This is a genomic window from Streptomyces sp. NPDC002176 (assembly GCF_044903645.1).
Classification (GTDB): Bacteria; Actinomycetota; Actinomycetes; order Streptomycetales; family Streptomycetaceae; genus Streptomyces.
In genome coordinates, this window is record NZ_JBJDQW010000003.1 from 1 (window position 1) to 223,840 (window position 223,840).

209 protein-coding genes, 1 tRNA gene, 1 pseudogene and 1 riboswitch (1 of these 212 cut by a window edge) are annotated in these 223,840 nt (G+C 71.7%); of the genes and pseudogenes, 101 read left to right on the forward strand and 110 right to left on the reverse strand.

The window, feature by feature from the left end; all coding sequences use genetic code 11:
* Positions 1-336: 336 nt before the first annotated feature.
* Complete coding sequence (locus tag ACI2LY_RS13765) at positions 337-978, reverse strand: DNA-3-methyladenine glycosylase (RefSeq protein WP_404707337.1); 642 nt, start codon at positions 976-978, stop codon at positions 337-339.
* Positions 979-1,079: 101 nt separating this feature from the next.
* On the opposite strand from ACI2LY_RS13765, the gene ACI2LY_RS13770 reads away from it, so the two are divergent.
* The 3 genes from ACI2LY_RS13770 (at position 1,080) to ACI2LY_RS13780 (ending at position 3,097) form a co-directional block, all read left to right on the forward strand.
* Positions 1,080-1,862: a sporulation protein gene (locus ACI2LY_RS13770; protein WP_404707338.1), complete on the forward strand. Its 783-nt coding sequence runs from the start codon at positions 1,080-1,082 to the stop codon at positions 1,860-1,862.
* 41 nt (positions 1,863-1,903) lie between these two features.
* A complete protein-coding gene (locus ACI2LY_RS13775; protein ID WP_401639901.1) occupies positions 1,904-2,443 on the forward strand; it encodes a YbhB/YbcL family Raf kinase inhibitor-like protein in 540 nt (179 codons plus the stop codon).
* A gap of 144 nt (positions 2,444-2,587) precedes the next feature.
* Positions 2,588-3,097, forward strand: a complete 510-nt coding sequence (locus tag ACI2LY_RS13780; protein ID WP_393911417.1) for an HNH endonuclease — start codon at positions 2,588-2,590, stop codon at positions 3,095-3,097.
* Positions 3,098-3,182: 85 nt separating this feature from the next.
* Here ACI2LY_RS13780 and ACI2LY_RS13785 read toward each other — a convergent pair whose 3' ends face one another.
* The 3 genes from ACI2LY_RS13785 to ACI2LY_RS13795 all read right to left on the reverse strand — a co-directional run bounded on the left by ACI2LY_RS13785 (position 3,183) and on the right by ACI2LY_RS13795 (position 5,576).
* Entirely contained in the window at positions 3,183-4,148 is a 966-nt protein-coding gene (locus ACI2LY_RS13785; RefSeq protein ID WP_404707339.1) for an SPFH domain-containing protein, read from the reverse strand.
* Positions 4,149-4,279: 131 nt separating this feature from the next.
* Positions 4,280-4,711, reverse strand: coding sequence for an NfeD family protein (locus ACI2LY_RS13790; RefSeq protein ID WP_388991643.1), 432 nt, complete (start codon positions 4,709-4,711; stop codon positions 4,280-4,282).
* Between the two features lie 73 nt (positions 4,712-4,784).
* On the reverse strand, positions 4,785-5,576 hold the full coding sequence (locus tag ACI2LY_RS13795; RefSeq protein ID WP_388991645.1) for an ABC transporter ATP-binding protein: 792 nt from the start codon (positions 5,574-5,576) through the stop codon (positions 4,785-4,787).
* Positions 5,577-5,725: 149 nt separating this feature from the next.
* On the opposite strand from ACI2LY_RS13795, the gene ACI2LY_RS13800 reads away from it, so the two are divergent.
* On the forward strand, positions 5,726-6,508 hold the full coding sequence (locus ACI2LY_RS13800; RefSeq protein ID WP_404707340.1) for a hypothetical protein: 783 nt from the start codon (positions 5,726-5,728) through the stop codon (positions 6,506-6,508).
* Positions 6,509-6,517: 9 nt separating this feature from the next.
* On the opposite strand, the gene ACI2LY_RS13805 is transcribed toward ACI2LY_RS13800, so the two are convergent.
* Positions 6,518-7,159, reverse strand: a complete 642-nt coding sequence (locus ACI2LY_RS13805; protein ID WP_404707341.1) for a response regulator — start codon at positions 7,157-7,159, stop codon at positions 6,518-6,520.
* The gene (locus ACI2LY_RS13810) at positions 7,152-8,297 is read right to left on the reverse strand and encodes a GAF domain-containing sensor histidine kinase (RefSeq protein WP_404707342.1); all 1,146 of its coding nucleotides are present in this window, start codon (positions 8,295-8,297) and stop codon (positions 7,152-7,154) included. The genes ACI2LY_RS13805 and ACI2LY_RS13810 overlap by 8 nt, the downstream gene beginning before the upstream one ends.
* Positions 8,298-8,731: 434 nt before the next feature.
* Between ACI2LY_RS13810 and ACI2LY_RS13815 the strand changes: the two genes are divergently transcribed.
* A complete protein-coding gene (locus tag ACI2LY_RS13815; protein WP_404707343.1) occupies positions 8,732-9,508 on the forward strand; it encodes a transglycosylase SLT domain-containing protein in 777 nt (258 codons plus the stop codon).
* 88 nt (positions 9,509-9,596) lie between these two features.
* Here the strand turns inward: ACI2LY_RS13815 and ACI2LY_RS13820 are convergent, their stop codons facing one another.
* Positions 9,597-12,110 carry an FHA domain-containing protein gene (locus tag ACI2LY_RS13820; RefSeq protein WP_404707344.1) on the reverse strand — a complete coding sequence of 838 codons (2,514 nt, stop codon included), beginning with the start codon at positions 12,108-12,110 and terminating at the stop codon, positions 9,597-9,599.
* A 249-nt stretch (positions 12,111-12,359) separates the two neighbouring features.
* Here ACI2LY_RS13820 and serB point away from each other — a divergent pair, with 249 nt between their 5' ends.
* On the forward strand, positions 12,360-13,583 hold the full coding sequence (gene serB, locus ACI2LY_RS13825; RefSeq protein ID WP_404707345.1) for a phosphoserine phosphatase SerB: 1,224 nt from the start codon (positions 12,360-12,362) through the stop codon (positions 13,581-13,583).
* A gap of 70 nt (positions 13,584-13,653) precedes the next feature.
* Here serB and ACI2LY_RS13830 read toward each other — a convergent pair whose 3' ends face one another.
* The 4 genes from ACI2LY_RS13830 to ACI2LY_RS13845 form a co-directional block, all read right to left on the reverse strand.
* The gene (locus ACI2LY_RS13830) at positions 13,654-14,172 is read right to left on the reverse strand and encodes a SixA phosphatase family protein (RefSeq protein ID WP_404707346.1); all 519 of its coding nucleotides are present in this window, start codon (positions 14,170-14,172) and stop codon (positions 13,654-13,656) included.
* 80 nt (positions 14,173-14,252) lie between these two features.
* Positions 14,253-14,450 carry a hypothetical protein gene (locus tag ACI2LY_RS13835; RefSeq protein ID WP_404707347.1) on the reverse strand — a complete coding sequence of 66 codons (198 nt, stop codon included), beginning with the start codon at positions 14,448-14,450 and terminating at the stop codon, positions 14,253-14,255.
* 171 nt (positions 14,451-14,621) lie between these two features.
* Positions 14,622-14,744, reverse strand: a complete 123-nt coding sequence (locus ACI2LY_RS13840; protein ID WP_267881280.1) for an SGM_5486 family transporter-associated protein — start codon at positions 14,742-14,744, stop codon at positions 14,622-14,624.
* A gap of 58 nt (positions 14,745-14,802) precedes the next feature.
* Positions 14,803-16,077 carry a CynX/NimT family MFS transporter gene (locus ACI2LY_RS13845; protein WP_404707348.1) on the reverse strand — a complete coding sequence of 425 codons (1,275 nt, stop codon included), beginning with the start codon at positions 16,075-16,077 and terminating at the stop codon, positions 14,803-14,805.
* A gap of 103 nt (positions 16,078-16,180) precedes the next feature.
* Here ACI2LY_RS13845 and ACI2LY_RS13850 point away from each other — a divergent pair, with 103 nt between their 5' ends.
* A complete protein-coding gene (locus ACI2LY_RS13850; RefSeq protein WP_404707349.1) occupies positions 16,181-16,873 on the forward strand; it encodes a FadR/GntR family transcriptional regulator in 693 nt (230 codons plus the stop codon).
* Here ACI2LY_RS13850 and ACI2LY_RS13855 read toward each other — a convergent pair.
* The 4 genes from ACI2LY_RS13855 to ACI2LY_RS13870 all read right to left on the reverse strand — a co-directional run bounded on the left by ACI2LY_RS13855 (position 16,851) and on the right by ACI2LY_RS13870 (position 19,414).
* A complete protein-coding gene (locus ACI2LY_RS13855) occupies positions 16,851-17,192 on the reverse strand; it encodes a hypothetical protein (RefSeq protein WP_393911404.1) in 342 nt (113 codons plus the stop codon). The two genes, ACI2LY_RS13850 and ACI2LY_RS13855, sit on opposite strands and share 23 nt — an antisense overlap.
* Positions 17,193-17,338: 146 nt before the next feature.
* On the reverse strand, positions 17,339-18,106 hold the full coding sequence (gene fabI, locus ACI2LY_RS13860) for an enoyl-ACP reductase FabI (RefSeq protein ID WP_404707350.1): 768 nt from the start codon (positions 18,104-18,106) through the stop codon (positions 17,339-17,341).
* Positions 18,107-18,111: 5 nt separating this feature from the next.
* Positions 18,112-18,816: a 3-oxoacyl-[acyl-carrier-protein] reductase gene (gene fabG / locus ACI2LY_RS13865; protein ID WP_388991684.1), complete on the reverse strand. Its 705-nt coding sequence runs from the start codon at positions 18,814-18,816 to the stop codon at positions 18,112-18,114.
* A 166-nt stretch (positions 18,817-18,982) separates the two neighbouring features.
* Entirely contained in the window at positions 18,983-19,414 is a 432-nt protein-coding gene (locus ACI2LY_RS13870) for an ATP-binding protein (protein ID WP_404707351.1), read from the reverse strand.
* A 131-nt stretch (positions 19,415-19,545) separates the two neighbouring features.
* Here ACI2LY_RS13870 and ACI2LY_RS13875 point away from each other — a divergent pair, with 131 nt between their 5' ends.
* Together ACI2LY_RS13875 and ACI2LY_RS13880 are read left to right on the forward strand one after the other, a co-directional pair.
* Positions 19,546-20,388: a helix-turn-helix domain-containing protein gene (locus tag ACI2LY_RS13875; RefSeq protein WP_404707352.1), complete on the forward strand. Its 843-nt coding sequence runs from the start codon at positions 19,546-19,548 to the stop codon at positions 20,386-20,388.
* Positions 20,385-20,570, forward strand: coding sequence for a DUF397 domain-containing protein (locus ACI2LY_RS13880; protein ID WP_404707353.1), 186 nt, complete (start codon positions 20,385-20,387; stop codon positions 20,568-20,570). The genes ACI2LY_RS13875 and ACI2LY_RS13880 overlap by 4 nt, the downstream gene beginning before the upstream one ends.
* Here the strand turns inward: ACI2LY_RS13880 and ACI2LY_RS13885 are convergent.
* Positions 20,548-21,402: an aldo/keto reductase gene (locus ACI2LY_RS13885; RefSeq protein ID WP_404707354.1), complete on the reverse strand. Its 855-nt coding sequence runs from the start codon at positions 21,400-21,402 to the stop codon at positions 20,548-20,550. The genes ACI2LY_RS13880 and ACI2LY_RS13885 overlap by 23 nt on opposite strands.
* Positions 21,403-21,423: 21 nt before the next feature.
* Positions 21,424-22,341, reverse strand: a complete 918-nt coding sequence (locus ACI2LY_RS13890; protein WP_404707355.1) for an NAD-dependent epimerase/dehydratase family protein — start codon at positions 22,339-22,341, stop codon at positions 21,424-21,426.
* A 70-nt stretch (positions 22,342-22,411) separates the two neighbouring features.
* On the opposite strand from ACI2LY_RS13890, the gene ACI2LY_RS13895 reads away from it, so the two are divergent.
* The 5 genes from ACI2LY_RS13895 (at position 22,412) to tyrS (ending at position 28,572) form a co-directional block, all read left to right on the forward strand.
* Positions 22,412-23,344 (forward strand): LysR family transcriptional regulator, encoded by a 933-nt coding sequence (locus tag ACI2LY_RS13895; protein WP_404707356.1) that lies wholly within the window; start codon positions 22,412-22,414, stop codon positions 23,342-23,344.
* Positions 23,329-24,261 carry a hydroxymethylbilane synthase gene (hemC, locus tag ACI2LY_RS13900; protein WP_404707357.1) on the forward strand — a complete coding sequence of 311 codons (933 nt, stop codon included), beginning with the start codon at positions 23,329-23,331 and terminating at the stop codon, positions 24,259-24,261. Before ACI2LY_RS13895 ends, hemC begins: the two co-directional genes overlap by 16 nt.
* A 71-nt stretch (positions 24,262-24,332) precedes the next feature.
* On the forward strand, positions 24,333-25,856 hold the full coding sequence (locus ACI2LY_RS13905; RefSeq protein ID WP_404707358.1) for a TldD/PmbA family protein: 1,524 nt from the start codon (positions 24,333-24,335) through the stop codon (positions 25,854-25,856).
* Positions 25,853-27,247, forward strand: a complete 1,395-nt coding sequence (locus tag ACI2LY_RS13910; protein WP_404707359.1) for a metallopeptidase TldD-related protein — start codon at positions 25,853-25,855, stop codon at positions 27,245-27,247. The genes ACI2LY_RS13905 and ACI2LY_RS13910 overlap by 4 nt, the downstream gene beginning before the upstream one ends.
* 56 nt (positions 27,248-27,303) lie before the next feature.
* Complete coding sequence (gene tyrS / locus ACI2LY_RS13915) at positions 27,304-28,572, forward strand: tyrosine--tRNA ligase (RefSeq protein ID WP_404707360.1); 1,269 nt, start codon at positions 27,304-27,306, stop codon at positions 28,570-28,572.
* A 62-nt stretch (positions 28,573-28,634) separates the two neighbouring features.
* Here tyrS and ACI2LY_RS13920 read toward each other — a convergent pair whose 3' ends face one another.
* On the reverse strand, positions 28,635-28,928 hold the full coding sequence (locus ACI2LY_RS13920) for a GlsB/YeaQ/YmgE family stress response membrane protein (protein WP_391291211.1): 294 nt from the start codon (positions 28,926-28,928) through the stop codon (positions 28,635-28,637).
* Positions 28,929-29,173: 245 nt separating this feature from the next.
* Between ACI2LY_RS13920 and ACI2LY_RS13925 the strand changes: the two genes are divergently transcribed.
* Positions 29,174-29,569, forward strand: coding sequence for a DUF3099 domain-containing protein (locus ACI2LY_RS13925; RefSeq protein WP_404707361.1), 396 nt, complete (start codon positions 29,174-29,176; stop codon positions 29,567-29,569).
* Between the two features lie 233 nt (positions 29,570-29,802).
* Entirely contained in the window at positions 29,803-30,015 is a 213-nt protein-coding gene (locus tag ACI2LY_RS13930; protein ID WP_030815583.1) for a hypothetical protein, read from the forward strand.
* Positions 30,016-30,025: 10 nt separating this feature from the next.
* On the opposite strand, the gene moaA is transcribed toward ACI2LY_RS13930, so the two are convergent.
* The 3 genes from moaA to ACI2LY_RS13945 all read right to left on the reverse strand — a co-directional run bounded on the left by moaA (position 30,026) and on the right by ACI2LY_RS13945 (position 33,189).
* Complete coding sequence (gene moaA, locus ACI2LY_RS13935) at positions 30,026-31,015, reverse strand: GTP 3',8-cyclase MoaA (RefSeq protein ID WP_388991743.1); 990 nt, start codon at positions 31,013-31,015, stop codon at positions 30,026-30,028.
* 183 nt (positions 31,016-31,198) lie between these two features.
* Complete coding sequence (locus ACI2LY_RS13940) at positions 31,199-32,842, reverse strand: cation acetate symporter (RefSeq protein ID WP_404707362.1); 1,644 nt, start codon at positions 32,840-32,842, stop codon at positions 31,199-31,201.
* Entirely contained in the window at positions 32,839-33,189 is a 351-nt protein-coding gene (locus ACI2LY_RS13945) for a DUF485 domain-containing protein (RefSeq protein ID WP_388991749.1), read from the reverse strand. Before ACI2LY_RS13945 ends, ACI2LY_RS13940 begins: the two co-directional genes overlap by 4 nt.
* A gap of 288 nt (positions 33,190-33,477) precedes the next feature.
* On the opposite strand from ACI2LY_RS13945, the gene ACI2LY_RS13950 reads away from it, so the two are divergent.
* A complete protein-coding gene (locus ACI2LY_RS13950) occupies positions 33,478-35,019 on the forward strand; it encodes a S8 family peptidase (RefSeq protein WP_404707363.1) in 1,542 nt (513 codons plus the stop codon).
* A gap of 45 nt (positions 35,020-35,064) precedes the next feature.
* A complete protein-coding gene (locus tag ACI2LY_RS13955) occupies positions 35,065-36,450 on the forward strand; it encodes a CoA transferase (RefSeq protein ID WP_404707364.1) in 1,386 nt (461 codons plus the stop codon).
* A gap of 4 nt (positions 36,451-36,454) precedes the next feature.
* On the opposite strand, the gene ACI2LY_RS13960 is transcribed toward ACI2LY_RS13955, so the two are convergent.
* Positions 36,455-37,501 carry a zinc-dependent alcohol dehydrogenase family protein gene (locus ACI2LY_RS13960; protein WP_404707365.1) on the reverse strand — a complete coding sequence of 349 codons (1,047 nt, stop codon included), beginning with the start codon at positions 37,499-37,501 and terminating at the stop codon, positions 36,455-36,457.
* Between the two features lie 240 nt (positions 37,502-37,741).
* Here ACI2LY_RS13960 and ACI2LY_RS13965 point away from each other — a divergent pair, with 240 nt between their 5' ends.
* From ACI2LY_RS13965 to ACI2LY_RS13985, 5 genes are all read left to right on the forward strand, one after another.
* The gene (locus ACI2LY_RS13965; protein ID WP_388991764.1) at positions 37,742-38,725 is read left to right on the forward strand and encodes a DEDDh family exonuclease; all 984 of its coding nucleotides are present in this window, start codon (positions 37,742-37,744) and stop codon (positions 38,723-38,725) included.
* 82 nt (positions 38,726-38,807) lie between these two features.
* Positions 38,808-39,041, forward strand: a complete 234-nt coding sequence (locus ACI2LY_RS13970; RefSeq protein WP_078858611.1) for a hypothetical protein — start codon at positions 38,808-38,810, stop codon at positions 39,039-39,041.
* Positions 39,042-39,057: 16 nt separating this feature from the next.
* Positions 39,058-39,888 (forward strand): SURF1 family protein, encoded by an 831-nt coding sequence (locus ACI2LY_RS13975; protein WP_404707366.1) that lies wholly within the window; start codon positions 39,058-39,060, stop codon positions 39,886-39,888.
* A gap of 66 nt (positions 39,889-39,954) precedes the next feature.
* Positions 39,955-41,748 (forward strand): glycoside hydrolase family 15 protein, encoded by a 1,794-nt coding sequence (locus tag ACI2LY_RS13980; protein ID WP_404707367.1) that lies wholly within the window; start codon positions 39,955-39,957, stop codon positions 41,746-41,748.
* Between the two features lie 4 nt (positions 41,749-41,752).
* Complete coding sequence (locus tag ACI2LY_RS13985; RefSeq protein ID WP_388991772.1) at positions 41,753-42,508, forward strand: SDR family oxidoreductase; 756 nt, start codon at positions 41,753-41,755, stop codon at positions 42,506-42,508.
* Between the two features lie 5 nt (positions 42,509-42,513).
* Here ACI2LY_RS13985 and amaP read toward each other — a convergent pair whose 3' ends face one another.
* The 5 genes from amaP to ACI2LY_RS14010 form a co-directional block, all read right to left on the reverse strand.
* Positions 42,514-43,104, reverse strand: a complete 591-nt coding sequence (amaP, locus tag ACI2LY_RS13990) for an alkaline shock response membrane anchor protein AmaP (RefSeq protein ID WP_404707368.1) — start codon at positions 43,102-43,104, stop codon at positions 42,514-42,516.
* The gene (locus tag ACI2LY_RS13995) at positions 43,101-43,748 is read right to left on the reverse strand and encodes a DUF6286 domain-containing protein (protein ID WP_404707369.1); all 648 of its coding nucleotides are present in this window, start codon (positions 43,746-43,748) and stop codon (positions 43,101-43,103) included. The genes amaP and ACI2LY_RS13995 overlap by 4 nt, the downstream gene beginning before the upstream one ends.
* On the reverse strand, positions 43,745-44,152 hold the full coding sequence (locus ACI2LY_RS14000) for a hypothetical protein (protein WP_404707370.1): 408 nt from the start codon (positions 44,150-44,152) through the stop codon (positions 43,745-43,747). The genes ACI2LY_RS13995 and ACI2LY_RS14000 overlap by 4 nt, the downstream gene beginning before the upstream one ends.
* Positions 44,153-44,157: 5 nt before the next feature.
* On the reverse strand, positions 44,158-44,391 hold the full coding sequence (locus ACI2LY_RS14005; RefSeq protein WP_393595907.1) for a hypothetical protein: 234 nt from the start codon (positions 44,389-44,391) through the stop codon (positions 44,158-44,160).
* 85 nt (positions 44,392-44,476) lie between these two features.
* Positions 44,477-44,950: an Asp23/Gls24 family envelope stress response protein gene (locus ACI2LY_RS14010; RefSeq protein ID WP_404707371.1), complete on the reverse strand. Its 474-nt coding sequence runs from the start codon at positions 44,948-44,950 to the stop codon at positions 44,477-44,479.
* Between the two features lie 89 nt (positions 44,951-45,039).
* Between ACI2LY_RS14010 and ACI2LY_RS14015 the strand changes: the two genes are divergently transcribed.
* Positions 45,040-45,759: a nucleopolyhedrovirus P10 family protein gene (locus tag ACI2LY_RS14015; RefSeq protein ID WP_404707372.1), complete on the forward strand. Its 720-nt coding sequence runs from the start codon at positions 45,040-45,042 to the stop codon at positions 45,757-45,759.
* Between the two features lie 26 nt (positions 45,760-45,785).
* On the opposite strand, the gene ACI2LY_RS14020 is transcribed toward ACI2LY_RS14015, so the two are convergent.
* The 3 genes from ACI2LY_RS14020 to abc-f form a co-directional block, all read right to left on the reverse strand.
* A complete protein-coding gene (locus tag ACI2LY_RS14020) occupies positions 45,786-46,589 on the reverse strand; it encodes an enoyl-CoA hydratase/isomerase family protein (RefSeq protein ID WP_404707373.1) in 804 nt (267 codons plus the stop codon).
* A gap of 129 nt (positions 46,590-46,718) precedes the next feature.
* Positions 46,719-46,940 carry a helix-turn-helix domain-containing protein gene (locus tag ACI2LY_RS14025; RefSeq protein WP_004002281.1) on the reverse strand — a complete coding sequence of 74 codons (222 nt, stop codon included), beginning with the start codon at positions 46,938-46,940 and terminating at the stop codon, positions 46,719-46,721.
* 384 nt (positions 46,941-47,324) lie between these two features.
* Positions 47,325-48,923: a ribosomal protection-like ABC-F family protein gene (gene abc-f, locus ACI2LY_RS14030; RefSeq protein ID WP_388994392.1), complete on the reverse strand. Its 1,599-nt coding sequence runs from the start codon at positions 48,921-48,923 to the stop codon at positions 47,325-47,327.
* A 215-nt stretch (positions 48,924-49,138) separates the two neighbouring features.
* On the opposite strand from abc-f, the gene ACI2LY_RS14035 reads away from it, so the two are divergent.
* Both ACI2LY_RS14035 and ACI2LY_RS14040 read left to right on the forward strand, forming a co-directional pair.
* Complete coding sequence (locus ACI2LY_RS14035) at positions 49,139-50,029, forward strand: neutral zinc metallopeptidase (protein ID WP_404707374.1); 891 nt, start codon at positions 49,139-49,141, stop codon at positions 50,027-50,029.
* 84 nt (positions 50,030-50,113) lie between these two features.
* Positions 50,114-50,533: a VOC family protein gene (locus ACI2LY_RS14040; protein WP_404707375.1), complete on the forward strand. Its 420-nt coding sequence runs from the start codon at positions 50,114-50,116 to the stop codon at positions 50,531-50,533.
* A gap of 28 nt (positions 50,534-50,561) precedes the next feature.
* Here the strand turns inward: ACI2LY_RS14040 and ACI2LY_RS14045 are convergent, their stop codons facing one another.
* From ACI2LY_RS14045 to ACI2LY_RS14055, 3 genes are all read right to left on the reverse strand, one after another.
* A complete protein-coding gene (locus ACI2LY_RS14045; RefSeq protein WP_404707376.1) occupies positions 50,562-51,965 on the reverse strand; it encodes a hypothetical protein in 1,404 nt (467 codons plus the stop codon).
* Positions 51,966-52,143: 178 nt separating this feature from the next.
* Positions 52,144-53,265, reverse strand: a complete 1,122-nt coding sequence (locus ACI2LY_RS14050) for an alpha/beta hydrolase (RefSeq protein WP_404707377.1) — start codon at positions 53,263-53,265, stop codon at positions 52,144-52,146.
* A 49-nt stretch (positions 53,266-53,314) separates the two neighbouring features.
* Positions 53,315-53,980: a class II aldolase/adducin family protein gene (locus ACI2LY_RS14055; RefSeq protein ID WP_404707378.1), complete on the reverse strand. Its 666-nt coding sequence runs from the start codon at positions 53,978-53,980 to the stop codon at positions 53,315-53,317.
* A 170-nt stretch (positions 53,981-54,150) separates the two neighbouring features.
* Between ACI2LY_RS14055 and ACI2LY_RS14060 the strand changes: the two genes are divergently transcribed.
* The 10 genes from ACI2LY_RS14060 (at position 54,151) to cobI (ending at position 67,759) form a co-directional block, all read left to right on the forward strand.
* The gene (locus ACI2LY_RS14060) at positions 54,151-54,918 is read left to right on the forward strand and encodes a lysozyme (protein ID WP_404707379.1); all 768 of its coding nucleotides are present in this window, start codon (positions 54,151-54,153) and stop codon (positions 54,916-54,918) included.
* Positions 54,919-55,060: 142 nt separating this feature from the next.
* Entirely contained in the window at positions 55,061-56,326 is a 1,266-nt protein-coding gene (locus tag ACI2LY_RS14065; RefSeq protein WP_404707380.1) for an anion permease, read from the forward strand.
* A 27-nt stretch (positions 56,327-56,353) separates the two neighbouring features.
* Positions 56,354-56,575 (forward strand): hypothetical protein, encoded by a 222-nt coding sequence (locus ACI2LY_RS14070; RefSeq protein ID WP_388991812.1) that lies wholly within the window; start codon positions 56,354-56,356, stop codon positions 56,573-56,575.
* Between the two features lie 130 nt (positions 56,576-56,705).
* Positions 56,706-56,838: riboswitch (cobalamin riboswitch) on the forward strand.
* Positions 56,839-56,935: 97 nt separating this feature from the next.
* On the forward strand, positions 56,936-57,877 hold the full coding sequence (locus ACI2LY_RS14075) for a cobalamin biosynthesis protein (protein WP_404707381.1): 942 nt from the start codon (positions 56,936-56,938) through the stop codon (positions 57,875-57,877).
* Positions 57,874-59,382: a cobyric acid synthase gene (locus ACI2LY_RS14080; RefSeq protein WP_404707382.1), complete on the forward strand. Its 1,509-nt coding sequence runs from the start codon at positions 57,874-57,876 to the stop codon at positions 59,380-59,382. The genes ACI2LY_RS14075 and ACI2LY_RS14080 overlap by 4 nt, the downstream gene beginning before the upstream one ends.
* The gene (gene cobN / locus ACI2LY_RS14085) at positions 59,379-63,029 is read left to right on the forward strand and encodes a cobaltochelatase subunit CobN (protein WP_404707383.1); all 3,651 of its coding nucleotides are present in this window, start codon (positions 59,379-59,381) and stop codon (positions 63,027-63,029) included. Before ACI2LY_RS14080 ends, cobN begins: the two co-directional genes overlap by 4 nt.
* Positions 63,026-65,026, forward strand: a complete 2,001-nt coding sequence (locus tag ACI2LY_RS14090) for a putative cobaltochelatase (RefSeq protein WP_404707384.1) — start codon at positions 63,026-63,028, stop codon at positions 65,024-65,026. The genes cobN and ACI2LY_RS14090 overlap by 4 nt, the downstream gene beginning before the upstream one ends.
* Positions 65,026-65,625: a cob(I)yrinic acid a,c-diamide adenosyltransferase gene (gene cobO / locus ACI2LY_RS14095; protein WP_030815503.1), complete on the forward strand. Its 600-nt coding sequence runs from the start codon at positions 65,026-65,028 to the stop codon at positions 65,623-65,625. The genes ACI2LY_RS14090 and cobO overlap by 1 nt, the downstream gene beginning before the upstream one ends.
* Positions 65,625-67,031, forward strand: coding sequence for a cobyrinate a,c-diamide synthase (locus ACI2LY_RS14100; protein WP_404708138.1), 1,407 nt, complete (start codon positions 65,625-65,627; stop codon positions 67,029-67,031). The genes cobO and ACI2LY_RS14100 overlap by 1 nt, the downstream gene beginning before the upstream one ends.
* A complete protein-coding gene (gene cobI / locus ACI2LY_RS14105; RefSeq protein WP_404707385.1) occupies positions 67,028-67,759 on the forward strand; it encodes a precorrin-2 C(20)-methyltransferase in 732 nt (243 codons plus the stop codon). The genes ACI2LY_RS14100 and cobI overlap by 4 nt, the downstream gene beginning before the upstream one ends.
* A gap of 17 nt (positions 67,760-67,776) precedes the next feature.
* Here cobI and ACI2LY_RS14110 read toward each other — a convergent pair whose 3' ends face one another.
* On the reverse strand, positions 67,777-68,508 hold the full coding sequence (locus tag ACI2LY_RS14110) for a ZIP family metal transporter (RefSeq protein ID WP_393911368.1): 732 nt from the start codon (positions 68,506-68,508) through the stop codon (positions 67,777-67,779).
* 147 nt (positions 68,509-68,655) lie between these two features.
* Here ACI2LY_RS14110 and cobM point away from each other — a divergent pair, with 147 nt between their 5' ends.
* The 5 genes from cobM (at position 68,656) to cobC (ending at position 74,433) form a co-directional block, all read left to right on the forward strand.
* Positions 68,656-69,474 (forward strand): precorrin-4 C(11)-methyltransferase, encoded by an 819-nt coding sequence (cobM, locus tag ACI2LY_RS14115; protein ID WP_393911367.1) that lies wholly within the window; start codon positions 68,656-68,658, stop codon positions 69,472-69,474.
* Complete coding sequence (cbiE, locus tag ACI2LY_RS14120; RefSeq protein ID WP_404707386.1) at positions 69,471-70,706, forward strand: precorrin-6y C5,15-methyltransferase (decarboxylating) subunit CbiE; 1,236 nt, start codon at positions 69,471-69,473, stop codon at positions 70,704-70,706. The genes cobM and cbiE overlap by 4 nt, the downstream gene beginning before the upstream one ends.
* Positions 70,703-72,394, forward strand: coding sequence for a precorrin-3B C(17)-methyltransferase (gene cobJ, locus ACI2LY_RS14125; RefSeq protein WP_404707387.1), 1,692 nt, complete (start codon positions 70,703-70,705; stop codon positions 72,392-72,394). Before cbiE ends, cobJ begins: the two co-directional genes overlap by 4 nt.
* A 70-nt stretch (positions 72,395-72,464) precedes the next feature.
* Positions 72,465-73,382, forward strand: coding sequence for a sirohydrochlorin chelatase (locus tag ACI2LY_RS14130; protein WP_404707388.1), 918 nt, complete (start codon positions 72,465-72,467; stop codon positions 73,380-73,382).
* Positions 73,372-74,433 (forward strand): Rv2231c family pyridoxal phosphate-dependent protein CobC, encoded by a 1,062-nt coding sequence (gene cobC, locus ACI2LY_RS14135; protein ID WP_404707389.1) that lies wholly within the window; start codon positions 73,372-73,374, stop codon positions 74,431-74,433. Before ACI2LY_RS14130 ends, cobC begins: the two co-directional genes overlap by 11 nt.
* Here cobC and sigJ read toward each other — a convergent pair.
* Positions 74,421-75,302 (reverse strand): RNA polymerase sigma factor SigJ, encoded by an 882-nt coding sequence (sigJ, locus tag ACI2LY_RS14140; RefSeq protein WP_404707390.1) that lies wholly within the window; start codon positions 75,300-75,302, stop codon positions 74,421-74,423. The genes cobC and sigJ overlap by 13 nt on opposite strands.
* Positions 75,303-75,397: 95 nt before the next feature.
* Between sigJ and ACI2LY_RS14145 the strand changes: the two genes are divergently transcribed.
* Positions 75,398-75,775, forward strand: a complete 378-nt coding sequence (locus ACI2LY_RS14145; protein ID WP_404707391.1) for a hypothetical protein — start codon at positions 75,398-75,400, stop codon at positions 75,773-75,775.
* Between the two features lie 18 nt (positions 75,776-75,793).
* Here ACI2LY_RS14145 and ACI2LY_RS14150 read toward each other — a convergent pair whose 3' ends face one another.
* The 5 genes from ACI2LY_RS14150 to ACI2LY_RS14170 form a co-directional block, all read right to left on the reverse strand.
* The gene (locus ACI2LY_RS14150; protein WP_404707392.1) at positions 75,794-76,750 is read right to left on the reverse strand and encodes an SCO1860 family LAETG-anchored protein; all 957 of its coding nucleotides are present in this window, start codon (positions 76,748-76,750) and stop codon (positions 75,794-75,796) included.
* 147 nt (positions 76,751-76,897) lie between these two features.
* Positions 76,898-77,989 (reverse strand): amidohydrolase family protein, encoded by a 1,092-nt coding sequence (locus tag ACI2LY_RS14155; protein ID WP_404707393.1) that lies wholly within the window; start codon positions 77,987-77,989, stop codon positions 76,898-76,900.
* Positions 77,990-78,032: 43 nt separating this feature from the next.
* Positions 78,033-78,815 (reverse strand): amino acid ABC transporter ATP-binding protein, encoded by a 783-nt coding sequence (locus ACI2LY_RS14160; RefSeq protein ID WP_404707394.1) that lies wholly within the window; start codon positions 78,813-78,815, stop codon positions 78,033-78,035.
* Positions 78,812-79,645 carry an amino acid ABC transporter permease gene (locus ACI2LY_RS14165; RefSeq protein WP_086695322.1) on the reverse strand — a complete coding sequence of 278 codons (834 nt, stop codon included), beginning with the start codon at positions 79,643-79,645 and terminating at the stop codon, positions 78,812-78,814. The genes ACI2LY_RS14160 and ACI2LY_RS14165 overlap by 4 nt, the downstream gene beginning before the upstream one ends.
* Positions 79,646-79,649: 4 nt before the next feature.
* A complete protein-coding gene (locus tag ACI2LY_RS14170; protein WP_404707395.1) occupies positions 79,650-80,489 on the reverse strand; it encodes a basic amino acid ABC transporter substrate-binding protein in 840 nt (279 codons plus the stop codon).
* A 199-nt stretch (positions 80,490-80,688) separates the two neighbouring features.
* On the opposite strand from ACI2LY_RS14170, the gene ACI2LY_RS14175 reads away from it, so the two are divergent.
* The 5 genes from ACI2LY_RS14175 (at position 80,689) to thpD (ending at position 85,273) form a co-directional block, all read left to right on the forward strand.
* Positions 80,689-81,789, forward strand: a complete 1,101-nt coding sequence (locus ACI2LY_RS14175; RefSeq protein ID WP_404707396.1) for a pyridoxal-phosphate-dependent aminotransferase family protein — start codon at positions 80,689-80,691, stop codon at positions 81,787-81,789.
* A 305-nt stretch (positions 81,790-82,094) separates the two neighbouring features.
* Complete coding sequence (gene ectA, locus ACI2LY_RS14180; RefSeq protein WP_404707397.1) at positions 82,095-82,613, forward strand: diaminobutyrate acetyltransferase; 519 nt, start codon at positions 82,095-82,097, stop codon at positions 82,611-82,613.
* 23 nt (positions 82,614-82,636) lie between these two features.
* Positions 82,637-83,908 carry a diaminobutyrate--2-oxoglutarate transaminase gene (ectB, locus tag ACI2LY_RS14185; protein WP_404707398.1) on the forward strand — a complete coding sequence of 424 codons (1,272 nt, stop codon included), beginning with the start codon at positions 82,637-82,639 and terminating at the stop codon, positions 83,906-83,908.
* 53 nt (positions 83,909-83,961) lie between these two features.
* Positions 83,962-84,366 (forward strand): ectoine synthase, encoded by a 405-nt coding sequence (locus ACI2LY_RS14190; protein WP_388991875.1) that lies wholly within the window; start codon positions 83,962-83,964, stop codon positions 84,364-84,366.
* A 7-nt stretch (positions 84,367-84,373) separates the two neighbouring features.
* Positions 84,374-85,273: an ectoine hydroxylase gene (gene thpD, locus ACI2LY_RS14195; RefSeq protein ID WP_388991878.1), complete on the forward strand. Its 900-nt coding sequence runs from the start codon at positions 84,374-84,376 to the stop codon at positions 85,271-85,273.
* A gap of 92 nt (positions 85,274-85,365) precedes the next feature.
* Here the strand turns inward: thpD and ACI2LY_RS14200 are convergent, their stop codons facing one another.
* From ACI2LY_RS14200 to ACI2LY_RS14220, 5 genes are all read right to left on the reverse strand, one after another.
* A complete protein-coding gene (locus tag ACI2LY_RS14200) occupies positions 85,366-86,427 on the reverse strand; it encodes an aminotransferase class V-fold PLP-dependent enzyme (protein WP_404707399.1) in 1,062 nt (353 codons plus the stop codon).
* A gap of 76 nt (positions 86,428-86,503) precedes the next feature.
* Positions 86,504-87,223 carry a DsbA family oxidoreductase gene (locus tag ACI2LY_RS14205; RefSeq protein ID WP_404707400.1) on the reverse strand — a complete coding sequence of 240 codons (720 nt, stop codon included), beginning with the start codon at positions 87,221-87,223 and terminating at the stop codon, positions 86,504-86,506.
* A 75-nt stretch (positions 87,224-87,298) separates the two neighbouring features.
* Positions 87,299-87,802: a GNAT family N-acetyltransferase gene (locus ACI2LY_RS14210; protein WP_404707401.1), complete on the reverse strand. Its 504-nt coding sequence runs from the start codon at positions 87,800-87,802 to the stop codon at positions 87,299-87,301.
* Between the two features lie 32 nt (positions 87,803-87,834).
* Positions 87,835-88,443, reverse strand: coding sequence for a DUF1349 domain-containing protein (locus tag ACI2LY_RS14215; RefSeq protein WP_404707402.1), 609 nt, complete (start codon positions 88,441-88,443; stop codon positions 87,835-87,837).
* Between the two features lie 26 nt (positions 88,444-88,469).
* Positions 88,470-89,996 carry an aldehyde dehydrogenase (NADP(+)) gene (locus ACI2LY_RS14220; RefSeq protein ID WP_404707403.1) on the reverse strand — a complete coding sequence of 509 codons (1,527 nt, stop codon included), beginning with the start codon at positions 89,994-89,996 and terminating at the stop codon, positions 88,470-88,472.
* Between the two features lie 170 nt (positions 89,997-90,166).
* Between ACI2LY_RS14220 and ACI2LY_RS14225 the strand changes: the two genes are divergently transcribed.
* Positions 90,167-90,940 carry an IclR family transcriptional regulator gene (locus ACI2LY_RS14225; protein WP_404707404.1) on the forward strand — a complete coding sequence of 258 codons (774 nt, stop codon included), beginning with the start codon at positions 90,167-90,169 and terminating at the stop codon, positions 90,938-90,940.
* A gap of 114 nt (positions 90,941-91,054) precedes the next feature.
* Positions 91,055-92,512: a peptidoglycan D,D-transpeptidase FtsI family protein gene (locus ACI2LY_RS14230; RefSeq protein WP_404707405.1), complete on the forward strand. Its 1,458-nt coding sequence runs from the start codon at positions 91,055-91,057 to the stop codon at positions 92,510-92,512.
* Between the two features lie 34 nt (positions 92,513-92,546).
* Here ACI2LY_RS14230 and ACI2LY_RS14235 read toward each other — a convergent pair whose 3' ends face one another.
* The 3 genes from ACI2LY_RS14235 to ACI2LY_RS14245 form a co-directional block, all read right to left on the reverse strand.
* Positions 92,547-93,344, reverse strand: a complete 798-nt coding sequence (locus tag ACI2LY_RS14235) for an HAD family acid phosphatase (protein ID WP_388991898.1) — start codon at positions 93,342-93,344, stop codon at positions 92,547-92,549.
* 150 nt (positions 93,345-93,494) lie between these two features.
* Complete coding sequence (locus ACI2LY_RS14240; RefSeq protein ID WP_404708139.1) at positions 93,495-94,082, reverse strand: TIGR03086 family metal-binding protein; 588 nt, start codon at positions 94,080-94,082, stop codon at positions 93,495-93,497.
* An 81-nt stretch (positions 94,083-94,163) separates the two neighbouring features.
* A complete protein-coding gene (locus ACI2LY_RS14245; protein ID WP_404707406.1) occupies positions 94,164-95,327 on the reverse strand; it encodes a hypothetical protein in 1,164 nt (387 codons plus the stop codon).
* A 227-nt stretch (positions 95,328-95,554) separates the two neighbouring features.
* On the opposite strand from ACI2LY_RS14245, the gene ACI2LY_RS14250 reads away from it, so the two are divergent.
* Both ACI2LY_RS14250 and ACI2LY_RS14255 read left to right on the forward strand, forming a co-directional pair.
* Complete coding sequence (locus ACI2LY_RS14250) at positions 95,555-96,364, forward strand: NAD-dependent epimerase/dehydratase family protein (RefSeq protein WP_404707407.1); 810 nt, start codon at positions 95,555-95,557, stop codon at positions 96,362-96,364.
* Positions 96,365-96,650: 286 nt separating this feature from the next.
* Complete coding sequence (locus ACI2LY_RS14255) at positions 96,651-97,421, forward strand: DeoR/GlpR family DNA-binding transcription regulator (protein ID WP_404707408.1); 771 nt, start codon at positions 96,651-96,653, stop codon at positions 97,419-97,421.
* 99 nt (positions 97,422-97,520) lie between these two features.
* Here the strand turns inward: ACI2LY_RS14255 and ACI2LY_RS14260 are convergent, their stop codons facing one another.
* On the reverse strand, positions 97,521-97,703 hold the full coding sequence (locus tag ACI2LY_RS14260) for a hypothetical protein (protein ID WP_404707409.1): 183 nt from the start codon (positions 97,701-97,703) through the stop codon (positions 97,521-97,523).
* Between ACI2LY_RS14260 and ACI2LY_RS14265 the strand changes: the two genes are divergently transcribed.
* From ACI2LY_RS14265 to ACI2LY_RS14285, 5 genes are all read left to right on the forward strand, one after another.
* On the forward strand, positions 97,702-99,075 hold the full coding sequence (locus ACI2LY_RS14265) for an ABC transporter substrate-binding protein (protein WP_404707410.1): 1,374 nt from the start codon (positions 97,702-97,704) through the stop codon (positions 99,073-99,075). The genes ACI2LY_RS14260 and ACI2LY_RS14265 overlap by 2 nt on opposite strands.
* Positions 99,076-99,088: 13 nt before the next feature.
* A complete protein-coding gene (locus ACI2LY_RS14270; RefSeq protein WP_404707411.1) occupies positions 99,089-100,036 on the forward strand; it encodes a carbohydrate ABC transporter permease in 948 nt (315 codons plus the stop codon).
* Positions 100,033-100,899, forward strand: a complete 867-nt coding sequence (locus tag ACI2LY_RS14275) for a carbohydrate ABC transporter permease (RefSeq protein WP_388991916.1) — start codon at positions 100,033-100,035, stop codon at positions 100,897-100,899. The genes ACI2LY_RS14270 and ACI2LY_RS14275 overlap by 4 nt, the downstream gene beginning before the upstream one ends.
* The gene (locus ACI2LY_RS14280) at positions 100,896-101,885 is read left to right on the forward strand and encodes a zinc-dependent alcohol dehydrogenase family protein (protein WP_404707412.1); all 990 of its coding nucleotides are present in this window, start codon (positions 100,896-100,898) and stop codon (positions 101,883-101,885) included. Before ACI2LY_RS14275 ends, ACI2LY_RS14280 begins: the two co-directional genes overlap by 4 nt.
* Before the next feature lie 96 nt (positions 101,886-101,981).
* Positions 101,982-103,097, forward strand: coding sequence for a TerD family protein (locus ACI2LY_RS14285; RefSeq protein ID WP_404708140.1), 1,116 nt, complete (start codon positions 101,982-101,984; stop codon positions 103,095-103,097).
* A gap of 7 nt (positions 103,098-103,104) precedes the next feature.
* Here ACI2LY_RS14285 and dapA read toward each other — a convergent pair whose 3' ends face one another.
* Both dapA and ACI2LY_RS14295 read right to left on the reverse strand, forming a co-directional pair.
* Entirely contained in the window at positions 103,105-104,019 is a 915-nt protein-coding gene (dapA, locus tag ACI2LY_RS14290; protein ID WP_404707413.1) for a 4-hydroxy-tetrahydrodipicolinate synthase, read from the reverse strand.
* Between the two features lie 76 nt (positions 104,020-104,095).
* Entirely contained in the window at positions 104,096-105,919 is a 1,824-nt protein-coding gene (locus ACI2LY_RS14295) for an endonuclease/exonuclease/phosphatase family protein (RefSeq protein ID WP_404707414.1), read from the reverse strand.
* A 264-nt stretch (positions 105,920-106,183) separates the two neighbouring features.
* Between ACI2LY_RS14295 and ACI2LY_RS14300 the strand changes: the two genes are divergently transcribed.
* The 3 genes from ACI2LY_RS14300 to ACI2LY_RS14310 all read left to right on the forward strand — a co-directional run bounded on the left by ACI2LY_RS14300 (position 106,184) and on the right by ACI2LY_RS14310 (position 109,768).
* A complete protein-coding gene (locus tag ACI2LY_RS14300) occupies positions 106,184-107,611 on the forward strand; it encodes a hypothetical protein (protein WP_404707415.1) in 1,428 nt (475 codons plus the stop codon).
* A 144-nt stretch (positions 107,612-107,755) separates the two neighbouring features.
* Positions 107,756-109,177, forward strand: a complete 1,422-nt coding sequence (locus tag ACI2LY_RS14305; protein WP_404707416.1) for an alkaline phosphatase PhoX — start codon at positions 107,756-107,758, stop codon at positions 109,175-109,177.
* Between the two features lie 42 nt (positions 109,178-109,219).
* Positions 109,220-109,768, forward strand: coding sequence for a TetR/AcrR family transcriptional regulator (locus ACI2LY_RS14310; protein WP_404707417.1), 549 nt, complete (start codon positions 109,220-109,222; stop codon positions 109,766-109,768).
* A gap of 10 nt (positions 109,769-109,778) precedes the next feature.
* On the opposite strand, the gene ACI2LY_RS14315 is transcribed toward ACI2LY_RS14310, so the two are convergent.
* The 12 genes from ACI2LY_RS14315 to ACI2LY_RS14370 form a co-directional block, all read right to left on the reverse strand.
* A complete protein-coding gene (locus ACI2LY_RS14315; RefSeq protein ID WP_404707418.1) occupies positions 109,779-111,011 on the reverse strand; it encodes a glycosyltransferase in 1,233 nt (410 codons plus the stop codon).
* A 70-nt stretch (positions 111,012-111,081) separates the two neighbouring features.
* Positions 111,082-111,246, reverse strand: a complete 165-nt coding sequence (locus ACI2LY_RS14320) for a hypothetical protein (RefSeq protein WP_404707419.1) — start codon at positions 111,244-111,246, stop codon at positions 111,082-111,084.
* Positions 111,247-111,344: 98 nt separating this feature from the next.
* Entirely contained in the window at positions 111,345-112,604 is a 1,260-nt protein-coding gene (locus tag ACI2LY_RS14325) for a nucleotide sugar dehydrogenase (protein WP_404707420.1), read from the reverse strand.
* A gap of 607 nt (positions 112,605-113,211) precedes the next feature.
* A complete protein-coding gene (gene dapD / locus ACI2LY_RS14330) occupies positions 113,212-114,198 on the reverse strand; it encodes a 2,3,4,5-tetrahydropyridine-2,6-dicarboxylate N-succinyltransferase (RefSeq protein ID WP_404707421.1) in 987 nt (328 codons plus the stop codon).
* A gap of 110 nt (positions 114,199-114,308) precedes the next feature.
* Positions 114,309-114,641, reverse strand: coding sequence for a metal-sulfur cluster assembly factor (locus tag ACI2LY_RS14335; protein WP_388991959.1), 333 nt, complete (start codon positions 114,639-114,641; stop codon positions 114,309-114,311).
* Positions 114,638-115,111 (reverse strand): Fe-S cluster assembly sulfur transfer protein SufU, encoded by a 474-nt coding sequence (sufU, locus tag ACI2LY_RS14340; RefSeq protein ID WP_388991962.1) that lies wholly within the window; start codon positions 115,109-115,111, stop codon positions 114,638-114,640. Before sufU ends, ACI2LY_RS14335 begins: the two co-directional genes overlap by 4 nt.
* Before the next feature lie 18 nt (positions 115,112-115,129).
* A complete protein-coding gene (locus ACI2LY_RS14345) occupies positions 115,130-116,386 on the reverse strand; it encodes a cysteine desulfurase (RefSeq protein WP_404707422.1) in 1,257 nt (418 codons plus the stop codon).
* Complete coding sequence (gene sufC / locus ACI2LY_RS14350) at positions 116,383-117,147, reverse strand: Fe-S cluster assembly ATPase SufC (RefSeq protein WP_030815350.1); 765 nt, start codon at positions 117,145-117,147, stop codon at positions 116,383-116,385. The genes ACI2LY_RS14345 and sufC overlap by 4 nt, the downstream gene beginning before the upstream one ends.
* Before the next feature lie 7 nt (positions 117,148-117,154).
* Positions 117,155-117,478, reverse strand: a complete 324-nt coding sequence (locus ACI2LY_RS14355) for a non-heme iron oxygenase ferredoxin subunit (RefSeq protein ID WP_030815347.1) — start codon at positions 117,476-117,478, stop codon at positions 117,155-117,157.
* On the reverse strand, positions 117,475-118,656 hold the full coding sequence (sufD, locus tag ACI2LY_RS14360; RefSeq protein ID WP_404707423.1) for a Fe-S cluster assembly protein SufD: 1,182 nt from the start codon (positions 118,654-118,656) through the stop codon (positions 117,475-117,477). Before sufD ends, ACI2LY_RS14355 begins: the two co-directional genes overlap by 4 nt.
* Before the next feature lie 60 nt (positions 118,657-118,716).
* Positions 118,717-120,138 carry a Fe-S cluster assembly protein SufB gene (gene sufB / locus ACI2LY_RS14365; protein WP_161146789.1) on the reverse strand — a complete coding sequence of 474 codons (1,422 nt, stop codon included), beginning with the start codon at positions 120,136-120,138 and terminating at the stop codon, positions 118,717-118,719.
* The gene (locus tag ACI2LY_RS14370) at positions 120,135-120,902 is read right to left on the reverse strand and encodes a helix-turn-helix transcriptional regulator (RefSeq protein WP_404707424.1); all 768 of its coding nucleotides are present in this window, start codon (positions 120,900-120,902) and stop codon (positions 120,135-120,137) included. The genes sufB and ACI2LY_RS14370 overlap by 4 nt, the downstream gene beginning before the upstream one ends.
* Positions 120,903-121,086: 184 nt before the next feature.
* Between ACI2LY_RS14370 and ACI2LY_RS14375 the strand changes: the two genes are divergently transcribed.
* Genes ACI2LY_RS14375 through ACI2LY_RS14390 form a run of 4 tightly spaced genes read left to right on the forward strand, consistent with a single transcriptional unit; the run spans position 121,087 to position 124,693 of the window.
* Entirely contained in the window at positions 121,087-121,899 is an 813-nt protein-coding gene (locus ACI2LY_RS14375; protein ID WP_404707425.1) for an aminoglycoside N(3)-acetyltransferase, read from the forward strand.
* A gap of 31 nt (positions 121,900-121,930) precedes the next feature.
* Positions 121,931-122,854: an ABC transporter ATP-binding protein gene (locus tag ACI2LY_RS14380; protein ID WP_404707426.1), complete on the forward strand. Its 924-nt coding sequence runs from the start codon at positions 121,931-121,933 to the stop codon at positions 122,852-122,854.
* On the forward strand, positions 122,851-123,624 hold the full coding sequence (locus tag ACI2LY_RS14385) for an ABC transporter permease (RefSeq protein ID WP_388991982.1): 774 nt from the start codon (positions 122,851-122,853) through the stop codon (positions 123,622-123,624). The genes ACI2LY_RS14380 and ACI2LY_RS14385 overlap by 4 nt, the downstream gene beginning before the upstream one ends.
* A 58-nt stretch (positions 123,625-123,682) precedes the next feature.
* Positions 123,683-124,693 (forward strand): heme A synthase, encoded by a 1,011-nt coding sequence (locus ACI2LY_RS14390; RefSeq protein WP_404707427.1) that lies wholly within the window; start codon positions 123,683-123,685, stop codon positions 124,691-124,693.
* Between the two features lies 1 nt (position 124,694).
* Here the strand turns inward: ACI2LY_RS14390 and ACI2LY_RS14395 are convergent, their stop codons facing one another.
* The 4 genes from ACI2LY_RS14395 to ACI2LY_RS14410 form a co-directional block, all read right to left on the reverse strand.
* Entirely contained in the window at positions 124,695-125,426 is a 732-nt protein-coding gene (locus ACI2LY_RS14395) for a nucleotidyltransferase (RefSeq protein WP_404707428.1), read from the reverse strand.
* A 40-nt stretch (positions 125,427-125,466) separates the two neighbouring features.
* Positions 125,467-126,540: an amidohydrolase gene (locus ACI2LY_RS14400; RefSeq protein ID WP_404707429.1), complete on the reverse strand. Its 1,074-nt coding sequence runs from the start codon at positions 126,538-126,540 to the stop codon at positions 125,467-125,469.
* Positions 126,541-126,717: 177 nt separating this feature from the next.
* Positions 126,718-127,032, reverse strand: a complete 315-nt coding sequence (locus ACI2LY_RS14405) for a hypothetical protein (protein WP_404707430.1) — start codon at positions 127,030-127,032, stop codon at positions 126,718-126,720.
* Between the two features lie 49 nt (positions 127,033-127,081).
* Positions 127,082-128,068 carry a heme o synthase gene (locus ACI2LY_RS14410; RefSeq protein WP_393911449.1) on the reverse strand — a complete coding sequence of 329 codons (987 nt, stop codon included), beginning with the start codon at positions 128,066-128,068 and terminating at the stop codon, positions 127,082-127,084.
* 388 nt (positions 128,069-128,456) lie between these two features.
* Here ACI2LY_RS14410 and tkt point away from each other — a divergent pair, with 388 nt between their 5' ends.
* The 5 genes from tkt to pgl are packed head-to-tail and all read left to right on the forward strand — an operon-like array spanning position 128,457 to position 135,098.
* A complete protein-coding gene (gene tkt, locus ACI2LY_RS14415) occupies positions 128,457-130,544 on the forward strand; it encodes a transketolase (protein WP_404707431.1) in 2,088 nt (695 codons plus the stop codon).
* Between the two features lie 34 nt (positions 130,545-130,578).
* Positions 130,579-131,697: a transaldolase gene (gene tal, locus ACI2LY_RS14420; protein ID WP_404707432.1), complete on the forward strand. Its 1,119-nt coding sequence runs from the start codon at positions 130,579-130,581 to the stop codon at positions 131,695-131,697.
* A gap of 1 nt (position 131,698) precedes the next feature.
* Entirely contained in the window at positions 131,699-133,237 is a 1,539-nt protein-coding gene (gene zwf, locus ACI2LY_RS14425) for a glucose-6-phosphate dehydrogenase (protein WP_404707433.1), read from the forward strand.
* Positions 133,234-134,319 carry a glucose-6-phosphate dehydrogenase assembly protein OpcA gene (opcA, locus tag ACI2LY_RS14430; RefSeq protein ID WP_404707434.1) on the forward strand — a complete coding sequence of 362 codons (1,086 nt, stop codon included), beginning with the start codon at positions 133,234-133,236 and terminating at the stop codon, positions 134,317-134,319. Before zwf ends, opcA begins: the two co-directional genes overlap by 4 nt.
* Positions 134,316-135,098 carry a 6-phosphogluconolactonase gene (pgl, locus tag ACI2LY_RS14435; protein WP_393597376.1) on the forward strand — a complete coding sequence of 261 codons (783 nt, stop codon included), beginning with the start codon at positions 134,316-134,318 and terminating at the stop codon, positions 135,096-135,098. The genes opcA and pgl overlap by 4 nt, the downstream gene beginning before the upstream one ends.
* 53 nt (positions 135,099-135,151) lie before the next feature.
* Here the strand turns inward: pgl and ACI2LY_RS14440 are convergent, their stop codons facing one another.
* The 13 genes from ACI2LY_RS14440 to uvrC all read right to left on the reverse strand — a co-directional run bounded on the left by ACI2LY_RS14440 (position 135,152) and on the right by uvrC (position 156,081).
* The gene (locus tag ACI2LY_RS14440) at positions 135,152-139,987 is read right to left on the reverse strand and encodes a DUF3320 domain-containing protein (protein WP_404707435.1); all 4,836 of its coding nucleotides are present in this window, start codon (positions 139,985-139,987) and stop codon (positions 135,152-135,154) included.
* A gap of 240 nt (positions 139,988-140,227) precedes the next feature.
* The gene (pgi, locus tag ACI2LY_RS14445) at positions 140,228-141,874 is read right to left on the reverse strand and encodes a glucose-6-phosphate isomerase (RefSeq protein ID WP_404707436.1); all 1,647 of its coding nucleotides are present in this window, start codon (positions 141,872-141,874) and stop codon (positions 140,228-140,230) included.
* A gap of 76 nt (positions 141,875-141,950) precedes the next feature.
* On the reverse strand, positions 141,951-143,219 hold the full coding sequence (locus ACI2LY_RS14450; RefSeq protein ID WP_404707437.1) for an MFS transporter: 1,269 nt from the start codon (positions 143,217-143,219) through the stop codon (positions 141,951-141,953).
* A gap of 123 nt (positions 143,220-143,342) precedes the next feature.
* A complete protein-coding gene (locus tag ACI2LY_RS14455; RefSeq protein ID WP_003957010.1) occupies positions 143,343-143,678 on the reverse strand; it encodes an RNA polymerase-binding protein RbpA in 336 nt (111 codons plus the stop codon).
* Positions 143,679-143,929: 251 nt separating this feature from the next.
* The gene (secG, locus tag ACI2LY_RS14460) at positions 143,930-144,166 is read right to left on the reverse strand and encodes a preprotein translocase subunit SecG (RefSeq protein WP_030809737.1); all 237 of its coding nucleotides are present in this window, start codon (positions 144,164-144,166) and stop codon (positions 143,930-143,932) included.
* A gap of 122 nt (positions 144,167-144,288) precedes the next feature.
* Positions 144,289-145,065 carry a triose-phosphate isomerase gene (tpiA, locus tag ACI2LY_RS14465; protein WP_404707438.1) on the reverse strand — a complete coding sequence of 259 codons (777 nt, stop codon included), beginning with the start codon at positions 145,063-145,065 and terminating at the stop codon, positions 144,289-144,291.
* 6 nt (positions 145,066-145,071) lie between these two features.
* Positions 145,072-146,283, reverse strand: a complete 1,212-nt coding sequence (locus ACI2LY_RS14470) for a phosphoglycerate kinase (RefSeq protein ID WP_393911312.1) — start codon at positions 146,281-146,283, stop codon at positions 145,072-145,074.
* Between the two features lie 135 nt (positions 146,284-146,418).
* Positions 146,419-147,429, reverse strand: a complete 1,011-nt coding sequence (gene gap / locus ACI2LY_RS14475) for a type I glyceraldehyde-3-phosphate dehydrogenase (RefSeq protein ID WP_388992030.1) — start codon at positions 147,427-147,429, stop codon at positions 146,419-146,421.
* A 297-nt stretch (positions 147,430-147,726) separates the two neighbouring features.
* A complete protein-coding gene (locus ACI2LY_RS14480; RefSeq protein ID WP_404707439.1) occupies positions 147,727-150,705 on the reverse strand; it encodes a M14 family zinc carboxypeptidase in 2,979 nt (992 codons plus the stop codon).
* A gap of 177 nt (positions 150,706-150,882) precedes the next feature.
* Positions 150,883-151,872 (reverse strand): DNA-binding protein WhiA, encoded by a 990-nt coding sequence (whiA, locus tag ACI2LY_RS14485; protein ID WP_388992036.1) that lies wholly within the window; start codon positions 151,870-151,872, stop codon positions 150,883-150,885.
* Positions 151,863-152,957, reverse strand: a complete 1,095-nt coding sequence (gene yvcK, locus ACI2LY_RS14490; protein WP_404707440.1) for a uridine diphosphate-N-acetylglucosamine-binding protein YvcK — start codon at positions 152,955-152,957, stop codon at positions 151,863-151,865. The genes whiA and yvcK overlap by 10 nt, the downstream gene beginning before the upstream one ends.
* A complete protein-coding gene (rapZ, locus tag ACI2LY_RS14495) occupies positions 152,954-153,955 on the reverse strand; it encodes an RNase adapter RapZ (protein WP_388992042.1) in 1,002 nt (333 codons plus the stop codon). Before rapZ ends, yvcK begins: the two co-directional genes overlap by 4 nt.
* Positions 153,952-156,081 (reverse strand): excinuclease ABC subunit UvrC, encoded by a 2,130-nt coding sequence (gene uvrC / locus ACI2LY_RS14500; protein ID WP_404707441.1) that lies wholly within the window; start codon positions 156,079-156,081, stop codon positions 153,952-153,954. The genes rapZ and uvrC overlap by 4 nt, the downstream gene beginning before the upstream one ends.
* A 316-nt stretch (positions 156,082-156,397) precedes the next feature.
* Between uvrC and ACI2LY_RS14505 the strand changes: the two genes are divergently transcribed.
* Positions 156,398-157,345 (forward strand): hypothetical protein, encoded by a 948-nt coding sequence (locus ACI2LY_RS14505; protein ID WP_404707442.1) that lies wholly within the window; start codon positions 156,398-156,400, stop codon positions 157,343-157,345.
* A gap of 39 nt (positions 157,346-157,384) precedes the next feature.
* Here ACI2LY_RS14505 and ACI2LY_RS14510 read toward each other — a convergent pair whose 3' ends face one another.
* Positions 157,385-157,810, reverse strand: coding sequence for a Rieske (2Fe-2S) protein (locus ACI2LY_RS14510; RefSeq protein ID WP_404707443.1), 426 nt, complete (start codon positions 157,808-157,810; stop codon positions 157,385-157,387).
* Between the two features lie 261 nt (positions 157,811-158,071).
* On the opposite strand from ACI2LY_RS14510, the gene ACI2LY_RS14515 reads away from it, so the two are divergent.
* Both ACI2LY_RS14515 and ACI2LY_RS14520 read left to right on the forward strand, forming a co-directional pair.
* On the forward strand, positions 158,072-159,181 hold the full coding sequence (locus ACI2LY_RS14515; protein WP_404707444.1) for a LacI family DNA-binding transcriptional regulator: 1,110 nt from the start codon (positions 158,072-158,074) through the stop codon (positions 159,179-159,181).
* Positions 159,178-160,089: a carbohydrate kinase gene (locus ACI2LY_RS14520; protein WP_404707445.1), complete on the forward strand. Its 912-nt coding sequence runs from the start codon at positions 159,178-159,180 to the stop codon at positions 160,087-160,089. The genes ACI2LY_RS14515 and ACI2LY_RS14520 overlap by 4 nt, the downstream gene beginning before the upstream one ends.
* A 76-nt stretch (positions 160,090-160,165) precedes the next feature.
* Here the strand turns inward: ACI2LY_RS14520 and uvrA are convergent, their stop codons facing one another.
* Positions 160,166-163,195 (reverse strand): excinuclease ABC subunit UvrA, encoded by a 3,030-nt coding sequence (uvrA, locus tag ACI2LY_RS14525; RefSeq protein WP_404707446.1) that lies wholly within the window; start codon positions 163,193-163,195, stop codon positions 160,166-160,168.
* A gap of 225 nt (positions 163,196-163,420) precedes the next feature.
* On the opposite strand from uvrA, the gene ACI2LY_RS14530 reads away from it, so the two are divergent.
* Together ACI2LY_RS14530 and ACI2LY_RS14535 are read left to right on the forward strand one after the other, a co-directional pair.
* Positions 163,421-164,107, forward strand: coding sequence for a maleylpyruvate isomerase family mycothiol-dependent enzyme (locus ACI2LY_RS14530; RefSeq protein ID WP_404707447.1), 687 nt, complete (start codon positions 163,421-163,423; stop codon positions 164,105-164,107).
* A gap of 46 nt (positions 164,108-164,153) precedes the next feature.
* Entirely contained in the window at positions 164,154-164,810 is a 657-nt protein-coding gene (locus ACI2LY_RS14535; RefSeq protein ID WP_404707448.1) for an MBL fold metallo-hydrolase, read from the forward strand.
* Between the two features lie 27 nt (positions 164,811-164,837).
* Here ACI2LY_RS14535 and aroQ read toward each other — a convergent pair whose 3' ends face one another.
* The 7 genes from aroQ to ACI2LY_RS14570 all read right to left on the reverse strand — a co-directional run bounded on the left by aroQ (position 164,838) and on the right by ACI2LY_RS14570 (position 173,416).
* The gene (gene aroQ, locus ACI2LY_RS14540; RefSeq protein WP_393603682.1) at positions 164,838-165,311 is read right to left on the reverse strand and encodes a type II 3-dehydroquinate dehydratase; all 474 of its coding nucleotides are present in this window, start codon (positions 165,309-165,311) and stop codon (positions 164,838-164,840) included.
* 94 nt (positions 165,312-165,405) lie between these two features.
* On the reverse strand, positions 165,406-166,506 hold the full coding sequence (locus ACI2LY_RS14545; protein WP_404707449.1) for a calcium:proton antiporter: 1,101 nt from the start codon (positions 166,504-166,506) through the stop codon (positions 165,406-165,408).
* Positions 166,507-166,556: 50 nt separating this feature from the next.
* Positions 166,557-167,552, reverse strand: coding sequence for a TerC family protein (locus ACI2LY_RS14550; protein WP_404707450.1), 996 nt, complete (start codon positions 167,550-167,552; stop codon positions 166,557-166,559).
* Between the two features lie 221 nt (positions 167,553-167,773).
* The gene (locus ACI2LY_RS14555; RefSeq protein WP_404707451.1) at positions 167,774-169,552 is read right to left on the reverse strand and encodes a TerD family protein; all 1,779 of its coding nucleotides are present in this window, start codon (positions 169,550-169,552) and stop codon (positions 167,774-167,776) included.
* 65 nt (positions 169,553-169,617) lie between these two features.
* Entirely contained in the window at positions 169,618-170,196 is a 579-nt protein-coding gene (locus tag ACI2LY_RS14560; protein ID WP_393597337.1) for a TerD family protein, read from the reverse strand.
* A gap of 155 nt (positions 170,197-170,351) precedes the next feature.
* The gene (gene uvrB, locus ACI2LY_RS14565) at positions 170,352-172,499 is read right to left on the reverse strand and encodes an excinuclease ABC subunit UvrB (RefSeq protein WP_393911298.1); all 2,148 of its coding nucleotides are present in this window, start codon (positions 172,497-172,499) and stop codon (positions 170,352-170,354) included.
* 41 nt (positions 172,500-172,540) lie between these two features.
* Positions 172,541-173,416, reverse strand: coding sequence for an MHYT domain-containing protein (locus ACI2LY_RS14570; RefSeq protein WP_404707452.1), 876 nt, complete (start codon positions 173,414-173,416; stop codon positions 172,541-172,543).
* 278 nt (positions 173,417-173,694) lie between these two features.
* On the opposite strand from ACI2LY_RS14570, the gene ACI2LY_RS14575 reads away from it, so the two are divergent.
* From ACI2LY_RS14575 to ACI2LY_RS14590, 4 genes are all read left to right on the forward strand, one after another.
* Positions 173,695-174,564 carry a glycerophosphodiester phosphodiesterase gene (locus ACI2LY_RS14575; RefSeq protein ID WP_404707453.1) on the forward strand — a complete coding sequence of 290 codons (870 nt, stop codon included), beginning with the start codon at positions 173,695-173,697 and terminating at the stop codon, positions 174,562-174,564.
* A gap of 61 nt (positions 174,565-174,625) precedes the next feature.
* Positions 174,626-175,180: a methylated-DNA--[protein]-cysteine S-methyltransferase gene (locus ACI2LY_RS14580; protein ID WP_404707454.1), complete on the forward strand. Its 555-nt coding sequence runs from the start codon at positions 174,626-174,628 to the stop codon at positions 175,178-175,180.
* Positions 175,181-175,270: 90 nt separating this feature from the next.
* The gene (locus ACI2LY_RS14585; protein WP_404707455.1) at positions 175,271-176,179 is read left to right on the forward strand and encodes a pseudouridine-5'-phosphate glycosidase; all 909 of its coding nucleotides are present in this window, start codon (positions 175,271-175,273) and stop codon (positions 176,177-176,179) included.
* Entirely contained in the window at positions 176,164-177,147 is a 984-nt protein-coding gene (locus ACI2LY_RS14590; RefSeq protein ID WP_404707456.1) for a carbohydrate kinase family protein, read from the forward strand. The genes ACI2LY_RS14585 and ACI2LY_RS14590 overlap by 16 nt, the downstream gene beginning before the upstream one ends.
* Before the next feature lie 12 nt (positions 177,148-177,159).
* Here the strand turns inward: ACI2LY_RS14590 and ACI2LY_RS14595 are convergent, their stop codons facing one another.
* Positions 177,160-177,954 carry a methyltransferase domain-containing protein gene (locus ACI2LY_RS14595; protein ID WP_404707457.1) on the reverse strand — a complete coding sequence of 265 codons (795 nt, stop codon included), beginning with the start codon at positions 177,952-177,954 and terminating at the stop codon, positions 177,160-177,162.
* A 177-nt stretch (positions 177,955-178,131) separates the two neighbouring features.
* Here ACI2LY_RS14595 and ACI2LY_RS14600 point away from each other — a divergent pair, with 177 nt between their 5' ends.
* Positions 178,132-179,259, forward strand: coding sequence for a magnesium and cobalt transport protein CorA (locus tag ACI2LY_RS14600; protein WP_404707458.1), 1,128 nt, complete (start codon positions 178,132-178,134; stop codon positions 179,257-179,259).
* Positions 179,260-179,287: 28 nt separating this feature from the next.
* Here ACI2LY_RS14600 and ACI2LY_RS14605 read toward each other — a convergent pair whose 3' ends face one another.
* Complete coding sequence (locus ACI2LY_RS14605) at positions 179,288-179,920, reverse strand: uridine kinase (protein ID WP_404707459.1); 633 nt, start codon at positions 179,918-179,920, stop codon at positions 179,288-179,290.
* Between the two features lie 102 nt (positions 179,921-180,022).
* On the opposite strand from ACI2LY_RS14605, the gene ACI2LY_RS14610 reads away from it, so the two are divergent.
* On the forward strand, positions 180,023-180,784 hold the full coding sequence (locus ACI2LY_RS14610) for a DUF2293 domain-containing protein (protein WP_404707460.1): 762 nt from the start codon (positions 180,023-180,025) through the stop codon (positions 180,782-180,784).
* 266 nt (positions 180,785-181,050) lie between these two features.
* Positions 181,051-182,538, forward strand: a complete 1,488-nt coding sequence (locus ACI2LY_RS14615; RefSeq protein ID WP_404707461.1) for a glutamate synthase subunit beta — start codon at positions 181,051-181,053, stop codon at positions 182,536-182,538.
* 98 nt (positions 182,539-182,636) lie between these two features.
* Here ACI2LY_RS14615 and ACI2LY_RS14620 read toward each other — a convergent pair whose 3' ends face one another.
* Positions 182,637-182,891, reverse strand: a complete 255-nt coding sequence (locus tag ACI2LY_RS14620) for a DUF397 domain-containing protein (RefSeq protein ID WP_404707462.1) — start codon at positions 182,889-182,891, stop codon at positions 182,637-182,639.
* Positions 182,891-183,751 (reverse strand): helix-turn-helix transcriptional regulator, encoded by an 861-nt coding sequence (locus ACI2LY_RS14625; RefSeq protein WP_393911287.1) that lies wholly within the window; start codon positions 183,749-183,751, stop codon positions 182,891-182,893. The genes ACI2LY_RS14620 and ACI2LY_RS14625 overlap by 1 nt, the downstream gene beginning before the upstream one ends.
* A gap of 240 nt (positions 183,752-183,991) precedes the next feature.
* Here ACI2LY_RS14625 and ACI2LY_RS14630 point away from each other — a divergent pair, with 240 nt between their 5' ends.
* The 3 genes and pseudogenes from ACI2LY_RS14630 to ACI2LY_RS14640 all read left to right on the forward strand — a co-directional run bounded on the left by ACI2LY_RS14630 (position 183,992) and on the right by ACI2LY_RS14640 (position 187,243).
* A complete protein-coding gene (locus ACI2LY_RS14630) occupies positions 183,992-184,693 on the forward strand; it encodes an ATP-binding protein (RefSeq protein WP_404707463.1) in 702 nt (233 codons plus the stop codon).
* Positions 184,690-185,112, forward strand: coding sequence for a hypothetical protein (locus tag ACI2LY_RS14635; protein ID WP_404707464.1), 423 nt, complete (start codon positions 184,690-184,692; stop codon positions 185,110-185,112). Before ACI2LY_RS14630 ends, ACI2LY_RS14635 begins: the two co-directional genes overlap by 4 nt.
* A 269-nt stretch (positions 185,113-185,381) precedes the next feature.
* Positions 185,382-187,243: pseudogene (locus ACI2LY_RS14640) on the forward strand (ABC transporter ATP-binding protein).
* Positions 187,244-187,246: 3 nt separating this feature from the next.
* On the opposite strand, the gene ACI2LY_RS14645 reads toward ACI2LY_RS14640, so the two are convergent.
* The 4 genes from ACI2LY_RS14645 to ACI2LY_RS14660 form a co-directional block, all read right to left on the reverse strand.
* A complete protein-coding gene (locus ACI2LY_RS14645) occupies positions 187,247-187,429 on the reverse strand; it encodes a hypothetical protein (RefSeq protein WP_404707465.1) in 183 nt (60 codons plus the stop codon).
* A gap of 143 nt (positions 187,430-187,572) precedes the next feature.
* Entirely contained in the window at positions 187,573-188,217 is a 645-nt protein-coding gene (locus ACI2LY_RS14650) for a DUF899 domain-containing protein (protein WP_404707466.1), read from the reverse strand.
* Positions 188,218-188,315: 98 nt separating this feature from the next.
* A complete protein-coding gene (locus ACI2LY_RS14655; protein ID WP_404707467.1) occupies positions 188,316-190,166 on the reverse strand; it encodes an FUSC family protein in 1,851 nt (616 codons plus the stop codon).
* 56 nt (positions 190,167-190,222) lie between these two features.
* Complete coding sequence (locus tag ACI2LY_RS14660; protein WP_404707468.1) at positions 190,223-191,044, reverse strand: nucleotidyltransferase domain-containing protein; 822 nt, start codon at positions 191,042-191,044, stop codon at positions 190,223-190,225.
* 94 nt (positions 191,045-191,138) lie between these two features.
* On the opposite strand from ACI2LY_RS14660, the gene ACI2LY_RS14665 reads away from it, so the two are divergent.
* Both ACI2LY_RS14665 and ACI2LY_RS14670 read left to right on the forward strand, forming a co-directional pair.
* A complete protein-coding gene (locus ACI2LY_RS14665; RefSeq protein ID WP_404707469.1) occupies positions 191,139-191,549 on the forward strand; it encodes a RidA family protein in 411 nt (136 codons plus the stop codon).
* Entirely contained in the window at positions 191,546-191,998 is a 453-nt protein-coding gene (locus ACI2LY_RS14670) for a GNAT family N-acetyltransferase (protein WP_404707470.1), read from the forward strand. The genes ACI2LY_RS14665 and ACI2LY_RS14670 overlap by 4 nt, the downstream gene beginning before the upstream one ends.
* On the opposite strand, the gene ACI2LY_RS14675 is transcribed toward ACI2LY_RS14670, so the two are convergent.
* Positions 191,995-192,693 carry a uracil-DNA glycosylase gene (locus ACI2LY_RS14675; RefSeq protein ID WP_404707471.1) on the reverse strand — a complete coding sequence of 233 codons (699 nt, stop codon included), beginning with the start codon at positions 192,691-192,693 and terminating at the stop codon, positions 191,995-191,997. The genes ACI2LY_RS14670 and ACI2LY_RS14675 overlap by 4 nt on opposite strands.
* 24 nt (positions 192,694-192,717) lie before the next feature.
* Positions 192,718-194,238 carry a YfcC family protein gene (locus tag ACI2LY_RS14680; RefSeq protein WP_404707472.1) on the reverse strand — a complete coding sequence of 507 codons (1,521 nt, stop codon included), beginning with the start codon at positions 194,236-194,238 and terminating at the stop codon, positions 192,718-192,720.
* 134 nt (positions 194,239-194,372) lie between these two features.
* On the opposite strand from ACI2LY_RS14680, the gene ACI2LY_RS14685 reads away from it, so the two are divergent.
* Positions 194,373-194,924, forward strand: coding sequence for an RNA-binding S4 domain-containing protein (locus tag ACI2LY_RS14685; protein WP_404707473.1), 552 nt, complete (start codon positions 194,373-194,375; stop codon positions 194,922-194,924).
* A gap of 24 nt (positions 194,925-194,948) precedes the next feature.
* Here the strand turns inward: ACI2LY_RS14685 and ACI2LY_RS14690 are convergent, their stop codons facing one another.
* Positions 194,949-195,632 (reverse strand): class I SAM-dependent methyltransferase, encoded by a 684-nt coding sequence (locus ACI2LY_RS14690; protein ID WP_404707474.1) that lies wholly within the window; start codon positions 195,630-195,632, stop codon positions 194,949-194,951.
* Between the two features lie 128 nt (positions 195,633-195,760).
* Here ACI2LY_RS14690 and ACI2LY_RS14695 point away from each other — a divergent pair, with 128 nt between their 5' ends.
* Complete coding sequence (locus ACI2LY_RS14695) at positions 195,761-196,087, forward strand: DUF6343 family protein (RefSeq protein ID WP_404707475.1); 327 nt, start codon at positions 195,761-195,763, stop codon at positions 196,085-196,087.
* Between the two features lie 10 nt (positions 196,088-196,097).
* Here ACI2LY_RS14695 and ACI2LY_RS14700 read toward each other — a convergent pair whose 3' ends face one another.
* The 4 genes from ACI2LY_RS14700 to rpsA form a co-directional block, all read right to left on the reverse strand.
* The gene (locus tag ACI2LY_RS14700) at positions 196,098-196,478 is read right to left on the reverse strand and encodes a tetratricopeptide repeat protein (RefSeq protein WP_388992158.1); all 381 of its coding nucleotides are present in this window, start codon (positions 196,476-196,478) and stop codon (positions 196,098-196,100) included.
* 50 nt (positions 196,479-196,528) lie between these two features.
* On the reverse strand, positions 196,529-197,146 hold the full coding sequence (gene coaE, locus ACI2LY_RS14705) for a dephospho-CoA kinase (protein ID WP_404707476.1): 618 nt from the start codon (positions 197,144-197,146) through the stop codon (positions 196,529-196,531).
* Between the two features lie 32 nt (positions 197,147-197,178).
* The gene (locus ACI2LY_RS14710) at positions 197,179-198,117 is read right to left on the reverse strand and encodes a PAC2 family protein (protein WP_404707477.1); all 939 of its coding nucleotides are present in this window, start codon (positions 198,115-198,117) and stop codon (positions 197,179-197,181) included.
* A gap of 230 nt (positions 198,118-198,347) precedes the next feature.
* Entirely contained in the window at positions 198,348-199,850 is a 1,503-nt protein-coding gene (gene rpsA / locus ACI2LY_RS14715) for a 30S ribosomal protein S1 (protein WP_388992165.1), read from the reverse strand.
* A gap of 372 nt (positions 199,851-200,222) precedes the next feature.
* On the opposite strand from rpsA, the gene ACI2LY_RS14720 reads away from it, so the two are divergent.
* Both ACI2LY_RS14720 and hrpB read left to right on the forward strand, forming a co-directional pair.
* Positions 200,223-201,059 carry a class I SAM-dependent methyltransferase gene (locus ACI2LY_RS14720; RefSeq protein ID WP_404708141.1) on the forward strand — a complete coding sequence of 279 codons (837 nt, stop codon included), beginning with the start codon at positions 200,223-200,225 and terminating at the stop codon, positions 201,057-201,059.
* A 34-nt stretch (positions 201,060-201,093) separates the two neighbouring features.
* Positions 201,094-203,613 carry an ATP-dependent helicase HrpB gene (hrpB, locus tag ACI2LY_RS14725; RefSeq protein ID WP_404707478.1) on the forward strand — a complete coding sequence of 840 codons (2,520 nt, stop codon included), beginning with the start codon at positions 201,094-201,096 and terminating at the stop codon, positions 203,611-203,613.
* A gap of 23 nt (positions 203,614-203,636) precedes the next feature.
* Here hrpB and ACI2LY_RS14730 read toward each other — a convergent pair whose 3' ends face one another.
* Positions 203,637-205,409 carry a lytic murein transglycosylase gene (locus ACI2LY_RS14730; RefSeq protein WP_404707479.1) on the reverse strand — a complete coding sequence of 591 codons (1,773 nt, stop codon included), beginning with the start codon at positions 205,407-205,409 and terminating at the stop codon, positions 203,637-203,639.
* A 314-nt stretch (positions 205,410-205,723) separates the two neighbouring features.
* On the opposite strand from ACI2LY_RS14730, the gene ACI2LY_RS14735 reads away from it, so the two are divergent.
* A complete protein-coding gene (locus ACI2LY_RS14735) occupies positions 205,724-206,605 on the forward strand; it encodes a DUF4184 family protein (RefSeq protein ID WP_404707480.1) in 882 nt (293 codons plus the stop codon).
* A 51-nt stretch (positions 206,606-206,656) separates the two neighbouring features.
* Here ACI2LY_RS14735 and ACI2LY_RS14740 read toward each other — a convergent pair whose 3' ends face one another.
* Positions 206,657-207,061 (reverse strand): hypothetical protein, encoded by a 405-nt coding sequence (locus tag ACI2LY_RS14740; protein ID WP_404707481.1) that lies wholly within the window; start codon positions 207,059-207,061, stop codon positions 206,657-206,659.
* Between the two features lie 102 nt (positions 207,062-207,163).
* Positions 207,164-209,887: a DNA polymerase I gene (gene polA, locus ACI2LY_RS14745; protein WP_404707482.1), complete on the reverse strand. Its 2,724-nt coding sequence runs from the start codon at positions 209,885-209,887 to the stop codon at positions 207,164-207,166.
* 170 nt (positions 209,888-210,057) lie between these two features.
* On the opposite strand from polA, the gene ACI2LY_RS14750 reads away from it, so the two are divergent.
* The 8 genes from ACI2LY_RS14750 (at position 210,058) to ACI2LY_RS14785 (ending at position 219,587) form a co-directional block, all read left to right on the forward strand.
* On the forward strand, positions 210,058-212,358 hold the full coding sequence (locus ACI2LY_RS14750; protein ID WP_404707483.1) for an FdhF/YdeP family oxidoreductase: 2,301 nt from the start codon (positions 210,058-210,060) through the stop codon (positions 212,356-212,358).
* 58 nt (positions 212,359-212,416) lie between these two features.
* Positions 212,417-212,896, forward strand: coding sequence for a PaaI family thioesterase (locus tag ACI2LY_RS14755; protein WP_404707484.1), 480 nt, complete (start codon positions 212,417-212,419; stop codon positions 212,894-212,896).
* 89 nt (positions 212,897-212,985) lie between these two features.
* A complete protein-coding gene (locus ACI2LY_RS14760; RefSeq protein WP_404707485.1) occupies positions 212,986-213,588 on the forward strand; it encodes a Tat pathway signal sequence domain protein in 603 nt (200 codons plus the stop codon).
* A 253-nt stretch (positions 213,589-213,841) separates the two neighbouring features.
* Positions 213,842-215,074 (forward strand): branched-chain amino acid ABC transporter substrate-binding protein, encoded by a 1,233-nt coding sequence (locus ACI2LY_RS14765; RefSeq protein ID WP_404707486.1) that lies wholly within the window; start codon positions 213,842-213,844, stop codon positions 215,072-215,074.
* A 115-nt stretch (positions 215,075-215,189) separates the two neighbouring features.
* Entirely contained in the window at positions 215,190-216,122 is a 933-nt protein-coding gene (locus tag ACI2LY_RS14770) for a branched-chain amino acid ABC transporter permease (protein WP_244334190.1), read from the forward strand.
* A 5-nt stretch (positions 216,123-216,127) separates the two neighbouring features.
* Complete coding sequence (locus tag ACI2LY_RS14775; RefSeq protein WP_404707487.1) at positions 216,128-217,960, forward strand: branched-chain amino acid ABC transporter permease; 1,833 nt, start codon at positions 216,128-216,130, stop codon at positions 217,958-217,960.
* 5 nt (positions 217,961-217,965) lie between these two features.
* Positions 217,966-218,874: an ABC transporter ATP-binding protein gene (locus ACI2LY_RS14780; RefSeq protein ID WP_404707488.1), complete on the forward strand. Its 909-nt coding sequence runs from the start codon at positions 217,966-217,968 to the stop codon at positions 218,872-218,874.
* Positions 218,871-219,587: an ABC transporter ATP-binding protein gene (locus ACI2LY_RS14785; protein ID WP_381141219.1), complete on the forward strand. Its 717-nt coding sequence runs from the start codon at positions 218,871-218,873 to the stop codon at positions 219,585-219,587. Before ACI2LY_RS14780 ends, ACI2LY_RS14785 begins: the two co-directional genes overlap by 4 nt.
* Positions 219,588-219,661: 74 nt before the next feature.
* Here the strand turns inward: ACI2LY_RS14785 and ACI2LY_RS14790 are convergent, their stop codons facing one another.
* Positions 219,662-220,201 carry a MarR family winged helix-turn-helix transcriptional regulator gene (locus tag ACI2LY_RS14790; RefSeq protein ID WP_404708142.1) on the reverse strand — a complete coding sequence of 180 codons (540 nt, stop codon included), beginning with the start codon at positions 220,199-220,201 and terminating at the stop codon, positions 219,662-219,664.
* Between the two features lie 52 nt (positions 220,202-220,253).
* Between ACI2LY_RS14790 and ACI2LY_RS14795 the strand changes: the two genes are divergently transcribed.
* Positions 220,254-220,670, forward strand: coding sequence for a carboxymuconolactone decarboxylase family protein (locus ACI2LY_RS14795; RefSeq protein ID WP_404707489.1), 417 nt, complete (start codon positions 220,254-220,256; stop codon positions 220,668-220,670).
* Between the two features lie 95 nt (positions 220,671-220,765).
* Here the strand turns inward: ACI2LY_RS14795 and ACI2LY_RS14800 are convergent, their stop codons facing one another.
* A complete protein-coding gene (locus ACI2LY_RS14800) occupies positions 220,766-221,428 on the reverse strand; it encodes an ANTAR domain-containing response regulator (protein WP_404707490.1) in 663 nt (220 codons plus the stop codon).
* Between the two features lie 100 nt (positions 221,429-221,528).
* Between ACI2LY_RS14800 and ACI2LY_RS14805 the strand changes: the two genes are divergently transcribed.
* Positions 221,529-221,603 (forward strand) — tRNA-Leu (locus ACI2LY_RS14805).
* 106 nt (positions 221,604-221,709) lie between these two features.
* Positions 221,710-222,486 (forward strand): transcriptional regulator, encoded by a 777-nt coding sequence (locus tag ACI2LY_RS14810; RefSeq protein ID WP_404707491.1) that lies wholly within the window; start codon positions 221,710-221,712, stop codon positions 222,484-222,486.
* A 3-nt stretch (positions 222,487-222,489) separates the two neighbouring features.
* Here ACI2LY_RS14810 and pyk read toward each other — a convergent pair whose 3' ends face one another.
* Positions 222,490-223,840 carry the 3' portion of a pyruvate kinase gene (gene pyk / locus ACI2LY_RS14815; protein WP_404707492.1) on the reverse strand. It continues 74 nt past the right edge of the window, so only the last 1,351 of its 1,425 coding nucleotides appear in the window; the start codon falls outside the window, past its right edge — the gene reads right to left on this strand; the stop codon is at positions 222,490-222,492.

Sequence of the window (223,840 nt, forward strand, 5' to 3'; positions counted from 1 at the left end):
CCGATTTCCTCGGTGCTTTCCAGTTCTTCGCTTTCGCGTTTCCCTTTCCGGCGGTTCCGACTCTATCAGATCCTTTCGGCGTCTGATTCCCAGTCGGAGGGGATTGCCTTGGGCTTTTCGGCTTTCGCCGTTCGGCCTTTCGACATTCACTACGTTAGTCGATCTCCGCTGCGACTCATAATCGAGTCCCGCGGAGTCGAATTCGGACGTGCGGGCACGCCGAAATCATCCCCGCCAGGGGAAGTCGTAGGTAGTGGGTGGCCGCTTCCGGCTGCAGGCGATTGCCGTACCCGGTTCAAGCGACTCGGGCTACATTACGCATCCCGCAAGGGCGCGTCAACGTGACCTGCGTCTCGGTGCATGGGCCCGGTAGGGGCTCACGGTGGGGTCGTCCGCGACCCAGAAGCGCCAGGGGTGGACTCCCCCGTCGCCGGCCACTCCGGTCCGCGGGCCGCTGCGTACCTGCTCGGGCGGGACGGGGGCGCCCGTGAGGACGCGGATCGGGGTGTCCGCCGGGGTACAGGCGTCGGTGCCGTCGAGGGAGCGGTCGACGTCCAGGGCGGTGGCCAGACGGGCCGGGCCCTTGGCCAGTTCCTTGTCGTTGCGGGCCGAAAGCCTGCGCTCGCGCGCCAGCTCGGCGCCCTCGACGATCTCGCCCGCGCGGAGCAGGACACCGCTCGCCGTGCCCTCGGGGCCGCAGACGAGGTTCATGCAGTGCCACATGCCGTAGGTGAAGTAGACGTACACATGGCCGGGCGGACCGAACATCACGTCGTTGCGGGGGGTGCGGCCGCGGTAGGCGTGCGAGCCGGGGTCGTTCGGGCCGTCGTACGCCTCCACCTCGGTGAGGCGCAGGGCTATCGGACCGTCGGGGGTGGTGCGGACGAGGAGGCGGCCGAGGAGGTCGGGGGCGACCTCCAGTACGGGACGGTCGAAGAACTCCCGAGGCAGTGGCGTACGGTCCGGGGGCGTGATCATGCCCTCCGAGGGTAGTGCAGCCGGGTCGTCGTCCCTGCGGAACCGGTCACGGCCGGTTCGCGTTGGTACGGGTCGAGGGTCCATTCCTAAAGGGAGAGTCAATGGCGTTCAAGAAGCTGCTCGCGAGCCTGGGGGCCGGGGGCGCGTCGGTCGAGACGGTGCTGACCGAGGTCAACGTGGTGCCCGGTGGGGTCGTCCAGGGCGAGGTCCGTATCCAGGGCGGCTCGGTCAACCAGAACATCGAGGGGCTGTCCGTGGGCCTCCAGGCCAGGGTCGAGGTGGAGGGCGGCGACCAGGAGTACAAGCAGGACGTCGAGTTCACCAAGGTGCGGCTCGGCGGGGCCTTCGAGCTCCAGGCCGGGGCGGTGCACGCGGTGCCGTTCGGGCTGGAGATCCCCTGGGAGACGCCCGTCACGGTGATCGAGGGGCAGGAGCTGCGCGGGATGCACATCGGGGTGACCACCGAGCTGCAGATCGCCCGCGCGGTGGACTCCTCCGACCTGGACCCGATCCGCGTGCACCCGCTGCCCGCGCAGAAGGCGCTGCTGGACGCCTTCATCCAGCTGGGCTTCCGCTTCAAGAACGCCGACATGGAGCGCGGCCACATCCGGGGCACCCGGCAGCAGCTGCCCTTCTACCAGGAGATCGAGTTCTACCCGCCGTCGCAGTACCGGGGCCTGAACCAGGTCGAGGTCAGCTTCGTCGCCGACGAGAACGCGATGGACGTCGTGCTGGAGATGGACAAGAGGCCGGGGCTGTTCAGCGAGGGCTCGGACACCTTCCGCTCCTTCCAGGTGGGCCTGCACGACTTCCACGCCACCGACTGGGCGGGTTACCTCAACCAGTGGCTGTCCGAGGTCGGCAGCAAGCGGAACTGGTTCTAGGGTCGGAACACGAACGAGAACGATCAGCAGGAGGTATCGACGTGACCGAGCTCAAGCGGCGGCCGCTCCCCCATGACTTCCATCCGCCCGTGCCGTCGTTCACGGTGACGAGCGAGGACATCACCGAGGGCGGGACGCTGAAGGACGCCCAGGTGCAGTCGGAGGGGAACACCTCTCCGCAGCTGAGCTGGTCCGGCTTCCCGCCGGAGACCAAGAGCTTCGCGGTGACCTGCTTCGACCCGGACGCGCCGACCGGCAGCGGGTTCTGGCACTGGGTGGTCTTCGACATCCCGGCGTCGGTGACGGAGCTGCCGGTGGGTGCGGGCAGCGGCGACTTCGCGGGGCTGCCCGAGGGCGCCGTCCAGGTGCGCAACGACTACGGCGACCCGGGGTTCGTCGGCGCCGCCCCGCCGCCCGACGACGGTCCGCACCGTTACGTGTTCACGGTGTACGCGGTGGACGAGGACAAGCTGAGTGTCGGCGCGGACGCCACTCCGGCGGTCGTCGGCTTCAATCTGCGCTTCCACGCGCTGGCACGTGCCCAGCTCATCGGGGAGTACGAGATTCCCGCGCGCGGCTGAGTGCCCCTTCCGTGTTTGCCCGCCCCTGGTCTTGGAATTGATCAGGGGCGGGCGCTTTTTATTTCGTTGTCCATCTCGTCGCGCCCGTCCAGAGTTGATCCAGGTCCGCCGGGGGTGCGGACAGGCGCACGGGAGGTGGGCGGGATGCGTGGCACGTTGGTCCTGAACGCGAGTTTCGAGCCGCTGTCGACGGTGACGGTGAACCGCGCCGTCGTGCTGGTGCTCCAGGACAAGGCGGTGGTGGAGCAGGCGCACCTCGGGCTGCGGATGCGCGGCACGGCGGTGGACATGCCCGCGCCGAGGGTGATCCGGCTGTGCAGATACGTAAGGGTGCCGTTCCGAAGACAAGCGCCATGGTCGAGGCGGGGTGTGCTGGTGCGGGACCGGCACCGCTGCGCGTACTGCGGGCGGGCGGCGAGCACGGTGGACCATGTGGTGCCGCGGGCGCAGGGCGGTGCGGACTCCTGGCTGAACACGGTGGCGTCCTGCGCGGAGGACAATCACCGCAAGGCCGACCGGACGCCGCAGCAGGCGGGGATGCCGTTGCTGCGGCAGCCCTTCGAGCCGACTCCGGCGGACGCGATGCTGCTGGCGCTGGGGTCGGCCGACTTCGCGGCGCTGCCGGAGTGGCTGGCGCCGCCCGCGGCCGCGTAGGCCGTACATGACAGTGCCGTACATGACAGTGGGGCCCGCTCTCCCTCGCCGGGAGTGCGGGCCCCGTGTCGTGGCCGGGTGGGCTTCAGTCGATGGTCGGCCGCTCGCGGCGGTCGGTGCCGGTGCCCGTGCCCTTGGTCTGCTGGGGTACGGCGCCGCCGCCCCCGCCCCCGCCGAAGTTGCCGAAGTTGCCCATGGCGCCGGAGAGGCCCTTGAGGGCATCGCCGATCTCGCTGGGGACGATCCAGAGCTTGTTGGCGTCGCCCTCGGCGATCTTCGGGAGCATCTGGAGGTACTGGTAGGAGAGCAGCTTCTGGTCCGGGTCGCCCGCGTGGATGGCCTCGAAGACGGTGCGGACGGCCTGGGCCTCGCCCTCGGCGCGGAGGGCCGCTGCCTTGGCCTCACCCTCGGCGCGCAGGATCTGGGACTGCTTCTCGCCCTCGGCGGTGAGGATGGCGGCCTGCCGGGTGCCTTCGGCGGTGAGGATGGCGGCGCGCTTGTCGCGGTCGGCGCGCATCTGCTTCTCCATCGAGTCCTGGATGGAGGTGGGTGGCTCGATGGCCTTCAGCTCGACGCGGTTGACGCGGATGCCCCACTTGCCGGTGGCCTCGTCGAGGACGCCGCGCAGGGCCGCGTTGATCTCCTCGCGGGAGGTCAGGGTCCGCTCCAGGTCCATGCCGCCGATGATGTTGCGCAGCGTGGTGACGGTGAGCTGCTCGATCGCCTGGATGTAGCTGGCGACCTCGTAGGTGGCGGCTCGGGCGTCGGTGACCTGGTAGTAGATGACGGTGTCGATGTTGACCACCAGGTTGTCCTGGGTGATCACCGGCTGGGGCGGGAACGGCACGACCTGTTCGCGCAGGTCGATGCGGTTGCGGATGGTGTCGATGAACGGGACGACGATGTTGAGGCCCGCGTTCAGGGTGCGGGTGTAGCGGCCGAAGCGCTCGACGATGGCCGCGCTGGCCTGTGGGATGACCTGGATGGTCTTGATCAGGGCGATGAAGACCAACACCACCAGAATGACCAGGACGATGATGACCGGTTCCATCGTGTTCCCCGTATCCCCTCTCCGCTTCGGTGCGCGCGGCGGCTGCCGTGGCTGTGAAGGATCTTGCCGGTCGAGTCTGCCAGACCGTCCGGCAAGTCGCGTGCTGTTCGGTTCAGTTGAGTCGTGCGAGGTCAGATGACGATCGCGGTGGCTCCCTCGATGTCCACGACGTCCACCTCCTGGCCGACGTCGTAGGCGCGGGCGGTGTCGAGGGCGCGGGCCGACCAGATCTCCCCGGCGAGCTTGACGCGTCCGCCCGCGCCGTCGACCCGTTCGAGGACGACGGCCTGTTTGCCCTTCAACGCGTCGATCCCGGTGGGCAGATGGGGGCGACGGCTGCCGTGGCGGGCCGCGATGGGGCGGACCACGGCGATGAGCGCGACGGAGACGATCACGAAGGCGAGGACCTGCACGACGATGCCGAAGCCGAGTGCGGCCGCGCCCGCGCCCACCAGGGCTCCGACGGCGAGCATGCCGAACTCGGGCATGGCGGTGACGACGAGCGGGATTCCGAGGGCCACGGCGACCACGAGCCACCACACCCAGGCGTCTATGGCGTTCACCCGGTCATGGTAGGTCCGGGAGCCGGGCCGCCGACAGGGTGCGAACGGACCGGTGGTGGCCGGAAGAAGTGGGTCAGCCCAGCGGGAGGCCGCGCGCGGTCCAGCGCTCGCCCGCCTGCTCGACGACGAGGGGGAGGCCGAAGCAGCGGGAGAGGTTGCGGGAGGTCAGTTCCAGCTCGATCGGTCCGGCGGCGAGCACCTTGCCCTGGCGGATCATGAGGACGTGGGTGAAGCCGGGGGCGATCTCCTCGACATGGTGGGTGACCATGATCATGGAGGGCGCGATGGGGTCGCGGGCGAGCCTGCCGAGGCGGCGGACGAGGTCCTCGCGGCCGCCGAGGTCGAGTCCGGCGGCGGGCTCGTCGAGGAGGAGCAGCTCGGGGTCGGTCATCAGGGCGCGGGCGATCAGGGTGCGCTTGCGCTCGCCCTCGGAGAGGGTGCCGAAGCGGCGGTCGAGGAAGTCGCTCATGCCGAGGCGGTCGAGGAAGGCGCGGGCGCGCTGCTCGTCGATGTCCTCGTACTCCTCCTGCCAGCCCGCGGTCATGCCGTAGGCGGCGGTGAGGACGGTCTGGAGGACGGTCTGGCTCTTGGCGAGCTTCTCGGCCATGGCGATGCCGGCCATGCCGATACGGGGGCGCAGTTCGAAGACGTCGACCTTGCCGAGGGTGTCGCCGAGGATGGTGGCGGTGCCCTTGGTGGGGAAGAGGTAGCTGGACGCGACGTTCAGGAGGGTGGTCTTGCCCGCGCCGTTCGGGCCGAGGATGACCCAGCGCTCACCCTCCTTGACCGACCAGGAGACCTGGTCCACCAGAGCCCGGCCCTCACGGACCACGGATACGTCCTGAAGCTCCAGAACATCGCTCATGAGCGCGTTGTCTCCCCTTGATCTGCGGCCGGTCCCGGCTGTCGCGTACGCCTGTGGCTGGGTCGCCGCGCCGATGGGCGCAGCCCATATGAAATCTACGCCACGAGTGCCCCGCTCCATTCCATCGGTCCGGTCCTTAGGGTGGGGGCATGCTCACGGAACCGCGTTCAGGACGCCTCGCCGCTTGGGGAAATGCCCTATTGGCCGGACTTGTCTCGCCGGATGACGCCGTAGTGGCCGCTGTCGGTGACGACGCGGTGCACCGGGTGGCGGGGCTGCCCGGGGAGAACGGGGTGGTGGGGCTCACGTTGGCGCTGGGCCGACTGCGGGCGCTCGGGGTGAGCGGACTGCGGGTGGCGCTGCCCGCGCCGGGGCATCCGCTGGGGCTGAGCGGTCCGCCGGAGTTCAACGCGCGGGCGCTGGCCGCCGGGGAGGCGGTGCTCTGCACCGGAGCCGCCTTCGGGCTGGTGCCGGAGGTCACGGAGGCGGGTCCGGCGGGCGATGTGCACGTGGAGGTGGTGTGGCACGTGCTGCCGGTACGGGAGGCGCCGCCCGCCGATGTGCCCTCGCTCGGTGAGGCGGAACGGGAGCTGGCGGAGGCGCTGCGGGAGGCCACCGAAGTGCTGTCCCGGCTGGACGTGGCCGGTTCGGGGCCGGTGGCCGCCGCGGCGATCGACGCGTACCGGGCGCGGGCCGAGCGGGACGGGGAGGTGCTGGCGCCGGGGTATCCGCCGCGTGCGGCACGGGTGTTGGAGCTGGCGGGGCGGGTGGGGCTGCTGGTCTCGCTGGCTCAGGAGCGGGGGCACGGGGGTGCGGTGAGCGCCTCGGAGATGGCCTCGCGCGCCGAGGCGTTGCGCCCGGTGGAGCGGACGGCCCGGCGGGCGCGGGTAGCGGCGTACAACTCGGTGGTGGAGGAGCGGGAGCGGCGCTGACGTCCCGGCTCAGTCGGTCATGCCGTGCCGTACGGCCCACAGGGCGGCCTGGGTGCGGTCGGCGAGGTCGAGTTTCATCAGGATGTTGGAGACGTGCGTCTTGACGGTCTTCTCGGAGAGGACGAGGGCGCGGGCTATCTCCCGGTTGGAGCGGCCGTCGGCGATGAGGCCGAGCACCTCGCGCTCCCGCTCGGTGAGTGAGCCTCCTCTCCCCTGGCCCGTGTTGGCCTCTTCCTGGGTGAGGAGGGCGTCGGCCACCTCGGGCTGGAGCAGGATGTGTCCGGCGTGCACGGAGCGGATGGCGGCGGCGAGGGCGTCGGGGTCCACGTCCTTGTAGACGTATCCGACGGCGCCCGCGCGCAGGGCCGGGACGACGGTACGGCGCTCGGTGAAGCTGGTGACGATGAGTACGCGGGCGGGGTTGCCGAGTTCGCGGAGCCCGCGCAGGGCGTCGATGCCGTCGGTGCCGGGCATCTTGACGTCCATCAGGACGACGGCGGGCCTCAGTTCCTCGGCGCGGGCGACTCCCTCGGCGCCGTCGGCGGCCTCGCCGACGACCTCGATGTCGTCCTGTACCTCCAGGAAGGTGCGCAGGCCGCGGCGGACGACCTGGTGGTCGTCGACGAGCAGCACCCTGATCGGGTCAGCCACCGGGCACCTCCATCTCTATCTCCGTGCCCTTGCCGGGCGCCGATTCGACGGTGAGTGTGCCGCCCGCGCCGCTCGCCCGGTCCCGCATGGAGACCAGGCCGAGGTGGCGTCCGGCGCGGCGGACGGCGGTGGGGTCGAAGCCGCGGCCGTCGTCGGTGACGCGGAGGAGGGCTCCGCGGCCGCGTCGTTCCACGTCGACATGGACGTGTGCGGCGCCGGAGTGGCGCAGGGCGTTGTGGAGGGCTTCCTGGGCGACGCGCAGCAGGGCTTCCTCCTGGGCGGCGGGCAGGGCGCGCAGGCCGTGGCCGGTGAAGGTGACGCGGGCGGTGTGGGCGCGGTCGAGGACCTGGATCTGGGTGCGCAGGGTGGCGAGGAGGCCGTCCTCGTCCAGGGCGGCGGGGCGCAACTCGACGACCGCGGCGCGTAGTTCGTCGACGGCTTCGGCGGCGAGGGCGGCGACCTGGTGGAGTTCTTCCTTGGCGCGGGCGGGGTCGCGGTCGACGAGGGCGGTGGCGGCCTGGGCGGTGAGGCGCAGCGAGAACAGCTTCTGGCTCACGGCGTCGTGGAGTTCGTGGGCGAGGCGGGAGCGTTCCTCCGCGATGGTCAGCTCGCGGCTGCGTTCGTAGAGGCGGGCGTTGGTGAGGGCGATGGCGGCGTGCTGGGCGAGGATGCCGAGCAACGACTGGTCCTCCTCGGTGAAGCCGCAACCGCCTTGTGGTCGGGGGCAGTTCTTGTTGGCGAGGAAGAGGGCGCCGATGATCTCGTCCCCGTCCCGGATGGGCAGGCCGAGGAAGTCGGTGAGTTCGGGGTGGGCGTCCGGCCAGCCCTCGAAGCGGGGGTCCTCGCGTACGTCGCCCAGGCGCACCGGGCGGCCCTCGCGCAGCATGGCGGCGAGGATGCCGTGCTGGCGGGGCAGCGGGCCGATGGCCTTCCACTGCGCGTCGCTGACGCCGTCGACGACGAACTGGGCGAAGCCCCCGTGGTCGTCGGGGACGCCGAGGGCCGCGTACTGGGCGTCGAGCAGTTCGCGGGCGGAGGCGACGATCGTCTTGAGGACGTCGCGCACCTCCAGATGTCTGCTCATGGCCAGCAGCGCGGAGCTCACCGCGGCGAGACCGGACCGGGGACCTTGACTCATGCCCTCACGGTACCGGCGTGGCGCAGGCGGGCGTCACGAGGAGGTACAACGCGCGCGCGGGCGGGCGGGCACGCACAGACAGAGGGTGTCCGGGGGGTTTGCTAACGCAGAGAAGCACCCGATGACCCCCGCGTAACATCAGGCCCGTACCGGTGTGAGCCCTCGCATAGGGCGCACATCACTTACGAACGGACATAGGAGACAGAGCACCCCCGAATGAACGGGGCGGATATGCTGATCTGTCCTGTTTTACGTGGACCTGATCCACTACCCGGCTTCGTACGTCACATCATTGCCAGGGCATTTTGCGGCCGCTAAGAATTGCTCCTGTCGCTCAGCGCCGCGGTTCACCCCGCAGCGTTCGTGCTGGAGGAACCGATTCCCCCGGCGGACGCGAGAGCGACCTCCGCGCAAACGAAGAGGTCCATCAAGCCATGCCCAAGAACGCCCTGCATCGTCGTCTCAGTCGCCCGCTCGAGAAGTTCTCCGCGCTGAACAAGCAGCACAAGATCGCCATCGCGGGTGTCAGCACCCTCGGTGCCGCCGCCATCGCCCTGTCCGCCGTTCCCGGCGGTGCCACGACCGTGGCCGGTGGCACCCCGGCCGTGGCCGCCAAGCAGGTGGCCGCCGAGCAGAGCCAGACCCGCGACCTGCACGACACGCTCAGCAGCCCGCTGACGAGCGACAAGGTCAAGCTCGACGCCATCAAGGCCAAGCAGAAGGCCGCTGCCGAGCAGAAGGCCGACGCCGCTGCCAAGCAGCAGGCCGCCGACGCCGCGAAGAAGAAGGCCGCCGCCGAGCGCAAGGCCGCCGAGTCGCGCTCCGCCAAGAAGGCCGCCGACCGGTCCGCGAAGCGTCCCCAGATGGAGACGGTCTCCGCGAAGACCTACAAGAACAACCTCGACGGCTGGATCCGCCAGTCGCTCGACATCATGCACGCCAAGGGCATCCCGGGCAGCTACCACGGGCTGCACAAGAACATCATGCGTGAGTCCTCGGGCAACCCCCGTGCCATCAACGGCTGGGACATCAACGCCATCAACGGCGTCCCGTCCAAGGGTCTGCTCCAGGTGATCCCGCCGACGTTCGCCACGTACCACGTCAAGGGCACCTCGCACGACATCTACGACCCGGTCGCCAACATCACCGCCGCCGCCAACTACGCGGCGCACCGGTACGGCTCGATCGACAACGTGAACAGCGCGTACTGAGGTCGGCGCGGACCTCTGAGACGACGCGGAAGGGCGGCACCCGAACGGGGTGCCGCCCTTCACGTGACTCGTCGCCGAGCGAGCGCCGCTACTTGCGCATGACCTCCGGCTCGTGCCGTCGCAGGAAGCGCGAGACGAGGAAGCCGCAGGCCACCCCGAGCGCGATCAACGCGACCATGTCCAGGCTCCAGGCCGCCGCCGAGTGGTTCCACAGCGGGTCGGTACTGGTCGGGTCGTCGCTGTTCGGCGCGATGTCGTTGAAGTCCAGCGTGGCCCCGGCCCCGGCCACCGCCCAGCGGGACGGCATCAGGTACGAGAACTCGTTGACACCGGGCGTGCCGTGCAGGGTGAACAGGCAGCCGGTGAACACGACCTGGATGATCGCGAACATCACCAGCAGCGGCATGGTCTTCTCCGCGGTCCGCACCAGCGACGAGATGACCAGGCCGAACATCATCGAAGTGAAGCCCAGCGCCATGATCGGCAGGCACAGCTCGAACAGCGTCGAGCCGCCGAAGACGACTCCCCGGTCCGGGATCTCCCGGCTGGCGAAGCCGATCAGGCCCACCATCAGGCCCTGGAGCACCGTGACGGCGCCCAGGACGACCACCTTCGACATCAGGTAGGCCGAGCGGGACAGGCCGGTCGCGCGCTCCCGTTCGTAGATCACCCGCTCCTTGATCAGCTCGCGGACCGAGTTCGCCGCGCCCGCGAAGCAGGCGCCGACCGCGAGGATCAGCAGGACGGTCGTCGCCGTGCCGTTCGGTACGTGCAGGCCGGTCCTGGGGTTGACCGGGTTGACCAGCAGCCCCTTCTCGTGGTCGATCAGCAGGCTGACCGCGCCGAGCACGGCCGGGAGGATCACCGTCAGCGCCAGGAAGCCGCGGTCGGAGCCGATGACCGCCACGTACCGTCTGACCAGCGTGAACAGCTGGGAGCCCCAGCTCTGCGGCTTGGGCGGCTTGACCGCCTGCGGCGGGGGCGCGGTGACGGACTGCGCGGCGACCGCGTCGAGGTCGGCGGCGTACATCTGGTAGTGCTGCGAGCCCTTCCAGCGGCCCGCCCAGTCGTAGTCGCGGTAGTTCTCGAAGGCGGAGAAGACGTCGGCCCAGGTGTCGTAGCCGAAGAAGTTCAGCGCCTCCTCCGGCGGGCCGAAGTAGGCCACCGCGCCGCCCGGCGCCATCACCAGCAGCTTGTCGCACAGGGCCAGCTCGGCGACGGAGTGTGTGACGACCAGGACCGTGCGGCCGTCGTCGGCGAGGCCGCGCAGCAGCTGCATGACATCGCGGTCCATGCCCGGGTCGAGGCCCGAGGTCGGCTCGTCCAGGAAGATCAGCGACGGCTTGGTCAGCAGCTCCAGGGCGACCGAGACGCGCTTGCGCTGGCCGCCGGAGAGCGACGTGATCTTCTTGTCCTTGTGGATGTCGAGCTTCAGCTCGCGCAGCACCTCGTCGATGCGGGCGTCGCGCTCGGCGGGCGTGGTGTCGGCGGGGAAGCGCAGCTTGGCCGCGTACTTCAGCGCCTTCCGGACGCTCAGCTCCTTGTGCAGGATGTCGTCCTGCGGGACCAGGCCGATGCGCTGGCGCAGCTCGGCGAACTGCTTGTACAGGTTCCGGTTGTCGTAGAGCACCTCGCCCTCGTTGGCGGGGCGGTAGCCGGTGAGCGCCTTGAGCAGGGTGGACTTGCCGGAGCCGGACGGGCCGATGACCGCGATCAGGGACTTCTCGGGGGCGCCGAAGGACACGTCCCGCAGGATCTGCTTGCCGCCGTCGACCGTGACGGTGAGGTGGCGGGCGGAGAAGGACACCTCACCGGTGTCGACGAACTCCTCGAGCCGGTCGCCGACGATCCGGAACGCCGAGTGGCCGACACCGACGATGTCGTCCGGGCCGAGGACCGCGGTGCCGCCCTTGGCGATCGGCTGGCCGTTGACGTACGTGCCGTTGTGGGAGCCGAGGTCGCGGATCTCGAAGCGGCCCTCGGGCGTCGTCTGGAACTCGGCGTGGTGCCGGGAGACCTGGAGGTCGGAGACGACGAGGTCGTTGTCCAGCGAACGGCCGATGCGCATCACGCGGCCGAGGGCGAACTGGTGGAACGTGGTCGGGCTGCGGTCGCCGTGGGCGGGCTGCTCCGGCGTACCGGGGGCGCCGCCCTGCTGGTGCGGGAAGGCGGGGGTCTGCTGCGGGCCGCTCTGCCACTCGGCGCCGTGCGGGTGCGCGGGCTGCTGCGGCTGCGCGGCCTGCGGTACGGCCTGCGTCGCCTGGGCCCAGGCCGCGGACTGGGCGGCGTACGGCGCGGCCTGCGCGGCGCCGGGCGCGGTCAGGGCCAGCCGCGGGCCGTCGGTCGCGTTGCCGAGGTGCACGTCGGTGCCGGGCCCCAGCTCCGTCTGTCCGACGCGGTGCCCCCGCACGAAGGTGCCGTTGGTGCTGCCGTGGTCCTCGATGACCCAGCTGTGCCCGTTGAAACGGACCGTGGCGTGTCGCCAGGACACCCTGGCGTCGTCGAAGACGATGTCGCCCTGCGGATCACGTCCGAGGGCGTAGGACCGGGACGGATCGAGCGTCCAGGTCTGTCCGTTTGTTTCCAGTACGAGTTCCGGCACTCCATGCCCCACTGAGTTGTCCCCCGAATTACCCCCGACACGGGGAGTCTAGGGATGTCGAACATCGTGGGGAACTATTCCAGGCGCGGGCCCCCAACTGGTAGTCGGGCGTGTGTGCGCACGGGAGTTGAGGGGCGGATACCGGTGCGGAGGGGGCCAATTGACCGCGAGCGGGACGGACCGGGGTGCTGTCCGGTTGGCGGACCTGTCGGGCGGGGGTTCGTGGGGGCCGGATACGGTGGTGGGACCATGAGCGCTTCGCAGATCGCCGCTTCGCGGACCGGTGAGATCCCCACTCTTCTTGTCAAGATCTTCGGCAAGGACCGGCCGGGCATCACGGCCGGGCTGTTCGACACCCTTGCCGCCTTCCAGGTCGACGTGGTCGACATCGAGCAGGTCGTGACCCGGGGCAGGCTGGTGCTGTGCGCGCTGGTCACCCAGCCCGCCGACGGACTGGAGGGTGATCTCCGGTCGACCGTGCACAGCTGGGCCGAGTCGATGAAGATGCAGGCCGAGATCATCTCGGGGCACGGCGACAACCGTCCGCGCGGTGTCGGCCGCTCGCTGGTGACGGTGCTCGGGCATCCGCTGACCGCCGAGTCGACGGCCGCCATCGCGGCGCGGATCGCCAAGGCGGGCGGCAACATCGACCGTATCTTCCGGCTCGCCAAGTACCCGGTGACGGCGGTGGAGTTCGCCGTGTCCGGAGTGGAGACGGCGCCGCTGCGGACCGCGCTGGCGGCGAGTGCCTCGGCGCTCGGAGTCGATATCGCCGTGGTCTCGGCGGGCCTGCACCGGCGGGCGCAGCGGCTGGTGGTCATGGACGTGGACTCGACCCTGATCCAGGACGAGGTCATCGAGATGTTCGCCGCGCACGCGGGCTGTGAGGCCGAGGTCGCCGCCGTGACGGAGGCGGCGATGCGCGGGGAGCTGGACTTCGAGCAGTCGCTGCACGCGCGGGTGGCCCTGCTGAAGGGGCTGGACGCCTCGGTGGTGGACAAGGTCCGCGAGGAGGTCCGGCTGACGCCGGGCGCGCGGACGCTGATCCGCACGCTGAAGCGGCTGGGCTACCAGGTCGGGGTGGTCTCCGGTGGCTTCACCCAGGTCACGGACGCGCTGCGGGAACGGCTGGGGCTGGACTTCGCGCACGCCAACACGCTGGAGATCGTCGACGGGAAGCTGACCGGCCGGGTCACCGGTGAGGTCGTGGACCGCGCGGGCAAGGCGCGGCTGCTGCGCCGGTTCGCGGCGGAGGCGGGGGTGCCGCTGTCGCAGACGGTGGCGATCGGTGACGGCGCCAATGACCTGGACATGCTGAACGCGGCGGGTCTGGGCGTGGCCTTCAACGCCAAGCCGGTGGTCCGCGAGGCCGCGCACACGGCGGTGAACTTCCCCTTCCTCGACACCGTGCTCTATCTGCTGGGCGTCAGCCGCGAAGAGGTCGAGGCGGCCCAGACGCACGACGAGGACTGAGCGGGGAGAAACGAGAGAAAAAGGGCCCGGAGCCGTCGTGGTTCCGGGCCCTGCCGCATGTCCGCGCAGGTCACTCGGAGGGCGCCCAGTAGTCCACCAGCGTCGCCTTGCCCGGCTCCAGGTCCTTCCAGTCACCGTCGAAGGTCAGGACCGCGAAGGCGGAGGTGGGGAAGCCGCGCCGGTTCATCCGCTCCCGGGCGTCGCCCTCGGCGGTCCCGGCGAGGATCTCGGCCAGATGGTGCACACCGGGGTTGTGGCCGATGAGGATCACGCTGCGCGCGTCGTCCGGGGTCTCGTTCAGCACGGCGATCAGCTCGCCGGGCGAGGCTTCGTAGACCCGGTCCTCATAGACGGTTTTCGGCCGGTGATCCAGTTCGTGCACGGCGAGCTTCCAGGTCTCGCGGGTGCGCACCGCGGTGGAGCAGATGGCCAGATCGAAGGGGATACCGGTGTCGCCCAGCCTGCTGCCCGCGACGGGGGCGTCCGTGCGGCCCCGGTCGGCGAGCGGGCGCTCATGGTCGGAAACCTGGGGCCAGTCGGCTTTCGCATGGCGGAAGAGGACGATCCTGCGGGGTTCAGCGACGCTCATGTCACCCAGCTTCGCATGAAACAGGCCACCTGGCGCAGGGAGTTGACATGCGGATTCACCGGTACGAGCGGGTCGCCGGCTCAGTGCGCGACAAGCTGCCGGGCGCGCTCCAGTATGTGCGCGAGCGCGGGGTCGCCGCTCGCCGCGTGGGCGTCCGACGGGTTCATGATGAGCAGCAGGAGCGCGACGAAGGCGAGTGTCGGCAGCGCCAGCGCCCACCAGGGCAGCCGGGCGGCGGCACCGGCGGGGTGGGGCCGGGTGTGGGCGGGTACCGGCATGGTCGCCTCCGTGGCTCGTCGGGCCGTCCGGGAACCGCTCTCCCGGTACACCTCGAAGCTACGCGGTCACCGGCGGTCAACCCATCCGGGCTTCCACCCACTTGACCCTGATCCCCGCCCCCTAGGGGATGGTGGGGAAAGCCCCCGCCCCACCGCCTCGGGCGGCTGCGATCAGGAGGGGGCGAGCAGCATCGCGACGATGCCGATGACGACGAAGATGGCGAAGAACGAGCCGAAGACGATCAGCATCTTCTTCTGGCCGTTCTGGGGGTTCGGGTCGAGCACAGGCTGCATGCGGCCAGTGTCCCACCCTCGCCCGGGCCCCGGCCCGCCGCCCCCGCCGCCCCCGGCGTCAGCGCCCCGCCTCGTCCTCCACGATCCGGTCCCGTCCGGCGAGGAATCCGACGGCCATCTGCGGCAGCATCAGCGCCGCCATGAGCGCGATCGGCACGCCCCAGCCCCCGGTGCGCTGGTAGAGCACGCCGACCAGCAGCGGGCCGGGGATGGAGAGCAGGTACCCGGTGCTCTGGGCGAACGCGGACAGCTGGGCCACGCCCGGACCGGTGCGGGCCCGCATGCCGACCATGGTGAGCGCGAGCGGGAAGGCGCAGTTGGCCACGCCGAGCAGGACCGCCCAGGCCCAGGCCCCGGCGGCGGGGGCGAGGTACAGCCCGGCGTAGCCCGCGAGGCCGCAGACGCCGAGGGCCAGCACGATGGGCCCCTGGTGGGGCAGCCGGGTCGCCAGGCGCGGGATGACGAAGGCCAGCGGGACGCTCATGACCATGGTGACCGCGAGCAGCACGCCCGCCGTACCGGCCGGGACCCCGGCGTCGCGGAAGATCTGCGGCATCCAGCCCATGGTGATGTACGCGGCGGTGGCCTGGAGGCCGAAGAAGACGGCGAGTGCCCAGGCGGTGCGGCTGCGGGCGATCCGGAGCCGGGGTGCCGCCTCCGCGCCCGGAACCGGCACCGGTGCGGGCACCCGCTCGCGGACCAGCGGCAGCCAGGGCAGCACGGCGACGCCCGCGAGGATCGCCCACACGGCGAGCCCGGACTGCCAGCGGCCGCCGAGGGCGCCGGTCAGGGGCACGGTGACGGCGGCTGCGAGGGAGGTGCCGAGGGCCAGTGCCATCGAGTACAGGCCGGTCATGGTGCCGACGCGGTCCGGGAACCAGCGCTTGACGATGACCGGCATCAGCACGTTGCTCACCGCGATGCCCATCAGGGCGAGCGCGCTGGCGGCCAGGAACCCGGCGGTGCTGCCGATGTAGGGCCGGATCAGCAGACCGGCGGTGATGGCGGTCATGCCCGCGCAGACCACCGCGCCGGGCCCGAAGCGGCGGGCGAGGCGGGGTGCGGTGGCGCCGAAGACGGCGAAGCACAGCGGGGGCACGGAGGTGAGCAGTCCGGCGACGCCGCCGCTCATGCCGAGCCCGTCGCGGACCTCCTCCAGGAGCGCGCCCAGGCTGGTGATGGCCGGGCGGAGGTTGACGGCGGCCAGCACGATGCCGACGACGACCAGCCGCACGGCCCAGACGGGCGGCGCCGTGGCGGTGGTCGGTACGGGGATCTCGGTGTCGGGGCGGTGCGGAACCGTCCGGGTCTCCTCAGCCATGAGACCCATCATAGAATCATGGGATGATTGGTTGTCCATTCCGGAGCCGACTCCGTACGGGGCGCCCCGGTCCGGCCGGTTCGTGCGGGCCGGAACCCACATGCCAAGGTGAGCCATGCCTCTGAGCCACCCGCGCCGTTCGGCGCTGTCCGAACAGGTCATCGCCGAGCTGCGCGCCCAGATCACGTCCGGCGAGTGGCCGGTCGGCTCCCGCATCCCGACCGAGCCGGAGCTGGTCGAGCAGCTGGGTGTGGCCCGCAACACCGTCCGCGAGGCGGTACGGGCGCTCGCGCACAATGGTCTGCTGGACATCCGCCAGGGCTCCGGCACCTATGTGGTCGCCACCAGCGAGCTGGCCGGGGTGATGCACCGCAGGTTCGCCGACGCCGATCCCCGGCACATCGCGGAGCTGCGGTCCACGCTGGAGTCGTCGGCGGCGAAGCTGGCGGCGGAACGGCGTACCGAGAAGGACCTGAAGCAGCTGGACGCGCTGCTGACCCGGCGCGAGGAGGCGTGGGAGGCCGGGGAGGCGGAGGCGTTCGTGGCGGCCGACGCCACCTTCCACCTGGCCGTGGTGTCCGCGTCGCACAACGACGTGATGACGGCGATGTACGCGGACCTCGGCGAGGTGCTGCGGGACTGGCTGCGCGCGGACGTGGGCGCCGACCTGGAGCAGCGCTCGTACATGGACCACGCCCGGCTGGTGGACGCGATCCGTACCGGGGACGCGCGGGCGGCGGCCGTCGAGGCGGCGAGCTACCCCTTCCAGTGCCGTCCGGAGCGGTTCAGCCCGCCTTCTGGTGGCTGATCCACACCACCCGGATCTCCTTCCAGCACCGGCCGGTCAGCTTCACGGTCATGGCGGGCCCGGCCGCCACCGGCGCGCTGTCGGTGTCGATGTCCCACCAGCGGGCGCACTCGATGTGCAGCCGTACCCGGTCGATGTGCACGTAGGGGTTGTGGCAGTGGGCCACGACCTCGGAGCCGTCCACCTTGGTCCGGCAGGACGCGCCGAAGAGGTCGGGGGCGTGCGGCTTGCCGTCACCGGCGCGGGCCACTCCGCCGGGCAGAGCGAGGACCAGTGCCGCGGCCGCGGTCACCGGGGTCAGGCTGCGGGGAAGACGCACGTAGGGGGACCTCCTCGGCCGGCGCTGCGGAGGGGACGCGTACTACGAGGGTGCGTCGCCGGAGCCGGGTCGGCCCGGCCGGGGACCCGTACGGGTGAGGCCCGCACCCCCATTGAGGGGTACGGGCCTCGCGCGTGCGGTGTCGGTCAGGCGCCGATGGCGTGCAGACCGCCGTCGACGTGGATGATCTCGCCGGTGGTCTTCGGGAACCAGTCGCTGAGCAGGGCGACGATGCCCTTGCCCGCGGGCTCCGGGTCCTTCAGGTCCCACTCCAGCGGGGAGCGGCTGTCCCACACGGCGGCCAGGTCGGAGAAGCCCGGGATGGACTTCGCGGCCATGGAGCCGAGCGGGCCCGCGGAGACGAGGTTGCAGCGGATGTTCTGCTTGCCCAGGTCACGCGCCATGTAGCGGCTGGTGGCCTCCAGGGCGGCCTTGGCCGGGCCCATCCAGTCGTACTGCGGCCAGGCGTACTGCGCGTCGAAGGTGAGGCCGACGACCGAGCCGCCGTTCTGCATCAGCGGCAGGCACGCCATGGTCAGCGACTTCAGCGAGAAGGCGGAGACGTGCATGGCGGTGGCGACCGACTCGAACGGCGTGTTCAGGAAGTTGCCGCCGAGCGCGTCCTGCGGGGCGAAGCCGATGGAGTGGACGACACCGTCCAGGCCGCCCAGCTCCTCGCCGACGATGTCGGCCAGGCGCGCGAGGTGCTCCTCGTTGGTGACGTCCAGCTCGATGACCTTGGCGGGCTTCGGCAGCTTCTTGGCGATGCGCTCGGTCAGCGTGGGGCGCGGGAACGCGGTCAGGATGATCTCCGCGCCCTGCTCCTGGGCCAGCCGGGCCGCGTGGAAGGCGATGGAGGCTTCCGTCAGCACACCCGTGATCAGGATGCGCTTGCCCTCGAGAATTCCGCTCATGGTGTTCAGTGACCCATTCCCAGTCCGCCGTCAACGGGAATGACGGCTCCAGTGATGTACGAGGCGTCGTCCGAGGCGAGGAACTTCACCGCCGCGGCGACCTCCTCCGGCTCGGCGTACCGGCCGAGCGGCACCTGCGACACGATGCCCTTGCGCTGCTCGTCGTTGAGCGCCTTGGTCATGTCCGTGTCGACGAAGCCGGGTGCGACGACGTTGAAGGTGATGTTGCGCGAGCCCAGCTCACGGGCGAGGGAGCGCGCGAAGCCGACCAGCGCGGCCTTCGAGGCGGCGTAGTTCGCCTGCCCCGCCGAACCGAGCAGACCGACCACCGAGGAGATCAGGACGACGCGGCCCTTCTTGGCCCGCAGCATGCCCCGGTTGGCACGCTTGACGACCCGGAAGGTGCCGGTGAGGTTGGTGTCGATGACCGAGGTGAAGTCCTCCTCGGACATGCGCATCAGCAGCTGGTCCTTGGTGACGCCCGCGTTGGCGATCAGGACCTCGACGGGGCCGTGCCGCTCCTCGATCTCCTTGTACGCCTGCTCGACCTGCTCGGCGTCGGTGATGTCGCACTTGACGGCGAGGAAGCCCGCCGGGGGCTCGCCCGAGCGGTACGTGATGGCGACCTTGTCGCCTGCGTCGGCGAAAGCGCGGGCGATGGCGAGGCCGATGCCCCGGTTGCCTCCGGTGACGAGAACCGAGCGGCTCAACGGATCACCCTTTCGTTAGCGGTCTGCAGCGTTCCGACAATCCGCCCGGACGCCCTGCTGAGGGGCGGGAGAGGCGGCTTCCCCGAAAACCTATCGGTCCGGCCACGACCACGGACAATCGGGCACCGACAGTGACACATCCCTGCTCCTGTCGGATTCCTACAGATCAGGACCCGCCGGTCGCGCACTCCGCCCACACCGTCTTGCCCGGGCCCGTGCGGGGGCTCGTGCCCCAGCGGGTGGCTGCCGCCTCGATCAGGAGGAGGCCGCGGCCCCCCTCGGCGGTGGGGTCCGGGGCCGGGAGTTTCGGGTGGTCGGGGTGGGTGTCGGAGACCTCCACGCGTACGTGGTCGGCCTCGCGGTGGAGGCGGAGCTCGAAGTCCCTTCCGGGTACGCGGCCGTGCAGTACCGCGTTCGCTGCGAGTTCGGCGACGACGAGGGCGACGGTTTCCGAGGCGGGGCTGCCGTACGGGTGCCCCCAGCGGTCCATCTGGTGCACGGCCAGCATCCGCGCGAGGCGCGCACCCCGCCTGGTGGCGGAGAAACGCTGAGCGAACGTACGTACGGTGACTGCCTCTTGGGCGGGTGAGGACGACATACGTCCAGCGTGAGGAGTCTGTCGGCTTCACCAACAGGAACGAAGCCCATACAACTCCGCTTGTATCAGTGCACACTCTGGACTGGGTGGGTCACTCCCCGTGACGCTGCTCGGATTGAATGGAGGCTGAGATGACGGCGGACCAGGGTGGGGGCAATGTCGAGATCGAACCTTCCGAGAGCCTCAAAACCTTCGGTGCGGTGCTGAAGTCGCTGCGGGAACTGGCTGATCTGACACAGGACGATTTCGCGAAGCGGGTGGGGTACTCGGTCGCGTACATCGCCAAGATCGAGCAGGGGAAGCGGTTCCCGCCCACGGATCTACCAGGGCGGGCGGAGGAGGCCCTGGGACCGCTGGCGTCCAAAGTACTTACAGATGCGGCGAAGACCCTGACGAGACGGGCGGGCCTCGCTTCCTGGTTCCAACAGTGGGCGGGGATCGAGGAGGAGGCAGCCACCTTGTACGCGTACGAATGCCGTGCAGTACCGGGACTGTTGCAGCCGGAGACGTACATCAGGGCGTTGTTCGACCGTCGATTGCCCCCCACTACCCAGGAGCAGGTCGACTACTACGTGAAAGCTCGGCTGGACCGGCAACTGCTCATCTCCACCCGGCCCACCACCGAGTTCGGCTTCGTCATCGAACAGTGCATCCTTGATCGGCGCATGGGGGGCCGCGAGGTGACGAAGCAGGTCATCGACCATCTCCTCGAGATGGGTGCCCGACGTAATGTCGCGATCCAGATCATGCCCAGGGTCCAGGAAGACCACGCTGGAATCGAGGGCACGATGTACCTGGCCGAGACTCCCGCCAACCAGTGGCTCGCTTACACGGAAGGGCAGCGGTCGAACAATCTGATCCCCACGCCAAAAGACGTAAGCATGTTGCTTCAGCGCTACGGCAAGTTACGTTCCCAGGCATTGGACTGCCGGGCTACCGTGGAGCTACTGGAACAAATGCGAGGAGCGCTATGAGCACCACCGATGAGTCGGCGTGGTTCAAGAGCAGCTACAGCGACACCCATGGCGGCAACTGCGTCGAAGTAGCCATGCGCCCAAAGACGGTCCACATCCGTGACTCCAAGGACAAGCGCATCCAGCCCCTCACCATCACGCCGGAGGCATGGGTCGCGTTCACTGAAGCCCCGCAAGGCTGAGGTCCACCGCCCTCGCTGAGTCCTGGATCGACTCCGGTCGGCTCGCCCCCGGTATCGGGATCACCGCCGGGGAGCGGCTCAGCAGCCACGCCAAGACGACCCGCTGCACACTGACCCCCTGTTCGGCGGCTATGCGGTGGAAGATCGTACCCGTGGAGGTCGAACCCGACGGGCCGTCCAGCGCGCTGCGCGAGATGCCGCCCAGGGGGCTCCACGGCAGGAAGGCCAGTCCGAGCCGGGTGCTGAGTTCGAGGGTGGGCTCCAAGTCCCGTACCGCGGGCGAGTACTGGTTCTGCACGGAGACCAGCCCGTCGCCGAGGATGGCGTGGGCCTCGTGGATCTGGTCCGTGGTCACGTTGGAGATCCCCGCGCAGCGGATCGTGCCCGCGTCGAGCAGGTCGCGCAGCGCGCCCACGGACTCCGCCCAGGGCACCGCGGGATCGGGCTTGTGGAGCTGGTAGAGGCCGATCGCGTCCCCGCCCAACCGCCTGAGCGAGGCTTCCGCGGCGGCCTTGAGATACGCGGGCGCGCCGTTCACCGTCCAGCCGCCGTCGCCCGAGCGGCCGCGGCCTCCCTTGGTGGCGACCAGGATGTGCGAGGTGTCGCCGCCGTAGCGGGAGAGGGCGCGGGCGACGAGGAGTTCGTTGTGGCCACGCTCGTCCGCGTGCCAGTAGTAGCTGTCGGCGGTGTCGATGAGGGTGACGCCCGCGTCGAGGGCGGCGTGGACGGTCGCGACGGCGCGGTCCTCGTCCGGGCGGTGCTCGATGGACAGCGGCATCGCGCCGAGGCCGATCGCGCTGACCTCGGTGTTTCCCAGGCGGCGGTACTTCATAGGGGTGTCCTCCCGTACGGGTCAGAGGGCTTCGGTCACCGCTGCGGGCAGCCACTCGGCGGTGTGGGAGAAGGTGAACCCCAGCCGTTTCGCGCGGGCGTTGCTCATGGCGTAGTGGCGGTCGAAGGAGAAGGGTGAGGCCGCCTCGCCCGGGGCGGCGGTCCGGTACGTCGGCTCCCGGCCGACCCGCGCGCCGATCACCGCGCTCAGCTCGCGCGCGTCGAACAAACCGTCCGAGCAGGCGTTCAGCGGGCCGGTGTGGTCCGTGCACATGGCCGCCCACCACACCACTTCCGCCAGTTCCTGGTAGTGGACGAACACGGAGGGCAGCACCATGGGGTGCACCACCACCGGCCTGCCCTCGGTGACGCGCTCCACGTAGTGGGCCAGTCGGCCGGTGAACTCCTCCGCGCCGCCACCGAGCACATGTGCGGCGCGCACGGAGGCGAACGCGAACCCGGCGTGCCGGGTGAACGCGGCCTCCGCCTGACGCTTGCCCTCGGCGTAGTGCGCCTCCAGGTAGGCGGCGTCGTGCCAGGGCAGGTCCGTACGCACGGGCCAGGCGGCGGGGTCGACGGCCTCCTCCGGCACCGGCGTGCCGGGCGGGAGGGCGGGCAGCTCGGCGGTCGCGGGGTCGTAGACCTCGATGGTGGACGTCATCACGTACCGGCTGGTGCGGCCCCGGAAGGCGCGCACGGCGGCGAGGGCTTGCACCGGGGTGTAGCAGACCTGGTCGACGACCACGTCGAAGGTGCGTGCGGCGAGGGCGGCGGTGAGGGCACTCTCGTCGTCGCGGTCGAGGACGAGGTGCTCGACGCCGTCGGGCGGCCGGGTGGAACCACGGTTGATCACCGTGACGTGGTGTCCAGCGGCCAGTGCCCGCTGGACCAGGAGTTTGCCGAAGTACCGGTTTCCGCCGATGACGCAGATCCTTTGCATGCCCTGATCCTGGGCGCCTAAAGTCCCCAGCAGAAGTGGTGACTTGGTGCATACGTATGAAGGATCACTGTTGATCGACGTACAGCGGTTGCGCGTGCTGCGGGCGGTGGCGGAGCACGGCAGTTTCAACCGGGCGGCGACCGCCCTGCGCCTGACCCCCTCGGCCGTCTCCCAGCATGTCGCGGCCCTGGAGCGCAGCCTCGGCACGCGGGTCGTGGAGCGCAGCACCCGAGGGGTGACCCTCACCCCGGCCGGGCACATCATGGTGGGCGCCGCCGAGTCGGTGGCCGCCGAACTGACGCACGCCAGGCGGGAGGTCGACCGGCTGGGCACCGGCCGTACCCAGTTCACCGTCGCCACCTTCACCAGCGGGGGCCGCCTCCTGCTGCCCGGCGCCCTCGCCCGGCTGACGGCCGCCCATCCCGGCACCGTGGTCCATGTCCGCGAGGCCGAACCCGAGGAGGCCCTGCGCCTGGTCCGGCAGGGCGCCGTGGACGCCGCCGTCGCCTACCACTTCGACGGCCCGCTGCCCGGCGAACCGGGCCGGAGGACCCCGGTGGAGTGGACCGCGCTGCTGGCGGACCCCCTGCACATGGTCCTCCCCGAGGCGCATCCCCTGGCCGGGCGCCGGGCGCTCGACATCGCCGAGCTGGCCGAGGAGCCCTGGGTGCTCGGCTGCCTCAAGACCGAGGCGTACCTGCGCCGGTACGCGGACCGGGCGGGTTTCACACCGGAGGTGCGCGGCACGACGACCGACTACTTCTTCGCCTGCTCGCTCGTCGCGGCGGGCCTGGGCGTCTCCCTGATCCCGTCCATCGCCCTGGCCCCGCCGCCGCCCGGGGTGCGTGTCGTCCCGGTCTCCCCTCCGGGGCCCGCTCGGCACATCGGCGTCGCCGTGCCACGGGGCCGCGGCGACCACCCTTACGTGACGACCCTGGTCGGGGCGCTGCGGGACGAGGCCGCGGCGGTACGCACTATCGTGCCCCCATGCCCGGTGATCTGATCCGCATCGTCTCCCGCAACTCCCCCATGGCGCTCGCCCAAGTAGAGCGCGTGCAAGCCGAGTTGGCCGTACTCCACCCCCACGTCCGTACCGAGGTGCTGCCGGTCACGACCACCGGGGACCGCTGGATGGGTGACCTCGCCCAGGTCGAGGGCAAGGGGGCCTTCACCAAGGAGGTGGACGCCGCCCTGCTCAGGGGCGACGCCGACCTCGCCGTGCACTGCATGAAGGACGTCCCCGGCGACCGCCCCATCCCGGCGGGGACCCTCTTCGCCGCCCACCTCGCACGGGACGACATCCGGGACGCCCTGGTCGACCCGCGGGGCCGCACCCTGGACCAGCTCCCGGCCGGGACCCGCATCGGCACCTCCTCCGTGCGCCGTGTCGCACAACTCGCCGCCTCCCACCCGCAGCTGGACTGCGTGCCGATCCGGGGCAACGCCAACAAGCGGCTGGAGAAGATGGCGGCCGGGGACGCGGACGCGCTGATCCTCGCCGTGTCCGGGCTGGAGCGCATCGGCCGGATGGACGCCGTCAGCGAGATCCTGACGCTGGAGACCATGCTCCCGCCGATCGGCGCGGGCGTCCTCGCCCTGCAGTGCCGGGAGGACGACACCGAGACGGTCGACCTCGTCAGCGGCCTCGGCGACCCGGCCACCCACCGCGAGACCACCGCCGAGCGGATGCTGCTGCACGTCCTCCAGGGACACTGCAACTCGCCGATCGCTGGGTACGCCCGGACCGAGCGGAACGGCGAACTCTCGCTGCGCGCCGCCGTGTTCACGCCCGACGGCAAGACCGTCCTCAACGCGCACGAATGGGCGGGGCGCCTCGACCCCGCCACCCTCGGCACCTCCGTCGCCGTCGCCCTGCTCCGGCAGGGCGCGCGGGAACTCATCGACGGCATCGCCCACTGAGACCGCCGGGGCCCGCCTCCGGAGCGACGTATCCTCCTGAGCACCCCACCCCGTGCAGGAGGAACCCACTCGTGGCTCAACAGATCGACCCCTCCTTCCTGGCGCTCCCCCTAAGGGCCCTCGCCGATGCCGCGCTGGCGCGGGCGCGGGCCCTCGGTGCCGAACACGCCGACTTCCGGCTGGAGCGGGTGCGCAGCGCGTCCTGGCGGCTGCGGGACGGGCGGCCCGCCGGGTCCTCGGACACCACCGACCTGGGGTACGCGGTCAGGGTCGTGCACGGGGGCAGCTGGGGGTTCGCCTCAGGGGTGGACCTGACCATGAACGGCGCCGCGAAGGTCGCCTCGCAGGCCGTGGCGATGGCCAAGCTGTCCGCACAGGTGATCAAGGCGGCCGGTTCCGAGGAACGGGTCGAGCTGGCCGACGAGCCCGTGCACGCCGACAAGACCTGGGTCTCCTCGTACGAGATCGACCCCTTCACCGTGCCGGACGAGGAGAAGTCCGCGCTGCTCGCCGACTGGAGCGGGCGGCTGCTGGCCGCGCAGGGCGTCGCCCATGTGGACGCCTCGCTCACCACCGTCCACGAGAACAAGTTCTACGCCGACACCGCGGGCACCGTCACCACCCAGCAGCGCGTCCGGCTGCACCCCGAGCTGACGGCCGTCTCGGTGGACAGCTCCAGCGGCGAGTTCGACTCCATGCGCACGCTCGCCCCGCCCACCGGCCGGGGCTGGGAGTACCTGACCGGCACCGGCTGGGACTGGGACACCGAACTCGAACAGATCCCTGAGCTGCTGGCCGAGAAGATGCGCGCCCCGAGCGTGGAGCCGGGCCTGTACGACCTGGTCGTCGACCCCTCCAACCTGTGGCTGACCATCCACGAGTCCATCGGCCACGCCACCGAGCTGGACCGCGCCCTCGGCTACGAGGCCGCCTACGCGGGCACCTCGTTCGCCACCTTCGACCAGCTCGGCAAGCTCAAGTACGGCTCCGAGCTGATGAACGTCACCGGCGACCGCACCGCCGAGCACGGCCTGGCGACCATCGGCTACGACGACGAGGGCGTGGCCGCGCAGTCCTGGGACCTGGTGCGGGGCGGCACCCTCACCGGGTACCAACTCGACCGCCGTATCGCCCGGTTGACCGGCTTCGAGCGCTCCAACGGGTGCGCCTTCGCGGACTCCCCCGGCCATGTCCCGGTCCAGCGCATGGCCAATGTGTCGCTGCGGCCGGACCCCGCCGGGCTGTCCACCGAGGGGCTGATCGGGGGCATCGACCGGGGCATCTACGTGGTCGGCGACCGGTCCTGGTCGATCGACATGCAGCGCTACAACTTCCAGTTCACCGGGCAGCGCTTCTTCCGGATCGAGAACGGGCGGATCACCGGGCAGCTCCGGGACGTCGCCTACCAGGCCAACACCACCGACTTCTGGGGCTCGATGGCCGCCGTCGGCGGTCCGCAGACCTACGTCCTCGGCGGCGCCTTCAACTGCGGCAAGGCCCAGCCCGGCCAGGTCGCCGCCGTCTCCCACGGCTGCCCCTCCGCCCTGTTCCGGGGCGTCAACATCCTCAACACCACGCAGGAGGCCGGGCGATGAGCGCGCGGAGCAGCAAGCCGTACGAGATCGTCGAGCAGGCCCTCGCGCTGTCCCGGTCGGACGGGTGTGTCGTCATCGCGGACGAGGAGTCGAGCGCCAACCTGCGCTGGGCGGGCAACGCGCTGACCACCAACGGCGTGACCCGTGGCCGTACCCTCACCGTGATCGCCACCGTGGACGGGCAGCAGGGCACCGCCTCCGGGGTGGTCTCGCGGTCGGCGGTGACGGCGGCCGAGCTGGAGCCGCTGGTGCGGGCCGCCGAGGCCGCCGCGCGGGCGGCCGGACCCGCCGAGGACGCGCAGCCGCTGGTCAGCGGGGTGCCGGAGTCCCCGGACTTCCGCGACGCGCCCGCCGAGACCTCCTCCGCCGTCTTCACCGACTTCGCCCCGGCGCTCGGCGAGGCGTTCGCCCGCGCCCGGGCCGGTGGCCGCGAGCTGTACGGCTTCGCCAGCCACGAGACCGTCTCCACCTACCTGGGCACCTCCACCGGGCTGCGCCTGAGGCACGACCAGCCGACCGGCACCCTGGAGCTGAACGCCAAGTCCCCCGACCACACCCGCTCGGCCTGGGCCGGTCGGTCCACCCGTGACTTCAAGGACGTCGATCCGGGCGCCCTGGACACCGAGCTGGCCGAGCGGCTCGGCTGGGCGGAGCGCCGCGTGGAGCTGCCCGCCGGGCGGTACGAGACGCTGCTGCCGCCGTCCGCCGTGGCCGACCTGCTGATCTACCAGCTCTGGTCCGCCTCCGGCCGGGACGCCGCCGAGGGGCGCACGGTGTTCTCCAAGCCGGGCGGCGGCACCCGTACCGGCGAGCGGCTCAGCGAGCTGCCGCTGACCCTGCGCAGCGACCCCGACGAGCCGGGCCTCGGCTGCGCGCCCTTCGTCGTCGCGCACGCCTCCGGCGGCGACCGCTCGGTCTTCGACAACGGGCTGCCGGTACGCGCCACCGACTGGATCAAGGACGGTGTCCTCGACCACCTCACCACCACCCGGCACAGCGCGGCCCTGACCGGGCTGCCGCTCGCCCCGGCGCTGGACAACCTGATCCTGGACGGCGGCGGCGACCGCTCGCTCGCGGAAATGGTCGCGGACACCGAGCGCGGCCTGCTGCTGACCTGCCTCTGGTACATCCGCGAGGTCGACCCGGCGACCCTGCTGCTCACCGGCCTGACCCGCGACGGCGTCTACCTGGTGGAGAACGGCGAGGTCACCGGCCAGGTGAACAACTTCCGGTTCAACGAGTCACCGCTCGGCGTGCTCGGCCGGGCCACCGAGGCGGGCCGCACCGAGCAGACCCTGCCCCGTGAGTGGAGTGACTGGTTCACCCGGGCCGCGATGCCCGCGCTCCGCGTCCCGGAATTCAATATGAGCTCTGTCAGCCAGGGCGTATAACCTCGTACTCGGCTGTCACCCGACCGCCGCATGATCATCGAGGAGACGCGAGAACCGTGACGGACATCGTCGACGAACTGAAGTGGCGTGGGCTGATCGCCCTCTCCACCGACGAGGACGCATTGCGCAAGGCGTTCGCGGACGGTCCTGTCACGTTCTATTGCGGCTTCGACCCGACCGCGCCCAGCCTGCACCTCGGCAATCTGGTCCAGATCCTGACCATGCGCCGCATCCAGAACGCGGGCCACCGCCCGCTGGGCCTGGTCGGCGGCGCCACCGGTCTGATCGGCGACCCCAAGCCCACCGCCGAGCGCACGCTGAACGCGCCGGAGATCGTCGGCCAGTGGGTGGAGCGGCTGCGCGCGCAGATCCAGCCGCTGCTGGACTTCGAGGGCCCGAACGCGGCCGTCATGGTCAACAACCTGGACTGGACCCAGGGGATGTCGGCCATCGAGTTCCTGCGGGACATCGGCAAGCACTTCCGGGTCAACAAGATGATCGCCAAGGAGGCCGTCTCCCGTCGGCTGAACTCCGACGCGGGCATCAGCTACACCGAGTTCAGCTACCAGATCCTCCAGGGCATGGACTTCCTGGAGCTGTACCGGCGGTACGGCTGCACGCTCCAGACCGGCGGCAGCGACCAGTGGGGCAACCTCACCTCGGGCACCGACCTGATCCACCGGACCGAGCCGGACGCCGTCGTCCACGCGCTGGGCACCCCGCTGATCACCAAGGCGGACGGCACCAAGTTCGGCAAGACCGAGTCCGGCACCGTCTGGCTCGACGCGGAAATGACCACGCCGTACGCGTTCTACCAGTTCTGGCTGAACGCGGACGACCGGGACGTCTCCAAGTTCCTGCGGATCTTCAGCTTCAAGTCCCGCGAGGAGATCGAGGAGCTGGAGCGGCTGACCGAGGAGCGTCCGCAGGCCCGTGCGGCGCAGCGCGCGCTCGCGGAGGAACTGACGACGCTGGTGCACGGCGCGGAGCAGACCGCCGCCGTGGTCGCCGCGTCCAAGGCGCTGTTCGGCCAGGGCGAGCTGGCGGAGCTGGACGAGCGCACGCTCGCCGCCGCGCTGTCCGAGCTGCCGAATGTCCAGGTCGCGGAGCTGGGCCCGGTGGTGGACCTGCTCGCCGAGGTGGGCCTGGTCGCCAGCAAGTCGGCCGCGCGCCGCACGGTGAAGGAGGGCGGGGCCTACGTGAACAACGTCAAGGTCGCGGCCGAGGACGCCGTACCGGCCGCCGAGGAGCTGCTGCACGGGCGCTGGCTGGTGCTGCGCCGGGGCAAGAAGAACCTGGCCGCGGTCGAGGTCACGGGCGCCTGACAGCGGGAGAGGGCGGCTTCCCTGCACGGGGAGGCCGCCCTCTGTCCGTCGTTCGTCGTGGGTCACACCCGTTCGTCGTACTTGCGCTTGCGGCGCTTGCCGAGGGTCGCGGTGTAGAGCATGTCGACGAAGAACACGATGATGATCGCCGCCACGAGCTGGAAGATGTGCCTGCTCCAGTCGATGCCGCGCGTCTCCGCCACCCCCAGTCCGCGCGCGATGGCGTTGCCCGCCAGGGCGCCCAGGATGCCGCAGATGGTGGTCAGCCACAGGGGGCTGTGCTGCTTGCCGGGGATGATCGCCTTGGCGAGCAGGCCCAGCACGAATCCCACGATGATCGCCCACAGCCAGCCCATGGCGGCCTCCTCGTCCGGTCCGACCTGATCGATCTGATCGTCCCGGCCAGTCTGGGCGCGCCCTCGGCGCCCCGCATGCCGGGCGCACCCGGATGGTGGGTGTTCCCGCAGGCCGGGCGGCGCCCCGGTATCGAGCGCGGCGCCATGGCGGCGTACCGTGGGGTGGGTGTCCCGGTCCGGTTCCCCGACGGGCCCGGACGCGGCTTCGGGCCGGGGATGGTCCCATGCGGGCGGATGGTGGACTGATGGGCAAGCAGCAGCGTGGCGAGGTTTTCCGGATCACCGGCGCGCGGACCGGGCTGGCCGAGGATGTGCGGGGTCGGCAGCGGCGGTACGTCATCTCCATGTCGGTCCGGACGGTGTCGGTGATCCTGGCCGCCTCGCTGTGGAACGTGGAGCGGTACGTCGCCATCGTGGCGCTGGTGCTGGGCGCGCTGCTGCCGTACGTCGCCGTAGTGATCGCAAACGCGGGCCGGGAACGGCCGCAGTCGCTGCCGTCGACGTTCGTCGCCATGCCCTCCAAGCCGATGATCACACCGCCGCGTGACGAGGAGTCCGGGGCGCGGACGGAATCCGGCCCATGGCAGGAGTCAACGGAGCCGGGGGCGGAGTCTCGCGGGAAACGTTCCGACCGAGCCTGAGCAGCGTGGGAGCGGAAAAAGCGGAAGACGACTTCCCGCCAAGCTCAAGAAAAGCTCAGATCAATCATGCTGTTCCTGTGCCGGTCGGCCAGTCCTGCGTGACATACTGCGTACGCGCTCCGCATCCCCCGTCGGAGCGACAGACCGACGCCGGGCAGCTCCCCCCGTGGCTGCTCGGCGTCGCCTTGTTCGCGGTCGTTTCCGCGTGAATTCCCTCTGCGAGAATCTCCTCTGTGAGTGAGACACCGATCTGTTCCGCGAAGGGCTGCCGAGCCGACGCCGTGTGGGTGCTGGCGTGGAACAACCCGAAGATCCACACCCCCGAGCGGCGCAAGACCTGGATCGCCTGCGAGGAACACCGCGAGCATCTGTCGCAGTTCCTCGGCGTCCGGGGCTTCCTGAAGGACGTCGTCGCGCTGAAGGACTGGGAGGAGCCGGGCGCCTGACGGGTCCGGCTCAGCCGCCGATCGCGGACATCGGGCGGTCCGGCTGCACGAACGAGGGGTCGTCCAGGCCCGCGCCCGCCTTCTTGCCCCACATCGCCTTGCGCCACAGCTCGGCGATCTCCTCGTCCGGGGCGCCGGAGCGCAGCAGGGCGCGCAGGTCGGTCTCCTCGGTGGCGAACAGACAGGTGCGTATCTGCCCGTCGGCGGTGAGCCGGGTGCGGTCGCAGGCCGCGCAGAACGGGCGGGTCACCGAGGCGATCACGCCGACCCGCTGCGGGCCGCCGTCCACCAGCCAGCGTTCCGCCGGGGCCGAACCACGTTCGCCCGCGCCCTCGTCGGTCAGCTCGAAGCGGGTGCGCAGGGACGCCAGGATGTCCTGGGCGGTGACCATGCCGTCGCGCTTCCAGCCGTGCTGGGCGTCCAGCGGCATCTGCTCGATGAACCGCAGTTCGTAGGCGTGCTCCAGCGCCCAGGCCAGCAGGTCGGGGGCCTCGTCGGCATTCAGGCCCGGCATCAGCACGGAGTTGACCTTGACCGGGGTGAGACCGGCGTCGGCGGCGGCCTGGAGGCCGTCCAGCACGTCCTGGTGGCGGTTGCGCCGGGTGAGGGTCTTGAAGACGTCGGGGCGCAGGGTGTCCAGGGAGACGTTGACCCGGTCCAGGCCCGCCTGCTTCAGTGCGGCGGCGGTGCGCTTGAGGCCGATGCCGTTGGTGGTGATGGACATCTGGGGGCGCGGCTCCAGGGCCGCAACACGCTCCACGATGCCGACCAGGCCGGGGCGGAGCAGGGGCTCGCCGCCGGTGAAGCGGACCTCCTCGATACCGAGATGGCGCACCGCGAGGTCGATGAGGCGGACGATCTCGTCGTCCGTGAGCAGGTCGGGCTTGGCCAGCCACTGCAGTCCCTCTTCAGGCATGCAGTAGGTGCAGCGCAGATTGCACCGGTCGGTCAGCGAAACCCTCAGGTCGGTGGCCACTCGGCCGTAGGTGTCGATGAGCACGTGGGCCCCCTCCCTCGTTCTCCGGACCGCTTTTTCCCTGTCACCTGCGAGCCTACGCGAGACCTCGGACATCGACAGCCGCGCGCTTGCCCGCAGGCCCCTCCCTCTCCGCGCACGGACACGGCCGCGCCGCGCGGGGGTGCTCCCGCGCGGCGCGGCCGTGAGGTGTCCTCGGCGGGCGGCTCAGTGCGCCCCGGTGCCGGTCAGGGACCGTACCTCCAGCTCGGCGTACTTCTGCGCGTCCGGGACCTCCTTGGACAGCAGGGTGCCGACGGCGCCCAGCAGGAAGCCGACCGGGATCGAGATGATGCCGGGGTTCTCCAGCGGGAACCAGTGGAAGTCGGCGTCGGGGAACATCGAGGTGGGCTTGCCGGAGACGACCGGGGAGAACAGCACCAGGCCGACCGCGGTGACCAGGCCGCCGTAGATCGACCACAGGGCTCCGGAGGTGGTGAACCGCTTCCAGAACAGGCTGTAGAGGATCGTCGGCAGGTTCGCCGACGCGGCGACCGCGAAGGCCAGCGCGACCAGTCCGGCCACGTTCAGGTCGCGGGCGAGCGCGCCGAGCACGATGGAGACGGCGCCGATGCCGACGGTGGCCCAGCGGGCGGCGCGCAGCTCCTGCTTCTCGGTGGCCCGGCCCTTCTTGATCACGTTGGCGTAGATGTCGTGGGCGAAGGACGAGGAGGAGGCCAGGGTGAGGCCCGCGACGACCGCGAGGATCGTGGCGAAGGCGACGGCGGAGATGCTGGCCAGCAGGATGGCGCCCCAGTTGGAGTCCACTCCCCCGAGGTGCAGGGCGAGCAGCGGGGCCGCGGTGTTGCCCGCCTTGTTGGAGGCGATGATCTCCTCGGGCTTGATCAGCGCGGCGGCGCCGAAGCCGAGGGCGAGGGTCATCAGATAGAAGGCGCCGATCAGGCCGATGGCCCAGATGACGGACTTCCGGGCGGCCTTGGCGGTGGGGACCGTGTAGAAGCGGATGAGGATGTGCGGCAGGCCCGCGGTGCCGAGCACCAGGGCGATGCCGAGGGAGATGAAGTCCAGCTTGGAGGTGCCGGTGGCGCCGTACTTCAGGCCGGGCTCCAGGAAGGCCGCGCCCTTGCCGCTGTTGTCCGCGGCGCTGCCCAGCAGGTCGGAGACGTTGAAGTCGAACTTGAGCAGCACCAGGAAGGTCAGCAGCAGGGCGCCCGCGATGAGGAGGACCGCCTTGACCATCTGGACCCAGGTGGTGCCCTTCATGCCGCCGATGGTGACGTACACGATCATCAGCACGCCGACCAGCGCGACGATGCCGATCTTGCCGCTGTCGCTGGTGATGCCGAGCAGCAGCGAGACCAGGACACCGGCGCCCGCCATCTGCGCGAGCAGGTAGAAGATCGACACCACGATGGTGGAGGTGCCCGCGGCGGTGCGCACCGGGCGCTGGCGCATCCGGTAGGCCAGCACATCGCCCATGGTGTAGCGGCCGGAGTTGCGCAGCGGCTCGGCGACCAGGAGCAGGGCGACCAGCCAGGCGACCAGGAAGCCGATGGAGTACAGGAAGCCGTCGTAGCCGAAGAGGGCGATGGCGCCCGCGATGCCGAGGAAGGACGCGGCGGACATGTAGTCGCCGGAGACGGCCAGTCCGTTCTGGAAGCCGGTGAACTGGCGGCCGCCCGCGTAGAAGTCGGCGGCGTCCTTGGTCTGACGGCCCGCCCAGACGGTGATGACGAGGGTCGCGGCGACGAACACCGCGAACAGGGAGATGATCAGCCCTCTGTGCTCACTGGCCTCACCGGCCGCGAGCAGGGTGTGCTGAGCGGGGATCATGTGCTGAGCGCCGGTCATGCGCCGCCCTCCATCCGGGACTTGATGGCCGCGGCCTTGGGGTCGAGCTTGGCGGCGGCGTGCCGCGCGTACCACCAGGCGATGAGGAACGTGGTGAGGAACTGGGCGAGGCCCAGTACGAGGGCCACGTTGATGTTGCCCACGACCTTGGTGCCCATGAAGCCGCCCGCGTAGCAGGAGAGCAGCACGTAGAGCAGGTACCAGGCGATGAAGGCGATCGTCAGCGGGAAGGCGAACGAGCGGTGGGCGCGGCGCAGTTCACCGAACTCCGCGCTCGCCTGCGCCTCGGTGAACTCCTCGGGGGAAGGAAGTGGGTGGTTCGCGGGGGGCGGTGTCTCGGTCGCCACTTAAGGTCTCCTCGCGTCACGGACGGGCGGTTGCCGACCTCACTGGAACGGAGATCACGTTACCGGGCGTCAACGCGCGACTCCCCGTGGTGATCTTCCGGGGGGCGCGATCCGGCCGTGCCCCCTCGTTGACGCACACGGCCCGGCGCGTACGCCGGTTCACACGGGTCCGGCCCTTTCGGAGATCCGCGCCACCGGGATAGCTTCACCTTGTTCCACCCGTCATGTACCTGCCCGAGCGCCACCCGTGCCTCGGGCGGTTTCGTTTCCGGATGATGTGGAGATCCCATGGCTCATCTGCGCTCCCGGCGCCGGTTCGCGCCGGCCGTCCCGGTCGTGCTGTCGCTGACCGCCTCGCTCGGCTTCCTGCCGACGGCTGCCTCGGCGACCCCGTCCACGGCCCTGACGACGCGGGCGGCGGAGGGTTCCGGCACCACGTACGACGGCCCGAACCTGTCCTACGTGGTCAACACGAGAACGGACCATCGCACGATCGAGTCGGTGCGCCGCGCGATAGGACGCGAGGGCGGCACCGTCGTGGCCAGTTATGACCGTATCGGCGTGATCGTGGCGCACTCCGCGAACCCCGACTTCGCCACGTCGATCCGCAAGGTGTCCGGTGTCTCCTCGGCCGGGGCCACCCGTAACGCGCCGCTGCCCGCGCAGTCCACCACCGACGTGGGCACGCCGAAGCCGCTGACGGCGGCGGAGCTGTCGAAGGCCAAGGCGGTCGACGGGCAGGACCCGTTGGAGCCGCTGCAGTGGGACCTGCCCGCCATCAAGGCGGACAAGGCCCATGAGAAGACGCTCGGCAGCAGCAAGGTGACGGTCGCCGTCATCGACACCGGCGTGGACGACACCCACCCGGACATCGCGCCCAACTTCGACCGGGCCGCGTCCGTCAACTGCGTCTCCGGCGCGCCGGACACCACGGACGGCGCCTGGCGTCCGAGCGCGTCGGAGTCCCCGCACGGCACGCATGTCGCGGGTGAGATAGCGGGCGCCAAGAACGGCGTCGGCATCACGGGCGTGGCGCCGGGCGTGAAGGTCTCGGGCATCAAGGTGGGCAACCCGGACGGCTACTTCTACACCGAGGCCGTGGTCTGCGGCTTCATGTGGGCGGCCGAGCACCACGTGGACGTCACCAACAACAGCTATTACACCGACCCGTGGTACTTCAACTGCACCGGCGACCCGGACCAGAAGGCCCTGGTGGACGCCATCACGCGGGCGACGCGGTACGCGGAGGGCAAGGGCACGGTCAACGTCGCGGCGGCAGGCAACGAGAACTACGACTTCGCCGCCGACTCGATCACCGACTCCTCCTCCCCCAACGACGGCACCCCCTCGGACCGGACCGTCGACCCGCGCAAGTGCTTCGACATACCCACCCAGCTCCCGGGTGTGGTGACGGTCGCGGCGACCGGCGCGAAGGGCGTCAAGTCGTCGTTCTCCAACTACGGCCTCGGCACCATCGACATCGCGGCCCCCGGCGGCGACTCGACCGCCTACCAGACCCCCGCCCCGCCCGCCGTCAGCGGCCTCATCCTGGGCCCGCTGCCCGGCGGCAAGTGGGGCTACATGGCCGGTACCTCGATGGCCTCGCCACACGTCGCGGGCGTCGCCGCGCTGATCAAGTCGGTCCACCCGCACGCCCCCGCCGCCGTGGTGAAGGCGCTGCTGTACGCGGAGGCGACCGCCACACCGTGCACCGACCCGTACGACATCAACGGTGACGGCAAGGTCGACGCGGTGTGCGAGGGCACGAAGAACCGCAACGGCTTCTACGGCTGGGGCACCGCGGACGCGCTGGCGGCGGTGACCCACTAAGGGCGCCTCCTTGTCGGGTCCGGGCGGCTGATGCATAGTGCAGCGATGATCGATCAGATGATCAAGTCCGCCTGGATCGCGCTCGGTGGCGATCGCGAGCTGCTCTCCCGGCTGGTCTGTGTGGAGCGGCCGGGGGCCATGGCTGCCCGTCTGCCCGTGCAGCGGCTGGCGCGTGCGTGCGTGGGTGCGTGTGCGCTGGCCGCCGCCGAGCTGGGCGCGTTGCGGGCCGGGCTCGGTACCGTGCCGCGCGCCGTGGTGGACGACGGCGCGGTGGCCACCGCCTTCCACAGCGAGCGGGTGCTGCGGATCGACGGCCGCGCACCGGTCAACTTCGCGCCGCTGTCGCGCTGGTGGCGGGCGTCGTACGGCTGGGTGCGCACCCACGCCAACTACCCGCACCACCGGCACCGCCTCCTCGACGCGCTGGGCCTGCCCGACGGGGCCACCCCCGAGGAGGTGGAGCGGCTGCTCCTCAAGCGCTCCGCCCTGGAGATCGAGGAGACGGTGTACGCCGCCGGTGGCCTGGCCGTCGCCCTGCGCACCCCCGGCCAGTGGGCGGCTCATCCGCAGGCCGCCGCGGTGGCCGAGCGCCCCCTGGTGGAGCGCGCCCCGATCGGCGCGGCCTCGGGGCGTGAACTCCCGCCCCTGGAGCGGAAATCCGCACCCCTCCTGCCCGCCGCCGGGCTGCGCGTGTTGGACCTCACCCGCGTCCTCGCCGGTCCCGTCGCCACCCGCACCCTCGCGCTGCTCGGCGCCGACGTGCTGCGCGTGGACGCACCCGAACTGCCCGAACTCGCCGACCAGCACGCGGACACGGGCTTCGGCAAGCGATCGGCCACCCTTGAACTCGGCGCGGACAGCGCGGTGTTGGAAGAGCTGCTGGCCTCCGCCGACGTGGTCGTCACCGGCTACCGCCCCGGCGCCCTCGACCGCTTCGGCCTCTCCGCCGAGGCACTGGCCGAGCGGCACCCCGGCCTGATCGTCGCCGAGATCTCGGCGTGGGGCGCGTACGGGCCCTGGGGCGAGCGGCGCGGCTTCGACAGCCTCGTCCAGGTGGCGACCGGCATCGCGGCCACCGAGGGCTCGACCATGGAGCCCGGTGCGCTGCCCGCGCAGGCCCTGGACCACGGCTCGGGCTATCTGATGGCGGCGGGCATCCTGCGGGCCCTGGGCGAACGGTCCCGCGACGGCCAGGGCCGCCTGGTGCGCCTCGCGCTCGCCCGGACCGCGCACTGGCTGACCGACGACGCCGGACGGGACCCGCGCCCGGGCGGCCAGAAGTACGAGGGCCCGGACGCGTGGCTGGCCGAACGGGACAGCCCTCTCGGGCGGTTGCGGTACGCGCGGCCCCCGGTGTCGTTCACCGGGGGGCCGACGGACTGGGCCGCGCCGCCGGTCCCCTGGGGGTCGAGCGCGGCCGTGTGGCGCTGACCGTTCAGTCGTTGGTGACGAGGACCTTCAGGGCCGTGCGCTCGTCCATCGCCTTGTAGCCGTCCGGGACGCCCTCGATGTCGACGGTCATGTCGAACACCGGGGAGGGGTCGATGGTGCCGTCCAGGACGTCGGGGAGCAGCTCGGGGATGTAGGTGCGGACCGGGGCGACACCGCCGCGCAGGGCGATGTTGCGGTCGAACATGACGCTGAGGTCCAAGCCGGTGCCGCTGCCGTGGGGGACGCCGACGAAGCCGATGGCGCCGCCGTCGCGGGTGATGTTGACGGCCGTGTTCATGGACTGCTCGGTGCCGACCGCCTCGACGACGGCGTGCGCGCCCTGGCCCCGGGTCAGCTCGCGGACGGCCGCGACGGCTTCCGCGCCGCGCGCGGCGACGACGTCGGTGGCGCCGAAGCGGCGGGCGATGTCGGTGCGCGCCTCGTGGCGGCCGAGGGCGATGATCCGCTCGGCGCCGAGCCGCTTGGCGGCCAGTACCGCGCACAGGCCGACCGCGCCGTCACCGACGACGGCGACCGTGGCGCCGGGGCGGGCGCCCGCGCCGAGGGCGGCGTGGTGGCCGGTGCCGAGCACGTCGGACAGGGTGAGCAGGCCGGTGAGGAGGTGGTCGTCGGAGGCCGCCTCCTTGGGCAGCTTGACCAGGGTGCCGTCGGCGAACGGCACCCGCACGGCCTCGCCCTGGCCGCCGTCGTAGCCGACGGAGCCCCAGAAGCCGCCGTGCACGCAGGACGTGGTCAGGCCCTCGGCGCAGTACTCGCAGGTGCCGTCGGACCACATGAACGGCGCGACCACGAGGTCCCCGCGCTTCAGGGTGCCCACCTCGGAGCCGGTCTCCTCCACGACACCGAGGAACTCGTGCCCGATCCGCTGCCCCGGCTGCCGGGCCGCCTCGCCCCGGTAAGCCCACAGGTCGCTGCCGCAGATGCAGGCGCGCAGCACCCGTACGACGGCGTCGGTGGGCAGCTGCACGATCGGCTCGGGCACGTCCGCCACACGCATGTCGTACGGGGCGTGGATGGTGGTGGCGCGCATGGCGGAGGTCCTTCTCGTGCAGGGAGGCGGGTGCGCCCGGACGTCGCCCGAGCGCACCAACGGTACGCCGTCGCGGGGGCACCGTGCGCCGCGAGGGCCCCCGGACCAGGGGGGACGTCCTCAAGGGCGGTTCCCCGTACCGCTCTTGAGGACGTACACCCATGCGAGGCGCAACCCGGCCGGTGGGTGCGAGCCCCTGGGCGGCCCGGCTGTCGGTGGTGACCCGTATCCTCATTGACCATGCTCGAAGACCCCGCGACCGCAGTGTCCTCGCCCACCCCGTGGCCGACCGTGTATCCGAAGGGATACGCGGTCGTCGACGTCGAGACCACCGGGCTGGCCCGCGACGACCGGATCATCTCGGCGGCCGTGTACCGGCTGGACGCGCGCGGCGAGGTCGAGGACCACTGGTACACGCTGGTCAACCCCGAGCGCGACCCGGGCCCGGTGTGGATACACGGGCTGACGAGCGACGTGCTCGAAGGCGCCCCGCTCTTCGCGGAGGTGGCGGAGGAGTTCGCGGCCCGGCTGGCGGACCGGGTGCTGGTCGCGCACAACGCGGTCTTCGACTGGCAGATGATCGCGCGGGAGTACGCGCGCGCCCGGCGCGAGCCGCCGGTGCGGCAGCGGCTGTGCACCATCGCGCTCTCCAAGGAGCTGCGGCTGCCGCTGCCCAACTTCAAGCTGGAGTCGCTGGCCGCGCACTTCGGGGTGGTGCAGCAGCGCGCCCACCACGCGCTGGACGACGCGCGGGTGCTGGCCGAGGCGTTCCGGCCGAGCCTCAGGGCGGCCGCCGCGAACGAGGTGCGGCTGCCGCTGCTGGAGTGCCGTCCGCTCACCGAGTGGTCGGACGCCCCGGTCATCGGCCGCCAGGCGACCAGCTCCTACGGCGGCGGACGCGGCCCCGGCTGGCGCCCGGCCCGCAAGCGGCCCGCCTGCCCGCACCCCAACCCTGGCCGGTACGAACCGGGCAAACGTCTCAAGCAGGGCATGCGGGTGGCCTTTTCGGGTGACACCTCCACCGAGCGCGAGCTGCTGGAGGACCGGGCGACCGACGCCGGGCTGCACGTGGCCACCAGCCTGTCCCGGCTGACCAGCCTGCTGGTCACCAACGACCCCGACTCGGGCACCTCCAAGACGGCCAAGGCCCGCCAGTTCGGCACCCCGGTCATCGACGAGGCGGCCTTCGGGCAACTACTGCGCGATGTCGAGGACGCCGACTGAGAGCCGTACACACGGGTGATTCCCCGCGATTCGCGCCCGTGCCCGCTCGCCCGGCGGCCGGGTACGGCTCACCCTGAGGCGCATGGCGAGATGCGAAGTTTGCGGCAATGACTACGGAATGACCTTCGAGGTCCACGCACAGGGCGCGGTGCACGTCTTCGACTGCTTCTCCTGTGCCATCCACCGCATGGCACCGATCTGCGAGCACTGCCGGGTGCAGATCATCGGCCAGGGCGTCGAGGTGGAGGGCCACTGGTACTGCGGCGCCCACTGCGCCCGCGCCGAGGGGAAGGCGGGGGTGGTGGACCGGGTCTGACCCGGTACCCGCCCGAATGCGCCCCACGGCCCGGAGGTACCGTCGTGGGGTGCACCGCTACCGCTTCCTGCTCACCCGCCAGTGGGTGATCCTCACCCTCGTCGTGATCGCGCTGATTCCGACGATGATCAGGCTCGGTATCTGGCAGCACCACCGGTACGAGGAACGCACCGCCCGCAACAATCTGGTCGCGCGGGCCCTGCACGCCACCCCGGTGCCCGTGGAACGGCTCGCCGCCCCCGGCCGCGCCGTCACCCACAGCGACAAGTACCGCACCGTCACCGCGACCGGCACCTTCGACACCGCCCACGAGGAGGTCGTCCGGCGCCGCACCAACGCCGACGACGAGGTGGGCTTCCACGTCCTGACCCCGCTGAAGCTGACCGACGGCCGGGTGCTGCTGGTCAACCGGGGCTGGATTCCGGCGAACGGGGCCCAGACCGAGTTCCCGAAGGTCCCCGCGCCCCCGGCCGGGAAGGTCACGATCACCGGACGGCTGAAGGCCGACGAGACCACCGCGGCGAGCGGCATCAAACAGCTCGCGGGGCTGCCCGACCGGCAGGTCATGCTGATCGACAGCGCGGACCAGGCGAAGCGGCTCGGCACCCAGGTGCTCGGCGGCTACGTCGAGCAGACCGCGCCGGAGCCCAAGGGGAACACCCCGGAGCAGATCTCCAGCCCGGGCAAGGAAGACGCCCCGCTGAACTACGCGTACATGATCCAGTGGTGGCTGTTCGCCGCCGCCGTGCCCGTCGGCTGGTGGTTCCTGGTCCGGCGCGAGCTGCGCGACCGGGCGGCGGCCGCGGCACCGGAGAGCCCGGCCGAGGCGGAACCCGCCGCCGTGTGACCTTGCCGTCACTCCCCCGGCGCACCACCTGATTGGCCGTCAGGCCAGACGGGGAATCGCCATCCCGTGACCCCGCGCATCGAGGACTACGCCGTCATCGGCGACGAGCAGACCGCCGCCCTGGTGGGCCGGGACGGCTCGATCGACTGGCTCTGCCTGCCCCGCTTCGACTCCGGCGCCTGCTTCGCCCGGCTGCTGGGCGACGAGGACAACGGCTACTGGCGGATCGCGCCGAAGGGCGCGGACACCTGCACCCGCCGCGCCTACCGCCCCGACACCCTCGTCCTGGACACCGAGTGGGACACCCCCGAGGGCACGCTGCGCGTCACCGACCTGATGCCGCAGCGCGAGAAGGTCCCGGACGTCGTACGGATCGTGGAGGGGGTCAGCGGGCGCGTCACCGTGCGCAGCACGCTCCGGCTGCGCTTCGACCACGGCTCCATCGTGCCGTGGATGCGCCGCGCGGACGGGCACCGGGTGGCCGTCGCGGGCCCGGACTCCACCTGGCTGCGCTCCGAGCCGCATGTCCGGACCTGGGGCGAGGACCTCGGCACCCACTCGGAGTTCACCGTGGCCGAGGGCGAGCGGGTGGCGTTCGTGCTCACCTGGCACCCCTCGCACCAGCCGCGCCCCCGGCTGATCGACCCGTACAAGGCGCTCAGCTCCAGCGTCCGGGACTGGCGGCGCTGGACCGGCCGCTGCCGCTACGACGGGCCGTACCGGGACACCGTGGTCCGCTCGCTGATCACCCTGAAGGCGCTCACCTACCGGCCCACCGGCGGCATCGTCGCGGCGGCCACCACCTCGCTGCCGGAGTGGCTGGGCGGGGTGCGCAACTGGGACTACCGCTACTGCTGGCTGCGCGACTCCACCCTCACCCTGAACGTGCTGCTCGCCGCGGGCTACCACGAGGAGGCCGAGGCATGGCGCGACTGGCTGCTGCGGGCGGTCGCGGGCAGCCCCGAGGACCTGCAGATCATGTACGGCGTCGCGGGCGAGCGCAGGCTGCCGGAGACCGAGCTGCCCTGGCTCGCCGGGTTCGCGGGCTCGGCCCCGGTCCGCGTCGGCAACAGCGCGGTGGACCAGCTCCAGCTGGACGTGTACGGCGAGGTGATGGACTCCCTGTGGCTGGCCCGCCGGTCGGGGCTGTCGGCCCGGCCGCACATGTGGGCCCTGCAGTGCGCGCTGATCGACTTCCTCGACGAACAGTGGCGGCAGCCGGACGAGGGGCTGTGGGAGGTGCGCGGCGGACGGCGGCAGTTCACGCACTCCAAGGTGATGGCGTGGGTGGCGGTGGACCGCGCCGTACGCACCCTGGAGGAGCACCCCGAACTGGAGGGCGACCTGACCGGCTGGCGGGCGCTGCGCGACGAGATCCACGACGAGGTGTGCGCCAAGGGCTACGACCCGGAGCGCAACACCTTCACCCAGTACTACGGCTCGCGCGAGCTGGACGCCTCGCTGCTGCTGATCCCGCGCGTGGGCTTCCTGCCCCCGGAGGACCCACGGGTAATCGGCACGGTCGACGCGATCGCCGCCGACCTGGGCGACGGGGGTTTCGTGCGCCGCTACGACACCGAGAACCCCCAGGGTCCGGTGGTCGACGGGCTGCCCGAGGGCGAGGGCGCCTTCCTCGCCTGCTCCTTCTGGCTGGCCGACGCCCTGCACCTGACCGGCCGCACCGACGACGCCCGCGCGCTGTTCGAGAAGCTGGCGGGGCTGGTCAACGACGTGGGTCTGCTGGCCGAGGAGTACGACCCGGTGGCCGGGCGCCAGCTGGGCAACTTTCCGCAGGCGTTCAGCCATATCGCGCTGGTGAACACCGCCTTCACGCTGTTCGGCACCGAGGAGGCAGGATAGGAGCATGGATCTTGGACTGAAGGACCGGGTGTACATCGTCACCGGCGCCTCGCGCGGCCTCGGCAACGCCGCCGCGCGGCAGCTCGTCGCGGACGGGGCGAAGGTGGTCGTCACCGGCCGGGACGAGCAGCGGGTGGCGGACGCCGCCGCCGAACTGGGCCCGGACGCGGTGGGCGTGGCCGTCGGCAACGCCGAGGCGGACGCCCCGGAGCGGCTGATCGCCCTGGCCCGTGAGCGCTTCGGGCGTTTCGACGGCATCCTCATCAGCGTCGGCGGCCCGCCGCCCGGCTTCGTCGCGGACAACACCGACGAGCAGTGGCGGGACGCGTTCGAGTCGGTGTTCCTCGGCGCGGTGCGCCTCGCCCGCGCGGCGGCGGCCGAGCTGGAGCCGGGCGGGGTCATCGGGTTCGTGCTGTCGGGTTCGGTGCACGAGCCGATCGCGGGGCTGACCGTCTCCAACGGACTGCGGCCGGGCCTGGCCGGGTTCGCCAAGTCCCTCGCCGACGAGCTGGGCCCGCGCGGCATCCGCGTCGTCGGTGTGCTCCCGGCCCGTATCGACACCGACCGGGTGCGCGAGCTGGACTCGATGTCCGCCGACCCGGTGGCCACCAGGGCGGCCAACGAGTCCCGCATCCCGCTGCGCCGCTACGGCACGCCGGACGAGTTCGGACGGGTGGCCGCGTTCCTGCTGTCCCCGGCCGCTTCCTATCTGACGGGCGTCATGCTGCCGGTCGACGGGGGCATGCGGCACGGGTTCTAGAGCCGTCAGCTCACCCGGTCCGCCTTGTGCTTGACCCTCTTGAGCCGCACCTCGGTGGGCAGCGACTCCAGCCCCGCCGAGTCGCGGGCGGCGGTCAGCGGGCGGGCGCTGAAGTCGGCCAGGGTGGCGGCCGGGGACGCGTCGGGTTCCAGCCGGAGCCCGGCGCGCAGCGTCGGGGACGTACGGCCGCCGGCCAGATGGGTGTCGGCCCCGGCCACGCCCGGTCGGCGGGCCGCGTCGTCCGCGAGCGCGGACCGCAGCGCTCCGCCGCGCACCAGCGCGCCCCTGCCGTCGCCGGTGTCGATCAGGATCTCGGACAGGCTGCGCCTGCGCAGCACCGACAGCAGCCACCACAGCCCGATCAGCAGCAGGACGGCGAGCAGCGCGATCAGCGCGGGCCACCACCAGTCCTGGTCCCGCCAGGCGGTGCGCTCGGCCCGGCTGAGCAGCACGTCGTGCCGCCCGGAGTGCGGCCACCAGGAGGGTGACGGCGCGCCGAGGCCGACGGCCAGCACCGACCCGCCCAGCACGAACAGCACCAGTCCGGCGAGCGCCAGCAGAACACGGTTGACGGCTCCTGAACGCATGCCGCTCATCCCTTCTTCCCGGGTCCCCGGAGGCGTACCGACAGCTTGGGGCGCCGGGTCATGCCGAGGTCGGTCACGGCACCGGCCAGTGCCTCGTCCAGGTCACCGCGGACCTCGGCGGGGTCGCGGAAGTGCGAGATCACCCGTACGTCGGCCCGGCGGCGGCGCATCTTCACCCGCGCCTCGCGCACCCCGGAGACCGTGACGGCCCGGTCGCGCAACACCTGGGCGGCCGCGTCACGAGTGAGCGCGGCGCGTACGTCGTAGCGCGGGCGGAGCATCGGCAGCAGTTGGCGCAGGCCGGGGGTGAGGGCGAGCAGGATCAGCCAGAGGCCGACGGCGGTGACGAAGGCGGCGCCCGCGAGTACCGGGATGTAGTCGAGGGGTTGTTCGGCCAGCTGGCGGGCGAGTTCGCGGCGCCAGTACATCGCGGGGTGCCCGGTGCGGACGGCGACGATGTCGTACAGCAGCAGCCCGGCGCCGCCCAGCGTGAGCAGGGCGATGATCGCCGAGGGGACGCGGCGGGCCGACCAGAAACGGCCGCTGCCCTTGGCGTCCGGGGACAGGGCGGGTTCCTCGGCGGGCCGCGGGAGATGCTTCTCGATGTCGACCACGGGCATCGGCCGGGTCGTGTCCTGCGGGGGCTCGCTCATGCCGTCCTCCCCTGCAGCTCACCGGGCAGCCGCAGCCGCTCGACCTCGACGACCACCTCCGGCACCTCCATGTTGGCCAGCGTGCCCACCCGCTCGGTGACCCGGCGGCGTACGGCGGCACAGCGGGCGCCGATGTCGCCGGGGTACTCGAGTTCCAGGACGACGCGCACCCGGGCCGTGGCGAACGGGCTGTCCTCCACCGGGCCGGTGCCGCGCGCCCGGGGACGGACGTTGACCGTGGTGTGCGGGGCCTTGATGTTCCGGGGCAGGGGGGCGATCGCCTCGCGGGCGGCCCGCGCGGCGATCTTGGCGACGACCCGGTCCGCGATCCGGGTGAACCCGCGCTCGCCCGGCGGGGTGCGGTCCGGGACGACCGGCGCCGCCGCGCCGGTGTCCGTGCTCATCGCGGTCACCGGCGCCAGTCGCGCCGGTCGCCGCCGGAGCGGAACCGGTCGTCCCGGCGGGTGCGGTCGTCACGGCGGCGGAAGAAGTCGCCGAGTTCCAGTTCGCCGTCCACGAAGCGCCCGGCGAAGAATCCGACGGCCCCGAGGGCCGCCACCAGCACGAAGGCCCCGAAGCCGCCGTAGAACCCGGCGAAGCCCAGCGCCATTCCGGCAATCATGCCGACTGCTGCCATGCTCATCTCTGCAGCGCTCCTTCAAGCGAGTCGGCTCGTCCGACCGAGTGATGTCAGCCGGTCCGGCCTCTTTCTCCGAGTACCCCCCAACTCACTGGATACGAGGCTGCTCCGGCTCCTGGTCCTCCTCCTCATCGGGGAGGTGGACGTCGCTGACCGCGATGTTGACCTCGACGACCTCGAGGCTGGTCATGCGCTCCACGGCGGCGATCACGTTCTCACGTACCGCGCGGGAGACGTCCCCGATCGGGAAGCCGTACTCGACGACGATCTCCAGGTCGAGCGCGGTCTGCACCTCGCCGACCTCGGCCTTCACGCCTCGGGTCACGGTCTTGCCGCCGCCGGGCACCCGGTCGCGCATGGCGCCGATGGTGCGGGAGATCCCGCTGCCCATGGCGTACACGCCGACCGCGTCGCGTGCCGCCATTCCGGCGATCTTCTCGACGACGCCGTCCGCGATCGTGGTGCGGCCTCTGGTCGCCGGGTCGCCGCCGCCGGGCCGGTTCTGCCTGCGCGCGGAGGTCTGCGGCTCGTTCTCGCCGCCGTGGGTTGCCATCTCGCTCATCGCCACTGCTCCCCTTTTCGGTCGTCGTTCTCCGACCACCGTAAGCACGCCTGCGCCGTCGCGCGCCGTGGAGAGGGCAGGGTGGAGGAATGACGGCGGACTGGACACAGGCGGTACGGCAGCGACTGGCGCCCGGCAGACTGCTGCCGCTCGGCGGCAGCAGGGACGGCGCGTGGATGACGGAGCGGGCGGCCGTCTCGGTGCTGGGCGAGGCGGCGGCGGCCGAGGTGCCGGGGGCCCGGCTGGGCACGTTGCGGATCGGTCCGGGCGATCCTCGGGAGGTGCGCGAGCCGGTCGTACCGGCCCCGCCGAGCGCGCTGTGGCCGGGGCCGCTGCGGGTGACGGCGGACTTCGCGGCGGTCGGCGACCGGCCGCTGCCGGTGACGGCGGACCGGCTGCGGGCGGCGCTGACGACGGCGGCGGACCGGCTGGGGCTGACGGTGACGGAGGTGGACCTGCGGGTGACGGACCTGCTGGAGCCGCCCGTCGCACCGGCCCCGCCCGCCCCGGCGCAGCGCCCCCCGGACGCCGAGCGGACCACCGACCCGGACGAGGCGCTGGTGGCCGCGGCCGTGCTCACGGTGACCGGCGTGACCCGGCTGACGGCGGCCTTCGGCGACCGCGGCCACGCGGTACGGGTCGAGCGGCGCGAGTCGGACGCGGCGCTCCCGCACCGGCACGTGTACGTGGAACTGGCCACGGACTCCGGCCACCGGGCCACGGAGGTGGCCCAGCGGGTGCGGGCGGCGGTGCGGGAGACGCTGGAGGACCGCCCGACGGTGGCGGTCCTGGTGACCGGCGTGGAGTGAGCGCGAGACCCTCGGGGGCGGTGCGCTCAGTCCCCGATGCCCGCGAGGTCCCGCAGGCGGCGGGCCTGGGCGGCGCGCTCGGCGACGACCTGCTCGTCGAAGGAGCGGCCGACGGCACCGCGCAGCAGCGCCTTGGTCTCCACCACGGCATCGCGCGGCGCGGCCAGCACCGCGGCGGCCAGGTCGTGCGCGGCACCGTCGAGTTCGGCGGCGGACACGGCGACGCTGGCCAGGCCGGAGACGACCGCCTCCTCGGCGTGCACGAAGCGGCCGGTGACACAGATCTCCAGCGCGCGGGCGTAGCCGACGAGGCCGACCAGCGGGTGGGTGCCGGTGAGGTCGGGGACCAGACCGAGGCTGGTCTCGCGCATGGCGAACTGCACGTCGTCGGCGACGACGCGCAGGTCACAGGCGAGGGCCAGCTGGAACCCGGCGCCGATGGCGTGTCCCTGCACGGCGGCGATGGACACGATGTCGTTGCGCCGCCACCAGGTGAACGCCTCCTGGTACGCGGCGATGGCGGAGTCGACCCCGGCGTCGTCACGGCGTGCGAGATCGATGAAGGTCGGCTCGCCCTCGATCCCCTCCGGGGTGAACATCTGCCGGTCCAGCCCGGCGGAGAAGGACTTGCCCTCGCCGCGCAGCACGACGACCCGGACGGAGCCCGGCAACGCCCGGCCCGCCTCGGCCAGTGCCCGCCACAGAGCGGGGCTCTGCGCGTTGCGCTTGGCCGGGTTGGTCAGGGTCACCGTGGCGAGCGCGTCGTCGACGGTGAGCCGTACCCCGTCCTTGTCGAGAACAGGAGTGAGGTCCTGGTCGGGCGAAGCCATGGGGCGCCTCCGATGGGTGCGGTCATCGCGCGGGGCCGTACGGCACCGCGAAGTGACTGCACAGTAACCACCCGGACGATCACAGGACCGACCGGGTGGCCACCATCAAAGCCGATGGACCGCCCGGAGTCAGGACGACGCGGCCTTCTTGCCCCGCGTCGCACCGCCACGCCCACGGAGCGTGACGCCCGACTCGCTGAGCATCCGGTGCACAAAGCCATACGAGCGACCGGTCTCCTCGGCCAGCGCCCGGATGCTCGCACCGGAGTCGTACTTTTTCTTCAGGTCTGCCGCGAGCTTGTCGCGCGCGGCGCCGGTTACCCGGCTGCCCTTCTTCAGAGTCTCGGCCACCCGTGCCTCCTCGTGGGAAGTGCGCTCTGGTCTTCTCATGATCACCCCTTCTCGGCGGGTTGGCCACCCATTCGGCAAGGTCCGTGAGACGAGGTTGTGACGACAGGAGCGGGTCCCCACATACGGAATCGCTGATTCCGAAGCTGCGCGCGCGTACCGCCGAACGGGTGGAATCGGGAAGTCCCAGGTCAGAGACGTAGAACGGCCGGTCCCCCGGTACCACTCGGGTACAGGGGGACCGGCCGCGAAATCCGTGTAGGACACACCTCGGTATGAGGAGATCTCACTCAGATGGTGGATCACCGCTGGGCCGAATGATCCGGTCGGGGTGGATCACCCGGCCTCCGGGCGCGCCGAGGAGGGTTCTACAGGGGGCCTACGAGGTCAGGCGAGGGCCACCAGATCGGCGTACCCGGCGCCCCACAGGTCCTCCACGCCGTCCGGGAGCAGGATGATCCGCTCCGGCTGGAGCGCCTCCACGGCGCCCTCGTCGTGGGTGACCAGGACGACCGCGCCCTTGTAGGTGCGCAGGGCGCCGAGGATCTCCTCGCGGCTGGCGGGGTCGAGGTTGTTGGTGGGCTCGTCCAGCAGCAGCACGTTGGCCGAGGAGACGACCAGGGTGGCCAGCGCGAGGCGGGTCTTCTCGCCGCCGGAGAGGACCCCGGCGGGCTTGTCCACGTCGTCGCCGGAGAAGAGGAACGAGCCGAGCGTCTTGCGGACCTCGACCAGGTCCAGGTCCGGCGCGGCCGAGCGCATGTTCTCCAGGACCGTGCGCTCGGGGTCCAGGGTCTCGTGCTCCTGGGCGTAGTAGCCGAGCTTGAGGCCGTGGCCGGGGACGACCGAGCCGGTGTCGGGCTGCTCCGCGCCGCCGAGGAGGCGCAGCAGGGTGGTCTTGCCCGCGCCGTTGAGGCCGAGGATGACGACGCGCGAGCCCTTGTCGATGGCCAGGTCGACGTCGGTGAAGATCTCCAGCGAGCCGTACGACTTCGACAGGCCCTCCGCCATCAGCGGGGTCTTGCCGCAGGGGGCGGGCTCGGGGAAGCGGAGCTTGGCGACCTTGTCGGACTGGCGGACCGCCTCCAGGCCGGAGAGCAGCTTGTCGGCGCGCTTGGCCATGTTCTGCGCGGCGACCGTCTTGGTGGCCTTGGCGCGCATCTTGTCGGCCTGCGTGTGCAGGGCGGCGGCCTTCTTCTCGGCGTTCTGCCGCTCGCGCTTGCGGCGCTTCTCGTCGGCCTCGCGCTGCTGCTGGTAGAGCTTCCAGCCCATGTTGTAGACGTCGATCTGGGCGCGGTTGGCGTCCAGGTAGAACACCTTGTTGACGACCGTCTCGACCAGGTCGACGTCGTGGGAGATCACGATGAAGCCGCCGCGGTAGGTCTTGAGGTAGTCCCGCAGCCAGACGATCGAGTCGGCGTCGAGGTGGTTGGTCGGCTCGTCGAGCAGCAGGGTGTCGGCGTCCGAGAACAGGATGCGGGCCAGCTCGATACGGCGGCGCTGACCACCGGAGAGGGTGTGCAGCGGCTGGCCGAGCGCGCGGTCGGGCAGGTTGAGGGCGGCGGCGATGGTCGCGGCCTCGGCCTCGGCGGAGTACCCGCCCTTGGTGAGGAACTCGGTCTCCTGGCGCTCGTACTGGCGCAGGGCCTTCTCGCGGGTGGCGCCGGAGCCGTTGGCGATGCGCTGCTCGTTCTCGCGCATCTTGCGGATCAGGACGTCGAGGCCGCGGGCGGAGAGGATGCGGTCGCGGCCGAGAACGTCGAGGTCGCCGGTGCGGGGGTCCTGCGGCAGGTAGCCGACCTCGCCGGAGCGGGTGATGGTGCCGCCGGCGGGGACGCCGTCACCGGCGAGGCACTTGGTGAGGGTGGTCTTGCCTGCGCCGTTGCGGCCGACGAGGCCGATGCGGTCGCCCTTGGCGACCCGGAAGGTGGCGTTCTCGATGAGGACGCGCGCACCGGCGCGCAGCTCGATACCGGAGGCGGAGATCACGGACATACTCCTGGGCGTACGTGGTTGACGGATGGGCGGCTGTCGAGGGCGTTCCCGCCGTCTAATGCGCGAGGAGAATGGCCATGGGGCCCAGTCTAACGGGGGCGGGCAAGCCCTTTTCCTGCCTCGGGTGGCGGGGTGCGGGGCGTCTCGGGGTAGGAATGCCGCCAGGACCGCGGGACGGGCGTGGCGCCATGGACGGAGAGTGACGGGCTGTGCAGTTCGACGACGACGCGAATCTGGACACCTCCGAGGTGCGGGACGTGCGCGGGAGCCGGGTGCCGGGCGGCCGGGCGACGATCGGCGGCGGTGTCGTCGGGCTGGTCGGGCTGCTGCTGGCGCTGTTCCTGGGCGTCGGCCCGGACCAGCTCGGGCTCTCCTCGGGCGGTGACGAGGCGGCGTCCCAGCCCTCGTCGCTGGGCGAGGTGCAGCAGGAGTGCCGGACCGGCCGGGACGCGAACACCCGGGAGGACTGCCGGGCGGTCGCGGTGGTCAACAGTGTGCAGGACTACTGGTCGGGCGAGTTCCGGCAGCGGGGGGAGCGGTACACCCCGGCGCAGACGTACTTCTTCAGCGGGCAGATCCGTACGGCCTGCGGGGCGGCGACGGCCGCCGTGGGGCCGTTCTACTGCCCCGGTGACCAGCGGGTCTATCTGGACCTGAGCTTCTTCGACGAGCTGCGCACGAAGTTCGGGGCGAGCGGCGGCCCGTTCGCGCAGGCGTACGTCATCGCGCACGAGTACGGCCATCATGTGCAGGACCTGATGGGCACGCTGGGCCGCAGCCAGGACGGGCTGACCGGCGAGAACAGCAACTCGGTGCGGGTCGAACTGCAGGCGGACTGCTACGCCGGGGTGTGGGCGCACCACGCGACGACGACGCCGGACGAGTCGACGGGACGGCCGCTGATCACCAGCCTGACCCCGGCGGACATCAAGGACGGGCTGAACGCGGCGGCCGCGGTGGGCGACGACCGTATCCAGGAGGAGTTCCAGGGGAAGGTCACCCCGGAGACCTGGACGCACGGTTCCTCGCTGCAGCGCCAGCAGTGGTTCGACCAGGGGTACCGGACGGGCGATCCGGACCGGTGCAATACGTTCGGCTGAGGCTTCGGCCGAGGCGTTGTCAGTGGTCGCTGCCAGACTGAGGGGACGAAGCGGGACGGAACCGTTCACGAGGGAGTGACCGGCATGGCGGACACGAGTGGGCGCCCGAGTGTGTACCCGACGCTGCTGTACGCGGACGCGCGGGCGGCCATCGCCCAGCTGACGGGGGCGCTGGGCTTCACCGAGCTGGCGGTGTACGAGTCGGAGGACGGCACGGTGCTGCACGCCGAGCTGACCCAGGGGAACGGGGCGGTGATGCTGGGGTCCAAGGGGCGGGGCGGCATGTTCGACGAGACGATGCGCGGCGCGGGCCCGGCGGGGACGTACGTGGTCCTGGGTGACGCGGCCGACGTGGACGCCCATCACCGGCGTGCGGTGGAGCACGGCGTGGAGATCCTGATGCCCCCGACGGACCAGGACTACGGCTCGCGGGACTACATGGCGCGGGACGCCGAGGGCAACGTCTGGAGCTTCGGGACGTACGCCCCCGCGTTGACTCCCTGAGCGGCGGGGGCGCTGCGGCGGGCCGCGCTCAGCCTCCGGTGTGCACCTGGAAGGCGGCGCGGCGTACGGCCTTGGCGAGGGCGGGGTCGGGGTGGGCGGCGGCGAGCGCCACCAGGACCTGCACGGTGCGCGGGTGGCCGACGGCGCGGACCTCCTCCAGCAGGGCGGGGACGGTGGGCTGGACCGCCGCCTCCAGGTGCCGGACGAGCATGTCGGTCTCGCCGTGGTCGGCGACGGCGGCGGCGGTGTCGACCCAGAGCCAGGTGGCTTCCTCGCGGGTGAGGACCTCGTGGGCGTCCTCCGGGTCGACGCCGTCGTACTCGGCGAGCCACAGCAGGGCGTAGGGGCGCAGCGCCGGTTCGGCGACGACGGCGCGTACGTCGTGCTCGGCGGGGGCGCCGACCACGCGGAGCGCCTCGAAGGCGAGGCCGCGCAGCAGGGCGTCGTCGCCGCGGGCGGCGGCCAGCAGCTGGCCGACGGCGCCGCCGACCGTGCGGGCGGCGAGCCAGGCGCGGTATTCGGCGCGGGCGGCGTTGGGGCGGAGCTGGGCGCAGCCGCGGAGCATGTCCTCGGCGGACTGCTCGATGTTCCCGGCGGGGCTCTGCGCGGCGACGCAGATCTGCTCCAGCTTGACCCAGACCGCCCAGCTGCCGAGGGGGGTGAGGGTGGCGTGGCCGTCGCCGTGGGTGAGGGCGCCGACGGCGGCGAGCGCTTCGACGGCCCAGTCGAGGAGGGGGGCGAGGGGGACGTCCGGGGCGGGGGCGGTGAGGACGGGGGCCTCGACGGCGCCGGGGGCGTAGGTGATCTCGCAGCGTTCGGTGCGCAGTTCGGTGACCCGCTGCTGGAGCAGGTCGAGCAGCTGCTCGGCGGGGACGGGCCCGGCGGAGAGCTGGAGGAAGGAGAGGACCTGGGGCATCGCCGAGACGACCTCGGCGACGGTGGCCGCCTCGTGGCCGTGCGGTTCGGGGCAGGCCAGCGACCAGGCGTCGAAGAGGGCGACCCAGCCGCGCAGTACGGCGCTGTCGTCGCGGTCCCAGGCGCGCAGCCGCCAGCCGGGGCGGGCGCTGTCGCCGTGCACCTCGACCAGGCCGGAGAGGCGGGCGGTGTCCCAGTCGGCGCGGATCTGCGCGGTGGTGAGGCCGAGGTCGGCGGCGGCGCGGTCGGCGGTCGCCTCGGAGAGGGTGGCCTTGCCGTCGGCGGTGGCGGCGTCGCTGCCGGGCCCGAGGGCGCGGTCGGCCCAGCGGGCCACGCGGACCGCCCCGGCGAGGACGGTCCGGGCGAGTCTCGCCAGTTCGGCGGGGGCCGGTGTGCCCTCGGGCGGCCGGGGCGCGGCGCGGCGCACGCGCCGCTGGTTCACAGCTCTGGGGGCGGCGGCCAGGGGTCGCGGTCGGACGAGTCGAAGCCTGGAGTCGCGCGGGATACGGGACGTCACGGGTGCAGTCTTCCGGTTGACGGTCCGAAAACCCAAACGGGATGTCACAGCGGGCAACACAGAGGGCCAAGGCAGCTGCCTCGCGGCGCGTCGGCCAGGGTCCCGGCGGGCGCGTCCCGTTCGGCCGAAACCCGCCGGGGAACCGGGGCTTCCGGCTTGGGTCCGCACGTCCGGAGGGCTACAGCAGCGGGGTCAGGAAGCGGCGGAGCAGGTCCTCGTAGGCCGTGGGGTCCGCGTTCCACATGGCGCCGTGGGGGGCCTTGGGGACGGGGTGGAGGGAGATGAGGCCGGGCTGGCGGGCGGCCAGGCGGCGGGAGTCCGCCCAGGGGGCGATCGTGTCGTCCGGGCCGTGGATGATCAGGGTGGGGACCTCGAGGGGTTCCACGCCCGCGGCCTGGCGGGCGGTGCGCATCCCGGCGCGGCCCTGGGCGGCGCGTACCGCCAGCGGCAGCAGGGGGCCGGGGACGTGGCGGGCGTGGGCCAGGGCGCGGAGGGTGGCCTCCCAGCCGAGGACGGGCGAGTCGAGGATCAGCCCGGCGACGCGGTCCCGTACGGAGGAGCGTTCGGCGGCGTGCAGGGCCATCGTGGCGCCGGTGGACCAGCCGAGGAGGACGACCCGGCGGGCGCCGTAGCGGACGGCGTAGCGGATCGCGGCGTCCACGTCCCGCCACTCGGTCTCGCCGAGGTGGCTGAGGCCGTCCGGGGAGCGCGGTGCGCCGAGGTCGCCCCGGTAGGCGAGGGCGAGCACGGGCAGCCCGAGGGCGTGGAGTATCCCCATGACGTTGAGGGTCTGCTCGCGGGTGGTGCCCAGACCGTGCACGGCGATCACCCAGGTGTCCCGGGGTCCCGGCACGAACCAGGCGGGGAGCGGGCCGAGTTCGCCGGGGATGTCGATGTCGGCGTACTCGAGGCCGAGGGCGGAGCCGGGGTCACCCACGTAGGCGTTGGGGGTGAGCCAGGCGGAGTCGCCGGGGGTGAGGGTCCCGTGGGTGAGGCGTTCGAGGGCGCGGACGACCGTGTCGGCGCTCTGCTCGGCCCCTTCCAGCACCGGTCCGACGACGGCGTGCGAGCCGTGGCCCGCGAGGCCGTAGACGCCGGGGCGGCGGGAGGCGAGGCCGCGGGTGAGGGTGATCCGGCCGCCCTCCACGCCGTGCACGGTGAGCCGGGGTTCGGTGGGCAGCGGGCGGCCGGGCGGCAGCTTCAGCGCGGCACCGCTGGCCAGTCTGCCGACGGCCACGGACGCGGCGCCCGCGGCCAGCACGGCACCGATCGCGGCGGCGACTACGTGGACTTTGCGCACCCGTCCAGTGTCGGGGGCGGGGCCGGTACCGGCCAGTGGAGCACCCCGCTCAGCGCTGCCCGTACCCCCGCAGCCGCTCCCCCGCCTCGGTCAGCTCCGCCTCCGTCAGCAGGGCCGGGGTCAGGCCCGGCACCGAGGACGCCGTGAGCCAGACGCGGCACATCCACTCCAGCTGGGCGGTGCGGTCGTAGGCGCGGTCCAGGGTGTCCCCGTAGGTGAGCGTGCCGTGGTTGCGCAGGAGGCAGCCGGAGCGGTCCTCGAGGGCGCGCAGCATGTGGGCGGCGAGTTCGGGGGTGCCGTAGGCGGCGTAGGGGGCGACCCGTACGGGGCCGCCGAGGGCGCAGGTCATGTAGTGGATCGCGGGCAGCTCGGTGACGAGGGTGGAGACGGCGGTGGCGTGCACGGCGTGGGTGTGGACGACCGCGCGGGCTTCGGTGGTGCGGTACACCGCGAGGTGCATGGGGAGTTCGCTGGTCGGCACCAGGGACCCGAGCACCTGGCGGCCGGAGAGGTCGACGCCGGTGATGTCGGCGGGGGTGAGCCGGTCGTAGGGCACGCCCGAGGGGGTGACCAGCACGGTGTCGCCCACCCGGGCGGAGACGTTGCCCGAGGTGCCGACGACCAGTCCGTCGGTGACGGTGCGCCGGGCGGTGGCCACCAGCTCCGCCCAGGTCCGCGCCTCGTCGCCGTCCGCGTGCCGCCGCTGTTCCGCCATGCGGCGATCCTGCCAGCCGGGGGCCGAGGGCGTGCCCGCTTCCACCCCCTTCACGCGCCTCCGAACGAGCGAAACCGATCAGAAACGCCAGGAATAGTCACACTTCTGCTGGTCCTCCGGCTTTCACTGATCCCTCTTGCCCGCTGGACCACGTTTCGCCGGGGGACCGCATGGCCCGTGACCGCTTCTCGACCCGTCGCCGCGCGGGCGTCCTCGCCGCGGCCCTCTCGGCCCTCACCCTCACCGGGGCCCTGACCGCCGCCCACGCCCCGCTCGCCGCCGAGCCCCACCCGCGCGGGACCCAGCCGCGGGGGCACGACGTGTCCTCCCACCAGAAGCGCGTCGACTGGTGGTCGGCCCGCGCCGAGGGCGCCCGGTTCGTGTACGTGAAGGCGACCGAGTCCACGACCTACCGCAACCCCTACTTCACCGGCCAGTACAACGGCGCGCGCCGGGCCGGACTGATCCGGGGCGCCTATCACTTCGCCCTGCCGAACCGTTCCTCCGGCGCCGCGCAGGCCGCGTACTTCGTCCGGCACGGCGGCGGCTGGCGGGCCGACGGGGTGACGCTGCCGCCCGCGCTCGACATCGAGTACAACCCGTACGACAAGCACCACAAGTGCTACGGGCTGAGCCGGAAGCGGATGGTGCGCTGGATCAGGTCCTTCAGCGACGAGGTCCGCCGGGAGACCGGGCGCCGTCCGGTCCTCTACACCACCGCCCACTGGTGGGCCGCCTGCACCGGCGACAGCCGCGCCTTCTCCGACGACCACGCCCTGTGGATCGCCAGCCATGGTTCGTCCGGCCCCGGCAGACTGCCCGGCGGCTGGCGGTACTGGACGTTCTGGCAGCACGGCACCAAGGGACGACTGCCGGGTGACCAGGATCTCTTCGGCGGCTCCGCGACCCGGCTGCGAGCCTTCGCGCGCGGGCGCTGAACGGCCCCCGGAGAGCGGCCGGACGGCCCCCGGAATCCGGCGTCCCGCTTCCGGCACCAAGGCGCCCGTCCCAGTTCACCTTCCGTTCATCCAGGTTCCCTACGTTCATGCTGCCAACGACCTCGAACGATTGCCTGGGTAAATGGAAAGCTTCTCGCTGATCCTCGCGATAGTGGTGATAACCGCACTCGCGTTCGATTTCACGAACGGTTTCCACGACACCGCCAACGCGATGGCCACCACCATCTCGACCGGCGCTCTCAAGCCCAAGGTCGCGGTGGCCATGTCCGCCGCGCTCAACCTGGTGGGCGCTTTCCTCTCGGTGGAGGTCGCCAACACGATCTCCAAGGGTCTCGTCGACGAGACCGGCATCCGTCCCGAGGTCATCTTCGCGGCCCTGACCGGCGCGATCCTCTGGAACCTGCTGACCTGGCTGGTGGGCCTGCCCTCGAGTTCCTCGCACGCCCTGATGGGCGGCCTCGTCGGTGCCACCGTCGCCTCGGCGGGCTTCGGCGCCGTCCACGGCGACATGCTGGTCACCAAGGTGCTGCTCCCCGCGGTCGCCGCGCCGATCGTGGCGGGTCTCGCCACGATGCTCGCCACCCGCCTCTCCTACCGCATCGGCGGCCAGGGCGACGGCGAGGCCACCCGCAAGGGCTACCGCGCGGGCCAGATCGCCTCGGCCGGCCTGGTCTCCCTGGCGCACGGCACCAACGACGCGCAGAAGACCATGGGCATCATCACCCTCGCGCTGATCGCGGGCGGCGCCCTCTCCCCCGGCTCCAACCCTCCCACCTGGGTGATCCTCTCCGCCGGTCTGGCCATCGCGCTCGGCACCTACATCGGCGGCTGGCGCATCATCCGCACCATGGGCAAGGGTCTGACCGACCTGGAGCCCCGTCAGGGCTTCGCCGCGCAGACCAGCGCCGCGACCGCCATCCTGGCCTCCTCGCACCTCGGTTTCTCCCTCTCCACCACCCATGTCGTCTCCGGCTCGGTGATGGGCGCGGGCCTCGGCCGCAAGGGCGGTGTGGTCCGCTGGTCCACCGCCACCCGGATGTTCGTCGCCTGGGCGCTGACCCTGCCCGCCGCCGCACTGGTCGGCGCGGGCGCCGAGGCCGTAACCGGCCTGGGCGACTGGGGCACCGGGCTCGTCGCGCTCTTCCTGATCGGCTCCAGCTTCGCCATCTGGAAGATCTCCCGCCGCGAGGTCATCGACCACACCCACGTCACCGCCGAGGAGTACACCGAGCCCGCCGGTGTGGTGACCACCGCGATGGCCATGGTCACGCCGCCCCCCGTGGGCATCGTCGCGGACGACCTGACGGCCACCATCCCGGCCGCCACCGCCGAGTCCCGCACGACCGAGCACACCCCCGCCACCACCGCGCCGTCCGCCCGGGTCTGACCACCCGGCAACTGGAGGAACATCCCCATGAAGATCGACTGGGCGGCCCTCGGCTCCGTCTTCGGCGTCAGCCTCGTGGTCACGGTGGCCCTGGTGAGCCTGTTCACCCTGGGCGTCAGCGGCTTGGCCCGCCGCGAGCGCGCCGCCGCCACGGGCGGCTCGGCCCCGCTCGCGGTGACCGGCGCCTACGCCTGCTTCGCCGCCTGCGCGGCGGCGGTGGCCTACGGCTTCTACCTGATCGTCGCCTAGCACCCGCGTCCCGGTGAGGCCCCCGCACGGCATGTGCCGCGCGGGGGCCTTCCGCTGTTCCCACCGGTGCCGGTGTGGGGCTCCACACACTCTTCTCCCGCAGGTCACAGGCAGGTTGACGGCCCTTCCGGGCACGTGGTGGACTTCGCGGGCCATGTACGGCGACAGCAGAGGAAGCCGGTGCGAATCCGGCGCGGTCCCGCCACTGTCACCGGGGAGAAGTCCCCGGGAGCCAGGAACTCTCGTCGCCGGTCTCGTCGAACCAGGGCGTGGACACCCTGAGTGAGGACTACCGTGATGCCCGGCCGTCGCCCGAGAACCCGCACCAGGAACACCGGCACGCCCACGGCGAGCTAGCCGATGGGCGCCGATCGCTCGTACGCGTACGGTGCCGCCGCCGGACTCCTCGGTGATCTCCTCCTGGGCGATCCCCACCGCATGCACCCCGTCGCCGCCTTCGGGCGGGCCGCCGGGCGCGTGGAGCGCGCGCTGTGGCACGACCACCGCGGCTGGGGCACGCTGCACACCCTGGTGTGCGCCGGAGGCGCCACCGCGCTCGGAGCCGTGGCCGCACGCGCCGTACGCCCCTCCTTCACCGGCTCCGCCGCGCTGACGGCCGCCGCCACCTGGGCCGTCGTCGGCGGTACGTCGCTCGCCCGCGAGGCGTCCACCGTCGGCCGCGCCCTGGAGCGCGGCGACCTGACGGCCGCGCGGGCCCGGCTGCCGCATCTGTGCGGCCGCGACCCGCAGGCGCTGGACGCCGACGCGATCGCGCGCGCCGTCGTGGAGTCGGTCGCGGAGAACACCTCCGACGCCGTGGTGGGCGCCCTGGTGTGGGGCGCGCTCGCCGGAGTGCCGGGGCTGCTCGGCTTCCGGGCCGTGAACACGCTGGACGCGATGGTCGGGCACAAGTCGCCCCGGCTGCGCCGCTTCGGCTGGGCCTCCGCCCGGCTGGACGACGTGGCGGGCTGGCCGGGCGCCCGGCTGACCGCCGTACTGGCCGTGCTCGCCGGGGACGACCCGCGCGGGGCGGTACGGGCCTGGCGGGCGGACGCGCATCGGCATCCGAGCCCCAACGCGGGCCCGGTGGAAGCCTCGTTCGCGGGCGCGCTCGGCGTCCGGCTGGGCGGCACCCTCTCCTACGGCGGCCGGGTCGAGCACCGGCCGGTACTCAACGGCACCGGGCGGCCGGTGCAGGTCGCCGACATCGGGCGGGCCGTACGGCTCTCCCGCCGGGTCGGCATGCTCGCGCTCGGCGTCACCGTCGCCGCGCGCCTCATCGGAAGGGGGCGGGGCAGGTGAGCGGTGGTCTGCTGGTCGCGGGGACGACGTCCGACGCGGGCAAGAGCGTCGTGACGGCCGGGATCTGCCGGTGGCTGGTCCGGCAGGGCGTCAAGGTGGCGCCGTTCAAGGGGCAGAACATGTCCCTCAACTCCTTCGTGACCCGGGAGGGCGCGGAGATCGGGCGGGCGCAGGCCATGCAGGCGCAGGCGTGCCGCACCGAGCCGACCGCGCTGATGAATCCCGTACTGCTCAAGCCCGGTGGCGAGCGCAGCAGCCAAGTGGTGCTGCTGGGCAGGCCGGTGGGCGAGCTGAGTGCGCGCGGCTATCACGGCGGGCGTCAACAGGCTTTGCTGGGAACGGTGTTGGAGTGCTTGGAGGAGTTGCGGGGCACGTATGACGCGGTGATCTGTGAGGGCGCGGGTTCGCCCGCCGAGATCAACCTTCGGCGCACCGACATCGTCAACATGGGCGTCGCGCGGGGCGCCGGGCTGCCCGTGCTCGTCGTCGGCGACATCGACCGGGGCGGGGTGTTCGCCTCCTTCTTCGGCACCGTCGCCCTGCTCTCCCCCGAGGACCAGGCGCTGATCGCCGGGTTCCTGGTCAACAAGTTCCGCGGCGATGTCTCGCTGCTGGAACCGGGCCTGGACATGCTGCGCGGCCTCACCGGACGGCACACCTACGGGGTGCTGCCGTTCCGGCACGGGCTCGGCATCGACGAGGAGGACGGACTCAGGGTCTCCCTGCGCGGGACCGTACGGGAGTCGGCCGTCGCTCCCCCGCACGGCGAGGACGTGCTGCGGGTCGCCGTGTGCGCCGTCCCGCTGATGTCCAACTTCACCGACGTGGACGCCCTCGCCGCCGAACCCGGCGTGGTCGTCCGCTTCGTGGACCGGCCCGAGGAACTGGCCGACGCCGACCTCGTGGTGGTGCCGGGCACGCGCGGCACCGTACGGGCGCTCGAGTGGCTGCGCGAGCGGGGCCTCGCGGACGCGTTGGTGCGCCGGGCCGCCGAGGGGCGTCCGGTGCTCGGGATCTGCGGCGGCTTCCAGCTGCTCGGCAAGCACATCGAGGACGACGTCGAGTCACGCGCCGGAAGCGTGCCGGGGCTCGGACTGCTCCCGGTGCGGGTGCGGTTCCACCCCGAGAAGACCCTCGCCCGGCCCGTCGGGGAAGCCCTCGGTGAGCCCGTCGAGGGGTACGAGATCCATCACGGGGTCGCCGAGGTGCTGGGCGGGGACGCCTTCCTGGACGGCTGCCGCACCGGCCAGGTCTGGGGCACCCACTGGCACGGCTCGCTGGAGTCGGACGGCTTCCGGCGCGCCTTCCTGCGCGAGGTCGCCGCCGCCTCCGGGCGCCGCTTCGTCCCGGCCCCCGACACGTCCTTCGCCGCGCTGCGCGAGGAGCAGCTCGACCTGCTCGGCGACCTGATCGAACACCACGCGGACACGGACGCGCTCTGGCGGCTCATCGAGTCGGGCGCGCCCGCAGGACTGCCCTTCATTCCACCGGGAGCGCCCGCATGACCACAGTGTTGTTGCTGTCGACCGCCGACACGGATCTGCTGGCCGCCCGCGCCAGCGGCGCCGACTACCGGATCGGCAACCCGTCCCGCGTCGACGCGGCCGCCGACCTGCCCGCCCTCCTGGACGGCGCGGACCTCGCGGTCGTCCGGCTGCTGGGCGGCAAGCGGGCCTGGGAGGACGGGCTCGCCGCGCTGAAGGCGTCCGGGGTGCCGACGGTGCTACTGGGCGGCGAGAGCGTGCCGGACGCCGAGCTGATGGCCGAGTCGACCGCCCCGGCCGGGGTCGTCGCGGAGGCGCTGCGCTATCTGGTCGAGGGCGGCCCGGCGAACCTGCTGGAGCTGTCCCGGTTCCTCTCCGACACCGTCCTGCTGACCGGCGAGGGCTTCGAAGAGCCGCACCGGATGCCGGAGTTCGGGCTCCACGGCACCTACGAGCAGCGGCCCGGCCGACCCACCGTGGGCGTGCTCTTCTACCGGGCCCATGAACTCAGCGGCAACACCGCCTTCGTGGACACCCTCTGCGCGGCCATCGAGGAACGCGGCGCCAACGCCCTTCCGGTGTACTGCGGTTCGCTGCGCGACGCGGACGCCGGGCTGTACGAGCTGCTGGGCCGGGCCGACGCCCTGGTCGCCACCGTCCTCGCGGCCGGTGGTGCGCACGCCTCGGCAGCCTCGGCGGGCGGCGACGAGGAGGCGTGGGACATCGGCGCCCTCGCGGACCTGAACGTGCCCGTACTGCAGGGCCTTTGTCTCACCTCCACGCGGGCCGCCTGGGACGCCTCGGACGCGGCCCTGTCCCCCATGGACGCCGCGATGCAGGTCGCCATCCCGGAGTTCGACGGCCGCCTCATCACCGTGCCCTTCTCCTTCAAGGAGCCTGGCCCGGACGAGGTCCCGGTCTACGTCGCCGACCCCGAGCGCGCGGCACGGGTCGCCGGGATCGCCGTACGGCACGCGGTACTTCGGCACAAGCCGAACGCGGAGAAGCGGATCGCGCTGGTCTTCACCGCCTACCCGACCAAGCACTCCCGCGTCGGCAACGCCGTCGGCCTGGACACCCCCGCCTCGGCGGTCCGGGTGCTGGACGCGCTGCGCGGCGCCGGGTACGGGGTGAGCGAATACCCGTCCGAGGGCGACGAGTTGATCCACCGGCTGATCGCGGCAGGCGGTCACGACGTGGAGTGGCTGACCGAGGAGCAGCTCGCCGCCGCGCCCGCCCGGGTGCCGCTCGCGGACTACCGGGCCTGGTTCGACACCCTCGACCCCGAGCTGCGGGACGCCATGCTGGAGGCGTGGGGCGAGCCGCCGGGCAACCTGTACGTGGACGGCGACGACATCGTGCTCGCCTCGCTCCAGTTCGGGAACGTCGTCGTGATGATCCAGCCGCCGCGCGGCTTCGGCGAGAACCCCATCGCCATCTACCACGACCCCGACATGCCGCCCTCGCACCACTACCTGGCCGCCTACCGCTGGCTGGAGAACAGCTTCGGCGCCGACGCGGTCGTCCACATGGGCAAGCACGGCACGATGGAGTGGCTGCCGGGCAAGGGCCTCGGCCTCTCGCGTGGCTGCGCCCCCGACGCCGTCCTCGGTGAACTCCCGCTGATCTACCCGTTCATCGTCAACGACCCCGGCGAGGGCACCCAGGCCAAGCGACGCGGGCACGCCACGGTCGTCGACCACCTGGTGCCGCCGATGGCCCGCGCCGACACCTACGGCGACCTCGCCAAGCTGGAACAGCTGCTGGACGAGTACGCGCTCGTCTCCGACCTGGACCCGACCAAGGCCCCGGCCGTACGCGCCCAGATCTGGACCCTGGTCAAGGCCGCCGAGCTGCACCACGACCTGCATGTGGACGAGCAGCCGGAGGACGACGACTTCGACTCGTTCGTCATGCACATCGACGGCTATCTCTGCGAGATCAAGGACGTGCAGATCCGCGACGGACTGCACATCCTGGGCGGCGGCCCCGAGGGCGAGGCCCGCGTCAACCTCGTCCTCGCCGTGCTGCGCGCCTCCCAGGTGTGGGGCGGCCAGGCCAACGCCCTGCCGGGGCTGCGGGCCGCGCTGGCCGAGCATTTCGGGCTGGTTGAGAAGGAGTTGCTGGCCGAGCCGGGCGCCCCGGTGAAGGTGCCGGTGGAGCTGACCGACCTGGCCGAGGGCCCGGCACGCACCGGCGCCGACGCGATCGACCTGCTGGAGAAGCTGTGCCGGGGCATCGCCGAGAGCATGGAGGCGCGGGACTGGGACCGGGCGGCCGTACCGGCGGTACTGGACGAGGTACTCGGCTTCGAACTGGCGGACGCCACAGCGGTGTTGGAGTTCGCCTGCACGGAGGTCGTGCCCCGGCTCGCCCGGACCACCGACGAGATCGGGCACATCCTCCACGCGCTGAACGGCGGTTACGTCCCGGCGGGGCCCTCCGGGTCGCCCACGCGGGGTCTGGTCAACGTGCTGCCGACCGGGCGCAACTTCTACTCCGTCGACCCCAAGGCGATCCCGTCCCGACTGAGTTGGGAGGTCGGGCAGTCGCTCGCGGACTCGCTGGTGCAGCGGTATCTCGCCGACACCGGGGAGTACCCGAAGTCGGTGGGCCTCACCGTGTGGGGCACCTCCGCCATGCGCACCCAGGGCGACGACATCGCGGAGATCCTCGCGCTGCTGGGCTGCCGCCCGGTGTGGGACGACGCCTCGCGGCGGGTCACCGGCTTCGAGATCGTGCCGCTCGCCGAGCTGGGGCGCCCGCGCATCGACGTCACCGTCCGGATCTCCGGCTTCTTTCGGGACGCGTTCCCGCACGTGGTCGGCCTGATCGACGACGCGGTGCGCGCGGTGGCCGAGCTGGACGAGCCCGGCGAGTCCAACTACGTCCGCGCCCACGTCGAGGAGGACACCGCCGAGCACGGCGACCGCCGCCGCGCCACGGCCCGCGTCTTCGGCTCCAAGCCGGGCGCCTACGGCGCGGGCCTGCTCCCCCTGATCGACGCCCGCAACTGGCGCTCCGACGCGGACCTCGCCGAGGTGTACGCGGTCTGGGGCGGCTACGCCTACGGGCGCGGGCTCGACGGGCGCGCGGCGCGGGGGGACATGGAGACGGCGTTCAAGCGGATCGCGGTGGCGGCGAAGAACGTCGACACCAGGGAGCATGACATCGCGGACGCCGACGACTACTTCCAGTATCACGGAGGCATGGTGGCGATGGTCCGCCACCTGACCGGCACCAGCCCCGAGGCGTACGTGGGCGACTCGGCCGTCCCCGACCAGGTCAAGACCCGCACCCTCGGCGAGGAGACCCACCGCGTCTTCCGCGCCCGCGTGGTCAACCCCCGCTGGATGAGCGCGATGAGAAGGCACGGCTACAAGGGCGCCTTCGAGATGGCGGCGACCGTGGACTACCTCTTCGGGTACGACGCCACGGCGGGCGTGGTGGACGACTGGATGTACGAGAAGTTGTCGGCCGAGTACGTCTTCGACCCGGAGAACCAGGACTTCATGAAGAAGTCCAACCCGTGGGCCCTGCGCGGCATCACCGAGCGCCTGCTGGAGGCGGCGGACCGGGGGCTGTGGGCGGAGCCGGACCAGGAGACCTTGGAGCGGCTCCGGGCGACGTATCTGGAACTCGAGGGAGAGCTGGAGGGAGACGAGTGAGCACGCGATTCCCGTTCACCGCGGTGGTCGGGCAGCAGGATCTGCAACTGGCCCTGCTGCTCAACGCCGTCGCGCCGAACATCGGCGGGGTGCTCGTGCGGGGCGAGAAGGGCACCGCCAAGAGCACCGCCGTGCGGGCGCTGGCGGCGCTGCTGCCCGAGGTCGAGGTGGTCGCCGGATGCCGGTTCTCCTGTGACCCGGCCTCGCCCGACCCGACCTGCCCGGACGGGCCGCACACGGTGGCGGCGGCCGAGGCGCGGGACGCGCGGATGGTCGAGCTGCCGGTCGGCGCGTCCGAGGACCGGCTGGTCGGCGCCCTCGACATCGAGCGGGCGCTCGCGGAGGGGGTCAAGGCGTTCGAACCCGGACTGCTGGCCGCCGCCAACCGGGGCATCCTCTACGTCGACGAAGTGAACCTGCTGCACGACCACTTGGTGGACGTGCTGCTGGACGCGGCGGCAATGGGCGCCTCGTACGTCGAGCGCGAGGGGGTCTCCGTACGGCATGCCGCGCGGTTCCTGCTCGTCGGGACGATGAACCCCGAAGAGGGCGAGCTGCGGCCGCAGTTGCTCGACCGGTTCGGGCTGACGGTCGAGGTCGCGGCCTCGCGGGAGCCGGATCAGCGGGTGGAGGTCGTGCGGCGCAGGCTGGCGTACGACGACGATCCGGCCGGGTTCGCGGCGCGCTGGGCGGACGAGGAGAGCGCGGTACGGCAACGCATCGTCGCGGCACGGGAGTTGCTGCCCAAGGTGCGGCTGGGCGACGGGGCGCTGAAGCAGATCGCGGCGACCTGCGCGGCGTTCGAGGTGGACGGTATGCGCGCCGACATCGTGATGGCGCGTACCGCGACCGCGCTGGCCGCGTGGGACGGGCGGAGCGATGTGCTCGCCGAGGACGTGCGGCAGGCCGCGCTGCTGGCGCTGCCGCACCGACGGCGGCGCAACCCCTTCGACGCGCCGGGGCTGGACGAGGACAAGCTCGACCAGACGCTGGAGGAGTCGGCCGGGGACGACGACGATCCCGACCCCGGCCCGGACGGGCCTGGTGGGGGCGGGCAGCCGTCGCCCGAGGAGGGTCCGCAAGGCGGGGACGCCGGTGCGCAGCCCGAGGCCGGGGAGGGCGGGGAGCCGCAGCCGTCCGCCGGGGGTGCGGGTGAGCAGGCGCCCGCGCGGGCCGCGGAGCCGTTCCGCACCAAGGCGTTGACCGTGCCCGGTGTCGGGGCGGGTGCGGCCGGGCGGCGTTCGCGGGCGCGGACCGAGCGCGGGCGGACCACCGGCGCGCTGCGGCCGCGCGGGGCGCTGACCAAGCTGCATCTGGCGGCCACCGTACGGGCCGCGGCTCCGCATCAGCGGGCGCGGGGCCGGTCGGGGCCGGGGCTGGTGCTGCGCCGGGACGATCTGCGGCAGGCGGCGCGGGAGGGGCGCGAGGGGAACCTCGTGCTGTTCGTGGTGGACGCCTCCGGTTCGATGGCCGCGCGGCAGCGGATGAGCGCGGTGAAGGGTGCCGTGCTGTCGCTGCTGCTCGACGCCTACCAGCGGCGGGACAAGGTCGGTCTGGTGACCTTCCGGGGTACGGCCGCCGAGGTGGCGCTGCCGCCGACCTCGTCGGTGGACGCGGCGGCGGCTCGGCTGGAGTCGCTGCCGACGGGCGGCCGTACGCCGCTGGCGGCGGGGCTGCTGAAGGCGCACGACGTGCTGCGGGTGGAGCGGCTGCGGGACCCGTCCCGGCGGGCGCTGCTGGTGGTGGTGACGGACGGCCGGGCGACCGGTGGTCCGGAGCCGGTGGCGCTGGCGGGGCGGGCGGCGCGGCTGTTCGGCGCGGAGTCGGTGGCCTCGGTGGTCGTGGACTGCGAGTCGGGGCCGGTACGGCTGGGGCTCGCGGGGCGGCTCGCGGAGGAGCTGGGGGGTACGGCGGTGACGCTGGACGAGCTGCGGGCGGACGCCATCGCCGGGCTGGTCAGGGATGTGCGGGGGACGACTTCGAGGAGGGCCGCGTAGTGCCGCAGGGACAGCCGAGTGTGGTGCCGGACGACGGGTTGACGACACGGCAGCGGCGCAATCGTCCGCTGGTGGTCGTGCACACCGGGATCGGGAAGGGCAAGTCGACGGCCGCGTTCGGGCTGGCGCTGCGGGCCTGGAACCAGGGGTGGCCGATCGGGGTGTTCCAGTTCGTCAAGTCGGCGAAGTGGAAGGTCGGCGAGGAGAACGCGCTGCGGGTGCTCGGTGCCTCCGGCGAGGGCGGGTCCGTCGACTGGCACAAGATGGGCGAGGGCTGGTCCTGGGTGCAGCGGGACGCCCAGCTCGACAACGAGGAGAAGGCGCGGGAGGGGTGGGCGCAGGTCAAGCGGGACCTGGCCGCCGAGACGTACCGGCTCTACGTGCTGGACGAGTTCGCCTACCCGATGCACTGGGGGTGGGTGGACACGGAGGAGGTCGTCTCGGTGCTGCGGGCCCGGCCGGGGAATCAGCATGTGGTGATCACCGGGCGCAACGCGCCAGCTCCGCTGGTGGAGTTCGCGGATCTGGTGACCGACATGTCCAAGGTGAAGCACCCCATGGACGCCGGGCAGAAGGGGCAGAGGGGCATCGAGTGGTGATGTCCGTTCCCCGGCTGGTCATCGCCGCGCCCTCGTCGGGCAGCGGGAAGACCACCGTCGCCACGGGGCTGATGGCCGCGTTCGCCGCGCGGGGGCTTGCCGTGTCTCCGCACAAGGTGGGGCCGGACTACATCGATCCCGGGTATCACGCGCTGGCCACCGGGCGGGTGGGGCGGAATCTCGACGCGTACCTGTGCGGGACCGAGCTGGTCGCTCCGCTGTTCGCGCATGGGGCTCGGGGGTGCGATCTCGCTGTCGTCGAGGGGGTGATGGGGCTGTACGACGGGGCCGCGGGGCAGGGGGAGCTGGCGTCCACGGCACAGGTCGCCAAGTTGCTGCGGGCGCTGGTGGTGTTGGTCGTGGACGCGTCGTCGCAGTCTCGGTCGGTGGCTGCCTTGGTGCATGGGTTCGCGTCCTGGGACACCGGGGTGCGGATCGGGGGTGTGATCCTCAACAAGGTGGGGTCGTCTCGGCATGAGGCGCTGCTGCGGGAGGCTCTTGATGAGGCGGGGGTGCCTGTGCTTGGCGCGCTGCGGCGGGCCTCGCGGGTGGCTACGCCGTCTCGGCATCTGGGGTTGGTGCCTGTCGCTGAGCGGGGCGCTGACGCTGTGGCTGCGGTGGCGGCGATGGGGGCGCAGGTTGCTGCCGGGTGTGATCTGGATGCGCTGATGGCGCTGGCGCGTGGTGCGGGGGCGTTGTCGGGTGGCGGGTGGTCTGCGGCTGAGGCTCTTTCTTTGCCCACCCACGACCGCCCGTCTCGGTTGGCTGAGAGGCCGGGCGACGACAACGACGCTGTACGTCAACGGCCCGTCGTTGCCCTCGCCGGTGGGCCCGCGTTCAGCTTCTCCTATGCCGAGCACGCCGAGTTGCTCGATGCCGCCGGGGCCGACGTCGTCACCTTTGACCCTCTGCGGGACGAGCGGTTGCCCGAGGGGACTCGGGGGCTCGTCGTTGGTGGGGGGTTCCCCGAGGTCTACGCGAGTGAGCTGGGGGCCAATGACGCGCTGCGCAAGGAGATCGCGGAGCTGGCCCTCAGCGGGGCGCCCGTGGCCGCTGAGTGTGCCGGGTTGCTCTACCTGTGCCGGGAACTCGACGGGACTCCCATGTGCGGGGTGCTGGACGCGGACGCGCGGATGGGCGAGCGGCTGACGCTCGGGTACCGGGATGCCGTGGCCGTCGGGGACAGCGTGCTGGCGGTGGCCGGGACGCGGATGCGGGGGCACGAGTTTCATCGGACCGTCGTGGAGCCGGGGGCCGGGGAGGCGCCCGCGTGGGGGGTCGTGGCGCCCGCTCGGCGGGTGGAGGGGTTCGTGCAAGGGGGCGTGCACGCGAGTTATCTGCATACCCACTGGGCGTCGGAGCCCGGTGTGGCCCGGAGGTTCACGGAGAGGTGCCGGACGTCATGAGCAGCAGGCTGGTCGGGGTCGGAGTGGGTCCCGGGGACCCGGAACTGGTGACCGTGAAGGGCGTCAACGCGCTGCGGGCCGCCGATGTGGTCGTCGTACCGGTGATGGACACCATGGAGCGGGGCCGGGCCGAGGCGACGGTGCTGCACCATGTGTCCGGCGAGAAGATCGTCCGGGTGGTGTTCGCGCTGAACGAGCGGACGGACCGGGCGCGCCGGGAGGCCGCGTGGGACGCGGCGGGCGCGCGGGTCGCCGAACTGCTGCGGGAGCACGCGTACGTGGCGTTCGCGACCATCGGCGATCCCAACGTGTACTCGACCTTCACCTACCTCGCGCAGACGCTGAAGGAGCTGGTGCCGGGGCTGGTCGTGGAGACGGTGCCCGGTATCACCGCGATGCAGGATCTGGCGGCGAGGTCGGGCGCGGTGCTGACCGAGGGCACCGAGCCGTTGACGCTGGTGCCGGTGACGGCGGGCGCGCAGGCGCTGAAGGAGGCGCTGGCGGGTCCGGGGACCGTGGTGGCGTACAAGTTCGGGCGGCGCGCGGCCGAGGTGGCCGAGGCGCTGCGGGAGGCCGGGCGGCTTCAGGACGCGGTGTGGGGGTCGGCGCTGGGGCTGCCGGAGGAGTCGGTGCGGCCCGCCGCCGAGCTGGACGGGGACGCGCTGCCGTATCTGTCGACGCTCATAGCGCCGCCCCGGCGCGAGGGCGGCCGGGGCGGGAAGCTGTGACGGGGTCGATCGCGGGGTCAGCCGCCGGAGAGGCCGACCACCAGCCAGATGAAGGCGGCGCCCGCGACGGTGCACAGCACGGTGGAGCGGGCCGGGTGGTCGTGGTGGGCCTCGGGGAGGATCTCGGCGGCGGCGAGGTAGAGCAGCGCGCCGCCGAAGAGGCCGAGGTAGCCGCCGAGCAGCGGTTCGGGGATGTGCACGAACATCGTCGACAGCGCGCCCAGCATCGGCGCGCAGGCGTCGGCCACCAGCATGGCCACGGCCCGGCGGCGGGCGTTGCCGTAGAGGCTGGTGATGGTGAAGGTGTTGAAGCCGTCGGCGAAGTCGTGCGCGATCACGGCGAGGGCGACGGACAGGCCCATGCCGCCGCCGATCTGGAAGGCGGCGCCGATCGCGACGCCGTCCATGAAGCTGTGTCCGACCATCGCGGCGGCCGCGGTGAGGCCCACCTCGGGCGCCCGGTGGGTGTGCTCGGCCGCGCCGTGCGCCGCCTGGCGTCCGGCGAGGAGACGTTCCACCAGATGGGCGAGGAGGAACCCGGCGACGAACAGTACGAGCGCCGCGGGAACGCCGAACCACCGTTGACCGGCCGCCTCCAGCGCCTCGGGGAGCAGGTCGAGGCCGACCACGCCCAGCATCAGGCCGCCGGCCAGGCCCAGGACAAGGTGGCGACGGTCGGTCACGCGCTGTGCCGTCCAGCCGCCGGCCAGCGTCATCAGGAACGCGCCGAGCGCGACAAGGACCGCCATACGCCCTTGCTATCCGATGCGGGGCCCTGTGCGCACATCCAGCGGCCCGCAAACCTCGCCAGACCCTGACATTCACCCCAGTTTCCACCGCCCCACCCGGACCACGACCACGCGCGTCCGGGCTTCCCTCAGGAGAGGACCCTTCCCATGGCCGATGCCCCCACCGGCAAGGTGACGTTCGTCGGTGCCGGGCCCGGTGCCGCCGATCTGCTGACGTTCCGCGCGGCCCGCGCGATCGCGGAGGCGGACGTGGTGATCTGGGCGGCCAGCCTGGTCCGCGCCGAGGTGCTGGAGCACGCCCGCGCGGACGCGGAGATCCTCGACTCGGCGGCGCTGTCCCTGGAGGACGTGGTGGCCGTCTACCGGCGCGCCCACGCGGAGGGGCTCAAGGTCGCGCGGGTGCACTCCGGCGATCCCTCGCTGTGGGGCGGTACGCAGGAGCAGCTGGACCGGTGCGCGGAGGTCGGGATCGCCACGGAGATCGTGCCGGGAGTGTCGTCGTTCTCGGCGGTGGCCGCGCTGGCCGGGCGGGAGCTGACCATCCCGGAGGTGGCCCAGTCGGTGATCCTGACCCGGCTCGGCGGGGGCAAGACGCCGATGCCGCCCGGTGAGGAGGTGCGCGAGTTCGCCCGGCACGGCACCACGATGGCGGTGTTCCTGTCGGCGGCGCGCAGCGGCCAGCTGGTGCACGAGCTGCTGGAGGGCGGCTATCCGACGTCCACCCCGGTCGTGGTCGCCCATCAGGTGACCTGGCCGGAGGAGCTGGTGGTGCGGTGCACGATCGGCACGCTGGAGGAGACGGTCAAGGAGCACAAGCTGTGGAAGCACACGCTGTTCCTGGTCGGCGCGGCGCTGGACGCGCACGGCACCCGCTCGCACCTCTACCACCCCGGCCACTTCCACGGCTTCCGCAGGGCCGACCCGGAGGCGCGGCGGGCGCTGCGTGAGCGGGGGGCGAGCAGTTGATCACGGTCGTCGGCGCGGGGACCGGCACCCCGGTCCCGCCGGACGCGCTCGCCGGGGCCGCGCTGGTCGTCGGCGGGCGGCGTCATCTGGACGCGGCGCCGGTGCCCGAGGGCGCGGCACGGATGGTGCTCGGCCCGCTGGCGCCCGCCCTGGACGCGATCGAGGAGTGCGTGGCCGGGGAGCGGCCGGTGGTGGTGCTGGCGTCGGGTGATCCGGGGTTCTTCGGGATCGTGCGGGTGCTGGCGGAACGCTTCGGCGCCGGGCTGCTCGATGTGCGGCCGGGGGTGTCCTCGGTGGCGGGTGCCTTCGCGCGGCTGGGGCTGACCTGGGACGACGCGGTCGTGGTGAGCGCGCACGGGCGGGACCTGCGTACGGCGGTCCATGTCTGCCGGGCGCGCCCGAAGGTCGCCGTGCTGACCGGTCCGGGCTCGGGTCCGGCCGAGCTGGGTGCCCGGCTGGACGGTACCGGCCGGGTGCTGGTCGTGGTGAGCGCGCTCGGTGATCCGGAGCGGGAGCGGGTGGAGCGGGTGACGCCCGCCGAGGCCGCCGCGCGGGACTGGGGTCCTGCGGTGAGTGTGGTGCTGTGCCTGGACGAGGCGCGTACGGCGGAGGGTCCGCGCACGGTCGCCGGGGCGGGTGCCGGGCCCGCCCGATGGGCGCTCGCGGAGAGCGAGTTCGCGCACCGGGACTCGATGATCACCAAGTTCGAGGTGCGGGCGCTGGCGCTGGCCCGGCTCGGGCCGCGCCTGGGCGACCTGGTGTGGGACGTGGGCGCGGGTTCGGGTTCGGTGGCCGTGGAGTGCGCGCGGCTCGGCGCGGCCGTGACCGCCGTGGAGAAGACCGAGGACGGCGCCGGGCGGGTACGGGCCAACGCCCGCGCCCATGGCGTCGATGTGAGCGTGGTGCACGGCACCGCACCGGAGGCGCTGGCCGGTCTTGACGAGCCCGACGCGGTGTTCGTGGGCGGTGGCGGGCGTGATCTGCCCGCCGTGGTCGGCGTCTGCGCGGAGCGGGCGCGGCGGACGGTCGTGGTGGCCGTGGCCGCGCTGGACCGGGTCGGCGCGGTGCGCGCGGCGCTGACCGGGGCCGGGCTGAGCTGTGACGGGGTGCTGTTGCAGTCGTCGCGGCTGGCACCGCTGCCGGGTGATGTGACCCGGCTGGCGGCAGGCAACCCCGTTTTCCTGCTGTGGGGCGACCGCCTCCCGGCACGGAGTGAAGGAGGAGTCCAGTGATCGGCCTGATTTCCGCCACCGCGGCGGGGGCGGTGGCCCGCGACCGGCTGGCCGCGGCCTGGCCGGACCGTACGCGGGTGTACGAGGGCCCGGCCGGGGAGGCCGTACGGGCGGCGTTCGCGGAGTGCGAGCAGCTGGTGTGCTTCCTGGCCACCGGCGCCACGGTCCGGCTGCTGGCCCCGCTGCTCGGGGACAAGGCGGCCGATCCGGGTGTGGTGTGCGTGGACGAGGGCGGCCGGTTCGCGGTGTCGCTGGTCGGCGGGCACGGTGGCGGCGCCAATGAACTGGCCTACGAGGTGGCCGAGTTGCTGGGTGCGGAGCCCGTGGTGACGACGGCGACGGACGCGGTGGGTCTGGTCGGGCTGGACACGCTCGGGCTGCCGGTCGAGGGCGCGGTCGCGGCGGTGTCGCGGGCTCTGCTGGACGGTGAACCGGTGGCGCTGGAGGCAGAGTTGGCCTGGCCGCTGCCTCCGGTGCCGTTCGCCGGACAGGGCGCGTACACGGTGCGGTTGACCGACCGGGCCGTACAACCCGGCCCGCAGGAGGTGCTGTTGCGGCCACCGTCCCTCGTGGTCGGCGTCGGCGCGTCCAAGGGGGCGCCCGTCGATGAGGTGCTCGGGCTGATCGAGGAGGCGCTGCGCGAGGCGGGGCTCTCGGTGCGCTCGGTCGCCGAACTCGCCACGGTGGACGCCAAGTCGGAGGAGCCCGGCATCGTGGCCGCCGCCGAGCGGCTGGGCGTGCCCCTGGTGACGTACCCGGCGGACGAACTGGCCGCCGTGTCCGTGCCGAACCCCTCCGACGCGCCCCTCGCGGCGGTCGGCACCCCGTCCGTGGCGGAGGCCGCCGCGCTCAGGCGGGGCGGCGAACTCCTCGTACCGAAGCGGAAGTCGGGGGCATCGCCCGCGATGGCGACCTGTGCGGTGGTCCGGCGTCCCGGCCGGGGTCGGCTCGCGGTGGTCGGGATCGGGCCCGGCGCCCGCGACCTGGTGACGCCGCGCGCGGCCGCCGAACTGCGGCGCGCCTCGGTGCTGGTGGGCCTGGACCAGTACGTCGACCAGATCCGCGACCTGATCCGGCCCGGCACCCGGGTGCTGGAGTCGGGGCTCGGCGCGGAGGAGGAGCGGGCCCGTACGGCGGTCGCGGAGGCCCGTCAGGGGCACGCGGTGGCGCTGATCGGCAGCGGGGACGCGGGCGTGTACGCCATGGCCTCCCCCGCGCTCGCGGAGGCGTCCGACGACATCGACGTGGTGGGCGTGCCCGGTGTCACCGCCGCGCTCGCGGCCGGGGCCGTGCTGGGGGCGCCACTGGGCCACGACCACGTCTCGATCAGCCTCTCCGACCTGCACACCCCGTGGGAGGTCATCGAGCGCCGGGTGCGCGCGGCCGCCGAGGCGGACATCGTGGTGACCTTCTACAACCCCCGCTCGCGCGGCCGGGACTGGCAGCTCCCCAAGGCGCTCGCCGTCCTCGCCGGGCACCGGGAGCCGGAGACGCCGGTCGGCGTGGTGCGCAACGCCTCCCGGCCGGACGAATCCGTACGGCTGACCACGCTCGCCGCACTCGACCCGGCGACCGTCGACATGATGACCGTGGTCACCGTCGGCAACACCGCCACCCGGAACATCGCCGGGCGCATGGTGACCCCGCGCGGCTACCGCTGGCAGCACACCCCCGAGGAGGCCCGGTGAGCCCTGCGACCAGCATGGCCACCGCCCCCGACACCCCCTTGTACCGACCGACGTACCCCGAGGAGAAACCGTGACCACCCAGCCGCCCGCCCTGCTCATCGCCGGACACGGCACCCGTGACGAGGCCGGAGCCGAGGCGTTCCGGGACTTCGTGAAGGAGCTGGGCCGCCGCCACCCCGAACTGCCCGTCGCGGGCGGCTTCATCGAGCTGTCCCCGCCCCCGCTGGGCGAGGCCGTCACCGAGCTGGTCGAGCGGGGCGTCCGCCGCTTCGCCGCCGTACCGCTGATGCTGGTGTCCGCCGGGCACGCCAAGGGCGACATCCCGGCGGCGCTGGCCCGCGAGAAGGAGCGCCATCCGGGCGTCACCTACACCTACGGCCGCCCCCTCGGCCCGCACCCCGCCCTGCTGCGGGTGCTGGAACGGCGGCTGGACGAAGCCCTCGGGGACACCGCCCGGGAGGACGTGACCGTGCTGCTGGTCGGGCGCGGCTCCACCGACCCGGACGCCAACGCCGAGGTCTGCAAGGCGGCCCGGCTGCTGTGGGAGGGGCGCGGCTACGCCGGGGTGGAGACGGCTTTCGTGTCGCTGGCGGCGCCGGACGTGCCGAGCGGCCTGGACCGGTGTGCCCGGCTCGGGGCGCGGCGGATCGTCGTGCTGCCGTACTTCCTGTTCACCGGCATCCTGCCGGAGCGGGTGCGGCGGCAGACCGAGGAGTGGGCGGCCGCGCACCCGGAGACGGAGGTGCGGTCGGCGGACGTGATCGGCCCCGAGCCGGAGCTGCTGGACCTGGTGATGGAGCGGTACGCGGAGGCGGTGGCCGGTGATCTGCGGATGAACTGCGACTCGTGCGTGTACCGGATCGCGCTGCCGGGCTTCGAGGACAAGGTGGGCCTGCCTCAGCAGCCGCACTTCCACCCGGACGACGACGGCCACGGACACGGGCACGGGCACCACCACGGCGGCCACACCCACAGCCATGCCCACTGACGCCGGGCCCGATCTGCGCCACCACGGGGACGCCGAGGTCCGGGACGCCGGGGCAGACCTGGTGGACCTCGCCGTCAACGTCCGTGCGGACACGCCCCCGCGCTGGCTGCGCGAGGAGATCGCCGCCTCGCTGTCCGGTCTCGCGGCCTACCCGGACGGGCGGGCAGCGCGGGCGGCGGTGGCGGAACGGCACGGGCTGCCGGTGGAGCGGGTGCTGCTGACAGCGGGCGCGGCGGAGGCGTTCGTGCTGCTGGCCCGCGCGCTGGAGGTGCGGCGGCCGGTGGTGGTGCATCCGCAGTTCACCGAGCCGGAGGCGGCGCTGCGGGACGCGGGGCACGCGGTGGAGCGGGTGCTGCTGAGCGCGCGGGACGGCTTCCGGCTGGACCCGGCGGCGGTGCCCGAGGACGCGGACCTGGTGATCGTCGGCAACCCGACCAACCCCACCTCGGTGCTCCACCCGGCCGAGGTACTCACCCAACTGGCCCGACCAGGGCGGACGTTGGTCGTGGACGAGGCGTTCATGGACGCGGTGCCGGGTGAGCGGGAGGCGCTGGCCGGGCGGACGGACGTGCCGGGTCTGGTCGTGCTGCGCAGCCTCACCAAGACCTGGGGCCTGGCCGGGCTCCGGGTCGGCTACGTCCTCGCGCCCCCGGAGACGGTCACCGCCCTGGAACGCGCCCAGCCCCTGTGGCCGGTGTCCACTCCGGCCCTGGCCGCGACCCGGGCCTGCGTGGCCCCCCGCGCCCTCGCCGAGGCGGCCCACGCGGCCCACCGCACGGCCGCCGACCGCACCCATCTCCTCGCCGGACTGGCCGAGTTGACCCCGTACGGCCTCAAGGTCACCGGCCCCGCCGAGGCCCCCTTCGTCCTCCTGGAGGTACCGGACGCCGCGCGCGTCCGGCACCGCCTGCGCGAGCTGGGCTACGCGGTCCGCCGCGGCGACACCTTCCCCGGCCTGGGCCCGGACTGGCTCCGGGTGGCGGTCCGGGACCGGGTGACGATGGCGGGCTTCGTGGCGGCGCTGGGCAAGGTGCTGGCTCAGGAGGACTGAGGCGCCCACGGCCGCAGCTTCTCCGGGTTGCGGATCACCCAGATACGGGTGACGCGGTCGCCGTCGAGCTCGAAGGCGGCGACGGTGACCACGGCGCCGTCGCGGCAAGCCACCAGGCCGGGCAGGCCGTTGACCGAGCGTTCCAGGAGTTCGAGGCCGGGAGCCCGGTCCGCGATGGCGGCCATGTACCGGGCGATGCGCGGGCCGCCCTCGACCGGGCGCAGGACGGTGCCGACCATGCCGCCACCGTCGGCGGTCATCACGGCGGCCGGGTCGAGGAGGCCGACGAGAGCGGCGATGTCCTTGCTCTCCCACGCCTCCTTCACCCGCCGCACCACGTCGGCCCGTACCGGCGCCGGAGCCCGCGCGGCGCTCACCCGCCGCCGGGCGGAGGCCGCCAACTGCTTGCAGGCCGCCGGGGTCCGGCCGAGCACCTCCGCGATCTCCGCGAACGGGTACCGGAAGACGTCGTGCAGCACGAACGCCACCCGCTCGGCCGGTGTCATCGACTCCAGGACGACCAGGAACGCCATCGCCACCGACTCGTCCCGCACGATCAGGTCGGCGGGGTCGGCGTCGCCCGTACCGTCCCACTCGGCGCGGTCGGGCAGCGGCTCGGGCAGCCAGGCACCGACGTAACGCTCGCGGCGGGCCCGCGCCGAGCCGAGCAGGTCCAGGCAGATCCGGCCGGTCACCGTGGTCAGCCAGGCGCCGGGTGACAGGATCTCCGCCCGGCGCCCGTCGGGGAGCCCGTACCAGCGCGTGTACGCGTCCTGCACGGCGTCCTCGGCCTCGGTCACCGAGCCGAGCAACCGGTAGGCCACGTTGAGCAGTTGGCGCCGTTCCGCCCGGTCCTCCACCGTCCCCATGCCGCCCCCTCGCCTTACCTTTCGCAGGCCCGCGTCGTCGGACGGGTGAGACCTTATCGAGCTGCTGCCCGACGGGCGGAAAAGGGGACCGTGACATGGCCACTCAGGTGACGACCACGACGGACGCGCGACGCGACGGCTCCACGTTCCTCCGCGTCGCCCTAGCCCTCCAGACGCTGACCATCTTCCTCCAGGCCGTCTCCGCCGGGCTGCTGCTCACCACCTCCTACGGCGAGACGCTGCACGGCATCGGCGCCCGCGTGATGTACGGGGCGTCGATGCTGTACGTGCTCGCGGCGGTGCTGGCGTGGAAGCCGGGCGGCGGCTCCACGCGGCCCATCTGGCACGCCTCGGGCTTCCTCGCGCTCGCCTCGGTCCAGGTCGTGCTGGGCATCGCCCATGTACCGTCGGTCCATCTCCCGCTGGGCGTGCTGATGTTCGGTCTGAGCCTGCTGGCGCTGGTCCGGCGGTGAGATCCCTGGCGGGCCCCGTCAGCCCCGGCGCCTGCGGGCCACCGTCACCGCTCCGCCGCCCAGCAGGAGCAAGGCCAGCGCGCCGCCCGCGATGTACGGAGTGGTGGAACTGCCGCCCGTCTCGGCGAGGTTGCTCTGGGTGCCCTGGGGTGCGACCCGGGGCGCGGGGGCCTCGCTGGACTGCTCCGGCTCGGATGCGGCGGACTCGGGGGCCTCGGCGGACTCGGTCGGCTCGCTGGGAGTCGGCTCCTCCTCCCCCGCCGGTGTCTCACAACTCGCTTCCGCCAGCGTCACCGTGCCCGTCACCTCGGCCACGTTCAGCCGGAGCGGGTTGACCGAGACCTTGAGCCGGAGCGCGGTGGCGGCGGCCGTGCTGGAGGTGGTGCGCCGCTCGGCGAGGTCGAGGCGGACCTCGCCGACGCCGGGTACCCGTACCTCGGTGGGGCCGCCCGCGGTGAGGGTGGTGCGCTTGCCGAGCACGGTGACGGCGCCGAGCACGTTCGCCTCGACCTCGGGCTCCGCTCCGGCCGCGCAGGTGGCGCGGGCGGTGACCGTGCCGACCTCGATCAGGGAGAGCAGCGGCAGACCGGGCACGTGCAGCCGAGCGTCGGTCAGCCGGACCATGCCCTCGGCGCGCTCCTCGGTGGCGGTGGCGCTGGCCGAGGCGACGTCGGCGCGCAGCACGGAGAAGGGGCGGCCGCCGTTGACCCCGTCGAGCCGGGCCGACAGGGCCGTGCGGTCGGCGTCGCCCGGTGCCTGGACCTCGTTGAGGGAGAGAGTGAGCGGGACGTCGGCGGTGTGGTGGAGCAGGGACACGTCGAGTCCGGTGCGCAGTACGGCGGCGGAGGCGCGTCCGTGGTCGCCGGTGGCGTGCGCCGGGCGCACACTCAGCAGCAGGGGCGCCGCGGTGAGGGCGGCGGCCGTCGCCACGGCGGCGAGACGGCGTGCGGGCATGCGGAAGTTGTCGCTGTTCAAGACGGTGGGACCCCCAGGAGAAACGTGCTCGGGACACGCCAACCCTTACGCACTGTGGGTGAACGGTCAGCGATCCTGGGTTACTTCACTCCATCGTGGGGTTTCCGCCCCCGCATTCGATTAAGCGGGCACGCCCGTTCGCCCCGCCTACTGCACGACCAGCCCGTTCAGCACCACCCGGCGGGGCGCCGCGAGCACCCGTACGTCGGCGCGCGGGTCGGAGTCGTAGACCACCAGGTCGGCCGGGGCGCCCTCCTCCAGGCCGGGGCGGCCCAGCCAGGCGCGGGCGGCCCAGCTGGTGGCGGCCAGCGCCTCGACGGGCGGGATGCCCGCGGTGACCAGTTCCGCCACCTCGGCCGCGACCAGCCCGTGCGGCAGCGAGCCGCCCGCGTCGGTGCCGACGTATACCGGGATGCCCGCGTCATAGGCGTCGCGCACAGTGTCGTAGCGCCGCTCATGGAGGCGTCGCATATGTGCCGACCAGTGGGGGTACCGCTTCTCGCCGCCCGCCGCCAGGTCCGGGAAGGTGGCGATGTTGACCAGGGTCGGCACGATGGCGACCCCGCGTTCCGCGAACAGCGGGATCAGCTCGGGGGTGAGGCCGGTGGCGTGCTCGATGCAGTCGATGCCCGATTCGACCAGGTCGCGCAGCGAACTCTCCGCGAAACAGTGCGCGGTGACCCGCGCGCCCAGCCGGTGCGCCTCCGCGATGCCCGCCTCCACCGCCTCGCGCGGCCAGCAGGGCGCCAGGTCGCCGACGCCCCGGTCGATCCAGTCGCCGACCAGCTTGACCCAGCCGTCACCGCGCCGCGCCTCCTGGCCGACGTAGGCGACGAGGTCGGCGGGCTCGATCTCGTGGGCGTAGCCCCGGATGTAGCGGCGGGTGCGGGCGATGTGCCGTCCGGCGCGGATGATCTTGGGAAGGTCGTCGCGGTCGTCGACCCAGCGGGTGTCGGAGGGCGAACCGGCGTCCCGGATCAGCAGGGCACCGGCCTCGCGGTCGGTGAGGGCCTGCTTCTCGGCGGTGTCCGCGTCGACCGGGCCATGCGCGCCGAGGCCGACATGGCAGTGGGCGTCGACCAGACCGGGCAGCGCCCAGCCCGCCACGGTCGTGACGTCATCGGCACCGGCGGGGCGGTCGTAGGTGACGCGGCCGCCGACCACCCACAGCTCGTCGCGGACGTCGTCGGGCCCGGCCAGGACCCGCCCCTTCACGTGCAGCACCGCGTGATCGCTCATGCACCGCACCTTAGTGACGGGTCCCCGCGCCTTGAAGCCCCGGCTACTTCTCCGTCTTGCCCGGTGCGTCGTCGACCTCGGCCATCGCCGGGTCCAGGACGCGGGAGAGGAAGTGCCGTGTCCGCTCGTTCTTCGGGTTCCCGATGACCTCCTCCGGGGTGCCCTGCTCGACGATGACGCCGCCGTCCATGAAGACGACCCGGTCCGCGACCTCGCGGGCGAAGGTCATCTCATGGGTGACGACCATCATCGTCATGCCCTCCTCGGCGAGCCCTCGCATCACCGCGAGCACGTCACCGACCAGCTCGGGGTCGAGCGCGGAGGTCGGCTCGTCGAAGAGCATCACCTCGGGGCCCATGGCGAGCGAGCGGGCGATGGCCACGCGCTGCTGCTGGCCGCCGGAGAGGGCGGACGGGTAGGCGTGCGCCTTGTCGGAGAGCCCGACCCGGGCCAGGTTCTCCGCCGCGACCTTCTCCGCCGCCGCCTTGTCGCGCCCGAGCACCCGGCGCTGGGGCAGCGTGAGGTTCTCGGTGACATCGAGGTGCGGGAACAGGTTGAACTGCTGGAACACCATGCCGATACGGCGGCGTACGGCGTCGATGTCCACGTCCGGGTCGGTCAGCTCGGTGCCGCCGACCACGATCGTGCCCTGCTGGGGTTCCTCCAGCAGGTTGACGCAGCGCAGCAGCGTGGACTTGCCGGAGCCGGACGGCCCGATGACGCAGACCACCTCGCCCTGGCCGATCTCCAGGTCGATGCCGCGCAGGACGTGGTTGTCGCCGAAGGACTTGTGCAGCCCCTCGACGCGGATCTCGGGGGTGCTCACCGGATCGCCTCCTGGGACTTGGACTCCATCCGCCGGACGACGAAGCCGAGCGGGATGGTGACCAGCAGATAGCACAGGCCGGCCACCAGGATGGGAGTGGAGTTGGCGGTGGTGCTGGCCAGGTCGTTGCCGAACTTGGACAGTTCGCGCTCCTCCAGCGTGACACCGAGGAACAGCACCAGCGAGGAGTCCTTGAACAGCAGGACGAGTTCGTTGGTGAGCGGGGGCAGGATGATCCGGAACGCCTGCGGGATGACGATGGAGATCATGGCCCGCGCGGGCGAGAAGCCCAGCGAACGCGCCGCCTCCATCTGTCCCTTGGGCACCGCCTGGATGCCCGCCCGGATCGTCTCGGCCATGTAGGCGGCCGAGACCAGGCCGAGGGCGACCGCGACCTTGCCGTAGGTGCCGCCCGGGTACTGCACGTCCGGGAAGGCCAGCGGGACGCCGACGCCGACGAAGATGAAGATCAGCAGGGCGGGCAGGCCCCGGAAGATCTCGATGTAGATCCCGGCGAGCCAGCGGTACGGCCCCACGGAGGACAGCCGCATCAGGGCGACGACGATGCCCAGCACGAGTCCGACCACGAAGCCGGACAGCGTGTAGAGCACGGTGTTCTTCAGCGCCAGCGTGATGATGTCCGGGAACATCTGCTCGGCGATGGGCAGTTGCGCGAACTGGTTCTTCAGCCGTCCCCAGTCCGCGGAGAACGCGAAGGCGAGGACGGCGGCGACGAAGACGACGTACTGCGCGCCGCGCGAGAGCCTGCGCCGCTGCCTGCGGGTCAGGCCCTTCTTACGGGGCTGGATGCGGGTGTCCGTGTCGGCCATGGGGTCAGGAGCTCGCGGAGGGGGAGGCGGCGGACGGGTCGTACGGGCCGATCCACTTCTCGTAGATCTTCTTGTACTCGCCGTCGGACTTGGCGCGGGCCAGCGCCTTGTCGATGGCGTCCTTCAGGGCGGTGTTGCCCTTCTTCACCGTGAAGCCGTACTGCTCGCCGGTGTTGATGTTGTCCACCACCTGGAAGGCGGAGGCGTTGGCCTTGTCCTTCAGCCAGCCCTGGACCACCGGGTAGTCGATGACCACGGCCTGGACCTGGCCGGTGCGCAGGCCGTTGAGGACCGCGTCCGAGGAGTGGAAGGAGACCGGGTCGAGGCCCTTGCTCTTGGCGAGGTCCTCACCGGTGGTCTGCGCCTGGGCGCCGAGCTTCTTGCCCTTGAGGTCGGCGAGCGACTTGATGCCGCTCTTCTTGTTGACCAGGACGGCCTGGGTGGCCTCGAAGTACGGGTCGGAGAAGTCGACGTTCTTCTTGCGCTCGTCGGTGATCGTCATGCCCGCCGCGGCCAGGTCGCACTGGCCGGAGTTGAGGAAGGCGCCGGTCTTGAAGTTCTCGAACGGCGTGTCCACGATCTTCTGCTTGACGCCCAGGTCCTTGGCGACCAGGTCGATCAGGGAGACGTCGAAGCCCTGCACCTTGCCGTCGACCACCGACTGGAACGGCGGGTAGGGCAGGTGGGTGCAGACGGTCAGCGCTCCGCCGTTGGCGAGGTGGACCCCCTTGACGGTGGTCTTCCCGCCCCCGGCGCCGGAGGAGCAGCCGGCGACGAGCGCGATCGCGGCCGCCGCGGTGATGGCTGCCAGCACACGGGGCCGGCGCTGAAGGAGGGTCTTCATGGGGGGAATCTCCCGATCGGGGGAACTGTGGGTTCCGATTATAAGGAGAGGTTTGGGCCTCTCAAATCAAACTGATGGCTTCGCGGCCGTCCAGCCTAAGATGTCGCCGGTCAAAACGGCACGGAGGCCGCCAGTTACCCTCGTCACCGTCGGCTGACGGCCGGCCTCGTGGACCCCGTGAGCGAAGAAGGCACCCGCCGTGACCCATCCCCTCCTCGACCTGCCCCCGCTGACCGCCGCGCGGTTCGCCGCCATCGAGGACCGGGTGGCCCGGCTGCTGGACACCCGGCAGGACGTGCTGATCACCCAGGGCGAGGCGCTGCTGCCGCTGGAGGGCGCGATCCGCGCCGCCGCCGGTCCGGGCACGGTCGCGCTGAACGTGATCACCGGCCCGTACGGCCAGACCTTCGGCGACTGGCTGCGCGACTCCGGCGCGACCGTGCACGACCTCGTGGTGCCGTTCGACTCGGCGGTCACCGCGGACCAGGTCCGGGCGGCGTTCGCCGAGCACCCGGAGATCGACTTCGTCTCCCTGGTGCACGCGGAGGCGGCCACCGGCAACACCAACCCGGTCGCGGAGATCGGCGAGGCGGTACGGGAGCAGGGCGCCCTCTTCTACCTGGACGCGGTGGCCTCGGTCGGCGCCGAGCCGGTGCTGCCGGACGCGTGGGGCGTGGACCTGTGTGTGATCGGCGCCCAGAAGGCGATGGGCGGGCCCGCCGGGGTGTCCGCGATCTCGGTGAGCGAGCGGGCCTGGCAGCGGATGGCCGCCAACCCGGACGCGCCGCGCCGCTCCTACCTGTCCCTGCTGGACTGGAAGGAGCGCTGGATCGACGGCGGCCGCAAGGCGCTGCCGCACGCCCCGGCGCAGCTGGAGATGCTGGCGCTGGACGCCTGTGTCGAGCGGATCGAGGCGGACGGCCTGGACACGGTGATGGCCCGGCACCGCGATCTCGCGCGGGCGACGCGGGCCGGGGCGATCGCCCTGGGTGGCGGCCTGGAGCCGTATGTGCGCGAGGAGCGGGACGCGGCGCCGGTGGCGACCACGCTGCGGGTGCCGCCGGGCACGGTGGCCTCGGAGCTGGTGGCGCGGGCGCTGGAGGGCGACCCGGCGCTGCCGGTGGCCGCCGGTGGCGGGGCGCTGGCCACGGAGATGATCCGGGTGAACCACTACGGGACCGACGCCACGCCGCTGGTGGTGCGCCGGGCTCTCGTGGCGCTGGGCGCGGCGATGGCCCGGCAGGGGCTGACGGTGGACCTGGAGGCGGCCGCGGCGGCGGTGGACGAGATCCTGCTCTGACCCCCGGCACCGACGAGCGGCCCGCGCGAATTCGCGCGGGCCGTTTTCTTTTCCAGCCTCACATACATGCGCCCTGAATTCCCCGTCAATTCAATTGATCTGGCTCTGCCATAATCTCCTGCCCTGTTTTTGCAGAGCTAAACAACCTCGGTTTCCGGCAGGTTTCCATCCTGTGACACACTCCACACAGGAAGCCTTTTGTCCCCTTTTTTCATAGGGCAAAGCCGACATATACCCCTACCGCGCAGGCCAAACGAAGATCGCCCCCGTGCATTTCGCAATTCACCTCGCTAAATTCAGGCCGCATGACTTCCGCATCCGCCGACCTGCTCATCGACAGACCCGCGGTGACCGACGGCGCCGCACTCTGGCGTCTCGCCAAGGACTCGAAAACGCTCGACCTGAACTCCTCGTACAGCTATCTGCTGTGGTGCCGGGACTTCGCCGCCACCTCGGCGGTGGCCCGGGGCCCCGAGGGCGAGCCCGTCGGGTTCGTCACCGGCTACGTCCGCCCGGACCGCCCGCACACCCTGCTCGTCTGGCAGGTCGCCGTGGACGGCTCCCAGCGCGGCAAGGGCATCGCCGCCGCGCTGCTGGACGGGCTGACCGCGCGGCTCGCCGCCGAGCAGGGCGTCACGGATGTGGAGACGACCATCACCCCCGGCAACACCGCCTCCGAGCGGCTGTTCACCTCGTTCGCCGAGCGCCACGGCGCCGAACTGACCCGCGAGGTGCTGTTCGGTGAGGAGCTGTTCCCGGACGGCCCGCACGACCCCGAAGTGCTGTACCGCATAGGCCCGCTGACCCACGTCCCGGCGCACTGACGTCCCCCGAGGAGCGAATCACCGTGACCATCACCCAGCCCGACCTGAGCGTCTTCGAGACCGTGGAGTCCGAGGTCCGCAGCTACTGCCGCGGCTGGCCCGTCGTGTTCGACCAGGCGCGGGGCAGCAGGATGTACGACGAGGACGGCCATGCCTACCTCGACTTCTTCGCCGGGGCCGGCTCACTCAACTACGGCCACAACAACCCGGTACTGAAACGGGCGCTGATCGACTATCTGTCCCGCGACGGGGTGACCCACGGGCTCGACATGTCGACCACGGCCAAGCGGACCTTCCTCCAGACCTTCCAGGACCTGGTGCTCCGGCCGCGCGACCTGCCGTACAAGGTCATGTTCCCGGGCCCGACGGGCACCAACGCGGTGGAGTCCGCGCTGAAGCTGGCCCGGAAGGTGAAGGGCCGCGAGGCGATCGTGTCCTTCACCAACGCCTTCCACGGCATGTCGCTGGGCTCGCTGGCCGTCACCGGCAACGCCTTCAAGCGGGCCGGGGCCGGTGTCCCGCTGGTGCACGGCACCCCGATGCCGTTCGACAACTACTTCGACGGCACCGTGCCGGACTTCCTGTGGTTCGAGCGGCTGCTGGAGGACCAGGGCTCGGGTCTGAACAAGCCCGCCGCGGTGATCGTGGAGACCGTGCAGGGCGAGGGCGGCATCAACGTGGCCCGGCCCGAGTGGCTGCGCGCGCTGAAGGAGCTGTGCGAGCGGCAGGACATGCTGCTGATCGTCGACGACATCCAGATGGGCTGCGGCCGTACCGGGGCGTTCTTCTCGTTCGAGGAGTCCGGCATCACCCCGGACATCGTCACGGTGTCCAAGTCGATCTCCGGCTACGGGCTGCCGATGTCGCTGTGCCTGTTCAAGCCGGAGCTGGACATCTGGGAGCCGGGCGAGCACAACGGCACGTTCCGCGGCAACAACCCGGCGTTCGTCACCGCCACGGCCGCGCTGGAGACGTACTGGGCCGACGGCGCCGCGATGGAGAAGCAGACCCGCGCGCGCGGTGAGCAGGTCGAGCGCGAGCTGATCTCCATCACCGAGGAGAACCTCGCCGACGTCAAGGAGTACCGCGGCCGCGGGCTGGTGTGGGGCCTGGAGTTCCACCGCCCCGACCGTGCCTCCCAGGTCGCCAAGCGCGCCTTCGAGCTGGGGCTGCTGATCGAGACGTCCGGCCCGCAGGGCGAGGTCGTCAAGCTGCTGCCCGCGCTGACCATCACCCCGGAGGAGTTGGACGAGGGGCTGAGCATCCTCGCCCGCGCCGTACGCGAGACCGCCTGACCAGAGCAAGACCGCTTGACCGCCTGACCGGCTGGCAAAGAGGAGGAGACACCGTGATCGTCCGTTCGTTCAAGGACATCGAGGGCACCGACCGGCATGTGAAGGCCAAATCGGGTACCTGGGAGAGCAAGCGCATCGTGCTCGCCAAGGAGCGGGTCGGCTTCTCCCTGCACGAGACGGTCCTGTACGCCGGGACCGAGACGTCCATGTGGTACGCCAACCACATCGAGGCCGTCGTCTGCACCGAGGGCGAGGCCGAGCTGACCGACCACGAGGACGGGCAGGTGTACACCATCACGCCCGGCACCATGTACCTGCTGAACGGGCACGAGCGGCACACGCTGCGGGTGAAGGAGGACTTCCGCTGCCTCTGCGTGTTCAACCCGCCCGTGACCGGCCGGGAGGACCACGACGAGAACGGCGTCTACCCGCTGCTCACCGAGCCCGAGGAGGTGTGAGAGAACCATGACCACGCTCACCACCACGCCCACCGACCTGTACCCGAGCCGGGGCGCGACCGAGGTCCGCGTGCCACGCCAGGACCCGGTCGTCTGGGGCGCCCCGGACACGCCCGGCCCGATCCAGGCGGCCGAGCTGGAGGGGTTCGAGCGGGACGGCTTCCTCACCGTCGACCAGATCATCACCCCCGCCGAGGTGCAGGTCTACCGGCGGGAGCTGGACCGGCTGGTCGGCGACCCGGCGATCCGGGCCGACGAGCGCTCGATCGTGGAGCCGCAGTCCGGGGAGATCCGCTCGGTCTTCGAGGTGCACCGGCTCAGCGAGCTGTTCGCCAACCTGGTGCACGACGAGCGGGTGGTCGGCCGGGCGCGGCAGATCCTCGGCTCGGAGGTCTACGTCCACCAGTCGCGGATCAACGTCAAGCCCGGTTTCGGCGCCAGCGGCTTCTACTGGCACTCGGACTTCGAGACCTGGCACGCCGAGGACGGCCTGCCCAACATGCGTACGGTGTCCGTCTCGATCGCGCTGACCGAGAACCACGACACCAACGGCGGCCTCATGATCATGCCGGGGTCGCACAAGACGTATCTGGGCTGTGCGGGCGCCACCCCGAAGGACAACTACAAGAAGTCGCTCCAGATGCAGGACGCGGGCACCCCGTCCGACGAGGCGCTGACCGACCTGGCAAGTGAGCACGGCATCCGCCTGTTCACCGGCGCGGCGGGCTCGGCCACCTGGTTCGACTGCAACTGCATGCACGGCTCCGGCGACAACATCACGCCGTTCCCGCGCAGCAACGTCTTCATCGTGTTCAACAGTGTGGAGAACACGGCGGTGGAGCCGTTCGCGGCGCCGGTGCGCAGGCCGGAGTTCATCGGGGCGCGGGACTTCACCCCGGTGCGGTAGCGCGCCTCACCCCCGATCACCGGGCCGGTGCCTCTTCGTGTGGGACGGGAGGCATCGGCCCGGTCATGTCTATGCCCATGTCCGGGTCTGGTTCAGCCGGAGAGCGCGTCCAGCAGGCGGTCGACGTCCGCCTCGGTGTTGTAGAGGTGGAAGGCCGCGCGCAGGTTGCCCGCCCGGTCGGACACCTCGATACCGGCCCGGCTCAGCTCCGGCTGCCGTGAGCCGAGCCCCGGCACCGAGACGATCGCGGAGCCCTGCGCGGGCAGCGCCTCGTGGCCGAGCGCGGTGAGCCCGGCCCGGTAGCGGTCGGCCAGGGCGGTGTCGTGGGCGTGGATCGCGGGCACGCCCAGCTCCTCGATCAGCTCCAGGGAGCGGCGCAGCGCCGGGTAGCAGAACAGGGCCGGGCTGAGGTCGAACCGCCGTGCGGAGTGGGCGAGTTCGGTGACGGGGCCGTAGCAGCTGTCCCAGGGCCGCTCGCCCGCTACCCAGCCCGCCAGCAGCGGGGTGAGGCCGCCGAAGTCCTCGGGCAGGACGAGGAAGGCGACGCCGTGCGGGCCGAGCAGCCACTTGTAGGCCACGGCCGCGGTGAAGTCCCAGTCCCCCGCGTCCATCGGCAGCCAGCCCGCCGCCTGGGAGAAGTCGACGTAGGTGCGGGTGCCGTGGGTGCGGGCGGCCTCGCGCAGCGCGGGGAGGTCGGCCACCTTGCCGTCTGCGGACTGGGCCGCGCTGACGGCGACGAGCGCGGTGCCGGGCCGGACCGAGTCGGCGATCCGCTCCACGGGCACCGCGCGCACCTTGAGGTCGCCCCGGACGTGGAACGGGTTGGGCACGGAGGAGAAGTCGTCCTCGGCGGTGAGGACTTCGGCGCCCGGGGGCAGCGAGGCGGCGATCACCCCGCCGTGCGCGGCGACCGAGGCGCCGAGCGCGACCCGCTCGACGGGGACCCGGGCGAGCCGGGCGAAGGCGGCCCGGCACGCCTCCGCGTCGTCGTAGAGCGTGGTCAGCGGCTCGCCTTGGACGCGCAGCAGCGCCGCGTCGTGCAGGGCGGTGACGGCGCGGGTGGGCAGCAGCCCGTTGCTCGCGGTGTTGAGGAAGGTGCCGACCGGGGCGAACTCGGCGCGGACGAGGCTCTCGAACGTCTCCGTGGTCTCCATGGCTCCACTGTGCGGCGCCCGGGTGCCGTCGTCCATCACGCGTCTCTACAGGGTGTCTCCAAGCAACCCTTATGCGTCAGCCCTGCTGGGGCACCGCGCAGCCGTCCGGGCCACAGCTCCCGGCGTCGTCCTGGGCGAGGGTCTTCAGCGGGGAGCGGTCGCCCCACGCCTGGGCGAGGGCCTGGGTGAAGACCTCGGCGGGCTGGGCGCCGGAGACGCCGTACGTCCGGTCGAGGACGAAGAAGGGGACGCCGTTGGCGCCGAGCTCGGCCGCCTCGCGCTCGTCGGCGCGGACCTCGTCGGCGTACGCGGTGGGGTCGGCGAGGACCGCGCGGGTGGCGTCGGCGTCCAGGCCCGCCTCGGTCGCCAGCGCCACCAGGTGGTCGTCGCCGCCGGTGAACACCGACTGCTCGTCGGCGAAGTTGGCCCGGTACAGGCGGTCCAGCAGCGCTTCCTGGCTGCCCTGCTCCTTGGCGAAGTGCAGCAGGCGGTGCAGGTCGAAGGTGCTGCCGTGGTCGCGGCCTCGGGTGCGGTAGTCGAGCCCCTCGGCGGCGGCCTGGGTGCCGAGGTTGTCCTCCCCGGCCTCGGCCTGCGCCGCGCTCATGCCGTACTTCCGGGTGAGCATGTCGATCACCGGCTGTACGTCGCCCTTGGCCCGGCCGGGGTCCAGCTCGAAGGAGCGGTGCACGACCTCGACCTCGTCCCGGTGCGGGAACGCGGCGAGCGCCTTCTCGAAGCGTGCCTTGCCGACGTAGCACCAGGGACAGGCGATGTCGGACCAGATCTCGACGCGCATCTTCAGGACTCTCTTCTCGCTCGTACCGGACGGGGACTCTCTCCGTCCGATACGTGAACATTCAAACAGCTCGGTTCATTCCCCCGGCGGGGTCCAGCGCAGGAACAGGTGGTGGTCGTCCTCGGCGGGCGGCTTCGCCGGATCGGGGACCCAGCCCTGGCGGGCGTAGAACGCCTGGGCGCGCCGGTTGTCCACGTGCACGTCGAGCACGGCGGCCCGCTTGCCCCCGGCCAGCCACCGTTCGACGCAGGCGGCGTGCAGGGCGGCGCCGAGGCCCGCGCGCCAGTGGTCCGGCGCCACATGGAACTGGTACAGCTTCACCGTGTCCGGGGGCTCGCCCTCCGGGGCGCGGAAGGAGGCGATGGCGACGATCTCCCCGTCCCGCACCCCGCACAGCACCTCCCCGTCCGGCCGCTCGATGGAGCCCCGCCAGGCGTCCGTCCAGTCGAAGTCCGCCGGAGGCAGCCCGTCCGGGTAGTAGGTCGCCCGGGCCCGCGCGTGCAGGGCGGCGATGATCCCGGCCTCCCCGGGTTCGGCCGGACGGATCACCAGGGCGCCTGCCGTCTCGTCACTGATCATGAGGATGTAGACGCCTGTGCCGTCCGCGCGGTTCAGCTCCCGTCGCGCAGGTCCGTGGGCCAGGTGGGGCGGAATTCCAGGTGGTCGTACGTCACCACACAGCCCTCCCCCAGCGGGGACTGGGTCATGAAGCCGATCAGGGCGGCGCCGGTCTCCTTCTCGTCGCCGAGGGTGAACAGGCGGACGAAGGTCCAGCGTGCGCCGTCGCGGGAGGCGTGGAAGGCCAGGGCGCGGCCGGTGCGGCTCACCCGGAGCCAGACGGAACTGCCGGGCACGGTGAAGGAGTTGGCGTCGTCGGAGTGGCCCCGGGTGACCACCGTGCAGATGGTGGGCACGTCCGGGGAGTTCTCCAGGCAGAGCTTGGCCCAGTGCCGGTCGCCGACGTGGACGTAGAGCACCCCGGCGTCGAAGGCCGCGTTGAAGCCGACCGTGACGCGGGCGATCAGCTGGAAGTCGCCCTCGGGCGAGCCGAGCAGCCGGGGCGCGTCGGCAGCCGGGTCCAGCGCCTCCCCGGTCGGCGTGACGAACCGGTCCTGCCGGGGCCCGGCCCAGCCGGTGAGCACCCCCTTCTCGTAGGACCAGTGCCCGTCCGGGCCGTACGTCCGCAAGGGGAAGGGGAGTTCGGGAAGCTCTATGTCCATCGGGCGATTCTCGCAGCCTGTTCGCGTCAGCGTTCGAGCACTCCGTCGTAACGCCGGGGCAGCCGCAGCGGGTTGTCGTCGCGCAGCTCGGGCGGGAGCAGCGGCTCGGGGGTGTTCTGGTACGCGACCGGGCGCAGCCAGCGTTCGACGGCGGTGCCGCCGACCGAGGTGGAGGTGGAGGTGGTGGCGGGGTACGGGCCGCCGTGGTGCTGGGCCGGGGCCACCGCGACCCCGGTCGGCCAGCCGTCCACCAGGACCCGGCCCGCCAGCGGGGTCAGCCGGGCCAGCAGCGCGGCCGCGTCCCCCTCCCCCGCCGCCTCGGCCGGGGAGAGCTGCACGGTCGCGGTGAGACTGCCCGGCAGCCGCTCCAGTACGGCGGTCAGCTCGTCCTCGCCGGTGTAGCGGGCGACCACGGTGACCGGGCCGAAGCACTCCTCCAGCAGCGCCGCGTGCGCGCCCTCGGTGAGCCGCGCGGCGGGGACGGTGAGGAAGCCCGCGCTCACCGTGTGCGCCCCGGCCGCGCCCGGCGTGACGGGCGAGTCCACGTCGGGCAGGGCCGTGCGCTCGCCGACGCCCGCGAGGAAGGCGTCCCGCATCCGGTGGTCGAGCAGCACACCGGGCTCGGTATCGCTGACGGCGTCCATGAGCGCCTTGACCAGGCCGTCGCCGTGCGCCCCGGACGGCACCAGCACCAGGCCGGGCTTCACACAGAACTGGCCGACGCCGAGGGTCATGGAGGCGGCGAGTCCGGCGCCGATGTCCTGGGCACGCTCGGCGGCCGCGTCCTCGGTGACCACGACCGGGTTGAGCGAGCCGAGTTCGCCGTGGAACGGGATCGGCACCGGGCGCGCGGCGGCCGCGTCGAACAGGGCCCGCCCGCCGCGCACCGACCCGGTGAAGCCCGCGGCGGCGACCAGCGGGTGCCGGATGAGGTCGACTCCGGCCGTGAAGCCGTGCACCAGGCCGACCACGCCCGCGGGCAGTCCGTGCGCGGTGGCGGCCCGGCGCAGCACCTTGGCGACCAGCTCGGACAGCGCCGGGTGGTCGGGGTGGGCCTTGACCACGACCGGGCAGCCCGCGGCGAGCGCGCTCGCGCTGTCGCCGCCCGCGACGGAGAAGGCGAAGGGGAAGTTGGAGGCGGCGTAGACGGCCACCACACCGAGCGGGATCTTCCAGCGGCGCAGGTCCGGCACGGGCGGGGTGGCGGCGGGGTCGGGGTGGTCGATGACGACGTCCAGGAAGGCGCCCTCGTCGACCAGGTCGGCGAAGGCCCGCAACTGGTAGGCGGTGCGGGCGAGTTCGCCGGTGAGCCGGACGGGACCGAGGGCGCTCTCGGCGTCGGCGACCTCGATCAGCAGCGCGCTGACCGCCTCCAGACCGGTGGCCGCCTCGCGGAGGAAGGCGGCGCGCACGGCGCGGTCCGCGAGGGCGCCGCGCGCGGCGTGCGCCTCCCGGACGGTGGCGTCCACCTCGTCGGCGGTGGCTTCCACCGCGACCTGCTCCCGGTGCTTCCCCGTACGCGGGTCGACACTCCAGACTGGTGCTGCTGTCACCGCGGTTCCCTCCGGACAAGGCCGTACTGCCGGGATTCGGCCATCGGCTCGTTCGATATGCTGAACGCTGTCTCTGATGGTGAATGAGCTGCTCGGAGACTATAGGCCGGGGGCTTCCTTAACCAGGGCCACGGCCTCCGGGCACCGGCCGAGCGAAGGGTCCAGAAGCGATGACTGCAGCCGAGGCGGCGGGCGGGGCGCAGGTCAAGTCCGCGGTGCGGACGGTGGAGTTGCTGGAGTACTTCGCGGGGCGGCCCGGCATGCACTCCCTGGCGGACGTGCAGGAGGCCGTGGGCTACCCCAAGTCCAGCCTGTACATGCTGCTGCGCACCCTGGTGGAGCTGGGCTGGGTGGAGACGGACGCGACCGGCACCCGGTACGGCATCGGGGTACGGGCGCTGCTGGTCGGCACCTCCTACATCGACGGCGACGAGGTGGTCGCGGCGGCCCGGCCCGCGCTGGACCGGCTCGCGGACGACACCACGGAGACCATCCACCTGGCCCGGCTGGACGGCACCAACGTGGTCTATCTCGCCACCCGCCAGTCCCAGCACTACCTGCGCCCCTTCACCCGCGTCGGCCGTCGGCTGCCCGCGCACTCGACCTCGCTGGGCAAGGCGCTGCTCGCCACGCACACCGACGACCAGGTGCGGGCGCTGCTGCCGGAGAAGCTGCCCGCGCTCACCGAGCACACGGTGACCGACCGGGAGGAGCTGATCGCCGAGCTGCACCGCGTCCGCGAGCAGGGCTATGCCGTGGACCGCGAGGAGAACACCCTCGGCCTGCGCTGCTTCGGCGTCGCCGTGCCGTACCGCACCCCGGCCCGCGACGCCGTCAGCTGCTCGGTGCCGGTGGCCCGGCTGACCCCGGCGCACGAGCAGATGATCAAGGACGCGCTGCTGGACGCGCGGGACCGGCTGACGCTGGCGACTCGGCGGCTGTGAGCGGGCGGCGCGCACACGGCATCGGCACGGTCGGCACTGAAAATCTGAACATGTGATGAGAACCGTGTCCGGGCGGGAACGGAACCGGTCGTCCTGATCGTCTTCCCCTGCGCCATGAACAAGACCATCAGGCGCGCCGCCGTCTTCTCCCTGCTGCTCGTGCTCGCCCTGCTGCTCCGGGCGACCTGGGTGCAGTTCTACGACGGCAAGGCCCTCGCGGACTCCCCCGACAACCGCCGGAACGCCATCGGCACCTACTCCCGGCCGCTCGGCGACATCGTCGTGGCCGGGAAGCCGGTCACCGGGTCGGGCCGGGTGAGCAAGGGCGACCTCGCGTACCAGCGGACGTACACCGACGGCTCGCTGTACGCGGCGGTCACCGGCTACGCCTCGCAGGCGTACGCCCCCACCCAGCTGGAGGGCGTCTACGCCGACGTGCTCAACGGCACGGACACCCGGCTGCGCACCGTGATGGACACCGTCACCGGACGGCGGGCCGACCCGGGCAACGTCATCACCACGATCGACCCGGCCGTGCAGAAGGCCGGCGCCCGGGCGCTGGGCGGCAACACGGGCGGCGCCGTGGCGATCGACCCGAAGACCGGCAAGATCCTCGCCATGGTCTCGACGCCGTCCTACGACCCCTCGGCGCTGACCTCCGCGAACACGGCGGGGACGGCCTGGGAGCGGCTCACCAAGGACAAGGAGAAGCCGCTCGTCAACCGCGCGATGCGCCAGCCGCTGCCGCCCGGCTCGACGTTCAAGCTGGTCGTCGCCGCGGCCGCGCTGGAGAACGGGCTGTACACGGACGTGGACCAGCGCACCGAGAGCCCCGCCCCCTACACCCCGCCGGGCACCACCCGCGAGCTGCCGAACGAGAACACCGCGGCGCCCTGCGCGAACGCCTCGATCCGGGTCGCCCTCCAGTACTCGTGCAACAACGTCTTCGGCAAGCTGGCCGTCGACCTCGGCCAGGACAAGGTGCGGGCCATGGCCGAGAAGTTCGGCTTCGACGACGACGAGCTGGACATCCCGGTGCGGGCCTACCAGAGCGTGTATCCGGCCCACATGGACAAGGCGCTGACCGCGCTGTCGGGCATCGGCCAGTACGACGTCACCGCCACCCCGCTCCAGATGGCCATGGTGTCCTCCGCCATAGCGAACGGCGGGGAGCTGGTCGCGCCCCATATGGTGTCGCAGCTCACCAGTGGCGACGGCACGGTGTTGCAGGACTTCGGGGACGCCGACCGCAAGCGGATCGTCAGCGCCCGTACCGCCGAGCAGCTCCAGTCCGCGATGCAGACGGTGGTCCGGGACGGCACCGGCCGCAACGCGCTGATCGACGGGGTCACGGTCGGCGGCAAGACCGGCACCGCCCAGCACGGCCCGAACAACAGCGAGACGCCGTACGCCTGGTTCACCGCGTACGGCAAGTCGGACAGCACGGGCCAGGAGGTCGCGGTCGCGGTGATGGTCGAGCAGTCCAGCGCGGCCCGCTCCGAGGTCAGCGGCAACGGCCTAGCGGCTCCGGTGGCCCGGACGATGATGGCGGCGGCGCTCAAGCGGAGCTGAGCGCCGCCGGGGCATCAGGGTTGGTCGGGCCGCGTCAGGAGACGAAGTACGTCGGGTTGGGCAGCTTGTACGTGCGGTCGGCGTAGCCGCCGTCCAGGTCGGAGTACTGGTCGCCGAAGTTGGCGATGATCTCGTACCCGAGGTCCTGTTCGATGTGCTTGCGGGTGCCGCCCTTGTACTGGACGGTGGTGCAGGTCCAGGCCCCCGGCGTGGCGCAACCGGACAGGTAGGCGGGCGGGTTGGCCTTGTCCTTGAGGAACATGTGCCCGGCGTCCAGGTTGACGTCGGCGCCGACCTTCTTCAGGTTCTCCACGGCACCGGCGCGCTGGGACTCGCTCAGGCCGGAGTTGTAGAACACCGTGACACCCTTGGCGGTGGCGTACCGCACCAGCTCCGGGCTGCCGAACACCTCGGGACGGTCGGCGCGGTTCACGTAGTCGTTCCAGGTGGCGGAGTCGTACGTGTAGTTGTAGCGCTTCTCGTAGTCGAGGCTGAGCAGCAGGGTGTCGTCGATGTCGAACACCACGGCCGGCTTCTCACCCCGGTGGTGGGCCTTGCGGGCCGCCTTGTCGATGTACCGCTTGGCGTCGGCGTCGATCCGCGCCAGGTCCTTGGCGTACGGACTGGTCGGCGACGCCTGGTACTTGCCCGCGCTGTCGGCGGTGGTGCCGTAGTAGGTGTCGATGTCCTTGACCAGGAGCCCGATGTTGTAGGGCTCGTGGGTGGAGTTCGCCGTCGACTGCCCGGCGGTGGCCGCACCGGCGCCGTACAGGGCACCACCGGCGAGCGCACAGGCGGCGGTGGCGGCCGCGATCCGCAGTGATTTATGCATGACAGGTGTTCTACGCGCGTCATCGCACCCGCGCGACGGACGTTGCAGGATCGAGATCAAGCCAGGCCCTGCGGGGCTTGGGCGGGGTCACCCGGGAGGTGGGCCGAGAGGGCCGGGGAGTGGTGCCGACGGGCGCTGGTCAGGCGGGCCCTACGCCCGCCACTCCGGGTCGCGGCCGCTCAGGCCCACCGCTCGGGCCAGCAGGGGAGCCTCCGGTGGGACCGGGATCACCGGGCCGAAGATGCCGCCGCCCCCGTCGGATTCCTCGGCGGCGGCCAGGAGGAAGCCGTACGCCGAGGCGAGGGCGGGGAGGTCGGGGGTGTAGGGGAGGTCGAGGGCGCGGGCCAGGTCCCAGCCGTGGATGACCAGTTCGTCGGCGGCGACGGCGCCCGCGATCTCGCCGGGGAGGTCCACTCCCCCGGCGCGGGTCTGCCCGGTCCAGGCGGCCGGGTCGCGCCAGGCGTCGGCGAGTTCGTCGAGCGCCTTGGACAGGTCGGCGCGCCAGCCAGGGCCGATGTCGGGGACGGTGGCGTCGGGGTCGGTGTCGGTCGTGGCGCCGAGGTCCTTGCGGGCGGCGTCCCGGAAGGCGAGGGACAGGTGCAGCAGATGCCCCAGCAGGTTCCGTACCGAGAGATCGGGACACGGCGTGGGCGCCGACAGCTGCTCGTCGGTCACGGCCTCGGCGAGCCGGGCCACGATCCGGGCCTGCGGTCCGAGATCCAGGGTCGGGTCGGTCATGTCGGTCTCCTCGCGGGTGCGCACCGGGGGTACGAAGGGGTGACCGGCCGACGATCCGGAACTCATCGGCGCCCGGCCCCCTCACCACCCCTCGAGCCCCTCCCGCACCGCCGCCAGGTCCGCGTCCGAGGCCAGGCCCGCGTGGTAGAGCCGTAGCTCGTTCGCCCCGTCATCCCGCGCACGGGCCGCGTCGGCGGCGAGGCGTCCGGGGGCTCCGCCCATGCCCGAGACCACCGTGAGATTGGCCGCCAGGACCGTGTCCACGTGCGCGTGCCGGGCGAAGGGTGCCAGGCGGTGTGTGCCGTCCACACAGGGGACGACCACACCGTCCGCCGCCGAGAGTATGTGGGCCGGGTCCACCCCGGCGTTGGCGCCGCAGTGGTGGGAGACCGGGTCCGCGTGCAGGAGTACCCGGAAGCCCTTCGGGGCCGCCGCCCGGACCGCCGCGACCGCCTCCTCCTGGAGGGTGCGGGCCACCGTCTCCCGCCACGCGAGTGTCGCGGCCGCGGCCTCCGCGCCGAGCCCCCGCTCCACGTCCCCCCAGTCGTCGTCCTTGGCCGCACCCCGCCACACCGGCTCCAGCGCGGCCCGTGCAGCCGCGGCCAACTCCTCCGCGTCCAGACCCTGTTCGCCGTACCCCGCCCGGCAGACCGGGCAGAAGCAGAGGGACATCAGGTACTGCCCGGCCTCCCCCAGGCCCACCCCGCCCGTCTTGTCGTGGGCGTGCAGGTGCTGGAGGCCGTACCAGCCGAGGGACTCCAGTTCGGTGCCGCTCGCACCGGGGCGTACGGCGGCCTCGGCGGCCAGAGTGATCAGGTAGGCACGGGTGGCGGGCTGGGCTATGCAGGGAGCCCAGGGGTAGCGGTCGCCGTAGGCGTTGACGACCGAGGTGTGCGGATGTTCCGCGCCCAGGCGGGAGTTGTGCGCGAGGACGACCCAGCTGTGCACCTCGAGACCGGCGGCGGCGAGCGCGGCCGCGGCCTCGCCGAAGGCGTCGCCGGGGGCCCAGTCACCGGCCGGGTGGGGCCGGAGGTCGTGGCGGGCCCACCGCTCGTCCGGCGGGTACAGCACGGCCGCGTACTCGGCGGTGACGATCCGGTGGCGTGGATGGCGCGGGGTGAGCGCGCGGGTGGAGTGGTAGGCGGCGGCCAGGGTCACCTGGTCCACCCCCAGGGAGGCGATCCGACCAGGGGCCCCTGGGTCGCCGTTGACGTCCCAGGGGTAGACGAACGCCGACGCCCGCACGTTTCCTCCTCCGGCGGCCCGACCGCACCACCAGGCAGCAGGCTGACCGGCGTCCGCATGCGTGAACGCTACGAGCCCCCGCCGGAGCGGTCAAGGTCATGCGCACCCCGTATCCACCAGCCAATTGACCGCATCCCTCAACCCACTTGACCCACCCAGGCCCCCTCTCTAACTTCACCAAGTATGTGAACGAGCCCCCACGGCCGGACCACGCGAGGAGACCCCACATGCCCGCCCCCCGCACCCTCCTGCTCACCGGCGCCGCTGGCGGCCTGGGCACCCTGATGCGCTCCCTGCTCCCGGCCCACGGCTACGACCTCCGCCTCCTCGACAGCCGTCCCGTCCCCGACGCCCCGGACGCCGTCACCGCCGACCTCGCCGACCTGGACGCGCTGCGCGAGGCGGTACGCGGCACGGACGCGGTGCTGCACCTCGCGGGCATCTCCCTGGAAGCCCCGTTCGAAAAGATCCTGAAGGCCAACATCGAGGGCACGTACCACCTCTACGAGGCCGCCCGCCTCGAAGGCGTCCCCCGCGTGGTCTTCGCCTCCTCCAACCACGCCGTCGGCCACACCCCCGTACCGGCCCCGGACGATCCCCGTATCCCGGTGGACATCCCGCACCGCCCGGACACCTTCTACGGCCTCTCCAAGTGCTTCGGCGAGGACCTGGCCCAGCTCTACTGGGACCGGCACGGCATCGAGACCGTCTCCGTGCGCATCGGCTCCTGCTTCCCGGAGCCGACCAGCGTGCGGATGCTCTCGATCTGGCTGAGCCCCGCCGACGCGGCCCGCCTCTTCCACGCGGCCCTGACCGCCGAGGGCGTCGGCCACACCGTCGCCTACGGCTCCTCCGCCAACACCCGCCTGTGGTGGGACCTCACCTCAGCGCGGGCCCTCGGCTACACCCCCGAGGACGACTCGGAGCCGTACGCGGAGAAGCTCATCGCCGAACAGGGCGGACTCGACCCCGCGAACCCGGCCCACGACCGCCTCGGCGGGCACTTCCTCACCGACCCGCCGATCTGGCCGTACTGACCACCCCACCGGCGGCCCCACGGCCGAAAACGATCGCTCATGAACGCGGGCGGGCACCAAACGGGCCCGCCCGCGGGTCTGTTCGGGCACGCGTCATGCCCGCTCCCACCGCGCACCCCGCTGCCGCGCAGGTCCGGGGCGGGTCCGACGGGATGTGATCGGGCACACACGGGCAGGATCGGGCATCGAACAGACCTGGTCAGCGCCGCAAGTCCGCTGTAGAACTTCCCCCAGGGCCCGAACGGGCATCCCAGCAGGCATCTCAATGACGAGAGCGGGTGACGACATGAACACCAGGACGGCCGAGGAACGCCAACGCGAGATCGTGCGCGCGGCCCGGGCCACCGGTTCCGTCGACGTCACCGCGCTCGCCGTCGAGCTGGGCGTGGCCAAGGAGACCATCCGGCGCGATCTGCGCGCGCTGGAGGACCACGGGCTGGTCCGCCGTACCCATGGCGGTGCCTACCCGGTGGAGAGCGCCGCCTTCGAGACCACGCTCGCCTTCCGCGCCACCAGCCACGTACCCGAGAAGCGCAGGATCGCGGCCGCCGCGGCCGAACTGCTCGGGGACGCGGAGACGGTCTTCGTCGACGAGGGCTTCACCCCCCAGCTCATCGCCGAGGCCCTGCCGACCGGCCGGGCGCTGACCGTGGTGACCGCCTCGCTGCCCGTCGCGGGCGCCCTGGCGGAGGCCGAGAACGTGTCGGTCCTGCTGCTGGGCGGCCGGGTCCGGTCGGGCACCCTCGCCACCGTCGACCACTGGACGACCAAGATGCTGGCCGGTTTCGTGGTGGACCTCGCCTACCTCGGCGCCAACGGCATCTCCCGCGAATACGGGCTGACCACGCCCGACCCCGCCGTCAGCGAGGTCAAGGCGCAGGCCATCCGGGCCGCCCGGCGCACGGTGTTCGCGGGCGTCCACACCAAGTTCGGGGCGGTCAGCTTCTGCCGGTTCGCCGAGATCGGCGCGCTGGACGCGATCGTCACGAGCACCCAGCTCCCGGCCGCCGAGGCCCACCGCTACTCGCTCCAGGGCCCACAGGTCATCCGCGTCTGACCCCGGGCCACCCCGTACCGCCGCACCCGCCCCGCACATCACCTCACACCACCCGGCCGTCCGCCGCGCCCACGGCGAGCCGCACGGTCGGTCGGCCCGTCACACCCCACGCACCACCAGCACCACCTGAACCACTCGCACCACCCGCACCATCCGCATCACCCGCATCACCCGCATCACCCGCATCACCCGCATCACCCGCACCACCCGCACCACCAGAGCCGCCCGCCCCACCGACCTTCCGCTTTCCGGGACCGACCAGCGATCAGGAGCACCCTTCATGCCAACCCAGAGCCGACGTACGTCACGCGTCCTCCTCGCCGCCTGCGCCGCGGGAGCGCTCATCAGCCCCCTCCTGACCGGCTGCGCGGGAGCGGGCGGCGCGGGCGGCGGTGGATCGGCGAGCCACTCCATCAACGTCCTGATGGTGAACAACCCGCAGATGGTGGAGCTGCAGAAGCTCACCGCCGCCAACTTCACCAAGCAGACCGGCATCAAGGTGAACTTCACCGTCCTGCCGGAAAACGATGTCAGAGACAAGATCAGCCAGGACTTCGCCAACCAGGCGGGCCAGTACGACGTCGCCACCCTGAGCAACTACGAGATCCCGATCTACGCCAAGAACGGCTGGCTCCACCCCGTGGACAGCTACGTCAAGAGCGACACCGCCTTCGACCAGAAGGACATCCTCGCCCCGATGACGCAGGCGCTGACCGGCGCGGACGGCAAGCTCTACGGCGAGCCCTTCTACGGCGAGTCGTCCTTCCTGATGTACCGCAAGGACGTCCTGGCGAAGAAGAAGCTGACGATGCCGGCCCACCCCACCTGGCAGCAGGTGGCCGACATCGCGGCGAAGGCGGACGGCGCCGAGCCCGGCATGAAGGGCGTCTGTCTGCGCGGCCTGCCCGGCTGGGGCGAGGTCATCGCCCCGCTGAGCACGGTGGTCAACACCTTCGGCGGCACCTGGTTCGACAAGGACTGGAACGCGCGGCTCGACTCCCCCGAGTTCAAGAAGGCCACGCAGTTCTACGTGGACCTGGTGCGCAAGCACGGTGAGTCCGGCGCCGCCCAGTCCGGCTACGCCGAGTGCCTGAACAACATGACCCAGGGCAAGACGGCGATGTGGTACGACGCCACGGCGGGCGCGGGCTCGCTGGAGGCCGCCGGTTCCCCGGTCAAGGGCAAGATCGGCTATGTGTCGGCCCCGGTCGAGAAGACCAAGAGCTCCGGCTGGCTCTACACCTGGGCGTGGGGCATCCAGAAGGCGTCCAAGCAGCCCGACGACGCCTGGAAGTTCATCTCCTGGGCGTCCGGCAAGGGCTACGAGAACCTCGTCGGCAAGAGCGCGGGCTGGTCGAACGTGCCCGCGGGCAAGCGCGCGTCCACCTATGAGATCCCGGAGTACACCAAGGAGGCGGGCGCCTTCGCGGACGTCACCAGGGACGCCATCGCGAGCGCCGAGCCGAAGAACCCGGGCGTGCAGCCCCGGCCCGCGCCCGGCATCCAGTTCGTGGGCATCCCCGAGTTCACCGACCTGGGCACCAAGGTCGCCCAGGAGATCAGCACCGCCATCGCGGGCCGTCAGTCCGTGGACAGCGCGCTGAAGAAGTCGCAGTCGTACGCCGAGGCCGTCGGCAAGAAGTACCGGAAGTAAGAAGTACGAGGACATGACCGTAACGACATCGGCCCCCGTCGCCGCCGCCCCCGCGCGGCGGTCGGCCGGGCCCTCGAACCGTATGCGCGGCTGGGCCACCCGCGCCCCGCTGCTGCCCGCCCTGATCTTCATGATCGCCGTCACGCAGTTGCCGTTCGTGGCGACCCTGGTGATCTCGTTCTTCCAGTGGAACGCGCTCTACCCGGACGACCGCCACTTCACCGGGCTGTCCAACTACGCCGACGTCCTCAGCACGTCCGAGCTGCGCCAGTCGGTGTGGACGACCGTCGTGCTGACCGTCTCCGTGGTGCTGGTCAGCCTGGTGCTCGGGCTGGTCCTGGCGCTGCTGCTGAACCGCCGCTTCCGCGGCCGGGGTGCCGTGCGCACCATGCTCATCGCGCCCTTCCTGCTGGTGCCGGTCGCGTCCGCCCTGCTGTGGAAGCACGTGCTGTTCAATCCCGAGTACGGCCTCTTCAACGGTGTCCTGCACTGGCTCGGCGGAAGCGGCGCGCCGCAGCCGGACTGGATCTCCGAGATGCCGCTGGCGGCGGTCGCCGCCTCGCTGGTGTGGCAGTGGACGCCGTTCATGATGCTGATCCTGCTGGCCGGACTGCAGAGCCGCGACTCGCAGCTGATCGAGGCGGCGGGGATGGACGGCGCGAACGGCTGGCAGGTGTTCGTCCACATCACCCTTCCGCATCTGCGCCGCTACCTCGAACTGGGCGTGCTCCTCGGTTCGATCTACATCGTGCAGAACTTCGACGCGGTGTTCACCATCACCTCCGGCGGCCTGGGCACCGCGAACCTGCCGTACACCGTCTACCAGACCTTCTACCAGGCGCACGAGAACGGCCTGGCGTCCGCCGCCGGTGTCCTCGTCGTCATCGGCTCGATCGTCATCGCGACCTTCGCCCTGCGCGTCGTGTCGTCCCTGTTCCGTGAGGAGGCCACCCGCGCATGACGACCTCCGTCACCGCTCCCGCGCGCCGGACCCGCTCCGGCCCCGGCGCCAAGGGCGCCGCCCTGTCCGCGGTCGCCTGGCTGGCCGGGCTGCTGTTCGTGCTGCCTCTGCTGTGGATGACGCTCACGTCCTTCCACTCCGAGGCGGACGCCGCGACCAACCCGCCCTCCCTCGCCGCCTCGCTCACCCTGGACAGCTACCGCGACTTCTTCGGCGTGGCGGGCGGGGCGAGCCCCTGGCCCGCGCTGATCAACTCGACGATGGCGTCCGTGGTGTCCACCGTGCTGACGCTGGTGCTGGCGCTGCCCGCCGCGTACGCGCTGTCCATCCGGCCGGTGAAGAAGTGGACCGACGTCCTGTTCTTCTTCCTGTCCACCAAGATGCTGCCGGCCGTGGCGGGCCTGCTGCCGATCTACCTGTTCGCCAAGGACACCGGGCTGCTGGACAACATCTGGGCGCTGATCGTGCTCTACACGTCCATGAACCTGCCGATCGCGGTGTGGATGATGCAGTCCTTCCTTTCCGAGGTACCGGTCGCGATCATCGAGGCGGCGCAGATCGACGGGGCCCGGCTGCCCACGGTGCTGGGCCGCGTGGTGGCGCCGATCGCCCTTCCGGGCATCGCGGCGACCGCCCTGATCTGCTTCATCTTCAGCTGGAACGAGCTGATGTTCGCCCGGGTGCTGACCGGTGTGGTCGCGCAGACCGCCCCGGTCTTCCTGACCAGTTTCATCACCAGCCAGGGCCTGTTCCTGGCCAAGGTGTGCGCCGCGTCGCTCGTCATCTCCCTGCCGGTACTCGCCGCGGGGTTCGCCGCCCAGGACAAGCTGGTCCAGGGTCTGTCGTTGGGAGCCGTGAAATGAAGGCCGCCGTCATCGAGTCCGTGGGCCGCGCCGTCGTCACCGAGGTCCCCGACCCGACGCCGGGTCCGCGCGACGTGGTCGTGGAGGTCGCCGCCTGCGGGATCTGCGGTACCGATCTGCACATCCTCCAGGGCGAGTTCGCGCCCAAGCTGCCGATCGTGCCGGGCCACGAGTTCGCGGGCCAGGTCGTCGGGATCGGCAGCCTGGTCACCGAGGTCGCGGTCGGCGACCAGGTCGCGGTGGACCCGTCCCTGTACTGCTACGAGTGCCGCTTCTGCCGCGACGGCCACAACAACATGTGCGAGCGCTGGGCCGCGATCGGTGTCACCACGGCCGGTGGCGCCGCCCAGTACGCGGTCGCGCCCGTGGCCAACTGCGTGAAGCTCCCCGAGCACGTCCGCCCGCAGGACGCGGCCCTCATCGAGCCGCTGTCCTGCGCGGTACGCGGCTACGACATCCTCAACTCCCGCCTCGGCGCGCACGTCCTGATCTACGGGTCCGGCACCATGGGCCTGATGATGCTGGAGCTGGCCAAGCGCACGGGAGCGGCGAGCGTCGACATGGTCGACATCAACCCGGCCCGGCTGGAGACGGCCAAGCTGCTCGGCGTCTCGGGCTCGGCGGCGAACGCGGACGAGCTGGACCGGCCGCAGGGCTGGGAGGTCGTGATCGACGCGACCGGCAACGCGGCGGCGATCCAGGACGGCCTGGGCCGGGTGGCCAAGGCGGGCACCTACCTCCAGTTCGGCGTGGCCGACTACGCGACGCGGGTGACGATCGACCCGTACCGCATCTACAACCAGGAGATCACCATCACCGGCTCCATGGCGGTGCTGCACAGCTTCGAGCGGGCGGCGGAGCTGTTCGCGAACGGCGTCCTGAACCCGGACGTGTTCATCAGCGACCGGATCGCGCTGGAGAACTACCCGCAGGCGCTGGAGCAGTTCGCGGCGGGCGTCGGCCGCAAGATCGTCGTGACCCCCTGAGCCGTGTCTCTCCCGGCGCCCTGACCCGAACGGGGGTCTCGGCGCCGGGTAAGGGAACGGCAAAGTGATGTCGTTCGTTCACCCGGCATGACCGCTATGACCCCTGGCTCCAACGTCCCGCTTCCGGCCGCCCGTGTGACGGTGGACGTGGCCGCACCGGTGCGGCTCGACGTGTCGGGCCTGCTGCTCACCGCCGACGGCAAGGTGCGCTCCGACGACGACTTCATCTTCTACAACCAGCCGGCCGGGCCCGGCGTGACCTACCGCTCGGGCGGCGGGTCCGCGCCGGACGCGATCGTGGTCGACACGGCCGCGGTGCCGCCGGACATCGAGAAGATCGTCGTCACCGCGAGCCCGGACGCGGCGGGCCAGACCTTCCAGGGCATCGAGCCGACGGCCACGATCCGCGACACGGACGGCGGCGCGGTCGTCGCCTCCTTCACCCCGCCCGGCCTCGGCGCCGAGACGGCCCTCGTGGTCGTGGAGATCTACCGGCGCAACGGCCAGTGGAAGGCCCGCGCGGTCGGCCAGGGATACGCGAACGGCCTGGCGGGCATCGCCACGGACTTCGGAGTGACGGTGGAGGAGCCGCCCCAGCCGGTATCCACACCCCCGGCTCCGGCCCCGGGCGCGGGCAAGATCAACTTGGACAAGGGCCGGGTGAACCTCCAGAAGAACCAGACAGTCTCCCTGGTCAAGGGCGGCGCCCCCCTTCTCTCCCGCGTCCAGATGGGCCTCGGCTGGGAGCCCGCCTACCGCGGCAAGGACATCGACCTCGACGCCTCGGTCATCGCCTACGGCCCCCAGCGCAACGCCATCGACAGCTGCTACTTCGGCAAGCTCTCCATCCTCAACGGCGCCATCAAGCACTCCGGCGACAACCTCACCGGCGAGGGCGGCGGCGACGACGAGGTCATCACGGTCGACCTCGGCCGCATCCCCCCGGAGGTCACCGGCCTGGTCTTCACCGTGAACTCCTTCTCCGGCCAGAAGTTCACCGAGGTCGCCAAGGCCTACTGCCGCCTCATCGACCCCACCACCGACGAAGAACTGGCCCGCTTCGACCTGACCTCGGCGGAGCCGCAGACGGGGGTCCTGATGGCCAAGTTGATCCGCCAGTACTCCGGCGAGTGGGACATGACCGCCCTGGGCGACTTCGTGAAGGCCCGCACGGTCAGGAACATGGTGAAGCCGGGGGCACAGGCGCTGTGACAGAGGTCTAGGCCGCGTGGCCGGGTCCCGTCACCGGTGCCCCGGCTTCGTAAAGAGCCAGCAGGTCCGCCGTGGTCCGGGCCTCCGCCGCCAGCAGTGGTGCCCGTACCGGGCCCGCTGGAAGGTTCAGCGCGTTGAGCAGGGCCTTCACCGTCACCGTGCCCGGGAGGTCCGAGGCCATCAGCGCCTCGATCAACGGGGTGACGCGGGACTGGAGTTCAGCGGCCAGCGCTGTGTCTTCCGCGTCGAATGCCGCAAGGATTCCCGCCACTTCCTCCGGCACCACATTGGCGATCGTGCTCACGCAGCCGGAGGCGCCTACCGCGTACAGCGGGAGGATGTGTTCGTCGCAGCCCGCGTAGTACGCCAAGTCGGTTTCCGCGAGGACCCTTTGGGTGCCGAGAAAGTCGTAGGAGCAGTCCTTCACGGCGATGATGTGCGGGTGTTCCGCCAGGCGGATTATCGTCTCAGGGGCGATGCGGGTGGCTGTGCGGCCCGGGATGTCGTACAGCATCAGGGGGAGGCCGCTCGCGTCCGCGATCTGGCGGAAGTGGGCCTCGATCGCGGCCTGTTGGGGGCGGCTGTAGTACGGGGTGACGACGAGGGCCGCGTCGGCGCCCGCCTTCTCGGCGGCGAGGGTGAGTTCGATGGTGTGGCGGGTGTCCGCCGTGCCGACGCCCGCGACCAGCGGGACGGCGGGGCCCACCGCGGAGCGGACCGCCGCGATCAGCTCGCGCTTCTCCGCGTCCGTGGTGGTGGGCGACTCGCCCGTGGTGCCGTTCAGGACCAGCCCGTCGCAGCCACCGGCCACGAGACGGGTGGCCAGGCGGGCCGCCCCGTCCACGTCGAGCGTGCCGGCCGACGTGAACGGGGTGACCATCGCGCAGAGCGTGCGGCCGAAGGGTGCGTTCCGTTGCCTCATGGTCGTAGTCTCGACACCACGACCGTGAAGCTCCACTTAAATCTGCTACGAGGTGTAGATAAGCAGACCTGAAAGGTTAGGGGCGGAAGCGCAGCACCTGCGGGTCGTGGTCGCTGATCTGGTCGTGGAACTCCGAGTTGATGTGCACGCTGTCGTAGTCGAAAGACCCGCGCCGGATCGCCTTGCTGATCAGGATCTGGTCGAGCACCTGCGCGTTGCCCTGGTAGTCGTAGGTGTAACGCTCGCTGCGCGGCAGCGACTTGATCGCCGACCAGAGCTGCCCGTCACCCTCCAGGATCTTCGCGGTGTCGGAGAACTCGAAGTCGTTCATGTCCCCGAGCGCGATGACGTCCGCGTTCTTCTCGGCGCCCAGCAGGGACTTCACGAAGGTGTTGACCTCCGTCGCCTGCGCGTGTCGCTGCGTCTCCGAGCTGCGGACCACCGGCTGATACTGGCCGGTCAACGGCTGGTCGCCGCCCTTGGAGTTGAGGTGGTTGGCGATCACGAAGACCGTCCGGCCCTGGAAGACGAACTCCCCGGCCAGCGGCTTGCGGCTGTTGGCCCAGGCGGCGTTCGCCGGGTCGATCCGGCCGGGCGACACCGTCAGGCGGGCCTTGCCGTGCTCCTTGACGACGCCGACCGCCGTGGTGGAGTCGCCGCCCGCGCGGTCGGTGAACGACACCCGCTCGGGGTTGAAGAGGAACACCTGCCGGATGTTGCCGCCCGGCTCACCGCCGTCCTGCTTGTCGACGGGGTCGATGGAGCGCCAGTCGTAGCGCGGACCGCCCGCCGCGACGATGGCGTCGATCAGCTTGTTGACCGTCGCGGACGCGCCGACCGTGCCGTCGTCGGTGGCACCGTTGTCGTCCTGGATCTCCTCCAGGGAGACGATGTCGGGCGAGCGCAGGTTGTTCACGATCGCGGACGCGTGCGCGTCGAAGGTGGCGTCGGACGGGTCGAGGTTCTCGACGTTGTACGTCGCCACCGCCAGCTCGCCGGACGCCTGCTTGCGCGTCGTCTCCCGCTCCAGACCGCCGCTCTCCAGCGTGCCGAGGGCGCTCGCCACCAGCGTGTAGCCGCCGAACTGGTTGAAGTCCAGCGGGCCGGTGGTGGTACCGGCGAGGGTGTCGCCGACGTTCGCCTTCGGGAAGTCCGCCGTCGCGCCGAGGGACTGGATCTGGAGGCGGCCGGTGTTCTGCGCGTCGTAGGAGCCGTACAGGGTGCCGCCCCGCTCGGTGCGGTGCTCCTTCGGCTTCACAGTGACCCACAGCTCGCTGTACGGGTCGGTGCCGGTGACCACGCGCGCGTCGCTGACCTGGACGTTCATACCCTCCAGCGACTCGTAGTAGTCGAGGGCGTAGGTCGCGGGGGCGAGCGGCAGGGCGTTGATGGAGTTGTTCGCGGCCGGGTCACCCGCCGGGGCGTATCGTTCCGGCACCGCGCGCTTGGTGATCACGACCGGCGCCGGGACCGCGTTGCCGGCGGAGACGGTGGTGACGACGGGCTTGGTGATCTCGGTGACCGACTGGTTGCCCGAGGCGGTGCCGCCCGGCACGTACTCCGAGACGGTGCCGGTGACGGTGACCGAGTCGCCCACCGCGGCCTTCGGCGTGGAGCTGGTGAAGACGAAGACGCCCTCACTGGTGGCCGGGTCGGCGTCCGGGTTCGGGTCCTGGAGCCAGAAGCCCTTGGACGAACCGTAGGTGCGTACGGCGGTGACGACGCCGGGCACGTCGGCGACCTGCTTGCCCGCGTACGGCGAGAGGCGGGTGGTGCCCTGGATGTCATGGACGCGCACCGAGTCGGCGTGCGCGGGCGAGGTGGCGACGACGGCGGACGCGGCGCCGCACACGGCGGCGACGGTGAGCGCGGCGAGACGCGCGGAAGTCCTGCTCGGCAAGGGGATTCCTCCGGGAACGTGACGGAACGCCGGGACGGGAATGCACGTAGGCGTGTGGGGCTCGTCGCCCTCTGTGACACGCGTAGAGCCGAGTGAACAGTTGTCCCCCCACCTCTACGCGCGTCAATCTCCTGCCTGGCGGCTGGAGTTGTCAAGGTTTCGGCCACGTACGAGGGGTGGCCGGGGCCGGAACCGGGCGACCCGCGGCCAAAGCCGTCTAGGCTGAGCGGTTGAGTGCTTTCCCGGTCCGAGGAGAACCAGCCGATGTCAGACAGCTCCCCCCTGCCGCCCGTACGGCTGCGTCCCGAAGCGGAGCTGGCGCGTGCCGCGCTGTCCACCCCGCTGCTCTCCCGAGCCGCCCGGCTCGCCCGCTGGGCGGGCCCGGAGACCCGAGTCGACGCGGGCGGGAGCCTGGTCGAGGAGCAGCTGCCCGCGGCGGCCGAGCTGCTCGCGCTGACCGGGGACGACGCCGTCGCGTACGCCGCCGAGGCATGGCGGGTGGCGGTGGACACCGGCCTGGTCGAGATCACCGACGAGGAGGCCGGGACCGTGGCCCCCGGCGCCGACCTGGCCCTGCTGACCGGCGCCCCGCACGACGTGCTGACGCTCTGGCTCGCCGCGCTGGACACGGTCGTCGCGGACGCCGGGGTGCCCGACCTGGACGGGCTGGCCGCGGCCCTGGAAGAGGGCGGCGAGATCGATTTCTCGTCACTCGACTGGGACCCCGAGGGCGAGGCGGAACTGCTCGACGGCGTGCTCGGCAACCTCTATCTGCTGACCGTCGGCGAGGACGGCCCCGACGAGAGCCCGGTGCCGCTGCCCGCGCTGGCCGCCTCCGTCATCGTCCCCGAGGACCTGGACGAGCCCAGCAACGACGTGCTGGAGCAGATCTCCGACACGATGATGAAGCTGGACGACCAGTTCCGGATGCTGGAGCCGATCGGCCTGGTGGAGTACCAGCCGGTGGACGAGGAGCTGATGGCAGGCGCGGAGGAGGAGCCCGCCGAGCCGGTCGACGAGGACGACATCGCCCGCTACGGCATGGTCCGGCTCACCCCGCTCGGCCTGTACGGCCTGCGCGCGCGGCTGCTGGAGGCCGGGTTCGAGGCCCCGGCCGTGGGCGAGCTGGCCGACAAGGGCGCGGACGCGCTGCTCGACGGCACCGCGTCGTACGGGGAGTTCGCCGCGCGCGCCGAGACCGAGCAGTGGCTCGGGGAGCGCGAACCCCTCGCCGCCGCGCGGGAGTTGCTGGCGGCGGCGCGGGGTGCGGACGCCGGGGCGCCGCTGCGTCGGCTGCGCTGCCAGCAGGCGCTGTCCCTGGTCGGCATGGTGGCCGAGCCCGCGCTGCGGGAGGTGCTGGACGACCCCGAGCTGGGCGGTCTGGCCCGGGTCTGGCTGAGCGAGCGGGGCGCGCCGGACGTGCCCCCGCCCTCGCAGGACCTGGTGTTCTGGCTGACCGTCGACACGATCGCCGCGCAGCTCCAGGCGGAGGGCAACTCCGAGGAGCTGCAGGCGCTGGTGGAGGGGCTGGCCGAGCAGCACAGCGGGTTCTTCTCGGCCGCCTGGCGGGTGGAGCACCCGGCGACCCCGGACGTGCTGGAGGCGATGGGGCGGCTGCACCCGGACAAGCGGGTGGCCAAGGAGGCGCGGAAGGCCGCGTTCAAGGCGAGGTCGCAGCAGCAGGGGAACTGAGTCCCACGGGTGTACGGCAGCGGTGTCCTGAGCGCGGTGCGGTGTTCAACTGCCGTTCAGCGGGGGGCGGGAGCGTGTCGGCCGAACGAGGCCGCGCCACCCTCGCCCTCCGCCACGGGCATCCCGACCGTCACAGGAGACACCATGTCACTCACCCGCAGGGACTTCGCCAGGACGACGGCGGTCACCGGTGCCGGGGTCGTGCTCGCGGGCAGCGTCGGCGCCCTCGCCACCGCCCCGCAGGCCCTCGCCGCCACGGACCTCGACGGCGCGGAGGACGCGCACGGCCACCCCGGCATCGGCTACGGCCCGCTGATCTCCGACCCGGACGGCATCCTCGCGCTCCCGGCGGGCTTCTCGTACCGCGTGGTGACGTACAGCGGCCGTACCCGCCTGGAGTCGGGCGAGTCGACCCCGTCGAACCACGACGGCACGGCGGCGTTCGCGGGCCCGCGCGGTTCCGTGCTCCTGGTCAACAACCATGAGCTGAAGGGCCCGCGCGCCAGCTGGGCGCACCCGGTGCCGCTGACCGAGGGCCTGGTGTACGACCCGGCGGCCTCGGGTGGCTGCACGGTGGTGGAGGTCCGCCGGGACCAGGTCGCCGAGTGGGTGGGCATCGCCGGTACGTCGACCAACTGCGCGGGCGGCAGCACGCCTTGGGGCACCTGGCTGACCTGCGAGGAGACCGAGGACCGGGCCGGGCAGGACGGCATGACCAAGGACCACGGCTACGTCTTCGAGGTCGACCCCGCGGACAGCCGGGCAAACCATTCTCCGAAGCCCCTGAAGGCACTGGGCCGTTACGCCCACGAGGCGGTGGTGACCGACCCGAAGCGGGGCCACCTCTTCCTCACCGAGGACGCCTCCGGCCCCAACGGCCTCTTCTACCGCTGGACCCCGCCGCAGGGCTTCCACCACGGCCGGGGCCGACTGCGCACCCTCGCGGACGACGCGGGCCTCCTCCAGGCGTTCCGCTGCTTCGACTCCGCCGGCCGCTTCGTGGACGACCTCTCCCGCGCGACCCGCACCGGCACGGTGTACGGCGTGGACTGGGTCGACGTCCCCGACCGTGACGCGCGCACGGTCCCGGTCCGCAAGCAGTTCACCGACGGCCAGGTGACGCGGGCCCGCAAGCTGGAGGGGATGTGGTGGGGCGACGGCGGGGTCTACGTCGTCTCGTCCTACGCCCGCGAGGAGAGCCCGGTCCAGCACGACGGCCAGGTCTGGTTCTACGACCCCCGCCGCCGCACCCTGACCCTGAAGGTGCTGTTGGGCACCGGGGCTGGGTTCGACGGCCCGGACAACATCACCGTCTCCCCCTACGGCGGCCTGATCATCGCCGAGGACGGCGAGGGCGAACAGCACCTCTTCGGCGCGACCGACACCGGCCGCACGTACCCGATCGCCCGCAACGAACTGAACATCGGCAGCGATTCCGCCCCCGCCTACAGCGAGTTCACCGGCGTCACCTTCTCCCCCGACGGCCACACCCTCTTCGCCAACATCCAGGAACCCGGCATCATGCTGGCGATCACGGGCCCATGGAAGCGGCAACGCCGCGGCTAAACTCTGCGGGCACGCACCCCCGCCCGACAGAAAGCACAGCCCATGCGGGCAGACGCCCGACGCAACCACGCCCGCCTCCTGAACGCCGCCGCCTCAGCTTTCGCCGAACACGGCGAGGGCGCCTCCCTGGACGACATCGCGAAACGGGCCGGGGTCGGCTCGGGCACGCTGTACCGCCACTTCCCGACGCGGCGGGCGCTGCTGGAGGCGGCGTACGCGGCGCGGATCGAGGCACTGGGCGAGCGGGGCGAGGAATTGTCACGCATGTTGCCCCCAGGTGAGGCCCTGACGGCATGGCTGCACGAGTTGTGCGTGGCGACGATCCAGGTCCGGGGCCTCAAGTCCCTCCTGGGCACAGCCGCAACCGACACCCCCCTGACCACCTGCGGCACGCTGGTGAAGTCCACGGCAACGATCCTCCTGACAGCCGCCCAATCAGAAGGCACCCTCCGCCCCGACCTCACCCCCACAGACCTCCTCCGCCTGACCCACGGGGTGGCTACGGCGGCGGAGCTGGGGGGCGGGGAGGCGCGGGAGATCGAGCGGTATCTGGGGTGGCTGTTGGACGGGATTGGCGTCAACGGAGATTAGGGAACGGTTTTCACGCGGGCACCGCGTCCTCGGACTCTGCCATCTTTCGCGTGCCCCAGTGCGTTGTCCGGGCCTGAGTCAGCGCCCAGTACATCGCGGGCTTGATCAGCAGCAGGTTCACCAGCGACACCAGCGGCGTCAGCAGGAGCCACGCGAGGAGCTTTCGCCGGGCGCCGAGCTCGGGCCGCAGCGCGGCGTACATGCCCGTCTGGGCGTAGGTCAGGATGACCCAGTAGCCCAAGCCGTACAGGAACATCACTTTGCTGCCCGTGTAGTGCGGGATCACGAACAGAACCCAGACGTAGAACACCGGCGAGAGCGCGGTGACCACCAGGCCGTACAACCGGAAGAACAGCGGGGCCGCCGAGAAGTTTGTCAGCTCCCATCCCACGTACTTCCAGTACGACTTGAACCACCGCACCCGCTGGGTCCACAACTCGCTCAAGTCCTCAGGCATCGCGCTGTACACCCATGCCTCGTTCACCGCGACGACCTGGCCGTGCTGGAGCGCGTAGTGCGTCAGGCGACGGTCGTCGCCGGCCGTGCCGGAGGTCACGTAGTCCTCCAGGTTGGCCAGCACGAACTCCTTGCGATACAGGCCGAGAATGCCCGAGGTGGGCGCCACAGCACCGAGCTGGGACCGCGCCATCCGCGTGACCAGGCACCACGTCACGATCTCCACGTCGATGACGCGGGTGAGCAGGTTGGCGGTCCGGTTGCGGACCAAGGTCAGCCCGGTGGCCGCCTGGACTCGCAAGTCCGACATGGCCTTCATGCAGTGCCACAACGCGTTCTCGTGCAGCACGGAGTCCGAGTCCACGGTGAGGATGAAGTCGTAGGACTCCGGATCCACCTGTCGCAGCACGTTGACCTGGGCTTCACGCTTGCCCGCGTTGTCCTGCCGGTGCCAGGTCACCAGCGGGTGACTGAACGGCACCACCGGCTCGCGAGATCCGTCGTCGATCACGTGGATCTGCTCAGGGGGCCGCACCTGGTCGATCAGGCCCCACACGGTGGCGTAGAGGGCTTCCTGCGGCTCGTTGTAGGCCGGCACGATGGCCAAGACCCGCCCGGAGGCGACCGGAAGGTGGGTGAAACTACGCCCCTTCGCGGCCGCTCCCAGCGAGTACAGGAGAACCACCGTCACCGCGCAGTAGAAGACCAGCACGGCATCCCAGGACTGGGCGCTCCACACGAAGTGGTAGACGAGGGTCCAGGCCGTGGCCGCCACGACAGCGGCCACAGACAACATCACCTGCGCCCTGGAGCGCCCCTCGACGGCCCAGGAGTGCTTGCGGTGGCTCCCCATGCCCTCAGCCCTGCATCCTGCGGCCGCGGGTGCCCCAGCGGTACGCGAACGCGCCGATGAGGACGGACGCGACCACAGCCGTGACGATCCATCCGAGAGTGATCGTCGTCCCGAAGAGCGTGATCGCACCGACGCCAGTTCTGGCGAGCGCCCCTTCGTCGTATCCCATGCTTCCCCTCCCGTGGCTCTCAGAGCCTTTCGATACGAGATGCCAGGGGCATGCCGCCCCTGATGCCCAGCACGCACACCCGGCTGGGCGACGGGCTTCTACAGCCGCTCGATGTGGTCGGCGGCCGGCATGACACCCCGGGTGTCGAGGACGTATGCCGCCTCGGCGGCAAGCTGGTCCAGGTCGAACTCGCCGTGGGGCGTGAGCACGACCACAGCGTCGTAGTCGGCCACGCTGAGGTTGCTTCCTTCTGCGGCGAAGGGGACGCCTTGGTGGCCGCCATCCCGCAGGTAGGGATCGATCACGGTGACGTCCGCTCCCATGGCACGCAGCCGGTCGATGACCTGCACGGCCGGCGACTGGCGGGCGTCAGCGGTACCGGGCTTGTAGGCGGCGCCGAGGGCGAGAATGCGGGCGCCATGGATGCTGCGGCGGAAGCGGCGACTGAGGGAGTCCTGCAAGCGGCGCACGACGTAATCGGGCTGGCTTTCGTTGATGTCCTGAGCCAGTTCGATGAGCCGGAAGGTCTGCCCGTGCTGGGACTTGACGTGGTGGCTGAGGTAGACCGGGTCGATGGGCAGGCAATGTCCGCCAACTCCGGGACCAGGCAGGAATTTCGTGAAGCCGAACGGCTTGGTCGCAGCCAGGTCGAGGGTGTTCCACACGTCGACGCCGAGTATGTGCGCCATCCGAGAAAGCTCGTTGACCAGGGCGATATTGACGTGCCGATAGGTGTTCTCGAACACCTTGGCCAGTTCGGCCTCTTCCAGACCGGAGGCCGGCACCGTGACCTCGGTGACGGAGTCGTAGAACGCCTTCACGCGCTCCAGGCAAGCGTCGGTGAGACCAGCCACGATCTTGGGCGTGTTCTCCAGCCTCCACTCGGCGTTACCCGGGTCGATCCGCTCGGGGCTGAACCCGACATGGAAGTCTTGGCCTGCCACAAGGCCGGAGCCCTCCTCCAACAGCGGGACGAGCACGTCGCGGGTGGTCCCGGGGTGTGTGGTCGACTCCAAGACCACTGTGGCACCAGGCTCCAGCCATGCGGCCAGGGTGCGGCCGGCCTCGCGCACACAGCTGAGGTCAGGGGTACGGTCGGTGAGCGGTGTCGGCACCGTGATGACCGCGACGTCGAAACCCTTGAGCTTCTTCGAATCCGAGCTCGGGGTGTAGGCCCCCGATCTCAGCACGTCTTGCAGACGGATCGAGTCGATGTCCTCGATGTAGGACGAGCCGGCGGCCAGGCTCTCGCAGCGGTGTTGGTCCGGTTCATAGCCAGTCACGATGTGGCCGGCCTCGGCGGCCTGCAGGGCCAGAGGCAGGCCGACATAGCCCTGCCCGAGCACGCAAATGTGCATGGTGGTTCCCCTCCCCTTGATCCGGCTCGCGCATATGCGGACCGGAAAGCAACGCCCCTGAAGTGCGGCGACCTGTTCCTGAATCAGGCAGCCGCGGCGTCGGGTACTGCAGTGGATTGCGACGCGGAGGCGCATTGCCCCCTGAGATGCGGTCGGCGTTCCTCTTGAGTCACCGCTGGATCAACGACCCGTCCAGGTCCCCTACCCAGACGTGCGCAAGGGGCGCACAGCGATCTTCACAATTCCCCCTCGTTCGTGAAGCTTAAGCGTTCAATAAGGGAAGGGTGCACGCAAGTCAACTTTGCCAACTCGTAACCTATGAATTGCCTCTGAGTCACCTACGGGTCTGCCGCACGATCGGGTGACACCTGAACTGGCGTGCCTTGTGGGGCGGGTGGGAAGGATGTCGCTGTGTCCCATGCCTTATCCGGAAGAGATCAGGGAACTTACAAGGCGGCTGTCTCCCTCAACGCACGAGCGCCCTCCCGGGCCGCCATGGGGCGTTGGAAGGGCGCTCGTTGGTGACCAGCGCTGACAACTGGCGACAGCTACGCCGCAGTTCAGAGCGTTGATCCGGCAGGCGGCCGCAAGTCACGGCCGACGACGCTCAGTTGTGGCTGTGCAGAATGTCGTTCAACCCGCCCCACACAGCATTGTTGGGCCGAGCCTCCACCGCCCCCGTCACCGAGTTCCGGCGGAACAGGATGTTGGAGGCGCCCGAGAGGTCGCGGGCCTTCACGATCTGGCCGTCGGGCATCGTCACGCGGGTGCCTGCCGTGACGTAGAGGCCCGCTTCGACCACGCACTCGTCGCCCAGGGCGATGCCGACGCCGGCTTCCGCGCCGACCAGGCACCGCTCGCCGATGGCGATGATGACGTTGCCGCCGCCGGAGAGGGTGCCCATGGTGGAGGCGCCGCCGCCGATGTCGGAGCCGTCGCCGACGACGACGCCCGCGGAGATGCGGCCCTCGACCATGGAGGTGCCGAGGGTGCCCGCGTTGAAGTTGACGAAGCCCTCGTGCATGACCGTGGTGCCCTCGGCGAGGTGCGCGCCGAGGCGGACGCGGTCGGCGTCGGCGATGCGGACGCCCTTGGGGGCGACGTAGTCCGTCATGCGGGGGAACTTGTCGATCGAGGTGACCTGGAGGTGCAGGCCGTCGGCGCGGGCGTTCAGCCGTACCTTCTCGATGTCGTCCACCGCGACCGGGCCGAGCGAGGTCCAGGCGACGTTGGCGAGGTGGCCGAAGATGCCGTCCAGGCTCTGGCCGTGCGGCTTGACCAGGCGGTGCGAGAGCAGGTGCAGGCGCAGGTAGACGTCGTGCGCGTCGAGCGGCTTCTCGTCCAGCGAGGCGATGACCGTACGGACCGCCACCACCTCGACGCCCCGCCGGGCGTCCGGGCCGAGCGCGGAGACCGCGTTGTCGCCCAGGAATTCGGCGGCCCGGTCGGCCGAGAGGCGCTCGCTGCCGGACGGGCCCGGCTCGGCGACCAGCTCGGGCGCCGGGAACCAGGTGTCGAGAACGGTGCCGTCGGCGGCGAGGGTGGCGAGGCCAGCGGCGACGGCGCCGGTGGTACGGGTTGCAGTGTCGGTCATGCGGAAAACCTAACGTGGAAGCGGGTAGCGGGCCTAACCGGTGCGGCGCGCCGGGTACACGAAGACGGCGATGCCCGAGGGCACCGCCGCCTCATGCAGAAAACCAAGCCTCAGACGTTGAACCCCAGCGCCCGCAGCTGCTCGCGGCCGTCGTCGGTGATCTTGTCCGGGCCCCACGGGGGCATCCAGACCCAGTTGATGCGGAGCTCGTTGACCAGGCCGTCGGTGACGGACTTGGCCTGGTCCTCGATGACGTCCGTCAGCGGGCAGGCCGCGGAGGTCAGGGTCATGTCGATCGTGGCGATGTTCGCGTCGTCGACGTGAATGCCGTAGATCAGACCGAGGTTGACGACGTCGATGCCCAGCTCGGGGTCGACGACGTCCATCAGGGCCTCGCGGAGTTCTTCCTCCGAGACCGGTTTCATCTCAGCGGTGTCGGTCATGCCGTCTTCCTTTCGGCGTCCGCGCCGGCCTCGCCCAGGGCCTGGGCCGTCGCGTCCTTCCACGCCATCCAGCTCAGGAGGGCGCACTTGACCCGCGCGGGGTACTTGGAGACACCGGCGAACGCGACCGCGTCCTCCAGCACCTCCTCCATCGCGTCGTCGGGCTCGATCCGGCCCTTGGACTGCATCAGCTCCAGGAAGGTCTCCTGGATCTTCTGCGCCTCGGGCAGGTCCTTGCCCACCAGCAGTTCGTTCAGCACGGACGCCGAGGCCTGGCTGATGGAACAGCCCTGGCCCTCGTACGAGACGTCCGCGATCTTGCTCCCGTCGTACTTCACCCGGAGGGTGATCTCGTCGCCGCACGTCGGGTTCACGTGGTGCACCTCGGCGTCGCCGTCCCTCAGACCACGCCCGTGCGGGTTCTTGTAGTGGTCCAGGATGACTTCCTGGTACATCGAGTCCAGCTTCACGGTGTCAGCCCACGCCTCTCAGCCGAAGAAGTTCCGTACGTGCTCCAGCCCCTCGACCAGTGCGTCGATCTCGCCGGGCGTGGAGTACAGGTAGAACGACGCCCGGGTGGTCGCCGGAATTCCGTACCGCAGGCAGACGGGCCGCGCGCAGTGGTGGCCGACGCGGACGGCGATGCCCTGCTCGTCGAGGACCTGGCCCACGTCGTGCGGGTGGATGTCGCCGAGCGCGAAGGAGATCGCCGCACCGCGGTCCTCGGACGTGGAGGGGCCGATGATGCGCAGGTCGGGGACCTCGCCCAGCCGCTTCACCGCGTACTCGGTGAGCGCGTGCTCATGGGCGAGGATCTTGTCCATGCCGATCGAGTTCAGGTAGTCGATGGCCGCGCCGAGTCCGACCGCCTGGGCGATCGGCGGGGTGCCCGCCTCGAACTTGTGCGGGGCGGGCGCGTAGGTCGAGGAGTGCATCGACACCGTCTCGATCATCTCGCCGCCGCCGAGGAACGGGGGCAGGTCCTCCAGGAGTTCCTGGCGGCCCCAGAGCACCCCGATGCCGGTCGGGCCGCACATCTTGTGGCCGGTGAAGGCCACGAAGTCGGCGCCGAGCGCCTGTACGTCCAGCGGCATGTGCGGAGCGGCCTGCGAGGCGTCGACGCAGACCAGCGCGCCGACCTCCTGGGCGCGGCGCACGATCGCCTCGACCGGGTTGACCGTGCCCAGGATGTTGGAGACCAGCACGAAGGAGACGATCTTCGTCTTCTCGGTGATGATCTCGTCGATGTTGGACAGGTCGAGGCGGCCGTCGTCGGTGAGGCCGAACCACTTCAGCTTCGCGCCGGTGCGCTGCGCGAGCAGCTGCCACGGCACGATGTTGGAGTGGTGCTCCATCTCCGTGATGACGATCTCGGTCTCGTGGTCGACCCGGTAGGGCTCGTCGGCCCAGCCGAGCATGTTGGCCACGAGGTTGAGCGACTCGGAGGCGTTCTTGGTGAAGATCACCTCGTCGCGGCTGGGCGCGTTGATGAAGTCGGCGACCTTGTCACGCGCGCCCTCGTACAGCGCCGTGGCCTCCTCCGCGAGGACGTGCACGCCGCGGTGGACGTTGGCGTTGTAGCGCTCGTAGTACTCGCTCAGGGCGTCCAGCACCTGGCGCGGCTTCTGCGAGGTCGCCGCGTTGTCCAGGTACACGAGCTTCCGGCCGTCGTGGACCTGTCGGTCCAGGATGGGGAAGTCCTTGCGGATCGCCTCGGTGTCGAGGAGGCCCGGCAGCTCTGTCACGCGGATACGCCACCCTTCGTGTATGCCTCGTAGCCCTCGTTCTCCAGCTTGTCGGCCAGCTCGGGGCCGCCGGACTCGACGATGCGGCCGCCGGAGAACACGTGGACGAAGTCCGGCTTGATGTAGCGCAGGATGCGCGTGTAGTGCGTGATCAGCAGGGTGCCGGTCTCGCCGGTCTCGCGGACGCGGTTGACGCCCTCGGAGACGATGCGCAGGGCGTCCACGTCGAGGCCGGAGTCGGTCTCGTCGAGGATGGCGACCTGCGGCTTGAGCAGTTCGAGCTGGAGGATCTCGTGGCGCTTCTTCTCACCGCCGGAGAAGCCCTCGTTGACGTTGCGCTCGGCGAAGGAGGGGTCCATGTGGAGCCGCTCCATGTTCTCCTTGACCTCCTTCACCCAGGTGCGCAGCTTGGGGGCCTCGCCGCGGATGGCGGTGGCGGAGGTGCGCAGGAAGTTGGAGACGGAGACGCCGGGGACCTCGACCGGGTACTGCATGGCGAGGAACAGGCCGGCGCGGGCGCGCTCGTCGACCGACATGGCGAGGACGTCCTCGCCGTCGAGGGTGACGGTGCCGCTGGTGATCGTGTACTTCGGGTGACCCGCGAGCGAGTAGGCGAGGGTCGACTTGCCGGAGCCGTTGGGGCCCATGATGGCGTGCGTCTCGCCCTGCTTCACGGTGAGGTCGACGCCCTTGAGGATCTCCTTCGTGGCGTTGTCGGCCTCGACGGTGACGTGCAGGTCTCGGATTTCAAGCGTTGCCATGGGTGCCTCAGGACTCCTGGGTGAGGGAGACGAGTACGTCGTCCCCTTCGATCTTTACGGGGTATACGGGGACGGGGCGCGTCGCGGGCGGGCCGGACGGCTTGCCGCTGCGGAGGTCGAAGCAGGAGCCGTGCAGCCAGCACTCGATCTGCCCGTCCTCCACTTCGCCCTCGGAGAGGGAGACGTTCGCGTGCGAGCAGATGTCGTAGATCGCGTACACCTCGCCCTCGGTCTTCACGACCGAGACCGGCGTGCCGTCGAGTTCCACCCGCTTGGGGGTGTCCTCCGACAGTTCGCTCAGTCCGCAGGCGCGCTGGAAGGTCGTCGTCATGCGACCGCGGCCTCCAGCTCCTCCTCGATCCTGACGAGCAGGCGCTCCTCGATGTCGGGGAGACCGATCTGCTGGACCAGCTCGGCGAAGAAGCCGCGGACCACGAGACGGCGGGCCTCGTACTCCGGGATGCCGCGGGCCATCAGGTAGAAGAGCTGCTCGTCGTCGAAGCGGCCGGTGGTGGAGGCGTGGCCCGCGCCGACGATCTCGCCGGTCTCGATCTCCAGGTTGGGGACCGAGTCGACGCGCGAGCCGTCGGTGAGGACCAGGTTGCGGTTCATCTCGTAGGTGTCGGTGCCCTCGGCCTTGGCCTCGATGAGCACGTCACCGATCCAGACCGCGTGCGCGCCCTCGCCCTGCAGCGCGCCCTTGTACACGACGTGGGACTTGCAGTGCGGGGTGTTGTGGTCGACCAGGAGGCGGTGCTCCTGGTGCTGCCCGGCGTCGGTGAAGTACAGGCCGAACAGCTCGGCCTCGCCGCCGGGGCCCGCGTAGGTGACGCGCGGGTGCAGGCGGACGACGTCGCCGCCGAAGGTGACGACCACGGACTTGAAGGAGGCGTCGCGGCCGACGAGGGCGTTGTGCTGGGCCACGTGCACGGCCTTGTCGTCCCAGTCCTGGACGGAGACGACGGTCAGCTTGGCGCCGTCGCCGAGCACGTAGTCGACGTTGGCGGCGAGCACGGCGTCACCGGTGTGGTCGATGACGACGAGGGCCTCGGCGAAGGCGCCCAGCTCGATCACCTGGTGGCCGTAGGCGGTGCCGCCCTCGCCGTGCACCGCGATGCGGATCGGCTCGGTGAGGACGGTCTCCTTGGGCACGGTGACGACCGACGCCTGCTCGAAGGCGGAGTATGCCTGGGCGGCGACACGGTCGACCGGGGTGCCGGCCTTGCCGAGCCGGGCGTCGTCACGGCCGACGTTCTCGACAATGACGCCCTCGGGGGCCTCGATGGCGACCTTCAGGCCCTCGCTGGCGACCGCGGTGCCGTCGTGCAGGCCGCGCAGGCGCTCCAGCGGGGTGAACCGCCACTCCTCCTCACGGCCGTGCGGGACAGGGAAGTCCGCGACGTCGAAGGAGGGGGGCGCGCTCATGCGCGTGGCGACGGTCGACTCGGCGGCGACCGCGATCGAGCCCGAGGTGGTCGAACCCACGGGGATGTTCTGAGCCTCAGCCATGGCTGTCGTAGTGCTCGCTTTCCTTTGCGTATGTGGCTTGACGGGGTGCGGGGCGGCGGGTCAGCCGACCGCGCCCTCCATCTGCAGCTCGATCAGCCGGTTGAGCTCCAGGGCGTACTCCATGGGCAGCTCCTTGGCGATGGGCTCGACGAAGCCGCGCACGATCATCGCCATCGCCTCGTCCTCGGAGAGACCGCGGCTCATCAGGTAGAAGAGCTGGTCCTCGGAGACCTTGGAGACGGTCGCCTCGTGCCCCATGGAGACGTCGTCCTCGCGGACGTCGACGTAGGGGTAGGTGTCGGAGCGGGAGATCGTGTCGACGAGCAGCGCGTCGCACAGCACGTTGGACTTCGATCCGGCCGCGCCCTCGCCGATCTCGATGAGACCGCGGTAGGAGGTACGGCCGCCGCCGCGCGCCACCGACTTGGAGACGATGTTGGACGACGTGTTCGGCGCCATGTGGACCATCTTGGCGCCCGCGTCCTGGTGCTGGCCCTCGCCCGCGAAGGCGATGGAGAGGGTCTCGCCCTTGGCGTGCTCGCCCATCAGGTAGACGGCCGGGTACTTCATGGTCACCTTGGAGCCGATGTTGCCGTCGACCCACTCCATGGTGGCGCCCTCGTAGGCGACGGCGCGCTTGGTGACCAGGTTGTAGACGTTGTTCGACCAGTTCTGGATGGTCGTGTAACGGCAGCGGGCGCCCTTCTTGACGATGATCTCGACGACCGCGGAGTGCAGCGAGTCCGACTTGTAGATCGGCGCGGTGCAGCCCTCGACGTAGTGGACGTAGGCGTCCTCGTCGACGATGATCAGCGTCCGCTCGAACTGGCCCATGTTCTCGGTGTTGATCCGGAAGTAGGCCTGGAGCGGGATCTCCACGTGCACGCCCTTCGGCACGTAGATGAAGGAGCCGCCGGACCACACGGCCGTGTTCAGCGACGCGAACTTGTTGTCGCCGACCGGGATGACCGTGCCGAAGTACTCCTTGAAGAGCTCGGGGTGCTCCTTCAGGGCGGTGTCGGTGTCGAGGAAGATGACGCCCTGCTCCTCCAGGTCCTCACGGATCTGGTGGTAGACGACCTCCGACTCGTACTGGGCGGCGACACCGGCGACGAGGCGCTGCTTCTCGGCCTCGGGGATGCCCAGCTTGTCGTAGGTGTTCTTGATGTCCTCGGGCAGGTCCTCCCAGGACTCCGCCTGCTTCTCCGTGGAACGCACGAAGTACTTGATGTTGTCGAAGTCGATGCCCGACAGGTCCGAGCCCCAGTTGGGCATGGGCTTCTTCTCGAACAGCTTCAGGCCCTTGAGGCGGAGCTTGGTCATCCACTCCGGCTCGGACTTCTTGTCCGAGATGTCGCGGACGACGGCCTCGCTCAGGCCGCGCTTGGCCGAGGCGCCGGCTACGTCGGAGTCGGCCCAGCCGTATTCGTACTTGCCCAGACCCTCGAGTTCGGGGTGGGCAGTCTCCGTGGGGAGCGTCATGCGGGGTTCCTCCCGGCCGTGCTTGCGTGGTGGCTCTGATCGGACTTGTCGGTCTTGTCAGTCTTGGAAATCTTGGGGATGAACGTCGTACAGACGCCGTCGCCGTGGGCGATGGTCGCCAGTCGCTGGACGTGGGTTCCCAGCAGTTCGGCGAAGAACTCCGTCTCCGCCTCGCACAGCTGGGGGAACCGCTCGGCGACGTGGGCGACCGGACAGTGGTGCTGGCACAGCTGCTCGCCCTGTTGCGGGAGGGGGGCACTGCGTGCCGTAGCAGCGTACCCGTCCGCGGTCAAGGCCCTGGCGAGGGCCTCGGCGCGGCGGTCGGGTTCGACTCCCTCGACGGCCGCGCGGTAGGTGTCGGCCTGGGCGGCGATGCGGGCGCGGGCGAAGGCCGTGACGGCCTCGTCCCCGCCCTCGCGCTCGGCGATCCAGCGCAGGGCGTCGACGGCGAGCTGGTCGTAGGACTGGTCGAAGGCGTCCCGGCCGCAGGCGGTCAGGGCGAAGACCTTGGCGGGGCGGCCGCGCGTGCGGGCGCCGTACACCCGCTGCTCGCGGGCCTGCACGATGTCGTCGGCGGCCAGCGCGTCCAGATGCCGTCGTACGGCGGCCTGGGTCAGACCGAGCCGGCCGGCCAGTTCGGCGACGGTCGAGGGTCCGTGGTCCAGGATGGACCGCGCGACCCGGTTGCGCGTCGAACGCTCACCGGTCGCAAGCTCCTCGTGGGTGCCCATGGGGGTCTCCCGAGCCTCGCCGACGTTTTTCACAACGCTATTGTTGCGTAATTCCTCGGAGCCTGACAAGCCGGGCCGGGGTCCGCCGACGGTGCCCTGCGTCACTTAGGTCCACCTAACCTGACCTGCGGAAACGATCTCCCGGGCGATCACCGCGGACCCTCTCACCAGGCAAAACCGCTGGCGCCCGGGGCCCCCGCCGGGCAGACTCCGCGCCATGCCGACCCCCGTCCCGAACGGCCCCCTGATCACCCGCGAAACCCTCGCCGAGCAGCTCGATCACCTCGGTGTCAAGCCCGGCGAAACAATCCTCGCGCACTCCTCGCTGAGTTCCCTCGGCTGGGTGAACGGCGGCGCCGTCGCCGTCGTCCAAGGGCTCCTCGACGCCCTCGGGCCGGACGGCACCCTGGTGGTCCCCACCCAGTCCGCCGACCTCTCCGACCCCGAGCTGTGGCACGCGCCCCCGGTGCCGCCCGAGTGGTGGGAGACGGTACGGGCCACCATGCCCCGCTACGACCCCCGGACCACCCCCTCACGCGGGGTCGGCGTGATCCCGGAGACCGTCCGCACCTGGCCCGGCGCCCGGCGCAGCGCCCACCCGCACACCTCCTTCGCCGCGCTCGGCCCGCGCGCCGCCGAGATCACCGAGGCCCACGCCCTGGACTGCCGCCTGGGTGAGCGCAGCCCGCTGGCCCGGCTGGAGCGGCTCGGCGCCCGGGTGCTGCTGCTCGGCGCGGGCTACGCCGCCTGCACCAGCTTCCACCTGGCCGAATACCGGATACCCGCGCCGCTGGTGGCGGTCGGACGGCCCGGCCCCGGCGGCTGGGAGACGGTGACGGAGGTGTCCATCACCTCCGACCGCTTCGACGAGCTGGGCCATGACTTCGAGCGGGACCGCCCGGTGCTGCGGGGCCGGGTCGGCGCGGCCGAGGCCCGGCTGTTCCCGGTCGCGGACGCGGTGGCCTACGCCGAGCGGTGGCTCCCGCTGCACCGGCCCCGCGAGGCCGATTTGCAGCACCCCCGCGCCTGAGCCCCGCCACGCCTCCCTAGACTCTGGACCCATGCGAAGTGAGCCCGTGGTCCAGGTCCAGGCCCTGGTGAAGCGGTACGGCCAGAAGACCGCGGTGGACGGCCTCGACCTGGAGGCCCGGCCGGGCGTGACCGCCGTACTCGGTCCCAACGGCGCCGGTAAGACGACCACGGTCGAGACCTGCGAGGGGTACCGGAGGCCGGACTCCGGCACGGTGCGCGTCCTGGGCCTCGACCCGGTGCGGGACTCCGCCGCCCTGCGTCCCCGGGTCGGGGTGATGCTCCAGTCCGGCGGCGTCTACTCCGGCGCCCGCGCCGACGAGATGCTGCGCCATGTCGCCAAGCTGCACGCGCACCCGCTCGACGTGGACGCCCTGATCGAGCGCCTCGGGCTCGGCTCCTGCGGCCGGACCTCCTACCGGCGCCTGTCCGGCGGCCAGCAGCAGCGCCTCGCGCTCGCCATGGCGGTCGTGGGCCGCCCCGAGCTGGTCTTCCTGGACGAGCCGACCGCGGGCCTGGACCCGCAGGCCCGCCGCGCCACCTGGGACCTCGTCCGGGACCTGCGCGCCGACGGCGTCTCGGTGATCCTCACCACCCACCACATGGACGAGGCCGAGCAGCTCGCCGACGACGTGGCGATCATCGACGGCGGCCGGGTCATCGCCCAGGGCTCGCCCGAGGAGCTGTGCCGGGACGGCGCCGAGAACACCCTGCGCTTCAGCGGGCGCCCCGGACTGGACGTCGCCTCGCTGCTCAAGGCGCTCCCGGCCGACTGCACGGCCGACGAGCTGACACCGGGCGGCTACCGGGTGACCGGCAAGATAGACCCGCAGCTGCTCGCCACGGTGACCTCCTGGTGCGCACAGCATGGAGTGATGCCGGACCGGATCTCGGTCGAGCGGCACACCCTCGAAGACGTCTTCCTGGAACTGACCGGCAAGGAGCTGCGCTCATGACGACCGCGCCGGGCACGTACGCCCCGAGGCCCGGAGCGGCGCCGCTCCCCCGCATGATCGCCGCGCAGGCCGCGCTGGAGACGCGGATGCTGCTGCGCAACGGCGAGCAGCTGCTGCTGACCGTGGTGATCCCGACGCTGCTGCTGGTGCTGTTCAGCTCGGTGGACATCGTGGACACCGGGTCCGGCAAGGCGGTGGACTTCCTCGCGCCCGGCATCCTGGCGCTCGCCGTGATGTCCACCGCGTTCACCGGGCAGGCCATCGCCACCGGGTTCGAGCGCCGCTACGGCGTGCTGAAGCGGCTGGCCTCCTCGCCGCTGCCGCGCTGGGGGCTGATGACCGCGAAGACGGTCGCGGTGCTGGTCACCGAGGTGCTCCAGGTGATCCTGCTGACGGTCATCGCCTTCGCGCTGGGCTGGTCCCCGCACGGCAACCCGGCCGCCGTACTGCTCCTGCTGGTGCTGGGCACGGCCGCGTTCTCCGGGCTCGGGCTGCTGATGGCGGGCACCCTGAAGGCGGAGGCCACGCTGGCCGCGGCCAACCTGGTCTTCCTGCTGCTGCTGGTCGGCGGCGGGGTGATCGTGCCGCTGGAGAAGTTCGGCTCGGCCGGGCAGCACGTGCTCGGGCTGCTGCCGATCTCCGCGCTCTCCGACGGTCTGCGGGACGTGCTCCAGCACGGTGCCGGGATGCCCTGGGGCGACCTGGCGATCCTCGCGGTGTGGGCGGTCGTGGGGCTCGCGGCGGCGGGCAAGTTCTTCCGCTGGGAGTAGGTCCCCGCGCGACTCGGGACGGCCCCCTCGTGAAAGCGTGCACAAGCGGCGCCTTACGATGGTGCGCGTGCCAAAGCTGACCCCCGCCGACGCCGCGGCGGCCCTCCGCAACCCGCTCGCCTTCATCGCCGACCGCTGGACCCCGGACCCCCGGACCGTACGCCGGGCGGCGCTCGCCGCTCTCGTGATGTCGGTGGTCATCGTGGTCACCGGCGGCGCGGTGCGCCTGACCGGCTCCGGACTGGGCTGCCCGACCTGGCCCACCTGCACCGACGACTCGCTGACCACCACCCGCGCCATGGGCGTGCACGGTGTCATCGAGTTCGGCAACCGCATGCTGACCTACGTGCTGTGCGCGGCCGTCGGCTGGGCGATCATCGCCGCCCGCTCGCAGAAGCCGTGGCGGCGCGGCCTGACCCGGCTGGGCTGGGCGCAGTTCTGGGTGGTCATGGGCAACGCGGTGCTCGGCGGCATCGTCGTGCTGGTCGGCCTGAACCCGTACACCGTGGCGGCGCACTTCCTGCTGTCCACGGCGCTGATCACCGTGGCCACGGTGATGTGGCAGCGCACCCGTGAGGGTGACGCGGAGCCGCGTCCGCTGGTCGGCGGGGCGGTACGGCAGCTGGTGTGGGTCCTGGTGGCCGCGTCCGCGCTGCTGATCGCGGTCGGCACGGTGGTGACCGGCTCCGGTCCGCACGCGGGCGACTCCTCCGAGGTGGCGCGCATCCCGCTGGACTGGGAGATGATCGCCAAGCTGCACGCGGTGCTGGCGTGGATCGTGGTGACGCTGACCTTCGCCCTGTGGTTCGTCCTCAAGGCGGTGGACGCCCCGAAGGTCCCCCTGTCCCGCACCCGTGACCTGTTCCTGATCCTGCTGGGCCAGGGCGTCATCGGCTACATCCAGTACTTCACCCACCTCCCCGAGGCACTGGTCGCCCTCCACATGCTCGGCTCCTGCCTCATGTGGATCGCCACACTGCGCGTCCTCCTCTCCCTCCGCGAGCGCCCCGAGGCCCTGACCCACGTCCCGGGCCCGGCGACCGAGGTCTCGGTGGGCACGTCCGCCTGACTCAGCGGTATCCGGCGACCAGGGCGTCGATGGCGGGCCCGAGGTAGGCGCGGGTCAGCCGGGCCCTGCGGTCCGGCGACGGCCCCGGGCCCTGTTCCCCGTAGCGCCGCCGGGTGACGTCCTCGACGACCTCACCCGGCGCCCCCAGCGCGTGCAGCTCGGTGAGCGCCTGCCGCTTGGAGATCAGCCGCCCCTCGCGCGCGGTGACGGTGGCACGGGCGAAGGTCAGCAGGCCGAGGTCGACCCAGATGTCCTGCTTCCAGAGCCGCTCCATGTCCAGCGTCGGGCGCCAGGTGTCCCGCTGGTCGGCCACGACGAAGTCCCGCAGCTCCCGGTCCGGCACCGGCGGCAGATACGTGGCGGGCGGCACCCCGTGCAGCACCCGCCCGAACTCGTGCAGTTCCCTCCGGGTCACCGGGGTGACCGGGCGCCGTCTGACCTCGTCGTGCGCCCAGGTCATATGTGACCGCGCCGGATCGGTCGCGGTGCGCGGGGTCAGGTACGAGCAGTGCAGCTTGCCCGCCAGGGGTTCGGCGCGCAGCCGTTGGTGCAGCACGATCAACCGGCGTACGGCGGCCGGGATCAGCGGGCCGGGCAGGACCGCGATCAGGTCCAGGTCGCTGCGGCCCTCCTGGTAGTCCCCGCCGCCCAGGGAGCCATGGGCCCAGACGGCGAGCGGGCGGAAGGGGGTCAGGTCGTCCAGGAAGCGGGCGAGGAGCGCTTCGGTCGGCATGAGGCGAGTGTCGGGGACGCGGGGCCGGTCGTACAGGGTCTCAGCGCAGCCCGTACACCCGGTGGGCGTTGTCCGCCGCGAGGAGGTGGGCCACGCGGCGGGCGTCCGTGGCGGACCAGGCGCCCTCGGTGACCCAGGTGCCGAGCACCCGGTTCAGGGCTTCGCGGAAGAGGTGGGCGCCGACGACGTGCAGCTCGGGGAGGGACTGGGCGCCGGTGGAGAAGAGGATCTTGCCGAAGGGGGCGAGTTCCAGGATGTCCGCGAGAACCGTGGCCGCGCGGGCCCCGGTGCGGGCGAGCGCGGCGCCGGAGTCGGCGTAGACGTGCGGGTGGGCGGCGGCCAGCCGGGCGGCGTGGCGGTGGTGGAAGTGGCCGGGCAGCAGGACCAGGTCGGTGCCGAGCCCCGCGGTGGCCCGTACGAAGCCGGTGAGCGGGGCGGGGTCCTCGGGACCGGCATGCAGCTGGAGCGGGCGGCCGGTGGCGACCGCCGTCCACAGCAGGTGGCCCAGCAGTACGGGGTCGGTCGGCTCCACACCCACCCGCCGTCCGGCCAGCCAGCGCGCGACGGCGGCCCTTACCGCGGCGGGACCCGGTGGTTCGGGGGCGAGGGCCGGACCCCCGTCGGCGAGCGGGGCCGTGGCCGCGAAGGCGACGGCGTGCGTGGCGGCCCCGTGCACCGATTCGGCCAGATTGGCGAGGAACGAGACGACGGTCCCGGAGGTGTCGGCGACCTGCGCGGCCAGCGGCTCCAGCCGGACCACCTCGCGCGCCTCCGCGTCCCCCGCGGCGGCCATCTCCTCGGGCCCGGTGAGATCGTCGGGCAGCCCGCTGGAGACCAGGTAGGTGGTGATCCCGGACCCGCGCAACAGCCTGCGCCCCGCCTCCAGCACCCCCAGCTCACGGCGCCGGGCCAGATAGCGGGCGGGCGGACAGTGCGGCTCCAGACCCAGCAGCGGCGGACACCAGCGCCGCACCGCGAACCCCGTCTGCGTGTCGAAGAGCGTGGTCCCCGGCGCCGCCCCCTGCCCCAGCCGCGCCTCGAACGTCCCGAGCCCCAACTCGGTCCGAAGCACCCCATGGCAGTACTGATCCACGAGCATGGGCGTGTCGATCATCGAGGCTCCCGTGACGGTGTGCTGCTTGACCGTCCTAACGGAGCGAACGAGGTTCAGGTGGCGCGAGCCAACCTAGAGGGGCGCGGGGCCCTGTCTGATCTGCGGCTCCGCCGCGCGGGCGCGACCAGCCACGACGGCGGGTCACCCTGCAACGAACCGACACCCCGCACCCCGGACTCAGATCTGAATCCCGGCCATCCGCTTCCACTCGTACGACGAGGTACGGATCTTCGCCGCGAACTCCCCGTCGAACTCGTCCTGAAGCGCGACCCCGGCCTTCTCCACCGCCCGGCGCCCGATCTCCACGCTGGGAGCGACGAGGTTGCCCCACTCGCCGTCCTCGCCCACGAGGGCGATACGAGCGCCCCGCTCCCCCATGTACGCCACGTTCCCCTCGGCCCCGCCGTGCGCCTTGGCGAACGTACCGATCTGGTGGGCGAGCCGCTTCACCTGGCGCTCGCTCTTCGCGTCAACCTGCTCCGTGTCAGCCATGACCAGGATGCTACCGACGAGTAGGCAAAAGGGCGACGTGAGAGGCGCCTCAGCGGAGGAAGGGGTCCACCGCGACGGCGACGAAGAGGATGGAGACGTAGGTGATCGACCAGTGGAACAGCCGCATCTCCTTGAGCTTGGCTCCCGACACCTCGGCCTTGGCCCGGTTCTGCAGGCCGTGCGCCTCCCAGAGCCAGAAGCCGCCGGACGCGAGGGCGACCACGGTGTAGAACCAGCCGGTGTAGCCGAGCGGCTGGAGCAGCAGGGAGACGGCGACCATCACCCAGCTGTAGATCACGATCTGCCGGGCGACCACCTTGTTGGAGGCGATGACGGGCAGCATCGGCACGCCCACGCGGGCGTAGTCGTCCTTGACCTTCATGGAGAGCGGCCAGTAGTGCGGCGGCGTCCAGAAGAACATCACGAGGAAGAGGATGACGGGCGCCCAGGACATCGAGTTCGTGACCGAGGACCAGCCGATCAGCACCGGCAGACAGCCCGCAATACCGCCCCAGACGATGTTCTGCGAGGTACGCCGCTTGAGGATCATCGTGTAGACGACGACATAGAAGAGGAGCGCACCGAGTGACAGCCAGGCGGACAGCCAGTTGACGGTGAGCCCGAACAGCAGCGTCGAGACGACCGCCAGGCTGATGCCGAAGGCCAGGCACTCGCGCGGGCTGACCAGGCCGGTCACCAGCGGCCGCTGCGAGGTGCGGTCCATCAGCGCGTCGATGTCCCGGTCGATGTACATGTTGAGCGCGTTGGCGCCGCCCGCGGAGAGATAGCCGCCGACACAGGTGAGCAGCACCAGACCGAGGTCGGGCACCCCCTGCTGGGCCAGGAACATCACCGGGACCGTGGTGATGAGCAGCAGCTCGATGATCCGCGGCTTGGTCAGCGCCACGAAGCCCTTGACACGGGCTCCGAACGACCGGTTGACCGGGCTCCGGCTCGTATCGGGACCGGCCTCCCCCAGAGCCTCAAGGGCCTGGGAAGTGCCCACAGGACGGGATTCGACGGCCGTCACGCACACCCCTGACAGAGACATCAAGCGAGCGTTCCCGTGTGAAAGCGGGGTAAAGGCTCGCGCGTACCACGCCACTTTAGACGTTGCCCATATCCGGTTTTTCGCCGGGGTCGGCTCGTGTTGGCGCCCCTGGCGACACACCGCCCGTCCGAGGTCTTCCGGGGCTCGGTTGAGCACTCGGACGAGCGGCTCCGTATTCATGTGCCAAGCGGCTTCCGGGCCGGTCGGGAGGCGGATCGGGATGAGTCCCGGCAGTCTGGAATGACTCGAAAAAACGCACGTCCCCTCGGGGGTAGGCTCGACAACGGCCGGTGGACACCAGTGCACCGGCGGCCGGCGGGCGCCACGCGCCGCGAACCGGCGAACGACATGTGGAGAGGAGCCCTGACCCAGGGTGAGCACCAAGCCGACCACCACAGACCTTGAGTGGACCGAGCTGGACCAGCGGGCCGTGGACACCGCCCGGGTTCTGGCCGCCGACGCCGTACAGAAGGTCGGCAACGGCCATCCCGGCACGGCGATGAGCCTGGCCCCGGCCGCCTACACCCTCTTCCAGAAGGTGATGCGGCACGACCCGGCCGACCCGCAGTGGGTGGGCCGCGACCGCTTCGTGCTGTCCGCCGGTCACTCGTCCCTGACCCTCTACACGCAGCTCTACCTGGCCGGCTTCGGCCTGGAGCTGGACGACCTGAAGTCCTTCCGCACCTGGGGCTCGAAGACACCGGGTCACCCGGAGTACGGGCACACCAAGGGCGTCGAGACCACCACCGGCCCGCTGGGCCAGGGTGTGGCCAACGCGGTGGGCATGGCGATGTCGTCCCGCTTCGAGCGGGGCCTGTTCGACCCCGACGCGCCCGAGGGCACGTCCCCGTTCGACCACTACATCTACTGCATCGCCGGTGACGGCTGCCTGCAGGAGGGCATCTCCTCCGAGGCGTCCTCGCTCGCGGGCCACCAGCAGCTCGGCAACCTGATCCTGCTGTGGGACGACAACCACATCTCGATCGAGGGCGACACCGAGACCGCCGTGTCCGAGGACACGATGAAGCGGTACGAGGCGTACGGCTGGCACGTCCAGCGTGTCGAGCCCAAGGCCGACGGCGACCTCGACCCGGCGGCGATCTACGCGGCGATCGAGAAGGCCAAGGCGGTCACCGACCGGCCGTCCTTCATCGCCATGCGCTCGATCATCGCCTGGCCCGCCCCGAACGCCCAGGACACCGAGGCCGCGCACGGCTCGGCGCTCGGTGACGACGAGGTGGCGGCCACCAAGCGCGTCCTCGGCTTCGACGAGGCGCAGAGCTTCGCCGTCGCCGACGAGGTCCTCGACCACACCCGCGGCGCCCTGGAGCGCGGGCGTCAGGCCAAGGCGGAGTGGGAGAAGGGCTTCCAGGTCTGGCGCGAGAACAACGCGGACCGCGCGGCCGAGTTCGACCGCATCAGCGAGGGCGAGCTGCCCACCGGCTGGGAGCTGAAGATCCCGGTGTTCGAGACCGGCAAGAGCGTGGCCACCCGTGCCGCCTCCGGCAAGGTCCTCCAGGCGCTGGGCCCGGTCATCCCCGAGCTGTGGGGCGGCTCCGCCGACCTCGCCGGGTCGAACAACACGACCATCGACAAGGACAGCTCCTTCCTCCCGGCGGGCAACCCGCTGCCGGAGGCGAACCCGTACGGCCGCACGATCCACTTCGGCATCCGTGAGTTCGCCATGGCCGCCGAGATGAACGGCATCACCCTGGCCGGGAACACCCGGGTCTACGGCGGCACGTTCCTCGTCTTCTCCGACTACATGCGCAACGCCGTCCGGCTGTCGGCGCTGATGCACCTGCCGGTGACGTACGTGTGGACGCACGACTCGATCGGTCTCGGCGAGGACGGCCCGACCCACCAGCCGGTGGAGCACCTGGCCGCGCTGCGCGCGATCCCCGGTCTGAACGTGGTCCGCCCGGCGGACGCCAACGAGACCGCCATCGCCTGGCGCGAGGTCCTCAAGCGCTGGACCAAGGAGTTCGGCAAGGGCGCCCCGACCGGCCTGGTGCTCAGCCGCCAGGGCCTGCCGACGTACGAGCCGAACGAGGACGCCGCCCGTGGCGGTTACGTCCTGTTCGAGGCCGAGGGTGGCGAGCCCGAGGTGATCCTGATCGCCACCGGTTCCGAGGTGCACGTCGCCGTGGAGGCGCGCGAGCAGCTCCAGGCCGGGGGTGTGCCGACCCGCGTGGTCTCGATGCCGTCGGTCGAGTGGTTCGAGGAGCAGGACCAGGGGTACCGGGATTCCGTGCTGCCGCCGTCGGTCAAGGCCCGCGTCGCCGTCGAGGCGGGCATCGGTCTGACCTGGCACAAGTACGTGGGTGACGCCGGCCGCATCGTTTCGCTGGAGCACTTCGGCGCGTCCGCGGACGGCAAGGTCCTGTTCCGCGAGTACGGCTTCACTCCGGAGAACGTGGCCGACAAGGCGCGGGAATCCCTCGCCGCCACGCAGCGCTGACGCCCGTAAACGACACGTAGGAGATGCAATTTCCATGACAGACGCACTGAAGCGCCTCTCCGAGGAAGGCGTGGCGATCTGGCTGGACGACCTGTCGCGCAAGCGGATCACGTCCGGCAACCTCGCCGAGCTGATCGACCAGCAGCACGTCGTGGGCGTCACCACCAACCCCACGATCTTCCAGAAGGCGATCTCGCAGGGCGACGGCTACGACCAGCAGCTGACCGACCTCGCCGCGCGTGAGGTCACGGTCGAAGAGGCCATCCGCATGATCACGACGGCGGACGTCCGGGACGCCGCCGACATCCTGCGCCCGGTCTTCGACGCGACCGACGGCAAGGACGGCCGGGTCTCCATCGAGGTCGACCCGCGGCTCGCGCACAACACGCGCGCCACGGTCGCCGAGGCCCGTCAGCTGGCGTGGCTGGTGGACCGCCCGAACACCCTGATCAAGATCCCGGCGACCGAGGCGGGCCTGCCCGCCATCGCGGAGACGATCGGCAACGGCATCAGCGTCAACGTCACGCTGATCTTCTCCCTCGAGCGCTACCGCAAGGTCATGGACGCGTACCTGGCGGGCCTGGAGAAGGCCAAGGAGCGCGGCCTGGACCTGTCCAAGATCCACTCGGTGGCGTCCTTCTTCGTGTCCCGCGTGGACTCCGAGATCGACAAGCGGCTGAAGGCCGTCGGCACCGACGAGGCGAAGGCGCTGCTCGGCAAGGCCGCCGTCGCCAACGCGCGCCTCGCCTACCAGGCGTACGAGGAGGTCTTCTCCTCCGACCGCTGGAAGGCGCTGGAGAAGGCGGGCGCCAACAAGCAGCGTCCGCTGTGGGCGTCGACCGGTGTGAAGGACCCGGCGTACTCGGACACGATGTACGTCACCGACCTGGTCGCGCCGAACACGGTCAACACCATGCCGGAGGCCACCCTGGAGGCCACCGAGGACCACGGTGAGATCACCGGCGACACGGTGTCCGGCACCTACGAGCAGGCGCGCGCCGACCTCGACGCGATCGAGGCTCTCGGCATCTCCTACGACGACGTCGTGCAGGTGCTGGAGGACGAGGGCGTGGACAAGTTCGAGGGGTCCTGGAACGACCTGCTCAAGTCGACCGAGGCGGAGCTGAAGCGCCTCGCCCCCTCGGAGGGCTGATTTGTCACCCCTCAACGGTTCCGGAGCGAACCCGCTTCGTGATCCCGCGGACCGACGGCTCCCGCGCATCGCGGGGCCGTCGGGCCTGGTGATCTTCGGCGTCACCGGCGACCTGTCCCGCAAGAAGCTGATGCCGGCCGTCTACGACCTGGCCAACCGCGGCCTGCTGCCGCCGGGCTTCTCCCTGGTGGGCTTCGCCCGCCGCGACTGGGAGCACGAGGACTTCGCGCAGGTCGTGCACGACGCGGTCAAGGAACACGCCCGTACGCCGTTCCGCGAGGAGGTCTGGCAGCAGCTCATCCAGGGGATGCGCTTCGTCCAGGGCACCTTCGACGACGACGAGTCCTTCGAGCGGCTGCGCACGACCATCGACGAGCTGGACAAGGCCCAGGGCACGAGCGGCAACTTCGCGTTCTACCTGTCGGTGCCGCCCAGCTCCTTCCCGGTGGTCATCCAGCAGCTCAAGAAGCACGGCCTGACCGACCAGAGCAAGGGCTCCTGGCGGCGCGCGGTCATCGAGAAGCCGTTCGGCCACGACCTGGAGTCCGCCGAGGACCTCAACAAGGTCGTGCACGAGGTGTTCGAGCCGGACCAGGTGTTCCGGATCGACCACTATCTCGGCAAGGAGACCGTCCAGAACATCCTGGCGCTCCGCTTCGCCAACCAGATGTTCGAGCCGATCTGGAACCGGTCCTACGTGGACCATGTGCAGATCACGATGGCCGAGGACATCGGCGTCGGCGGCCGCGCCGGGTACTACGACGGCATCGGCGCCGCCCGTGACGTGATCCAGAACCACCTGCTCCAGCTGCTCGCGCTCACCGCGATGGAGGAGCCCTCCTCCTTCGACGCGGACGCGCTGGCGGCGGAGAAGACCAAGGTGCTCGGTGCCGTACGGCTGCCGAAGGATCTGGGCGAGCACACGGTGCGCGGCCAGTACGCCTCCGGCTGGCAGGGCGGCGAGAAGGTCACCGGCTACCTCGAAGAGGACGGCATCGACCCCAAGTCGAAGACCGACACCTACGCGGCGCTGAAGCTGGAGATCGACAACCGCCGCTGGGCGGGCGTCCCCTTCTATCTGCGCACCGGCAAGCGGCTGGGCCGCCGGGTCACCGAGATCGCGGTGGTCTTCCAGCGGGCGCCGCACTCCCCGTTCGACCACACGGCGACCGAGGAGCTGGGCCAGAACGCGATCGTCATCCGCGTCCAGCCCGACGAGGGCATCACGGTCCGCTTCGGCTCCAAGGTGCCCGGCACCTCGATGGAGATCCGGGACGTGTCGATGGACTTCGCGTACGGCGAGTCATTCACCGAGTCCAGCCCTGAGGCGTACGAGCGGCTCATCCTCGATGTGCTGCTGGGCGACGCCAACCTCTTCCCGCGCACGGAGGAGGTCGAGCTGTCCTGGAAGATCCTCGACCCGGTCGAGGAGTACTGGGACGAGCACGGGCGGCCCGCGCAGTACAAGTCGGGCACCTGGGGTCCGGCCGAGGCGGACGAGATGCTCGCACGAGACGGACGGAGCTGGCGCCGGCCATGAAGATAGACCTGACCGACACCACCGCCGGTGAGATCAACAAGGCGCTGATCGAGGGCCGCCGCGCCATCGGCACGCCCGCCGTGGGCATGGTGCTGACCCTCGTCATCGTCACCGACGAGGAGAACGCCTACGACGCGCTGCGGGCGGCGAGCGACGCCTCGCGGGAGCACCCCTCGCGCACGCTGGTGGTCATCCGGCGTGTCTCGCGCACCCCGCGCGACCGCACCGGCTCCCGGCTGGACGCCGAGGTCCGGGTGGGCGCGGAGGCGGGCACCGGCGAGACGGCCGTACTGCGGCTGTACGGCGAGGTGTCCGACCACGCCGACTCGGTGGTGCTGCCGCTGCTGCTCCCGGACGCCCCGGTGGTCGTCTGGTGGCCGGTGCGCGCCCCGCTGCATCCCGCCGAGGACCCGCTGGGCGCGCTGGCGCAGCGCCGGGTCACCGACACCTACGCGGCCGAGCAGCCGGTGCGTGAGCTGGCGGCGCGCGCCGAGTCGTACACGCCGGGTGACACCGACCTGGCCTGGACGCGGATCACGCCGTGGCGTTCGATGCTGGCGGCGGCCCTGGACCAGGTGGACTGCGAGGTGCGGTCCGTCGAGGTCGAGGGCGAGGAGTTCAACCCGAGCTGCGAGCTGCTGGCGATGTGGCTGGCGGACCGGCTGAGCGTGCCGGTGCGGCGTTCGCTGTCCTCGGGGCCGGGTCTGACGGCGGTCCGGATGGAGACGACGTGCGGGCCGGTCGTGCTGGACCGGGCGGACGGTTCGCTGGCGAACCTGTCCATCAAGGGCCAGCCGGGCCGTGCGGTGGCGCTGCAGCGCCGGGACACCGCCGAGCTGATCGCGGAGGAACTCCGCAGGCTCGACCCGGACGACACCTACGCGGCGGCCCTGCGCTACGGCGTGGAGCGGCTGGCGATGGGCGCGGACGCGGTGGCGGCGCTGAGTGGCACCCCGGAGGAGCCCGCCGCCGAGGCGGCTGCCACCGAGGTGGCCGTGGCCGAGGCCGAGGCGGGTACCGAGGAGGGCGCGGCCGAGCGGCCGACCCCGAATTCCCTCGCGAGGAAGGCGGCGTCGAAGTGAGCACTCCGCAACTGGTCGTGCACCGCGACAAGGAACTGATGGCCGAGGCGGCCGCCGCGCGGCTGATCACCAAGATCGTGGACGCGCAGGCGTCGCGCGGTCATGCCTCGGTGGTCCTCACCGGTGGCCGTAACGGCAACGGTCTGCTGGCCGCGCTGGCCAAGGCACCGGCGCGGGACGCCATCGACTGGGGTCGCCTCGACCTGTGGTGGGGCGACGAGCGTTACCTCCCCGAGGGCGACCCGGACCGCAACTACACGCAGGCCCGCGAGGCCCTGCTGGACTCCGTACCGCTGGACCCGGCGCGCGTGCACCCGATGCCCGCCTCCGACGGGCCCTACGGCGCGGACGTGGACGCGGCGGCCGGGGCGTACGCGGCGGAGCTGGCCAAGGCGGCCGGTCCCGAGGACCACGCCGAGGTGCCGGAGTTCGACGTGCTGCTGCTGGGCGTCGGCCCGGACACGCATGTGGCGTCGCTCTTCCCGGAGCTGCCCGCGGTGCGGGAGACCGAGCGCACGGTGGTGGGTGTGCACGGCGCGCCCAAGCCGCCGCCGACCCGGACCTCCCTGACGCTGCCCGCGATCCGCGCGGCGCGTGAGGTGTGGCTGCTGGCGGCGGGCGAGGACAAGGCCGAGGCGGTGGCGATCGCGCTGTCCGGCGCGGGCGAGGTGCAGGCCCCGGCGGCCGGTGCCCAGGGCCGGGCGCGCACGCTGTGGCTGCTGGACTCGGCCGCGGCGTCGGATCTGCCGCGTTCGATGTATCCGCCCGCTTCACCGTGAGCTGAGCGCGGGTGAGGGGGCGGCGGGGTTTTCCCGTCGCCCCCTTGTCCGTGTCAGCGGACGGCGCTCACCTGGTCCGGGCCGCCCTGGAGCCGTCCCGCGCGGCGGAGTTCCGCGATGTCGGCGGCGAGCCGGTCGCGGATGTCCTTGCCGGTGCGCCGCCAGCCGAAGAACTCGCAGGTCTGCTTGATGAGTTCGTCCTCGGTCATGCCGGGGCACTCGGCGGCCAGTTCGCGCAGGGCCACATGGCGTTCGCCGGGCGCGATGTGCACGACCTTGCGGGGTGTGTCGCCCTCGCGGGGGTGACGGGCCTTCAGCGGGCCGGGGTCGGCGAGCGTGTAGAAGCCGTCGTCCGAGGCGATCCCGCGGGAGCGCACCAGGGTGTCGGCGACCGCGCGGACGTTGTCCCGGATGCGGCTGCCCGCCCGGCCGACGCCCCAGGCTTCCCGCGCCCGCTGCACCAACAGGTCCTCATGGACGGGCCCTTCGGCCTCGACGATCCGGGCCAGCACCTCGCTCAGCGCGGGCCGGGCCTCGGGGGTGTGCAGTTCGTGGCGCGGGGCGACGGTGACGATGCCGGGGGCGTACGGCGCGCTCCAATCGCGCCCGGTGCCGGGGTCGACGGGGACGCGCTCCAGCGGGGCTTCGACGGGCTCGGTCCGCTGCTCGGGCACCGTGGCGACGGGCGCCGGGCCGGTCACCGTGGTCAACGGGCCGCTGGCGACGGCCTGTTCGACGGCCTCGCGCAGCCTGAGCTCGGCCGCCGCGCGGCCCCGGTACCAGTCGGTGCCCCAGATGCGGTGCAGCCGCCAGCCGAGCCCGTTCAGCACCTGCTCGCGCAGCCGGTCCCGGTCGCGGGCGGCCTTGGAGGAGTGGTACATCGCGCCGTCGCACTCGATGCCGAGGGCGTACGCGCCGGGCAGTTCGGGGTGGCGTACGCCGAGGTCGATGCGGTACCCGGCGACGCCGACCTGCGGCTGGACCCGGTAGCCCCAGTCGCGCAGCACGGCGAGGACGGACTCCTCGAAGGGGCTGTCGGGTTCGGCGTCGGACTGGACCACGTCACGGGCGAGGACGGCGGGCCCGTTCTCGGCGTACTCCAGGTAGCGCTTGAGGTACTGCACGCTCTCGTTGGGGCTGTCGGCCAGGCTGGTGCCCCGGAAGGAGGAGACGACCTCCATGCGGAAGCGGGCGCGGGTGACCGCCACGTTGAGGCGCCGCCAGCCGCCGTTCTTGTTGATCGGGCCGAAGTTGAGGCCGAGGCGGCCGTGGTCGTCGGGGCCGTAGCCGATCGACATGATCATCACATCGCGCTCGTCGCCCTGCACCGACTCCAGGTTCTTCACGAAGAACCCGTCGAGCCGGTCCTCGGTGAAGCAGTGGTCGAGGTCGGGCCGGGTGAGCCGGGCCTGCTGCACGGCCAGGTCGATCGCGGACGCCTGTGCCTGGGAGAGGGCGACCACGCCGAGGGTCTTGCCGGGCCGGGTGTCGAAGTGGTGCAGCACCCGCCGGGCCACGAACTCGGCCTCGGCCTGGTTGTCCCGGCGTCCGCCCCGGTCGTAGACACCGTCGGCGGCCAGGAAGGCCACGCCCACGTCCTCGCCCTCGGCCACCGCGCCGGGGAAGGTGATCATCGAGTTGGCGTAGAACTCGCGGTTGCTGAAGGTGATCAGGTTCTCGTGGCGGCTGCGGTAGTGCCATCGCAAGGGGAGTTCGCGCATCGCGCCCGCCTTGCAGGCGTGCAGCAGGGACTCGAAGGAATCGGGCAGGTCGTCGGCGTACTCGTCGGAGTCGTCGTCGACCGAGGAGTCGAAGAACGAGGTCGGCGGGAGCTGCTTGTCGTCACCGGCGACGATCAGGGTGCGGCCCCGGTAGACGCAGTTGACCGCGTCGCTCGGCCGTACCTGGGACGCCTCGTCGAACACCACCACGTCGAAGTGGAAGTCCGGGGGGAGGAACTGGCTGACGGTCAGCGGGCTCATCATGAAGCAGGGCTTGACCGCCTGGACGACCTCGCGGGTACGGCCGAGGAGTTCGCGCACCGGCATGTGCCGGGTCTTCTTCTCCGCCTCCCGGACGATGACGGCGCCGCCGCCCCCGGCGAAGTTGCGCGGGCGCCGCTTGTTGCACGCCTCCGTCACCGCGCCGCCCGCCGCGGCGACCAGTCGCAGATCGGCGGCGCGGAAGTCGGCCACGCGGGTGTCCAGGTCCTCGGAGCGGGTGCTGCGCAGCCGGGGGTCGGTGGCGAGCAGGTCGTCGGCCCAGGCGCGCAGCACCGCCTGTTCGGCGACCTCGGGCAGCCGCTCCGGGTCGAGTCCGCGCTCGGCGGCACTGGCCACCAGGGCGTCGGCGCCGTGCCGGGCGAGTACGGCGACGCCGCCGAGGTGGGTGTGCCAGACCTCGGGGCCCTGCGGGTCGTTCAGCAGGGCGTCGATCGCCTGTCCGGCCTGGTCGAGGGGGCCGAGCAGGGCGGGTGAGAGCTGGGTGCGGCGGGCCGGGCCGAACTGGTCGAGCAGCTCGGTGACGGCTGCGTTCCAGCGTTCGGCGCGGGCGGTGGCGGCGGCGCACCAGGCGGCGAGCGCGCTCCGGATCTGGTCGGCGAGCAGCGCGGGCAGCGGATCGGGGTCGGCGTCGGCGGCGAGGCGGTCGGCGAGCAGGGCGGACCGCTCGGCCGGGGCGCCGAGCACGGCGACGCGGTCGGCGGTGGCCAGGGCCCGGTCCGTGTCGGCGCAGGCCGGGAGGGTGCGCGGGGTGTACGGGCCGAGGAGTTCGCGGTGGGCCTCGGTGAGCCGGGCGACCTCGGCGGCGGCCCGGTGCCAGGCGAGGGCGTGCTCCAGCCTGCCGAGGAGGGTCTTGTCCCAGGTGCCGGTGCGGGTGAGTCCGGTGAGCTTCTCGCGGTCCGCCTTGTACTGCGCGGAGAAGCGGGCCATCAGGCCCTTGTGCTGCTCCCCGAACCGGGCGACCAGCGCGGGGAGTTCGGGCTCCGCGAGCAACTGCTCCCCGAACACGTCGGCGGCGGCCGCGCGGGCCCGCTCCTCGGCGTCCAGGGCGGAACGCAGTTCACCGGCGGCGGTGTGGGCGCGGCGCAGTGTCCCGGCGTCGAACCAGTCGCGCGGCGGGCGGTGTCCGGCGGTGGTGAGCGCGGCCAGCTCGCACAGGGCGAACGCGGCGTCGGGCCGGTCCGGCTTGGGCATGCCGAAGAGGTCCGCGAGCTGGGCGGTCTGGGCGGTGATGTCGTCGGGCAGCGCGCCGTCGGCCGACCCGGTGGTGCCCAGGCTCGCGCTCAGGGTACGGACGAGCTGCTGGAGTTCGCGGACCGTGCGGGGTTCGTCCACGGTGACGGCGAACGGACGGCGGCCGGCGGCGGTGACCAGGGCGCCGAGGGCGTCGGCGGCCTCGGAGACGGCCTGGTGCGGGGCGGTGCCGGTGAGCCCGCGCCAGGCGAAGGCGTCGCCCTCGGCGGCGGGCCGCCAGGCGCGGGCGACGGTACCGGCGGCGGCCAGGAGGTCCTGGAGAGCGGCGGCGCTCAGGCCACGGGCGGCCATGGCGTTGCGGGCGCCGAGCGGGAGCTGCGGGGTCCCGGCCTGCTCCAGCAGGACCAGTCGGCCGAGTACGTCGTGCAGGGTGCGGCCGAGGGGGTCGCGGGTCTCGTTCATGGCGGCGGCGTAGGCGGACAGCTCCTCGCGCAGGGTGCGGGCCCGCTCCAGTTCGTGGGCGGCGGCGCCGGTGACGCGGGCCTCGGTGGTGAGCACCCGCGCGAGCTCGGTGGCCACCGCCTTCTTGCTGGTGTCACCGCTGTGCAGCGCCATGACGAAGTCACCGAGGCCGACCGCGCCCAGCCGGTTGCGTACGACGTCCAGCGCGGCGGCCTTCTCGCTGACGAACAGCACGCTGCGGCCCGCGTGCATGAGCGCGGCGATCAGGTTGGTGATGGTCTGGCTCTTGCCGGTGCCGGGCGGCCCGCTCATCACGAAGGACCGCCCGTCCAGCGCGGCGGCGACGCACTGCCGCTGGGAGGCGTCGGCGTCGAGCACCAGCGGGGTCCGCTCGGGCAGCTGGACCTCGTCGATACGGTCGAGGCCGGGCGGCTCGAAGTCGACCAGGTCGGCCGGGAGCCCGGCGTCGGGGCCGAGCGCGACGGCGCGGACCAGCGGGTGGGCGAGGATCTGCTCCTCGTTCTGCTGGAGGTCCTGGTACATCGCCTCGCGGTGGGAGGCGAACAGACCGAGCACCGCCCGCTCCTGGACCGCCCAGCCCTCCTGCCGGGCGATGGCCTTCCGGGCGGCGGCGAGGACGGCGGGCAGGTCGGCGGCGTCGGTGCCGGTGACGGGCGCCCAGTCGACGCCGAGCCGGTCCGCCTTCACGGCCAGCGCCGGGTTGTGGATGCGCTCCTGCCCCTCGGCCGGGTGCAGGCGGTACCGGCGGTCGCCGTCCCGGCGCAGCTCCACGGGGACGAGGAGCAGCGGGGCGGCGCTGCTCTCCTGGGCGCCGGGCTCACGCCAGTCGAGCATGCCGATGCCGAGCCAGAGCACCCAGAGGCCGTAGTCGTTGAACATCTGGGCCGACTTCTGGCGGAGTTGGTACAGCGAGCCGTCCAGGGCGGCCTGGGTGGTCTTCTGGGTGACCAGACCGGGCCGGGAACGCCGACCGGTGTTCCCGTCGCCCGCCTTGGCCAGTTGCACTCCGGGCTCCCGCTCGGTGACGGGGGCGAAGTCCCAGCCCTTGGCCAGCTCCGCGAGGAGGTCCGCCGGGTCCGGTACGGTGATCTCCAGGGTGGCGGTCCTGGTGTGCCGGAAGTTCAGCAGCCGGTTGCGGCCGCCCATGTCCAGCAGCGAGTTCCGCCATCCGTCGAGCACGGCCTTCAACAGGGTGTGCGGCTGATGGGCCATGTGGTGGGTACCTCCCGGAGCTGCGCAGGGGTGACCACCCTCTCCGGCCCCCCTGGAGGTATCTCCCTATCAGCTGTTTTCCGGCGCCACACCGAAGATCGACAACTTGATATGGATCTGTTGTGAAAGTGCGGGGGAACTCTTGTGCGATCGGGACGCTTCCGCTTGACCAGCGGCGCCGGAATCTCTCAGGGGGCGGACGCGGCGGCCCGATCCTGCCGCGCCCGCCTCACAGGCCGGTCAGCCGCCCATCTCCCGGTACTCGGCGACCAATGCCCGGGTCGACGGGTCGAGGCCGGGGACATCGGCGCCCTCGGTGAGGGCGGGCTCGATGCGCTTGGCGAGCACCTTGCCCAGCTCGACGCCCCACTGGTCGAAGGAGTCGATGTTCCAGACCGCGCCCTGCACGAACACCTTCTGTTCGTAGAGGGCGATGAGCTGGCCCAGCACGGACGGGGTCAGCTCGGGCGCCAGGATGGTGGTGGTCGGCCGCCCGCCCTGGAAGGTCTTGTGCGGGACCAACTCCTCCGGCACCCCCTCCTCCCGGACCTCTTCCTCGGTCTTGCCGAAGGCGAGCGCCTGGGTCTGGGCGAAGAAGTTGGCCATCAACAGGTCATGCTGCGCCTTGAGTTCGTCACTCAGCTCGTCCACGGGACGCGCGAAGCCGATGAAGTCGGCCGGGATCAGCTTCGTGCCCTGGTGGATCAACTGGTAGTAGGCGTGCTGCCCGTTGGTGCCGGGCGTACCCCACACCACCGGCCCGGTCTGCCACTCCACCGGAGTGCCGTCCTTCTGCACGGACTTGCCGTTGGACTCCATGTCCAACTGCTGCAAGTACGCCGTGAACTTCGACAGGTAGTGGCTGTACGGCAGCACCGCGTGCGACTGCGCGTCGAAGAAGTTCCCGTACCAGATCCCCAACAGACCCAGCAGCAGCGGCGCGTTCTCCTCCGCCGGAGCGGTACGGAAGTGCTCGTCCACGGTGTGGAAACCGTCCAGCAGCTCCCGGAACCGGTCCGGGCCGATCGCGATCATCAGCGACAGCCCGATCGCGGAATCGAACGAGTACCGGCCGCCGACCCAGTCCCAAAACTCGAACATGTTGTCCGCGTCGATACCGAACCCGGTGACCTTCTCCGCGTTCGTCGACAACGCCACGAAATGCTTCGCCACGGCCTTGTCGTCACCGAGCGCGTCCAGCAGCCAGGTGCGGGCCGACGTCGCGTTGGTGATCGTCTCGATCGTCGTGAACGTCTTCGACGCCACGATGAACAGCGTCTCCGCCGGGTCCAGATCCCGCACCGCCTCGTGCAGGTCCGCGCCGTCCACATTCGACACGAACCGCAGGGTCAGGCCACGGTCGGTGAAGGGACGCAGCGCCTCGAACGCCATCGCCGGACCGAGATCGGAACCGCCGATACCGATGTTGACGATGTTCTTGATCCGCTTGCCGGTGTGACCCGTCCACTCACCCGAGCGGACCCGGTCGGCGAACCCGGCCATCTTGTCCAGCACCGCGTGCACGGCCGGGACGACGTTCTCCCCGTCGACCTCGACCACCGCGTCCCGCGGGGCACGCAGCGCGGTGTGCAGCACCGCGCGGTCCTCGGTCGTGTTGATCCGGTCGCCACGGAACATCGCGTCCCGCTGCCCGAACACATCGGTGGCGACGGCCAGTTCACGCAGTAGCCGCAGCGCCTCGTCGTCCACGAGCTGCTTGCTGTAGTCGATGTAGAGGTCCCCGACCCGGACCGTGTACGTCCGCCCGCGCTCCGGGTCGGCGGCGAACAGCTCCCGCAGGCTCGTCCCGCCGAATCCCTCGCGGTGCTCCTCGAGAGCAACCCACTCGGGCGTCCGGTTCAGTGCCGTACGGCCTTCTGCGTTCATCTCCGGCTTCCGCCTTCCTCTCTGCGCCTGTCGCCTGTCCTGCCCCGTGTGCCCACTGCGGGACCAACCTAATTGATCACCTTGGGCAGGGACCGGTGGTGACACCGGTCCGCTTCTCGTCCTCCGATACGTCCGCCGAGCGCGCCGGTATCAGTGCGAGCACCGCCAGCGCGAAGAGGGCGGCGGTGCACAGGGCGGGGGCGTTGAGGCCGAGGGAACCGGCGGCGACCCCGCCGAGCAGGGCGCCCAGCGGGGCACCCCCGGTCGAGGCGGTGCGGAAGGCGGCCGAGATACGGCCGGTCATGGCGGCGGGGGCGCGCTCCTGCATCAGCGTCACCTGGTTGACGTTCCACACCATGCCCATCGCGCCGAGCAGCAGCAGTCCGACGACGAGCGCGGCCAACTCCCGGACGGAGCCCAGCAGGAGCAGCGCGCCGGTCTGCACCGTACCGCCCAGCAGCAGGGCCCGTACCCGGCCGAGGCGGCCCGCAAGACGCTGGGCCAGAAAGCCCCCGGCGATGCTGCCGACCGAGTAGGCGGTCATGACGGCCGCGTATCCCGTGTTCCCCGCGTGCAGCCAGCCGGTGACATGCAGGACGAGGGTGGCGATCAGGGCGCCCATGCCGATGTTGCACAGCAGGGTGGCTCCGCATATCGAGCGGAGCGCGCGGTCCCGCCAGAGGGCACGCAGCCCCTCCCCCACGTCGGCGCGGAGGGTGGCGCCGGGCGGGCGCGGTTCACGTGTTGGCGCCCCTATGCGCAGGGAGGCCACGAGCGCGGCGGCCAGGAGGTAGGTGACGGCGTCCGCCGCGTAGGGCAGGAACGCCCCGGCCGTCAGCAGCAGCGGCACGAGAGGTCCGCCGAGCAGGCCGCCCGCGAGCTGCTGACCGGTCATCAGGCGGGCGTTGGCGCTGCCCAGGGACTCCGGCCGGACCACTGAGGGCAGCAGGGCGGTGGCGGCGTTGTCGAACAGGGTCTGGAGGGCGGTGAGGGAGAAGGCGAGGACGATCAGCAGCGGGATCGAGGCGTGCCCCAGGGCCACCGCGAGGGCGAACGCGGCGACGAGCAGCCCCCGCGCCACGTCCACGCCCCACATCGCGCGCCGCTGGTCCACGCGGTCGGCCAGGGCGCCTCCCAGGAGTCCGAACAGCAGCCAGGGCACATACCCGCAGGCGGTCACGGCGGCGACGGCCAGCGGGTCGTCGGTGAGCCGCACGGCGAGCAGGGGCAGCGCGGCCGTACGTAACGCGTCGCCGAAGCGGGAGAGCACGGCGGCGCTCCACAGCCGCCCGAATCCCCCGCGCCACGCGGGCGTTGCCGTCTCCACCACCTGAGCCGTCGTCATGGTCGTCCCCCTGAGTCGCAGTTACCTCACTCACAGTAGGGGGCACCACTGACAACGGGGTCCGACCAGGGGACGGGACAGCTCCGGCCGGACACCCTCTCGGGTCCCGGCCGGTGTCAACTCCTAGATCTCGCCCCGCAGTTTAGCGAGCGCCTCGGCGAGGATCGCCTCGCCGTCCGCGTCGCTGCGCCGCTCGCGCACATAGGCGAGGTGCGTCTTGTAGGGCTCGGTGCGCGGCGGGTCCGGCGGGTTGTCCCGGTCCTGACCGGCCGGGAAGCCGCAGCGCGGGCAGTCCCAGGTGTCGGGGACCTGCGCGTCGCTGGCGAAGCTCGGCTGGGTCTCGTGCCCGTTGGAGCACCAGAAGGAGATGCGCAGACGCGGGGCGGACTCGCCACGCTCGGCCTCGCCCATCGGCCCCGCACCGACCCGGCTTCCCCGGATCGCGTTGCCACTTGCCACGGTCGTAACTCCCTGCGTGATGGTGCCGCGAAGCAGGTCGGCCTATCGCTTCGCCGCGAGCGCCTCAGTTTACGTAAGGCCCAACGCGCGTCCAGTGATGGGAGGTACCGCCCCCGCCCAGACGCAAGCCCCATGATAGGCCGCGCTCGTGAGCGCGTACCGAACATGGGGCCTTACGTGTGGAATCTATGCACTTGTGGGACGTGCGGGGCATCGCGACTATACGCGCGGCCCCCGCCTCGGCGGTCCGGTCAGCCGCTCGACTTCATGAGCAGGCCGAGCACGATGATCGAGGCGAACCAGAGCACGGCGATCACGACCGTGATGCGGTCGAGGTTGCGCTCGGCGACCGAGGAGCCGCCCACGGAGGACTGCATGCCACCACCGAACATGTCGGAGAGGCCGCCGCCCTTCCCCTTGTGCATCAGCACCAGCAGCATCAGCAGCAGGCTGAAGACGATCAGGGCGATCGAGAACCCCAAAACCACGGCTGGACCAACTTCCTCGGATTCGGACGGACGGTTTGAGCTGGACGACGGGGGCACGGCACGATGGCCATGCCCCCGCAAGAGTACGACGTATCGCCGCTACCGCCTACTCGCGGACCGGATCACTGATCGCGGAACCGGACGATCTTGACGAACTCGTCCGTGTCCAGCGACGCGCCGCCCACCAGGGCACCGTCGATGTCCGGCTTGGCCATGATCTCGGCGACGTTGCCGGACTTCACCGAGCCGCCGTACTGGATGCGGATCTTGTCGGCGATGTCCTGGGAGTACAGCTCGGCGAGCTTGCCCCGGATCGCGCCGCAGACCTCCTGCGCGTCCTCGGAGCCGCAGACCTTGCCGGTGCCGATGGCCCACACGGGCTCGTAGGCGATCACGACGGTCTCGGCCTGCTCGGCCGGGACGTCCTTCAGACCGCCCTCGACCTGGGACAGGGTGTGGGCGACGTGGTTCCCGGCCTCGCGGACGTCCAGCTCCTCGCCGACGCACAGGATCGGGGTGAGGCCGTTCAGGAACGCGGCCTTGACCTTGGCGTTCACCACGTCGTCGGTCTCGTGGTGGTACTGGCGGCGCTCGGAGTGACCGGCGAGCACGTAGGAGCACTTCAGCTTGGCCAGCATCGGGCCGGAGATCTCGCCGGTGTAGGCGCCGGACTCGTGCTGGGAGATGTCCTGGGCGCCGTACTTGATCTTGAGCTTGTCGCCGTCGACCAGGGTCTGCACGGAGCGCAGGTCGGTGAAGGGCGGCAGGACGGCGACCTCGACGGCCTCGTAGTCCTTGTCGGCCAGGGCGAAGGCGAGCTTCTGGACGTGCGCGATGGCCTCGAGGTGGTTGAGGTTCATCTTCCAGTTGCCCGCCATGATCGGCGTGCGAGTGGTCATGCGGGGTCAGTCCTCCAGTGCGGCGAGGCCGGGGAGCGTCTTGCCCTCGAGGTATTCGAGGGAGGCGCCGCCGCCGGTCGAGATGTGGCCGAATGCGTTCTCGTCGAAACCGAGCGTACGCACCGCGGCGGCGGAGTCACCGCCGCCGACGACGGTGAAGCCGTCGGAGTCGACGAGGGCCTGGGCGACCGCCTTGGTGCCCTCGGCGTAGTCGGGGTGCTCGAAGACGCCCATCGGACCGTTCCAGAAGACGGTCTCGGCGTCGCCGAGCTTCGAGGCGTACAGCTCGCGGGTCTTCGGGCCGATGTCCAGGCCCTCCTGGTCGGCGGGGATCTTGTCCGCGTCGACCACGGTGTGCCGGGAGGGCGCCTTGGTCTTCAGGTCCGGGAACTCCGGGGAGACCAGGACGTCGACGGGCAGGACCAGCTCGACGCCGTTCTTCTCGGCGCGCTCCATGTACTCCTTGACGGCCGGGATCTGATCCTCCTGGAGGAGGGAGATGCCGACCTCGTGGCCCTGCGCTTTGAGGAAGGTGTAGGCCATGCCGCCGCCGATGAGCAGCCGGTCGGCCTTGCCGAGGAGCTCGTCGATGACGGCGAGCTTGTCGGAGACCTTGGCGCCGCCGAGGATGACGACGTAGGGGCGCTTGACGTCGTCGGTGAGCTTCTTCAGGACGCCGACCTCGCGGGCGATCAGGTACCCGGCGTAGTGCGGCAGCCGGGCCGGGAGGTCGTAGACCGAGGCGTGCTTGCGGTGCACGGCGCCGAAGCCGTCGCCCACGTACACATCGGCGAGGGCGGCCAGCTGGTCGGCGAACTCGCCGCGCTCGGTGTCGTCCTTGGAGGTCTCGCCGGGGTTGAAGCGCAGGTTCTCGATGACCGCGACCTGCCCGGGCTCCAGGCCGTCGACGGCGGCGTGGGCGGCGGGACCGACGGTGTCCTCGGCGAAGGCGACCGGGGCGCCGAGGAGTTCACCGAGGCGCTCCGCGACGGGGAGCAGCGAGAAGGCCGGGTCCGGGGCACCCTTGGGGCGGCCCAGGTGGGAGGCGACGACCACCTCGGCGCCCGCGTCCGCGAGGGCCTTGATGGTGGGCACGACGGCACGGATGCGGCCGTCGTCGGTGATGGTCCCGTCGGCCAGCGGCACGTTGAGGTCGGCGCGGACGAAGACCCGCTTGCCGCTCACGCCGTCGGCGAGAAGTTCGTCGATCGTCTTCATTGAGTGGACTCCTGAGGAGGGCTCGTGGTGCCCCTGATCGTAAGAGGGCGTGGTCCGTGCGTGAGACAGGGCCCGGACAGCGCGGCCGTGCGCTGCCCGAGCCCTGCTCTCACTTCGAGGTCCTGCTGTGTCGGATCAGAGCTGCTCGCCGACGAAGGTCGTCAGGTCCACGAGGCGGTTGGAGTAGCCCCACTCGTTGTCGTACCAGCCGAGGATCTTCACCGTGTTGCCGTCCTGGACCATGGTCAGGGACGAGTCGAAGGTGCAGGAGGCCGGGTCGCCGACGATGTCGGAGGAGACGATCTCGTCCTCGGTGTAGGAGAGGAAGCCCTTCAGGGAGCCGTCCTCGGACGCCTTCTTGAACGCGGCGTTGACCTCGTCCTTGGTGACCTCGCGCTGCAGCTCCACGACCAGGTCGGTGGCCGAGCCGGTCGGGACCGGGACGCGCATCGCGATGCCGTCGAGCTTGCCCTTGAGCTGCGGCAGGACCAGCGCGGTGGCCTTGGCGGCACCGGTGGTGGTCGGGATGATGTTCTCGGCGGCGGCACGGGCGCGACGCAGGTCCTTGTGCGGGAAGTCAAGGATGCGCTGGTCGTTGGTGTACGCGTGCACCGTGGTCATCAGGCCGCTGACGATGCCGAAGTTCTCGTCCAGGACCTTCGCCATCGGCGCCACACAGTTGGTGGTGCACGAGGCGTTGGAGATGACGTGGTCCTTCGCCGGGTCGTACTTGTCCTGGTTGACGCCCATGACGATGGTGATGTCCTCGTCCTTGGCCGGAGCCGAGATGAGGACCTTCTTGGCGCCACCGGCCAGGTGCTTGGCGGCGTCGTCGCGCTTGGTGAAGATGCCGGTCGACTCGATGACGATGTCGACGCCCAGCTCGCCCCACGGGATGTCGGCGGGGTTGCGCTCGGAGAGCACCTTGATGGTGTGGCCGTCGACCGTGATGGTGTCGTCGGTGTGCGTCACCTCGGCCTTGAGGCGGCCCAGGATGGTGTCGTACTTGAGCAGGTGCGCCGTGGTCGCGGTGTCACCCAGGTCGTTGACAGCCACAACCTCGATGTCCGCACCCTGCTCCAGCAGTGCGCGGAAGTAGTTACGCCCGATGCGGCCGAAGCCGTTGATGCCTACGCGGATCGTCACGAACCGATCTCCTCGTTGGTACGCCGGCTATGCGGTGCCGGCGAGCTGTATTTGGGATGTCCCCGACCAACCCTGACCCTACCCCTCCCGGGCCCTGGGGGTGACATCGAGATGACGCATAAACGGGCAGGCGGTCCGTACCCGTCAGTAGGGTACGGACCACCCCGGAACGGCGGTGATTTCACCCCTGTTTGTCAGGGAATGATGGGCGCCGCCGACGCGCTTTTCACTCGTTCGTGAGCGGGTTGGCTCACCTGATGCGGGGCCGTTCCGCGCACCACTGAGAGGGGGTCCCGCTCACCTGTCGAGTGCGGTCAGCGCCTTGCGGGCGAGGGCGGTCCGTTCGGCCGCCGACGGGACCTGTTCGAGACCGAATCCGAGCAGCACGGTGTCGTCGGTGGTGATCGCTCCGTAGGTCTGGAAGAGGGTGCCGGTGCGGGTCCAGTCCTTCAGTACCGCCGGGCTCCCGGCGGGGGGTCCGGAGGCGCGCCAGGGGCCGAGGGAGGACTCGAACCCTTCCGTCTCCTTCGCGTTGCCGCCGATGACGAGCGAGGCGTCGTCGGCGAGCACACCGTGGCCGCCGGTGCCGGGGTCGGTGATGTAGGAGACGGAGAGTTCGACCTGCTTGCCCGCGTAGGCGCTCAGGTCGAAGTCGACCCGCTGCCAGCCCGCCGACCGGCCGGTCAGGCTGTGCCACCGCCCGGTGGTGCCGGTGGCCGCGCAGTCGTTGCCCGAGAGGGTCAGGTAGTGCCGGAGCCAGGGGTGCTCCTCGACGAGGAACCCGGCCCCGCACTCGGCGGGCACGGCGTCGGTGGTGGCCCCGCCCGCCTCCGGGAGGGTCGTCCAGTCGTCGGCGCCGACGGTGTGGACCTCCACCACCGCGTGGTCGTAGCCGCGCTCGGTGTCCCACAGCAGCCGGGTGCCGAACGCGGGCCGGTCGGCGGCGCCGACACCGGTGAGGTCGATGGTGCGGGTGAGGCGCTTGTAGGCGTCGTCGGTGTGCACCGCGGCGGCCATGTACGAGCCCGCGTACGGCCCGTACGGGCTGACGGCACCCGTGAACCGGCCCGCGCCCGCGCTGCGGAACTGGGGGTACTTCGCGGCGGGCAGCTCGTCGGAGGTGACGCCGTAGGCACCGGCCGCGTCGAGCGGGTTGCCGGGCGCGTCCCCGAGCGCGGCGGAGACGCCGGTCAGCCTGCCGGTGCCGGTGAGGCCGGTGACGCCCGGGGTGGCGGTCCGGCTGTAGGCGCCCAGGTAGTACTGGCTGAAGTCGTCGGAGAGGTTGCCGCCGCCGAGGTCCACGTCGCCTCCGGCGCCCTCACCGGCCTCGATCAGCTTGCCGCCCTCGTTGAGGTGGGCGCGCAGCTGGAGCTGGGTGGCGTTGCCGGGTCCGGCGGGGCCGGAGTAGTGGACGACGGTGCGGAAGTGGCCGAGTACGCCGAGGGCGTCGGGGGCGCCGCGCCGGGCGGTGTCCCACACCAGGGGCCTGCGCCCGGCCGCCTTCAGCGCGTCGGTGTAGGCGCGGGTCTGGGTCGCGGTCGCGCCCTCTTCGGCGACGACGAGGGTATCGGCGGTGCCGCGGTCGGCGACGGTGTAGGTGAAGTGGCGACTCGCCTTCGCACGGCCCCCTCCCGTGAACCAGACCTCGACCCGGTCACCGGCTCTGCCGCCGGGCACCTCGGCGCGGTACTGGTCGAAGTGCAGGTTGTCGTCGCCGCCGTAGGTCTCGCCGCCCTTCCAGGGGCGCAGGGTCCGCTCGTGCGAACGTCCGCCGTTGACGCGGTACACCAGCCGCTTGTTCCGCACCGCCTTGCGGGCGACGACGGAGACCTGCTGGCCGCCGCCCCGCGCGTAGGAGGTCGTGAACGTGGCCGGGGTGAAGTCGGGGGCGCTCAGGCCGACGGTGGAGACGGGCCGGTCGGGGTGGGCGGCGGTCTCGGCCACGGACAGCGCGAACGGCACGTTCTTCTCGAACTCCCGTTGGATCAGCGTCTCGTCGTCCGGGAAGGTGAAGACCGAGCGGCAGTCGTCGGGGTTCCAGGCGTCGTCCGGGTCGGACTCGGAGGCGGTCGCGCAGGTGGACATCTCGGGGGTGAACATCGCCATGCCGTTGACGTTGGCGGCCTGGCCGTCCGCCTCGCCGTTGGTGGTGTACAGCTCGGAGGAGACCTGGGAGCGGTAGCCGGGGATCGCCGGTTTGTCGGGGGTTCCGGCCAGTGCCTTGTAGAGGACGTCGTCGGGGGTGTCGGTGGCGACCTGCCAGCCGACGCCGTAGAGGAGGAGTTCCGCGGCGGAGTGGTAGTTGATCCCGTACGCGAACCGGACGCGCTTCTCCAGCGCGTCCAGCGCCCTGGTCTCCGGCTCGGAGTGCGCGCTGGGACCGCGGTAGGTCTCGCTGGCGGGGCTGGGGGACGAACCCTCGTCGTCGTAGCCCCACTTGTAGCCGAAGTTGCGGTTGAGGTCGACGCCGTCCCCGGTGCCGATGACACCGTCGCCGTTGATGTCGCGCAGGTTCTTCCGCCACAGCCGGGTGCCGGAGTCCTTGAAGGTGTAGTCGTAGCCGTCGGGGTTCGCGGACAGGACGAACCACAGCTCGGTCGTGTCGACGAGCTTCTTGATCCGTTTGTCCGACCGGTAGTTGTCCAGATAGTGGTGCATCAGGCGCCGGGTCATCTCCGGGGTGATCCACTCGCGCGCGTGCTGGTTGGACAGGTACAGCACGGCGGGCCGGGAGCCGTCCTTCGAGGTCCGGGCGTTCCTGGTGACCTTGAGCGCGAGGATGTCCTGGCCGCGCACGGTGCGCCCGATGGACTCGACCTTGGCGAGGCCGGGGTTCTCCTGGGCGGTCCGCAGGATCTCCTCCTTGAGCCCGCCGCTGCCGCTGTACGGGCGGAACACGCCCTGGGCGGCGGCCGACAGGCGCTTGTTCGCGCCGGTCGGCAGGGAGTGCTCGGTGAGGCGGACGCCCTGCTCCTTCAGGCCGCTGGCCTGCCGGTCGGTGAGGTAGACCTCGACGGCGGTCCGGCCGCGTGCGGCCACCCGTTCCCCCAGCTCATGGGCGTCCTGCCCGGCCCTGAGCAGCAGGGGCACCTGGGCGCGGGTCACCTCGGCCCGGAAGACCTTGACCTCGTCGCCGCTGTCGGCGGGCGCGCTTCCCCGCGCCTGCGCGACGGGCGTGAGGCAGGCCGCTCCGGCCAGCAGCGCGCCGACGGCGAGGACCGCCCTGGCCGTGAGTCTGCCTGTTGGTCTGGCTGCGGGTCGGGATGCGGGTCTCACTCGGTGTCTCATGAACCCCCCTCGCGGTGGTCCGCCACAGTGGCGAACAGGTTGCCAGGCTCATGTCACTGCATGATCGAGTCAAGAGCGCCCCAGAGACACGCGAAACGCCGGTGCCGACCACCCGAACGGGCGGCGGCACCGGCGTCGGCACGGTGCCTCCACGGCTCCCGCGGCTCAGCCCACGAGGTTGTCCGCCAGCTCCTCCGAGAGGTTGGCCTCGGTGCTGGGGATGCCCAGGTCGGAGGCGCGCTTGTCGGCCATCGCCAGCAGCCGACGGATACGACCGGCCACCGCGTCCTTGGTCAGCGGCGGGTCGGCGAGCGCGCCCAGTTCCTCCAGGGACGCCTGCTTGTGCTCCATGCGCAGCCGCCCGGCGGCCGCGAGGTGCTCCGGCACCTCCTCGCCCAGGATCTCCAGCGCCCGCTGCACCCGCGCCCCGGCGGCCACGGCGGCCCGCGCCGAGCGGCGCAGGTTGGCGTCGTCGAAGTTGGCGAGCCGGTTGGCGGTCGCGCGGACCTCACGCCGCATCCGGCGCTCCTCCCAGGCCAGCACCGACTCGTGCGCGCCGAGCCGGGTGAGCAGGGCCCCGATCGCGTCGCCGTCACGGACGACGACCCGGTCCACGCCCCGCACCTCGCGGGCCTTCCCCGCGATCGACAGCCTGCGCGCGGCGCCGACCAGCGCGAGCGCGGCCTCGGGGCCGGGGCAGGTCACCTCCAGCGAGGAGGACCGGCCGGGCTCGGTGAGCGAACCGTGCGCCAGGAAGGCTCCGCGCCAGGCGGCCTCGGCGTCGCAGGTGGCACCGGACACCACCTGCGGGGGCAGGCCCCGGATCGGGCGGCCCCGGCCGTCCACGAGCCCGGTCTGCCGGGCCAGCTGGTCGCCGCCCGCCACGACCCGCACCACATAGCGCGAGCCGCGCCGCAGCCCGCCGGGCGCCATCACGATCAGCTCGGAACTGTGGCCGAAGATCTCCAGGATGTCCCGCTTGAGGCGCCGGGCCGCCATCGCGGTGTCCAGCTCCGCCTCGATCACAATGCGCCCGCTCACCAGGTGGAGGCCGCCGGCGAACCGCAGAATGGCGGAGACCTCCGCCTTTCTGCAGCAGGTCCGGGTGACGGGGAGCCGGGAGATCTCATCCTTCACCGCTGCCGTCATCGCCATGGGCCGATCCTTCCATGCATCCGAAAAATACGGTCGTACGCGGCGGCCAGCAGCTCCGGATCGTGCCGGGGAGTTCCGTCGGTCCGGGCCACCGGCGCCAGCTCGACCGCGGCTCCCAGCCGCTTGGCGGCCTCGGTGAGCGAATCGCGGTCGGGCACGGCCGCCTCGTCGGCCAGCACCACGTCCAGGGCGAGTTTAGGGGCGTGTCGCCCCAAAACCTCCAAATGACGCTGCGGGGAGAAGCCCTCTGTTTCGCCGGGCTGCGGGGCGAGGTTCAAGGAGAGCACCCGGCGCGCCTTGGTCTCGATGAGCGCGTCCAGCAGTTCGGGCACGAGCAGATGCGGGATGACCGAGGAGAACCAGGAGCCCGGCCCGAGCACCACCCAGTCCGCGTCGAGCACCGCGTCGACCGCCTCCGGCACGGCGGGCGGGTCGGAGGGCACCAGGTGCACCGACTGCACCTCGCCCGGCGTCAGCGCGACCGTCGCTTGCCCGCGGACGGTGTCCACGTCCTCCGGGCGCTCCGGGTCGTGCCCCTTGACCAGGGCCTGCAACTCCAGCGGCACCGCCGACATGGGCAGCACCCGGCCGTGCGCGCCGAGCAGCCTGCCGACCAGGTCCAGCGCCATCACATGGTCGCCGAGCTGCTCCCACAGCGCGACGATCAGCAGGTTGCCGACCGCGTGGTCGTGCAGGTCGCCCTGGGACTGGAAGCGGTGCTGGATGACCCGGGCCCAGGTCTGGCCCCAGTCGTCGTCCCCGCACAGCGCGGCGAGCGCCTTGCGGAGATCGCCGGGCGGCAGCACGCCCAGCTCGTCGCGCAGGCGTCCGCTGGAACCGCCGTCGTCGGCGACCGTGACCACGGCGGTGAGGTCACCGGTGATCCGGCGCAGCGCGGCGAGCGAGGCGGACAGGCCCATGCCGCCGCCGAGCGCGACCACCTTGGGCTGGGCCCCGCGCCTGCGGGGCCGCGCGCCGCGGGCCTCGACGGGGCGGGTCGCGCGGGCCTCGGCGGCGGCGCGGCTCAGGCGCCCCTCGGGGACCACGCGGCGCAGGGCGCGCAGCCGCCGTACACGCTCCGTCATTCGCGTCCCATGTCCCGGTGCACGACCACCGTCTCCACACCCTCCGCCGCGAGGCGCGCGGCGAGCTTCTCCGACATGGCGACCGAGCGGTGCTTGCCGCCCGTGCAGCCGATGGCGATGGTCACGTACCGCTTGCCCTCGCGGCGGTATCCGGCCGCGATCAGCCGGAGCAGTTCGGCGTACCGGTCGAGGAACTCCTTTGCGCCGGGCTGGTTGAAGACGTAGGAGGCGACCTCCTCGTTGACCCCGGTGAAGGGGCGCAGTTCCGGGACCCAGTGCGGGTTGGGCAGGAAGCGCATGTCCGCGACCAGGTCGGCGTCGACCGGCAGGCCGTACTTGAAGCCGAAGGACATGACGGTGGCCCGCAGCTCGGGCTCCTCGTCCCCGGCGAACTGGGCGTCCATCTTGGCGCGCAGCTCGTGCACGTTGAGGCTGGAGGTGTCGATGACCAGGTCGGCGTCGCCGCGCAGCTCGCGCAGCAGTTCGCGCTCAGCGGCGATGCCGTCCACGATGCGGCCGTCGCCCTGGAGGGGGTGCGGGCGGCGCACCGACTCGAAGCGGCGCACCAGGGCGTCCTCGGAGGACTCCAGGAAGACGATCCGCCGGGTGACGCCCCGGCTGTCGAGGTCGGCGAGGGATTCGCGCAGGTTGTCGAAGAAGCGGCGGCCGCGCACGTCCACGACGACCGCGATCCGCGCCACGTTGCCCTGGGAGCGGGCGCCCAGCTCCACCATGGTGGGGATCAGGGCGGGCGGAAGGTTGTCGACGACGAACCAGCCGAGGTCCTCCAGACACTTCGCGGCCGTCGAGCGGCCCGCCCCGGACATGCCGGAGATGATCACCAGCTCGGGGATGGGCGCTTCGTTGGCCGCTGCCGGCGTGACGTCCTGACTCACCTGTGCTCCGTTGTCCTGTTCCGCTGCCCGTGGCGGGGTGTCGTCCGCCGCCGCGTGTGTGCCCGGCCGCTGGGCCGTGGGCCGTGCCTCGTGCTCGGTCATGTCTCCTGCCCCCGTCGGTCGTCCGGGAGGCCCGCGCTCACGGACTCTCCGGAGGAACCGCCCGTCGTGTCGGGTTCCTCTTCGGCAATGATCTCTCCGGTCGCCGTGTTCACGGCGGGGGCGGCCGGGGCCGAACGGGCGAGCGCCACCGCGATGGTCTCGGCCGTCTTCCGGCCTATGCCGGGTACTTCCTGGATCTGCTCGAGTGTGGCGGCGCGCAGCCGCTTGACCGAGCCGAAGTGCTTGATGAGGGCCTGCTTGCGGGTCTCGCCGAGGCCGGGCACCTCGTCGAGCGGGCCGCTGCGCAGCCGCTTGGCGCGTTTGGCGCGCTGGTAGGTGATGGCGAAGCGGTGGGCCTCGTCGCGCACGCGCTGGAGGAGGTAGAGGCCCTCGCTGCTGCGGGGCAGCACCACGGGGTCCTCCTCGCCGGGCACCCAGACCTCTTCCAGGCGCTTGGCCAGGCCGCAGACGGCGATGTCGTCGATGCCCAGCTCGTCCAGCGCGCGCCGGGCGGCGGCGACCTGCGGACGTCCGCCGTCGACCACGACGAGCTGGGGCGGGTAGGCGAACTTCCTGGGGCGGCCGTCGTCGTCCTTGAGCCCGATGATCCCGTCGTCCTCACCGGCGGCCGGGGCGACGCCCGGAGCGCCGAGCGGGACGCCGTCGGCGGGGCCGGGCGTGCCGTTCACCGGGGTGTCGTCGGAGCCCGCCCACTCGCCGGACTTCTCCTTCTCCGCCAGGTAGCGGCGGAAGCGGCGGGTGATCACCTCGTGCATGGAGCGGACGTCGTCCTGCCCGGCGAAGCCCTTGATCTGGAAGCGCCGGTACTCGTTCTTGCGCTGGAGGCCGTCCTCGAAGACGACCATGGAGGCCACCACGTCGTCGCCCTGGAGGTGGGAGATGTCGTAGCACTCGATCCGCAGCGGGGCGCTGTCCAGGCCGAGGGCGTCGGCGATCTCCTCCAGCGCGCGCGAGCGGGTGGTGAGGTCGGAGGCGCGCTTGGTCTTGTGCAGGACGAGGGCCTGCTGGGCGTTGCGCTGGACGGTCTCCATCAGCGCCTTCTTGTCGCCGCGCTGCGGGATGCGCAGCGAGACGTTGGCCCCGCGCCTGCCGGTCAGCCACTCCTGGACCGGCTCCACCGGGTCGGGCAGCGCCGGGACCAGCACCTCCTTGGGGACGGCGTCCCCGGTCTCCTCGCCGTACAGCTGCTGGAGGGCGTGCTCGACCAGGGCGGCGGTGGTGATCTCCTCGACCTTGTCGGTGACCCAGCCGCGCTGGCCGCGCACCCGGCCGCCACGCACGTGGAAGATCTGGACGGCGGCTTCCAGCTCGTCCTCGGCGACGGCGATGAGGTCGGCGTCGGTCGCGTCGGCGAGCACGACTGCGTTCTTCTCCATGGCCTTCTTCAGGGCGCCGACGTCGTCGCGCAGGCGGGCGGCCCGCTCGTACTCCATCTCGTCGGACGCCTCGGCCATCTGCCTCTCCAGGCGGCGGAGGTAGGTGCCGGTGCGGCCCGCCATGAAGTCGCAGAACTCCTCGGCCAGCTCGTAGTGGTCCTCCGGCGAGATCCGGCCGACGCAGGGCGCGGAGCACTTGCCGATGTAGCCGAGCAGGCAGGGGCGGCCGGTGCGCTCGGCGTTCTTGAAGACACCGGCCGAGCAGGTGCGCACCGGGAAGACGCGCAGCAGCAGGTCGACGGTGTCCCGGATCGCCCAGGCGTGGGCGTACGGGCCGAAGTACCGCACGCCCTTCTTCTTGTGACCGCGCATCACCTGTACGCGCGGGAACTCGTCGTTCATGGTGACCGCGAGGTACGGGTAGCTCTTGTCGTCGCGGTATTTGACGTTGAACCGGGGGTCGTACTCCTTGATCCAGGAGTACTCCAGCTGGAGCGCCTCGACCTCCGTGGATACCACGGTCCACTCCACGGACGCGGCGGTGGTGACCATGGAGCGGGTGCGCGGGTGCAGGTTCGCCAGGTCCTGGAAGTAGTTCGCCAGGCGCTGGCGCAGGCTCTTCGCCTTTCCGACGTAGATCACCCGGCGGTGCTCGTCACGGAACCTGTACACCCCCGGAGAGTCGGGGATCTCGCCCGGCCTGGGGCGGTAGCTGGAGGGGTCGGCCATGACTCACACCCTACTGGCGAGCGCGGACACCGCGCCGGGCCTGTGGACAACGGTGGCGGAGGCGCCGGACCGGCCTGTGGACAACCGCGCCGACGCACGTGCCGGGGCGTCACGATCCAGGCCATGACGTGACCCAGGGTGTTGTCGGGGTCTGGTCAACACGCTTCAATGCGGGGGAACTCGGGGCCGCGCACTCGGCGCACGCGAACGGCGTGCCCGCCCGCGAGCGCGCCCCCGGGCGCCCCACGGGGTGGCACACGACCCCGCACCGCGGTCTGACCAGCCGCGGTGACACCTCACAGAAAGGCTTCTGTGCATGCCACATGTCACAGAGCACCCGGATCTCGCCTCCGCCGAGCTGGAGACGGCCCTGCGGGGCGGCCCCTTCCATGTGGCGCTGCGCGCCGCGATAGCCGCCCGCGGGCTGCCGCTCCAGCGCGTGCAGCATCATCTGTCGCGCCACGGGGTGAAGGTCGGCGTGACCAGCCTCAGCTACTGGCAGCAGGGCGCCCGCCGCCCCCAGCGCCCGGAGTCGCTGCGTGCCGTGCGCGCGCTGGAGGAGATCCTCCGGCTGCCCGAGGAGTCCCTCATCAGGCTGCTCGCCGAGGCGCCGGAGATGACCGACGGCGACCGCCCGGCACCCCGCTCCTACCGCTCCCTGATCGAGGCGTCCGACACACTGGACCGGCTCCGGGCGGAGCTGGACTGGACGCCGGACGGCGGCATGCACACCCTCGGCCACCACGAGCGGGTGCGCATCGGGGGCGGGCGCGAACTGGCGAGCCGGGAGTCCGAGCACATCGTGCGGGCCCACCGCGACGGCGTGGACCGCTTCGTCGCCGTCCACCACGGCGACCCCGGCTGCAGTCCGGACGACATGGCCGTCCAGGCGCTGGAGAACTGCCGCACCGGCCGCGTCCGGCTGGACCGGGAGACCGGCGTCCTGGTGGCCGAGCTGCTCTTCGGCACCCGGCTGCGCTCCGGCGACACCTTCCTGTTCCGGTACGGCATCACCGACGGCACCGCCGGGGCCTCGCACGAGTACGTCCACCGGTTCGGCTCACCGGGCGGGCAGTACGCGCTCCAGGTGCGCTTCGACGCGTCCGCGCTCCCGGCCCGCTGCCATCGCTTCACCCAGTTCTCCCCCGCCGCGCCCCGCGCCGGACGGCAGGAGCTGGCGGTCAGCGAGCCGCACCGCAGCGTCCATGTGGTGGAGCCACGGGTGCGGCCGGGGACGGTCGGGATCGCCTGGGAGTGGGAGTGAGAGCCACTCCACCGCTCTGAGCAGGGGCGATCGGCGCCGTCAGGCGGCCGGGCCCGCCACGATCCGGCCGTCGGACACCTTCACCGGCAATTCAGCCAGCGGCTCGGTCGCCGGTGCCTGGAGCACCTTGCCGGTGACGGCGTCGAACTCGCTGCCGTGGCAGGGGCAGACCAGGGTCGTGCCCCGCAGCTTGTTGATCACGCACCCGGCGTGCGTGCAGACCAGGCTGTACGCCTTCAGGCCGCCCTCGCCGTCCCGGCCGACCACCACGTTGTGCTCGCGGTAGAGCTTCGCGGCGCCCTTGGCCACCTCGCCCTCGGCCCCCAGGTCGACGGCGGAGGTGACCGCCGACGCGGCCTGGTGGTCCTGGGGAGCGGCGCAGGCGGCGAGACCGAGTCCGGCGACCGGCGCCACGGCGGCTCCTCGAAGGACGGTACGGCGGCTCGCGGACGATCGGGCGGGCATCGGTGTCTCCACAGGTCAGAGGGCGTGCAGGGCGACCTTATCCGGGCGGACGGGGCGGAATCGGGGCGGGGTGGACCGGGCACGGGCGCGCGGGCGGGCGTCTCCGGGTGACGGAGCTCTCGCAAGCGCTTGCGCAAGCGTTTACGCCCGGGTCGCCGATGGGATACCTTCCCGCCCGTGGGACCAACGGTGGTCGCCGTGGCCCGCATCCGTCGGCCGCGTCCCGGCCGGTGGACGGGATCACGTGGGAGGGGAAGCGCGATGTCCACCATGGCCGACGTGGCCCGGAGCGCCGGTGTCTCCGTGGCGACCGTGTCCCACGTCCTCAACGGCACGCGCCCGGTGCTCCCCCACACCCGGCAGGCCGTGCTGGACGCCGTCGACGCCCTCGGCTACACGCCCAACTCCCTCGCCCGCTCCCTGGTGACCTCCCGGACCCGTTCCATCGGGCTCGCGGTGTCGGCGATCAGCAACCCGTACTTCACGGAGATCCTGCAGGGCGTGGAGGCGGCCGCACTGGAGGCGGGCTACAGCCTGCTCATCGCGGACCCGCACGACGACCCCGGGCACGAGCTGAAGGTCGTCCAGCTGCTGCACGAGCGCCGGGTGGACGGCATGATCGTGGCGCCCTCGGCCGAGCCGGGCGGCCTCGTCGCGTATCTCCGTCGCCAGGCCGTGCCGACGGTGCTGCTGGACCGGGTGCTCCCAGCCGACTCCGAGGACGAGCAGGGGTCGTTCGACCAGGTCTGTGCCGAGAACTCCGGGCCCATGGCCGAGCTGGTCACCCACCTCGCCGCGCTGGGGCACCGGCGGATCGGTCTGGTCGCCGGGCTGCCGGGGCTCAGCACCACCAGCGAGCGGATCGCGGGCTACCGGCAGGGCCTCGCCGCGGCGGGGCTCCCCCTCGACGAGGAACTCGTGGTGTCCGGCAGCTCCGAGTCCACGGGCGCCGAGCGGGCCACGGCCGCGCTGCTCTCCCTGCCCGGTGCGCCGACGGCACTGGTCACCGCCAACAACGCGATGACCATCGGCGCCCTGCGGGCTCTACGGGGGCGCGGTCTGGAGGTGCCCGGCGACATCGCCCTGTGCTGCTTCGACGACTTCGCGTGGGCCGACCTGTTCGCACCCCGGCTCACCGCGATCGCCCAGCCCAGCCGGGAGCTGGGGGCCCGGGCCGTCCGAGTGCTCCTGGACCGACTGGCTTCGCCGGACCGGGCGGCCACGACCGTACGGCTGCCCTGTGTCCTCGTCCATCGCGCGTCCTGCGGATGCCCGGAGCCCCGGCCCGGAGAAGCCAGCACCCCTCCCCCGGCGGACGCCGGGCGGAGGACGGAACCAACCTCGCAGTCCGAGAAGGGAACCACCCCGTGATCGTCGTCGCCGGTGAGGCACTGATCGACCTGGTACCGCAGGGCCGTGGCGCCCTGGCCGGCCTCCAACCGGCGCTCGGCGGCGGCCCGTTCAACACCGCCGTGGCCCTCGGTCGGCTGGGCTCACCGACCGCCTTCGCCTCCCGCACCTCCCATGACGCGTTCGGCGAGGCCCTGCTCGACGGCCTGCGGCGGGCCGGGGTGGACGTGTCCGCCGTACAGCGCGGCCCCGAGCCGACCACGCTCGCGGTCGCCACCATCGACTCCGGCGGCTCGGCGGCCTACTCCTTCTACGTCGAGGGCACCGCCGACCGTCTCTTCACCACCCCGGCCGCCCTGCCCGAGGGCACCCGCGCGGTGTCCTTCGGTACCTGCTCACTGGCCCTGGAGCCGGGGGCGAGCGCCTACGAGGAGCTGATGCGGTCGGCCGCGGAGCAGGGCCTGTTCACCGCGCTCGACCCCAACATCCGGGCGGGACTGATCCCGGACGCGGACGCCTACCGCGAGCGGTTCCGGGGCTGGCTGCCCTCGGTGACGCTGCTGAAACTGTCCGAGGAGGACGCCCGGTGGCTGGGCGGCACCCCGCGCGAGTGGCTGGCCGCGGGCCCCTCCGCCGTGGTGGTCACGCGGGGCGGCGACGGCCTCACGGTCTTCACCGCAGACGGCTCGGAGCACCGGGTACCCGGCGAGAAGGTCGACGTCGTGGACACCATCGGCGCCGGGGACACGGTGAACGCGGCCCTGCTGCACGGGCTGTCCACCCTGGACGCGCTGTCCGCCCGGGCCCTGGACGCCCTCGGTCCGGACTCCTGGCGGCGGTTGCTCGGCTTCGCCGCGCGCGCGGCGGCGATCACCTGCTCGCGCGCGGGCGCGGAGCCCCCGTACGCGGCCGAGCTGGGCGCACTGTGACCGGCTGAACAGCGAGCGGCGCCCCACGGAAACATCCCGTGGGGCACCGCTCGTACGAGGCTCCGGCGAACCGGTGTCAGACCTTGCGGGCCCGCGTCGCCTTCTTCGCCGCGGTCTTCTGGGCGGCGGGGGCCTTGGCGGTCGCGGTGCTGTTGGCCTTGGCCGTCACCGCCTTCGCCGCCGTCTTCTTGGTGGCGGCGGACTTGGCCGTCTTCCGCGCACCCGTGGCACGCGTCGACTTCACCGGGCCCGCGTCGCTGACCCGGTCGGCGCCGAGAATCTCGCGCAGGAACTTGCCAGTGTGGCTGGCCGGAACCGCCGCGACCTCCTCGGGGGTGCCCTCGGCGACCACGAGACCGCCGCCCGCGCCGCCCTCGGGACCCATGTCGATGACCCAGTCGGCGGTCTTGATGACATCGAGGTTGTGCTCGATGACGACGACCGTGTTGCCCTTGTCCACCAGACCGGTCAGCACCGTGAGCAGCTTGCTGATGTCCTCGAAGTGCAGACCGGTGGTCGGCTCGTCCAGGACGTAGACCGTGCGGCCGGTGGAGCGCTTCTGCAGCTCGCTGGCGAGCTTGACGCGCTGCGCCTCACCGCCGGACAGGGTGGTCGCGGACTGGCCGAGCCGGACATAGCCGAGGCCGACGTCCTTCAGGGTGCGCAGATGCCGGGAGATGGCGGGCACCGCCTCGAAGAAGTCGGTCGCCTCCTCGATCGGCATGTTCAGCACGTCGGCGATGGACTTGCCCTTGTAGTGGACCTCCAGGGTCTCCCGGTTGTACCGGGCGCCGTGGCAGACCTCGCACGGGACGTACACGTCCGGGAGGAAGTTCATCTCGATCTTGATCGTGCCGTCGCCCGAGCAGTTCTCGCAGCGGCCGCCCTTGACGTTGAAGGAGAAGCGGCCGGGCTGGTAGCCCCGCACCTTCGCCTCGGTGGTCTCGGCGAACAGCCTACGGACGTGGTCGAAGACACCGGTGTACGTCGCCGGGTTGGAACGCGGGGTGCGGCCGATGGGCGACTGGTCGACGTGTACGACCTTGTCCACCAGGTCGTCGCCGTCCACCCGCGTGTGGCGGCCGGGGACGTTCCGCGCGCCGTTCAGCTCGCGGGCCAGGTGGGTGTAGAGGATGTCGTTGACCAGGGTCGACTTGCCCGAGCCGGACACACCGGTGACGGCCGTGAAGACACCCAGCGGGAAGGACACGTCGATGTCCTGGAGGTTGTTCTCGCGGGCGCCGCGCACGACGAGCTGCCGGGACGGGTCGAGGGGACGGCGGATGTCCGGGAGCGGGATCGACTTGCGGCCGGAGAGGTACTGGCCGGTCTGCGACTCGGTGTTGGCCAGCAGCTCCTTGAGGTGACCGCTGTGGACGACCTTGCCGCCGTGCTCACCGGCGCCCGGACCGATGTCCACGATCCAGTCGGCGACCTTGATGGTGTCCTCGTCGTGCTCGACCACGATGAGCGTGTTGCCCATGTCCCGCAGCCGGACCAGGGTCTCGATCAGCCGGTGGTTGTCCCGCTGGTGCAGACCGATGGACGGCTCGTCCAGGACGTAGAGCACGCCGACCAGGCCGGAGCCGATCTGGGTGGCCAGGCGGATGCGCTGGGCCTCACCGCCGGACAGGGTGCCCGCCGCGCGGTTCAGGGAGAGGTAGTCCAGGCCGACGTCGACCAGGAAGCGCAGCCGCTCGTTGACCTCCTTCAGCACGCGCTCGGCGATCTTCTTGTCGCGGGCGTTCAGCTTCAGCTCGCCCAGGAAGTCCGCGCAGTCGCTGATCGACATCGCGGAGACCTCGGCGATCGACTTCCCCATGACGGAGACCGCGAGGACGATCGGCTTCAGGCGGGTGCCCTCGCAGGAGGGGCAGGGCACCTCGCGCATGTAGCCCTCGAAGCGCTCCCGGCTGGCGTCGCTCTCGGCCTCGCTGTGCCGCCGCTTGACGAACGGGACCGCGCCCTCGAACGGGGTGGTGTACACCCGCTCCCGGCCGTACCGGTTGCGGTAGCGGACCTCGATCTGGGTCTTGTGGCCGTACAGCAGGGCCTTCTTCGCCCGCTGGGGCAGCCCCGCGAAGGGGATGTCCGTACGGAAGCCGAGCGCGTCCGCGAGGGCGTTGATCAGTCGGCCGAAGTAGTCCTTGGTGTGGCCGTGCGACCAGGGGTGGATGGCGCCCTCGTCGAGCGACTTGTCCTCGTCCGGGACGATCAGCTCGGCGTCGACCTCCATGCGCGTGCCGATGCCGGTGCACTCGGGGCAGGCGCCGAAGGGCGAGTTGAAGGAGAAGGAGCGCGGCTCCAGCTCCTCGAAGGACAGGTCGTCGTACGTGCAGTACAGGTGCTCCGAGAACATGCGCTCGCGCTCGGGGTCGTCCTCGGGGAGGTCGACGAAGTCGAGCACGACCATGCCGCCGGAGAGGCCGAGGGCGGTCTCCACGGAGTCGGTGAGGCGGCGCTTGGCGGAGTCCTTCACCGTGAGGCGGTCGACGACCACCTCGATGGTGTGCTTCTCCTGCTTCTTCAGGGTCGGCGGCTCGGACAGCTGGATGGTCTGGCCGTCGACCCGCGCGCGGGAGTAGCCCTTGGTCTGGAGGTCGGCGAACAGGTCCACGAACTCGCCCTTGCGCTCGCGCACGAGCGGGGAGAGCACCTGGAAACGGCTGCCCTCGGGCAGCTCCAGCACCCTGTCCACGATGGCCTGCGGCGACTGCCGCGCGATCGGGCGGCCGCACTCGGGGCAGTGCGGCTTGCCGATGCGCGCGAAGAGCAGGCGCAGGTAGTCGTAGACCTCGGTGATGGTGCCGACCGTGGAGCGCGGGTTGCGCGAGGTCGACTTCTGGTCGATGGAGACCGCGGGCGAGAGGCCCTCGATGAAGTCGACGTCGGGCTTGTCCATCTGCCCGAGGAACTGGCGGGCGTACGAGGAGAGCGACTCCACGTAGCGGCGCTGGCCCTCGGCGAAGATGGTGTCGAAGGCCAGGGAGGACTTGCCCGACCCGGACAGGCCCGTGAAGACGATGAGCGCGTCACGCGGCAGGTCGAGCGAGACATTCTTCAGGTTGTGCTCGCGCGCGCCACGGACGATGAGACGGTCGGCCACGCCGGTCCGCACCTTTCTTCAGAGAAGTGACAGGGGCCGAGGCCCCGTGCTTCTTCGAGCCTAGGGGGAGCCACTGACAACGCCGGTCGGATTCCCGGATGCATAACAATCCCCAGCTATCCAGCATGCCCGACGCCGCCTTCGACGATATAGCACGCGCTTTCGAATTACGGAGGATGTTCGCCACCTTCACCCGAAGGAGTGGTCCCGCTAGGGTCGGGCCTCATGATTGATCACGCTCATGACCTGGCCCGTGTACGGGAAGCGACGGAACGGCTGCTCAGCGCGGCCGCCGTACTGGACAACGCGGCACTGGCCGAGCCGTCACGGCTTCCGGGCTGGACGCGTGGGCATGTCGTCGCCCACCTCGCCCGCAACGCCGACGCGCTGGTGAACGTCCTCGGCGGCCGCCCCATGTACGTGAGCGCCGAGGCCCGCGACGCCGACATCGAGCGGGACGCCCCGCGCCCCCTGGAGATCCAGCTCACCGACGTCCGCGACAGCGCGGCCCGGTTCGACGCGGCGGGTGCTGCGCCGGGCGACTGGACCCGCGTCGTGGAGCTGCGCAACGGCGTCACCGATGTCGCGGCCCGGCTGCCGTTCCGGCGCTGGGCGGAGGTCGAGCTGCACCATGTCGACCTCGGCACCGGCTACGAGCTGGAGGATCTCCCGGCCGAGTTCACCGAGCGCGAGACCGAGTTCCTGGCCCAGCGCTTCCTGGGCCACGCCGAGGTGCCCGCGACGCTGCTGAGCGACGGCACGCGGACCTGGAGCACCGGGCGGGAGGCTCCCGAGCCCGAGGTCACCGTCACCGGCACCCCGGCCGACCTGCTGGGCTGGCTCGCCGGGCGCCGCGAGGGGACCGCGCTGGAGGTGAAGGGCGGCGAGCTGCCCGCGCTCCCGCCGCTGTGACACGGCGCCGGGCCGCCAACGCCCGTCCCGCTATAGGCTGATCGTCATGACGTACAGCGGCGAGGTCAGGGTCGGCGGTCCGGCGGACGTGCACGAGCTGAAGGACCTGATGATCACCAAGATCGCGGTCGGCCCGATGAACAACAACGCCTATCTGCTGCGTTGCCGGGCCACCGACGAGCAGCTCCTGATCGACGCGGCCGCCGAGGCGCACACCCTGCTCGCCATGATCGGCCGGGACGGGATCGCCGCCGTCGTCACCACGCACCAGCACGGTGACCACTGGCAGGCGCTCGGCGAGGTCGTCGGCGCCACGGGGGCCCGTACGTACGCCGGGCGGGAAGACGCCTCCGGCATCCCGGTCGCCACCGATGTGCCGGTCGACGACGGGGACGTCATCCGCGTCGGCCAGGTCGAGCTGACCGCGCGCCACCTGGTCGGGCACACGCCGGGCTCCATCGCGCTGGTCTACGACGACCCGCACGGCCACCCGCACGTCTTCACCGGCGACTGCCTCTTCCCAGGCGGGGTCGGCAACACCCACCAGGACCCCGAGGCGTTCGCCAGCCTGATCAGCGACGTGGAGACGAAGATCTTCGACGCGCTGCCGGACGAGACCTGGGTCTACCCCGGTCACGGCGACGACACCAGCCTGGGCGCCGAGCGCCCGCAGCTGCCGGAGTGGCACGCGCGCGGGTGGTGAACGCGCGGAGGTGAGCCGGGGCCGCGTTCAGGCGTCGGCGCGGGCCGATCCCAGCAGCGTGGCGACCCGCTCGACCGCGAAGACGTACCCCTGCACCCCGCAGCCCGCGATCACCCCGTCGGCGCGCAGCGAGACGTACGAGTGGTGCCGGAACGACTCGCGCTGGTGGATGTTGGAGATGTGCACCTCCAGCACGGGCAGGCCGTCGCAGGTGTTGAGCGCGTCCAGGATCGCCACCGAGGTGTGGGAGTAGGCGCCGGGGTTGATGACGATCCCGGCGTGGTCGAGCCGCGCCTCGTGGATCCAGTCAACGAGCTGACCCTCGTGGTTGGACTGCCGGCAGTCCACCGTGCCGCCGTACGCGGCCGCCGCCTCGGCGCACATCGCCTCCACGTCGGCCAGGGTGTCCTTGCCGTAGATCTCGGGCTGCCGCTGGCCGAGGAGGTTCAGGTTGGGCCCGTTGAGGATCATGATCGGGGCGCTGGCCAGGGTGCGGGGCACGGTGGGTTCCTCCGGTGCGTCGGGGCGGCCGGTCGGCGGCCACTGCTCGCACCCGGTCTATCACGGACCGCCAGGGCGCCCTTCGGGCCCAGTGCTAGGGGTTGAGGGCCAGCTCCAGGTAGGCGGCGAAGAGGACCAGGTGGACGCCGCCCTGGAGCGGGGTGGCACGGCCGGGCACGACCGTGAGCGAGGCGACGACCACGGTGAGCGCGAGCAGCAGCATGTGCGTGGCGCCGAGCCCCAGCACGAGCGGTCCGGACAGCCAGATCGAGGCCAGGGCGACGGCCGGGATGGTCAGGCCGATGCTGGCCATGGCGGAGCCCAGCGCGAGGTTGAGGCTGGTCTGCACCCGGTCGCGGCGGGCGGCACGCAGTGCGGCGATGGTCTCCGGAAGCAGCACGAGCAGGGCGATGATCACACCGACGACGGCGGGAGGCAGACCCGCGCCCTCCACCCCGGATTCGATCGTGGGCGACACGCCCTTGGCCAGGCCGACCACGCCGACGAGGGCGAGGCCGAGCAGGCCGAGACTGGTCCAGGCGCGGCGGGCGGACGGGGGTGCCGCGTGGTCCGCGGTGGTGATGATGTCGCCCTCTTTGGTGACCGGCAGGAAGTAGTCACGGTGCCGCAGGGTCTGGGTGGCGACGAAGAGGCCGTAGAGGACCAGGGAGGACAGGGCCGCGAACGTCAGTTGCACGGTGGAGAACTCGGGGCCGGGCTTGCTGGTGGTGAAGGTGGGCAGCACCAGGCTGAGGGTGGCCAGGGTGGCGACCGTCGCCAGGGCGGCTCCGGTGCCCTCGGGGTTGAAGACGGCGGTGCCGTGGCGCAGGGAGGCGACCAGCAGGCAGATGCCGAGGATGCCGTTGCAGGTGATCATCACGGCGGCGAAGACCGTGTCGCGGGCCAGGGTGGAGGTCTTGTCCCCGCCGTCGACCATGAGGGTGACGATCAGCGCCACCTCGATGATGGTGACGGCGATGGCGAGCACCAGGGAGCCGAAGGGCTCGCCGACCCGGTGGGCGACCACCTCGGCGTGGTGCACGGCGGCCAGGACGGCCCCGGCGAGGATGAGGGTGACCAGGGCCACGACCGCGCCGTGCAGGCCGCGGCCCCAGGTGAGGACGAGGAGGACGACCGCGAGCACCGGCACGAGGAGCGTCCACCGCGCGGCGAGCGACCTGAGCCGAGTGATCATGCAGTGATGGTGGCAGAGGCGTACAGGGTTCGCATTCCGTTCGTCTCGTGTCAGGCGTCGATGCTGTCCTTGGAGGTGCCGTCGCCTCCGGCCGCCTCGGCGGCGGCCTGCTTCCGGGAGGCGATGAGGCTGGTGATCGTGGTGATGACCAGCACGCCGCAGATCACGCCCAGGGAGACCGGGATGCTGATCACGGGGACATGCACCCCGAGCTCGTGCAGGGCGTGCAGCACCAGTTTGACGCCGATGAAGCCGAGGATGACCGACAGGCCGTACGACAGGTGGACCAGCTTCTTCAGCAGACCGCCGATGAGGAAGTACAGCTGGCGCAGACCCATCAGGGCGAAGGCGTTCGCGGTGAAGACGATGTACGGGTCCTGCGTCAGGCCGAAGATCGCGGGGATGGAGTCCAGCGCGAACAGCACGTCGGTGGTGCCGATGGCGAGCATCACGACCAGCATCGGGGTCATGACCCGCTTGCCGTTCTCCTCGATCCACAGCTTGGTGCCGTGGTACCGGTCGGCGACGCCGAACCTGCGCTCGACGGCCTTCAGGAGCTTGTTCTCCTCGTACTCCTCGTCCTCGTGATCGGCGCGGGCCTCCTGGATCAGCTTCCAGGCGGTCCAGATCAGGAAGGCGCCGAAGATGAAGAACACCCAGGAGAAGCTGGCGATGATCGCCGCGCCGGCCGCGATGAAGACGGCCCGCAGGACCAGGGCTATGAGCACGCCGAAGAGCAGCACCCGCTGCTGGTACTGCGCGGGCACCGCGAACTTCGACATGATCAGGACGAAGACGAAGAGGTTGTCGACGCTCAGCGACTTCTCGGTGATGAAACCGGCGAAGAACTCCCCGGCGGGCTGGCCGCCGCCGAAGTAGAGCAGTCCGAGGCCGAAGAGCCCGGCCAGGGCGATCCAGACGGCGGTCCAGATGCCCGCTTCCTTGATGGACACCTCATGCGGCTTGCGGCCGATGAAGAAGTCCACCGCGATCAGGGCGGCCAGCCCCACGATGGTCAGGACCCACAGGGTCATCGAGACGTCCACTGCACCTCCGGCATTACGTCACGGCAAACATCAGCGTTGTCGCTGCCGGAGGTCTCTTCCACCCGGGGAACGGGCCGGCGCCCCGGAATCCATGGGGATTCGTACTGACGGGTGCGCCGCATCAGGGAGTACTCCCCTCCGCACGAACACGGTAGCGCAATCACCAAGGAAGAGTAAAGAGAAAGGTAAAATAAAGACCAAGTGAGCAGCTCAGAGGTTCTTTACTTTCCCTTGATCCTGGCTGCGGAGACCGCGCCGAGCACCTGTTGGACGACCGCGCTGCCGGGCGGCGGGAGGGCCGGTTCGAAGGTCCACGCATGCCCGACCCAGGGATCGGCGAAATGGTCGTCGGGCGACGGGGTGAGTCGCATCAGCGAACGCCACAGCGGGTCGAGCAACGGCCCGTACGCCTCGGCGTCAGCGCGGTCCGCGACCAGCAGCAGATGGACCCCGGCCGCCGGACCCTCGTCCGCGAGGAAGCGGAGCCGGGTCAGGGCGCGGTCGTCGAAGCCCTGCGGGAAGTCGTTGACGATCAGCAGCCGCCGGGCGGTGTCGAAGCCGTCCGGCAGTGCCTCGGTCGCGCCGCCGCTGATCGCCATGCGCACCAGATCGACCCGCCGGGTGAGCTCCTCCAGCGCCTGCGCCACCCCGGCCGCGCCGGTCGCGGGCGGTCCCGTCAGCGCACCCGTCCGGGTGAGGGCCCCGAGCGGCCCGGCTCCGGCACCGGCCGGATCGACGACCTCTAGGGCGAACTCCCCCACCGGATGGACGGCGAGCAGCCGGGCCGCGAGGGCCACGGCCACCTCCAGGGCCTGACGGCGCCGGTCCACGGAATCCGCGAAGTCGGCCGGTGTGGCGCCGCTGTCGACCCACAGGCCCCGTTCGAGCGGCAGCCTGACCAGCATCGGGATACGCAGAAGCGCGCTCTCGGGGAGGTGGAGATCGCCCAGCCGGACGGCCTGGGGCGGCTCGGTCGGCATCCGGTGACCTTGCCAGACCGGGCTGGACCACTGGGCGTACGCGGGCGGCAGGGCGGGCTCGACCACCTCCGCCTCGGCCATGAGCTGGGCCAGGTCGCGGTCGTGAGCCGCTTGCGCCCGGCCCACCAGTTCATCGTGCTTGGCCTGGGCCGCCTGCCGTGCCGCGTCACCGGCGCCCCCGATCCTGGCGCGCGGGTCGGCGAGGACCTCGTCCAGCTCCCGGTCCAGGCGGGCGGCGGCGAAGTCGGTGGCACTGCGGAAGGCGGCGGTGGCGCGGGCCAGGTCCTCGAACATGCCCCAGACCTGGTTGTACAGCCGTTCCTCCATCGACCAGCCCGCCGCGTCACCCGCGACGGGGCGCGGCGGTTCCCCGGAGGCGGCGTCGGCCGTGGAAGCCTGCCGCCCGGGGTGGGTGTAGTCGACCGGTCCGCCACCGGCCGGGCGGGCCTCCGGGACGACGGCCTCCGGCTCGCCAGGGCGCTCCGCCTCCCACATGGCCTCGGCGATCTCGCGCGGCCGGGGCAGCCCCAGGTCCGCGAGGAGCGCGGGGAGGCCGTCCGCGTACCCCTGGCCGACCGCGCGCACCTTCCAGCCGCCCTGGCGGCGGTACAGCTCCAGCGCGACGACGGCCGACTCGGCGTCCAGCCCAGTGAGGGTGAAGCGGGCGATCTCGCTGCCGTCGGCATCGGTGACGGTCGCCCGCGGGGCGGCGATCGCGCCGAACCGCGGGTCCGCACCCGGCTGCTCGGGCATGGCCAGCAGCACGGTGACGCGGTGCACGGCCTCCGGCAGCGCGCCCAGGTCGACGGCGAGGCGGTGCGCGGCGGCGGCCGCGCGAGGTACCTCGACGCCGGGTGGGGCGGCGGCGCCGGGATGGGCGATCCGGTCGCCGTCAGGGACGCGGCCCCCCTCGTCACCGAGGGCGGCCGCCGCGAGCACGGGGACCTCGGCCGAGATCAGGATCTCCAGCCGGGTCCGGGGCAGCGGATGGTTCTGCCCCCGCACCAGTTCGGTCCCCATCGCCGTCGCCCCCTGCTGTCGTGTTGTCGTGCGCGCCCGGCGGGTGCGGTCCTGCGAGTGCGGTCCTACAGGTGCGGGAGGATCGCGGGCATCAGGTCCTGGAACGTGCGCCCGTTGGCGGGCTCGCCCAGCGCGGTCATCGTCCAACCGGTGCCCGCGCGGTGCACCTTGGCCATGATCTGGGCGGTGTACTCGCCGCCGCCCGCCAGCGTGTAGCGCGCGAGTTCCTGGCCGTTGGTCTCGTCCACGAGGCGGCAGAACGCGTTCTGCACCTCCTGGAAGGTCTGCCCGGTGAAGGAGTTGACGGTGAAGACGATCTGGTCGACGTGGGGCGGGACCCGCTGGAGGTCCACGAGGACGGCCTCGTCGTCGCCGCCCTGCCCGACCCCGCCCACGAGGTTGTCGCCGGTGTGGCGGACGGAACCGTCGTCGCTCACCAGATGACGGAAGAACACGACGTCGACCGGCTGCTTCTCCGCGAAGAGGACCGCCGAGGCGTCCAGGTCGATCTCGCGGGTGCGCGAGCCGAACAGCCCACGTCGCTTCGCCGCCTGCCAGCCGAGACCCATACGGACCGCGGTCAGGGTGGCACCGTCCTTCTTCTCCAGGCTGATGGCCTGGCCCTTGGTCATGTTGACGGTCACGGCTGAATCCCCTCTCGGTGTTCCCCTGTTGCCGCGCATCGCGCGGTTGCCCAGAACCCTACGCAGCGCCACCGACCGTGCCGAACCCGGCCCGCGCTTTGTGTCGGTGTTGCAACACTGGGCGCGTAAGCCGAGGTCCGGACGGGGCTGGAGGGTCAGGCGATACCGGCCTCGCGCATCTGGCGCAGTTCCCTCTTCATCTCGGACACCTCGTCGCGCAGCCGGGCGGCGATCTCGAACTGGAGCTCCGCGGCCGCGGCGCGCATCCGCTCCGTCATCTCCTCGATCTGCCCGGCGAGTTCGGCGGCCGGCTGGTCGGTGGGCTGCGTCTTGCCCTTGGCCTTGCTCTTGGCCGCCTTCGCCTTGGCGTCCGCGGTCGCCTTGCCGCCGAGGCTGGGCACCGGCGTCTTGGGCGCCTTGCCGTCCTTCTGCTGCCGGTAGCCGGTGCCCAGGAGCTGCTCGGTGTCGACGTCCTCGCGGGCGATCTGCGCGACGATGTCGTTGATCTTCTTGCGCAGCGGCTGCGGGTCGATGCCGTTGGCCGTGTTGTACGCGACCTGCTTCTCGCGGCGCCGGTTGGTCTCGTCGATGGCCTTCTCCATCGCCGGGGTGATCTTGTCGGCGTACATGTGGACCTGGCCGGAGACGTTGCGCGCCGCGCGGCCGATGGTCTGGATCAGCGAGGTGCCGGAGCGCAGGAAGCCCTCCTTGTCGGCGTCGAGGATGGCCACCAGGGACACCTCGGGCAGGTCGAGGCCCTCGCGCAGCAGGTTGATGCCGACCAGGACGTCGTACTCACCGGCGCGCAGTTCGCGCAGCAGTTCCACGCGGCGCAGGGTGTCGACGTCGCTGTGCAGATAGCGGACCTGGATGCCGAGTTCTACGAAGTAGTCGGTGAGGTCCTCGGCCATCTTCTTGGTGAGTGTGGTGACCAGGACACGCTCGTTCTTGTCGGTGCGCTCCCGGATCTCGTGCACCAGGTCGTCGATCTGGCCCTCGGTGGGCTTGACCACGACCTCCGGGTCGACCAGGCCGGTGGGGCGGATGATCTGCTCCACCACGCCGTCGCCCCGGGACAGTTCGTAGGCGCCCGGCGTCGCCGACAGGTAGACGGTCTGACCGATGCGCCCCTGGAACTCCTCCCATTTCAGCGGGCGGTTGTCCAGCGCGGAGGGCAGCCTGAAGCCGTGGTCGACCAGGGTGCGCTTGCGGGAGGCGTCGCCCTCGTACATGGCGCCGATCTGCGGCACGGTGACGTGCGACTCGTCGATGACCAGCAGGAAGTCGTCCGGGAAGTAGTCGAGCAGGGTGTTCGGCGGGGAGCCGGGGAGGCGGCCGTCGAAGTGCATCGAGTAGTTCTCCACGCCGGAGCAGGTGCCGATCTGGCGGAGCATCTCGATGTCGTAGGTGGTGCGCATCCGCAGGCGCTGGGCCTCCAGGAGCTTGCCCTGCTTCTCCAGCTCGGCCAGGCGCTCCCCCAGCTCCTTCTCGATGCCGTTGACGGCGCGCTCCATGCGCTCCGGTCCGGCGACGTAGTGGGAGGCGGGGAAGACGTACAGCTGCTGGTCGTCGCTGATGATCTCGCCGGTGAGCGGGTGCAGCGTGGACAGCGCCTCGATCTCGTCGCCGAACATCTCGATGCGGACGGCCAGCTCCTCGTAGACCGGGAAGATCTCGATGGTGTCGCCGCGCACCCGGAAGGTGCCGCGGGTGAAGGCCGTGTCGTTGCGGGTGTACTGGATGTCGACGAAGCGGCGCAGCAGGTCGTCGCGGTCGATCTCCTCGCCGACCTTCAGCGGCACCATGCGGTCCACGTACTCCTGTGGCGTGCCCAGGCCGTAGATGCAGGAGACGGAGGCGACCACGACCACGTCACGCCGGGTGAGCAGGGAGTTCGTGGCCGAGTGGCGCAGGCGCTCGACCTCCTCGTTGATCGAGGAGTCCTTCTCGATGTAGGTGTCCGACTGCGGGACGTACGCCTCGGGCTGGTAGTAGTCGTAGTACGAGACGAAGTATTCGACCGCGTTGTTCGGGAGCAGCTCGCGGAACTCGTTGGCCAGCTGGGCGGCCAGCGTCTTGTTCGGCGCCATCACCAGGGTGGGGCGCTGGAGCTGCTCGATCATCCACGCGGTGGTGGCGGACTTGCCGGTGCCGGTCGCGCCGAGCAGTACGACGTCCTTCTCGCCGCCCCGCACGCGCTTGGCCAGGTCGGCGATGGCCGTCGGCTGGTCGCCGCTGGGCTGGTAGGGGCTGACGACCTCGATGGGCGCCACCGTGCGTTCGATCTTTGAAACGGGCCGCATGGAATCAACCGTACGACCCCGCACTGACAACGGGCCGGGAGTCAGTGACGCTGGGGAGTGCGAAGGCCGTGGGCGTCGGCGTGGACCGGCTGGCGGTTCGGACCCCGCGGCGGGCGAACGCGCTGGTGGGAGGCTACGGCAGCGGCCGGGACGCCCGGCTTGGACTCCTCGGGGATGCGCCGCGGCGCGTCCTTGACCATCAGCGGATCGAACAGCACCACGGCGCCCACGAGGACGAGGAGGGCGAGCGGTCCGATGAGGATCGGGGCGAGCACGGCGGCGGGTGAGCCGCTGGTGGCGGTGCCGGGGGTGCCGTGGAGGTGGACGGTGAGTCCGGCCATGCCGGTGTAGTGCATGCCGCTGACGGCGAGGCCCATGACGAGACCGGCACCGATGCTGCCCAGCAGGCCCCGGACGTTTCCGGCGGCCCAGAGCGCGATGGTGGCGGCCACGACGGCGATCACGACGGACGCGACGACGCCCGCGATGTCGTAGGTGAACCGTCCGTCGAAGCGCATGCCGGCCATGCCGAGGTAGTGCATCGAGGCGACGCCCAGACCGGTGATGGTGCCGCCGGTGACGAGCGAGGTGCCGGTGGCGCCCCGGTACCCGATGATGAAGATCCCGACGCCCACCATGACGATGGCCAGGCCGAGGCTCGCGTACGTCATCGGTTTGTCGAAGCGGACCGGTGTCTCGTCGATGGAGAAGCCCATCATGGCGATGAAGTGCATGGTCCAGATGCCGGAGCCGATCGCGGTCGATCCGAGGGCCAGCCACGCGGGGCGCCAGGAGTGGGTGACCAGCAGGGCCCGGGTGGTGCAGCGCAGGCCGAGGGCGCCGCCCAGGCAGGCCATCACATAACCCACCAGGGGGGTGACGACCCCGTAGCTGAATCCGTCGATCGTGCCTCGCATGCGCGGCTGTCCCTCGCCTTCTCGCGTCCAACGACGGACACGATGTTCCCCCTGCCCAGCACCGCTGTGGCGATCGGGGCTGTCGCAGAGAGTATGGCCGCCACCGGAATGGTCGAATGATTTTCCGGCAAAGAAACACGGCCTTACCCCACTTGTGCGGCACCGGTGTGCGGAGTTGGGCTCCGCTGTTCATCGTGTGGCCGTTCTGCGCCTGTGTGCCGTTGACGCTCTGCTGTCACTCTGGTGCTGTTGGTATTCGCCGGACGTGAGGAGTACGCATGCACGCGCACGCAGTCGCCGCCGCGGCCACCGCGGCCCTGGGGGCGACGGTCCTGCTGAGCCCCGCCTCCGACGGCCGGCCGGTCCGGGCGGCCCAGCCCACGGTGGTAGCTCACCGGGGGGCCTCCGCGTACGCGCCCGAGAACACGCTGGCCTCCATCGACAAGGCCGCGAGGCTCGGCTTCTCCTGGGTGGAGAACGACGTGCAGCGCACCAAGGACGGCAAGCTGGTCGTCATCCACGACGACAGCCTGGCGCGCACCACCAACGTCGAGGACGTGTTCCCCGGCCGGGCGCCCTGGAAGGTCAAGGACTTCACGGCGGCCGAGATCGCCCGGCTGGACGCGGGCAGCTGGTTCTCCCCCGTCTACGCGGGCGCGCGCGTGCCGACGCTGGAGCGGTACATGCGCCGGGTCGAGCACAACCACGAGAAACTGCTGCTCGAGGTCAAGAACCCCGAGCTGTACCCCGGCATCGAGCAGCAGATCCTCAAGACCCTGAGCAACGAGGGCTGGCTGGACCGCGCGCACCAGAGCCGTCTGATCGTGCAGAGCTTCAGTGCGGCGAGCATCCGTACCGTGCACCAGCTCAAGCCCGCGCTGACCACCGGCTACCTGGGTCGGCCGAAGGTCGCCGAGCTGACCGGGTACGCCCGGTTCGCGGACTTGATCAACCCCTCGTACGCGGACATCTCCGCGAGCTACGTCTCGACCGTGCACGCGCTGAAGGGGCCGCACGGCAAACCTTTCCGGGTGTTCACCTGGACGGTGAACGACGCGGCCACGGCCCGGAAGGTCCGGGGCTACGGCGTCGACGGGATCATCACCAACAAGCCGGACGTGGTGCGGACGGCGCTGAGCGCGTCCTGAACCCGACTCCTGAGCCCGACGGTGGGGCCCGTTGTCAGTGGCGGGTCGTAGCGTGGTCGGCATGGACAGTCAGGGGCAGGACGAGCAGCGGGTCGTGTGGGCGGTCGTGGACAGCCGCATCGGCCCGCTGATGCTGGCGGCGAGCCGCCAGGGACTGGTCAACGTCGTCTTCCACGCCACCGGCCCGGTGTGCGAGCGTGCGCTGCGGCGGCTGGCGGGGCGGTACGGCACCGAGCCGGTCCAGGAGCCGGGCGCGCCGGTGCTGGCCGAGGCGATACGGCAGGTCGAGGCGTATCTCGCGGGTGAGCGCCACGACTTCGATCTGCCGCTGGACTGGTCGCTGATCTCGGGGTTCAACCGGGCGGTGCTGCGCGAGCTGGCCGACGGCGTCCCGTACGGCACCGTGGTGGGCTACGGCGATCTGGCCCGGCGGGTCGGACAGCCGGGCGGGGCGCAGGCGGTGGGCACGGCGATGGGCGCCAATCCGCTGCCGGTCGTCGTGCCGTGTCACCGGGTGGTGGAGAGCGACGGCGGGATCGGTGGGTTCGGGGGCGGGCTGGAGACGAAGCGGCAGTTGCTGGCGCTGGAGGGCGTGCTGCCCGAGCCGCTGTTCTGACGGCGCCTCCCGCCAATTCCAGGGCCGGGCGTTTGACCGGGGGTCGCGCCCGCCAGAGATGAGGGGAGGCGACTGACGGGAGGCGGGCGCGTGGTGCTGGTGTTGTCCGAGGAGGTCCGGGAGGCGACGGCCGCCGGACGGCCGGTGGTGGCCCTGGAGTCCACGATCATCGCGCACGGGCTGCCGCGCCCGCGCAATCTCCAGGTGGCGCTGGAGCTGGAGGACCTGGTCCGGAGCGAGGGGGCCATACCCGCGACGATCGCCGTGCTCGACGGGCGACCCCATGTCGGTCTGGACAAGGACCAGTTGGAGCGGGTCGCCAACGAGGACGGCATCCGCAAGCTGGGCCACCGGGATCTGCCCCTGGCCATGGCGGCGGGGGCGAGCGGGGCGACCACGGTGTCGGCGACGGCCCAGTTGGCCGCGCTGGCGGGCATCCGGGTGTTCGCCACCGGCGGCCTGGGCGGTGTGCACTGGCAGTGGACGGTGACCCAGGACGAGTCGGCCGATCTGGGGCTGCTGGCCCGGACCCGGATCACCGTGGTGTGCGCGGGCGTGAAGTCGATCCTGGACGTTCCGGCCACCCTGCAGCGACTGGAGACGCTGGGCGTGGCCGTCGCCGGTTACCGCACCGAGCGGTTCCCCGGCTTCTATCTGTCCGACTCGGGCCAGCCGGTGGACTGGACGCTGCGTGATCCGGAGCAGATCGCGGAGGTCATGCGGGCGCAGGACACCCTCGGCACCCTGGAATCGGCGCTGATCGTCGCCAATCCCGTCCCGCCGGAGCGGCAGCTCGACCCCGGGCTGCACGCGCGCGTGCTCGCCGGGGCGCTGCGGGCCTGCGAGGAGGAGGGCGTCACCGGTCAGGCCGTCACACCGTTCCTGCTGGACTACCTGGTCCGGCACACGGACGGGGCCTCGCTGCGCGCCAACCTGGCCGCGGTGCGCGGCAATGTGGAGCTGGCGGCGCGGATCGCCACGGCGTGGGCGATGAGGTGACCGGCGGCCCGCCGGGTGGGCTGCTGGTCGTCGGGGACGTGATCACCGACGTGGTGGCCCGGCACCGGGGCCCGCTCGCCGCGAGCACCGACACCGCCGCCGTGATCCGGACCCTGCCGGGCGGGGCGGGCGCCAACGTGGCGTGCTGGGCCGCCGACGCGGGCTGCGTGGACGTGCGGCTGCTGGCGCGGGTGGGTGCGGACGCGGTGCGGTGGCACGAGCGGGAGCTGCTGGCGGCCGGGGTGCGGCCACGGCTGGTGGTGGACCCGGTGGCGCCGACCGGCACGGTGATCTGCCTCGTCGACGGTGAGGCGGCGGCCGAGCGCACGTTCCTCACCTCCAGCGGGGCGTCGCTACGGCTCGAACCGGCCGACTGGTCGGAGGAGTTGCTCGACGGCGTGGCCCGGCTGCATCTGTCGGGCTACCTGCTGTTCGCCGAGTCCAGCCGGGCGTTGGCCGAGGCGGCGCTGGCGTCGGCACGCGCGCGTGGGGTGCCGGTCAGCCTGGACCCGGCTTCGGCGGGGTTCCTCGCCCGGTTCGGCACGGACCGGTTCCTTGAGTTCGCCGAGCAGTTGGACGTGCTGTTGCCCAGCCGGGACGAGGCGTGCCTGCTGACGGGGGTGTCCGACTGGGCCGGGGCGGCGGCTGAGTTGAGTGGGCTCGGCCCTGTGGTGGTGGCCAAGTCGGGGGCGGAGGGGGCGTTGGTGGCGCGGTCGGGGGTCGTGTGCGCCCGGGTTCCTTCGGTACCGGCGCGCGCGACGGACAGCACGGGCGCCGGGGACGCGTTCACCGGCGCCTTCCTCGCGGCGCTGATGGCGGGCGCCGGTGCGGAGGTCGCGGCGGAGTGGGGTTGCCGGGCCGGGGCGCGGGCGGTGGAGCGAGTGGGCGGTCGCCCGCCGCGCCCGGACGACGACGGGCGGACGCGACGGACACCCGCCCCGCACGCACCCGCCCCGCACAACCCCTGAGACTCGCGCCGCTCAGCCCTTGCGCCCCCACGCGGAGATCATCGGCGCGGTGGCGAGGTCCATGCCGCCCGCCGCGACGTTGGCGAGGTGGCGGTCGATGTCCTCGTCGGTGGCCAGCCCCGCTTCGACCAGGCGGCCCCGGATCTGACGGACCGTGGCCAGTTCGAGCGCGGTGCACGCCGGTGAGGTGAGCGGGAAGTACGCGTCGGCCTCGACCTGCCGCAGCCCCGCCTCGCGGAGCAGGCGCGGCAGACGGCGGCCGTAGGAGAGGTCGGCGCCGCGCTCGGCGAGCAGCCGACGGAAGCCCTGGCGGAGCCGGTTGGCGAGCCGCTGCTCGGGGCCGTGCTCGTCGGGGCAGGTCAGGGGTTGCAGGGCAGGGTCGGCGTCCTCGATCAGTAGACGGCCGCCGGGCCGCAGCGCGTCGACCATGGAGCGCAACGCCCTTTCCCGGTCCGGGACATGGACGAGTACGAGCCGGGCGTGCACGAGGTCGAAGCCCCGGCCCGGTGCCTCCTCTGCGCCCACGTCGTGGGTACGGACCTCCACCGGCGGCCGGGCCACGGTGTCCAGCCGGGAGGTGTCGATGTCGGTGGCGACCACGGTGCCGGTCGGACCCACCTGCCGCGCGAGCCAGGACACGACGGAGGTACCTCCGGCGCCGACCTCCCAGCAGCGCCAGCCGGGGCCGATGCCGAGGCGTTCGAGGTGGCGGAACGTGGTGGGGTCGAAGAGCGAGGCGAAGGCGTCGAAGCGTTCGCCCGCCTCCGTCTGCTGGTTGTCCAGGAGGTATCCGTCGGAACCGGTCATGTTCCGCATCGTCCCAGCCTGCGCTGTGGCTGGGGCAGCCGACCCTTTGTCCACAGGCGGGAACCAAGCGGAATGCGCTATTCCCACAGGCTTCCCCGACTTTCCTGACGGACTGGCAGACTGATCGCGCAGGACACGAGAGGTGTCAGCTGCGGAGATCCAGGCAAGGAGATCCAGATGTCGATGGCGGGGAATCTGCGGAAAGTCACAAAGCTGAGCAAGGTCGGCGGCCTGCGCAAGGTGGCCGGTCTGGCCCGGCGTCGGCCGCGTGTGGACCTGAGCCACCCGGCCAGGTCGCCGCTGGGTTCCTCGGTCGTGAACTGCGTGACGTATCAGGACGGCATACGCGTGCCGGGCGCCGCCGATGTGGTGGACGCCGTGAAGACGGTCCGCAACACCGGCGCCGGTTTCGTCTGGCTGGGTCTGCACGAGCCGACCGCCGAGGAGTTCACCGATGTCGCCGAGCTGTTCGACCTGCACCCACTGGCGGTGGAGGACGCGGTGGAGGCCCACCAGCGCCCGAAACTGGAGCGGTACGGCGACACGCTCTTCGCGGTGCTGAAGACGGTCTGCTACGTGGAGCACGAGAAGCTCACGGCCACGAGTGAGGTGGTGAACACCGGCGAGATCATGGTGTTCGTCGGCGAGGACTTCGTCATCACCGTGCGGCACGGCCACCATGGCTCGCTGGGCCCGCTGCGCGAGGAGTTGGAGTCGCGTCCGCGTCAGCTGGCCAAGGGTCCTTCGGCGGTGCTGCACGCCGTCGCGGACCATGTGGTGGACGAGTATCTGAACGTCACGGACGCGGTCCAGGGCGATGTCGAACAGGTCGAGACGGATGTGTTCTCGGAGGAGGGCGCGCGGGCCGATCCGGGGCGGATCTACCAGCTCAAGCGCGAACTGCTCGAACTGAAACGGGCCGCGGTACCGCTGGTGCGCCCGGTGGAGGACCTGGCCACCCGGCCGATGAAGGTGGTCGACCCGGAGATACAGGCGTACTTCCGGGATGTGATGGACCATCTGATACGGGCCAAGGACCAGATCGCCGCGTTCGACGAGCTGCTCAACTCGATCCTCCAGGCGCACCTCGCGCAGGTGACGGTCGCGCAGAACGAGGACATGCGCAAGATCACCGCCTGGGCCGCGATCGTCGCGGTGCCGACGATGGTCTGCGGTGTCTACGGCATGAACTTCGAGTACATGCCCGAGGCGCACTGGCAGTACGGCTACCCGCTCATCATGGGGATCACCGCGCTGGCCTGTGCCGTGCTCTGGCGGGGCTTCCGGCGCAACGGCTGGTTCTGACACGCCGGGCGGGTCCCGGTAGGCGGGGTCAGCCGTTCCAGGCGGGGTGCCGTGGGTCGTCGGCGCGCACCAGGACGTCGGCGGTCTCGGCGGGGTCGGTCTCCGTCTCGTAGCGGGCGAAGGCGGGGAGCGTCCAGTGGTCGGTCTCGGGTGTGCGGCGGCGCAGGGCGCCGGATGACAGGAGGACGTGGACGGCCAGGTCGAAGGGGAACCAGTGCCGTAGGAGAAGGGGGCCGTGCAGCAGCAGTACCCCGCCGGGCGGGAGCTGGACGTAGGAGCTGCGGGTGGCGCGGTCGGTGACCGGGTCCCACAGGTCGGGCAGCACCCGCCCGTCGCCTCCGGGGTCCAGGGGCCCGAGGACCTCGCGCCACAGCGCGCCGGTGTCGAACCAGCCGCTGTAGTACGACTCCTCGTCCCGTCTGCCGTGTTCCAGGCGGAGGGAGGCGGGACGCAGGAAGTCCTCGGCGCCGACGACCAGTGAGGGTCGGCCGCGCACCCGGAGTGCCTCGGCAATGCGGACGGCGAGGTCTCCCGGCCGGGCGGCGGGCGCGGCGTCGAGGCCCACACGCGGCCAGGGGCTGCCGTCGGCGGGTTCCAGCGCGAGAATCCGGTCGGCGAGCCGTTCGGCCAGCCGCTCCCAGGTGATCGCTTCGAGTCGCACACGCCCATGATGCCGGGAAGCCGACAGAGGAAGGAGAGGGGGAAGGAGGAGTGGCCCGGCGCCGTGCGGGAGGGCGGGCCGGTGGCGGGGAATGAACCGCGTATGGCACGTCCCGCGCGCGCACGCCGTCCCGTGGACCCACGCTCCCCCGCACCGCCCGACGCCGGGGGTGGCCCGGTGGTGGTCCAGCCGCAGCGGCGCAAGCACTGCGCGGCCTGTCGGCAGGGTCCGCTGGCGTTGCTGGTGCTGGAGGACGGGGTGCCGCGTTGCCTCGACTGCGCGGATCTGGGGCACCTGGTGTTCCTGCCGCGCGGGGATGCCGCGCTGACCCGCAGGGCGCGGGAGGAGAGCACGCTGTCGGCGGTGGTCGTGCGGTTCGCGCGGCGTCGCGGCCGGTACGAGCGCCAGGGCCTGCTGGTGGAGGAGGCCGCGCTGGCGCGGGCCGAGGAGCGGTGTCTGGCCGACGCGGAGGTCCGGCAGCGGCGGCGGACGCGGGACGCGCGGCGGAGGGGCGAGGCGGACGAGCGCTTCGTCGCGGCGTTCGCGGCGGAGATCGGGCGGCTGTTCCCCGGTTGTCCGACCGGCCGGGCGCGGGAGATCGCCGAGCACGCGGGGCTTCGAGGCAGCGGCCGGGTGGGGCGGAGCGCGGCGGGACAGGCGCTGTCGGAGGCGGCGGTGACCTCGGCGGTGGTGGCGTCCGTACGGCACCGGGACACGCCGTACGACGAGCTGCTCATGAGCGGGGTGCCCAGGCGCGAGGCGCGCGACCGGATCGCGGGGGCCGTGGAAGGAGTGCTGCGGGAGTGGCGGGGACCGGCCCCGGGGGCGGTGGCGGAGGCGGTCCGTATACAGGGAGAGGAGTGACGGGAAAGGGGTGACGGGAGTGGAGCGAGGGAGGGGAGGTTCACCGGGGTGGATCGGCGGCGCGTGCGGTGCGGAGGGGTGGTGAAAGGTGCCGTCCGCCGCCCTGCGCGGGGATCGGTGGCGACGTATCGTGGCCGGAAGAACACCGGGACGGGGTCGCGCCCGTGCCGGGCGACCGTCGAGTGACTCCAGCCCGAGATGCCGCACCGGCCCGTGGTACCGCCAGCGCCCCCATACCCCGGTACACGTCCGCGAGGAAGACGCCCATGGCCGATCCCAAGGGGTTCATGAGCACACCGCGCCAGGAGTGGCCGCGGCGGCCCGTGGTGGAGCGGGTCCGGGACTGGGACGAGGTCTATGTGCCGGGGGCGTTGCTGCCCATCGTCAGTGCTCAAGCGAACCGGTGCATGGACTGCGGGGTCCCCTTCTGCCACGACGCCTGTCCGCTGGGGAACCTGATCCCCGAGTGGAACGACCTGGTGGCCCGGTCGGACTGGCGGGCGGCGAGCGAGCGGCTGCACGCGACGAACAACTTCCCCGAGTTCACCGGCAGGCTGTGCCCGGCGCCGTGCGAGGCGGGGTGTGTGCTGGCCATCAACCAGCCCGCCGTCACGATCAAGAACGTCGAGTGGGCGATCGCTGAGCGGGCCTGGGAGGAGGGGTTCGTGCCGCCCCGGCCGCCGGACCGGCTGTCCGGGAAGACGGTCGCGGTGATCGGGTCGGGGCCGACCGGGCTGGCCGCCGCGCAGCAGCTCACCCGGGCGGGGCACACCGTCGCCGTGTACGAGAAGGACGACCGGATCGGGGGGCTGATGCGGTACGGCATCCCCGAGTTCAAGATGGAGAAGCGCTGTCTGGACCGGCGGCTGGAGCAGATGCGGGCGGAGGGGACGCGGTTCCGTACCTCGACGGCGGTCGGGCGGGACGTGCCCGCGCCGGAGCTGCGGTCGCGGTACGACGCGGTGGTGATCGCCACCGGAGCCACGGCGTGGCGGGAACTGGGCGTGCCGGGAAGGGAGTTGGCCGGGGTTCAGCAGGCGATGGAGTATCTGCCGCCCGCCAACCGGGTGTGTGCGGGCGACCTGGAGGCCAACCCCTTCTCGGCGGCGGGGCGGCACGTGGTGATCGTGGGCGGCGGGGACACCGGCGCCGACTGTCTGGGGACGGCGGTGCGCGAGGGTGCCGCGTCCGTGACCCAGCTGGACATCTACGCCCGGCCGGGTGAGGCGCGGGACGCGGAGGCGGAGCCGTGGCCGACGTACCCGAAGCTCTACCGTCTCTCCGGCGCGCACGAGGAGGCGGGTGAGCTGAGGACGGCTCCGGCGGCGGACGCGGACGCCCGGCTGTTCGCGGCGTCCACGCTCCGGTTCACCGGGGACGAGCAAGGGCGGGTGAAGGAGCTGCACCTGGTGGAGGTGGACGAGCGGCGGCGGCCGGTGGCGGGCACCGAGCGGGTACTGCCCGCCGACCTGGTGCTGCTGGCGCTCGGTTTCTCCGGCCCGGACCGCGCGGACGGACTCATCGACCAGCTGGGGCTGGTGACGGAGCCGCGCGGCACGATCGCGCGGGACGGGGACTTCGGCACGAACGTGCCGGGGGTGTTCGCCGCCGGGGACGCGGCGCGCGGGCAGTCGCTCGTGGTGTGGGCGATAGCGGAAGGCCGGGCGGTGGCGGCGGCAGTGGACCGCTATCTGATGGGTGAGTCGTGGCTGGAGGCGCCGATCTCTCCGCACGACCGGCCGATGGCGGTGTAGCCATCGGCCGGACCAGAGGGGAGTGGGAGGGGGTGGGGCGGGGGCGGGGGACGGGGGGGCCAAGGGTGGTGCGCAGAGTCAAAAACAGTGACAGCGGTTCAGGACAGCAGAAAGTCCGCCTCTCCCGCCTTCGCGCCCGTGATGAAGGCGGTCATCTCGGCGGAGGTGTATATCAGCGCGGGGCCGTCGGGGTCGGTGGACTGGCGCAGGGCGATGCGGCCGTCGGCCAGTTTCATGGCCTCCAGGCAGTTGCCGCCGTTGCCGCCGCTCCAGGGCTTGTGCCAGCCCACGGCGCCCAGTTCCCGCGCGGGCATGCCGTTGTAGACGCGGCGGCGCGGATTGATGCGATCCATCACAGCTCCTTGCGGAGATCCCGCAGGATCTCCTTCGTGCGTTGTGCCGTGGCGGCCTGTGCCGCCATGCGGTCCATGACCTCCAGGTGGGTCGCCACCTCGGAGCGCGCGTCGAGGTAGACGGCGCCGGTCAGGTACTCGCTGTAGACCATGTCGGGGAGTTCGGGCATGGCGAACCGGAACAGTACGAAGGGGCCGTACGTGCCCGGATGCGGCCCGTTGGCGAACGGGGCCACCTGGAGCGTGACGCCGGGCAGCGTCGTCGCCTCCAGGAGTTTGTCGAGCTGGGCGCGCATCACCTCAGGGCCGCCGACCGGGCGGCGCAGGGCGGTCTCGTCCATCACCGCCCAGAAGCGGGGCGCGTCGGGGCGGGTGAGCAGTTCCTGACGGCGCATCCGGAGGTCGACGTGGCGCTCGATGTCGTCCGGGCTGGTCTGGCCGATGGCGCCGGATCTGAGCACCCCGCGCGCGTAGTCCTCGGTCTGGAGCAGTCCGGGGACGAAGTGCGGCTCATAGGAACGGATGAGCGCGGCGGCACCCTCCAGGCTGACGTACATGGAGAACCAGCCCGGCAGGATGTCGTGGAACCGCTGCCACCAGCCGGGTCTGTTGGCCTCCTCGGCCAGTTGGACGAAGAGTTCGGCCTCGTCCTCGGGAACGCCGTAGGACTTCAGCAGCAGTTGCAGGTAAGGGATCTTGAGGGAGACCTCGGCCATCTCCATGCGGCGCACGGTGGCGGGGGCGACGCGCAGGACGCGGGCGGCCTCCTCGCGCTTGAGCCCGGCACGTTCCCGCAGGTCCAGCAGGCGGCGGCCGAGGACCACCTGACCCACGGTCGGCGCGGACCGCGGTTCGCTCACGTTGCCACCTCCGACGGAAGGGATACCGGTTGCCTGGGCGGGGATACCTGGTGAAGGAACCCCGACAGCCCTGCGGCGCCGTTCGAAGACGCGTTCGATGATCCGAGTGGATCGTCGACGGTCCCAATTGGCGCCGCGCAAGGTGCTGTTGCGAGCAGTGTGCCACGGCCGTTCATCGCGTCATACAGCACTCTGCATTTTTCAGAGTGACACTTGCCAAGTGTTCACGGCGGGGAGATAGTGGCAAGCGTGATTCCGTCCGCGCCCTTAGGAACAGACTCCGTCGCAGACCGTTCCCGTCTCGGCGTCGCAACGGCACCGGCAGCGGCTCCGGCCGGGGCCGGCCGCCGGTTCCGCTTCGAGCTGGCCGCGCATCCAGGCTCTCCTGCCCAGGCCAGACGCCTGGCACGAGCCCGGCTGACCGGCTGGTCGGTATGCGCGGACACCTGCGACAGCGCGGTCCTGGTCATGTCCGAGCTGGTCACCAACGCCATCGTGCACACCGCGAGCGGTCGTGTGGTGTGCGAACTGCTCGACCACGACGGCCTGGTGCGCATCGCCGTGCGCGACGAGGGATGCGCCCCCGGCGAGCCCCACCCGGCACAGCAGCGGCCCGACGAGGAGCACGGGAGGGGGTTGCTTCTCGTCGCCGCGCTGTGCCGGGCCTGGGGTGCACAGGAGCACGGTACGGGCCTGCTGGTCTGGGCCGAGCTGGAGCGGGGCCCCGCGACGGACGGCCCCACGCGCGCCCCGTCCCACGAAAACACCAGCACCGACACGGCCGCCGAGCCGCGCCACGACCTCGGCTGGGGCGCGCGCGGCAAGCCCGATCCGGCCCGCGCCCCCGGCGAGGGCGAACGCGCCGACACCCCGCGTCACGCACGGGTGCCGGAGCAGTACGCCCGCACCGCCGGGCCCGACGACCCCTGGAGGCGGCCGTGACCGGCGCCGCCGGGCTGCCGCTCGGCCTGGACACCCTGGTCCGCCTCGGACGTGCCCGCCCCGCCCCCGGCCGGCCCCCCGGACCGCCGGTGCCCGAGGGCATGACCACCCCGCTCGGCTGCGACGCCGTCGCCATGCCCGACCGCCTGGCCGCGCTGATCGTCCCCCGGCTGCCCCGGGTGGGCTGTGTGTACGCCGACGGCGGGCGCTGGTGGTGGATCGTCCCGGCGGACTCCGACTACGCCCTGCCCTGGCCCGCCCCCGCCGAGTACGCCGCGGGCGCCCCGGTCCCCGGCACCGCGCGCCTGCTGCGCCGTCCCGCGGGCACGATCCCCTACACCCCGCCGATCCCGCTGTACCTGGCCCTGTGCCGGGTCACCGGCACGACCCCGGACTGGTCCCGGCCCATATCGGCCTGACGGCACCCGCCGTCGGCCCCGCCCCGCGCACCCCCGTCCCCGCGCACCCCCGTACGCCCCCGTCACCCCCGCTCGCGCTCTGCCCGTTCCGGGCGCCCGCGGGGATAGTGGCCGTTTCGGTCACGGCGACGGGGAGGTTCGCGGTGCGGCAGCGGCGGGAGCAGGACGGCCCGGGTGGGGCGGAGGGGCCAGGTGGCGCGGAGGGGCCGGGCGGTCCTCAGGTCTCGGAGTCGGAGCGGCTGCTGTTCGGCGGCCCCCTCCGGTACGACATGGGGTGGAACGAGCACGCCGACGCGTTCCTGGAGCTGAGTTTCCGGTCGATGGTGCGGCGACTGCCTGGCATGCTGGCGTCCAGTCTCCGGCTGGCCCGGCAGGCGGACCCGCGGGCCGCCCGGACCGTGCTCGCCGCCGAGGTGGGCCGGGGTGTGGCCCAGGCGGTCAGCCTGCTGGCCGTGAACAGCGCGCTCGGCAGCCTGCTCACCGGCCCGGACATCGCACACCGGCTGCGCGCGGCCGTGCCCGCCCTCGCGGTGATGGCCGCGATGATGCTGGTCGCGGCGCTGCTGCGGGCCGCCTCGACGTACGCCACCGGGCGCCTGGAGCCCAAGGTGGAGCGGGTGGCGACCGAGCTGTATCTGGAGCGAGCGGCCCATGTGGAGCTGGCCGCGATCGAGGACCACGCCTTCCACAAACTGCTGGACACCGCGCAGTACGGCGCCCGTTCGGCGCGCCACATGATCTCGTACGGCGCGCGGGTGATCAACGCGTGATCTCGCTGATCGCGGCGGCCGGTGTGCTGACCGTGCTGCATCCCGCGCTGCTGCCGCTGCTGGTCACCATGACGCTGCCCAGCGCCTGGAGCGCCCTGACCAACGCGCGGCGGCGCTACGAGTCGTTCCATACCTGGGTGCAGCATGTGCGGGCCGGGCAGCTGATCGGCAGTCTGCTGACCGAGCCCGGTGCGGCGCCGGAGATCCGGGTGCACGGGGTCGGCCCGTTCCTGCTGCGGCACTACCGAGCGATGTCGGAGACGGCGGAGGCGGAGCAGGCCCGGCTGTCCCGGCTGGCGGCCCGCACCGGGCTGGCGGCGGCCGCGTGGACGGGCCTGGCCACGCTCGCCACCTACGCCACGCTGGGCGCGCTGCTGCTGGCGGGGGCGATGGCGCTGTCGGTGGCGGGTACGGCGGTCATCGCCATCCGTACCGGTTCGGGCAGCCTGGACACCCTGGTGCTGGAGATCAACCAGCTGCACGAGGAGGCGCTGTTCGTCGGGGATCTGCAACGGCTGTACGTGGAGGCGGCCGAGCGGGCGATCCCGGTGGGCGGTGAGGCGTTGCCGGAGGAGCCGAAGGAGATCAGGTTCGAGGACGTCACCTTCCACTATCCGGGCGAGTCGGCGCGGCCCGCGCTGGACGGGGTGAGCCTCAGCCTGCCCATGGGCCGGATCATCGCGCTGGTAGGGGAGAACGGTTCGGGCAAGACGACCCTGGTCAAGCTGCTCGCGGGCCTGTACGCGCCGGACCGGGGGCGGGTGCTGTGGGACGGGGTCGACGCGGCGCGGGCGGACCGGCGGCTGCTGGCCGAGCGGGTGGCGATGGTGGCGCAGGACTTCAAGCGGTGGCCGTTCACCGCGCGGGTGAACGTGGCGGTGGGCCGTTCCTCCGTGCCGCTGAGCGAGGAGCGGCTGGCGGCGGCGGTCGCGGAGGCCGGTGCCGAGAAGGTGGTCGCGGGTCTGCCGCGCGGTCTGGGCACGCTGCTGGCCCGTAATTTCACCGGCGGCCACGAGCTGTCCGGGGGCCAGTGGCAGCGGCTCGGGATCGCGCGGGCCGCCTACCGGCGCGGCGACATCCTGATCGTGGACGAGCCGACGGCGGCGCTGGACGCGCGGGCCGAGCTGGCGGTGTTCGAGAAGATCCGGGCGCTGGCGGCGGGCGGGCAGACCGTCGTACTGATCACGCACCGGCTCGCCTCGGTCCGGCACGCCGATCTGGTGCATGTGCTGGAGCGGGGCCGGGTGGTGGAGTCCGGCACCCCGGACGAGCTGCTCGCGCGGGGCGGGGTCTACGCCGAGCTGTACGCGCTCCAGGCCGGGCAGTTCACGGCCGCCGTCCCGGAGCGCAGGCCCGGCTGAGTCTCAGTCCACGCCCACGCCGTCGGCGCCGCGCAGGATCACCAGGAAGGTGTCGGTCGCCAGATCCATCACGACCTCGGCGGGTACGCCTTCCTGCCGTCGCGCGTACGCGAACTCCTCCGCGGGCCACGAGCCGCGCGGGCCCCCTGCGGGAAAGCGTTCGAGCACGGTCCGCCCGTTCACCATCTCGCACCTCCAGTCTCGCGTCGTACTCAACGGAGTCAACGCGCTGGAGGGGGTGATCGCCTCGCCCGGTGACGGGACTGAGACATAGCCGACACCGGTTCACAGCCGAACGTGAGCGTCCGCTCAGTGCTCGTGCACCTGAGTCAGTGCTCGTACTCGTCGTGCAGGCGGAGCCGGTCGCTGCCGTGCGGGTGGCGGCCGAGCGCGGTGAGGTCGAGCAGCCCGGAGAGGGTGCCGAGGCCGTCGAGGGCGTCGTCGTACACCGAGTAGGTGTGGAAGATCCGGTCGCCGTCGCGCAGGAAGCAGCTCAGGCCGGGGCGTTCGGCGGGGGCGCCGTCGCGGTCCACGGTGGCCTCGAAGTCGCGGTTGAAGTCGCTGTGGCCGGAGGAGTACCAGGGCACGGTCCAGCCCATCCGCGCCTTGAACGGCAGCAGGCGGGTGAAGGGGGCGAGCGAGACGGCCGCGAAGGCGGTGTCGCGGGCCCGGAGGTGGGCGAGGTGGCCGAGCTGGTCGAGGAAGGCCGCGCAGCAGGGGCAGCCCGCCGCCTGCCCGGGCGCGAACATGAAGTGCTGGACGACGAGTTGGGCACGGCCTTCGAAGAGGTCGAGGAGGGTGGCCTTGCCGTCGCCGCCCTCGAGGACGTACTCGGTGGAGACCTCCATCATGGGCAGCCGTCGTCGTTCGGCGGCGAGCGCGGCCCGTGCCCGCTCGACGGCCTCCTCCTTGCGCCGTAACTCCTCGCGCGCCGCCCGCCACCGCTCGCGGCTGACGATCTCCGGAAGCGACATGAGCCCTCCTGTCCTACGGTCTGTTCCGGGTACTGACCGTGGACGGATGCACAACTCATCGCCGTGCGGCGGTTTTTTTCCGCTGGAACGGCGAACGGCTACGCGGCCGCGCGGAGCCCGGTCCAGTCCCGGCCCCCGGCCTCCAGTTCCCGCAGCGCGGACTGGAGTTGGCCGGTGTGCCGGGGGGTGAGGCGGCCGGTGTCGTCCAGGTGGACCGCGCAGGCGGTGGTGGTGTCGACGAGCCGTTCCAGCACGGCGGCCACCTGGTCGGTGCCCCGGGTGTGCCGTGCGACGGTGGGCAGTTCCGCGGCGGAGACCGCGATGGCGGTACGGGCCTCGGCCAGCGTGCGGTACGCCTCGCGGCGCAGCGCCCAGCGTTCGGTGTGGTCGCCGGTCTCGGCGAGGACGTGCACGAGGTAGGCGTGCGCGGCGCCCCCGGCGGTGGAGAGCCGGGCCCGGACCCCGGCGCCGTGGCGGCCCGGCATCGGCAGATGGCCGACGATCAGGACGAGCGCGCAGGCCACCAGCGTCTCGGCGATCCGGCCGAGGCACGCCTGCGGCTCCCCGCCGACCATGATCAGGGCGAGCACGAGCACGGTGACGACGGCGGTCAGCGCGGCGAAATGCCGGGTGGAGACGGGCAGCAGCGCGCCGCACACCGTGACCAGCACGATCAGTCCGGCCGGGTGGGGCAGCAGGGCGGCCAGACCGGCGAACACCAGCGCGCCGAGCACGGTCCCGGTGGCCCGGCACAGCACCCGGGAGACCAGCGGGCCGAGGTCGGGCTTGACGAGGAAGACCGCGGTGAGCGGCAGCCAGTACCAGTGCGGGTGGCTGCCGTACCAGCCGGTGTGGTGCAGGGCCTGGGCGATGCCCGCCCCGGCGCCGAAGCAGAGGGCGACGCGCAGCCCGTACTCACGGCCCGCCGTGCCGAACATGGCCCGCAGCGCGCCGCGCAGGCCGCCACGCCTGCCGTGGGTGAGGTGACGGGCACTGCCGGCGCGGTCGAACGCCTCGGCGGCGCGCAGCAGGGCGTCGTCGAGGGCGCGCAGGGCGGGTGCGGCGCGGGTGGGGGCGGGGAGTGGCCCGGCGGCGGTGTTGTCCCGGACGGCGGCGGCGAGCCGCCGGGGGCCCGCCGAGGCCCGTGCGCCGAGCGGGTCGCCCGCCCAGGCGAGGGCGGTGGCGGCCTCGGCCAGGGGCAGCGCGGCCCGGTACCGGGCGTGCAGGCGCCGTTCGGCGGCGGAGGCGGCGTGGCGGCGCAGCCGGGGTCCGGCGAGGGCGTCCTGCGCGTGGTCGAGGGCGGCGGTGAGCGCGGCCCGGCGGGCGGGCGCGGTGTCGGTTCCGGCCGCGTCGAGCAGGGCGGCGACGGCGTCGTACACGTCGGCCACCGCCTGGCGTTCGCCGTCGAAGCGGAAGTCGCCCACGAGGGAGCCGGGGGTGGGCAGCGCGAGGCGGAGCAGGAGCAGCCAGAGCGCCCCGGCGAGGAAGGCGAGGGCGCCCTGCCAGGCGGGTGGTCCGGCGGGGGTGCCCGCGCCGACCGCGGCGGTGACGAGGAGCTGGGTGCCCGCGGCGGAGGCGACGGGGCCGATCGCGCTGATCGAGCCCGCGGCCAGGCCGAGCACGGTCAGCGCGAGGGTGAGCGGTACGGCGGACAGGTGCTGGCCGCCGTAGGTGCCCGCGAGCAGGCCGAGGGCCCCGGCCAGGGCGGGGGTGCCGAGCCGGTCGACGGAGGCGCGCCTGCTGCCGGGGCGGTCGTTGATCCCGGCGAGCATGGCGCCGATCGCGGCGAGGACGCCCAGGGCGGTGAGTCCGGTGAGGACCCCGGCGAGCAGCAGCGGTCCGGCGGCGAGGGTGCCCCGGACCACCGCGTTCCAGGGCACGGGGCCGCGCTGGGCGCGGAAGGCGTGGGCGAGCCAGGGCGGAAGTGACCGGACGGCGGGGCGCGACACGGGGCTCCTGTTCGTACGAGGGCGGGGGCCTTCGGACGACGGTGGCCGAGTGGGGGTCACTCCAGGGTAGAGCTTGGCGCGGTGGTGGGTGCGACGCCCGGGTTTCGGGGAGGTGAAAGATGCCCCGGTGGCGTGAGCAGGATCTCCTCCGCCTCGGTCACCGCGCGTACGAGGGTCTCGGGGGTGAGGGCGCCGGTCACCCGGTCGATCCGGCGGAGTCCGGCGCGTTCCAGCAGCCGCTTCTCGTTGGTGATCCACTCCCCGCGCTCGGCGAGCACCGCGTGCGCGGCCTGGGCGGCGGCGGTGGCGAGGGCACCGGCGACCTCGGTGAGGCGGCCGTGCGGGGCGTGGTTGGCGCGGGCGTAGCCGAGGGTGGCGCGGGCGGTGCCCCGCCAGCGTTCGGGGGCGGTGCGGCGCAGCGCGTCGGGGTAGGCGGCGGGGCGGGGCAGGGTGCCGCGCAGCACCTGGTTGACGGCCAGCTCGGCGACGATCAGATACGTGGGAATCCCGGCGAGGTGGAACAGCAGAGGCTCGACCCGGAAGCGGCCCTGCTCCGCCTCGGCCAGCTCGTGCTCGACGCAGTCGAGATCCCGGTAGTGGACGTCGACCCGGCGGCCGTCGATGGTGAGCCACGCTCCGCCGTTGAACACCCCGCCGCCCCAGCCGCCGATCTCGGAGACCTCGCCCTCCCAGCCGAGGGCGCGCAGGTCACCGGGGTCGAAGCCGCCCCGGTAGTAGACGGCGAGGTCCCAGTCGCTGTCCTCGGTGTGCGTGCCCTGGGCCCGCGAGCCGCCGAGCGCTACGGCCCGGACGGCGGGCAGCCCGGCGAGGCGGTCGGCGGTGGCGGAGAGGAAATCGGCGTCGGAGAGGGCGGGCACGGTGCTCGCTTTCTGTCGTCGTTATTCGGATGCGCGGGCGCCTTCGGGCGTCCCATGATGGGCAGTCGTCCGCCCGCGCATCCAGGGAGCCGCCATGATCCGCCGTGTCACCGTGCCCGGTCTCTTCCCGCCGCCGACCTACTCCCATGCCTCCGTCGTGGAGGCGGGCACCCGGATCGCCTTCCTCGCGGGCTCGGTCCCGCTGGACGAGCGGGGCGAACTGGTCGGGCCGGGCGACCCGGTGGCCCAGGCCGGTCAGGTGATCGCCAACCTGCGGGAGCAGTTGCGGGCGGTGGGCAGTGATCTGGAGCACGTCCTGGTGACCGAGGTGTATGTGGTGAGCGACCAGCCCTCGGTGCTCTCGGCCGTGTGGGAGGTGGTGGAGGCGTCCGGTCTGAGCAAGGGCCCGCACTCCTCCACCCTGCTCGGCGTCGCCTGCCTCGGCTACACCGGCCAGCTGGTGGAGATCACGGCCACGGCCGCGATCCCGGAAGCGGGCGAGTGACGGTCCTGCTGCGCCGGGCGGTCCCGGCGGACGCACGCGCCACGGCCGACGTCTGGCTGCGGTCCTTCGCGGCCGCCCTGCCCACGGTCGTCCGCCCCCGCTCGGACGCCGAGGTACGCGCCCACATCCGGGACGTGGTGATCCCGCTGCGGGAGACATGGGTGGCCGAGGCGGCGGACGGCGCGCTCGTCGGCATGATGGTGCTGGACGGGGGTCTGCTGTCCCAGCTCTACCTGGACCCCGCCCAGCGCGGGCGCGGCCTCGGTGACCGGTTCGTGGCGCTGGCCAAGGAGCGCGTGCCGGGCGGGCTGACACTGTGGACGTTCCAGGTGAACGGGCCCGCCCACCGCTTCTACGAGCGCCACGGCTTCGTCGCCGTGGAGCGCACCGACGGCCGCGACAACGAGGAACAAGAGCCGGACGTGCGATACGTCTGGCAGCCCCGCTAGCGCAGACCCGCCGCTTCCGCCGCCGTGCCCAGGATCTCGTGGAGCATCTCGGGGGTGAGTCGGCCGGTGAAGGTGTTGCGCTGGCTGACGTGGAAGCAGCCGTAGAGGTCCAGGCCGCCTTCGAGCGGGACGTGGGCGCCGTGGGCGAAGGCGGGACGCGGGCGGGGTACGGTCCAGCCCGCCTCGGTGAGCGCGGGCAGCGCCGCCTGCCAGCCGAAGGCGCCGAGCACGACGACGGCCCGGAGCGTCGGCCGGAGCAGCTTCAGCTCCCGCACCAGCCAGGGCCGACAGGTGTCGCGCTCGCCGGGCGTCGGCTTGTTGGCGGGCGGCGCGCAGTGCACGGGCGCGGTGACCCGGACTCCGTACAGCTCCAGCCCGTCGTCGATGCCGACCGAGGTCGGCTGGGAGGCGAGGCCCAGGTCGTGGAGGGCCTGGTAGAGCACGTCTCCGGAGCGGTCGCCGGTGAACATGCGGCCCGTGCGGTTGCCGCCGTGCGCGGCGGGGGCCAGCCCGATGATCGCCAGGCGGGCGTCGGCGGGCCCGAAGCCGGGCACCGGACGCCCCCAGTACGTCCAGTCGGCGAACGCGGCCCGCTTGGTACGGGCCACCTCCTCGCGCCACTCCACCAGGCGCGGGCAGGCCCGGCACTCGCTCACGCGCCGGTCCAGCCGGGCGAGGGCACCGCTGTCGTCCATGCCCCTCACGGTAGACCGGGCCGGTCAGGTGAACGCCGCGCCCAGCGCGACGAACCCGCAGATCAGCGCGAACAGCACGGCCAGCAGCGGCCACACGAAGCGGAGGTACTTGTCGTACCCCACCTTGGCGAGGGCGACGCCGCCCATGACGACGGCGGTGGTCGGCACCCAGAGGTTCATCCAGCCGCTGGACGCCTGCCAGGCGGTGACGACGACCGCGCGGGACACCCCGGCGAAGTCGGCGAGCGGGGCGAGGATCGGCATGGCGAGCGTGGCGTGGCCCGAGGTGGAGGGGATCAGGAAGGCCAGCGGCAGGTTCACCACGAACACGATGACCGCGAAGACACCGGACGAGGTGCCCCGCACCACACCCTCGATGGCGTGCAGCACGGTGTCGGTGATCTTCGAGTTGTTCATGATCACGGTGACACCGCGGGCCAGCACGATGACCAGCGCGGGCGAGATGAAGTCGGCCGCACCCTGCACGATCGTGGAGCTGAGCCGCTGCTCCCCCATCCGCGCCACCAGCCCGACCAGCACGGCCGCGCAGATGAAGAGCGCGGCGAGCTGCGGGAACGACCAGTCCAGCTCGAAGCCGTACGGGGTGGCGTCCGCGTTCCCGGTGAGCGCGCTGGACCACGGCACCACGGAGAAGATCATGAACGCGAAGACCAGGACCATCGTGGCCAGCACCGCCCGGTGCAGCCCGGTCAGCTCCGGTTCCGCGTCCGGCGCCTCGGTGGCGTGGTCGCGGTCGCCGGGCAGGAACCCGGTGAGGGAGCGGGCCGGGTCCCGTCGTACTCGCCGGGCGTACCGGATGACGTAGGCGACCGTCACGGCCGTGAGCACCACCCACATCACGAAGCGCAGCGCGATGCCGTCGCCGAGAGAGATGTCGGCCGCCGAGGAGGCCACCCCCGTGGCGAACGGGTTGACCGTCGAGCACAGCACGCCGATGCCCGCGCCGAGGATGATCGTGCCGACGGCCACCATCCGGTCGTAGCCGAGGGCCAGCATCAGCGGCACGATCAGGCCGTAGAAGCCGAGGGTCTCCTCGGCGAAGCCCTCGACGGTGCCGAGCACCGAGAAGACCACCATGATCCCGGCGATGAGCAGCGCGCCCCGCTCCCGCAGCCGGTGGGCGAGCCGGGCGATGCCCCGGTCGAGCGCGCCGGTGGCGAACACGACGGTGATGAACGCGCCGATGGCCAGCACGAACAGGAACACCCCCGCCGCGCCGTACAACTCCCCCGCCAGGTCGGGCCCCACAAGACCGGTCTTCGCGTCGCGGAGCCCGTAGAGCCCGTTGACCGGTGACAGGAACAGGTCGTTGAGCCGGTCGACGAAGGACTCCCCGGAGGAGACCCGGTGGTACGTCCCCTGCACCGGGGCGCCGGACGCGTCCCGGTCGTACTGGCCCGGCGGGATGAGGAAGGCGAGCAGCCAGACGGCGATCGTGACGACGGCGAGCACGGTGAGCGCGCTGGGGAAGGTGAACGTCCGCCGGTGCCGGGGCGGCTCCTCGACCTCGGCCTCCGTCTCCATGTCACCTCCTCGCTCCCGGCGCGACCTCGGCAACAGCCTCCGGGGTGGGCGGGCGGGCCGCATCCGGGGCGGGGCGTGGGAGTGGTGGGAAACGCCGTACCGGCGCGGCGCGGCGGAGCGTTAGGGTCGGCTGCATGGCACTCCCTTCGCAGGACCCGGACGCCGACGGCACCCAGGAGGCCGCCGCCCCGCAGGCACCGGCGCCCGACCCCGGCACCGCCGCCGCGGTGGCCGCCGCCGAGGCCGCCGGGCTCGGCGCCGGGGAGACGGTGCGGATCGACAGCTGGGTCTGGGCCGTGCGGCTGGTCAAGACGCGTTCGCTGGGCGCGACCGCGTGCCGGGGCGGTCATGTCCATGTGAACGGTGAGCGGGTGAAGCCCGCGTACTCCGTGCGGGTCGGCGACGAGGTGCGGCTGCGGCACGAGGGCCGGGAGCGCGTCGTGATCGTCAAGCGGCTGATCCGCAAGCGGGTCGGCGCCCCGGTGGCCGCGCAGTGCTACATCGACAACTCACCTCCTCCCCCGCCCCGCGCGGCGGTGGCCCCCGTCGGCATCCGCGACCGGGGCACCGGCCGCCCCACCAAGCGGGACCGCCGCGAACTGGAACGTCTGCGGGGCCTGGGCACCCCGGACGCCCCCAGTACTGCCGACGCCCCGGACACCGGCAGGCGTCGGCCGGGCCGCTGAGCCCCGGCCGACTCCCCCAGACCCTCAGCCCTCCGGCACCGCCCGCACCCACGTGCCGTCGTCGGTCAGCTCGGCGTCCACGCGCAGCCCCGCCTCGCTGAGCGCCACCTCGAACTGTTCCTTCGTCAGGGGTCGGCTCCGGAAGGTCTGGGTCCAGTGGGCGTCGGGGAACGTGTACTCGGCCCGGACCGAGTTCACCCCGTCGCCCACCGGCTCCACCGAGGCGATCCGGACGGTGAAGCCCCGGGGGTCGACGCGTTCCCGCGGGACGTTCTCGTGGTAGTCCGCCCCCTCCCGTTGGATGAGCACGCGGCCGTCCGGGGCCACATGCCGGGCGCAGGCGTCGAGCAGGGCGTGGCGCAGCCGCGGGTCGGCGGCATGGACCAGGAACGAGCCGAGCAGGACCACGTCGAACCGCTCGCCCAGGTCGAGGTCCTCGATCGGCGTGCGTATGGTGCGCTCCGCCCCGCGCACCCGCTCCAGCATCTCGGCGGACTCGTCCACGGCGGTCACCCGGAAACCGCGCTCCAGCAGTGCGTGGGTGATCCGGCCCGCACCGCTGCCCAGCTCCAGGATGTGCGCCCCGGCGGGCACCGCCGCGGCGATCACGTCCGGTTCGTCGCCCGGCGGGAAGCGGGTGTACAACTCGACCGCGCAGCCGTCCGGGGTGATCGCTCCGGGGCCCGTGCCCTGATGTCCTTCACGCATCTCGACTCTCATGCCGTAACAACGGACGATCTTCGCTCAGCCGTTCCCGTCCCGCTCCGAACCACTCGTTCGAGTCAATTCACACCATCACGGGAACCGGAGTACGTTGCCAGAGAGGCGGTGATCGGATGCGTACCGGGAGTGAACCGGCGACCGCGCGCAGTGCGCTGCGGGCGCGGTTGTGGCTGAGCGTGTGGGGGTTCGCCTGGACCGTCTTCGGCACGGTGGCCTTCGCCCTCACCGGGCGGACCGGCTGGGCGGTGGCGTGCGCCGTGCTGTGGCTGGTGGTCACCACCGACCTGGTCCTGGTCGTCCGGCATCTGCGGCAGGGCCCGCACTACCAGCCGGGCCGCGACGTCCCCCCGTACGAGCCGGTGCACGACGCGCCCCCGGTACGGCCCGGGCGGCGGCGCGGATTCCTCCGCCTGCCCGCGCCCCGGCACCACCACCCCTGACGGGCGGGGCTCAGGAGTCGAAGCGGGCCGCCCGCAGATAGTCCGGGTTGGGGTCCAGTGCGGCGGCCAGCCGGAAGTGACGCCGGGCCTGAGCGGGGCGGCCCTGGCGCTCATAGGTGCGGCCCAGCGCGAAGTGGGCGAAGGCGTTGTCCGGCTCGCGCTCCAGCACCACGGTGAACTCCAGCTCGGCGGGCCGCAGTTGCGCGGCGGCGAAGAAGGCGCGCGCTCGCAGCAGCCGGGCGGCGGTGTTCTCGGGGTGGGCGGCGATCACTTCATCGAGCAGTTTCACCGCGCCCCGGGGGTCCCGCGCGTCGAGCAGATGCTCGGCTGCGCGGAAGTCGATGACATCCGTCTCCGGAGTACGTCCGGCGGAACCATTGATCTCGGGCACGGCGAAGTCCTTCCCTCACTTCGCCGTTCCAACGCATCCGAGCCGAACGGCTATTCCGCGCCACCGCTCCGCGAGGCCGCGAGCCGCGTCAGCTCGGCCCAGACCTCCGCGACCCGCTTCCGCAGCGCGTCCAGCGGCACGTCGTTGTCGATCACGATGTCGGCGATCTCGCGGCGCTGCTCACGGCTCGCCTGGGCGGCCATGCGGGCGCGGGCGTCGTCGTCCGACATCCCGCGCAGCCGGACCAGCCGGTCGAGCTGGGTCTCGGTGCTCGCGTCCACGACCACGACCAGGTCGTACAGCGGCGCCAGCCCGTTCTCGGTGAGGAGCGGTACGTCGTGCAGGACCACGGCGTCGGCGCTCGCGGCGCTCTCCAGTTCACGGGACCGCTCCCCGACCAGGGGGTGCACGATCGCGTTGAGGACGGCCAGCTTCTCGGGGTCGGCGAACACGATGGAGCCGAGCCGGGGCCGGTCCAGCGAGCCGTCCTCGCCGAGGATCTCCGGCCCGAACGCCTCCACCACCGCCGCCAGCCCCGGCGTACCCGGCGCCACGACCTCCCGCGCGATCCGGTCCGCGTCGACCAACACGGCCCCGTGCTCCACGAGCAGCCGTGACACCTCGCTCTTACCGGCCCCGATGCCGCCGGTCAGCCCCACTTTCAACATGCCGGGCAGCCTAGACCCTGCCGCCCGCGGACCTACGCCTCGCCCTCCCGCTCGGCGAGGAACCGCTCGAACTCGCGGCCGATCTCGTCGGCGGAGGGGATCTCGACGGGCTCGGCGAGCATGTTGCCGCGGGTCTCCGCCCCGGCCGCCGCGTCGTACTGGTGCTCCAGGCCCTGGATCAGCGAGGTCAGTTCCTCGTCGCCCTCGCGGATCTGCCGGTCGATCTCCGTCTGCGTGCGGTGGGCCTCGGTGCGCAGACCGTGGGCGACGCCGGGCAGCACGAGGCCGGTGGCGGCGGTGATCGCCTCCAGCACGGTCAGCGCCGCGTCCGGGTAGGCGGACCGGGCGAGGTAGTGCGGGACGTGCGCGGCGACACCGAGGACGTCGTGCCCGGCCTCGGTGAGCCGGTACTCCAGCAGTGCGGCGGCACTGCCCGGCACCTGGGCCTCCTCGAAGGGGCTGCGGTGGCCGGGGACCAGGTCGACGCGGTTGCCGTGCGGGGTGAGGCCCACGGGACGGGTGTGCGGCACGCCCATCGGGATGCCGTGGAAGTTGACGGACAGCCGGACGCCGAGCCGCTCGACGATCTGCTGCACGGCGAGCGCGAACCGCTCCCACTCCACGTCCGGTTCGGGCCCGGACAGCACCAGGAACGGGGCACCGGTGGCGTCCTGCACGAGCCGCACCTCGATGGCGGGCACCTCGTAGTTGGTCCAGCTGTCCCGTTGGAAGGTCAGCAGCGGGCGGCGGGCCCGGTAGTCCACCAGCCGGTCGTGGTCGAAGCGGGCCACGACCTGGTGCGGCAGCGTGTCGAGAACGCGCTCGACGATCTGGTCGCCCGTCTCGCCCGCGTCGATGTATCCGTCGAAGTGGTAGAGCATGACCAGCCCGGCCGACTCCTGGGCCAACGCCACGTCGACCACGGCGAGCCCCTTCGGCTCCCAAGCGAACAAACCCTGCGGATCAACCACGATGACCGCCCCTCCTAGTGTCCACAGATCCCAACACCAGGCCGCCCGCCCTCATTCCCAAGATCACCAAACAGGGCTCAGCATCGATTCCCTTAGGGGCGCGGGGAACTGCGCGCTCAACCCCCACGGGCCCGCACCTGACGACGCACCAGAAACGCCTGAAGGACCCGCACCCCGAAAGGTACGAGTCCCTCAAGCTTGACTACCGGCTAACCCTCAGCGGGGAGCGTTCAGCTCTGGCCGCCCGCCAGCTTCTCACGCAGCGCGGCAAGCGCCTCGTCCGAAGCAAGCGCACCGGAGGTGTCCGCACCCTCGGAGGAGTACGAGCCGCCGCCACCCGACGCGGCCGGAGCCGCACCCGGGGTGTCGACGCCCTCGGCAGCGGCCTTCTCGTCCGCCTCGCGGGACTTGATGACCTGGGCCTGGTGCTGCTCGAAGCGCTGCTGCGCCTCGGCGTACTGGCCCTCCCACGCCTCGCGCTGGGTCTCGTAGCCCTCGAGCCAGTCGTTGGTCTCGGGGTCGAAGCCCTCGGGGTAGATGTAGTTGCCCTGGTCGTCGTAGGACGCGGCCATGCCGTACAGGGTCGGGTCGAACTCGACCGAGGCCGGGTCGGCGCCGAACGCCTCGTTGGCCTGCTTCAGCGAGAGGCTGATGCGGCGACGCTCGAGGTCGATGTCGATGACCTTGACGAAGATCTCGTCGTTGACCTGGACGACCTGCTCCGGGATCTCCACGTGGCGCTCGGCCAGCTCGGAGATGTGGACCAGACCCTCGATGCCCTCGTCCACGCGGACGAACGCACCGAACGGAACGAGCTTGGTGACCTTACCCGGGACGACCTGACCGATCTGGTGCGTACGGGCGAACTGCTGCCACGGGTCCTCCTGGGTCGCCTTCAGCGACAGGGAGACACGCTCGCGGTCCATGTCGACGTCGAGGACCTCGACGGTGACTTCCTGGCCGACCTCGACAACCTCGGACGGGTGGTCGATGTGCTTCCAGGACAGCTCGGAGACGTGCACCAGACCGTCGACGCCACCCAGGTCCACGAAGGCACCGAAGTTGACGATCGAGGAGACCACGCCGGAGCGGACCTGACCCTTCTGCAGGGTCGTGAGGAACGTCTGGCGAACCTCGGACTGGGTCTGCTCCAGCCAGGCACGGCGGGACAGGACCACGTTGTTGCGGTTCTTGTCCAGCTCGATGATCTTCGCCTCGAGCTCCTTGCCCACGTAGGGCTGGAGGTCGCGGACGCGGCGCATCTCGACGAGGGAGGCCGGCAGGAAGCCACGGAGGCCGATGTCGAGGATGAGACCACCCTTGACGACCTCGATGACGGTACCGGTGACGATGCCGTCTTCTTCCTTGATCTTCTCGATGGTGCCCCAGGCACGCTCGTACTGAGCGCGCTTCTTCGAGAGGATCAGGCGGCCTTCCTTGTCCTCCTTCTGGAGAACCAGGGCCTCGATCTCGTCGCCGACCTTGACGACCTCGTTCGGGTCGACGTCGTGCTTGATCGAGAGCTCGCGGCTCGGGATGACGCCTTCGGTCTTGTAACCGATGTCGAGGAGGACCTCGTCCCGGTCGACCTTGACGATGACACCGTCAACGATGTCGCCGTCGTTGAAGTACTTGATCGTCTCGTCGATCGCCGCGAGGAACGCGTCCGCGTCGCCGATGTCGTTGACCGCAACCTGCGGGGTGGTGGCGGTGGTCTCGGTGCTGCTCGTCATGTGGGAAAGGGCTCCGGTGCGGACATTGAAGTCGTAGGTACTGCTTACGCCGGGAGCCCGTTTCGCTCTGCAGAAGCCGGACAGCCAAGGAAGCGCCACTTGAGCACCGGGTGCCCGGTGGCGCCTCGAGAACCGAGGGATACATACAGATGCGAGCGCGACCTGCTACGTCTGAGGTGCGCAGGCCCGCAGCGCAACTTGTAGCATACGGGGGCAGCCGGGCAGGGTCAATGCGCGAAGGCGCACAGCGCGGACGGATCACCGCATACCCGGCGCGGGAATCGTCCCGACCAGGCGCACGTGACCGTGCGATCCCTTCCGTGACACGCGTCCGGGAGGCCGGTTGGACGGAAGAGTACGACGAGGGAGCCGATCATCCAAGAGTCTGTGGGGCACGACCCTGAGGGGCCCGAAGAATCAGAGCCGGAAGCCACCCGGCGTGACGCGGGGGTCGCGGAGAGCAGCAGCGCCAACCGGGGCTGGTGGGACCGCAACGCGGACGAGTACCAGGTCGAGCACGGCACCTTCCTCGGTGACGACCGCTTCGTGTGGTGCCCGGAGGGCCTGGACGAGGTCGAGGCCGAGCTGCTCGGCCCGGCGGAGGAGCTGAAGGGCCGGGACGTCCTGGAGATCGGCGCGGGCGCGGCGCAGTGCGCGCGCTGGCTGGCCGCCCAGGGAGCCCGTCCGGTCGCGCTCGACCTCTCCCACCGGCAGCTCCAGCACGCGCTGCGCATCGGCGCGGAGTTCCCGCTGGTGTGCGCCGACGCGGGCGCGCTGCCCTTCGCGGACGCCTCCTTCGACCTGGTGTGCTCGGCGTACGGCGCGCTGCCGTTCGTGGCCGATCCCCGGCTGGTGCTGCGTGAGGTGCGCCGGGTGCTGCGGCCGGGCGGCCGGATGGTGTTCTCGGTGACGCACCCGATCCGCTGGGCGTTCCCGGACGAGCCGGGCCCGGAGGGTCTCTCGGTGGCGGCGTCCTACTTCGACCGCACTCCCTATGTGGAGCAGGACGACGATGGGCGCGCCGTCTATGTGGAGCACCACCGCACGCTCGGTGACCGGGTGCGGGACATCGCGGCCTCCGGTTTCCGGCTGGTGGACCTGGTGGAGCCGGAGTGGCCGGCCTGGAACACCTCCGAGTGGGGCGGCTGGTCCCCGCTGCGCGGCAACCTGATCCCCGGTACCGCGATCTTCGTCTGCGAACGGGACTGACGACCCCGGCGGCCCGGCGTACGACACTGGGGGCGTGATCCGTGACGACGCCCTCGCCGCGCTGCCCGTGCGCTCCGCCCTGCCCGACCTGACCGCCGCGCTGGACGGGCGGGGCACCGCCGTGCTGGTGGCGCCGCCCGGCACCGGCAAGACGACCCTGGTGCCGCTGGTGCTGGCCGGGCTGGTCGGCGGGGGTCCGGCGCGGCGGGTCGTGGTGGCCGAGCCCCGGCGGATCGCGGCACGGGCCGCCGCCCGGCGGATGGCGTGGCTGCTCGGCGAGCAGCCGGGTGTCAGCGTCGGCCACACGGTGCGCGGCGAACGTGTGGTGGGCCCCCATACCCGCGTGGAGGTCGTGACCACCGGTGTCCTCCTTCAGCGGCTCCAGCGGGACCAGGAGCTGGCGGGCACGGATGTGGTGGTGCTCGACGAGTGCCATGAGCGGCATCTCGACGCGGACACGGCGGCCGCCTTCCTCTGGGACGTACGCGGGACCCTGCGGCCCGACCTGCGCCTGGTGGCCGCCTCCGCGACCACGGACGCACAGGGCTGGTCCCGGCTGCTCGGCGGTGCCCCGGTGGTGGAGGCGGCCGGGGTGTCGCATCCCGTGGACGTGGTGTGGGCGCCCCCGACGCGTCCGGTACGGCCGCCGCACGGCATGCGGGTGGACCCGGAGCTGCTCGCACATGTGGCCTCGACGGTGCGGCGGGCGCTGGCCGAGCGGACCGGTGACGTGCTGTGCTTCCTGCCCGGTGTGGGCGAGATCGCCCGGGTGGCCGGTCAGTTGGGGCAGCTGCCGGGCGTCGATGTGCTCCAGGTGCACGGCCGGGCCCCGGCCGCCGTGCAGGACGCGGTGCTCTCCCCCGGCGAACGGCGCCGCGTGGTCCTGGCGACCTCGGTGGCCGAGTCCTCCCTGACGGTGCCGGGCGTCCGCGTCGTGGTCGACTCGGGCCTGGCGCGGGAGCCCCGCGTGGACCACGCGCGCGGACTGAGCGGCCTGGCGACGGTACGGGCGTCCCGCGCGGCCGGTGCCCAGCGCGCGGGCCGGGCCGGACGGGAGGCGCCCGGCGCGGTGTACCGGTGCTGGACCGAGGCCGAGGACACCCGGCTGCCCGCCTTCCCGGCCCCGGAGATCAAGGTCGCCGACCTGACCGCCTTCGCCCTCCAGGCCGCCTGCTGGGGCGACCCGGACGCCACGGGCCTGGCCCTGCTGGACGCACCTCCGGCCGGGGCGATGGCGGCGGCGCGGGACATCCTGACCGCGGTGGGCGCGGTCGAGCCGTCCGGCCGGGCCACGCGCCGGGGCACCCGCCTGTCCCGCCTCGGCCTCCACCCGCGCCTCGGCCGCGCCCTCCTGGACGCCCCCGCCGCGGGCGCGGAGACGGTCGCCCTGCTGTCGGAGGAGGTCCCGCGTGAGTACGGGGACGATCTCGCCGCCGCCCTGCGCCGAGCGCGCCGGGGCGGTGACGCGTACGCGGGCCGGTGGGCGGCGGAGGTGCGGCGGCTGCGGGGGGTGTCGGGCGGCGAGGCCCGCCCGGCCGCGTCCGGCACGCGCGCCCCGGCCGGCCGTGACCCCGGCCCCGGTGACGACGCCACCGTGGGGCAGGTCGCCGCCCTCGCCTTCCCCGAGCGGGTGGCCCGGCTGGACGGGGGCTCGTATCTGATGGTGTCCGGGACCCGGGTCGAGCTGGCGGAGGGGTCGGCGCTGCGGGGCGTGCCGTGGATCGTGGTGGCGGTGGCGGACCGGCCGGTGGGGAAGGGGCACGGGCGGGTGCGGCTCGGGGCGGCGGTACGGGAGGACGTGGCGCGGGCCGCCGCCGCCTCGTTGCTGACGGAACGGGACGAGGTGCGCTGGGCGGACGGCGATGTCGTGGCGCGGCGGGTCGAGCGGCTGGGTGCGGTGGAGCTGGCGGTACGGCCGATGACCGACGTCGGCCCCGAGGCGGTGCGCACGGCCCTGCTCGACGGTCTGGCGCGGGACGGGCTGGGGCTGCTGCGATGGCCGGAGCAGGCTCAACTGCTGCGGCAGCGGCTGGCGTTCCTGCGGGCGCGGCTCGGGGAGCCGTGGCCGGACGTGTCGGACGAGGCGCTGCTCGCCCGCGTGGACGCCTGGCTGGAGCCGGAATTGGGCCGGGCCCGGCGCCGGGCGGACCTGGGGCGGATCGACGCCGGGCAGGCGCTCGCGCGGCTGTTGCCGTGGGCGGGCGGGGAGGCGGCCCGGCTGGACGAGCTGGCGCCCGAGCGGATCGCCGTACCGAGCGGGTCGCGGGTCCGGGTCGATTACACGGACCCCGAACGGCCGATGCTGGCGGTGAAGTTGCAGGAGATGTTCGGGCTGCGGCAGACCCCGGAGGTGGCCGGGGTGCCACTGCTGGTGCATCTGCTGTCGCCCGCCGGGCGGCCCGCCGCCGTGACGGCGGACCTCGCCTCGTTCTGGCGGGACGGCTACCGGGCGGTCCGGGCCGAGCTGCGCGGGCGGTACCCGAAGCACCCCTGGCCGGAGGACCCGGCCACCGCCGAGCCGACCCGCCACACGACGGCCCGGCTCAGGCGGTGAAGGACCTCAGGCGGTGAGGGACCTCAGGAACTGGCCGACGGGCTCGGCGACGGGCTGGCGGAGGCGGTCGTCGCGACCGCGACCTTCAGCTCGACGGTGACGCTCCCGCCGCCCGGCGTGGTGACGCGGAGCAGGTAGGTGCCGCTGAAGAGGTCCGCGTACAGCTTGGGCAGGGTCAGCATGCCGTCGGCGTCGGTGGTGAGCCCGGTGAGGGTGCGGACGGGCAGGCCGTTCGCGTCCTTGAAGTAGGGCCCGGCGATGTTCGCGGCGGTGCTGTCGGCGGACTTGACGAGCGTGGCGGTGGCGCCGACCTTGGCCGCGGGGGCGCCCCGGTACGTCGCCTTCACCTTGACCTGCCCTGCGAACTCGCCGCCCGGCGTGGCGGTCAGCGCGGTGGCGTCGGTGCGGACCAGCTTGTCGGCGGGGCGCGCGGTGACGGTGGCCGTGTAGTCGACGCCCTTGACCGAGTGCCCCACGACCGTGCTGGTGATCTTGAAGGTGCCGGTCTTCTCCCCCGCGCGGAGTTCCGGCGCGAGGGCGACGCCCTTGGTGTCGGTGGCGATGGTGGCCACCTTCTCGCCGCCGGTGAAGGTGGCGTCGGTGTCGCCGGTGATGGTGAACCGCACCCGGATCTTGGCGACGGACCCGCCGCCCTTGGTCACCGCGCGGGCGCCGATCCGCCGGTCGAAGGGGTCCCCGGCCGTGGCGGTCAGCTGGGTGCCGTCCAGGTCGGGGGAGACGAGGTGGTCCACCGTGTCGGACGGGGTGGGCTTCCCGGTCGGCGGGGTCGGCTCGGGCGAGGGGCTGCCGGGCGTGGTGGGGTCCGGACTCGGGGTGCCCTTGGGCGGGTTGGCCGGTTTCGTGGGCTTGCCGGGGTTGGCGGGCTTGGCGGGCTTCGACCCGGCCGGGTGCGGGCCGACGGGCGTGCTCGTGCGCGGGAGGCCGTCGTCGCTGCGGTGCGCGGGCACGCCGCCGCTGCCGTCCGGGACGGAGTGGGTGCCCTTGCGGTAGTAGTCCACCCAGTTCAGGACGAGGGCGAGGTAGTCGCTGGAGTTGTTGTAGCTGAGGATCGCGCTGCGCAGGTCGCCGTCCTGCGAGAGGTCCCAGCCGGCGCGGCACAGATAGTGGCCCGCGGCGAGGGCGGCGTCGTACACGTTGTTCGGGTCGGCCTTGCCGTCGCCGTTGCCGTCGCGGCCCGCCCAGGCCCAGGTGGACGGGATGAACTGCATGGGGCCGATGGCCTGGTCGTAGGAGCTGTTGCCGTCGTAGACACCGTGGTCGGTGTCCTTGATCAGGGCGAAGCCGTTGCCGTCGAGCTGGGGGCCGATGATCCGGCCGATCGTGGTGCCGTCGGCGGTGACGTTGCCGCCCCGGGCCTGGCCGGACTCCACCTTGCCGATGGCGGCGAGGAGTTGCCAGGGCAGGTTGCAGCCGGGCTTGGTGGCGCGGAGTTCGGCCTCGGCTTTCTTGTAGGCGTCGAGGACGGTCGCGGGGATGCCCGCCTCGCCCTCGCCCCGGGAGACGGGCGTGCCGATGACCGCCGACGGGCTCGGGGCGGGGCTGTCCAGCGGCGGAAGGTCCGTGTAGTACGGGGAGTTGCCGGTGGCGTTTCCGGTGGCGTCACTGTCGGCCGACGCCTCGGGCGCGGGGGCGTTCATGCCCGTGCTCGCCTGGAGGGTGTCGGGGGCGCCGGTCGCGCCCGGTGCCTGTGACGCGGAGAGTGCCGCCACCGCCAAGGCGGCCGCCGCGGTTGTCGCCGCTCCCTTGCGCAGCCGCCTGACCTTGTGCGCCGCCATAGAGTGAACCCCTCCCGTGGACGCCCTCGGCGTCCGTCTGCGCCTGTCCCGACTCTGGTGTGACGGCCGAGCCGGTGCCACGGTTGCCCGGAGTGCCGTACCGAGGTCTGTGTGGTGGGTCACCTGGCCGTGTGCACGACAGATGCGCCCCGGCCGACCCTACGTCAACACCTCTGCCCCCAGGCACCCGTGACGCCCGCGTTTTCCGGACTTGGCCGACTCCCGTCGCTCGCGCGGCCGATGAGGGTGCGTCACGCATACTGGGCGCGCGATCACCGGCGCGGCTCGCGCCCGGCCGTTCCGGGAGGACCCCTTTGCCGTTCACACTCAGCCATGCCGCGGCCGTGCTGCCCGCCGTCCGCCGCGACGGGACCGGGCGGGGGCCGCTGGTGCCGTCGGTGCTCGTCGCGGGCTCCTTCGCGCCGGACCTGACCTATTACGCGGCCAGTGTCCGCCCGGAGGCGATGGAGTTCGGGACGGTCACGCACTCCCTCGCCGGTGTGCTCACCGTGGACGTGCTGATCTCCTGGGCGCTGGTGGCGCTCTGGCTGCTGGTGCGCGAGCCGCTGGTGGCGCTGCTGCCCCGGCCCTGGCAGCCAAGGCCCGCCGCCCTGTTGCGCTGCGGCGCGCCCCGCGCCCGGGTCCGGGCCGGGCTCGCGCTGTGGGGTTACGTCTCGGCGGTGCTCGGCGGCCTCACCCACGTGGTCTGGGACGCCTTCACCCATCACGACCGCTGGGGCACGGAACTGGTCCCGGTGCTCGCCCACACCGTGGCCGGAATTCCCCTCTTCCAGTGGCTCCAGTACGGCACCTCGGCGCTGGCCGCCGTAGGGATCGCCGTCTTCCTGGTACGGGCGGTCCGGTCGGCCCCGGCCGTGGACCCGGTGGGCGTGGCCCGGCTCTCGGTACGGGACCGGTGCTGGGCGCTGATCCTGCTCGGCGGCTGCGCGTTGGTCGCGGCGATGCTGCGGGCGGCGCGCTGGTGGGCGTACTGGGGCGCGGTCGCCCGGCCCTGGGAGCTGGTGCCCACGGTGTGCTTCGGCGCGGGCGCGGGCCTGCTGCTCGGGGTGGTGCTGTACGCGGGCGCGGTACGGGCGTGGCGTCCCGCCGGGGCGGCTACGGCTGCTGCGGACGCGGAGTCCGACGCGGGCCCGGTGCCGGTGGGTGCGGAGCGGTGGGGGCGGGGCGATCGGTGAGGGCGGGGCCGTACCCGGGAGCCGTGCGGGTGCGACGTCCCGTCGGCGGCGCTACGGCCGCTTCCGGCGCGGAGTCCGCTGAGGGCCCGGGGCCGGTCGGCGTCGGCCTGCGGAAGCGGGGCGGTCGGTGAGGGAGGCCACGAACACGGTGAGCGTGTGCCGGGGGCGGGCCTTCGGCAGGTGGGTCAGCAGCAGCGCGAGGTAGCCGCGCGCGAGGTCGGCCCAGGTGCGCCAGTCGGGGAGGCGGTGGGCCTGGGCGGCCAGGGCGCGTCCGGCGACCGCGCCCGCGCCGCGGAGCCGGGTCCACGGGTTCGCGGGGTGGCGGGCGGCGCTCGCGTCGGCGGCGACGACGGGCACCGCCGTCCTGGACGCGTCCGGCGCCGGCCCGGTGTCCGCCCGCTCCGTACTGCCGTGCCGCGGGGCGGGCCTCAGGCGGTGCAGCATGCGTATACCCATGCCCGCAGTCTTGCGGGTGGCGGGCCGGGGCTGCGTGTCGGCGGGGGCCACGTGAGTGAAACCCCGCGGGCAGGGCGTCCCGCCCGCGGGGTTTCCGGTGGCTCAGTGCGCGGCCGACTCCCAGTCCGGGCCGACGCCCACCGAGACGTCCAGCGGGGCGCGCAGGCTGACCGCGTTCGCCATCTCGCGGCGGACGATCTCCTCGGTGGCCGCGCGCTCGCCGGGGGCGATCTCCAGCACGATTTCGTCGTGCACCTGGAGCAGCATGCGGGACTTCAGCTCCGCCTCGCGCAGCGCCCGGTCGACGTGGAGCATCGCGATCTTGACGATGTCGGCGGCCGTGCCCTGGATCGGGGCGTTCAGCGCCATCCGCTCGGCGGCCTCGCGGCGCTGGCGGTTGTCGCTGTTGAGGTCGGGCAGGTAGCGGCGGCGGCCGAAGAGGGTCGCCGTGTAGCCGGTGGCCCGCGCCTCGTCGACCGCGCGGCGCAGATAGTCCCGTACGCCGCCGAACCGCTCGAAGTAGGTGTCCATCAGGGCGCGGGCCTCGCCCGCGTCGATGTTCAGCTGCTGGGAGAGGCCGAAGGCGGACAGGCCGTAGGCGAGGCCGTAGGACATGGCCTTGATCTTGCGGCGCATCTCCGCGTCCACCGCGTCCCGGCCGACGGAGAACACCTGGGAGGCGACCGTGGTGTGCAGGTCCTCGCCGGAGGTGAACGCCTCGATGAGGCCCGCGTCCTCGGAGAGGTGGGCCATGACGCGCAGCTCGATCTGGCTGTAGTCGGCCGTCATCAGGGACTCGAAGCCCTCGCCGACCACGAAGCCCCGGCGGATCGCGCGGCCCTCGTCGGTGCGGACCGGGATGTTCTGCAGGTTGGGGTCCGTGGAGGACAGCCGTCCGGTCGCGGCCACCGTCTGGTTGAAGGTGGTGTGGATACGGCCGTCGGCGGCGATGGTCTTGATCAGGCCCTCGACGGTGACACGCAGCTTGGCCTGCTCGCGGTGGCGGAGCATGATGACCGGCAGTTCGTTGTCGGTCTGCGCGGCGAGCCAGGCCAGGGCGTCGGCGTCGGTGGTGTACCCGGTCTTGGTCTTCTTGGTCTTGGGCAGCGCCAGCTCCCCGAAGAGGACCTCCTGGAGCTGCTTGGGCGAGCCGAGGTTGAACTCGTGCCCGGCGGCGGCGTGCGCCTCCTTCACGGCCTGCTGCACGGCGCCCGCGAAGGTCTGCTCCATGGTCTCCAGGTGGGAGCGGTCGGCCGCGATGCCGTGCCGCTCCATGCGGGCGAGCAGGGCGGAGGTGGGCAGCTCCATGTCCCGCAGCAGGTCGGCGGCGCCGACCTCGGCGAGCCGGGTCTCCAGTGCCTCGCCCAGGTCGAGGATCGCGCGGGCCTTGATCATCAGGGCCTCGGCCTCGGCGCCGTCGTCCGCGCCGAACGCCAGCTGGCCGTCGGCCGCGGCGGCCGGGGCCAGCTCGCGGTGCAGGTACTCCAAGGACAGCGCGTCCAGGTCGAAGGAGCGGCGGCCGGGCTTGACCAGGTAGGCGGCGAGCGCGGTGTCCATGGACACGCCCTCCACCCGCCAGCCGTGCTCGGCCAGCACCCGCATGGCGGCCTTGGCGTTGTGCAGCACCTTGGGACGCTCGGCGTCGGCCAGCCAGGCGGCGAACGCCCGCTCGTCGGCCTCGTCCAGCTCGGCGGGGTCGAAGAAGGCGGCCGCTCCCCCGGCGGCGGCGAGGGCGACCTCGGCGACCGAGCCGGTGCCCAGCGCCCAGGTGTCGACCGTGGCCATGCCGAGGGGCTCGGCGGCGTGCCCGGCGAGCCAGTCGGCCAGCTCACCGGTGCCCAGGATCGTGCCGTCCACCTCGACGCCGTCCGCCGTGACCGGGGTGGTCTCGGCCTCCTCGGCACCGGGGTCGACGGCGAAGAGCCGCTCGCGCAGCGAGGGGTTGCGGATCTCCAGGGTGTCCAGGAACGCCGCCACGGTCTTGCGGTCGTACGGTTCACGGCCCAGGTCGGCGACCGTCTTGGGCAGCTCGACCGCGCGCTCCAGCTCGGTCAGGACGCGGTTGAGCTTGACCGACTCCAGGTGGTCGCGCAGGTTCTGCCCGGCCTTGCCCTTGACCTCCTCGACCCGCTCGACCAGCTCCGCGAACGAACCGAACTGGTTGATCCACTTCGCGGCGGTCTTCTCGCCGACGCCGGGGATGCCGGGCAGGTTGTCGGACGGGTCGCCGCGCAGGGCGGCGAAGTCGGGGTACTGCGCGGGCGTCAACCCGTACTTCTCGAAAACCTTCTCCGGGGTGAAGCGGGTCAGCTCGGAGACGCCCTTGGTCGGGTAGAGCACCGTGGTGTGCTCGCTGACCAGCTGGAAGGAGTCCCGGTCGCCGGTGACGATCAGCACGTCGAAGCCCGCGGCCTCGGCCTGGGTGGCGAGGGTGGCGATCACGTCGTCCGCCTCGAAGCCGTCCACGGCGAAGCGCGGCGCGTGCATCGCGTCCAGCAGCTCGCCGATCAGCTCGACCTGGCCCTTGAACTCGTCCGGGGTCTTGGAGCGGTTGGCCTTGTATTCGGTGAACGTCTCGGAGCGCCAGGTCTTGCGGGACACGTCGAAGGCGACCGCGAAGTGCGTGGGCGCCTCGTCACGCAGGGTGTTGGCCAGCATCGAGGCGAAACCGTAGATCGCGTTCGTGGGCTGGCCCGTCGCGGTGGTGAAGTTCTCCGCGGGCAGCGCGAAGAACGCGCGGTACGCCAGTGAGTGCCCGTCCATGAGCATCAGGCGGGGTCGGCCGCCGGGAGGGGTGTCGGTCTTCTTCGATGCTGTCTCTGCCACGCCCCCGATCCTGCCACGCCCCACTGACAGCCGAGTCCGCGAACCGATCCGCCGGAAGATCCCGCACGTTATCCACAGGGCTCCCCCTCCGGGCACTCGCGGGGCATGCTTGTCCGGTGGGGCCGCGGGGGACCCCGGATGTGAGAAAGACGATCGAAGGGGAGCGGGCGATGGCGACGAAGCCGCCCAAGGGTGATCCGGTGCAGGACGCGCCGCGGACAGGGGAGCCGAAGCACGCGGCGGCGGGACTGCCCGCCGTGGGGCATTCCCTGAAGATCGCGCAGCAGCAGATGGGGGTGCGGCGCACCGCGCTGACCCTGCTGCGGGTGAACCAGAAGGACGGCTTCGACTGCCCCGGCTGCGCCTGGCCCGAGCCGGAGCACCGGCACATGGCGGAGTTCTGCGAGAACGGCGCCAAGGCGGTGGCCGAGGAGGCCACCCTGCGCCGGGTCACCCCCGAGTTCTTCGCCGCGCACCCGGTGACCGGCCTCGCCGGACGCAGTGGCTACTGGCTGGGCCAGCAGGGCCGCCTCACGCACCCCATGTATCTGCCCGAGGGCGCCGACCACTACGAACCGGTCACCTGGGAGCGCGCCTTCGACATCATCGCCGAGGAGATCGCGGCCCTCGGCTCGCCCGACGAGGCCGTCTTCTACACCTCGGGCCGCACCAGCAACGAAGCGGCCTTCCTGTACCAGCTGTTCGCCCGTGAGCTGGGCACCAACAACCTGCCCGACTGCTCCAACATGTGCCACGAGTCGTCCGGTTCGGCGCTCTCGGAGACGATCGGCATCGGCAAGGGCAGCGTCCTGCTGGAGGATCTGTACCGGGCCGACCTGATCATCGTCGCCGGGCAGAACCCGGGCACCAACCATCCGCGCATGCTCTCGGCGCTGGAGAAGGCCAAGGCGTCCGGCGCGAAGATCATCAGCGTCAATCCGCTGCCCGAGGCGGGCCTGGAGCGGTTCAAGAACCCGCAGACCCCGCAGGGCATGCTCAAGGGCGCCGCGCTCACCGACCTGTTCCTCCAGATCCGGCTGGGCGGCGACCAGGCCCTCTTCCGCCTCCTCAACAAGCTCGTCCTGGAGACGGACGGCGCGGTGGACGAGGAGTTCGTCCGCGAACACACCCACGGCTACGAGGAGTTCGCGGAAGCGGCGGCCAAGGCCGACTGGGACGAGACCCTCACGGCGACCGGCCTGACCCGCGCGGAGATAGAGCGGGCGCTGGAGATGGTGCTCGCCTCGGAGCGGACCATCGTCTGCTGGGCCATGGGCCTCACCCAGCACAAGCACTCGGTGCCGACCATCCGCGAGGTGGTCAACTTCCTGCTGCTGCGCGGCAACATCGGCCGTCCCGGCGCCGGGGTGTGCCCGGTGCGCGGCCACTCCAATGTGCAGGGCGACCGCACGATGGGCATCTTCGAGCGGCCCGCCCCCGCCTTCCTGGACGCGCTGGAGCGGGAGTTCGGGTTCGCCCCGCCGCGCGAGCACGGCTTCGACGTCGTACGGGCCATCCGCGCGCTGCGCGACGGCGAGGCGAAGGTGTTCTTCGCCATGGGCGGCAACTTCGTCTCCGCCTCCCCGGACACCGAGGTGACCGAGGCGGCCATGCGGCGGGCCCGGCTGACCGTGCATGTGTCGACCAAGCTGAACCGCTCGCACGTGGTCACCGGCGCCCGCGCGCTGATCCTGCCGACGCTCGGCCGCACCGAGCGTGATGTGCAGGGCGGCGGCGAGCAGTTCGTCACCGTCGAGGACTCCATGGGCATGGTGCACGCCTCGCGCGGACGGCTGGCGCCCGCGAGCGGCCAGTTGCTCTCCGAGCCCGCGATCGTGGCCCGGCTGGCCCGGCGGGTGCTGCCGGACAGCAACGTGCCGTGGGCGGAGTTCGAGCGGGACTACGCGAGCGTCCGGGACCGGATCGCGCGGGTGATCCCCGGCTTCGAGGATTTCAACGCCCGCGTCGCCCACCCCGGCGGCTTCACCCTGCCGCACGCCCCGCGCGACGAGCGCCGCTTCCCCACCGCCACCGGCAAGGCCAACTTCACGGCCGCGCCGGTGGAGCACCCGGAACTGCCCGAGGGCCGGCTGCTGCTCCAGACGCTGCGCTCGCACGACCAGTACAACACCACGATCTACGGCCTGGACGACCGCTACCGGGGCATCACCGACGGCCGCCGCGTGGTGCTCGTCCACCCCGAGGACGCCCGTGAACTGGGCGTGGCGGACGGGAGTTACGTGGATCTGGTGGGCGAGTGGAGCGACGGGGTGGAGCGGCGCGCGCCCGGTTTCCGCGTGGTGCACTACCCGACCGCACGGGGCTGCGCGGCCTCGTACTACCCGGAGACCAACGTGCTGGTGCCGCTGGACGCCACCGCCGACACCAGCAACACCCCGGCGAGCAAGTCCGTGGTGGTCCGGCTGGAGGCGCGCCCGGAAGGGCGTCTGGAACAATCGGCGACCGACTGAGCGTTCGCTCAGTGATATGGAACGCCGCCGCACAGGCGCACGAGATCGGAGCCGGGCCATGGGTGAGCAGCAGCAGGTGAAGTTCCCGCAGGAGATCATCGACGAGTACGCGGCGCTCGGCGTGGATCTGCCCGCGCTGTTCTCCGCCGGTCACCTGGGGACGCGGATGGGCGTGCAGATCATCGAGGCGGCGCCGGAGCGGGTGGTCGGCACCATGCCGGTGGAGGGCAACACCCAGCCGTACGGCCTGCTGCACGGCGGCGCCTCCGCGGTGCTCGCCGAGACCCTCGGCTCGGTCGGCTCGATGCTGCACGGCGGCAGCTCCAAGGTCGCCGTCGGCGTCGACCTGAACTGCACGCACCACCGGGGCGCCCGCTCCGGTCTGGTCACCGGCGTCGCCACCCCCGTCCACCGGGGCCGCTCGACGGCGACGTACGAGATCGTCATCACCGACGAGCAGGACCGCCGCGTCTGCACCGCCCGCCTGACCTGCCTGCTGCGCGACCTCCCCGCGGGCGAGACCCCGGCGAAGGACTGACGCCCACCATTGCCCCGCCCCGCCCCACGCCGTAGCTTTCGGCGCATGGGACGGGGCGGGGCACTTCTCATACGGCCCGGCCTCCGGCGATGACCGGCATCGGCCCGCTGGAACCCGGCGAGGACACCTGGGCGCGCGAGCCCGCCGAGGCACGCCCGGCACCCCGTACCCAGCGCCGCCGCACCCTACTGATTCCGGCCACCCTCTGCGCCGTGCTGGCGGCAGGCGGCGCCCTCTGGGCCACCCGGCCGCGTCCGGCGCCGCCTCCCGAACTCCCCTTCCCCGCACAGACGGTGACCGTGAGCTTCCTGGCCGGCCGGGCCACCGCGCCCCGCCGCATCGCCTTCGACGTGCGGCTCGCCGTGGAGTCCGGACCCCCGGTCACCGTGACCCGGGTGAGCCAGCCCTACGCCGGGATGTCGGCCGAATCCGAGCCCCGCGCCCCGTTCCGGACCGCCCCCGGTTCCTCGCGCGTGATCACCGTGACCATGCGTGTCACGGAATGCGGAAGGGTGCCCAAAAACGCCGCATTGCCTTTCGTGGAAGTAACACTGCGTAATGCGCGCGCAATACAAACCCAGAGTTTCATCCTCGGTCCGCGCTACACCCAATACCTCTCCCACGCCCTCGGCGAAGCCTGCGGCGAAAGTTCGCCGTCATCACCAAAACCCCCGAGACGCCTGAACAGTTGAGGGTCGGTCCTGCGGGTTCTCAGCATGTGGACAGGGCGAATCGGCTGGAATTCCGGCGTTCCACCCAGGCGGTACCGCTCTGCATTACCTCGTGTCATAACAAGAGCGTCACAGCCTTGGTCAAGCTCTCCTCCACGTTCCCATCACACGCTTAGAGTCACGGCCAGTCACCGCGTCCCGGATTCACTTTTCGGCCAGGCGCGCGGCTCGACCGTTTCCATGGGGATGCGGTCGTCCAGGGAAAGGACTGATCGTGCGTCAACGTTCGCTCATCGCCATCACCGCCGCGCTGTCCGCGGGAGCGCTCACCCTCACCGCCTGCGGCTCGCGCGACAGCGGCGACAACGGCTCCGACGCCAAGGGCGGCACCACCGTCACCATCGGCGTCGACGCCCCGCTGACCGGCGACCTGTCCGCGCTGGGCCTCGGCATCAAGAACTCGGTGGACCTCGCGGTCAAGACCGCGAACAAGAAGGAGTACGTCAAGGGCGTCACCTTCAAGATCGACGCCAAGGACGACCAGGCCCAGCCCTCGTCCGGCCAGCAGAACTCCACCGCCTTCGTCACCGACAAGAGCGTCCTCGGTGTCGTCGGCCCGCTGAACTCCTCCGTCGCCGAGTCGATGCAGAAGGTCCTCGACGACGCCAAGCTGGTCCAGGTCTCCCCCGCCAACACCAACCCGGCGCTGACCCAGGGCGTCAACTGGCAGAAGACCAAGACCCGCACGTACAAGTCGTACTTCCGTACCGCGACCACGGACGCCATCCAGGGCCCGTTCGCCGCCCAGTACGTCTACAACAAGGCCAAGAAGACCAAGGTCTTCGTCATCGACGACAAGAAGACCTACGGCGCCGGTCTCGCCGCCACCTTCTCCGCCGAGTTCAAGAAGCTCGGTGGCAAGGTCGTCGGCACCGAGCACATCAACCCCGACACCAAGGACTTCTCCGCGGTCGCCACCAAGGTGAAGAACTCCGGCGCCGAGGTGGTCTACTACGGCGGCGAGTACCCGCAGGCGGGCCCGCTCAGCAAGCAGATCAAGGCGGCAGGCGCCAAGGTCCCGCTGGTCGGCGGTGACGGCATCTACGCGGCCGACTTCATCAAGCTCGGCGGCGCCTCCGCCACCGGCGACCTCGCCACCTCCGTCGGCGCGCCGGTGGAGACCCTGCCCTCCGCCAAGCAGTTCGTCGCGGACTACAAGGCCGGGGGCTACAAGGAGGAGTACGCGGCCTACGGCGGCTACTCCTACGACTCCGCCTGGGCCATCATCGAGGCCGTCAAGAAGGCCGTCGACGACAACGGCGGCAAGCTCCCCGACGACGCCCGCGCGAAGGTCACCGCCGCCCTCCAGGGCGTCTCCTTCGACGGCGTGACCGGCAAGGTCTCCTTCGACGAGTACGGCGACGCCACCAACAAGCAGCTGACCGTGTACTCCGTCAAGGACGGGGCCTGGAAGGCCGTGGAGTCCGGCACCTACAACGGCTCCTGACCCACACCCGCACCAGCCGAGCCGCGCGGGGCGCTCAAGAGGCGCCCCGCGCGGACTCGCATCCGGCCACTTCCGGCCACATCCGTCGCTTATCCGAACGCTCGGAGGACATGCGGTGAACGAACTGCCGCAGCAGCTGGTCAACGGCCTGCTACTTGGTTCCATGTACGGGCTCGTCGCCATCGGCTACACGATGGTCTACGGCATCGTGCAGCTCATCAACTTCGCCCACGGCGAGATATTCATGACCGGCGCCTTCGGTGCCCTCACGGTCTACGTGTACGTCCTTCCCGACGGCACCTCCATGTGGATCGCCCTGCCGCTGATGCTGGTCGGCGCCATCGTGGTCGCCGTCACCGTCGCCGTCGGAGCGGAACGATTCGCCTACCGGCCGCTGCGCACCGCACCCCGGCTCGCCCCGCTCATCACCGCCATCGGCCTCTCCCTCGCCCTCCAGCAGGCCGTGTGGGCCTGGTACCCCGAGGCCAAGTCGGCGCGCACCTTCCCGAGCATCCCCGGCGGACCCTTCGAGCTCGGCGACGTCACCATCCAGACCGGAGACGTCTTCCTCGTCGCCGCCGCCCCGCTCAGCATGGCCGTCCTCGCCTACTTCGTGATGCGCACCCGCACCGGACGCGGCATGCAGGCCACCGCCCAGGACCCGGACACCGCCAAGCTGATGGGCGTCAACACCGACCGCATCATCGTGATCGCGTTCGCCCTCGGCGCCGCCTTCGCCGCGGTCGGCTCCGTCGCCTACGGCTTCAAGTACGGCCAGATCGACTTCCGCATGGGCTTCATCCTCGGCCTCAAGGCGTTCACCGCGGCCGTCCTCGGCGGCATCGGCAACATCTACGGCGCCATGCTCGGCGGCCTCGTCCTCGGCGTCGCCGAAGCCCTGTCCACCGCCTACATCGCCGACATCCCCGGCATGGACAAGTTCGGCAGCCAGTCCTGGGCAGACGTCTGGGCGTTCGTACTCCTCATCCTCGTGCTCCTGCTGAGGCCACAGGGCCTGCTCGGCGAGCGCGTCGCGGACAGGGCGTGACACCGATGACCACACAGACCACCGCACCCGGCACCCCGGAGACCCCGGCCACCGCCGCCCCCGCCGCCACCGGCCTGATCGGCCTGCCCACCCCCCTCGGCCGGGCCCTCGCCACCGGCGGCGGCGCCCTCGCCGTCATCTCCACCTTCCTCGCCTGGACCTGGACCTCCGCCTTCCCCGGCGACCTCACCGTCTACGGCTACCCCGGCGGCCTCCAGGTCCTCGTCCTCATCGGCGGCCTGCTCACCACCCTGTTCGGCCTCGCCTCCTACGGCGTCAAGGGCCTCAAGGCCCTCACCCCCGGCAACGCCGACAGCGCCCTCAAGCTCGCCGCGCTCGGCACCTTCGGCACCGCCTGGTACACCGTCATCGCCATCAGCGCCAAGCTCGGCGGCGTCGTCAACCTCGAACCCGGCGGCTACCTCGTCGCGCTCGCCACCCTGGCCGCCCTGCTCGGCGCCCTCGCGCTGCCCTTCCAGCGGCCCGAACCCGACCCGGCCGACCCCGACGACACCGGCTGGGAAGCCTTCCGGCACCGCGCCCGGCAGAACTGGACCGTCTTCAAGTCCGCCTTCGCCGCCGACTCCCCCGCCCCCGGCCGCACCCTGCCCGCCTGGGCGGAGATCCTCGTCATCACCGGCGTCATGGCCCTCGGCCTGCTCGTCTTCACCTACGGCATCGGCACCGAGTACGACGAACTCTTCATCGGCTTCCTCATCACCGCGGGCTTCGGCTTCGCCGCGGTCGCCAAGGCCGGACTCGTGGCCCGGATCTCGGCGATCACCTCCCGGCACCGCACCGTCACCATGACCGGCGCCTTCGTCGCCGCCGCCGCCTTCCCCTTCACCCAGTCCGACGACCAGTACGCCACCATCGGCGTCTACATCCTCATCTTCGCCACCGTCGCCCTCGGCCTGAACATCGTCGTCGGCCTCGCCGGCCTGCTCGACCTCGGCTACGTCGCGTTCCTCGGCGTCGGCGCCTACACCGCCGCCCTCGTCTCCGGCTCGCCCTCCTCGCCGCTGCACGTGCACTGGCCCTTCTGGGCCTCCGCCCTGCTCGGCGCCTTCGTCGCCATGATCTTCGGCGTCCTCATCGGCGCCCCCACCCTCCGCCTGCGCGGCGACTACCTCGCCATCGTCACCCTCGGCTTCGGCGAGATCTTCCGCATCACCGTCCTCAACATGGACGGCACCTCCGGACCCGACGTCACCAACGGCTCCAACGGCATCTCCTCGGTCCCCAACCTCGACATCCTCGGCTTCGACTTCGGCCAGGAACACCAGCTGTTCGGCGCCACCATCGGGCGGTTCGCCAACTACTTCCTGCTGATGCTCCTCATCACCCTCGTCGTGGTCGTCGTCTTCCGGCGCAGCAGCGACTCCCGCATCGGCCGCGCCTGGATCGCCATCCGCGAGGACGAGACCGCCGCGCTCGCCATGGGCATCAACGGCTTCCGGGTCAAGCTCATCGCCTTCGCCCTCGGCGCCGGACTCGCCGGACTCGCGGGCTCCGTACAGGCCCACGTCACCTACACCGTGACCCCGGAGCAGTACCAGTTCGCCCACGTCGTGCCGCCCAACTCGGCCTTCCTGCTGGCCGCCGTCGTCCTCGGCGGCATGGGCACCATCTCCGGCCCCCTCGTCGGCGCCTCACTGCTCTACCTGATCCCCGCCAAGCTCCAGTTCCTGGGCGAATACCAGCTCTTCGCCTTCGGCGTCGCGCTCGTCCTGCTGATGCGCTTCCGCCCCGAGGGCCTCATCCCCAACCGGCGCCGCCAACTCGAGTTCCACGAGGACGCCGCCACGCCCGCCGTCCTCAGCAAGGCAGGGGCCTGACCACCATGACCACCGACACCACCACCAAGGACACCGCACCCGGCACCACCCCCGGCGAGACGGTCCTCGACGCCCGCGGCGTCACCATGCGCTTCGGCGGCCTCACCGCCGTCCGCGACGTCGACCTCACCGTCAACAGCGGCGAGATCGTCGGCCTCATCGGCCCCAACGGCGCCGGAAAGACCACCTTCTTCAACTGCCTCACCGGCCTCTACGTCCCCACCGAGGGCGAGGTCCGCTACAAGGGCACCGTCCTGCCGCCCAAGTCCTTCAAGGTCACCGCGGCAGGCATCGCCCGCACCTTCCAGAACATCCGGCTCTTCGCCAACATGACCGTCCTGGAGAACGTCCTCGTCGGCCGCCACACCCGCACCAAGGAAGGACTCTGGTCCGCCCTGCTGCGCGGCCCCGGCTTCCACAAGGCCGAAGCCGCCTCCCGCGCCCGCGCCATGGAACTCCTGGAGTTCGTCGGCCTGGACGCCAAGGCCGAACACCTCGCCCGCAACCTCCCCTACGGCGAGCAGCGCAAGCTGGAGATCGCCCGCGCGCTGGCCAGCGAACCCGGACTCCTCCTCCTCGACGAGCCCACCGCGGGCATGAACCCGCAGGAGACCCGCGCCACCGAGGAACTCGTCTTCGCCATCCGCGACCAGGGCATCGCCGTCCTCGTCATCGAGCACGACATGCGCTTCATCTTCAACCTCTGCGACCGCGTCGCCGTCCTCGTCCAGGGCCAGAAGCTCATCGAGGGCGACAGCGCCACCGTCCAGGGTGACGAACGCGTCGTCGCCGCCTACCTCGGCGAACCCTACGAGGACGCCCCCGGCGCCGAGGAGGCCGCCGAGGTCGAGGCCGCCGAGGCACCGGCGGACGCCGTGCCCGGCAAGGAGAACCGCAAGGAGAACGACCGATGACCGCACTGCTCGAAGTCGAGGACCTGCGGGTCGCCTACGGCAAGATCGAGGCCGTCAAAGGCATCTCGTTCAAGGTCGAGGCCGGCCAGGTCGTCACCCTCATCGGCACCAACGGCGCGGGCAAGACCACCACGCTGCGCACCCTGTCCGGGCTGCTCAAGCCGGTCGGCGGCCAGATCCGCTTCAACGGCAAGTCGCTGAAGAAGGTCCCCGCCCACCAGGTGGTCTCCCTCGGGCTCGCCCACTCCCCCGAGGGGCGGCACATCTTCCCGCGCATGACCATCGAGGACAACCTGCGCCTCGGTGCCTTCCTGCGCAACGACAAGCCCGGCATCGAGAAGGACATCCAGCGCGCCTACGACCTCTTCCCCATCCTCGGGGAACGCCGGAAGCAGGCCGCGGGCACCCTCTCCGGCGGCGAGCAGCAGATGCTGGCCATGGGCCGGGCGCTGATGTCCCAGCCACAGCTCCTCATGCTGGACGAGCCGTCCATGGGCCTCTCCCCGATCATGATGCAGAAGATCATGGCGACGATCGCCGAGCTGAAGGCGAGCGGTACGACGATCCTCCTGGTCGAGCAGAACGCCCAGGCCGCGCTCTCGCTCGCCGACCAGGGACACGTCATGGAGGTCGGCAGCATCGTGCTCTCCGGCACCGGCCGCGACCTCCTGACCGACGAGTCGGTACGCAAGGCGTACCTCGGCGAGGACTGACGGCTGGTCGCGAGAACGGAAGGCGGCACCCCCGGTACGGCCGGGAGTGCCGCCTTCCGCTCGTACCGGGGGTCTCAGGCCCCGCCGAGCCAGCTGGTGGCGTCCAGGCGGAACGCGGTGTCCTCGGGGACGACCCGGCGCAGAGCCGCCTCCATCTCCCGCACGCGGTCCGCACCCAGCACCGCGGCCCACTCCGCGCGCAGTTCGTCGAACAGGGCGGCCGAGCGGCCGAGGGCGGCACGGCCGTGGGGGGTGAGCCGGACGAGCTTGCGGCGCGCGTCGTCGGGATCGTCGGCGCGCTCCGCGTAGCCGAGAGCGAGCAGTCGGTCGACCGTCTTCCCCGCGGCCTGCTTGGACACCCCGAGGCGCCGTCCGATGTCGCTCGCGGTCGCGCCATGGACGCCGATGGCCTGCATGGCGAAGCCGTACGCGGGGCGCAGCTCGGGGTGCCCCTCCTCGGCGAGCCGGGCGTGCAGGCGGTCGATGAGGGTGCGGAAGCCGGCGAAGAGGAGGAGGGGCAGCTCGAAACCGGGCGCGTCGTCGAGGCCCTTGCCGGGGCCCTTGCCAGAATCGACAACCTGGTTTACGTTTCTCTCGCCCACATGGTCAACCATGTTGTCGATATTAGTGCTGCCGTGATCCTCGTGCCAGCCCGTCAGGAGTCCCATGACCACCGACCTGTCCGCCCGCACCGCACACGCCATCACCCTGCTCCGGGAGGCGTCCCCGCAGAACCTGGACGGCTTCCTCACCCTCAGCGCGATGTTCGAATCCACGACCCTGGACCCGCACTCCCGCGAGACCGTCATCCTCACCGTCGCCACCCGCAACCAATGCCACCTGTGCGTCGACATGCACCAGGCCCGGCTGACCACCCTCGGCCCCGCAGAGAACCCCGAACGCCTTGACGCCGTCCACCGGTTCACCCTCCAGATCCTCGCCTCCTCGGGCGCGGTGAGCGAGGAGGAACTGGCCGCCTTCCAGGCCCACGGCTACACCCGCCGCAACGCCCTGGAAGTCGTCCTCGGCATCGGCGCGTACACCCTCTCGACGCTCAGCAACCGGCTTGTCGGTGCCGCGTAGAACACCCGTCCGCGCCGCCGCCGACAACACGACAGCGGCCCGGCCGGGGAATCCCCGGCCGGGCCGCTGCTCGCACTGCTCGCCCGCTACGGACCTCAGTCCTTCTTCTTGGACGACTTCTTCTCCTGGTCGTCCGAGATGACCGCCTCCGCGACCTGCTGCATCGACAGGCGGCGGTCCATCGAGGTCTTCTGGATCCAGCGGAACGCGGCGGGCTCGCTCAGGCCGTACTCGGTCTGCAGGATCGACTTCGCGCGGTCGACCAGCTTGCGGGTCTCCAGGCGCAGGCTGAGGTCGGCGACCTCCTGCTCCAGTTGCTTCAGCTCGTTGAAGCGGGAGACGGCCATCTCGATGGCCGGGACCACGTCGGTCTTGCTGAACGGCTTCACCAGGTACGCCATCGCACCGGCGTCGCGGGCCCGCTCCACGAGGTCGCGCTGCGAGAAGGCGGTGAGCATCAGGACCGGGGCGATGGACTCCTCCGCGATCTTCTCGGCCGCGGAGATGCCGTCCATCTTCGGCATCTTCACGTCCAGGATCACCAGGTCCGGCTTGTGCTCACGGGCCAGCTCAACGGCCTGCTCGCCGTCACCGGCCTCACCGACGACCGTGTACCCTTCCTCCTCCAGCATCTCCTTGAGGTCGAGCCGGATCAGCGCCTCGTCCTCGGCGATGACGACCCGGGTCGTCAGCGGGGGCACATGCGACTTGTCGTCGTCGGACACGTCTGCGGGCTGGGGCGACTCGGGGGTCGTCACTGGGGCTCTCCGTTCAGGGCAGGGGTGCTGCTGACAAGAGCCTACCTAGCTACGGTATGGTGGACGCGCGGAGGGTCAAGGGATGCCTTGGATTCTGCGGGCCCCGGTAGCCCAATTGGCAGCAGGCAATGGATTCAAAACCCATACAGTGTCGGTTCGAATCCGACTCGGGGCACTTTTCCTTCGATTCGAAGGAATGACTCGGCAAGCGGATGCTCACGTTCTCGTGAACATCCGCTTTTTGCTGCGTGCCGCGGCGACCACTCTCGCAAGGTGGCCGCATGTACGACCTCAGCACACGCGAGCGGGCGCTCGCACTGGTGGCCCAGGGCCGCAGCCTCAACTCCGTCAGCCGAGAAACCGGGATCTCCCGCAGTGCGATTCGATCCCGGCAAGCCCGCATCACACCACTCCCGCGCATACAGAGCACTCCGTGCTCACGGTGCGGCCCGTCGGGCGAGCCGCCCGCGGACAAGGCTGCGTACAGCTACCTTCTGGGCCTCTATCTCGGTGACGGCTGCATCAGTCCGGGGATGAAGACGGGCTACTACCTCCGCATCGCTTGCTGCGACGCGTGGCCGGGCCTCATCGAAGCCTGTGTCGCCGCGGTCGAGACCGTCAACCCCAGCAAGAAGGCATACCGGGTCCAGGCTGTCGGGTGCACGTCCGTGGTCGGCTACAGCCGCCATTGGCGGTGCCTCTTCCCGCAGCACGGCCCGGGGAAGAAGCACGAGCGGGCGATCGCCCTGGAGCCCTGGCAACAGGACATCGTCGACGCCCACCCCTGGGAATTCATCCGGGGCCTCATCCACTCCGACGGCTGCCGCATCACCAACTGGACGACGCGACTGGTCGGCGGGGAACGAAGGCGCTATGAGTACCCCCGGTACTTCTTCACCAACGTCTCCACCGACATCCGGCGCCTCTTCACCGACACTCTGGACAAACTCGGTGTCGAGTGGACCCAGTGCATGCGCGATGGGAGACCGTTCAACATCTCCATCGCCCGCAAATCCTCCGTAGCCCTCATGGACGCCCACGTGGGTGCGAAGTACTGAGCCTCAGTCCTCCGCGATGTGGTGGACGCGGACCAGGTTGGTGGTGCCGGGCTCGCCGGGTGGGGAGCCTGCGGTGATGACGACCGTGTCGCCCTTCTTGCAGCGGGCATGACGAAGGAGCAGTTCGTCGACCTGGTCGACCATCGCGTCGGTGGAGTCGACGTGGGGGCCGAGGAAGGTCTCGACGCCCCAGGTGAGGCTGAGCTGGGAGCGGGTGGCGGGTTCGGGGGTGAAGGCGAGGACGGGGATGGGTGAGCGGTAGCGGGAGAGTCGGCGGGCGGTGTCGCCGGACTGGGTGAAGGCGACGAGGAAGCGCGCGCCCAGGAAGTCCCCCATCTCGGCGGCGGCCCGCGCGACGGCACCTCCCTGGGTGCGCGGCTTGTTCCGCTCCGTCAGCGGCGGCAGCCCCTTCGCGAGCATCTCCTCCTCCGCCGCGGCGACGATCTTCGCCATGGTGCACACGGTCTCGACGGGGTACCGCCCCACGCTGGTCTCGCCGGACAGCATCACCGCGTCCGCGCCGTCGAGCACCGCGTTGGCCACGTCGGAGGCTTCCGCGCGGGTCGGCCGGGCGCTGTCGATCATCGAGTCGAGCATCTGGGTGGCGACGATGACCGGCTTGGCGTTGCGCTTGGCGAGCTTGGCGGCGCGTTTCTGCACGATCGGCACCTGCTCCAGCGGCATTTCCACGCCGAGGTCGCCGCGGGCGACCATGAGTCCGTCGAAGGCGTCGACGACGTCCTCGATGTTCTCGACGGCCTGCGGCTTCTCCACCTTGGCGATGACGGGCAGGCGGCGCCCCTCCTCCGCCATGATCCGGTGCACCTCGGCGGCGTCGCGGCCGCTGCGGACGAAGGAGAGGGCGATGACGTCGAAGCCGGTGCGCAGCGCCCAGCGCAGGTCGTCCTGGTCCTTCTTGGAGAGGGCGGGGACGGAGACGGCGACGCCGGGGAGGTTGAGCCCCTTGTGGTCGGAGATCATGCCGCCCTCCAGCACGCGGGTGTGCACGCGGGGGCCGTCGACGGCGGTGACCTCCAGGCAGACGCGGCCGTCGTCGACGAGGACACGCTCACCGGCCCGGACGTCCTCAGCGAGCCCGGCGTACGTCGTGCCGCACTGGTGGCGGTCGCCCTGCACACCCTCTTCGACGGTGATGGTGAAGGTGTCGTCGCGTTCGAGGAGTACGGGTCCTTCGGCGAAGGTGCCGAGCCGGATCTTCGGACCTTGAAGATCGGCGAGCATTCCGACGCTGCGGCCGGTCTCGTCGGCGGCCTGGCGAACGCGCTGGTAACGCGCCTCGTGTTCGGCGTGGGTGCCGTGGCTGAGGTTGAACCGGGCTACGTCCATTCCGGCC

Excerpts from the sequence above, each read along its gene's own strand:
- ACI2LY_RS13765 (WP_404707337.1), bottom strand. The coding sequence starts at position 978 with ATGATCACGCCCCCGGACCGTACGCCACTGCCTCGGGAGTTCTTCGAC.
- ACI2LY_RS13770 (WP_404707338.1), top strand. The coding sequence starts at position 1,080 with ATGGCGTTCAAGAAGCTGCTCGCGAGCCTGGGGGCCGGGGGCGCGTCG.
- ACI2LY_RS13780 (WP_393911417.1), top strand. The coding sequence starts at position 2,588 with ATGCGTGGCACGTTGGTCCTGAACGCGAGTTTCGAGCCGCTGTCGACG.
- ACI2LY_RS13785 (WP_404707339.1), bottom strand. The coding sequence starts at position 4,148 with ATGGAACCGGTCATCATCGTCCTGGTCATTCTGGTGGTGTTGGTCTTC.
- ACI2LY_RS13795 (WP_388991645.1), bottom strand. The coding sequence starts at position 5,576 with ATGAGCGATGTTCTGGAGCTTCAGGACGTATCCGTGGTCCGTGAGGGC.
- ACI2LY_RS13800 (WP_404707340.1), top strand. The coding sequence starts at position 5,726 with ATGCTCACGGAACCGCGTTCAGGACGCCTCGCCGCTTGGGGAAATGCC.
- ACI2LY_RS13810 (WP_404707342.1), bottom strand. The coding sequence starts at position 8,297 with ATGAGTCAAGGTCCCCGGTCCGGTCTCGCCGCGGTGAGCTCCGCGCTG.
- ACI2LY_RS13815 (WP_404707343.1), top strand. The coding sequence starts at position 8,732 with ATGCCCAAGAACGCCCTGCATCGTCGTCTCAGTCGCCCGCTCGAGAAG.
- serB (WP_404707345.1), top strand. The coding sequence starts at position 12,360 with ATGAGCGCTTCGCAGATCGCCGCTTCGCGGACCGGTGAGATCCCCACT.
- ACI2LY_RS13830 (WP_404707346.1), bottom strand. The coding sequence starts at position 14,172 with ATGAGCGTCGCTGAACCCCGCAGGATCGTCCTCTTCCGCCATGCGAAA.
- ACI2LY_RS13835 (WP_404707347.1), bottom strand. The coding sequence starts at position 14,450 with ATGCCGGTACCCGCCCACACCCGGCCCCACCCCGCCGGTGCCGCCGCC.
- ACI2LY_RS13840 (WP_267881280.1), bottom strand. The coding sequence starts at position 14,744 with ATGCAGCCTGTGCTCGACCCGAACCCCCAGAACGGCCAGAAGAAGATG.
- ACI2LY_RS13845 (WP_404707348.1), bottom strand. The coding sequence starts at position 16,077 with ATGATGGGTCTCATGGCTGAGGAGACCCGGACGGTTCCGCACCGCCCC.
- ACI2LY_RS13850 (WP_404707349.1), top strand. The coding sequence starts at position 16,181 with ATGCCTCTGAGCCACCCGCGCCGTTCGGCGCTGTCCGAACAGGTCATC.
- fabI (WP_404707350.1), bottom strand. The coding sequence starts at position 18,106 with ATGAGCGGAATTCTCGAGGGCAAGCGCATCCTGATCACGGGTGTGCTG.
- ACI2LY_RS13870 (WP_404707351.1), bottom strand. The coding sequence starts at position 19,414 with ATGTCGTCCTCACCCGCCCAAGAGGCAGTCACCGTACGTACGTTCGCT.
- ACI2LY_RS13875 (WP_404707352.1), top strand. The coding sequence starts at position 19,546 with ATGACGGCGGACCAGGGTGGGGGCAATGTCGAGATCGAACCTTCCGAG.
- ACI2LY_RS13880 (WP_404707353.1), top strand. The coding sequence starts at position 20,385 with ATGAGCACCACCGATGAGTCGGCGTGGTTCAAGAGCAGCTACAGCGAC.
- ACI2LY_RS13885 (WP_404707354.1), bottom strand. The coding sequence starts at position 21,402 with ATGAAGTACCGCCGCCTGGGAAACACCGAGGTCAGCGCGATCGGCCTC.
- ACI2LY_RS13890 (WP_404707355.1), bottom strand. The coding sequence starts at position 22,341 with ATGCAAAGGATCTGCGTCATCGGCGGAAACCGGTACTTCGGCAAACTC.
- hemC (WP_404707357.1), top strand. The coding sequence starts at position 23,329 with ATGCCCGGTGATCTGATCCGCATCGTCTCCCGCAACTCCCCCATGGCG.
- ACI2LY_RS13910 (WP_404707359.1), top strand. The coding sequence starts at position 25,853 with ATGAGCGCGCGGAGCAGCAAGCCGTACGAGATCGTCGAGCAGGCCCTC.
- ACI2LY_RS13920 (WP_391291211.1), bottom strand. The coding sequence starts at position 28,928 with ATGGGCTGGCTGTGGGCGATCATCGTGGGATTCGTGCTGGGCCTGCTC.
- ACI2LY_RS13925 (WP_404707361.1), top strand. The coding sequence starts at position 29,174 with ATGGGCAAGCAGCAGCGTGGCGAGGTTTTCCGGATCACCGGCGCGCGG.
- ACI2LY_RS13940 (WP_404707362.1), bottom strand. The coding sequence starts at position 32,842 with ATGACCGGCGCTCAGCACATGATCCCCGCTCAGCACACCCTGCTCGCG.
- ACI2LY_RS13950 (WP_404707363.1), top strand. The coding sequence starts at position 33,478 with ATGGCTCATCTGCGCTCCCGGCGCCGGTTCGCGCCGGCCGTCCCGGTC.
- ACI2LY_RS13955 (WP_404707364.1), top strand. The coding sequence starts at position 35,065 with ATGATCGATCAGATGATCAAGTCCGCCTGGATCGCGCTCGGTGGCGAT.
- ACI2LY_RS13960 (WP_404707365.1), bottom strand. The coding sequence starts at position 37,501 with ATGCGCGCCACCACCATCCACGCCCCGTACGACATGCGTGTGGCGGAC.
- ACI2LY_RS13965 (WP_388991764.1), top strand. The coding sequence starts at position 37,742 with ATGCTCGAAGACCCCGCGACCGCAGTGTCCTCGCCCACCCCGTGGCCG.
- ACI2LY_RS13970 (WP_078858611.1), top strand. The coding sequence starts at position 38,808 with ATGGCGAGATGCGAAGTTTGCGGCAATGACTACGGAATGACCTTCGAG.
- ACI2LY_RS13975 (WP_404707366.1), top strand. The coding sequence starts at position 39,058 with ATGCGCCCCACGGCCCGGAGGTACCGTCGTGGGGTGCACCGCTACCGC.
- ACI2LY_RS13985 (WP_388991772.1), top strand. The coding sequence starts at position 41,753 with ATGGATCTTGGACTGAAGGACCGGGTGTACATCGTCACCGGCGCCTCG.
- amaP (WP_404707368.1), bottom strand. The coding sequence starts at position 43,104 with ATGAGCGGCATGCGTTCAGGAGCCGTCAACCGTGTTCTGCTGGCGCTC.
- ACI2LY_RS13995 (WP_404707369.1), bottom strand. The coding sequence starts at position 43,748 with ATGAGCGAGCCCCCGCAGGACACGACCCGGCCGATGCCCGTGGTCGAC.
- ACI2LY_RS14000 (WP_404707370.1), bottom strand. The coding sequence starts at position 44,152 with ATGAGCACGGACACCGGCGCGGCGGCGCCGGTCGTCCCGGACCGCACC.
- ACI2LY_RS14005 (WP_393595907.1), bottom strand. The coding sequence starts at position 44,391 with ATGAGCATGGCAGCAGTCGGCATGATTGCCGGAATGGCGCTGGGCTTC.
- ACI2LY_RS14010 (WP_404707371.1), bottom strand. The coding sequence starts at position 44,950 with ATGAGCGAGATGGCAACCCACGGCGGCGAGAACGAGCCGCAGACCTCC.
- ACI2LY_RS14015 (WP_404707372.1), top strand. The coding sequence starts at position 45,040 with ATGACGGCGGACTGGACACAGGCGGTACGGCAGCGACTGGCGCCCGGC.
- ACI2LY_RS14020 (WP_404707373.1), bottom strand. The coding sequence starts at position 46,589 with ATGGCTTCGCCCGACCAGGACCTCACTCCTGTTCTCGACAAGGACGGG.
- ACI2LY_RS14040 (WP_404707375.1), top strand. The coding sequence starts at position 50,114 with ATGGCGGACACGAGTGGGCGCCCGAGTGTGTACCCGACGCTGCTGTAC.
- ACI2LY_RS14055 (WP_404707378.1), bottom strand. The coding sequence starts at position 53,980 with ATGGCGGAACAGCGGCGGCACGCGGACGGCGACGAGGCGCGGACCTGG.
- ACI2LY_RS14060 (WP_404707379.1), top strand. The coding sequence starts at position 54,151 with ATGGCCCGTGACCGCTTCTCGACCCGTCGCCGCGCGGGCGTCCTCGCC.
- ACI2LY_RS14065 (WP_404707380.1), top strand. The coding sequence starts at position 55,061 with ATGGAAAGCTTCTCGCTGATCCTCGCGATAGTGGTGATAACCGCACTC.
- ACI2LY_RS14070 (WP_388991812.1), top strand. The coding sequence starts at position 56,354 with ATGAAGATCGACTGGGCGGCCCTCGGCTCCGTCTTCGGCGTCAGCCTC.
- ACI2LY_RS14075 (WP_404707381.1), top strand. The coding sequence starts at position 56,936 with ATGGGCGCCGATCGCTCGTACGCGTACGGTGCCGCCGCCGGACTCCTC.
- cobN (WP_404707383.1), top strand. The coding sequence starts at position 59,379 with ATGACCACAGTGTTGTTGCTGTCGACCGCCGACACGGATCTGCTGGCC.
- ACI2LY_RS14100 (WP_404708138.1), top strand. The coding sequence starts at position 65,625 with ATGTCCGTTCCCCGGCTGGTCATCGCCGCGCCCTCGTCGGGCAGCGGG.
- cobI (WP_404707385.1), top strand. The coding sequence starts at position 67,028 with ATGAGCAGCAGGCTGGTCGGGGTCGGAGTGGGTCCCGGGGACCCGGAA.
- ACI2LY_RS14110 (WP_393911368.1), bottom strand. The coding sequence starts at position 68,508 with ATGGCGGTCCTTGTCGCGCTCGGCGCGTTCCTGATGACGCTGGCCGGC.
- cobM (WP_393911367.1), top strand. The coding sequence starts at position 68,656 with ATGGCCGATGCCCCCACCGGCAAGGTGACGTTCGTCGGTGCCGGGCCC.
- cobC (WP_404707389.1), top strand. The coding sequence starts at position 73,372 with ATGCCCACTGACGCCGGGCCCGATCTGCGCCACCACGGGGACGCCGAG.
- sigJ (WP_404707390.1), bottom strand. The coding sequence starts at position 75,302 with ATGGGGACGGTGGAGGACCGGGCGGAACGGCGCCAACTGCTCAACGTG.
- ACI2LY_RS14145 (WP_404707391.1), top strand. The coding sequence starts at position 75,398 with ATGGCCACTCAGGTGACGACCACGACGGACGCGCGACGCGACGGCTCC.
- ACI2LY_RS14155 (WP_404707393.1), bottom strand. The coding sequence starts at position 77,989 with ATGAGCGATCACGCGGTGCTGCACGTGAAGGGGCGGGTCCTGGCCGGG.
- ACI2LY_RS14165 (WP_086695322.1), bottom strand. The coding sequence starts at position 79,645 with ATGGCCGACACGGACACCCGCATCCAGCCCCGTAAGAAGGGCCTGACC.
- ACI2LY_RS14170 (WP_404707395.1), bottom strand. The coding sequence starts at position 80,489 with ATGAAGACCCTCCTTCAGCGCCGGCCCCGTGTGCTGGCAGCCATCACC.
- ectA (WP_404707397.1), top strand. The coding sequence starts at position 82,095 with ATGACTTCCGCATCCGCCGACCTGCTCATCGACAGACCCGCGGTGACC.
- thpD (WP_388991878.1), top strand. The coding sequence starts at position 84,374 with ATGACCACGCTCACCACCACGCCCACCGACCTGTACCCGAGCCGGGGC.
- ACI2LY_RS14200 (WP_404707399.1), bottom strand. The coding sequence starts at position 86,427 with ATGGAGACCACGGAGACGTTCGAGAGCCTCGTCCGCGCCGAGTTCGCC.
- ACI2LY_RS14205 (WP_404707400.1), bottom strand. The coding sequence starts at position 87,223 with ATGCGCGTCGAGATCTGGTCCGACATCGCCTGTCCCTGGTGCTACGTC.
- ACI2LY_RS14210 (WP_404707401.1), bottom strand. The coding sequence starts at position 87,802 with ATGATCAGTGACGAGACGGCAGGCGCCCTGGTGATCCGTCCGGCCGAA.
- ACI2LY_RS14215 (WP_404707402.1), bottom strand. The coding sequence starts at position 88,443 with ATGGACATAGAGCTTCCCGAACTCCCCTTCCCCTTGCGGACGTACGGC.
- ACI2LY_RS14225 (WP_404707404.1), top strand. The coding sequence starts at position 90,167 with ATGACTGCAGCCGAGGCGGCGGGCGGGGCGCAGGTCAAGTCCGCGGTG.
- ACI2LY_RS14230 (WP_404707405.1), top strand. The coding sequence starts at position 91,055 with ATGAACAAGACCATCAGGCGCGCCGCCGTCTTCTCCCTGCTGCTCGTG.
- ACI2LY_RS14235 (WP_388991898.1), bottom strand. The coding sequence starts at position 93,344 with ATGCATAAATCACTGCGGATCGCGGCCGCCACCGCCGCCTGTGCGCTC.
- ACI2LY_RS14240 (WP_404708139.1), bottom strand. The coding sequence starts at position 94,082 with ATGACCGACCCGACCCTGGATCTCGGACCGCAGGCCCGGATCGTGGCC.
- ACI2LY_RS14250 (WP_404707407.1), top strand. The coding sequence starts at position 95,555 with ATGCCCGCCCCCCGCACCCTCCTGCTCACCGGCGCCGCTGGCGGCCTG.
- ACI2LY_RS14255 (WP_404707408.1), top strand. The coding sequence starts at position 96,651 with ATGAACACCAGGACGGCCGAGGAACGCCAACGCGAGATCGTGCGCGCG.
- ACI2LY_RS14265 (WP_404707410.1), top strand. The coding sequence starts at position 97,702 with ATGCCAACCCAGAGCCGACGTACGTCACGCGTCCTCCTCGCCGCCTGC.
- ACI2LY_RS14260 (WP_404707409.1), bottom strand. The coding sequence starts at position 97,703 with ATGAAGGGTGCTCCTGATCGCTGGTCGGTCCCGGAAAGCGGAAGGTCG.
- ACI2LY_RS14270 (WP_404707411.1), top strand. The coding sequence starts at position 99,089 with ATGACCGTAACGACATCGGCCCCCGTCGCCGCCGCCCCCGCGCGGCGG.
- ACI2LY_RS14275 (WP_388991916.1), top strand. The coding sequence starts at position 100,033 with ATGACGACCTCCGTCACCGCTCCCGCGCGCCGGACCCGCTCCGGCCCC.
- ACI2LY_RS14280 (WP_404707412.1), top strand. The coding sequence starts at position 100,896 with ATGAAGGCCGCCGTCATCGAGTCCGTGGGCCGCGCCGTCGTCACCGAG.
- ACI2LY_RS14285 (WP_404708140.1), top strand. The coding sequence starts at position 101,982 with ATGACCCCTGGCTCCAACGTCCCGCTTCCGGCCGCCCGTGTGACGGTG.
- dapA (WP_404707413.1), bottom strand. The coding sequence starts at position 104,019 with ATGAGGCAACGGAACGCACCCTTCGGCCGCACGCTCTGCGCGATGGTC.
- ACI2LY_RS14300 (WP_404707415.1), top strand. The coding sequence starts at position 106,184 with ATGTCAGACAGCTCCCCCCTGCCGCCCGTACGGCTGCGTCCCGAAGCG.
- ACI2LY_RS14305 (WP_404707416.1), top strand. The coding sequence starts at position 107,756 with ATGTCACTCACCCGCAGGGACTTCGCCAGGACGACGGCGGTCACCGGT.
- ACI2LY_RS14310 (WP_404707417.1), top strand. The coding sequence starts at position 109,220 with ATGCGGGCAGACGCCCGACGCAACCACGCCCGCCTCCTGAACGCCGCC.
- ACI2LY_RS14320 (WP_404707419.1), bottom strand. The coding sequence starts at position 111,246 with ATGGGATACGACGAAGGGGCGCTCGCCAGAACTGGCGTCGGTGCGATC.
- ACI2LY_RS14325 (WP_404707420.1), bottom strand. The coding sequence starts at position 112,604 with ATGCACATTTGCGTGCTCGGGCAGGGCTATGTCGGCCTGCCTCTGGCC.
- dapD (WP_404707421.1), bottom strand. The coding sequence starts at position 114,198 with ATGACCGACACTGCAACCCGTACCACCGGCGCCGTCGCCGCTGGCCTC.
- ACI2LY_RS14335 (WP_388991959.1), bottom strand. The coding sequence starts at position 114,641 with ATGACCGACACCGCTGAGATGAAACCGGTCTCGGAGGAAGAACTCCGC.
- sufC (WP_030815350.1), bottom strand. The coding sequence starts at position 117,147 with ATGGCAACGCTTGAAATCCGAGACCTGCACGTCACCGTCGAGGCCGAC.
- ACI2LY_RS14355 (WP_030815347.1), bottom strand. The coding sequence starts at position 117,478 with ATGACGACGACCTTCCAGCGCGCCTGCGGACTGAGCGAACTGTCGGAG.
- sufD (WP_404707423.1), bottom strand. The coding sequence starts at position 118,656 with ATGGCTGAGGCTCAGAACATCCCCGTGGGTTCGACCACCTCGGGCTCG.
- sufB (WP_161146789.1), bottom strand. The coding sequence starts at position 120,138 with ATGACGCTCCCCACGGAGACTGCCCACCCCGAACTCGAGGGTCTGGGC.
- ACI2LY_RS14375 (WP_404707425.1), top strand. The coding sequence starts at position 121,087 with ATGCCGACCCCCGTCCCGAACGGCCCCCTGATCACCCGCGAAACCCTC.
- ACI2LY_RS14380 (WP_404707426.1), top strand. The coding sequence starts at position 121,931 with ATGCGAAGTGAGCCCGTGGTCCAGGTCCAGGCCCTGGTGAAGCGGTAC.
- ACI2LY_RS14385 (WP_388991982.1), top strand. The coding sequence starts at position 122,851 with ATGACGACCGCGCCGGGCACGTACGCCCCGAGGCCCGGAGCGGCGCCG.
- ACI2LY_RS14390 (WP_404707427.1), top strand. The coding sequence starts at position 123,683 with ATGGTGCGCGTGCCAAAGCTGACCCCCGCCGACGCCGCGGCGGCCCTC.
- ACI2LY_RS14395 (WP_404707428.1), bottom strand. The coding sequence starts at position 125,426 with ATGCCGACCGAAGCGCTCCTCGCCCGCTTCCTGGACGACCTGACCCCC.
- ACI2LY_RS14400 (WP_404707429.1), bottom strand. The coding sequence starts at position 126,540 with ATGATCGACACGCCCATGCTCGTGGATCAGTACTGCCATGGGGTGCTT.
- ACI2LY_RS14405 (WP_404707430.1), bottom strand. The coding sequence starts at position 127,032 with ATGGCTGACACGGAGCAGGTTGACGCGAAGAGCGAGCGCCAGGTGAAG.
- tal (WP_404707432.1), top strand. The coding sequence starts at position 130,579 with ATGACAGACGCACTGAAGCGCCTCTCCGAGGAAGGCGTGGCGATCTGG.
- opcA (WP_404707434.1), top strand. The coding sequence starts at position 133,234 with ATGAAGATAGACCTGACCGACACCACCGCCGGTGAGATCAACAAGGCG.
- ACI2LY_RS14440 (WP_404707435.1), bottom strand. The coding sequence starts at position 139,987 with ATGGCCCATCAGCCGCACACCCTGTTGAAGGCCGTGCTCGACGGATGG.
- pgi (WP_404707436.1), bottom strand. The coding sequence starts at position 141,874 with ATGAACGCAGAAGGCCGTACGGCACTGAACCGGACGCCCGAGTGGGTT.
- ACI2LY_RS14450 (WP_404707437.1), bottom strand. The coding sequence starts at position 143,219 with ATGACGACGGCTCAGGTGGTGGAGACGGCAACGCCCGCGTGGCGCGGG.
- tpiA (WP_404707438.1), bottom strand. The coding sequence starts at position 145,065 with ATGACCACTCGCACGCCGATCATGGCGGGCAACTGGAAGATGAACCTC.
- ACI2LY_RS14470 (WP_393911312.1), bottom strand. The coding sequence starts at position 146,283 with ATGAAGACGATCGACGAACTTCTCGCCGACGGCGTGAGCGGCAAGCGG.
- whiA (WP_388992036.1), bottom strand. The coding sequence starts at position 151,872 with ATGGCGATGACGGCAGCGGTGAAGGATGAGATCTCCCGGCTCCCCGTC.
- yvcK (WP_404707440.1), bottom strand. The coding sequence starts at position 152,957 with ATGACGGAGCGTGTACGGCGGCTGCGCGCCCTGCGCCGCGTGGTCCCC.
- rapZ (WP_388992042.1), bottom strand. The coding sequence starts at position 153,955 with ATGACCGAGCACGAGGCACGGCCCACGGCCCAGCGGCCGGGCACACAC.
- uvrC (WP_404707441.1), bottom strand. The coding sequence starts at position 156,081 with ATGGCCGACCCCTCCAGCTACCGCCCCAGGCCGGGCGAGATCCCCGAC.
- ACI2LY_RS14505 (WP_404707442.1), top strand. The coding sequence starts at position 156,398 with ATGCCACATGTCACAGAGCACCCGGATCTCGCCTCCGCCGAGCTGGAG.
- ACI2LY_RS14510 (WP_404707443.1), bottom strand. The coding sequence starts at position 157,810 with ATGCCCGCCCGATCGTCCGCGAGCCGCCGTACCGTCCTTCGAGGAGCC.
- ACI2LY_RS14515 (WP_404707444.1), top strand. The coding sequence starts at position 158,072 with ATGTCCACCATGGCCGACGTGGCCCGGAGCGCCGGTGTCTCCGTGGCG.
- ACI2LY_RS14530 (WP_404707447.1), top strand. The coding sequence starts at position 163,421 with ATGATTGATCACGCTCATGACCTGGCCCGTGTACGGGAAGCGACGGAA.
- ACI2LY_RS14535 (WP_404707448.1), top strand. The coding sequence starts at position 164,154 with ATGACGTACAGCGGCGAGGTCAGGGTCGGCGGTCCGGCGGACGTGCAC.
- ACI2LY_RS14545 (WP_404707449.1), bottom strand. The coding sequence starts at position 166,506 with ATGATCACTCGGCTCAGGTCGCTCGCCGCGCGGTGGACGCTCCTCGTG.
- ACI2LY_RS14555 (WP_404707451.1), bottom strand. The coding sequence starts at position 169,552 with ATGGGGACCGAACTGGTGCGGGGGCAGAACCATCCGCTGCCCCGGACC.
- uvrB (WP_393911298.1), bottom strand. The coding sequence starts at position 172,499 with ATGCGGCCCGTTTCAAAGATCGAACGCACGGTGGCGCCCATCGAGGTC.
- ACI2LY_RS14570 (WP_404707452.1), bottom strand. The coding sequence starts at position 173,416 with ATGCGAGGCACGATCGACGGATTCAGCTACGGGGTCGTCACCCCCCTG.
- ACI2LY_RS14575 (WP_404707453.1), top strand. The coding sequence starts at position 173,695 with ATGCACGCGCACGCAGTCGCCGCCGCGGCCACCGCGGCCCTGGGGGCG.
- ACI2LY_RS14580 (WP_404707454.1), top strand. The coding sequence starts at position 174,626 with ATGGACAGTCAGGGGCAGGACGAGCAGCGGGTCGTGTGGGCGGTCGTG.
- ACI2LY_RS14595 (WP_404707457.1), bottom strand. The coding sequence starts at position 177,954 with ATGACCGGTTCCGACGGATACCTCCTGGACAACCAGCAGACGGAGGCG.
- ACI2LY_RS14600 (WP_404707458.1), top strand. The coding sequence starts at position 178,132 with ATGTCGATGGCGGGGAATCTGCGGAAAGTCACAAAGCTGAGCAAGGTC.
- ACI2LY_RS14610 (WP_404707460.1), top strand. The coding sequence starts at position 180,023 with ATGGCACGTCCCGCGCGCGCACGCCGTCCCGTGGACCCACGCTCCCCC.
- ACI2LY_RS14615 (WP_404707461.1), top strand. The coding sequence starts at position 181,051 with ATGGCCGATCCCAAGGGGTTCATGAGCACACCGCGCCAGGAGTGGCCG.
- ACI2LY_RS14620 (WP_404707462.1), bottom strand. The coding sequence starts at position 182,891 with ATGGATCGCATCAATCCGCGCCGCCGCGTCTACAACGGCATGCCCGCG.
- ACI2LY_RS14645 (WP_404707465.1), bottom strand. The coding sequence starts at position 187,429 with ATGGTGAACGGGCGGACCGTGCTCGAACGCTTTCCCGCAGGGGGCCCG.
- ACI2LY_RS14650 (WP_404707466.1), bottom strand. The coding sequence starts at position 188,217 with ATGTCGCTTCCGGAGATCGTCAGCCGCGAGCGGTGGCGGGCGGCGCGC.
- ACI2LY_RS14665 (WP_404707469.1), top strand. The coding sequence starts at position 191,139 with ATGATCCGCCGTGTCACCGTGCCCGGTCTCTTCCCGCCGCCGACCTAC.
- ACI2LY_RS14675 (WP_404707471.1), bottom strand. The coding sequence starts at position 192,693 with ATGGACGACAGCGGTGCCCTCGCCCGGCTGGACCGGCGCGTGAGCGAG.
- ACI2LY_RS14680 (WP_404707472.1), bottom strand. The coding sequence starts at position 194,238 with ATGGAGACGGAGGCCGAGGTCGAGGAGCCGCCCCGGCACCGGCGGACG.
- ACI2LY_RS14685 (WP_404707473.1), top strand. The coding sequence starts at position 194,373 with ATGGCACTCCCTTCGCAGGACCCGGACGCCGACGGCACCCAGGAGGCC.
- ACI2LY_RS14690 (WP_404707474.1), bottom strand. The coding sequence starts at position 195,632 with ATGCGTGAAGGACATCAGGGCACGGGCCCCGGAGCGATCACCCCGGAC.
- ACI2LY_RS14695 (WP_404707475.1), top strand. The coding sequence starts at position 195,761 with ATGCGTACCGGGAGTGAACCGGCGACCGCGCGCAGTGCGCTGCGGGCG.
- coaE (WP_404707476.1), bottom strand. The coding sequence starts at position 197,146 with ATGTTGAAAGTGGGGCTGACCGGCGGCATCGGGGCCGGTAAGAGCGAG.
- rpsA (WP_388992165.1), bottom strand. The coding sequence starts at position 199,850 with ATGACGAGCAGCACCGAGACCACCGCCACCACCCCGCAGGTTGCGGTC.
- ACI2LY_RS14730 (WP_404707479.1), bottom strand. The coding sequence starts at position 205,409 with ATGGCGGCGCACAAGGTCAGGCGGCTGCGCAAGGGAGCGGCGACAACC.
- ACI2LY_RS14740 (WP_404707481.1), bottom strand. The coding sequence starts at position 207,061 with ATGGGTATACGCATGCTGCACCGCCTGAGGCCCGCCCCGCGGCACGGC.
- ACI2LY_RS14750 (WP_404707483.1), top strand. The coding sequence starts at position 210,058 with ATGGCGACGAAGCCGCCCAAGGGTGATCCGGTGCAGGACGCGCCGCGG.
- ACI2LY_RS14755 (WP_404707484.1), top strand. The coding sequence starts at position 212,417 with ATGGGTGAGCAGCAGCAGGTGAAGTTCCCGCAGGAGATCATCGACGAG.
- ACI2LY_RS14760 (WP_404707485.1), top strand. The coding sequence starts at position 212,986 with ATGACCGGCATCGGCCCGCTGGAACCCGGCGAGGACACCTGGGCGCGC.
- ACI2LY_RS14775 (WP_404707487.1), top strand. The coding sequence starts at position 216,128 with ATGACCACACAGACCACCGCACCCGGCACCCCGGAGACCCCGGCCACC.
- ACI2LY_RS14780 (WP_404707488.1), top strand. The coding sequence starts at position 217,966 with ATGACCACCGACACCACCACCAAGGACACCGCACCCGGCACCACCCCC.
- ACI2LY_RS14785 (WP_381141219.1), top strand. The coding sequence starts at position 218,871 with ATGACCGCACTGCTCGAAGTCGAGGACCTGCGGGTCGCCTACGGCAAG.
- ACI2LY_RS14790 (WP_404708142.1), bottom strand. The coding sequence starts at position 220,201 with ATGGTTGACCATGTGGGCGAGAGAAACGTAAACCAGGTTGTCGATTCT.
- ACI2LY_RS14795 (WP_404707489.1), top strand. The coding sequence starts at position 220,254 with ATGACCACCGACCTGTCCGCCCGCACCGCACACGCCATCACCCTGCTC.
- ACI2LY_RS14810 (WP_404707491.1), top strand. The coding sequence starts at position 221,710 with ATGTACGACCTCAGCACACGCGAGCGGGCGCTCGCACTGGTGGCCCAG.